The following is a 230686-nucleotide window of genomic DNA, read 5'->3' on the forward strand; positions in this document are numbered from 1 at the left end:
ATGAGCCCTTAAACCCTTTTTCTCTTAAAAAAAGGATTACAACTTTTTTTAAAGCATTATCCATCATTTTCCTTTCACTGGATGCCATTTTCCTTCTCCTTTTCCTGTTTCGATATTCAATTATTCTACCCTGAAGTCAATAAAAAAGGGATCTCAGCAGTCATCCCAAATCTTCAACTCTTGGCTAGTTGAATATAGACTTAAATGATTAGTTCCTATTTCTTTTCCATATATAATTAGTAATTTTTACAATGGGGGGAGTTTGCGTGTTACAATTAAATTTGGTTAAGGGATTGATGCTCTTGGCTAATTTTTTACCGAGGATGATTATTTGTAATGAACCTAATTCCTATCTTTCTCCGTGAACTTGAACGATTAAAAAATGATTATTCAAAATGCGGTATTCCGCAAGTCAAAGAATCGATTCAAAGTGATATAAAATTATTAATTGAAGCGTGTGGCGTCTTGGGAGAAGAAGAGAATTAGATGGTTATACAACCTAATAGAACATTTCTTGAAATAAGCCAAAAGATACTCGGTTTATTTTTTTTTATCACCCTTTGCATCAAATAGTCATCTTTCAATTTTTTTCTTTTTTCAACTAAACTGCCATTTAGCTTAAGTACATTGCTTCACAATATCATCGTATTACGTAATAAACGCTTCTAATTACCTACAGAAAAGAAAATATTTCCATGTTAAAATTATAGTGTAAAAACCATTAGGAATTTTCCGACTTTTTTAATCTTCTCCCTTTAAAGGAAAGGAGGCTGAAAGAATATGTCATTAGCCCAAACGAAAAGTTTGTTAGAGACCATGAGATTTTTTTCTCATACTGAGATTTATTCAACTTTCAAAAAAGAAGATCAAACCCCAATCTTGTCTGTGTGCTTTAAAAATAATCAATATGAAATAACCTATCTCAAGACTCAAAATATCGAACTTTATGATAAACTTGAATCGGTACTAACAATTATTCATGAATTGTAAGCACAGTAACATTCTCGAAAGCCATTCGCTCAAACTCCCCCTCTTCGCCTCAGCGCGGATCTGTAATCGTGCCTTTATTCGTAGTACCATAGTTTATTACTATTTAACATTGTTTTATTACTTAATCACCTTTTACGTCGCAATTTGTGTCAAAGGTGAAATTAACGAACATCCTCTCGTTTAGTTCAAACCTCATTTTAATTGCTTATTTTCACCAGATTAATTTCATTTAAACTTTTTAAAAATGTTTCTAATTCAGAATCAGTTCCAAATTTAAATAAATACCCATAGCTTATCGGATTTTCACCCTTATTTTTCTCCTTTGGGAATTGTTTTAATGCGGTACTTCTCCGTTTTGTCCCCTTGTTTGTTAAATGTTCATTCATTTCAATCCTATTTGGATGGAGGACAATGCTTGTTTCTTTATTATCCACTAAGTAAACAACTTCCTTACTGGTTAAATGTTCAAACTCTATTGCTTTCGTGGTTTCATAAGTTTTTACAAAATTATTGTTTAAAAATACATTTACTGTGTTTTCTTTTTGCTTGCTTAGTGGTAACTTTTTATCTGAAGCTTTTTTGCTTTGATCATCTTCCTTACATATGTCCACTCCCTCTACCAGAATCTTAGATTCGGGCAGGCTCCTAAGCTGATCTGACTTATTAAAAGAAGCATCTTGCGTTGGCTCTTTTATCTCCCGCTGATTGGTACCACCGGTTTCAGCAGTGATAGCAGGATTCTTTTCTTTGCCCATTTTTATAGCTTCTAATTGCCGTTCAAATACTTCCTTCATCTCATCCACTTTTTGTAAGGTTTGATCAAAATAAGGCTTAATTAATGCATCCAAATCATGTAGACCCAAAGCATTTGTTGCTTGATCGACTTTAACAGGGAACTGATATTCAGGAGCCGTAAATTGATGGCTAACATACACTTCCATATACCATACGCTGATTTCAAATAATAACTTGTGAGCTTCCAAGGCATCCTTTAAATCTATATCCTTCACTTCATGGGCTGCTTTATTTCCCATCTTTCGAATCCATTCTAACTTTAAATAAATCTCTTCCGGAGTGATGTCCTGACGATATAATTTATGTATTCGTTCAGCAGGCTTTAACGGATAGATAGCCTCTAATCCCTCTGTATCGCTAATTTTCTTTACTAATTTTTCACAATATAAACGAGCTTGGATTAATGCGGCCTGGGGTTGATCTAACAATTGAACTTCAATGCGGTGGGCAAGCTCGGCTAACTCATTAGAAAATTCTCTAACGAAGTCAAATAAACGATTATTCATTTTCTAACCTCCGTATGTAAAAATCTAAGTATCTTTTAATAATATTTTTAATGTATAAAAATGATATTATCATAGATTTATTGGTGCGTGTACCTTTCTTTCCAGTAGAAGAGAATTGACCATTCCGCTTAGGTTAAGAGATTGAATAAGCAAAAGGACCGCCGAAGCGATCCTTTTTATTTTACTCAAGAGTTTTGTAATTTTGGATAAATCCTCTATCCGTCTAATACTCCGATGGTTTCTTTTTATAAGCTTTTAATCTTTCATATTCTTCCATGGTAATCGGCAAAATCGTCCCGTGTTTATAGCCATATGGGAACTTAAAGGATTGATCCGAACGAATGAATTTTCCTGTTGATAATTGGTCTGCGATGAACGGCACATAACCTTGTTCTTCTGCGGAAACTCCATAAAAATCCAAGAATAAGCACCATCTGCCATCTTCCAATTTAAAGGCAGTCGGTGCTTCATATTGTCCTTCTTGCAGTGACTCCATGCTATTATCAAAGTCTTCAATCTTCTTAAACGGTCCAGTTATACTCTCCGACTCCATTAGAATGATTCTAGCAGGATTCTTTTCACTCTTTACGAATAAATAATACTTGCCCTCTTCCTCATACATGGCCGAATCAATGACACCACTGTCTTCTTTCCGATACAAAACTTGCGGTTTTGAAAAATTGACAAAATCTTTTGTCCGGGAATAATAAATTCCTTTTTCTCCGTAGTTATTGGAACTGTGAGATGACGACCAGTGAATAACGTAATCACCCTTTCTTTTATCATAAATAATATCCGGTGCCCATAAACAGCCGAAATCGTCGTCTCCTAATTTGATCATTCGCTGTTCTGACCAGTGAATCAAATCATCAGATTCCCAAAGGACGAGACATTTACTCCCGTTTCTGCCGATTTCATCCCATGAATGTTGATATTGATTCAACATTCCGTAAGACAAACTTAAATCTGTTGCTAAAATTACAAATCTACCTTCTTTGGTTCTAGTAATCGTAAAATCTCTAACGCCTTTATCACCATAGTAGCTCCATAAAACAGGATTTCCGTCATTCACTTCTTCCCACATGAAGCCATCCTTACTAACTCCAAAGTAAACCTGTTCCCCATCTGGTGTTCTCTTTTCCTTAAAGTGTACAAATAGGTAAGCCTGCATTATTTCTCATCCCTCCATCTATAACTTACAGTGAGTAACCTTTACTTCCTGACTTGATTGAACGAGGAAAGCCTAGATTTTCTTGCAGAAAGGACAGGACTTCCGCACGCATTGCAGCAGTTTCGATATGTCCGCATTGAAAACGGACCATCTTCCAATTCTCAGGTGTTCCTGCCCGGTTATATACTTCTGTTAATGCTTCATCAATGATGTTCAATCCCGCATAAGGAGTAAGGTTATCTTCGATTCCGACTGCACTTAAATGGGCACGCGGGGCAATTAACTCCTGAATCTCTGAAGTAGAAAAATATTTTAATAGAGCAGGTACATAGGAATAAAGGCCATGGAGGTCAAGTCCGCGATTATTAATTAAGGTTTGTGCCTCTACTTGGCCGCAAATATCAATACAAACTTTTACACGTTCATCGAGCGCAGCCAGCCACCATGCCATTAAACCACCCATCGACATCCCTAATGTGGCGATTCTTGAAGGATCGATATCTTCTCGTGTGAGTAAATAATCGACAGCGCGTATATGATCATATACCATCATTCCCCACATGACCTGGCCCTTCCATAGCATTTCCTTAAAAATCTCGCTTTCCGCTTTTCCGCGTCGTTCCCCAAATCCCCACATGTCTATACAGAGAACGCCATACCCCCTACTTGTGAGTTCTTCGGCAAAAGAGGGCTTTTGAAGGTAGTCGTTGCTTTGAATCAGCTCCGTCTTACCTACATGGTAATTCCCGCCATGGGAATGATTAAATAAAACGACCGGCATTTTCTCATTTGTGTTTTTTGGCCGTGCAAAATAGGCTGGAACATGCTCGATTCCGTTTAAATCAAGTAATAATACTTCTAGAATATATGTACCTTTATCCTCTTCTTTTAGCGTTTTTACATTACACCCACCTGTTTTGTCGGGCAGATCACCAAGTAATGAGAATAATTTTTGGCGCTTTGTATCATTTGACAAGATAAGTTCCTCCATTTCAACGATTTAAGCTATCAATCGGTTCTTATGCTTCGGGAGCATAAGAACCGTCCCTTTGCTTCTTACGATAAGGAGTTGTATGCGAAAGCACTTGCCTATTTTAATTAGACAAGTGCTTATGAGAATACTTTCAATATTATTTGTTTAACTTTTTATATGATTCTGCATGCTCTTGGGCTGCTTGCTTATCATCAAATCTAATTTAAGCAATCAGATCTCAAGCAGGTTTGAACACGGTGGAGACACCAATTGATAATTAGTTTCATTTTCTTCAGAATATATAACAGCCTCTAATCCAACCGGTTACCAGATTGGCACGAACCCATTTATTTCTGCCAAAACAGATTCGATCTCTCCGAGAATCGTTTCTGGAATTTTAAAGCCAGATGCGATGGCATTTTCATCCACTTGCTCTGGACGGCTGGCTCCAATGATTGCAGAACTTACGCCAGGCTGCCTTAACACCCAGGCAAGTGCTAATTGTGACAATTTCATTCCCAGACCCTCTGCAATGTTTTCAAGTTTTTGCACACTTGTTAAGACATCATCATTTAAGTAACTAGTAATCCATCTGTTTGTTTCATTGTTAGCAGCACGGCTGGCTGATGGGATCTCTTGTCCCGGTTTATATTTACCAGTCAATATTCCTTGTGCCAACGGAGAAAATACGACTTGCCCCATTCCGTGTTTCTCACTGACAGGCAACACCTCTTTTTCAATATAACGGACAAGCATATTATAAATCGGCTGATTGGAGATGATTGGCCTTAAATTCCTTTCTTTTGCCACATGGGCCGCATCTGTGATTTGTTCTGCCGTCCATTCACTCACACCTGAATACAGGATTTTTCCTTGTGAGGTTAAATCATCTAATGCTCTAAGAGTTTCTTCTACCGGTGTTTCGGAATCATAGCGGTGACATTGGTATAAGTCAATATACTCGACCCCAAGACGTTTCAAGCTTGCCTCACATTGTTCGATTATATGTTTTCTCGAAAGTCCCTTGTCATTTGGGCTGTCCCCCATTGGAAAATAAACTTTTGTTGCAACCACATAACTCGAGCGCGGGTATTCCTTTAACGCTTCGCCTAAAACCACCTCTGCTGCTCCCCGGTTGTAGGCATTGGCTGTATCGAAGAAGTTTATTCCTAACTCATATGCTTTATGAATACAAGCAATCGACTTCTCTTTTTCTATAGCTGTTCCATATGTCAGCCAGCTGCCTAACCCAATTTCACTGACCTTTAAACCTGAGTTTCCTAGTCTACGATATTCCATTCCATCAGCCTCCAGCTTATTTAAATAGGTAAAATACTATTTTAGAGATTTTTCATCCGGGACAAAGCCAATCGACTTTATTCTCTCCCTCTATTTCGTTGATTGATTGCGTCCTGATTATATGGATACGTCACATATAAATCACTTGCTCTGTTTAAACGCTCGATTTGCTCCTTCGTTAATGACCAGCCCGCTGCACCTAGGTTTGCTTCCAGTTGTTCCATTGTACGGGCACCAATAATTGGTGCTGTGACACCTGGTTGATTTAATAGCCAGTTAATGGCTGCTTGGGCCGGTGTTTTTTCAGCTTCTTTCGCGACAGCGTATAAAGTCTCTAATACTTGCCAGGTATATTCATTATTATAATTGCTCCAGGACTCGCCCCAGCCTTCTTTTTCCGCTAAAGCGACACGGGTATTCTCAGGAGGGGTCACCATATCCTTGGTATATTTCCCGCTCAGCCATCCGCCGCGCAACGGGCTCCAAGGAATGACACCCAATCCTTCATTGATACAAACATCTAGCAGTTCCCATTCTGTTGCTCTGCAGAGTAGATTATATTGCGGCTGCAGGCAGACAAACGCTTCCCAGCCATTTCGGCGGCTTAAGTCAATCGCCTTTTGCAATTGCCAGCCTTTAAAGTTACTGGCACCAATATAACGGACTAATCCTTCACGAACCAAATCATTTAAGGTGCTTAATGTTTCTTCTAAAGGTGTACGGGGGTCCCAAGCGTGAACCTGGTAGAGATCAATGTAATCGGTGCCAAGGCGGCGTAAGCTTTCTTTGACACCTGAAATGATATGTTTTCGGCTTAGACCGATATCATTTGGTCCCTCTCCCATCGGAAACCGGACTTTTGTGGCAAGGACAATGTCATCCCGTTTTTGGCCTTGCAGCCATTTTCCAACGATTTCCTCCGAAACGCCACTGGTATAAACGTCAGCAGTATCGACAAAATTACCACCTTCTGCAATAAAACGGTCCAAGATATTGAAACTGTCCTGTTCACTTGTTTCACGGCCCAACGTCATCGTACCTAAACAAAGCTCACTAACTCTTAAACCCGTTTTTCCTAAATAACGAAATTCCATTATGCTCACTCCTTATTTTTTATGTATGAACCATGATTTTTTCTGAGTAACTTGTCATTATGCGTTAGGGCAAGAATTAATACCTAGTCTCTCCCTGAATGAACCGGCTTTCTATTTAATCGTTTATTAGCTTCTTCATTAACAACCTCCCTCATGATAGTTGGCTGGTTAAATTAACTAAGCGCTTACAACCCTATTATACTTATTTTTAGAAAAATTTGAAAATGAATTGAATCGCAATATTGATTAATACTCCTTAAAATATTACAATATAAAAAATTTATTAAAAACTTACTTTGTTACTAGGCAGTTAGTTTACTGGATAAAGTAAGTCTGGTAAAATTTAATAGAATACGAAAGCGTTTTCTTTGTTAGGACTATTTAAAACATTTAGAAAGTGGAGGTATAGAATGGGCCAGACAAATGAATTTGCACACCGAATGGCACGCAAGACTATTAAACTTGTGGATGCATCAGGAAATCCTGTCAAAGGAAAAGAAGTATCACTAAGACAGACAAACCACAAGTTTTTATTTGGCTGCGGTATCTTTGATACGATCGAAGTAGCAAATCAAAGTGTAGCAGCAGACAGACTTGCCTTTTTGGAAGATAAGTTGGATAAGTTCCTAGATGTTTTTAACTTTGCCACACTGCCTTTCTATTGGGGAGTATTTCCTGACTATTGGGAAGGATTTGAGCCTGAAAAAGGAAAACCGCGGACAAAAGAATTAATGGCTGCTGCACAATGGTTAAAAGAAAGAAACGTAACCGTGAAAGGACATCCTCTTGTCTGGCACACAGCAACGGCTCCATGGCTTCTGGATTTGAGGAATGAAGAAATCCTGAAAGCACAGTTAGCAAGAATTGAACGTGAAGTATCAAACTTCAAAGGATTAATCGATATGTGGGATGTCATTAATGAAGTGGTGATCATGCCAATCTATGATAAGTATGACAACGGGATTACAAGAATCTGTAAAGAACTTGGCCGTGTTGGGATGATTAAAGAAATGTTTGCCCAAACACGTGAATGCAATCCTGGTTCGACTCTATTATTAAATGACTTTAATACATCGATTAACTATGAAATTTTAATTGATGGGTGTTTACAGGCAGGTGTTCAAATTGATGCGATCGGGATTCAGTCCCATCAGCATCAGGGTTATTGGGGACGTGAGAAATTGGAAGAAGTACTGGACCGTTTCTCCCACTTTGGTCTTCCGATTCACTTTACGGAAAACTCATTGTTATCCGGACATCTTATGCCGCCTGAAATTGGCGACCTGAATGATTATCAGATTCCAGATTGGCCATCTACACCAGAAGATGAAGAACGCCAGGCAAAAGAAGTGGAAGAAATGTATTCGATTCTGTTTAAACATCCACTGGTAGAAGCCGTTTCATCCTGGCAGTTCAGTGATGATGGTGCATGGATTGGTGCTCCTTCCGGATTTATTAGAAAAGATAATAGCTTAAAACCATCTTATCGAGTGCTTCAAAAACTGATCAAAGGTGATTGGAATACCAATGTGACACTCAAAACAGATGATAACGGAATGGTTTCTTTTGAAGGATTCCTTGGTGATTATGAACTGGTTTGTGATGATAAGAAAGTAAGCTTCCAATTAAATCAAGATGCTGAAACTTTACAAGTAGTGAATCTTATCAAGACCGGGATACTGGTGTAAGCTCTAGGCCGAATTTCGGCAGGTTTGTGCATTCGTGATAAGACTTTATGGCTGAATCAAATGGTGGTCCCCACCGATCGTGAAATCGAATTCTTCCACTGTACTATGAATCTGAAAATGGTCCTTAAGGCTGCACAGAGGAATAAATTGCAACCCCAAATATTAATAGAGGTGATCGTACTATGGCATATCCAGAAATTAAGAAAATCAATTACAATCCGTCTTTAAAAGGCTTGGCGCACGTATTCCCAGATATTGTCTATTCGCTTGCCCAAAGGTCCGGTACGAAGATGACGATTATTTCGCCGCAGATTCCTGAAGGCTCGCAGGAAAAATACCCATGTATCGTCTTCGTGCAAGGAAGCGGCTGGACTTATCCAAATATGTATTATCAAATTCCACAGCTCTCCCAACTTGCTGCAAAAGGTTATGTGATTGCAACCATTACGCACCGTAACAGTTTGGAAGGAAACCCGTGGCCTGCATGCTTTGAGGATGTAAAGACGGCGATCCGATTCATGCGAGCAAAGAGTGAGGAATATCATATCGATACAGATCGAATTGGTATTTGGGGTACTTCCTCCGGAGGAAATATGGCTTTGCTCGCTGGGCTTACAGCTGATGATCCTAGCTATCGAACAGAGGAATATGCCGTTTTTTCTGATCGGGTTAAGCTGGTCGTGGATTGCTTTGGGCCAGCAGATTTGTTGAAGCGGGAAGCTCGTCTGAACAATCCAACTCCAGTTGATATCGCTCTGGCAGGTGGAAATCCACGAGAAAATTTGGATGTTTTTAAGGATATGAGTCCATTTTACAAAGTGAAGGAAGGAATGGAGTATCCTCCATTTTTGCTGGTGCAAGGAAATAACGATGAGCCGGTGCCATATGAGCAGAGTCTAACTATGTTCCATAAATTGTGTGACTGTGGTGTAGATGCCCAAATGATTGAGGTTGAGAATGGACCGCATGAGGGTACTTTCTGGAGTCAGGAATTGTTGGATCTGATTTTTGGGTTTATCATCGAACGTTTATAAAGAGGAATAAAACAGGAACTGCACCCCCATTGTTTCGTTATTACTAACAATGGAAGGTGCAGTTTCTTATAACCATAAATTCTTTTAATTTTACTAATGGGGCCGCTTTTCTTTTAATGGGTTAACTTCTTTAGTCGCTCTTTATTAAAAACTTTCTATTCTACTGGTTCAGGTTAATCGAGTATTTTGAAAATCCTCCGTTCGAAGGTCCCACTTTTTTGATATTTGGGAATTGGCCAAGATATTTTTGGGCATTTGGTGATGAGTCAAAAACAGGAATGGCCGTCCCTTTAAATTTTGCCAGTGACCAGTTTTGATCGGCACTAGGATTTAACGGTTTGTGAGCTTGAATATAGTTAGTTACAATTTGTCGGTTCTCATCTGGCGCCTTAATCACTATCTCACCATGACTGACTCCTGGGAAGGTGGTACTGGATGCCCGATAATTATTTGTCGCCACAATAAACCGTTGTTCAGCTGAAATGGGTTTTCCTTGATAAGTCAGATTGATAATCCGACTAGAACCAGCGTTCATGACATTCCCGTTTGCATCATATTTTGCAGGTTTCGTCACATCTATTTGGTATTGCACTCCATCAATCACATCAAAATTAAAGGAAGGAAAATCTGGATTAATTAGCTGCTGTTCCCCAGTGCTGGCAGGATTCATTTGATTGAACTGCCCTGCGCTCATTTCCAGCCATTCTTTTAGCTGGGCACCAGTTAATAATTTTGCCTGAAGTGTATTCGGGTACAAGTATAAATCAGCCACATTTTTAATTGCCAATGTTCCTGCAGGAATGTCGGTATAATAACTTGGGCCGCCCCGTCCGCCTGCTTTAAACGGCGCTGCGGCAGATAGAACTGGAATACCTGCATACTTGGCATAGGCAGGATCTTTTAATTTTTCCAGCAGATAATCCGTTTGTGCATTATTTACGATTTGTATGGAAGGATCATCCTGTACCAATGCAAAATAGCTATAAATGGGAGCGGTTGTTTCACCCACCGGTTGATTCACATAATTGATTGTCGCCTCATGCTCTGGCTTGATCGCATTCATTAATTGCTCATCCGTTTGAACAATGGATTGGCCCGTTGCGTCCACAATCGGCCGTAATGATGCTTTACTATCGACCACGGTCCACTTTCCGCGCTTCTTTTGTAATTGCAGATCAATCACACCGAGATGGCTTCCGAACGCCCCGGCCATCACCACCGGCTTCCCGTTAATGGTGCCTTTATCCAGATTGGTATTTGGCAAATCCTTATAGAGAGGACCAGGGAAGGTGTTATGCTGATGCCCTGTGAAAACGGCATCAATATCCTTTATTTGCGTTACATAATATCCAGCGTTCTCCATGCCTGACTGATATGGTTCGCCACTTATTCCTGTATGGGCAAGGGCAACAATCACATCGGCCCCTTTTTTCTTCATCAAGGGGACATATTTCTTTGCCGACTCTACAATCGATCTGGTTTCCACTTTTCCTTCTAAATTGCCCTTATCCCATTCCATGATCTGTGGCGGAACAAAGCCAATCACCCCAACCTTGAGCTGGTACTTTGTCCCACGGTTATCAACAACTGACTTTTTCAAAATCACATAGGGTTTAAAGTACGGCTCATCGGTTCCTGCTCTGAACACATTGGCATTTACCACAGGCATTTTTGCGTCGTTCAGTGTTTCCTTTAAAAAATCCAGGCCGTAATTAAACTCATGGTTACCAAGTGTAGTGGCATCGTACTTTAATAAATTAAAAGATCTGTACACAGGATGCACCTCACCAGGTTTTACCCCTTTCACTTTTGCCATATAGTCACCTAACGGAGTGCCTTGAATTTCATCTCCATTATCAAACAGCATCGAATTTTCCACTTCATTTCGTGCCTGTTTGATGAGGGTTGCAGTTTTCACCAACCCTACTTTGTCATCCTGTTTGGTTTGATAATAATCGTAATTTGCCAAAAACGTATGAATATCGGTTGTTTCAAGCAAGCGTAATTGAACCGTACTGTCCGGCTTTTGGGCAAATGCTTGTGGAGGAAATAGCAGCCCTGCCACGACCAGTAAAGATACAAAGATGATTGTAAACTGTTTTACCAATTGGAATAATCCTCCTTTTATTAACTTCCAGCAAACGACTATAGTATTTGTTACCAAAAAAAGAAATATTACTACCATGAAATAAATAATAAGGGAGAAACGACATGAGCGGCTAATGCAGGCAGACTGCCTAACAAGCCATCCCCTTTTACCAAACGGTATATACCTTGATTTCCTTCATGAGACCTCCCTCTTAATCGACTTTAAATTCATTGGATTCCCCTCAATCAAGTTCCTTAATAGACCATCTTACCAATGTCCATAATAATAGGTGGATGAATCTATTTAAAATTCTACCGATAAGGAGATCTAGGACATGGCTGTAAGGGAATCAACAGTTCAAAAAATGAACAATAATACACAAAGCATTCAACAAGACGAGTATCGTAAAATCAACCTTTCTGAACGGATTGGTTATGGTCTTGGGGACTTTGCCCAAAACCTCGTATTTGGTACTGTCGGAGGATTCCTGGCCCTCTATTTGACGACCGTCAATGCCATTGGTACGGCAGCAGCCGGGTTCATCTTCTTGTTTGTCCGTATCGTCAACGTATTCTGGGATCCGATGGTCGGTACCTACGTCGATAAACATACTTTCAAGAACGGTAAATATCGTCCATGGCTTCTGATTGCAGGTATTCCGCTTGTTATCCTGGCAGCCATGCTCTTTGCTCCCATTCCAGCCATTCGTGGTTCAGTGTGGATAGCCTTTATTACTTACTTCCTGCTTGACTTGGTTTATTCCGTCGTCAACATTCCTTACGGTTCGCTGAATGCTTCACTCACACGAGACCCTGAGTCCATAGCTAAGATCACCACCACTCGTATGATGCTGGCTAACATTGCTAACCTCTTGGTTTATACATTGTTCCCCATGTTTGTCCAATTGGCAGCTCCAAAAGACCGCTCACTAAAAGACACTGGTCTCTTCGGTATCAAGCTCAACATGGGTACTTATACGGATCCATCTGCAGGTCACGCTTGGTTTTGGGTTTACATGGTTTACATGGTTCTGGGTGCTATCGCTTTGTTCTTTTGCTACCGTCTTACAAAGGAACACGTTGTCGCAACTGCTGAACAATCTGCAAAAGTGAGAGCTTTCGACCTATTCGTTGAATTGAAGTACAATAAACCACTAGTGATTCTCGGTATCTTTTTCATGCTTGCTTTCACCTTCATGTTCTTCATGAACACAGTGAATGGCTTTTTTAACCAATATACGGTCCATCACTCAGACTGGATGGGTGCCGTCGGTCTCATCGCCTCCATTCCTGGGATCGCCTTTCCAGTTTTCTGGCCAAGATTGAGAAAAATCTTTGGAAAAAAGGGATTCTTCCATTTCTTCCTTGGTATGTTTGTTGTTGGTGAGATCCTTACTTGGGTATGGTCGTTAGAAGGGATGCACGATTCACTCTTGCTTGCTTATGTTTCTACCTTCATCAAACAATGGGGTCTCACTTCGGCAACTGGTTTCATGTGGGCACTCGTTCCTGAAATTGTCTCTTATGGTGAAATGAAGTCTGGCAAACGTAACGCTGCGATCATCAACGCGATCATGGGTCTCTTCTTCAAGATTGGATTCACTATTGGTGGTGCTGTTCCGCTGTGGTTCCTTGCTGCCTACGGCTTCAATGGAAATGCGGATAAGCAGCAAACAGCAAGTGCTCTTTCCGGTATCAATATCACAGCGATCTGGATTCCAGCAGCACTTGCGATTGTTTCGATGGTTGTTATGGCCCTTTACCCACTTTCAAATCAAGATGTCAAAGATATTAACAAGAAACTCGATGCTTCGCGTGCTGAAGCAAAAGCAGCTGAATAAGTTATTCCTCTCCATTTGTGGCTAAAAATAAGGAAATTTGGCATATGACAAATTTCAAAATCCTGTGCTTCCTGGCTTTAATGCAGAAGAAAGGGGATGCGAGTGCATCCCCTTTCTTCATTGGAGCCATTTTGCAAGTCTCTATCAAAGTGAACTAATTCCTGTAAACTTACCTGTTATGGACCGAGACAAATGTGCTGCTTCTTAATGCACTTTAATTCCTGAAAGTTTCACCATTAAGTCCTCATAATCTTTTCTATTCATATTTCGGAAAGATTGTGCCTCTAAGTTGTTAAACCTCTCTGCCAGCCAAAAAGCGGTTAAATATAGTGTTAATTTTTTCTTCGCTATTTCTTCTACTACATCACTTTCAATATTTTGTGATGAGATGACTGTGTAGGCGAATTTTTTAGCATCTATCTTCATTTTGCTATTTTTCTTTTCCATTGAGCTATTCTCCTTCATTTATGATTCTATTTTAAATGACCCAATCCAACGTTTAGTTGACTGATCATTCAATCCCTTTTTTACTTTCTAAAGTCTTTTAATTCATGATTCAACGCTTTCGTTTCTATATATATAGTTTGATAAATAGCAAATAGTTTTTTATACTTCTCGACGTTTTCTTTGATTGGATGATAAACTTTGGCCGTTTGAATAAACTTTTCGGCACATTCCTTTAAAGATGAGAACCAACCGCACCCATAGGCAGCCAGCATCGCTGCACCCATTCCCGGTCCTTGTTCACTAGCGTGTTTTTCAATTTTAGCATCGAAAATGTCTGCCTGCATTTGCAGCCAAGTGTCATTTTTTGCTCCGCCGCCAATCGAAACAATAGAGTCTATTTTTTTGCCATTGCTCCTAAAAATTTCAATGGTTTCATTTAACGAAAACGTAATTCCCTCTAATACGGAACGGACAAAATGCTTCCTTTCATGTGATGCATCCATGCCTATAAAGCTTGCACGAATAGTCGAATCCGCATGCGGTGTTCTCTCTCCTACTAAATAAGGTGTAAATAGTAAACCATCTGACCCGGTAGGAACCGATTCCACTCCTTGTAGAAATGTGTCAAATCCTTCTTGCTGAGCAAATGTATCTTTAAACCAGCTAAGACTGTAGCCCGCTGCTAATGTTACACCCATGATATAGAAGGAGTTTTCCTCGCTATGGTTGAAATAATGTACCTTTCCTTCAAAATCAAGATCATTTCTCGTTTCATAGGAAAGAATAACCCCCGAAGTACCGATGCTGCATAATGTTTTCCCTTCTTGTAATATTCCGGCCCCAATCGCACCGCAGGCATTATCCGCACCACCCGCAAACACTTTAGTGGATTCAGATAATCCTGTATCCTTTGCAAAATCGGAAGTAATGGTTCCAACCTTCGCATGTGATTCAACTAAAGGCGGACAAAGCTCAGATGAAATCCCGAAAACATTTAACATCTCGGTACTCCACTCCCGCTCCGCTACATTTAGCATTAAGGTTCCCGCCGCATCTGAATACTCCATGTGGATATTTCCTGTGATTCGGTACCGCAAATAGTCCTTTGGAAGCATGAAAACCTTGGCCTGATTAAATAGGTCAGGCTCATATTCTTTGACCCAGAGGATTTTTGGTAACGTAAATCCCTCTAATGCAGGATTTTTGGTGATTTCCAATAACCGGTCCTTGCCAACAACATCATATATTTGCTGACATTGCTCCGTTGTCCGGGTGTCATTCCAAAGAATTGCATTTCGTAATACCTTTTCGTTTTTATCGAGTAAAACAAGACCATGCATCTGTCCGGAAAAACTGATTCCCTCAATATCGCCGACATCACCTTCGAAACCTTTTACAAGTTCTGCAATCCCATCGCTTGTTCTTGCCACCCATTCTTCCGGGTCCTGTTCACTGTATCCAGATTTTTCAATGATTAAAGGATATGGTTTGGATACTTCCTGACAAACCTCCCCATTTTGATTTACAAGCAGGATTTTGACCGCACTTGTTCCTAGGTCAATTCCAATTACGTATCTCATCCTTCTTACCGTTCCTTTCTATAAAAAAGTGCTGGGGATAAAACTCCAGCACTTTTTATGACTCATTTATGATTAACCCGTTTTAAACACGAACGCTTGAAAGTGTCTCAAGTAGATATTGATTCACTAATGCTCTTAGCCGCTCTGTTTTACCGGATTGGTTTTTAATTTCCGTTAACTCTAGTGCATGTTGTTCTAATTCATGAAAGTTTGTTGTACCCTCTACAACTTTCTTTCCTATTCCTTGTGTAAAGCTGCTGTAACGGTCTTCAATAAAGCCGTCCAAAACATTGTCTTCAATTAGCTTGTTGGCTACTTTTAAGCCGACGGCAAATGAATCCATACCGGCAATATGTCCTTCAAATAGATCTTCCGGTTCAAAAGATCCCCTTCTGACCTTCGCATCGAAATTTAATCCGCCTTTTCCAAGACCGCCATTTTTTACGATTTCATACATGGCAAGTGTAGTGGTATACAAGTCGGTTGGGAATTCATCAGTATCCCATCCAAGCAATACATCACCTTGGTTGGCATCAACAGAACCAAGCATACCATTGATTCGAGCTGTTCTTAGCTCATGCTCAAAGGTATGACCCGCAAGTGTTGCATGGTTTGCTTCGATATTGAATTTAAAGTACTGATCCAGATCATATGTTTTTAAAAATGCCAATCCGGTTGCAACATCAAAATCATACTGATGCTTTGTTGGTTCTTTTGGTTTAGGTTCAATTAAAAATTGGCCATCATAACCAATTTCCTTTGCATAATCTACGGCCATATGGAAGAAGCGTGCCAAATTGTCCAGTTCTAATTTCATATCTGTATTTAACAATGTTTCGTAACCTTCACGGCCGCCCCAGAAAACATAATTTGGAGATCCCAGTTCTTTTGCGACCTCCAAGCCTTTTTTTACTTTGGCCGCAGCGTAAGCAAAAACATCCGCACTATTGGATGTGGCGGCACCATGAACATATCGTGGGTTAGTAAACATATTAGCTGTATTCCACAATAGTTTCGTTTTGCTCGTTTTTAAGTATTCTTTAATCATGCCCACAATGATATCGAGATTATCATTGGATTCCTTTAATGTGCCTCCCTCTGGCGCAATATCAACATCATGGAAACAAAAGAACGGTACATCGAGCTTTTCATAAAATTCAAACGATGCTTCCGCACGAGCCTTCGCCAAATCAATCCCCGTTAAATGTGCCCATGGCCTGATTGCTGTTCCTACCCCGAATGGATCTGCTCCTTCTGCCGTAAACGTGTGCCAATAGGCTACTGAGAAACGAAGGAGCTCTTCCATCGTTTTCCCGTTAATTTTTTCCTGTGGATTGTAGTATTTATAAGCTAAAGGGTTTTTCGAACTTGGACCTTCATATTGGATTTTATTTACTGACTGAAAATAAGCCATTACCTGTTCCTCCTAAAATGAGTTTCTCATCACAATGGATAGTTTGAACCAGTTTATGAGTTTTTATTTTATTGACCCTTTATTGATATAAATAAAAAAAATCCGTCTGGTGGCTATCCAGACGGTACAATTGGTACTAGAGTTTCCTAGTAAGGTCCTCTAATAAAATCTTTTACTTTTTCGTCATAAAAACGTTGAAGCTTTCGCATTTCTTCTTCGGAGAAAGATTTCGTGTCCAATACGGCAAGATTTTGCTGGACTTGATTTACATTCTTAAAACCAGGAATAATACAGGTAATTTCTTTACAGTCGAGAATCCAGCGAAGAGCGGCACTGGCCATAGACGGTCTGCCTTCTGCGATCCACTTTAACTGATCAGCTAGTTCTACACCCTTTTGGAATCCCAATCCGGCAAACGTTTCCCCTACATTAAATGCTTCTCCATGTTCATTAAAACGGCGATGGTCATCCTCTTCAAAGACATGACCTGGTGTGAATTTTCCTGTCAACAGTCCGCTTGCAAGCGGTAATCTGACAAGAAGGCCGACACCTTTTTGATTGGCCTCTGGTATTAATTGTTCTAATGGCTTCTGGCGAAAAATATTAAAGATAATTTGCAGACTCTTCACATTTGGATAGTTTAAACAAATAAGACCTTCCTCTGCTGATTCCACACTTACCCCATAATGGCGGACTTTCCCCTCGCGCTGCAGCCGGTCAAGCACCTCAAATACTTTGCCATCTTTTAATATCTCGGTGGCCGGACAGTGGATCTGATATAAATCAATGGCTTCCCGATTCAAACGGCGCAGGCTGTCTTCACAATAAGAGCTTACTTTTTCATAGCTATAATTTTCCGGGTCAGAAATGTCTCCCTGACGGCAAAACTTCGTCGCAATATAAATCTGATCTTCCTTACCCTTCGTGGCCTTGGCCAATAGCTCTTCGCTATGGCCGTCGCCGTAGACATCCGCTGTATCAAAGAAGTTCACACCCTGCTCCATCGCGTACTGCAGCGATTTCAGTGCTTCTTCATCACTTGTCTTGCCCCATGCACCTCCAATGGCCCATGTTCCAAAGCTTACCTCACTAATCTTTATCCCTGTATTTCCTAATTCACGATAATTCATGTCAACTTCTCCTTTTTATTTACCTTTAATCCTAAATAATCGTATGTACACACCAGGAAAACCCATGAAATTTTATCTGTTCAGGCTCTATTCTCATGGGTGTAATACAGCCAGTAGCTGATTGTGGTTACTTCTTACAATTCATCGTTAACCAATGTATACGAAAGAACGGTCGATTGTCAATTTGACGAAACAGCCTTCTATTTTGCATCCTTTGGGATACATGCAGATGTTCATTCCCGGACATGATAGTATGGATGATTGTGATGTTTGCACCTATGTGTCTTTATGAGCCAATTAATATACGTCATTCAGAGGAGTATAGAACATGGAAAAAATCGTAAAACCCAATCAACCTTTAGTTGAGCATATTTTTACTGCGGACCCTTCTGCACATGTATTTGAGGGGAAACTCTATATTTATCCTTCCCATGATATTGAACATCCTGGGAAGACTATTGATGATGGTAGTGGTGATCAATATGCGATGGAAGATTATCATATTTTGTCGATCGATAATTTCAATTCACCATGTGTAGACCATGGCGAAGCACTTCATATCCGAGATGTTCCTTGGGCCAGTAAACAGATGTGGGCACCGGATGCTGCTTTTAAAAATAACCAGTATTATTTATTTTTTCCAGCAAGAGATAAAGACGGTATCTTTCGACTCGGTGTTGCGACCAGCCTGAACCCGACTGGTCCCTTCAAAGCCGAAGAAGATTACATTCCAGGAAGCTTCAGTATTGATCCTGCCGTTTTAGTGGATGACGACAACCGAGCATTTGTGTATTTTGGCGGACTTTGGGGTGGACAATTAGAAAAATGGCAGACAGGCACATTTATTCCTGATGCGGAGGGGCCTGATCCGTCAAAACCGGCGTTGGGACCAATGGCAGCAGAATTAACGGAAGACATGCTTAGTTTTAAGGACAAACCACAAGAAATATCGATTGTAGACGAAGATGGCAAGCCAATTCTTGCCGGCGATGAGGATAGAAGATTTTTTGAGGGCCCATGGGTCCATAAATACAATGGGAAATATTATCTTTCTTACTCCACCGGAACGACCCATTGCATTGTTTATGGAATCAGTGAAAATCCTCTAGGTCCGTACGTTTTCAAAGGGAAAATCTTGACCCCTGTGATCGGCTGGACCACCCATCATTCGATTGTTCAATTCGAGGATAAATGGTATTTATTTTATCATGACTGTTCCCTGTCCGATGGGGTTGACCACAAACGTTGTGTAAAATATACCGAACTCAAATACAATGAAGACGGAACCATTCAAACCATCGACCCTTACTCAAACCAAGTAGAGAAAAGTCGATAAATGCTAAAAAAGACCTTGAAAGGGCTTACAGCCCACAAGGTCTTTTTTGTTAAAACTGCTGCCTGAAAGGGTCGCCTTTTTCATTAACCGGAATCCCATTTTCCTAGCCGTTCCCCACTTATTACGTCGAAGATCTCAAATCTTAATCAGTAACTAGCCTGGAATCCTCAAGGAACTTTTTTGTCATAAACGAAGCAGCTCCGAGGACGGCGGCATTTCTGTTAAGCTGGGAGATGAAAATCTCACTTTTTAGCGGTATATACCTTGATATCCTATTTGTAACCGTCTTCTTTATCGACTTTAAAATGATAGGATTAGCCTCAATCAAGTTACTTCTCAAGACAATCGAGTCAGGGTTAAACGTATTAATCAAGTTCGTTAAACCAACTCCAAAATAATACCCAAATTTTTCTATTTCCATCAATATATCCCCATCGTTTTCCTGAATCATCTTATTGGCCGTTTCATGTGTCAGTTCCCTTCCATTTTTTAATCTGGATAGATTTGTGAAAAATGCACGCTCAGATGCATACAGCTCCCAACATCCTTGGTTTCCACAGCCGCATTTTTTTCCATTGAATTCAATGGTCATATGCCCCATTCCTCCAGAAACTCCATCCGCTCCGCGGTAAAGCTGGTTATTTACCATGATCGCCAGGCCAATACCTGTTCCTACACTAATATAAATGTTGTTATCAGAATTCTTTATCGCACCGTATAATTTCTCCCCAAATGCTCCGGCATTTGCTTCATTATCCATAAAAACAGGAAGGTTAAAATGTTCTTCTAGCAAACTCTTTATGTTAACTTTGTCCCAATTTGAATGGGGGGTATATACGGCCATTTGATTCTCATTCACAAACCCATGAATCCCTACCCCGATACCAATAATGCCATATGGAGATTCCGGTGCATGATTCGTCACAAGCCTAATTCTATCAATCAACATCGATTGAAGCGCTTCCATTGATTCGTTTACAAATTCAAAGTAGTCAGAGAAAAGCATATTCCCCTCTAAATCAATTAAAACCGTTAGAATAGAATTGGCAGATAGTTCAACTCCAATCGAATAGCCGGCATTTTTATTAAAAACTAGCAATATAGGTTTTCGGCCCCCGTTCGACACTCCCGCCCCAATTTCGGAAACAAGATGTTTTTCGATTAATGTATTCGTTTGCAAAGAAACGGTTGCTTTGTTCAGGTTCGTTAATTCCGAGAGTTTTGCCCTGGAAATCGGGTAATGTTTCATAATGGTATTCAGAATAACTTTTTGACTATGCATTTTACTATCGTGTTGATCTGCTAGTTTCACTTATTCTCCTCATCTCTTTATTTGTTTATCCTTGCAAACAAACTGCCGATTCCTTTATTTGATATTATTTTTTTATTATATCTTAAAAATTTATAAATTTATATATTGTTCAATTAAAAAAGATGTGTTAGTATAAATTCACAAGTTTAGTTTATCCAATGGACAAACTAAGTTGAAAGTAAATTTGTTTTTTTTATACTAAAGTGTAGACGGTTTCAGAGTTAAATTACTAGTTAAAGAGGTGAATAAAGGCTTTAAAGGAAGATAAATGCAACATATTTACCTTTTAGATGATTTTAAGTTTTTGTTTAGGATAATTCAATAAAATATCTTCTTTGTTTATTCAAACAAACAAACTAATTGGGTAAATGATTGTTTTTTTTCCTTCTACTGAAAGATTTATAGTTAGTTAGTGAATGCCATATTCACTTAATAAAGTATTCACCTATATTTATGGGGCTGCATAAAATTTTTACCATTGCTGAAAGCGGTTAACCCCCATTTTGGGTCTATAAAAAATTCGATTATCTCATTTTTTCAAATAGACTTTTTTAAATGTCTATTATGTAAGCGGATAATAGATTGAAAATTTAACTGTAAAGGAGATTTAAGTCATGGCTTTATTGGAATCAACCGTTAAACAAATGAACAAAAACACACAAAGCATTCAACAAAACGAGTACCATAAGCTCAGCCTTTCTGAACGGATTGGTTATGGTCTTGGGGATTTTGCCCAAAACCTCGTATTTGGTACAGTCGGAGGATTCTTGGCTCTTTATCTGACTACGGTCAATGCCATTGGTACAGCAGCAGCTGGATTCATCTTCTTGTTTGTCCGAATTGTCAACGTATTCTGGGATCCGATGGTTGGTACCTACGTCGATAAACATACATTCAAGAAAGGTAAATATCGTCCTTGGCTTTTGATTGCAGGTATTCCAATGATTATCTTAGCAGCGATGCTCTTTGTTCCAATTCCAGCGATTCGTGGATCAGTGCCTATCGCCTTTATCACTTACTTCCTGCTCGACTTGGTTTATTCCGTGGTTAACATTCCTTACGGTTCATTGAATGCATCACTGACACGTGACCCTGAATCCGTAGATAAAATCACAACCACTCGTATGATGCTGGCTAACATTGCTAACCTCTTGGTTTACACACTGTTTCCAATGTTTGTCCAAATGGCAGCCCCATTAGGTCGTTCACCAAAAGACACAGGTTTCTTTGGTCTTAAGATCAACATGGGTACTTATACAGATGCATCTGCAAGTCACGCTTGGTTTGGGGTTTACATGGTTTACATGATACTTGGCGCTGTAGCTTTGTTCTTCTGCTACCGTCTCACAAAAGAACGCGTGGTCGCAACTGCTGAACAATCTGCAGAAGTGAAAGCTTTAGACTTGTTCGTTGAATTGAAGAACAACAAACCACTCGTTATTCTTGGTTTCTTCTTTATGCTTGCTTTCACCTTCATGTTCTTCATGAACACAGTGAATGGATTCTTTAATCAGTACACGGTCAACCACTCAGACTGGATGGGTGCAGTGGGTCTCATCGCCTCTATCCCTGGTATCGCTTTCCCAGTCTTCTGGCCTAAATTGAGAAAAATCTTTGGTAAAAAGGGATTCTTCCATTTCTTCCTTGGTATGTTTGTTGTTGGTGAAATCCTTACTTGGGTCTGGTCGTTAGATGGCATGCACGATTCACTCTTATTAGCTTATGTTTCTACCTTCATCAAGCAATGGGGTCTTACTTCAGCAACTGGTTTCATGTGGGCACTCGTTCCTGAGGTTGTCTCTTATGGTGAAATGAAGTCTGGCAAACGTAACGCTGCGATCATCAACGCGATTATGGGTCTGTTCTTCAAGATTGGTTTCACTCTTGGTGGCGCCATTCCGCTTTGGTTCCTTGCGGCTTTCGGCTTCGATGGAAATGCGGCTAAACAAACAGCTAGTGCTCTTTCTGGTATCAATATCACAGCTATCTGGATTCCAGCAGCGCTTGCAATCGTGTCGATGATTGTTATGGCTCTTTACCCACTAACAGATAAAGACGTCCAAGACATCAATAAGAAACTCGATGCTTCTCGTGCAAAAGCCAAAAGGGCTTAAAATAAGGGCTTATGATATGAGCTAAAATTAACAAGGGCAAACATTTTGCCCTAAACTGTACCCGATAGTGTAGACACTAAAAAATGTCTCCCCTATCGGGTACTTTTGTGTTTCATGAATAATGAATGTGAGAATCGGAGAATAATCAAATGGTAATAAAGCTCTTTTACAAATCTAACTTTTTTAAGCTTTTTTTCCTCAAAAATAAAAAACACTCAAACGGTTGATTGAACAACATTGAGTGTTTCAAATTTATATCGATTTTTGTTTCCTTTTGAATTATGTCTCATTTTTTTAAATAATACTGTCCTGGTATTCTTTTTCAACCGATTTTAACTTAACGGAATCCCAATTGGTTCGATAAAAGCGAACCATTACACTAATTCCAAACACCGTGAGATACGAGTATAAGGCGATCCATGCGCCAATACTGCCCCACTCTAAGATAAAAGTTAATAGATAACTGAGTGGAACAAAAAATAGCCACGCTAACACACAAGAGATTTTTAATAAAAACGATGTGTCACCAATTCCTCTTAGACCACCGGCATAGAAATTTAATAGTCCATCAAACAACTGTAAAAAGGCTGAAATCATGACTAATTCGGCCGCTATCTTGTAGACTTGAATATCGTGGGTATAGATCTTGGCAATCGGTTCTGCCAGGAAAAATTCAATGACACCCAAAATCAATAGAAATATACAACCCAAAATGGAAGTGTTCGTCCCTGCTTTTCTTCCAAATATCGGTTTACCTCGCCCGACTTCTTGACCAACAAGAATCGTCGCCGTTGATCCAAATGCAAATGCAGGCATGAATCCAAGACTCATTACACTTAAGGCCACTTCATTGGCGGCCAACGCATTCGTCCCTAATCTCGTAACAAATGCAGTAAAAACAAACATGGCCATGGCCATTGAAAATTCCTGTATGCCTAATTTGGCACTTTCTCCAAAAATTAATTTTGATTCGGCAGGGTCAAAAGCAATTCTTTTACGTGTTTCATATTTTGGGTGTAATTTAATAAAATAAATATAAGCGCAAAAGAGAAACGTGACCAATTCTCCCGTAAAAAAGGCAATAGCTGCCCCGATCAAACCTAATTTAGGAAGAGCAAAATGTCCGTAAGTTAACCCATAGGTGAGAAAAATCATTATGGCTCCGCCTAATATGGTACTGATCATTGGCGTTTTGGTATCTCCAATCCCGCGGAGAAATCCATGAATAACAAAGGTGAAAATCGAAAATACCATCGCAAAAAAACGTAATTGTAAATAGCTTTTACCTTCTCTAATCATCTCAGGTGAACTTCCCAACAGCTTAAAAATGGCTTCTGGAAATAGTAAACCAACCAATAATACTAATGTCGCAGCCGCTATACAAAGATAAAAGGCTATATAGGTACGTTCCACGCCTTTTTTCATCGTATTTGATCCGTAATTCTGTGCCACTAAATAATTGGTCGTATGCCCTATTCCAGAAAATAATGCCCAAGCATTATACATAATTATGTTTGAAACCCCCACGATTGCAATCGCCAGCGCACCTAGTTGACCTACTAATATGAGATTGATCGTTCCTGTAAGTGTTGATGAAGCAAATGAAGCAATCGAAGGTATGGCAAGCAGCAATATCTTTTTCCAGTCTTTAAACATACAGTTATTCTCCTATGACCCTTTATATGACTATATCTACTATGGTTCATTGCTTTTATCTAATTAAGCAATAATCCATTTCCTGTATAATAGGTATTCTATAAAGTATCCATAATTCCTCTATATTTAATACCTGACCGCAGGAACCAAATTTGAGTATTCATACGAAATGTCATGGAGAAAGTCCTCTGACTCAAAAGCCGCTTGAACCTTCCCCATGACTTACTTAATGGTCCTTTATCCATTTCATTCTTTTTCAACTCATCTCTATTGCCACATTAGCAAGTTCTAGTTACGCAATAAAGTAAACAAAAGATAGACTGCTGCCCCCCACATGACGAGGGCTGATATTTTATTTAAGATCAACAAAAAGTTGCCAGATGGATCAAGTTTTCCAGTTATTCGCCCAATCAATGAAAGTCCAAAAAACCAAAGCCAGGAAACCAAAATACAGGAAAAAGCAAAGATTACTTTCTCTTCCCCTTGGTACCTTAATGAACTTGTTCCAATCACACCCACAGTGTCTAGGATGGCATGAGGGTTCAGTAAAGAAACCGATGCTGCAAACAATACTTGCTTCTTTAATGAAAATGTATTCCTACTTGCTTCTCCTTGATTACTTGGTTTACTATTCCATGTGGTCCATCCCATATAGAGTAAAAAAATACAACCCGCCCCAATTAAAATCATTTTAATCCAAAATGAACCTAAAATTAGAAAAGAAACACCCAAAACAGATACCAGGATCAAAAGGGTATCACATAAAGAGGCTGTAATGATGACTGGTAACGCCTGTACAAAACGCGGCTGCAGCGCCCCTTGATTAAAAACAAATACATTTTGCACTCCAAGCGGAAGAATCAGCCCCAGCGCAAGAATAAACCCATGAAAAAATGCTTCTACCATTCTAATTTCGCCCTTTCTTCTATCATTCAACGAGTCTTATTGTATTAGGTAATTTCGTTTTTGTCTCCAACCAATTGGATGGAATCCAAACCAACCAAGTTATATAATAAATAGAAAAAAGGAGTAACCTCTAATGTTTAACACCGATTGGAAACCAAATAAATCTTCGCCAATTCCATTACATAAGCAAATAACGGATTTTATGAAAGAAAAAATAGCAAATGGTGAGTGGACTATCGGCTATAAGCTCCCTCCCCAGCGTACGTTAGCAACGGTATTAGGAGTCAATCGAAGCACCATTGTAACGGCATATGACGAATTATTAGCCGAAGGACTTATTGAGGGAAAAAGCGGGAGTGGAACAAGAGTCGTAAATAATACGTGGAATCTGTTAGCTACGACCCCTCCTCCTGATTGGAATTCATATGTAAAATTCGGAACGCATAAGCCAAACCTGCCAACGATTCAAGAAATAAATCAAGCTGAATTTACGCCTAACATCATTCGATTGGGCACTGGGGAATTGTCACCAACTCTTATTCCTGGAGAATCTATGAAAAAAATTTTCAACCGAATGTCCAATAGAGAAATTTCTTATGGCTATGAAGAACCAAAAGGGCTGCTGCCCTTAAGAGAACAAATCGCAACCTATTTAAAGACCATAGGAATTCAAGCTTCACCCTCTTCTATTCTCATCGTATCAGGCGCGATACAGGCCTTACAGCTGATCAGTGTGGGGTTATTGCATAGGGGGTCAACCGTACTAACAGAAAAGCCATCCTATCTTCATTCTTTAAATGTCTTTCAATCAGCAGGCATGCGTTTAATGGGCATTCCTATGGATCAAGAAGGAATTCAAACGGAGTTGATCTCACCATATAAAAAACAACACATTGTAGCTTTACTCTATACCATTCCAACCTTTCATAATCCTACTGGGACCTTAATGACGAAGGACAGACGCAAACTATTACTAGATACCTGCCAACAAGAACAACTGCCTTTGATTGAAGATGATGTTTACCGAGAATTATGGCTGGATGAAGAACCGCCTAAACCCATTAAGGCTTTTGACAAACATGGCCTTGTCCTTTATTTGGGAAGTTTATCTAAATCTTTGAGTCCTGGGCTGCGTATAGGTTGGATTGTGGGTCCAGAACCAGTAGTGGAGCACTTAGCCGATATTAAAATGCAAACCGATTATGGGTCTAGTTCTGTCTCACAATGGGCAGCAGTTGAATGGTTTTCTAGTGGACTTTACACTGAACATCTTCATGACGTAAGAAAACAATTGAAAACTCGTCGAGATTTTACGTTAGCTACTTTGAACAAGTATTTTTCTGATCTTGCAGTTTGGGAGAAACCCACTGGAGGATTTTATATTTGGCTCCGGTTGTTACCCTCACTCTCGATAAGAAAATTATTTGAGATGGCATTATCAGAAGGAATTTTACTGAATCCAGGAAATGTTTATGATCATCATGCTGAACAGTTTCTTCGTATTTCCTATTCATTTGCTTCTCTTCCAAGTATTGAGAATGGTCTTAAACGCTTATCGCAAATCATAAGAACAATAGCAAAATAGAAGGTGTCCCAAAAGTATAAATTTTAGGGGCACCTTGTTTTTTATACATTAAATCAGTCTGTTGATTTCCGCTCCAGGTACGAGCGGTTCACGGGCGGAACGGGAAGCCTCCTCGTCGCTTCGCTTCTACGGGGTCTCCCCTGCCCCGTACTCCCGCAGGAGTCTTCGCGCCTTCCGCTCCAATCAACAGCGTGTAAAAAATTTTCATCAGCCACCTATTGGGTCAGCCTCTATTCAATAAACCTGATGAACGACACAGGAATGATAATAAGTAATATCTATGGGTGATTAATGGTGTCAGGCACCAGTTGTTTTTCGATGGAAACTCTTCCTGAAAAAAATGTTGCTCCCCCGCCCATGTCTGCGATACGGTCGGGAGTAAGGGAGTTGACCAGCTGTTTTGTTCCTTGATCTGCTCCCCAGAGGCCTTGAGTCACTGCCACACCTGGAAGGACGTTGTCTCCAACACTTGCTTTTAGGATACATTCCCCTTGTTCGTTCCAAACTCGGACCTTTTCTCCATTTCCCACTTCCAATTTTTTGGCATCGTTTCGATTGAGAACCACTTGAGGCTCTTTTTCAAGGCCAACATGTATTGATTGGTTCGCAAAGGTTGAATTTAAAAAGCTATGGTTTGGACCTGCTATAAATTGAAAGGGGTGTTCAGAGTCATTCTTTAAAGGTACATAGGTTGGTAATGGAGGATAGCCGTCCTTTTTCATCTTTTCTGAATATAGTTCGATTTTGCCGCTCGGTGTTGGGAGCCTGTCAGGAAATTTTGCTTTTGCCTTAAGATAATGATGTTCGATTAAGGATTCGAAAGTGATATCTTCCATATAAGGATTCATGGGATTCGCTAGTGATTGTCCAATTAATTCTGCTTCTGTCTCATCAAAAGCTCTTTCCGTAAAGCCCATTCCTTTAGCCAGCAGCCGGAACACTTCCACGTTTGACTTTGCTTCCCCGAATGGTTCAATTACAGGCTGTTGAAGCTGAATATAATGATGCCAATACGATGTATAAAAATCGGTATTTTCAAAGGAAGATGTGGCTGGTAAAACAATGTCTGCGTAACTAGCCGTTTCCGTTAAAAATAAATCATGGACGATCGTAAATAAGTCATCCCGTTTCAATCCTCTTCTAACCTTGTTGCCAGCTGGTGCCACAACGGCTGGATTAGTCCCATATACATAGAGCGATTTTACGGGGGGATCTAAAGTGAGCAAGGCTTCTCCCAGCAGGTTCATATTAATCACGCGCGTTTTTTTATTTTTCAACAAATCTGGCCGCTGCAAACTCGTCGTATTGTGCGCCAGGTAAGCGGAATTTCCTTTAATCGCCCCGCCTCCTTTTACGAACCACTGTCCTGTTAAAGCAGGGAGGCAGGAAATCGTTCTCACAAACATACCGCCATTGTCGTGGTGCTGCGGGCCATTGCCAATCCGAATAAAGGAAGGGGACGTTTTCCCATACATCCTTGCCAGTTGAACAATATCCTCGACCGGTATACCGGTAATGTCTGATACGGAAACAGGGTCATACTGCGCTACATGTTGACGCAGCTGCTCATGACCGACCGTGTATTGCTGCAAAAAGGGGGAATCCACCATATTCTCGGCAAATAAAATATGCATCAGTCCTAGAGCCAGAGCGGTATCAGTCCCTGGTAAAATCGGAATAAACCAATCTGCTAATCTAGCCGTTTGATTTTTATGGACATCAATGACAATGATTTTAGCTCCATTACGTTTCCGGGCTTGTTGGGCTAGAGCAACTTGGTGCATGTTGGTACTAACCGCATTAATCCCCCAAAAAATAAACAGCTTGGTATGGATGGTATCTTCAGGATCGGTTCCGAAACTTGCGCCCATTGTATATTTATAACCGACTGCACCGGCTGAATTACAGATACTCCTGTCAAGCTGAGAGGTCCCCAAACGATGGAAGAAGCGGCGGTCCATTCCTTCAGCACTAAGGTTTCCCATATTTCCATAAAAGCTGTAAGGCAGAATACTTTCGGCCCCCTCGTTCTGCAGCAGTTCCTTCCAGCGGGTGGTAATCGTTTCAATTGCTTCCTCCCAGCTTATTCGGACAAACTTCCCCTCTCCTTTTGCCCCACTGCGTTTCATTGGAAATTTTAGCCGCTTTTCATCATAGATTCGTTCGGTCATTTTTCGAACCTTGTTGCAAATAAACCCCTTAGTGACTGGATGATGGGGGTCACCCTCTACCTTAAAAATTTTTCCATCCTTTTTATGAAGAAGCAACCCGCATTGATCCGGGCAGTCTAGTGAACAAACGGAAGGGAAAATACCATTTGGGAAATCCACAAAAGAGCTCATAGTAGGTCTCCTTTCTATTAGTGTCAGACATCATGCTATGTAAAAAATCTTCCTATTATATACGTATTATAGTATTTTCCGTCAGTAAGAATTCTATCTTTTTTATTAGACCCATTATACCAATTTTTTAGGTGATTTACCGTTATGATTAAAAAAGCGAGACCGATTGGCCCCGCCTTTTATTTGACTATTACTTTTCCAGCCGTTCCATCATGTAAATAGTATACATCACAGAACCGTCTTAACCTGCTTCGTGTAGAAATAGCGTACAATATAAAAGTAGACTAATTGAATGAGTAAAAATATACCTAGTACGGCGAACGATACTTTTGTTAAGTCATAAAAGAATAGGTGCGACAAAGCAGTAAGTGCTACCGCACCATGAATCAGTGCCACTAAAATCGGTGCAAAGAAAAGAATCGCCGTTTGTCTAGTAAGTACCTTTTTCAATTCTTTCTCTGTAAGGCCCATTTTTGCGATCGAATGGAATTTTTGTTTGTCTTCCTCTAAATCCGCATAAAGCCGGAAATAAAGGAAACTTCCTGCCGAGACAAAAAAGACAATTCCAATAAATAAGCCTACAAATAATACTAGTCCATATTGTTTATTTAATTGATATATATTATAATCCCTAGCAAAAAAATCATGAGGAGGAAGTACTTCCGCTAACTTTCTGGAAGCGGCTAAAATGTTTTCTTTCCCATCCGTTACCTGCCATGCATGATAATGCTCTTCCTTTGACGGAGCGGGCAGTTCCTCAAAATCCTGATCAGAAACGACGTAATAAGAATTAGTAGCTGGTAAGGCTCTTGAATGAATCACTTCACCCGGAATTAATGTAACACCTGATTTCAATTTAATCGTTTGCTTGACTAATTCTTTGGTTTGTCCAAATGGATTTCCAGCAAATTCAATTACTTTAACCTGACCCTTTTCAATCGTAATTGTATCTTCTCCCAGTAAAACAGCAAACCGATTAAAATCCGATTCCCTAGCAATAAGGATGGAATCATGGCCAATCTCATAAAACTTAAGCGTCGTTTGCTCGTGATTCGCTTCCATCTTTTCTTCCCTAATCGTTTTATTAATAACAGCTGTATCCTGGTTATCGTGGTCAACCGTTTCATAGGAAAAAGTATAAGGATAGTTATTTTTCATCCCTGCCGTATAAAAGGTTTGAAATCCAAACAACGTCCCAATTGCACTAAATGCCACAGTAGAAACAATGGCTACCATAAAAAAAGTGCGAGCATTATCCTTCATTCGGAACGAAAGATCTGATAAGAGAATCATGTTCGTTTTGCGCCAAAAAATGGTATCATTCCTTTTAAATCTCCGGATCAAATAAACACTTAACTGGGTAAACAACAGATAAGTACCAATAATCACAACAATAATCACGGGCAGCATCGCGATGATTACGATGGTTCCCTTTGCAAGTAACGCAGCTGAATATCCCATTACGAGTAGGAATACGGCCAAAACCGTTAGAAAGATATTCGCCTTTGGTTCGCCTTTTGACTTCTTATTTCCTTTTATTAAGTCAATCAGCTTTCGACTGCGTAAAACATAGGATACAAATAACGAAATAATGAAAAATAACAATATAAAGGAACCGAACGTTACCATAACGGCTTGAATCGGAATATAAAAGTGGAGTGCGTCACCCAAGACAAGCACATTTTCCGCTATCAATAAAATCCCTTTCGAAAAAATCAATCCCAGCAATATCCCGCCTAATGTGGCAAAAAAGCCAATCAACATGTTTTCCATGAATACCATTAAACGAATTTGCCTAACGGACATCCCTTGCATCATCAATAGCCCGAACTCTTTCTTCCGTGTACTTAAGAATGTACTCATTGAATAGAGAACGAAGAAAAAGGAAAAGACATAGATGATTCCTGCCGAAATATTCATCCCTTTTTGGACGGATAAATTCATCTTACTTCCAGTTAAAGACGGGTGGAAGGCGAAAATCGCAAATGTAAAAAATACCATCACTGTAAACATGCTGCTTAGGAAGTATGCCGCATACAGCCGTTTGTTGCGAACGACATTATTAAACGCGAATCTGCGAAAGGTCATGGCCATCCCCTCCTAGTAAAGAGAGTGTATCGATGATTTTTTGGAAAAAGGCCTGACGATTACTCCCGCGATGAATTTCTGAATAGAACTTTCCGTCTCGGATAAAAATGACCCGATGGCAATAACTAGCCGCCTGTGGATCATGGGTCACCAGTAACATCGTGGTGCGTTCCATCTTATTGATCGATTCCAACATTTCCATGACATCCTTCGACGACTTCGAATCAAGATTCCCGGTCGGTTCATCTGCGAGCAGCATCTTGGGCACATGAATCATCGCCCTAGCGACAGCCACCCTTTGTGCCTGACCACCTGATATTTCATAGGTACGCTTGTTCATGATCGAGGCAATCCCCAATTTTCCCGCGATTTCCTGTGCCTTTTGTTTCATCTCTTTGACCTTTTTCCCATCAAGAGTCAACGGAAGGACAATATTTTCCTCCACGGTTAACGTATGTAGCAAATTAAAGTCCTGGAAAACAAACCCGAGTTCTCGTCTACGGAATTTTGCCAAATCTTCTCTTTTGAGACGATGTGGATTCCCTCCATTTATTAGTATCTCACCAGTTGTTGGTTCATCTATCGTCGCAATCATGTTCAAAAGAGTTGTTTTCCCGCTCCCAGAAGGCCCCATGATGCCCACAAATTCCCCATCTTCAATTGATAAATTAATATGGTTTAATGCTTTATAGGCAATTTTACCTTCATAAATTTTACTTACCTGTTTAACTTCTAACATCACCAGATCCCCTTTCCTCATTTTGATCTGTGATTAGTATACCGTGCTCCGTTCTGCCCTAACTATCGATTCTTCTTTCACTTTCCTTACAAGTTTGTAAGGTTTTGAGTTTCTGAAAAAATGATGCGGAAGGTTGTCCCTTTGCCTACTTCTGACTCCATTTCGATTCTGTGGCTGAGGGTATCTAATGTTTCCTTCGTCAAATACAGCCCCATTCCCGTGGATTCTCGAAATTTCCTGCCATTTTCCCCGGTATAAAAAGGATCAAATATCCGTCGTTTATCTTCTTCTGGTATGCCAATTCCAAAGTCTTTTACTTCCAGAATGGCCTCTTTCCCTCTTTCATAAAGGGAAATGACAATCCGATTACTGGTTTTGAAAGAATATTTGACAGCATTATTAATCAGCTGGGAGAGGATAAAAAACAGCCACTTTTCATCAGTCTCCACCGTCATTCCTTCCTTTTCAACCTCTAGCTTAGGATAGACTTTGTTGCGAATATAAAATCGTTTATTCTCTCTGTTCACTTCGTCTATCAATTTTGAGAGATTCACCGGCTTAATATGAAAATCCTGTTCGATTGTTCGTAGCCGTGCCATGTAGAGGACCGTGTTCAAGCCTGTTTTCATCCGTTCGGTCTCTTCCCGAATGCTGGAAGACTCGGGTTCATCTAAATTTTGGGCCGTTAGTTCAATCACCGACAAAGGGGTTTTCATCTGATGCACCCATTGATCCATAAACTTCCGATGCTCTTCCTGCTCTTTTTCGACTAATTCTAATTGACTTTGAAACAGCATGTACTGGTCACGCAACAACCGATCGAAGGCGATAGAAATCGGCGCGTCATCTGTTTTTTGAAAGCTGTCATCTAGTGACTCTAACGGGTGGTTCAGGCGCTGGTACAATTTCTTACGTGATAAATAATAATAAATAAGATAGCAGCCAAGAATGAAAAAGCTAAGAAAAGCAGCATAAAAAAATAGCAGGATATCGCGATATCCATCAAGCCATAAGATGGAAAGGATGACAAGCAATTGCACAGCCTGTACCACAATCAGTAAGGAATATTCCTTAAAAAACAATCTCATTCCACAGCTTCCATCCAAGAAAGGTTTAACCGATACCCGGCCCCTCTTACTGTTTCCACTGCATCAATTAGCCCAATTTCCTGAAATTTTTTCCGAACTCTCGTGATATTCACATTTAATGTATTTTCATCGACATAGCTTTGGTCATCCCAGAGTTTCTCTAACAAGTCTTCACGACCGGCCACCCGTGGATATCGTTCCATTAAGCTCTCGATAATATCTGATTCTTTCTTTGATAAGGAGATGGTTTTGGTACCAAAGGTCAACTCCATTCTTTCCGGAAAGAATGTAAGACCTGCGTTTTCTATAACCCGATCCTTATGATTGGTGGCATATTCCCCATAAGCACGGCGCAGCTGGCTGCGGATTTTGGCCATAACAATTTCCGCACTAAATGGCTTGGTGATATAATCATCTCCACCATTCTCTAATGCCATTACCTGATCCATCTCACCAATTCGTGCCGAGATAAAAATGACGGGACACACAGACTCTTTCCGAATCTGCCTGCACCAATAATACCCATCAAAACTCGGTAAATTAATATCTAACAAAACCAGATTTGGATTTATTTCATAAAATGCAGTCATTACATGTTCAAAGTCGATCACGCACGTTACATCATAGCCATATTTTTCAATATGTATTTTCAAATGTTCGGCAATTTTAGGATCATCCTCAACAATCATTATTTTTTGCAAGTTCCATCACTCCTTGTTTCAGATACCATTATGGCACAGATTACAAAAGAGAAAAAGCCGGCCAGTACTGGCCGACCTTGAATCTATTCATTAATCATGTTTATGGCACTATTTAATGCGTCAACCACCCTGTCACACCAATGGTCAAATTCCTCATCAGGAATTTGCAGTTCAGGATGAGCTACTATGTATTCGACCGTTTGCTTAACCCCTTGGTCAAATCGGGTCGCAGCGACAAAATCGGGAACCAGTCGTTTTAGTTTAGAATTATCGAAAACGACGGAATTGGCCTTATCCCCCAACAATCCTCCCCTGTAATCCTCTTTACTGCAAGCGTCCAAAAATTCCGATGACACATGAATCGCATTCAGTTTTACTCCAAGCGCGTCCGCGATTGCTTCGTAAATTTGATTCCAAGTAAGACTCTCATCTGACGTGATCTGAACAGCCTCACCGATGGAATGGAGATTGCCCATTAGGCCAATAAAGCCTTTTGCAAAATCACGATTGTGTGTCATTGTCCACAAGGAAGTGCCATCCCCATGAATAATAACAGGTTTATTCTCGAGCATTCGTTTGGCTACCTGCCAGGAACCTTTGCTTCCATGTACGCCAAGTGGTATGGAACGTTCGTCATAGGTATGACTTGGTCTTACAATCGTGATGGGAAAGCCTTCCTCACGATAAAGTTTCAGCAAATACTCTTCACAGGCTATCTTATTTCTCGAATATTGCCAATATGGATTGGATAATGGCGTTCCTTCTGTAATTCGATAGTCGGACAAAGGAGTTTGGTAGGCTGAAGCAGAGCTAATAAAGATAAATTGTTTCGTTTTCCCCTTAAATAAGCGATAATCTCTTTCCAGTTGCGCAGGTTCAAACGCGATGAAATCAGCGACAACGTCAAACTCTAAATCTTCAATCAATCTGGAAACCTGGTTTTCATCATTAATATCCGCTTGCAGTAAATTTACCCCTTCAGGCAAGCGATCCTTTTTGTTCCCTCTATTAAGAAGGTAAAGATCGCATCCCATTGTGACCAATTGCTTCGTAATGGCCGAACTAATCGTTCCCGTCCCGCCGATAAATAACGCTTTCATTTCTACACCTCCGTTAATTCTAACGTGATCTATTTAATTAAACGTTAGCAAATAAATATTCTATATTGTTTTCAAAATTCCTTTTTTTCAACTCTATAATCTTACAATCAGATTCGACTTTTTAATAGATTTAAATCGGGAATTGTCCAGGTAATAATGTTCGTAATTGATTAATATAATCAATCATGTACTAATTTGTCCAGATTTACCAAATCCTCTAGAATGTTGGTGTTACTATAATTGAATTTTATAAGAATAGTAGAAGGCAAGAATAGCTGGAAACGGTATTTATTTTCCTTGATTGTCATTTTTCTGTTTATCGTTGTCGGGTCGCTGCCTTATGCCATCATCAGTGAATGGATTGTGAATACGGATGGAAACCCCCATACCTATTATGATTTTAGTAAAGAGGAGTATGTTGGGATTAACCCGTTACTTTATTTTGCCTTGATGAACACCCCATTCTTGTTTTTGGCTTTTAGGCCTTTTTGTTGTGATTCGTTTCATTCATAAACGGAAATTCACATCGCTCATTACGCCCAATAGAAAAATTGATTGGAAGAGAATAGGCTTTGGATTTTCTACCTACTTTGTCATCTTAGCTCTGACTACCACCATCGATTTCCTGGTAAACCCTGGGGATTACTCCTTAAACGATGTCAGAGTTTCTGATTTTTTGATTTTATTTGTGCTCGTGCTGGTTTTAACTCCCATTCAAACGACATGTGAGGAATTATTTTTCAGAGGATATCTCATGCAGATGTTGGGAAAATGGATTCACATTCCTTTTCTTTTATCACTTAGCGCAGGCTTCATTTTTGGCGCACTCCATTTCACCAATCCTGAAATGGGATACTCCCCTATATTGGTTGGAGCGGATTATTTGATAACTGGATTTATTTGGTGTTATATCACTGCAAAAACGAACAGTAGCGAATTATCGATTGGAGCGCACGCAGCAAATAATATGCTATTGGGATGGTTCTTCACAATGGGGAACTCTGCCTTGGGTGACCTTCCATCCTTATTTGTTGTCACAAATATTGATCCGGCTATCTCACTATTGTGGACTATTGTTTCTCTTGGAGTTTTCTTATTTATTTCGTTGAGTAAATATAAATTTACGAGACGTTAATAAAGATGCCAGCCACCTTGCTGTTTTTGCAGGGTATCTGGCATCTTTTTTAGATGAAAAGTGATTTAAAAAGAATGGCAAATGTTGTTACAACATTTGAAAGTTATCAATTTGTCAATCATGACTAAATATCCTATCATGGAATGATATGATTTTTACTTGTTACTATTAACTCTCGTGTTTTGGCATCATATATTTTATAACTAATTTCAAACATATGGTCTTTTGTAACTGTCACATCACAATAATAAGGGATTGATTTTCCATAAGCATCAAGTTTAGGAATATTTTTGAAGGTAAACATTTCATCTGTATCTAGCATTTTAAAGTCCGCTTCAGACGAACGACCTCCTGAATCTATATCGATCACACACTTTCCACTTACAACATCATATTTTTTTAGCACAACATCTTTCAGGCTTGGGAGAGTAAACGTTAAAAGTAAAACACCAATAGATAAGATTCCCAGGCATTTAATTACATTTAACAATCGAAAGCCTGTGGTACCATACATCACAATTAAGGTAATTACTGCACCTATTACAAATAAGGCTCCAAGTATGAGCATAAAATAATAAACAAACATGTTATCACTTCCACTAACTATTAAATGAACTATAATATTACTACTTCTCCCATTATACTTCCACGTTATTTCAATAAGAAAGAGCTGCCATCAAAGCAACTCCTTGTAAAACTTTTATAGAGATAGTAAGGTCGCCGCAGCACCTATTTTCTATTTTAAATAAAGGCTGTGTTAATCTTGTATGTTGATTTGCGCTCCAGTCGGCTTCGCTTTCCGCGTGCGTGCCGGGGAGCCTCCTCGGCGATGAAAGCGCCTGCGGGGTCTCCCCCGTACTCCCACAGGACATTGAAATTCATCCTCGAATCCGCCCACGCACGAAGAAAATGCGATAGCATTTTCGAGGAGACTTCGCCGCCTTCCGCTCCAATCAACATGCTAAAAATCAACAATATGCTTTAACACAGCCTAAATAAAAAAGCCACCGTTTTGTGGCAGCTAATCGACAAAACAAAAAAACATGTTATCTTTTAATAATAGCGATCGAATTCAGAGCTTGGCGTAGAGTAGAATAGGTGGAAATACCATTAAAATCGAGTCCTAGCTGTACGGCTGTTTGTGCTATCTCAGGTGTAACTCCAGAAAGGCTAGGTGTCACCCCCATTAATCCCAATGCTTTTATCAGTTGGAAAATTTGATGTGCTACCATTGTATCAATGATTGGAACACCTGATAAATCAATAACAAGAAAATTTACTCCCAGATTGGCACACTGGTTCAATGTTTTTTCAAGCATTACCTTTGCCCGTCTTGCATCGATTTCACCCACAAGTGGAAGTAACGCTACCTCGTTGTTAAGAGTAATAACCGGTGAACTTAACTCCAGTATAAGTTCCTGTTGCGCAGATAGTTTTCCTTCTAAATAGTATTGATGCTCTTCAACAAAGCCTAAAATAACTTTATCAAATGCTTTTAAAATCACTCGATTCCAGCTATCTATCACCTCATCGGGAAACTCACCCTTATGTAGAGCTACAAAATCTTTAATATAATCAAGATACTGTTCCCGAACCCTGAAAAATTCTCTTAAGATAAATTGGGTTGGTGTGTTTAAATGCTGGGGATCTTGAGCAATTGAAAGGATCCATTTTTGAAATGCTTCAAGGAACGCTGTTTCCTCTTTAATAAAGACCTCACAAAGATGAAAATGGAAGTCAAAGTTTTGTTTTTTTAAAGTATTGATTACTTTAGCGTCATCCGAGGCATATACTCCTGAAGGGTCATTTTTATCTAGAGAATTATACCATTCCTCTGTAAGATTTCTTGCCTTATCCAATAGAAACGAGTGTAATTCTTTATTTCTATGCAACTTAACTCCCCCTCAACCAATTCAATCTACTATTAAGTAAATTTTAACTTATCTTATCACTTAAGTCTTGCTGTATGCATCACCTTATTGTACTTTCCTGCCACTTTCGTATAAGATTTCTCTTTCTATCTGAAACGGCAGCCAAAAGCAAATGAAAACCTAACCATTATCCTTGGCCTCAGTGAGGGTGCACAGATTTTACCCGCGGTTTATGCCTGAGAGCTGTCAGGGGTTATGAACCTTTTATAACTGTCGGAGTTCTTCCTTCTTGGACTATACAGGGGTTATGAACCCTTCATAACTGTCGGAGCTCTTCCTTCTTGGACTGTACAGGGGTTATGAACCTTTCATAACTGTCGGAGCTCCTCTTTCTTGGACTGTACAGGGGTTATAAACCCCTCATAACTGTCGAAGCTCCTTCTTCTTGTACTATATAGTGGTTATGAACTCGCTTAATTGTCCTTTAGAAAAATAATTATGTTGAAGCACCTCTATGAAAATACTATGATTACATGGTAGGTACAATTTTCAACCATGCACTGAAGGCGAGGAAATAGTCATGCATTTATTTGATATAAGAAGAATTTTTATGACGGTGCTCGGAAACTTATCTATCGGAATTGCCGTTGCCCTATTACGTTTAAGTCATTTTGGTACTGACCCTTTTAGCACGATGAATTTAGGGGTTAGTGGATTTTTAGATGTTTCGTTCGGGGTTTATCAATTAATCATTAATTTATTCCTACTTATTATACAATTTATTTTTGTCCGAAATGCTATTGGGTTTGGTACGCTTGTTAATATGGTTGGAATCGGTTTCATTTCCGATTTTTTCGTAAATGGCTACCATGTATTATTCGGCTCTTCTGTGCTGTTCGTTACCAAAATTTTATTCCTACTTATTGCGGTAGTCTTAATTGGAATCGGAGTTGCCCTTTATATGACATCCGATTTGGGCATTTCGCCATGGGATGCAATGCCACTAATCATTCAAAAATTATCGCATAATAAAATACCATTTATCCTCGCTCGAATCTTCGCTGATGTAATAAGTGTAGTGATTGGTTTTTCCTTCGGGGCCATCGTGGGGGTCGCCACCGTCATCATGGCATTTGGTACCGGCCCACTTGTCCAATACTTCCGGAAACAACTTGCAGAACCATTATTGCGAAATACTCGAGCAGCCTTACCTACGTCCGTTGACCTTAATAAGTAATCACTGAAAAACCTCTATTTCAAAGTAGCGGTTTTTTCGTTATAAGTTCCTTATTTCCTAGGGAAGCGCATAATCTGACAATATCGGCAAAAGCGTCCATATCATGACCGGGAACAGTCATCCTTTCTATTGCTCGAGTTTATTTACTTTTCTATTTAAAAACATTACTCCAATCTCTCCGCCGTTCATTACTACCTCTTCTCCCTTTCAAAAACAGTCATAAAATGGACTCTAGAACTTTTCCGTTTTTATGTTCGTCGGCATACGATAAAGTACCGAATGCTTACATGGAAAGGAGGAGACGATGTTGAGCAAGGAGAAAAAAGGTAAATCACTTTGGCGCCCATTATTAGCAGCACCCGCTTTACTTTTTCTAGCCCCTGTTTCCATCGGACTGTATCTAACTCATCCCTTCCCGGCAAAAACCATGAAAACTCCAAAGGAATATGGTCTGGAATTCGAAGATATTGTATTCTTCAGCCGAAAAGATCAAGTTCAGCTGTCTGGCTGGTGGATCCCTGCAGCTTCAAACCAAAGCAAAAAAACGGTCATCACGGCACACGGCTATATGAATGAACGTGCCATGGAAGGGATTGAAGGACTACAACTCGCTAAAGTTCTTTCAGAAAATGGATATAATGTCCTGATGTTTGACTTTCGTAATGCAGGCAAGTCGAAGGGAAGAACCACAGGGATCGGATATTTCGAAAGGCACGATTTGTATTCGGCGATTGAATATGCTATTCAGGAAAAAAGCCAGGAAAAGATTGCTCTCCTTGGTTGGAGTATGGGAGCTGCAGCTGCTCTTATTGCCGGCTGCGAACATCCTGCTGTATCCGTCATCATTGCCGATAGTCCCTTTAGTGAATTAGGACCTTTTTTAAAAGAAAATCTTTCTTACTGGACCAAGCTGCCCAAAAGGCTATTTACACCAATTATTTATCATTCTATGAGAATACTCCTCAAAATCGACCCCACTGAAGTTTCACCCCTTAATCATGTGAAAAATACGAAAGGAAAATCGTTTTTCATCATCCATAGTAAATCGGATGAAGCGATTCCTTTTGCTGAGAGTGAAAAAATCGTTCAATCTATCTCATCCGATAACCATAAAGAATTATGGCTGACGAAAGATTGTCAACACATTAATTCGTATCTTTTTCATAAAAAAGAGTATGCACGCCGTGTACTCCGATTTCTAGATAAGTACTTAAAGCTTAGCTAAGGCCACATTTCAAAATTCTTTTTGTTGAAATTTATAACCGTTCACAAATTCGGTAATGGTCGCCATTTCGTCATCTGTCAGTTTTCTCGCTACATTATTCTCGTATTGCTCTATTATTTTCTGTTTTTCACCGTCAAACATAGCGGTGTACCCTGCTATCGTTCTAAGCATCGCAACTTCCTTGCCGAATTCCTCTTTTGAAAGTGGCTTCCAATGAGATAGCACGTATGTATCCGCGTCAAAGGACTCTAATCTATCTAAAAGCAGCAAAGTTTCATCGATGGTATAGTTTTCTTTTTCAGAAAAAATATCAGGGTAAAGACAATCCCCTAAAAAGAGAATTTTCTCTTCTTTGATAAATACAACCACGGAGTCGGATGCGTGATTGCCCCCCTACCTGCTGAACGATACAGGTTACCCCTCCCAGGTCAATTTCTATTTGTTTCTCAAAAGTTAAGTCAGGTAATACGATGGTAATCTCTCGGTTATCCGAGAATTCCTTCTTAATGGCCGTTGCACAAAATTCAATCTCTGTTCCTTTTTTTACTCTTTCATCTAGGGCTTCATCTGACCACGAAAGGTCAATCAATTTTTCTATTCCCCTTTTTGTCTCTTTAGAACAAATCGATACTGCCTTCGTTAAAGCAGATAAGCCAAAGATATGATCCCAATGACAATGAGTGAGGATAACTAAATTTGGTTGGGGAACTTTCCTTTTTAACAGCTCTTCAAGAAAATGTTGAGCATGTTTTTCTGAGTTTCCTGCATCAATCATTAATGTCTTATTTTCACCAACGACCATTCCTAGGATAGGGCGGTCGGTCTCTGATACTGGCGTCATATACCAGAACCTTTTACCAATGCTTTCAACTGAATGCATAATTGGATCCCCTCCATTCTTAATTTTTGGCTCATAATGTAATCGTTTTTGCTCTTCGGACAGCTTGAAAGCATGCTATTGAGCCGAATCATGTATCTCAATCAAGGTGACATTAAGAAACTTTACTGTCGCAAAAAGGGCGATGACATCCCTGTTTGCCATCGCCCTTTTTATCTTATATTCATACTCTCTAAATGCAATTCGCGTCTACTACCTGTCCAGATACCGACATAAGATCGTTTATGTTAACCCATCCACCAATATTTTGAGATTGGTCAACTGCTTCGATTGTGAATGCTAGGCTAATCTGGTTGGAAAGGGACAATGTGGACCTTTTGCCGATACAATTTTTAGCTTTTTGCAAAGAATCAACCCTTACCCCTTCACACGTAATCATATACCGCTGCATCGGTACAAAAATTAGTACTCCCCTTAAAGGATCAAAAGATTTTATAAAACCTTCTGCCGTTGTCCCATCTCGAAAAGATAATCTGATCCATCGCTTTTGCTGATAACAAGCCAGAATTTTTTGAAATAGTCCTTGTCTGTAGTCATAGTAGTATGGATAGAAAGGCTGGTAAGGATCATTTGGATACAATATGCAGCATCCCCTCTCTTTAATCTGTAAATCTTTTCATGTATATGAGGAAAAAGAGGGATGGTGCTTGTCATTAGCCAGTGTGTGAATAAGAAAAGTGATCAAGCTGACGATTGATATCTCTTATTTATGAAGGATGGCAAATTTATCATTCCTTTTCGTTTTAAAAAAACACCAAAAAGTACTGGTAATTCGACATATCCATTAATTGAATCATTTATTTTCAATGGTAACTTTCTCGATTCAAAACCGTCTAATTATATAAATTTTAACAGCAAAGAATTAAAGTATCTGGAGGCGAAATATTAATGAAAAAGAAAGGATCCTTTGATCTAAAGCAAAGACAAATTCAAAAATTATATCAAGAAGAACTTAAGCTGAAAGAATCAGATCATACTTTTTTTCTTATCGTCTGTGGCTGTTTTATTCTATTATTACCGCTTATTCCATTAACTTATAATTTTTTCCACTCTTATTAATGAAGGGGTTGTTTGAAGACGTTATTTATGTCATAGACGACATTAATAACCAATGCTATATAAAAGCGTTCCCGCTTATTCAGGAACGCTTCCATGATACGTTATTAGTCTTACTTAAGTTTGAAATAATTAAAGGCAATTCCCCTAAATCATTTATGATTAAATCTGTTGTGAAATTGGGCCATTGAATATCCTTTTTCCAAATTCCATGCATTCCTATATTTTGAGCAGCTTTCACATCATTTTCAGGATGATCGCCAACATAAACACTTTGATTGGGCGAAACATCGATTTGTTTCAAAGCTCGGAAAAAGATATTGGGGTCAGGTTTTTTTAGTCCTTCCCATTCCGATACTAGGATAGTTTGAAAATACTTTTCAATACCTAAAGCCATTATATTATCCATTTGAAATTGTCCTATTCCATTTGTAATCATCCCGAGGGTAAGATTATTGTTCCTCAGCTCCTCCAGCATTTCATAAAGATTTGGAAAGGGGATGCAATTATTCTTAAATTCCCTTTTATAATCCTGAAGCAAGTCCTCCCAGGTTATTCCTGTAATGTCCAGTTCCTCAGTCAGTTGTTGATATACTTTATCTTTCCACACGTATCCACGGTTATCGAGTTCAATAAATCGTGAAATGTATTTATCTTTCGGTATGTGATTACCCCACTTATTCAATCGTTCAAATTGATTATCAACAAATTTCTTCACCGATTCGTCCCTATTTAACAACGTTCCATCTAAATCAAATATGACTGCCTTAATCATCGTGTCCCCCACTCCCTGAACACTTTTTTACTTTTATTCTATACCATCATTCAATATACTTACTTCAATTAACCAGCCCTGTTTCTTCAATAAGAAAAAGCATTACCGTTGTTCTAGTAATGCACCCATTAGCTTAAGGACAATATTTCACAAATATTTCACAGTAAAGTTGCTATTATGACTGCTGCTTATAATCGCGTTACGTTATCTTCTACGACAGCAAAGCAGGATTTTTAGAGTCTGATTCTCGTTTTCTTTTCATTATTTCTTCTAGTTCTTTTTTTGTATCTGGATGGAGCACAATCTTATCCGTAAGGTCTAGTCCCGATGGTTTGAACTTCCTACCCCACTTTCTTGAAAATGAACGCCAATCACAAACCATTTCGATTAGATATTTTTCGGGCATAGGCAAAGCAATTTTGTTTTTTGGATCACAAAAAACAAACGTTGTTGTGTAAAGTATGACGATCCACTTTCCATCCTGTTCGAGAATCCTAGTTGCCTCTTCTGGACGTCCAGTCAGTGTATACAAAATGGCAGTATTAAAGTGACCCCTTACATTAACAGCAATTTCCCATAAGAACAAAAGCCACCCCTGAACAAATTGACCCATTAAAAAGAAACCAAAGCCTGGAAGGAAAAATGACCATGCTAACGGTACTAGCGGATTAGAATAATGAACAAAGTTCGCACAAGTTCCGTCAATGTTGAAGCGGATGCGTCGAGAACGTTTTTGTGATTTCATAGGATTATCATTTACAATTTCTTACAGCTTTAAACAACTGCTATTATACTCCTTGTGTCGCTAACCTGCTCAGTTACTTCAATAATAAAAAAGACCGCCGCAGCGTACATCCTTAAGCTCAAGCACCGTTAATATAGTAAGGAAATTTACAATCAAGGAAAATTTTAAATAACTGTCTAATCTGTTAAAAAAACCATCTTAAATAATGGCATAACACTATTCATCGTCCTCTTAATCATCTTCACTTTCCCAAGTATAAAAGATTCCAGAGACTCCATATTCCATTGCTTCATCAAAGCATTCGAGTATTGCCTCATCTTCGCCTTCATACATTTCTCGACTTCCGATAAATTGGTCTTCAACTTTTATTACTTCCCAACCTTGATTACTCACGTACTGTTTCGCTTTATTCAAAGCTGATTTCATATTTGTTGATTTAGCAAAACAAAGTACTATTGCCCCGATACATATTTCTCTTTCTGGATTATCTAAGTGGGGAATAGCCTCTAATTCAAAGACATAAATTGTCATAGTGTCCTCCTGTTAAATTTGCAGTTGATTTCTTCTTATTAAATTCAACAAATTACAAAACAATACCTTTTTCCACTAACCTGCCACGTTGGCGGAAAAAGAAAAGCGATTGCTCTTATTGAACAATCGCACTGTTTTAAGTTCAAGGATATGTTTTCAAATGTTTATAACTGATTAGTTCACCATTTGTATTTATCACAACTTCATCCTCCCCATAACCATTATGAGCAGCATAGTAAGGGTACACCTTCAATGTTATTTCATATAATCCACCAATCCCATATACCTGCTCTATTTTGAGCAGTTCAGTTTCAAATCCAGCCCAAGAAAGACCAAGTACTTGTGCTTTTTTGTCGTCTTTATAAATTTGAGTAATTGCTCTATCTACTGATTTTCTATTGCTCTTTATAAGTGCCATTTTTAAAGTTTCACACAATTCTGTATCAGCTTCGTTTATTGTTTTCGCATTAACTCTTGTGTGAGTAAACACTAAAAACATTCCAATCATAAGTATAACTACGATCTTTTTCTTAAGAATCACCTCATTTTAGTTTTTTAAGAACTAAAATGAATTATTCAACAACAATCTGCTCAGTTTGCATAATAAGAAAACGGGATTGCTGCAGCATCTCGTCTTTTACATAAGCACCCGTTAGCTGAATAAGAAGAGTGAAAAAAACTATTATTGTCTTAACCGAGAGTGTTTTTCATTATTTATTTTCTAAAATGAATGTTTCTGATTTATGATTCCAAGTTATGGTTGCCGTTATTTTTTCGTTTTGTTGGGTAACTGAACACCCACTGCAAGAATCTTCACCTGTTGCCAATACCCCATTCTCTATAGGAGTTTCACCCCCTGTTTTACCAGTAGCGGTTTCGACATTATATTTTATCTTTTTAGGAACTGGCTTTTCTCCGATATATCTTATTGTAACTTTTGATGATTCACTTTTTTCATCAAACACAGTAACTGAATATTTAACTTGCCAATTTTCACTCTTGCCAACAAAATTTATCAATTTAGATTCTGAACAAGCAGTTAATAATACAACTGAAACAAGAAAAAACATTAAAGTCCTTTTTATTATCACAACCACCCCTCCCTGATATTGATTATATATCATGGGTATGGATATTTCTTCCTTTTTCTTCTTCAAGTAATCTGCACGTTACTTTAAGTGCATTCTTTCACAAGTTTGTTCGTGGAGTAAACATTTTAGAGATTTTGTTTACTCCATAAAAAAAGACCGTCTTTCAACGATCGATTCTTCAACTAAAGCGACCCGTTAGATTAAGTACATTTCTTCACAATACAGTAATGGAAAAGGAAAAAACCATCTTCCATCATTTTCCTAATTGTAAATTCTCAAAAAAAGATGTTGAAAAATAAAAAATTATTGATTCTATCACCTTTTTATCTTAAACTTTTTATATAAATTTTTCCATTTAAGGAGGAAGTAGGGATTTGAAATTATTAAAGGCAGCAGTAGTCGTTTTGATGCTATTAAGCTTATCCGCTTGTGATGAAAAGCAAACTGTTCAAAAGGAAATTAAAAAGAAAATAGTTGAATTTCAAAGTGGCCCAACAAAAGAAAATAAACCATCGTTAATAAATCAAAAAGGACCAACCCCTTCAAATATATATGGCTTTTGGGTTAATAAGGATTCTTATATAGTTATTTCAAACTATCACGGGAGGTACCAATTAAAGCAATATGTTAAGAATGAGAGCCAAAACACAAAGCTTTTTGCAGGAATTACTCAAGACAAAAATAAGTTTTCTGGAATTTTTGTAAATGCTGAGAATTTAGGCGAAAAAATCTCCCTGGAACTGAATGATCGTATGGATGAATTAAAGATTGCAACCAAGAATGGAGAAGACACTTATAAATTTACCGACATTACTCCAGATACCTACGTAACGAACTTCTAATACAACTACCGGGATATGGGGTACAATAAGACCAATTTAATTTGGTCTGTTTTTATGCACATCTATAACCCGTTACCAATACTCCCTTTCTTCTGTTAAACTGCAAGATAGTTCAACAAGAAAAAAAGACCGCCGCAGCGACCTCTATCTTAAACTAATGCGACCCGTTAAGTACATTTTGGTTACTGCTGTTCATAACCCCTCATTATTTGAATAGTTGAAATATTCTTTACTGATCATTCTAAAAATGATAAAATTTTAAAAAAAGGGGGGAATATGGCTAGACACAAAGAATTGATGAAGCCGAGGTTTTACGAAAAGTCAATTTGATATAGAAAAATTACCTGAATTTATTCATAATTCACTTATTGGGGTAAGAGTATTAGCCAAAACAACGAAAGATAAAGAGAAACTTCAAAACATCATTGATTCGACTTTAGCGGTATTAGATTACCATTTTTAGAATGAACGTTCTAAAAATGTAATAATTTGTACAATCTTTTTTTATTTTTAATATGGAGGCTGAAAAGAATGAATCATTTAGAGTTTTTGAAGAAAATGGCAAAGGGCGAAATACCTGGTTCGCCGGCTGCAGAGGTAATCGGTTTTCACATCACAGATGTTGAGGAAGGGAAGGTTGTGGTCGAAATGGATGCCACAGAAAGATTACACAATCCGATGGGTACACTACATGGAGGGATTTTATGTGACATATCCGATGCCGCTATGGGCTATGCATTTGTAACTACGTTAGCTGAGGACGAACTTTTTACGACGATCGATATTAAATTAAATTTCCTAAAACCTATTTTTAAATCTAGACTTCGAGCTGAGGGAAAATTAATAAAAAAAGGTTCATCAGTCGGATTGCTGGAGTGTCATGTATATGATGAAAAACAAAGTCTTGTGGCACATTCTACAAGTACATGTATGATTTTGAAGGGTAATTCTGCCGGAAAAAGATTGAAAATAGAATAATATAACTAATCTCTTGTAAAAAGAAAGTCCATTCAAAGTAAGGTCCATAAAGTTTTAGCTATCATTTAGCTTGTAGTACGATGTAAAGTTCAATTTTACCAATTTTAAAAAGGTAAGGTGGGAACAAATGCCTTCTATTCTAACGGCTCCTTCCAAAATGGAAAGCACGGTGCAATTACAAGAGAATAAACTCATTTTATTATGGAGTGTTACCACTTTGCTTGTGGTAATGAATACAACCATGTTTAATGTTGCATTACCCTTTATACTTAAAGACTTATCCTTAAGTTCATCCTTGGGCTCATGGCTGGTATCAGGTTATTCCATCATGTTTGCCATATCAACTTTAACTTTTGGTCGCCTATCTGATTTTGTTCCCCTCTCAAGACTTCTACTCCATGGAATTTGCCTATTAGGAATATCATCAGTCATCGGTTTCTTTTCAACTAATTTTTTTATCCTATTAGGAGTTAGAATTCTTCAAGCAGCTGGAGCAGGAGCCGTTATGGGATTAAGTATGATCATGGCTGGGCGGTATATCCCTCTATCAAGGCGTGGAAAAGCGATGGCGATTATTGCTTCAGCTGCCTCTTTGGCATTTGGGTTAGGTCCTGTACTAGGGGGAGTGATTACTCAATACTTAGGATGGAATTATCTTTTCGTTGTTACTATTTTTTCTGTCCTGTCTATTCCTTTCTTCCTAAAGTTATTGCCTAATGAGGTGATTAAAAAAGGTCATTTCGATTTATTCGGTGCTATTCTTACGGGGCTTTGTGTAACAGGTCTGTTACTTTTTCTATCTACATTTTCGTATGGGATACTATTAGGAACAGTCGTTCTTTTTGCGGTATGTTGGAAATATCTTAATAAGACGGAAGAACCGTTTATCCCTGTAATCCTACTTAGAAATAAGCAATATACAAAGCTCCTTCTTATTAATTGTTCTGCTTTTTTCATTAACTTTTCACTTCTGTTTTTAATGCCTATTATTCTCACAACTGTATTCGGTAAAGAACCAGCAGAGCTAGGACTGATGATTTTTCCGGGTGCCATTATCGCCATGGTTGCTGGCATATATATAGGAAGATTCATTGACCGTTTTGGGAATGCACCCTTAATTATTTTTGGACAGTTATTGTTATTAAGTGCCTCAATCTTATTTGCATGGTTCTCTTCTGCAAATCCCTATTTTATCCTTTTCATTTATATGTTTGCTAGCGTTGGCTTTACGGCAATTTCTTCGAGTATTTCAAACGAGATAACAAGGATCTTGCCCATCAATCAAATTGGTTCGGGGATAGGAATCGTCCAATTAATGCAATTTTTCGGTGCGGGTCTCGGAGTGACTATTTCTGGATTACTCATAACCATTCAAGAAGGTTTAACTTTGGAAATGGTTTATCGAAATATTTTTATTTGCTTCTCGATTATTAACATTATGACTGGTTTCATATACGTCTTCTATCTTCGTAGAGCTAGGTTAAAGGAGCAAAGTTAAATTCTTCATCGATTGAATAGAAATAGGACTTCCATAAATAGGTTTCCAGCACTCTTTCAAGGGTGCTGTTTTATTTCCAAAGGAGGTCAATAAAATAATTTTTTCAGTTGTGAGTCATCTTATAATTGAACTTCCCCGTTTGCGAAATAAATAAAAGCTACCCTATCGGTAGCTGGAACTATAAAAGGAAAGCACCTTATAGTTTACAAGAGTTCTTCCACGTACTTAAATTTTAGATTAAAAGGTTACAATAACTTTGCCTTGTGAGTGTCCAGTAGAAACTTTTATTAATGCTTTGTTAATGTCATTAAAATTATAAATTGAATCAATAGAGGGCGTGATATTTTCCCTTTCAACAAGGTTAGTGATTTTTTGTAACTGACTGCCATTGGCCTGCACGAATAAAAAGTGATATTCATTTTTATGTTTACGTGCTAAAGAATCTACACGAGCACCCACTAAACCAAACAATAGTTTTTTCCACACTGGAAAATTATTTTCAACCGCAAAGCGATAATTAGGTACGGCTTTTAATGATACTAATTTCCCTTGAGGCTTTAAAATACCAAGTTCTGCTTTTATCTCTTTTGCTCCCAAGGTGTCAATAACATAATCTATATCAGATAAAATGTTGGCATAGTTTTCCTCATGGTAATTTATGAATCTATCAGCGCCAATCGACAGTGTGCGGGGTCTACCTCTTTCACTGCCGCTTGTTATAATATATAACCCCATTGATTTGGCGATAGGGATTGCCATAGCACCAAAGCCGCCGGTTCCTCCAGGGATAAATAGCTTTTTGTTAGGCTGAGCATTGAGTACGTCATTTAATGCTTGATAAGCAGTCAAAGCAGTGAGAGGAACAGCGGCTGCTTCAATAAAGGATAGATTTTTAGGCATTATGGATATAGCATCTTCATTGACGACCGCATATTCAGCAAAAGCTCCAATTTGATTAACTGGCAACCTCGTATAAATGTGGTCACCAACGTGGAAGTTCTTAACATCTTTTCCAACAGCCTCAATAACTCCAGATAGTTCATTTCCTAAAGTTAATGGTAAATCATAATCAGAGATCATTCGAATACTTCCATTTAAAATAAGGATATCTAATGGATTAACACCTGCTGCTTTTACTTTAACGAGTACCTCCCGGCTATTAAATTCTGGTATTTTAACATCATTCAATTCCACTTGAACTTCTTTTGAATATTTCTGCATTTGAGCAGCTCTCATTTTATCATCCTCTTCCTTTACCATTTTTTGGTGCCTGAAGGTGTATATGCCCAAGAATTTAGGAGAGATGTGGGTATATCGCAGATACACCACCAGCAAAAACTCTTTGGATATTTCGGCTCACGTCATCAGCAACAATTTCAAAGCTGTCGGATTCCAATCCATCAACAGCAATTTTTGCGATATTCTCAGGGTTGGATTTGGGAACTTCTAAGCTCGATGTCATGTCTGTCTCCATGAAGCCTACATGTAATCCAGCTACTCTCACATTTTGAGGATAGAGATTTAAACGTAGGTCGTTTGTCAATGCCCACTCTGCCGCCTTTGCAGCTGTATAAGCGCCAACAGTTCCCGAACTGACCCAAGATAATGCGGAAAGAATATTCAGAATCGTGCCTCCCCCATTATTTGCTAGAATCGGTGCGAAAGTTCGAACCATGGAAAGAGTGCCAAAGAAATGCGTATTAAACTCCAAATGTATTTTATCGAGATCACCGTCTATTAAAGAAGCACCTGTAGACGATCCTGCATTGTTGATCAAAAGCGTAAGATCCTTAGCGACCATAGCGGCTGCAGCTACCTCTTGAGGGTTGGTAATATCAAGCTTCACAGGAATAACACCGGGAATGTCAATGGACTCCGGATTTCTTGCACCGGCATAAACCTTAGCCCCTCTGGATAGAAGTTCAAGAGCTAAGTGGCGTCCAAAACCTCGGTTCGCGCCGGTTACAAATACGACTTGTTCAGAAATTTTCATTCTTATGTGCTCCTTTTAATATTTATTTTGGTACAACAAAATGTCTTACTCCTCAAAACTACGCAAGTAATGATTTCCTTAAGGAGAAGTTTTGTGCATAGGCAGGTCTCGCTATACGGGAATGGTCATTCTAAAAAGCGCAATGGAATGATCCCTTCATTGATAATTTTTAAGTAAGGCAAGACTCACATATGAGAACAATCATTCTAAAAAATGCACAAGTAATGATATCTTCATAAGAGAAAGCTTTACTACAGTTCAGACTTTCTCTTATAGGAACTATTTATCTAAAAGTTTTATCGATAAATTGGCTATACGGTGTAATTTTTCTTTTGGAAGGGAGGTTCTTGTCATTACCCTTAACCCAACACACACAGTGTGCAGATGTTCCGCCAGTTCGCCGGCATCACACTCTGAAGTAAATTCTCCCTCCTCTTGCCCCCACAGAATAATATCCTTGAGTAGCTGCTCTGATAGTGTGAACGATTCAGTGGACTTTGAATCCACATCAGTATCGCGCATGGCCAATTCCACCGCCGAATTCACCATTAAACAGCCTGAAGGAGAGTTCTCTTCACCATATATCATGAAACTAAAAATAAACTGAAGAGCCTCCGCTGCATTCTTGGCGCGTTTAACTTCTCCCGTAAGCTCAGCACTGACTTTATCGCGAAATCGATCCATAGCTTTCAAAAACAGCGTATGTTTGTCGCCAAATGTGTCATACAAACTTCTGCGATGGATTCCCATATGCTCGACCAGATCGGTCATGGATGTCTTCTCATAACCTTGTTCCCAAAAGAGCTTCATCGCCTTGTCTAATACTACGTTCTCTTCGAATTCTTTACTTCTTGCCATTCTATTTCCCTCCTACCGTAGTCACTATAACATATTGAGAACGAACGGTAAAGAAAGTAATCTCCTAATAATTGTTCCAAATATTATCAAATGTAGTGAAACTACCTATAGCTCAAATAAGGAAACTCCACAATCTCTTCTACATTTTATTGTTTCTTGCAACTTAAGGGGGCTTGAGTAAAAAGTACTTTCCGGCAATGATCGCTCACGCAGTCATTTTTTCTTGTTGAAGTAACTGGCGGGATAGTTCAACAAGGAATTCAACCTATGTTTGTAGAAACCCAAAATTATACTAGTTGTGGTGTTATGCCATAAGATTGTTAAAGTTCTTCCTTTTAAATTTAAGGTTTTCACTTGTTTGTAACCCCAAAATTATCACCTTACAATTTTTAAATTACTATATGTATAACTAGTATCATTATAGGCACTATTTATCCCTTTTTCGTCCCTTAAATCTTTTGATACATACTTTGTTTTAAAAGTAATCTCAAATTCAGTTGTAAAAGGGAATGGATCCAGCTTTATTTCGTTTTGCCTTTTCCATTCAGCCCTATATTTCTGTTGGTCTATCATTGTTTTGAAGCCATCTATATACCAAGGATGTTCTTCACTTTTTGTGGCAGTCGCACCTTCATTATTTAGACAAACGTAAAGTGAGATTTCATCACATAACTGCAATAATTTAAAATGCTGATTGATCATTTCTTCCTTGGGATTATTTAAAATATTCTTTAATCTTTTTTGTCTTTGGACCTCATTATTCATATAATTAATACAATCTTGTTGTTTAGAATTACGTATATGTCCGAAAGAAGAATAATGTATGCTACAAAGTAGACCTGCATATTTATTTATTTCTTCGACCTCATCAATACCTTTGGTATACATTAATACCTTTGGTAATAGTGGATAATCCATAAATGAAAACGGTATATTCTTTTGATCGTTCCATATAGGTATCTGATCTAGACCAATCCACGCCCTATCATGTTCCCTTATGGCTAACAAAGCAGCATCCATATATTGATCATCAATAAATAGATCCTTTACAAAATACTTTGCTATATCTCCTGCAAACATTGCATGATCGTGCTGAGTCGTCATCTTAAAATGTTCCCCAGTTTCTAGAACTATCATAGCTCTTTCCCCTTAATAAAAAATAACCTTATTTTGTCTGTAAAAAAGCTGATATTTTAAATGTGGAAATAACCCTCAAAAAACAGGACAGGATTATTTATTGTTTTGAAGTAATTCGTAAATAATACCCATCTGGATCCAGTAACCAAACGCTACCCATTAGCTTATGTCCAATAATTCACAAACATTTCACAAAAAAGCTGCCACTATTACTGCTGCATATAATCGCATTACGTTATCTTCTACGACATCAAGCAGGATTTTTAGAGTCTAATTCTCTTTTTCTTTTCATTATTTCTTCTAGTTCTTTTTTTGTATCTGGATGGAGTACAATCTTATCCGTAAGGTCTAGTCCCGATGGTTTGAACTTCCTACCCCACTTTCTTGAAAATGAACGCCAATCACAAACCATTTCGATTAGATATTTTTGGGGCATAGGCAAAGCGATTTTGTTTTTTGGATCAATAACCCAATATTCCCAATGATGTTTATTTTTATGTTGATGGTGAAGCCAAGCATACTTCCATTTTAATTCATCTTCTTCACTTAGCTTCTTACCAGAAAAGAATTTCTTGGCATACGAAAAAAATTCAGTTGGTGAAAACTTTGATAAATCGTGGGTTATTCCTTGGAGGTATAAGCCCTCACTCCAGCATTCAACAAGAACATTTACTTTATGGTTAAGGATATACAGGAAGTTCTTCCAGTACGTTTTCAACATAAATATAACTCCCCCTCCCAACTAAATATTTATGTCTATTCTCCTTTTTGTTTAGTGATTCCTGCATTTTTTGTTAACAAAGAGAAAATTCCTTCATCAACAAACCTGCACAGTTACTTCAATAAGAAAAGGCATTACCGTTGTTCCAGTAATGCACCCTTTAGCTACGATTTAGACTTAATTCAGTCGGGAACAAGAAAAGCGACTGTTCTTCTTGAACAATCGCACCCGCTAGTTCATTAACTGATGTTTAATATCTTTAATCCATTTACCTTTATCGTCTGCAAGTAAAGTATTCCAACCTAAATTTCGTGCTTCAATTAGATTTTTCTCTTGGTCATCAACAAATAACACATTTCCTTCGCCTTTAAAGCGGGCACTAACTATTAAGTATATATCGACTTGTGGTTTACAAAATCCCACATCACTAGAAATAGTTATACTCTTAATGTAATCTTCAACGGGTCTAATTATATGTTTCACCCATTCTATGCGATGATTACTTAACAAATGAATATTAGCAAACTTACTCCATAACGGGATTTCTTCAAGAGCAGGCAAAGGTGTTATCAATGATAATAATTTGGTTACGGCATATCCTTTGTCAATTGTCGGGAACCTCTCTATCAACTTAGCCCAAAATTCTTCATCTTTAATTTTTCCCGACCATAATTCTTCACGGACTTCCTGTCTAAACTTAATAAGCTTATCATATGAAACTTCAAATTTTGATGATAAAATCCTCCCAAAATATTGGTGAAAAGTTTGTTGCAATCACTCCTGCAATATCTAATACTATTTCAGGTTTTTCGCTCATCTATATCTTCCTCCAGAACAAAGCTATTCTTTACAGTCGAATAGCTTAATAGGAATACCTGCCTTCTCAAGTAATCTGACCAATAGTTGAACAAGAAACAAGATGCTGCCGCTTTGTTTATTTAGTTTATGTACATTATGTTTTTGATGACATCTTTTAATTCTTTCTTTGTTTCTAACAATTTATTTTTCAAACTTTCATTGTTTAAAGGCACATCCATATAAAATTCGGCAAACGACTGGTGCTTATACCTCGGTACAACGTGCATGTGAAAATGAGATAATTCGCTAAATATTCCTCCATTTTGACAAATTGTAATTCCGTCAGGTTTATAGAGAATCTTTAATGCCTTTGAAATTAACCTTGATGCCTGTATTATATGGTTTGCTGTATCTGAATCAAGTTCATCAACATCCTCAAAATGATTTTTTGACAGTATCATAACGTGACCTTCATTAAACGGGTCGTGGTCTAAAATACAACAAACAAAATCGTTTTCGTAAACTATATTCACAGCAGCAAGCTTATTAGCTAAACAACAACCCAAACATTCCATATTTTATCCCTTTCAAAAATTCGATATAAATGTACAGATATTCCACATAAAAAACCCTTCTTGGATCTAACGCAACTGTTATTCGAGAAGTGCACCATTAAATCTCTATTTCCATTCGTCTCATTTTTGTTTTCAAATTCAACGCTTCATAAAATTTTATAGCATCTTCATTAAACTCCCAAACACCTAATTCTAGTGAATTAGCTTCTATTCCCTCTGCGTATTCCAATATTCCTTTAAATAATGCTTTCCCAAAGCCTTTACCCCTGTATTTAATATCAACACCAAAATCCTCTATAAAGACAATTTTTTTAGGAATTGAGATTGATCTTTCCTTGGTTTTTTTTATTGTTAGGATTGTATAAGCAATTTGTTGGTCTTCAGCTTCCAATATGAATACTTTTGTATTATCTTCATCAATTAAGGTGTCGTAATAAACTCTATCTAGTGTTATATCAGCCAGTTTATAATGATCGGGTCTTGCTTTTGTAATAGATGAACAACATCATAATCGTTTTTAGTCGCTTCTCTAATGCGTGTGTTCAATTTTCTCCCTCCCAATATACTATTGTGGGAAATACTTCTACATTAAATACCGAAGTTCCTTCTTGAACAAAACTGCCAGTTAGCACAATAAGAAAAGCCACATTCGATTAATGGCAGCACTCTCTTCAAAAAATCAGTTTATATATAACAAATCCAACTATTATTACAACAATCAGTATTCCTGTCCCTTTCCAACCCATCCCACCAGTTAAATCAGTTAAATTCCCATTACTTCCTCTATTTAATGAATCGTGTAAAGAACCAGTTGGATTATTTTTTGTTTCCATTTGTCTTAATCGTTCTCTTTTTTCTTCAGGAGTTTCATCGTATTTATTGATACTAAATACCCCCTGCCATAGTTTCTATTGTGAATGAATTCTATATTATTTCGTCTATTCCTTCTTAAACTAACCTGCCCATTTGTTGAATAACAAAAAAAAGCCGCAGCAACGACCTTTTGTTATGAAGCGTTAATCCTCGATTGTTCTTTCGGTTAAGCATGATTATGAAATACCTGTTCTTTCATAATTCAATTTTCATTTTTTTATAAAGAATCAAAAAAAATTGATAATAATAAAAATTTCGACACAAATTCGATATATTTATAGTATTTTTTCAGAATATATTTTATAATCAAAATTACATTAAATTCATTTGTATGAATATTTTTAATTTTGGGCTACAAAATGAAATCTAAAACATTTATTTCCTTCCGTTTGTAATTAGGGACGAATCTCTTTTTAAGAAAAACCAATTCATTCTGAAAAAGAACTTCTGATTTACACACTTTGGAGTCAGAAAAATCGAAAGAATCGGTTAAATAAATATATTTTTATTTAAAATCTAAGGAGGATTTATATGACAATTCATGAACCATTATTTGCAGCAATGTTAGTTCTCGGATTAGTTGCTATAGGAGAAATTGTTTCTGTATTAACCCGAGCAAGAGTACCTATGTTACTAATTGCAATTCTAGGATTTCTTGTATTAATTTGGACAGGGGTCTTCCCTAAAAATATTGTGGAAACATCGACTTTTAGTCAGATCGGTGTTTTAATGACAGGTCCTTTAGTTGTACATTTAGGTACACTTATTCCATTGTCATTAATGATTAAGCAGTATAAAGCTGTTCTAATAGCACTGGGAGGAACAGTCGTTTCCATTTGTTTAGTTTTACCAATTATTTCAATGCTCTTTAATTATCAAACAGCTGTGGCGGGTATGGGGCCTATTGTGGGGGGAATTGTGGCTTTTATTGTTACCTCGACTAAGTTAAAAGAACTTGGTTTTGAAAATTTAGTGGCTATTCCGGCACTTGTCTTAGCTGTTCATAAATTATTTGGAATGCCGGTTGCCTCTTACTTTCTTCGAAAATACGCGATTATTCTACGTGATAAAATGGACTTGGCGGATCCAAAAAAGTATGTTGCGGCTGCGTTAGATACACCTTTACATGGTAACTCACCAAAAAGTAAACCAAAAAAGAAATATGAATTTAATACAGCGAATGTTCTTTTATTTAAATTATTTCTTGGTGCTTCTATCGCAACTGTGATAGGGAACTATACAGGAGTGAGTTCCACCATATGGTGTTTAATCATTGGTGTAATAGGCTCAAGGTTTAAATTTTATGACGAAAATATTATGGACAAAGCAAAAGCTTCAAGCATTGCGGTACTCGGAACAATTTTTATTGTAATAGCTTCAATGAGTACCGTAAGCTTCATTCAATTCCTACATTTTATTCCACAGGTGTTGACGATTATTGTGGTTGGTCAAGTCGGTATTGTAGGGGGAGGTTTCATTTTCTCAAAATTATTAAAAATTCACCCTTATAAAGGGATGTCAATGGCCTTAACTTCCATGTTTGGTTTTCCTGCCGATTATATTTTATGTCAGGAAGTTAGCCGCAGTGTTGGACGAACCGAGGATGAACAACAAACACTCTTAAATGAACTATCCCCGCCTATGTTAATAGCAGGGTTTTCTACCGTAACAGTTGCATCCGTTATAATTGCAAGTTTCTTAGTTAAAACTTTATAAAATGATTGAAAAAGAGATTAAAAGTTAAATGGATATCGTAGAAGAAGAGAATCCAAGACAACTAGTTAGAGCAACTACTAAGGATTGAGCACTGTGATGAATCGGGCTAAATGCTTTTGAGGTGACCCCGAAAAGTTAGAGTTTTATATTAAGCAGCTAATTGGCAGGTATGGGTACGGTATTGAACCGGACTCATTCCTGCCAATTTTTTGTTATAGGTCCTTTTTTGTGAAGCACCATTTTTTATTGAGTATTGTTTTTTTTAAGTGTTCCCTTCTTTAACTAAACTGTCCCGAAGTTTAAGTACAACATTTCACAATCATTTTTGCGCAAAAGAAAAAAGGCGATCTCCTTCTGAGGTATCCCACTCCGTTAGTTTAAGTGAAAATGTGGTAAAGAAATTTATAAATAAAAACCTTCGTAATTGAAGGTTTATCGAAACCACTTCTTTTTAAAAATGGTTATCCTAGTAGGAGTAGGTTCAGTTATATATTGAAAAGTATATAAGATTAAAGCCCTGACGAAATTTATTAACAGGTATTTAAATTTTGTTAAATTTTCTAAAGTGAATATCCGAAAATCTTTAACATATTTCAACCCTCCAAAGATAAAGAACATATGAAGAACAGTATTTGTAATTAAATATAACGGAAATTTACCAAAAGTCATTTTTAACACCCAAAGGCTAGTGACAAGGTATGGTCCGAAATTCAGAAAATTCATGCTGTTAAAAGGTCCGACACCGCTATAAAAATTCCACCAATTTTTCTTTTCACCGTAAAAATCTAAGGCTTTAGTAAAAGTAGCCATAAATATGGCAGTGGGTAGAAATCTTCTAAATGATTTCTTACTTAGAAAGGGTACAGTTAGCCATGGAACAACCAGTAATGCAATTAAAAATAATTTTTGGTTTTTCATTATACCACCTATAATGGAGATGTATTTTATCGGATTTACCCTTATTCTTTTACATCAACTTCAACTTTATACAATTAGTGATAGGTACTTATAGTGCTAATTTTATACATGCCCATATTATTAACACTTGAGGTGTTATAATTGGAGTTGTTCTGGGGTTAGCTGCCTTCTGCTTTTGGGGTACGATGCGAATCTTTGATTCGGATCGTACCCCAAAACTTTTATAATCCTTTTTAACCTGCCTGTTAGTGATACAAGAAAAGCGATTGCTCGTTTTGAACAATCGCTACCCGTTAGTTGAAGAAGCACATAGAAATGTATTGATTTTAACGAGTTATTCACTGTGAATTTCAAAGCAGAAATATCCGAAAGGCAAATGTTCTTCTTTTAATCCCATTTCTGATTTTGCAATTTCCATCATTTTTGGTAGGAGTTCATTTAAGGATTCTTTATATTTTTTTAGTGCTTTTTGATAAGCCACCACATTGTTATATTTACATAACGGATACAGTATTCCCCCTAATCTCAAATCATTAAGTGTCCTTGGAGTATCAGGGACATTAAGACATTCGATAATGTGCTTCTCCTGAACTTTATCATCAAACCACTCTCTACATTCAATGTAAAACATAAATTCCTCGAACTCGATTTGCATTTCCAATTGTTGATTGATATAAAACGGTGTAATTCTAATGTATTGGTAGTTGAATTGGAACTAATAATTTCATCTAATATGTCCATTAAATTTGTAATAGTCGGGTAATATCTATATTTTCCATTATAATAAATGGTGTTGTTGTCCACTATTTCGTTAATCTTTCCTTTGCCCTTCTCCAGGATTTCTTCGCCTCCTACCATATCAATTCTGTAATAATTTATTACATTCCTTCTTGAACTAAACTGCTCGTTAGTCGAATAAGAAAAAGCCACCAATATGGCAGCTAAGATTTTTATCTCTTGCACCCGTTACTTTAAGTGTAATACTTCACAATCTTTTTGCTTATATATGCTTAAAAGGCAACTTTTTTTAGATTATCAAAAACAATATTTGCAACTTGGGTTACTTGTAATGTACCATCAACAACGAGATCAGCATTCGGTTTAATCGTTTTAAGCATATTAAGATAAGCTCGTCTTCCTCTAGAAATATAATTTTCCATATCAAACATAATATTAACAGTGGAGCTCTCACTAAGATCTCTAATTACTCTTCGTGCCAAAGCAATGTCTAATGGAGTATCAATAAACACGGAGAAATCAATGAATTTACTTACTTCAAAATGTTTATAGGAAAACGGGAAATCTAAGACGATGTAATCGAGTGGTTTAGTTGATAACGCTTTTAAATCCTTAATTAAAGGAGTTAAATCCCATTCATTAGGGTCTCCTCCATTATCTACCCAGTCCACAATGTCTTTTGGACCATTGAAATCATAGTCATCAAAAAAAAGACCCTTTGAATTATGTAATTTCTGATTTATAAGTTTTGTTATTGTTGTTTTTCCTCCACCAGATACAGCAGCAATAGCAATAACAAATGGTGACTTTCCTTTATTCATAGCATCCTCCAATCATTTTGTTGTTTATTAGGTCTAGGTTATTGAAACTCTTCCCTTTTTTAACAAAACGTGTTCGTGGAAGAAAATATGTCTAATTACTTTCTAAAATACATTGATAACGTTCCACGCCTGGATACTTTTCACCCAAACTTACTATTTTGAAACCATAATTTTTATAAAAACTCACAGCATCTTTATCAGTTTCGGCAGAAATATAAGATAATGAATGTTTATCCATGATAAAATCAATCATTTCACTTCCTATTCCTTTTCCTCTATGGTTTGTTGAAACTGCGATATGTTTTATTTCACAACGATTTGGACCTGAAAATTCTATTCCTATACAACCAATAACATCATTTTCAAAGTCATATCCATACAATTCTCGAATCGGCGATTGGTTGTATAAGTTATATTCACGTTCCACATTTCTTTCAGAGGTTGCGAAAGATAAGAGTTTTCTTATACTATTTTGAAGAGAATTTGATTTAATTTCTTTCATAAAACACTTTTCAAAAGGTGCTGAAACAAAATGGTCATTTTTTAATATTGGAACTGTTTCATAAACATTTATACGGCTACAATGCTTTACATCATCTCCAAATCCTTTTTGACGTAATTCTCGCCCACTTCCACATTCCCAAATTAATTCGTTGATTTTTTCTTTTGCATTTTGAAAAGCCCCGATACATACCATTGCTTCAGGGGATTTTTCACCATCTAAATAAGAAAGGATAGCACCAGCACCTAAATAATCCTCGATTGATGGACGGAGACTATTGTCATAATCTTTTACATCGTTCCATTGTTCACCACAGGGGACAACAGTTATATTTGTATTAGATTTTACTCTTAATTGATTTGCAATAGAGGATACAGATGAAGCATTAAGAAGAGAACCAATCAAAAGGGCAGGAACTTTAGATGCAATCCAGGTACATAGTCGAGTAGAAGGGAGCCTTTCTACCTTGCGGTAGATTGTACTCCTCCCCCCTCACAGAACCGTGCTTGCGCTATTAACGCACACGGCTCCTCCTAGTCATCATTTACAAAATATAGCTAATTTCTTTTCTTAAGTCGTATATATTAACCTTAACTCTTGCGTAAGGTAATGGATATTTATTAAGAAAGAGTCTGAATTTATCCCAAGTAAATGATTTCCTTTGACTTCTTCTATTGAGCCATTTAAACAGTAAGTACCCGATTTTGTCTCTGAATTTGTTTACACTTTGGGTATTATCTGTGATGCAATAGTAGTTGTAATAACCTACTAGTGAGCGTTTAAATCTATCCATAATCATATGAATGTCTTTATTTCTGTTAATTTTCAACCATTCTTTAATTTCTTTTAGTTTAGCTTGGACTTTCTTCCTGCTTGTTCTCCGTTTTACTCGAAATTTCCCTTGTTTACTTCTACCGCAATAGTGTGTAAATCCAAGGAAATCAAAAGTTGCCGGTTTACTCCTTCCCTGTTGATTTGCATTTTGCTCCGCAAACCGCCCGAAGGGTATGATTTTAGTTTTATCCTCAGCTATTTCTAGATTAAATTTCTTTAATCTCAACTTTAATGAATGGAAGAATTGCTCGGCTTCACATTTATATTGAAAACAACAAACAAAATCGTCTGCATATCTCACTATGTATGCTTGTCCCTTGCACTGTTTCCTAACCCTTTTCTCAAACCATAGGTCAAGGACATAATGGAGGTATACATTGGCTAATATCGGAGATATTACTCCACCTTGCGGTGTGCCTTTGTCTGTTTTATATTTCTTACCTTCTTCCATGTATCCACCTTTAAGGAATCTACCAATGATTCTTAGTAGGTTAGGGTCAGCGATTCTCAGTTTTAAGAAATTCATCATCCATGTGTAGTCAACATTGTCAAAGAATCCTTTAATATCTACATCTACTACATAATTTACTGTTCTCTTTTCAATATAGTGGTTCAATGTTTTCAAAGCGTCGTGGCAGTTACGATTTGGACGGAATCCAAATGAACAGTCTATAAAATCATTTTCATAGATAGTATTTAGTATTTTCGTAATGCCTCTTTGAACAATCTTATCTTCATGTTCCGGAATTCCCAATGGTCTTTTCTTGTTTGAATTGAGCTTTGGAATATACATTCTCCTTACTGGAACAGGATGATAACTTTTGCTTTTAAGCCTATTTACTAAATTCTCTATGTTTTCTTTTAGATTTTCACCGTATTGATCTTTGGTTGTACCATTAACCCCAGTTGCTTTCTTGTTAGGTAGCTCCTGGTGACATTGAACTAGTGATTGCTCCTTTAATAAATGTGCAAGAGATGTAAATTTCATTTTAGGATTTGATTTTGCTAATTCTGCTATCCTTAGTAGTTTTGTTTCCATTTATTTCCCCTACCTCTGTGTGTAGTAAATGTGTCCCTAGTAAGGGTGATAACTGGTAGCTAGCCTTTCCTCCGTCGGCATTACCCAACTTCATTGGTACTACGCTGCTATCCGACTCCCTACATCGGCATTTGGTTTCCTTGCTTGTTATCGCTTGTACACCATACTCTTCTAAAAAAAAGAAAAGACCGGTAGGGTCTCCCGAGTTGCCGTATCATATCAATGTATAACGTGCCAAGGTCTCTGACTCCAGAGAGGTTTTATCCTTCTTGCCTTTAACGAAAGATAAAATGTAGCTTTCTGCTGTGCTTAAGGCATCAGCCCTCTCGATTTACTAACATTATGGAGCTCAATCCCTTCAACCATTTGGCTTTCGGCCCGCTACCTAACTGTCTACGCTTAAAGACTAAAGTTACCTTTAGCCCTCCAAGACTCGTTACGAGCGAATGGCTAGTTCTTACTCGACGGGAATCCCACCCGCTATATGATACGACCTATGCTCGGCCGCACAAGCACCATTTAGTGAAGTTAAAACATATTTTTTATGAGAATGTTCTTTTGTAAAAGAAATAGGTGATAGGGTTGGTTTTCCTATTCTAGATGCTTCGGCTCTTCCCAATATATATTCAGCACCGACTTTTTCTGCAAAACTTCTTCCGTCTAAATTAGGAGGATATGGATAGACAATTGCACCATAGTGCAAAGCTGAAATTACAGTTGATGAAAAACTTAAAACATCAACAATTATAATAATGTCGCCACGCTCGGCTGCCTCTCTTGCACCACGAATACCCCACTCTACTCTACAAACATAAGGAGATTGATTAAACACAAAACCACCTCTTCTAAAGGACTTCCATATTCATTTCAATATCATAAATGGAAAATCCTTCTTCAAGTAAACTGCACCGTTAGTTGAAGAACAATAGAAATAGGACTGCCTCAGACAGTCCATTTGTTGTAAAACTTAAAGAACAAGCCTTACTGGATTTTTTATTTTTCTTTAACATCAACTACAATAGTGCCAAATAATTTTCCATCAACGTAAGCGTCCAGTTTCCATAAGCCTTTTGTTGGCAGCTGAATACCAGATGGGGAAGATGCTGGTGCATCCCAGTTCTCACCACCTAGTAAGTAGCCTTTAATAACTGCTAACTTCTCACCTTTTTCATTAGATCCAATTACCTTAAAACTTTTTCCAACTAGATTGTTCTCATTTCCCCAAAACAACCACATATATTTTTGTGTTTTTCCCACCATAAATGGATTATTAGTGATGGCTAAATGTCCCTTTTCTCCAATCCAGTCAACAGTAATACCTTTTCCTTCTTCAGTTTTACTTTTAATTTCAAATGTGGGACTGACTTTAAATCTTTCATCTTTTACTGTTTTAATACTATTTGTCGTACAACCTGATACAAGTATAATACAAAAAACCATTAAAGTTAAAATCCACAAATAATACCTCCTATATTTTACCCATATTTTACCACGAGAATTGAAAAAAAAGCACACTTTCGTATTATAAGGTCAGCCACAAAATTTTTCTGGTTGACCATTTTTATATCGATATATGATAGCTGTAGCCGGGGTAGAACGTAAGCACCCGTGGGGCATTGACCTCGTCAGCTAAACCGTTCGCCCCCTACTTGTGGAAACATGTTTGAGATTGGTTGGTACTTAGATCTCGTATAACAAGAGAAGCTATGATACTACAAGAAGGATTAGGGGTACCGGTGAATTTGTTTATTGGAGGAGGATATTAAAAATGAATCCAGTAGTTGGTCTGGATGTTTCAAAAGGGAAAAGTGAAGTTCAAGCATTTCTGGATAAAGGAAAACCATACGGTAAGAGCTTTTGTTTTGAGCATAATCTTAATGGACTAGGGAAATGGTTAGAGTTTCTCAAAAAGATAAAAGAAATAACAGGTCAGCAACCTTCGGTTGTTTTGGAAGCCACAGGACATTATCATACCCCAGTAGTGCAGTATTTGGAGAAGCTCTTTATTTATTAATAATTGTTAACCCACTGATTTCTCATAGGGCTAAAAGTTCAAGTTTACGAAAAGTGAAAACAGATGCAGTTGATGCCTATCGCCTCTGCGAGCTTTACTATAAAGAGGAGCTAGAGCCCTATAAAAAGCAAGGAATACGACTCTTAAACCTACGTAATCTCACAAGGCAACATGCAATATAACTGAGATATATGTACAAACCAAATTACAATTTCAAGCAGTATTAGATCAAGTATTTCCCGAATATAAGGGAGTTTTTGAGGAGTTATACTCTGTAGTATCTTTACTTACCCTGCAAAAATATCCTACATCAAAAGATATATTAGCTGTTAGTGAAGATGAGTTAGCTAATGGGATAAAAGAGTTATATAAACATGGATCAAAAAAATGGATAAAAGAAAAGGTACAAAATCTTAAGAATGCGGCAGCTCGAAATCCATTCCAAGAAACTTTATACAAAAGTCATTTATTAAGCTTGAGTATGTATATCGACATGCTTCTAAAATATAAAGAGCATCTGTCAAAGTTAGAGGTAGAGATAGATACTCTCGCTAAGGAAATTGAAGAATATAAGATTATCCAATCTATCCCCGGTATTGGAGAGAAAATCGCGGCAACGATTATTTCCGAGATTGGTGAGATAGACCGGTTTAATCACCCAAAAAAGCTTGTCGCATTCGCTGGGGTTGATCCAAGTATTTGAATCCGGTAAATTTAAAGCTACACTCGTCCGAATTACCAAACGTGGTTCAAGTCGACCAAGACATGCCTTGTATATGGCTGTTCGTGCTTGAATACGTGACTCACGTAAAAAGAAAACGAGTGATGAGATAATCCCTAGAAATTAGAGATTAAGAGAATTTTACGATAAGAAACGCAGTGAAAGTAAGCTGTACAAAGTAGCCATCATTGCTTGTGTAAATAAGCTCTTACATTAGATTTATGCCCTATTAAAAAACAAGACCACATTTCATGATATTGCTTAGAAACAAAATCTAACTAAATAAAACAAAACCTTCCAGAAATAAACTAACGGAAGGTTATTTGCCATGCGCATTTTTAGTATAACATGGGTAATTTACGTTTTTTAGTGAAAAATGTTGACAAACTATTAGCTGGTTTAGTTTAAGTACAACACTTCACAATCTTCTGGATATTTACGCTAAGCCTTTGTTTTTTAAATATAAATAAATACCATAATCTGTCGAAACAGAAGCATAACCCATTTGTCGAAACATAGCTGTCATATTCCCACGGTGATATGTTCCATGATTTACAACATGGGGTACTAACTCCGACACATTTGTTTTCATTAAATCGCCAGTTGGATTCAATATTTCAAGAGATTTGTCTATATTTTCTTTATGGTTAAGGAAAGATTTGTATCGCTCCGATAAATCAAAAAACATTGTCTCCATTTCCTCTAATCCTTTTGACTCTGTTTGCTCTTTTAGTTGGTCAGCTATCATTAATGCATGGTTCATACTTTTACCAGAAAAAACTTCAATCCAACCAAGGTCGGAAAGATAAACATGGGCTAATACACTCGATATAGACGAAAACACACTGTGGACTTCTTGATGGTAAACATCCTTTGGAAGCTCTTTTAATCTCTTGAAAAATTGTTCATTTGCCCATACGTTAAAATCATAAAACTGTATTGCAAAATGTGTCATTTGAATCCTCTCCTTTTTATAGGAATATCATTACATCACAGAAACTTTATGTCAAACTTTGTCCCCTTCTACCACCAACCTGCTTCGTTTGCTCAACAAGTAAAAAGGTCGCCGCAGCGATCCCTGTCTTTAACTCTTGCACATAGTTAGTTTAAGTGCATTCCTTCACAAACTTACAATTAAACATATGTTAATATATACCTTTTGCATCAACTGGTAATTGTCTTACGTGTTTAAGGAACCCCGTCATTTTTTTATCGTCCTCACTTGGATATGTATACATTAAATGTTCTGCAACATCTTTCGCTAACGTTCGAAACAATTCACAAGTGACAAATATAGAACTCCAAAAATTCTTATAGTTATTATCAGAATAAGTTTCTTTATCCAACCTTGGTTTTTTATGTAAATATTCTAGAGTGTAATGAGAAATCCTTCTTGTGTTAAACTGCCCGTTACTTCAATTAGAAAAAGCATTACCGTAGTTCCAGTACTGGACGCGCTAGTTTAAGTACAAGGTTCACAAAATAATTCGTTAGTTCTAAAAAGCTTTATACCCAGTTCACTTTATTTTAAATTTTCAATAGGCATGCAATCTCTCTATTTAAGAGAGTGAAACATCTACTAAAAAGTGCGTGTAGTCTCCCCGTCATTTACCTTAAAATGAATATCAGATGAAGTTCCTCCTTCAATATGTTTTGGAACATCTGATAATTCGAGTAATTCCTTCAAAAGAATAGATTTTTTACGATTAGCTTCTATCGTAATTCTATACGGACCAGCTAAATTCATAAGTGACTCCATTCGTACTTCGTCTTTCGTAAAAAAAGAATCTATAAATTCTAATTCAATTGACACAGCCTCGTTACTTCGATTCTGTAATACAAGATCGCATTCCCCATTCAATAAATCTTTGCTCACAGACTCAAAATTGCACTTGCCGTTACCGTCGTATGAAATTGCTGTAATGCCACTTGCTAATGTTTCTTGGTACATCGTAATTAGAAGATGGGGTAAAAGTGCATATACGATAATAACTATTATTATTGCTCGAAAGTGATATTTCTTCATACCAATAACAAGTAATATCATGGCGATTATAAACAAAACGGACCCAATTATACCAAGTAAACTATAGCCATCTTGATTGCGAATTGGAAACGACATGAATGTAGAACGAGCTTCTAACATTACATTATTTGGAAACGGGAAATATAAATACATACATATACTTAAAATAATAACTGAACTAATAAGTGCCAATTTACTTTTTATCATCGTATACCGACTCTCTTAAAAATTTTAATCTCCCCTTTTTTAACTAAGGTAAAATGTAGTTTTATCAACAAACCTACCCCTTAACTTCAATTAGAAAAACAGTATTCCTTGTTGAAGAAACGCATCCGTAACATTATGTGTAATTCTTCAGAATCATATGTTAGTATAAAAAAAGACTATTAGTCTTGATGAATTTAACCTGTACCCCTTATTTTTTTAACACCTTAACTAACTTAACCATTAGTAATCCAAGAATAACCAGTCCTGCTAATATTGATATCGGTGTTAATATATTTAATATCATTTACTTCCCTCCTATGGTATCTAAATCAAAATTATACAATAAATACCAATAGTTGTGGAAAGATTATTGACGAAACCTTCCCAGTTAGCTGAACAAAAATAAAGCTGCCGAAGAAGCTACCGATCTTAAACTCTTGCACCCAATAGTTAAAGTACAATTTTTCACAATGTTGCTCGTTCACTTAAAGTAAAGATCCCATAAGCATAGTAATAATAAAAATCCTATGCTCCTTTATAAATAAGTCGAAATCTTTCACTTACGACTGGAATTTTATAATGAAACTCCTGATTAATATCATTTAATTCCTTTTTGAAGAACCACTCATGAACGTCTCTCCAATACCTAAACGTACGGTCTCCTTCTCCTTCAAGGTATGCATGTTCCGCTGGCACTTCATCAAAAGGGACAACTTGAACAGATGTTGTTTAAACGATTGCGACAGCCTTTCATCTCCATTAATAATTATATTGTATAGACCAACAGAATGTAATGGCTCTTTTTCTAATTCATACAATGTGAAATTAGATGTAGTCGCTGTTTTAGTTCCTTCTAAAACTAATTTTGCAAGTTCATCAGCCATTTCCTTTGTATCGCCAAATGCCCATACCACATAATCTTTTGGTGCATCTGGGTTTACTTTTATTCTGCTTGTTTAGTTGAAGAAACAAAAAGCTGCCATTTGCAACTACGTTCAAGTAATGCACCCTTCAGTTTAATAAGTAAATTAATTTTCTTTACTGGATTTGGGTGTGCTTCGCCCTTATTAACTAAAACGTTTTTCCCTTTTTTTTCGCATCTGCATCCATACTAGCTCCGATTGCTAACCCTATGCACATTCCAAATGATATTCCTAAGCCAATACCGTCAAATACCGTTAATCCAAAAACAACACCTAAGCTCATCCCCAATGACATGAAAATTCCAAGATAGTATCCCTCTTGGATCAACTTATGCTTTTTCTGGAGATGAGAAGTGATCTGATTGATTAATTGTTTATATTGCTTCAATTTAGTATCATCTATTCTGTCTATATTCTCTTTTATTAGTGTTAGATAATTCATCAATTCAAGTAGTTGTTGCTGACAATCCATACAACTTGATGAAAACGAACCTAACTTTTCAACCATCTGTTCACATTTATCTAAATCGAGCTTCTTTGAAATGGGTTTACTAATTGTACCCCTAAGCTCCCTTAAAAGAGTTTTAACTTGATCTGTTCGATTTTCCAATTAATCAACCTCCTAATGGGAAAATTAATATGTTATACACTACGGTTCACATATTGAAAAAGTTTCAGATCTTGGAGTAGTATCTAATGCCTTAAAATTCTAATCCCGCTTAAAGTTTACTTCCGCTACTTGAAGACGAAAAAAAGCATTACTGTCAGTAATGCATCCTTTAGTTCAATGAAAATCCTTAAATGGATACGAATAATGAAAATAGGAAAACAACAGCCATTATCCAACCAGGTATTTTTCGCTCTTTTCTACATCTAACCCCTTACGTAGAACTTTTAACCAAAAGCCCCTCCTTTTTTTGCACTATCCAGGTAGTAAGAAAGCGACTACCTCTATTGGTCAATTACTCCTTTATTTACTACTCCCTAATAAAATTTTACCATATAAATCCATTCTTTTGTTAAACTATCCTGCCATTTAAGTTAAGTACATTACTTTACATATTTTTTAAAACAAATTCGCGAGTATCATTATTGATCCTTATATAAAAAGAGTACCTTTTCAGATATTCATATTAATAAGATATAAGCATGTTTTTAACCGTATTTTTTACTCTTCATTCCAATAAAGGGTTGCAATATTAGGGAATTTTCTGTAAATTATAGTTAAAAAGGGTGAGACATCATGATTATTGCAGAGCTTAATGATCAGATTAGATCTAATAAAGGAATTATCGGGATTGTGGAAAAGGTTTATGAAAACTCCGTAATGATTAAAATACATATAAATCCTACGGAAATTTTTTATGAAAATAATGTAACCGTTATCAACCATAAAAACTACGAAGTTATTAAAAAAGCAGCATTACAATTATAAAAAAAGCCTGGACATCAGTTTAAATTAATATAAGTGCCGATATAAAAGCCTTTATCGATAATTACTAAGTTATCAACGATAAAGGCTTTTTACTAAGTTTAAGTGTAATTATTCACAATTCAACAATTTATTTAAAATTGAACTTCTCTCATTAAGGCATTAAGATTTCCTTCCGTGTCCTTAAAGAAGGTCATCCAAGTTTCAATCCTGTTCATTAGTTTATAAATAAAAATTATCTTGTAAAAATAAAAAGGCAAGTATCTTATGAGATAACTTGCCTTTACTTTGTCAAAAGAATAATAGATCAAACAATACTGGGTATCCTAAAAATGGTCTCGGGGGTCCCCAAAGTCCATAGCCATATCCCTCATTAGAATTAGCGATAAGCTCCTCAATTTGTATTCCTTCTTTAGTCACTTTCGCAACTCTTCCAACATGCCATTCTCTATCTTCATTTCGGAATCGAACAATTTTTCCTTCGAAATGGCGCGCTCTTTCATAATTAAAAATCACAAAAATTCCTCCCCTCATATAAGACATACTATAGCTTATGTGAGAGGCACTTTTTCGTAAAGGTAGATTCACTCTAACTTGTCCATTTTAGTATAAATTGTATTGAAATAATAATTTTTTGAATAGGGAAACGAAACCCGCATCAGTAAAAGATTTACGGTATTCATCCACCGTATTGTTAAGAGCATCTGGGAATTTATCGTTATCCAATCAATGAACAACCAGATTTTGAATCCTTAAACAAACTGAAGTGCAACCGGTATAATATTCTGCTTCTGATGAGCCACGTGATTTCCAATTCTATTAACCTCTCATATGATAGAAAGTGAGCTGCGGCGGTGGCTACGGTGGTTTCGAAGGCTTCGGCTATGGAGGCGGTTTCGTTTTAATTGTCGTAATGTTTTTTCTCTTAATCATCAAGGGAGCATCTTGCTGGTATTAATCTGAAAACGGAAATAACGCTTTAAAGTGTTGGAAAAGCCTTTTTATAAGGCTTCAGAGTATAGACAAAAGGCATTGGAATATATATTCACCTAATAAAGCCCCTTACTGTTCTTTGAAATACAATTTGTTCGGATCGCTCACTAGCGGATCCGTTGGTTTTTATAAGGTGCCTGGCAACATTTTAAAACATTAACTTCAATTGTATCAGTGCACTCATAATTGCTGCATCTCTTCCTATTTTACCAGGTTGATTGATAAGCCGTCTCGTTCTATTTATAAACATTTGATCGCACATTTTTCTATTTCCAGACATTCGATAACAATTATCATGTTCCATGCAAATAGCATCTAATACATTTACAGGGGCACCCGGCCCGTGACAACCAGGTCCTCAATATCTGTATCCCGGATAACAAAGCATCAGAAACCCTCCTTCCTCATAAGGGTTCTAATATATTATGTTATTGGGATAAAACTTGATTGTATTAGCTGCTTAGTTATCCTTTCCAAAGCGAGAAAAAATTTATAACAAAAATGCAACTATGTAATTGATGAAACCGGCCTCGATAAATAATGGATATTTTTCTTTTATTACAAGTGGCACTGCACAAATAGTTACTTTGGGTAATCCCTTCATATCAATCAATTTTCTTTATGGAGTAACAAAGACATTGCGGAAGCTGCAATGTCTTTGTTTAGTTGGGGAAATCAGGGAGAAATAATTACTTCACAAGTATAAAATAGGCATCTAAATTAGTAAAAGTGACCTAAGGTTTACGTTTCGTTAAGAACTTTAATTTTATAATCATTGATGTTTAAAATGCCCTTACATTATTTCTTTTTTTACATAGCTTGTAATTACAATGTGAAAGGGGGTTTTAACATGTCTGATGGAGCAGGATACGGTGCAGGTTTTGCCTTGATTGTTGTTTTATTTATCCTACTGATTATTGTAGGAGCATCCTATGTAGGCGGTGGCTACGGAGGATTTGGTGGTTTTTATTAAAACAAAAAATTAGTTTCTATGAAAAGGGAGATTTACTATGTGGGGTTACGGTGGATTCGGCTATGGCAGTGGATTCGTTTTAATTGTTGTCTTGTTTATTCTTTTGATCATCGTTGGTGCAGTTTACTGTAACTAATTTGATACGAATCTCTCTTTTCAAATAAATGCTTTAAGTGGAAGCTGACTCAAAAGGTCGTTGAATGACGACTCTTTTGAGTCAGTTTTTTATTTGTTTTCATTATTTGGTGTTACTTGGAAATTTATGTTACCTTAGAGAGTCTTTCAAAACGGTTTGCGACTGTACCTCCTCGACTGTATGGAAACAGTTTTCTTCCGAAGTTCTACCACCCCCCACTGTACGTAATCCGTTAGCTCCAAAAGGGCATTTGCCACATCACATAACCAGTTTAAGAGGATTCGAATACTGGGGAGAACTCGGGCATACATATACTAAAGTGTGAAATGCATGATGACTTGGGGGTATGGGAAACTATGAATCACGATGACGTTTCTAACGAAAGAGAGAATCAAGGCAACAAAAAAAATGAACAACTTGAGGAATTTCGTGTTCAGAATACAGGAAAACCCCTTACGACGAGTGCGGGATTAAAGCCATCCAACAATGACGGGATATTGAAGGCAGGACCTCGAGGTCCTGCTCTGTTGCAGGACTTTCTGTTTTTTGATAAGCTGATGCATTTTGACCGAGAACGTACTCCAGAACGCGTCGCCCATGCCCGAGGGTTCGGTGTTCACGGGACATTCCAGGTTTATCAGTCGATGAAGCCTTATACCAGGGCGGGATTCTTGCAGAATCCAAGTGCAAGTACGCCCGTATTCGTACGCTTTTCAACAAATCATGGCGGTCGCGGATCGATCGATACCTCGCGCGATTTGCGAGGCTTCGCAGTGAAATTTTATACTGACGAGGGCAATTGGGACCTATTATCATTAAATTTACCGGTGTTCTTCGTGAATGACGCGCAGAAATTTGTCGATTCACATCATGCGGCCAATCCGGATCCACGCACGGATATGCCGACATCTTCAGCAGCACACGATAACTTTTGGGATTTTGTAGCAAATAACCAGGAGTCGGCGCATTTTATCATGTGGCTAATGTCGGATCGGACGTTGCCAAGAAGTTGGAGAATGATGGAGGGTTTTGCGATCAATTCATACCGGTTCTTCAATGACCAAGGAACCTCAACATTTGTACGCTTTCATTGGAAGCCAGTCCTCGGCGTACATTCGCTTCTCCAAGAAGAATCCCTCATCATCGGCGGGTTGGATCCCGATTTTCACCGGCGAGATATCCATGAGGCGATTCAACGCGGGATATATCCCGAGTACGAATTTGGGGTACAAATGATCGAAGAGGAAAAAGAACACGCATACGAATTTGATGTTCTCGATCCGACGAAGCTCTGGCCAGAAGAAATCGTTCCTGTTCAAATCATCGGAAAGCTGACACTAAACCGTAATGTCGACAACTTTTTTGCGGAGACCGAGCAATCCGTTTTTGATCCAACCAACTTGGTTCCGGGCATCGGTTTTTCCAACGATCCTATCTTACAAGGCCGACTTATCGCTTATCGCGATACGCAGATGTATCGATTGGGTGGTCCGAACATCAATGAAATACCTATCAATCGACCGCTTTGTCCTTTTCACAACTACCAACGAGAAGGGGCTCATCGCCAACGTATCGATATTGACCAGGTTAACTACTATCAAAACTCTCTAGCGGGCAATACACCCAGTCCAACACCGGCCGAGCAGGGCGGGTACGAATTCTATCCCGAAAAGGTAAAAGGCTTAGCCACCAAAGCCATAAGCGACTCGTTTAAGGACTATTTTTCCCAAGCACGTCTGTTCTGGAATAGTTTGTCTGACATTGAACAAAACCATATATTACAGTCATTCATTTTTCAACTCTCAAAAGTGAAGAGCGAATCTGTTCGTCAACAAGTCGTCGACATGTTCGGACAAGTGGACCATACATTGGCTTCCACCATTGCTTCACACATCAGCGTACGACCACCATCGACCAAGCAAGTTTCCGTTTCTGCGTCCTCTCCAGCTCTGAGTCAAGCCAATACACCCCATCTCCCCTATACCATGAGGGTTGGCGTTCTAATTGGCAACGGGTTTCTCGATCAAGAGGTCAATTCAGTGGTGAACACGCTCGTCGAACATGGAGTCTTCGTGGAGTTTGTCAGCGATCGATTGGGTACGGTTACAGGAGCACAAGGGTCGACCATCACGGTGGACCAAAATTTCCAAGCGACGAACCATGTTCTTTATGATTCTCTGTATGTTGTTGGTGGACGCGTGGAAAATCAAGCTGCCTTTGACTGGTTTGTGAAAGACTTTATCCAAGGGACATACAAGTATCACAAACCGATTGGCGTGGCGACCACAGGGGGAGCGTACATACAGCCCCCGGAAAACGGAGAGCTTGAGGGTGTCGTCTTTGCTTCGGGCACTAACAACTTCGGGGAAGCATTTGTCAGAGCAATTGCGAAGCAACGATTTTGGAACAGGAAGTAAAAGGGGCTGTCATATAGGACAGCTTGCTTACTTGCAAAATTAGGTAAAACGAAGAGATGGCGGTGCTAGGGAGACGTTCCTAACCGTTCCTAGCACCGCCATTTCTTGTTTCGATATGGATTCGTAGGATCTGTTGGAACATTTGTTAGATTGACATTATTTGATTAAGTGATAAAGACCTACCTGTAGTTCCTGTCATTTCGCCATCAGTCTTAGCATGCACAGAACTGATATTGTATTTAAAACGTAATTGTAATTTAGCTCATTGTTATTTGACCTGTCACCTTTACTAAACGATCCGCTGTATCAAAAAATATAATGATTGAGGTTATTATTAACCAAATCATTTTGATAAGCTAGATTTCCTGCTGCATCATACTGTACGTAGATCTTGTTTTTTTTCTTCAATTCAAATCGCTTCAATTTTCTGTTTTACGTATATAAGCTTGGGGTTCCGCCTTTTGCTATCAGTCCTGTGCCTGCATGGGAACGGATAATTTACTTAATTTTGTATACGATCCCTTAGCCCAGAAATAAAAGAGGCATTAAAGCACCGATCAATTTTATTATTCATAATATATAACAGTTATGCATTCAGGAGGTGCAGGATGGCTTTAATCGGAAATTTAATTTGTAACATTGGCCAATTTAAAATTACAAATTTAAACGGTATAGTGAATGTCGGAATGACTTTGAATAAGCATGGCGAATCTCATGGGGACACAATTATATTCAGGGATGAGGAGTTACCAATTGACGATTTCAAAGGTATAGAAAACTCTCAATTACCCAATTTTGCAATCCCCTTGGGCACAAATGGACTAAATCCCGTCAATAATGAATATTAGTATTGGTGTATTTAAGGTTAATTCCGTGACTGCTGCTTCTGCAGTCAATATCGGTACTAACTTTATCATTAATCCTTCAAGCAATACAAAAAATCAAATTGGTACACTAAACAACGGTGACCGTAATACCTTGATTAGTCACAATCCAATTTATGATCCTGATATTACAGATTATCCAGCTGCGAATAGTGGTTACTACTAGGGGGTGTATTAATGTTTCCAATCTTTATTGGGGGTATTAAATCATCGGGAGTTCAACATGGAAGTTCCTTCAATATAGCAGGTCTTGGTGGTATTCTAAATGCTCCTGCACTGAATCAGAAAATTCAACAAGGCCAAGTTAATAATGGAGATCTCAACCCGATTATGAGCTTTGCACCTATAATTGATCCAGATGGAGTTGATCATCCTTCTGGTATAATTAAAGGATTTTGATATTTATGTTTAAAATTAATATACCAAATGTCTTTATCACCCAGATTGAAAATGGTTATTTTAACGTAGGAAGGAATGTTAATCTCAAAAAGGATAAACCTAATAATAATACTAATAAAAGGTATAAGGTACCTCTCCATATAACTTCAGAACCCGCGTTGAGGAATACAAAAGATGAACAGCATTCATAAGGAACGCTGTTCATTCTATTTGGGGCAGCGTCAAGATTTTGCAATTTACAACCGTAAGGGAACAAATACTGATATATCAAGATTTTATGAGGTTTGTATCAATAGGGTTTTACTCTATTGAGAATGACGGATATAACAGTATTTAAAGGGTTCCAAATGTCTCATATACATGTCTCACAAACCCCTTATTGTTGTTAAGTTAAGCATTTTTACTTCTTAATATTGCTTAACATTGTAAATCCGCATTTTCCTCATCTTCCACCAACATTAACATAAATATCTAAAATAGTACTGAAAACGACCGTTTATGGTACTGTTAATTTATATACAATTCCATAATAGGCATAGAATGTCTTAGGCTACCCCAGCGAAGAAGGGAAGGAAATCATCTATGGATTACACATCTCCTTCAACTCAATTCACTTTTGATGTAAATGCAAGTCCCTTTTTTAAAAAAGATAATCAAAATTATATTAATGTACTAGGTGTTAAACAGTTAAATACACTGGAAAATATGTCTTTACTGGATATTTTCCTAAGTACTAGCAATATTGTAGAACCACATTATCACCAAAACGCAGCAGAGCTAGTGTATTGTATTTCTGGAGCAGTTTTAGTTTCATTACTAAATCCTTTCACTAAACAAATCCTCAATTTCCAGATTACACCAAGTCAGGTTGCAAATATTCCACAAGGATGGTGGCATTATCAAATGGCTACTGTTGATAACACACACTTTTTATCAATCTTTAATGCACCGTCTCCTGAAGTTATTTTTGGTTCCGATATCTTAAGGTTAACGCCTCCGAATGTTATGGCTCATACCTACGGACTTGATGTCAATCTATGGCGAAAAGCAATTGAACCAATTAAAGCCTCAACAATTATAGGTCCTCCTAATAACAAAAGATTTGCAAGTATCCCTTATCAAAATCCACAATATAATCAGTTCTATCAAAATCCTTATTATCAATATTAGCAACATCAATATTAGGATGGATAAATAAAGCGATTTTTTTAAGTATGGAAAATTCCATACTTTTTTATGTCGCCCTTTTCATCAAATGCTTCCTATTATTAACTAACCCCCGTTCAAAAAAGAAGCCACGAAGTTAATTGAGCTATTTTCTTATTCTGGTTATAATTCATTTTAAAGCCTCCTGGTATTTGAAAGATTTGTCCTTTTGCTGGCCAGCGTCAGGACTCTCTCATTTTACCAAGAGGTTATTTTTTTGTTCAAACTCCCTTTTCCTTCATTAGAGGAATGCTGCCAGTTAATGCAACAAGAAAAAAGGATCACCTCAGCAATCCTTTCTTAACCTTAAGCATCTGTTAGTTACTTCACCCGTAAAAGCCTTTACCCTACCAAAAATGATATACATAAACCTAAGTAGAATTCAATTTGATAGTAAAAACTCTAACCTTCTATCGCCTAAAAAAGAAATAAAGCCCTATAACTGTTTAACAATAGGATTAAAGGGTATAAATATATCGACAAGGAGGATGAGATATTATGTTAAATAAGATTGTTAGCACATTAGCCATCGGTGGAGCCGCTTACCTGTTGAGGAATAAGGAATCTCGCTCTAAAGTCATTAATCAACTGAAAAGCATTGCCTCTCCAGAAAACATCGAAAAGATAAAGAACCAATTCCGATCACTGTCCAGCCAAACCTTAAAAGAGAATTCTGACCAGCCGAAGTCATTAGAGTCTTCATCAGTACCAGCAGCAATCCCGGATTACTTAACCACAGTAAGGGCTGATACAGGAAGGCCCTAATAATATCCACCAATAATCACATCTTAAAAAGGAAACAGTTGAATGGCTGTTTCCTTTTTTGTTTATGAACAAATGGATCATTGAAACAAATGATTTTATGATTGCATGCATCCTTTCCACCGGCGTATTCCTTTGCTCTTACGCCGCTCCCCCTATTCTAATACGTAAGAGATAAATTGGTCATGGATAATAGTAGGCGTAGGCATTTCATCATTTGACATGATATTCGATAAAACCCTCCCTTCAATGTTTCTACCTCCTTCACAAATCTGGTCCACCTTCACTCTGTGAAAAAATTGTATCTCAAACAAGCGGAGCGATGTTTCGATAATTCTGTTCTCTTAATGTTTTTTCAGCCATTACATATTTTCACCTGCTACATCTTACCATTTTCATTTAAGATGGATTTTTCATAAGGAACAGATAGTAAACCTATGGGTCCCGCTTTCATGACAAGGCCATCGAGTTTGCGTTTGACTTGCTGTTGGGTCCATTTGGCGGTCTCGATTAAACCATCCAGGTCGATCCCTGTGGATATTCCCATGGACTCAGTCATATTCACTAAATCCTCCGTGCAGACATTGCCAACGGCTAAAGGAGCATACGGACAGCCGCCGAGCCCTCCGATGGAGCTATCGAACCGTGTAACTCCCAATTGAATGGCGGCCAAGACGTTGGCAAGCCCCAATCCTCGCGTGTTATGGAAGTGCAGGGAGATGGGTACGTCCGGAAAGTGGTGATTGACCTCTTGAATCATGTGCTGAAATTGTTTTGGATTGGCCAACCCGGTCGTATCAGCGAGACAAATTTGACAATTTCCGAAATTTATATAGGATTCTATCATTTTCAACACTCGATCTTGCGAGATGATTCCCTCATACGGGCAACCGAAAGCAGTAGCGATAATGCCTGTTACTTTTTTTTCGATTGCAATGCTTCTTTCTATAGACTGAAAACAGACGGCATCTGCTGCTTGTAGCTTGCAGCTTGTAGGTATTAGCCACTGAAAAGACGGAATACACAAAATCATTTATAAAAGTTTTAACGCAGTTCTGAATAGTACCTCGCACCCAAGGGCCACATCTTCAAACGAACTCCACTCATCCGGGTGATGACTGATGCCATTACGACTTCTCACAAAAATCATACCAATATCTGTGAGTTCCCCCAACACCATCGCATCATGTGCCGCTCCGCTTGGTAATTCATAAACAGGATACTGTATTTCTTGCAGAGAATCTTTTACTGCTTTCATCACACTTGGCGAACTCATCACAGAAGATAGGGATTGAACCTGCCTAATTTCACACCCTAAACCACGGTTTGCAGCTACGGCTCGGATGGAATCATAGATTTTAGCAATCGTAGTTTTACGACGCTCATTTGCTATATCCCGAACATCCAGTGTAAAATCTACTCTTCCAGGAATAACATTACTACTTCCAGGTTTTACTTCCAATTTCCCTACTGTTGCCACACTTCCGCTACTGTCCTGTGCGATTTTCTCAATCGCTACTATACATTCTGCTGCAGCTGTTAAAGCATCTTTTCTTTCGTTCATCCAGGTCGTTCCTGCATGCCCCGCTTCACCCATGATGGTTACTTCCGCCCACTCTCCACCAGAGATCCCCGTCACGATTCCAACAGCTAAATCTTTATTTTCTAGTACTTTGCCTTGCTCAATATGTACTTCAATATAAGCTTTTACGTCATTTTTATTTAACTGAGCTTGTTCTAATAGCTCTGGATTAATCTGGTTAAAATATTCCCCTTCTAGACTGGCTTGCTTCATGGCCTCTAAATAGGTGATTCCATCTTTATCTGTTGCTGAAGCTAAATTTTCCTTTAATTTTTCCGAGCCTTCTGTCCCGACCAATGCGGTACTGCCTACAAAAGCATAATCAAAACGAGCCCCTTCCTCATCGGTTAAGGATACAACCTTTATTGTTCTTTCAGGTTGGATTCCTTTATCTTTCAGAGTACAAAGCACCTCAACTCCCATTAGAACACCCATGGCGCCATCGAAACGCCCGCCAGAATTTACTGTATCCAAGTGAGAACCAATAAGAATGGCAGGTAATTCGGGATTTTTACCGATTATTTGCCCAAAGATATTCCCCGCTGCGTCTATATAAGGGGATAAATCAGCTTGTTCTAGTTGTTTCAGAAAGATTTTTCTTGCTTCGATATCCTTTTGGTCAAAGGATGTTCGAGTGACCCCGCCATTGTCTCCTTCTCCTATCTTTCCAAAGGCCATTATTTGGTTCCAAAGACGGTTTCCATCTATCGTTAAATTTAAACTTTCCATGTAATTTGCTTCCATAGGATTACATTTTCCCTTCGTTTGAATGTTTAGTATAGAGAAAATCCTGCTGTTTCCTTCCGAAAAAAAGCAGGATTCCTAATCTTTATGTTTTTATTGGCGACGAAAATGGAATCTTTCTCCAAAGTTAACGGTTTATCTCTCCAATAATTTAAACACTGATTGAACCATTAATTTTACTCCAATTTTAATGGCCTCTTCATCTACCATAAATTTCGGGTGATGCCACCCATATTTAATCCCTTTTTCTTCATTCCCTGAACCAAGCCACACATAGCAGCCAGGTACTTCTTTTTGGTAAAAAGAAAAGTCCTCACCACCCATAGTTGGTTCTGCCCGTACCGTATTTTCTTTCCCAACGATTGTCTCTGCTGCTGACTGAACAATTTCTGCTACACGGGCATCATTATAGACAGCAGGCAGTAGAAACTCATACTTAATTTCTACTTCCCCACCATGGGCTGCCACGGTATTAGTAACAAGTTGTGTAAATACCTCATATATTTTCTTTCTCACTTGTTCATTGGAAGTTCTGACCGTTCCTTTGAGAATCGCCTTATCTGGAATGACATTATTTGTCATCCCTGCTTGGAAGGAACCGATGGTGACAACTGCCGATTCCTTAGAAGAAATCGTACGGCTGACCAATGTTTGCAGCTGACTGACAACGGCACTGCCAATGACGATTGGATCAATGGTTTTCTCTGGAAGCGCAGCATGTCCGCCTTTCCCTTTTATGGTTAGAGTAAAATCATCTACACTTCCCATTAAAAATCCTTCCTTCACACCGATCTGACCAACAGGAAGTTCGGGAACATTATGAAGGCCGATAATAGAACTTACGCCCTCCAATAATCCTTGCTGGATCATAGATTCTGCGCCGCCTTCAAATTCTTCAGCTGGCTGGAACAAAATCCGAACATTTCCAGGGACTAGGTCCTTCATTTCTTCTAAAATAACCGCTGCACCAAGTGCAATCGTTGTATGAACGTCATGGCCGCACATATGACTGACGCCATCAATTTTTGAACGAAATGGGACATCTGCTTCTTCTTGAATCGGGAGAGCATCAATATCCGCTCGTATGGCAACCGTTGGTCCCTGTTCGATTCCCTTTACTTCTGCAGCAGTACCAGTAGCTAAGCTCAATGGAATTTGTTGAATCCCAAATTCATGTAACCATCCGTTTATTTTTTCAGTTGTTTTAAATTCTTGATTGCTTATTTCAGGATACATATGAAGATTTCTTCTTATTTCAACCAATTTAGGAAACCATTGTCCTACTTTATCATCAATCATTGAGGTGATTTCTGACTTTGAATCTTTCAACATGCCGGCTCCCCCTATCTAATATGACCTAAAAATTCCTTCGTCCGATCATGCTTTGGATTGCCAAAAACATCCTCTGGAATTCCTTGTTCAATAATATTTCCGCCATCCATGAAGATAACCCGGTCAGCTACTTCTTTGGCGAAGCCCATTTCATGAGTAACGACGACCATGGTCATCCCTTCCTTTGCCAGCTGCTTCATGACCGAAAGTACTTCACCGACAAGTTCCGGATCAAGGGCAGAAGTAGGTTCATCGAATAGCATAACCGTTGGTTCCATGGCTAATGCTCGAGCGATCGCTACACGCTGCTTTTGCCCTCCAGATAACCGGTTTGGATATTCGTCCGCTTTTGCTTCAAGCCCAACTTTTTTAAGAAGTTCGATTCCTTTATTCTTCGCTTCCGCTTTAGTCATTTTTTTCAATAAAATAGGAGCTTCCATAATGTTTTGCAAAACGGTCATATGTGGAAAAAGATTAAACTGCTGAAAAACCATTCCGATCTCTTGACGAAGTTTATTCAACGCAGCCTCTTTGTTTTCTACCAATTTCCCATTAATCGTAATACTCCCGCCATCAATCAACTCTAAATGATTCATACAACGAAGAAAGGTACTTTTCCCTGATCCGCTCGGTCCAATGATGACGACCACTTCACCTTGCGAGACATGTAAATCGACACCTTTTAAAACTTCTAAATCACCAAATGTTTTGATTACATTATTGCATGTTATCATTCATAAGCACCTACCTTTTTCTCCACTTTCCCAACGATAAATGTCATGATCGTAGTAAGCACTAAGTAGATTAAACCAACTAGTAAAAAGATCTCCATATAACGGTACGTACTACTTATTATTTGCTGACCTGTTCTGAGTAAATCGTATAAAGCGATCGTTGATACGAGGGAGGATTCTTTAATTAACGCAATAAATTCATTTCCTAGCGGAGGCAGCATGCGGCGAAACGCTTGTGGTATAATAACCCGTCTCATCGCTTGTCCATAACTTAATCCAAGCGACCTTGCTGCTTCCATTTGCCCTTTATCAATCGACTGAATGGCGCCCCTGGCAATTTCCGCAATATAGGCAGCTGCATTAAGTGACAATGCAATGCAGGCGGAAACAAAAGGCGGCATCGTCAATACAGGAAATACGGAAGGGATCGCGAAATGGATGGTGAATAATTGCACCAAAAGGGGAGTTCCTCGAATCACCCAAATATAAAATCTACTAATTTGTGAAAATAGTTTTGTGTTAGATACACGGCCGAGACCGAATAGTAATCCTATAATACTTCCTGCTACGATCCCGATAACGGCAATTTCAACAGTGACCAATGCCCCCTGTAATAAGTAGGGAAGATAAGTTACTGCAAATGATAGAAAGTCGTTCATTTCCCTCTCTCCTTTTGAAAAAAGCATAAAGTAAAAATAAGACGGATAAATCAGAACTCCGATTTATCCGTACCCCTTTTTATTCATTAGATTTGTCTGTTCCGAACCATTTCTTACTAACTTCTGCGTAAGCTCCGTTATCCTTCACCGTTTTTACCGCTTTTTGTAAGGCTGCTTCCAGTTCGTTATCACCTTTACGTACAGCAATCCCTACTGGAAGACTTTGGAATGAACTGCCTACAACATCGAAAGCATCAGGTTTAGTCGTTTTGTAGTAACGACCAACCGCTTCTGCAACAATAACTCCCTGTAAACGGCCAAGACCTAAGTCATTAAATACATCCGTATAACCATTGTATGTCTTTAATTCTTTTATTCCCTTAATCTCTTTCGCTGCACTTTCACTAGTTGACCCTAGTTGTACACCGACTGTTTTTCCAGAAAGATCTGCTTTCGATTGAATCTTATCAGGATTTCCTGTTTTTACTGCTACCACTTGTCCTAATTTCATATACTCTACAAAATCAACCTTTTGCTTTCTTTCATCTGTAATATTCATTGATGACATAATGATGTCATATCGTTTAGCGTCTAATCCTGGTAAAATTCCATCCCATGCAGTTGGGATAAATTCTACTTTTACACCAAGCTCTTTTGATATGGCGTTTGCAAGATCAATATCAAAACCTACTAACTTGTTTTGATCATTACGGTATTCCATTGGTGGAAATGTATCATCCACAGCAATTTTAAGAACGCCTTGCTTTTTTATATTTTCAAATGTATTTCCTTCGGTTACTTTTTTACTCTGCTCACTCTTTGATTGTGCAGGTAATTTAGGCTGAGTACCACATGCAGTTGCCATTAGAGCCACTGCTGTAATGATTAAGAACTGGATGACTTTCTTCATGATGTTTTTCCTCCCCTATTTCACTCTATTCCTTTACCGATTTATCACAGTAAAATGTTTTATTTATGTAACTCATTGTAATTTTATACATAGAAAAATACAATACCTTAAATAAATGTTTAATTAGTAAAATTATTTCAACTATTATGAAAACCAATTATGGTTTGTTAACTTTAATCCAAACAAAAAAACACTCACAAACATGGAGAAACCTATAATAAGAGTCTGCGAAGTGATTTGAGCAATCTTTTCATTTTGGTTATAATTCATTTTAAGACCTCCTGGTATTTGGGATTGTCCTTTTTTTGCTGGCCAGCTTTTAGGACTCTCTCATTCTACCAAGAGGTTCTTTTTTTGTTCAAACCTCATTTTCATTCATTAGATTCGTAATGCAACAATCGTTGTGGATTACGCAGGGAAAAGGTTTTTAATCGACCCAATGTTAGCGGAAAAGGGAACTTACCCTCCTTTCCCTAATTCACCAAGACAAGAACAAAATAATCCTTTGATAGGTTTACCAACATCCATTGACAACATTATTAATAATATCGATGCTGTTATCGTTACTCATCTTCATTTAGATCATTGGGACGATGCTGCTAAAGAAGCATTGCCAAAAGAGATCAAAATATTTGCCCAAAATGAAGAAGATGCAACAGAAATTCGAAATGCTGGGTTCCAAAATATAGAGGTCTTACATGAGGATACAGTCTTTGAGGGTATCAAATTAATCAAAACTAAAGGCGAACATGGAAGAGGCGAAATTTTAAAACTTGCTGGTTCAGTATGTGGTGTTGTTTTCAAACACTCAACAGAGAAAACTTTATATGTAGCTGGTGATACCGTATGGTATGATGCAGTTCAAAAAGTAATCGATACACACAAACCTGAAATTATTGTAGTGAATGCTGGGGATAATCAATTCTTTGAAGGCGGATCTTTAGTCATGGGTAAAGATGATGTCTATGAAGTGTATAAGGCTGCGCCTGACGCAAAAATTATTGCTGTTCATATGGAAGCAGATAAACCATTGGGCATTGTCCAGAGAAGAATTAAAGAGCTTTATTAATGAAAGAGGAATCTCCACAAATGTTTTAGTACCAAATGACGGAGAATCATACATATTTTAGATAAAAGATTCCTCTTAATTGAAGATTCGCACCCGTAACTCTGAGTGTAGTATTTTACAAAGTTAGTAAAGAAAAATTAATAAAAGTAATCTTATTCTATTATTGATAATGGTACTTTTTGGATATTATACTAGAGGTGAATGCACTATTTTAAAATGAAGGGAGATTTACCATGGAGGTAACATTTACAGTAAGCAAATGGGATGAAAAGCCAGTAGAAGACACTAGAAAAGAATTCCCTATTAATATTGCCCATGTCGAATATGATATTAAGGGTGAATTAACAGGAAAAGCTTTTGTTGAATATTTATTATTTTATATAGACTCTACTTTAGATGATGGTCACTTAGCTACTTCGAAAATTTCCGGATTTCTGCATTTTGAAGGAAGCTACAAGGGAAAACATGGGACATTCACGGCTTTAGAGCAAGGAATATTTGATAAAGGAAATCTAGCTTCTCCAGGAACAATCATCAAGGCAACCGGTGACTTTGAAGGCTTGAAAGGGTCTTATAACTATAAGTTTGCAGGTGAAACCAGTAAGATGATTCTAGACTTTAAATTCTAACAAAACAGTAAAAAAAGGGCATTTCTGTACTACCTGGAATGTCCTTTTCGTCGAAAGATCTTCTTTAACTATTCTCCCACGTTACTTCAATAAGGATTGAACCTTTAAAGCAACTTCTTTCGGTTTAACCTCAATAGATGATAACCTTTCAATGTCTATCCACATTGGCAAATACGTTCCTCTGCCTCTATTCTCGTCTGTGAACTCTTCGCCTTGTCCAGTTCCGAAAGTTCCATCAATGATTTCAGACAGATAAAAGTATTGAGTTCCATTAAATTCAACTTCTGCAATGCATTCGTTAATGATAACCTCAACTCCCAATTCTTCTAGGGCTTCTCTTTTAGCAGCTTTTTCAGGTGTCTCACCTTCTTCAATTCCACCTCCTGGAAATACATAGTATATAGAATCTTCTATAACTCTTTTTATAAGTCCAACCTTTTTATCTTTTATTAATACGACTGAACTTCTATTTCTCACAAGTACTCCCCCATTTTTTACTTCAACAGCCATTCTTCTTTAGGAAGAGTATCACCCTGTTAGCTTAAGTACAATAATTCACATCTCACAATTGGAATAATAAAAAAGTGATTTCAACTAAAGAATTACATTTCCCAATCCTTTAAAAGTCCCCAAGTAATAGTAGGGTTTCCTTTTAAAGACCACATTGAACCTACATAAAGATTCTCAGTAAATTTCCCTATTTCATTGTAGTGTTTAACTATTCAATCGTGGTGGCAGAGACATTTTGGCTAGGAATATCTTTATTACCAACCCACGCTAACGAACCTTCATCACTTTCCATTAACCTAATATTTTTTGATACATTTCCAATGAACACATATTGAATTCGAATTTCTTGATTTTCCTTAATTCTATGTACAATATATCTAAGTTTTAGATTTTCTATGTAATCACTCTTTAAGCCTGTTTCTTCCTCAATCTCTCTTAAACATTACTATTCAAATAAAGTTTATCTTATGTTCCTGACACCATTCAATCGCAATTTGTCTAAAACAGTCGTCACGGAATAAGTACCATTGTTCCTCTATTTCAAAGTCTATTGTTTTGTCCTTAAACCTCCTAAAAGCACCCCTACCCTTAATTGCCTTTAATAAGGATTCCTGTTTACGATCATCACTGACGGTTAAGCAAAAGTTCTCCATTATTTCATACTCATTCACTTCATATTTAGTAGGTAGCTCTATATAATTATCAAAGTTTTCAACCACATCATTTGCAACCATTCTATTTTCTTGTTCCCATTCAGGTAAATCTTCAAATGGTTCTTCATCCTCAGCTGCTCTCAAGTCTTCTGATGATATTAGCACTATTTCACCCGTTTTAATATTTAGGAATGAACGTGACTCTTCAAACTGCAACTCCATTTCCTCAATAATATCGTTTAGTTTTATTTGTATGCTCATTATTAGTTCACCTTTTTAATTTTTGATAAATAATTATAACTATTTTAAAAACGAAGAAACATACTGTATCTCTGGAATTTTATCTATAGTAGTGCGATAAATCGAAAGGTTAAATAAACAACAGCTAAATAACCCAGGTAAGTAATGTAGCGATTATAAAGCTTTGTCCCATTAAAAACTTAATATTTCTTTCTAAACTGCAAGCCATCCAATAATTAAAGAGCAGAAAAAAAGGCGACGATGATTCATATGTAATCTCCCTTTTGCTTTATTTATTTCTTTATCTATATAATACATAGAAATTCTGTGTATGTGAATTTAAATTTATTAGCTCTTAATAAACTAACTGCTGCTTTACCATATAAAAAAAGATCGCATCAGCGACCTATATTCAAACATAAGTACCCGTTAGTCATAATGAACGAAACGGCTCCCATCGCTTAACGTAGGTTGCACTTGGTCATAATGTTACTACCCAAATCAAAACCAAGTGTAGAGCTACACACGAAAAGGAGCCGATTATTATGAAGGATGTACAAAAATTTGTTGGTTTAGACGCCTCTAAAGATACTATTGCTGTTGCGATTGCTGATTCAGGTCGTGGAGAGCCTAGATTTCATGGTACCATACCAAATAAACCAGAAAACATTCGCAAATTAATGAAAAGTTTAGGCGATCCTAAAAATCTATTAGTTTGTTATGAAGCTGGATCTTCTGGATACGGAATCTACCGATTACTTCTATCTATGGACATAGAATGTATGGTTGTAGCACCTACCCTTATTCCAAAGCGTTCAGGAGATCGAGTAAAAACAGACAAAAGGGATGCAATTAGATTAGCTCAGCTACTTCGTGCTGGAGAGCTTACTTCTGTTTGGGTTCCAGATGAAGACCATGAAGCATTGAGAGACTTAATTCGTGCTCGTCATGATGCTCGTGAGGATTTACAAAGTTCTCGTCAGAGACTTGTTCACTTCTTACTTCGTCATGAAATACGTCCCCCTCAAGGGGTTAGAAATTGGTCTGTCAAACATCGCGAATGGTTAAAACGATTAACATTTGAAAGAACTTCCCAACGTACTGTTTTTCAAGAATACCTACATGCAATCAATGTAGTTGAAGATCGTATGAAACGAATCGAAGCTCAAATCCATGAAGAAGCTCTTCAAAGTGAACATGCACTTGTAATTCAAGCACTTCAAACTTTGAGAGGTGTCGCAGAGGTCACTGCCGTTACTTTAGTAGCTGAAATCGGACAGTTTTCTCGTTTTTCTAACCCAAGACAACTGATGTCCTATGCTGGACTCGTTCCTAAAGAATACTCTAGTGGATCAAATCGTTGGCAAGGTTCTATTACTAAGACGGGAAATTCTCAGGTTCGGCGTTCCATTGTAGAAATCTGTTGGTCTTATCGTCATCGACCTTCTCTTAAAGGTGAATTACTTAAACGGCAAGAAGGTCAAGATCCTGAAGCACAACGTATTGCTTGGAAGGCTCAGCACCGTCTTCATATGAAATATCATCGTATATCTGCTAAAGGAAGAGGTGGCAAAGTAGCTGTTGTTGCTGTCGCTAGAGAATTGCTTGGATTTATTTGGGCTATCGGTTGTACCATTGAAAATAAACAAATTACTCAATCAAAAGTTGCTTAATTAGATTAAATGTAAACTTATGTAATGTATGATTTTATCTCAGAACTATTTGTGTTGAAGAATTGAAGATTTGGCTCGAAGGCAAACCCCCGGGAAGGAGAACCCTCATGTTAAGTTATGCACTAGGTTCGAAGAACTGAACGTGCGTCGTTAGTCCGAGGCAGCTCCGTGACGGATGGAATGAAATGTGGTAACCAACCCACGAATATCAGACTGTATATCACCGTCAACGTTTTTGCCTTCGTGTCAAGTTTTTAAGGTTATCCTGTTCAACTTTCTGCATTGTATCCATTTCGTAATTAGCTTATCAAGGGAAAGTGCACCCTTGACAAGCTAATTACGAAAGGATATTTAGTCTATAAGTTGAACAAGGAATAACTCTATTCATGCTGAATAAAAACACCATTTAAAAACATTTGGGTGTGGTGGGTTGACAGTTTCGTTCATATCAGCTTAATAAGAGCCAACAAAATACCAATGTTCATCTAACTTTTCTATTTGTTTAAAATCTCCATCAAAATCGTTATGACTTGGCTTTTTATCATATGGTGAGTATACGAACCCAGAGAAATTATCTAATATCCCTCGATATGTGAAGAACAAAATCAAGTCTTTGTTTTTTTCAATAACAATCTCACCGCCACCTTTAGATAATCGGTGATATTTTTCAGGTAATTGAATTATCGATGGATCGTATGAAATGTTGGGTGTCAAAGTACCATTTTTCACCATTTGAACTACTTCTTCTCTTTCCGATCTATTCGATTTGAAGTCCAAATCTAAAATAACTTGAGTAAAAGGAAAGTAAAACCATAATAAGATGGTTATTATTTGAATAGTTAATGGCTTCCAATCCTTATTTTTTTTAAATAAACGTATGGTGGCCTTTATTGTAATGAAAATGAAAAAACCAAATATCACTAACCAAACAGGCAGCATTAAAAATTCGGTTAATATATCGACCAGATACCATTGAAAAAATTCAAGTAAAATAACCAATATACTACTTGCTAATGCCAAGACTAAAAGTTGATTTTGTTTCAAATATTCCACACTCTCATAGGATCGTTTTTTGGCTTCATTTTATAGAACTAATGACTAGAATATCAATGGTATTTTGTGACAGGCTTTCTCCTTCTAACCGGCCACAATAGTTGAACAGGATCATGCCTTACATAATCGATACGTATTCTTGCACTATCCCTCACAAAATTGTAGTAATCGGAGGTGCCATAACTGTTTAGCTCAGCACGACTATCTTTTTCTCAATGGAATGATGTTAAAAGTGAAATAAATTGAGGTAAAATCACAGATGCTAAGCCAGATGAAAACGCAAAAACTTGTTGATCTCCTGAAACGGTAATTAATACTTCCCCACCATTTAGGTCAATTATTACTTTACTCTTATATTCAAAATGCAAGGGATAACCCCATTCACCGCCTTGAGGCAGCCTCTAGTTCTAAACTATGCACACGTTACTTAAAGACGAGCTTTCACGATATGGTTGCTTTATTAAAAGATTCTAAACAAATTCTATATTTTCCTGCTGGTTTAATTCATTACCAATTTCAAACGGATCAAGGATGGATTTTCTTAATTTTCATTATTGATCTTTTTTGCATTTAATTTAAAGAATATCCCAAAGTTATTTTCTAGCAATCCATCTAGGTGCCCACCAATTTGCAGGACCTAGTAGTTTCATCAAAGCGGGCACCACAATAATTCGTATCAGTGTGGCATCAATGAAAATAGCACAAAATAAACCTACACCGAGTGCCTTTGTAATTTCAATGTTAGTAAAAATAAACGAACCCACTACCACCAGTAAAATTAATGCAGCACTACTAATAAGACGACCCGTTTTCTGTAGCCCCACGGCCGTACTTTTTTCATTATCGCCTGACCTCTCATATTCTTCCTTAATTCTTGAAATTAAAAATACCTCATAATCCATTGATATGCCAAATACTATGCAAAAAATGGTGACAGGCATAATGATACTAACGTATCCAGTTGAAGTAATATTTAAGAATCCTGCTAACCATCCGTACTGAAAAACAATGACAACAATCCCCAAGCTAGCCCCAAGACTTAAGACGTTCATCAATAAGGCTTTAAGCGGTAAAAGAACGGACTTGAATGCGGAAAGCAATATGATATATGTAACAGTGATAATAAATAACATTAACAAGGGTAAACCTGAATTAATTCGATCTAGTATGTCAACACGTATAGCCGTTTGTCCAGTAACATATGTTGTTAAGTCACTCTTTGATATATTTCTGACTATATGAACAAGCTTGGAAGATCCAGTCGAATCCGGATTAGATTGTGGTACTATAGTCAGCATAGCATAATTTCCACGTAATAAATTACTGTTAACCATTCGATCATGTGTACCTTTTGAAGCTAATAGTTGCGCGGTGTCTTCGGCTGATCGATTACCAAGAACATCTATATAGCTTTGAACCTCCAACAGATCAGGTAATTTTCGAATCCTATCCTCATATTTTTTTATGTCTCTAATGGATGCCACTCTGGTGACGTTTTCCTTTGCCTTGACAACAATATTAATGGGGCTAGATCTCCGTATATCATAATTCGCTTTCAATAATTCTGCACCTGTCCTTGATTCGTATGGGGGTGGGAGTACTTCCGCGGTGGGTACCCCCACTTTCATATGAACAATGGGCGTCATAAGCGATAATAAAAAGGTAATGATCAAGAAGGCTAGTATCGCTGGTCTTTTCATTACAAAATTGGCAAGTCGCTCCCACATAATTGAATTTTCCAATTTCTTTTGAGTACCAGGAAATACTTTTAAAGAATTGATATGATAGCCCAAGATACCCAGTAACGCAGGTAAAAGTGTACAGGATAGAATCATTGCTGAAAACACCACCAGGACACCACCAAGACATAATGAATAAATGATTGGCAGCTTAATAAACAACATCCCACACATACCAATCAAAACTGTAATCCCTGAAAAAAATACAGATTGTCCCGCTGTTTGAATGGCCATACCTACAGCTTCCTCAACGGATTGACGGCTCTTTAATTCCTCACGAAAACGGCTTACTAAAAAAAGGGCATAATCCACTCCTATCGCCATACCTAGCATCATCACTATATTTGGAAGAAAATTTGAAAGGGAGTAATACCCAGTTAGACAGTATGTAATCCCCATTGTCAGAGATACACTGATCGTCCCAATCAACAGGGGTAGAATGGCAGCCCAAACAGTACCAAAAATAAATAAAAGTACAAATAAGGCAATGGGAAGTCCAATTTTTTCTGAATGTGCCATATCATGTTTGGTTGCTTGCTGTATTTCATGTAGCGTAGCTATTTCCCCATCAATATACGTATGCATTCCTTTGGGGTGGCCAATTAGCCTTTTTATTTCTGAAAAATGGTTAAGTGCCTCTCGATTCTTTAGTTTTAATGGAACAACAACTGACTGAATACCCTTATCTTTTTTTATACGTGGTGTGTTGTTTATCTCAATTTTTCCAACATAGTCCTTCTTATTTAGTTTATCTAATGATTGCAAAATGTCCTTCTTTGCCTGATCGCTAGTTAGGTCTAAATGATTACTCTTATATACAATTGTTAATGCTGACGGAGACACTTCAAATTCCTTTTTCATTAATGATATACCTATGTCCGACTCGCTTCCCTGTGGAGTTAATCCGCTATCCTTAAGCCTATCAGGAAGTTTTTGGGCAAAAAAGGCTGAAAAAATGAATAATAATATCCAAAAAATGGATACTACCCAACGTAATTTGTACATCTTGATTCCCCAAAGCCAAAATAGACCTTTATTTTCAATTTCTCTCATCTTTTCCTACCCCTTTTGTTCCCAATAAGAATAGGATTTGTCATATCTCATGTTTTTATCAAGAAGAAGAAACGTAATCTGCTCCAATTTTAATAGGTATAGGAATTATTTGCATTTCTAACGAATGCAAAAAAGGGAAAATTAATAATGCACCAAATGTTAAGGAGGGTACCAATGGGTTATTTAAAAACCATGCTTGTTTGCTTGCTTACTTTCCAGCTCCTTTTGAATGTTCCTTCAGCTAAAGCTGCTCCACCAGATAATGAATTGAACCAATATTTAGCTGGATTAGGATGGACTAAACAGGAGTTAATGGACTATCTTTCCTACTATGAAATCCCTTTAGAAGATTTTAGTACAGTGGAAGAACTAAAAGAAGTGCTCGGTACCCCTATCAACTCAACCAATTTGCAGCAGTTGTTAACCAAGTATGATCTGACACAGAAAGAATTTAACGACTTAATGGATCATTTTGGTGATAACCTGAGTGATTATAAATTTATTGAGGATTTAGATGCATCAGTTGAATATTACGCTAACAATGATGATTATATGGCAGAAACCGAAAAAGCATTAGCGGATTTTGGCATTACTGAAGAAGAGACAGAAAGATTGTTTAACTATTTAGCTGCAGTGGAAGAAAAGAATAAAAATCAACTGGATCAAATAGCAACAAACGATACACTTTGGGAAAAGTTCTCCAATGTAGAAGATCCTTCTCAATTAAGCGATGAAGATTTTGATGAGATGGTTCAAATTTTGGAGCAAACCTTTGAATTATATGAAGTTAAAATGAACTTTAAGGTTAACGGTCAAGCTGTAACGTTAAAGGAATTGTTAAATATGAAAGAGCCTCCAAAGGGTAATCTTTCTGGAAGTATCTACAGCACTTCAGGTGAGCTTTTGTTAGACTTTAATATACCTAAAGAGTATTTAGAATCACTAGAGGCTGTATACGATGGTGAAGACTTGCTTCATTTAGGTGAAATTTCAGATGATTATGTAGATCATATGCATGAAGAGAAGTATGAACAGGGACGAAAAAACTTAAAATAATACGAAAGCCCTTCTCCTATGGGAAGGGCCTTTTTAAGGGTAGATAATAGGAAAATAATCCAAGCAAACATTAGGACCCAGCGAGACTAATTGTTTCACGATTTAATGCACTTCTGGTTGTAATTTTTGTAGGTATCTTCCCCTTATAATAAAGCTTAACTACATAAATCCCAGCAACAAAAAGGCAATGGAGTGAATTCCATTGCCTTTTCTTATACGGTAAACATCCGAAGCTTTCTAACCCCGAAGCCGAACTTATTAAAATGACTGTCCCCTTAACTATTACCCTTTATTAATTTTTAACATCGAGTTAGCATTTACCTGAAATTCATATGGAACTTTAACCTCTTCCACAGAACACCCATTTTTAGTAAGATAACTGAGTATTTTATCTAAATGGTCGAATCGTTTCCCTTCCAAATCGACCAATGGGAAAATACGAATTTCTTCTTTTGTAACTCTTAATAACTCGTCTAAAGTGTTTGTATGAAATTCATAATCTAATCGATCAGCATACATAAAAAGAAAATGGGCAGATAGAAGAACATCAAATTCTCCATCATTAAAGGGTAATGAGGGTAAAGTGACAGGAACATACCGTTCACTTGATTGTCTCATATCCTTTGCACAATCATATAAAGCACTTAGGCGATGTTTTCTAAGTTCCTCTATATCATTAAAATAATCCCAAATATAATTAGTTTTTGCTTTTTCCATATGTTCCATCGCATGTTCAACATCCTGTATTCCTTTCTCATATAGATCTTCATCAGAATGATAATATGCGATATCGGCTGCTGTTACATTTAATCCTGAATTATTACCTACAGCAGTAAAAGAACATGCCCCTGCTGGACAATCCAGTATCTTTTTCCCCTTTAGTTCTGCTACCGAAAGAGAAAACATGCCCAAATATTCTTCAAACGTTCTTCCAATGAAAATAATTCTCTCTAAATCTAACTTTGTGCTCTGCTCAACTCTACTCATCTAAACTCACCTCTAAAAAAGAATTAGATTTATATTATCATAGTTAGCTGGAAAACTTAACCTTTTTTGATGTTATATTTTTTAATACCAGTATTAAAGAGAAATAAAAAGAACATGAACCCTTTGTTGATCTTAAGAACCCATTAGTTTCTATAGTTTATTATAAAAAGGGAATCACAGCTACTAACGGGTTCGGTTTTGAAATACAAAATACGTAATTCATCAATGAACCATGGTTTCGAATCGTTCACCATGGAAATACATCACTTGTTGGTTTATGGTTTAAATGGTTCTGCTTTCTTAAAAGTAACAGATTCAGCTTTATACATTTTTCCATCCCAACCATATTTAATTTTTAGGCTGCCTATACCTGCCTCAGGAATAGATACAAATACAGTTGTATGGCCATAAAGAACACCATTTTCAGGCATATATTCCTCCATTGATCCTACTCCAGGAGGGGCATCAGAAGATTGATAACCGAATTTTAAATAGTCCACTAAGTATTTCTTTTTACCAGTTACAACAGTAATTTCATTGCCTTTTCGTTCCATTCTTACAAGTCTTTTGACCGCATCATTAATTGATTCAACTTGCACTTCTTCGTATCTTCGATTAAGGTCATGTACTTGATTTAACACGTGTATTTCTTTTGTAGATACTCCAGACCCTGCACCAGATATTAAAGCGACTATAACATCTCTTAATCCATCGCCATTTATATCTTCATAAAATAATTCAGGGGCAAACTTGTCATTATACCAATTAGGAAAGTTATATAATAATTCTCCACCAACGCTGTCCACTCCACCGCCTACTTGAACAGTAAAGTTTTTGGTAGCCATACTATCTACCTTATCAGCAATTAAAAAAATGTTTTCGTACCACACATCAGATTTAATGTGTGATGTTACAACTCTTTGAACGGCATATGCTTTTCTGGTATGACAAACTATGGTCATTATTAATAAAAATATTAAAAATTTCTTCATTGGTATCACTCCTATTATTTATAATTGCCAAAAGGAATGAATTACTTTACTGGATATTTTCTTTGAATCAATTTGCTTGTGAGTTGATTTAGGGTTAACCAATAAGGGTTATTTCATAAGCACATTTTTCTTCGTAATGACCTAAATGTAGAGGATCTGTATATTCATAGTGGTAATAAAAAAAAGCTGCCTTTAGACAGCTTCATACCTGATATCAAACCCCTGATCAATAAGATTTAAATAATCCAATTACTATACCTGACTTTTTCTGATGATCACCTCGAGAATTTCAATTATTTATATCCCAAGGTGATATAAATAATAATGACCATTAGATAAACACTTTGAAAATGCAATAATTTTATTAAATTGCTTCATTACTTCATCGCGGTTGATGACAATCTTGTCATAACTTCCATCCTGCTTAATGTCCCCATCCACATAATTCCCTGTAAGGAAAAGGGTATCAGGTGCATTATTGAATAAGTCCCTCCAAGAAGTAAAAATACCCTTTAACCTAATTGAAGATTCATTATCAAATAACGTTACACCGTAATAGTTAATTCCTTGGCCAATTGGATTTCCTAACTTAGCTGGATTTTTACTCGGTACCCATTCTAAAGTGTCCGAAATGTATTGGATGATCTCATCATGAATTACAACTTTGTCAATGATACAGTTATTTTTGTCTTTATTTCGCCAAAAATCCGTTAAATCGGTTGTGATAGGAATAAGATAAAACTCATGTTCTAAGCTCATAAATATCTCCTTATACTTTTCCTAAGCTTATAGTGATACCACCCTTGTTTAACAAAGCATTTTGTTAGTTACAAGATAAGAAACAGGATTTTAAATTTAGCACCTGTAGCATCAATGCCTTTTTCGGTTCCTGCCGAGTACCGATTCCTCTTTTAATTCCTTCCAATAAGGCTTGAACCTCAACTTCCTTGGAAGGTGGAAGATGATGTTTGAATTTATGCGCCATAATAATAGAAGAAACTCGTCTTCGTATGGTCGAATATTTATGTGTCGTTGCCAATTCCGATAAATAAAGGCAAAGCTTGCCTGCAGATGCCGGAAGCGGATCCCGGCCATTCAACTCACACCACTCTGTGAAATGTTTCCAGTCCGACGCGTAACTTCTCTGGGTGTTCTTACTTTTAGATTTTTGGATGTAGAATTTTATTTTTTCCAGTTTTTCTTTATCAATCTGAAGAAATTTCCCACTTTCAGTCAACATAATATCGAACCTCCTTAACAGCGTTTTTTTCCGGTCTTAAGTTCCGATAATATATATTCTCGGAAGTCAGTAACTTCGTAAAGTTTACTTCCTGGAATTTAAAAAGGGCGTTCCAAAACGGAACGCCTCCCAACTGACCGTTCGGTGGTGTTGCTTGAAATATAAACCATACGTTGTCCGGGCGCATAAATAGTAGTTAATGTGAATTTAGCACATATTTAAATTAGAAAAAATTTTTTAGATCCACAGAAAGAGTGTTTTATGTTTAAATTATTGGGATCCCCTTTTTATTATTTGTTTATGAGATTATTAATGTGAACAAGACTGTTTAAATCTGTAACCATTCGGCGACACTTTATAAAATCCTTTTCTCGGCGTTTTTCGACTCTCATTCTTACTGAATGATGTCTTTTGTAATCTTCATAACCTACACCATGCGCTCTCCACATCGCTTTTTCCATTTCGTTCGTGTACCTTAATGGTAAATGATTGATAACAAATCATTCCTTTCGGTTTTTTCACATTGGCAAGTTTTTCTTTAAGATGGTTTTCATCTTATCATTAAACCCCAAATCACACAAAGTTGAATAAATGGAATATTCGGCTATATCGAGTAATGTCATCCAGTCTCAGGGAAATAACTCTTATATACTTGTTATTTTTTCCTTATCCTCCCATATAGTGCATTTCCTATACTTATAGGACTATAAATAATGGTGCAAGCAGTTTCATAAAGACGTGATGTTATGTTAAGTGTTAAGGAAGCTACTAATTCTTTTATATTCTTCGTGATTTAAGTTTAAAAGGTCCATTATTGATTTTATTGGTTTGTCCTTGCCGAATAAGACATCCTCTATTTTCCCAATCAACAAAGAATTGGTATAAACTGGATGATGTAAAAAGGGATTAAGTCATAAAAGGGATTGGTGAGACAGAATCCCGAAAAGCGCTACAGGAGTTAGAAGATATTTTCTTGAAAGAAAAAGCAGAACCAAATAAACCATTTTATCATTTGATAAAAGAACCGATTTAAAATTTCAAAATTCTTTAGTATTTCTTTTCAAAAAACGCCATCTCAAACTATTGAGATGGCGTTTTATATCTGTATTCAATATCGGGTTCAGTCTTAACTTCAGCATAAACTAACTACTTTAAATTAATCCCGTTTCTTCACATATCAATTTTAAGAAGTTATGGGTTTACCATTTAAAAAGAGAAGCATTTTAATACTTCCTCAATGCTTTCATTGTGGCTTCCCAAAAAACATTTACTTAAATTTAATACCGTAATAACGCATTGCCTCTAGGCTACCTTCATACTCAAAAATTCCCTTTTCAATTAATTTCCTAACTCTATATTCAATAAAGCTGTCTCCGATATACTGAAGAATATGTCCATAAACCTCACCAACTAGTCTAGCACACATTATAACCCCTTTTTTCTTCCCTATTAGCTTCTTGGCTTTTTCAATTATAAAATCATCAAAATAGTCTTCAGCAACAACTTTTATTTCGCTGTTTTCCCATATTCTTAATGTTCCAGGATTCGTTGAGAGGTCTAACCACTTCTTTTCAAAATCCTTATATACTATTGGTGATAAAATCTGGCTGTTCTCTTGGCTATACATATATATGGTTTGTAATTCCTTTAAAGTAATCTCACCCGAAAAAGAGGGCACATACTTTTTAGACTTTTTCTCAAATAACTGTCTATACAATGCGGCTGTATTAATAATAAAAATAGTGTTCTTTCGTTCCCGCAACAAATACAGTGTAAATAGAAAAGCAGTTTGTTCATTTGCATTTTCTGATGTCCAAATGTATATTGGAAGATCTTCAGGAATCGATAATATTTGAGAAACGACTTTCGGCATACTGTCTTGATCAAAATCATTAAGGTTATTTTTCACCCAATGTAACCTCTCTGTTTGTCCTTTTTCTGTTTCCAAACTATGTATAGGGCCAATAGAGAAATTGTCTTGAAAGGCTATGATAAACTCTTCTTTAAGTAAGTTTAATTCTTTTATTGTTTGCCTTAAAAATGGGTATCCAAATTGTATATGGACTTTTTTGTAACTTCCTTCTTTGAATGTATCTGACTCAGTGACTTTTGGATAGAGAATTTCGTTATACATTTCTTTAAGATCATCTGCAAACTCAACTAAAGAATTTTCTTTATCCTCCAACAATGCAATCCTATACATAATAAATAGCAAGTATGATCTTACCTCTTGCTCAGGTAAATCCTTTACGATATTTTTTATATCAAGAATATCCACCTAAATAACTCCTTATAAAATGGATTAATAGCTCTAAACATTAAAATTGGGCTACCACTAAAGTTACCCCAATCTTACCGTATTAGATTTAATGGTTTTGATTCACGCTTTATTTTTTAACCAAACTTGCAAAACCTTCTCTTTTACTAATAAAATGTCCAAGTAAATAAAAGGTATTGGTACAGTTGCATTGAAGAAAGATAGAATCAAAATTTTCGGTCTAATAGGATTGATTTTAAATTCACTTATTGCTTTTTTGTTTTTGTCATTCTTTATCTCATTTGGTCCTGGAGGTTATGCAATAGAGTATGTTCTAAAGTTCTTTCAAAAACTTATTGAATAAAAATTTCTTTTTTCAGTTCGTACTTTTTGTCAAATACGAAGTTAAAAAATAATCCTCCTTCAAGTAATCTGCCCCGTTAGCGGAAAAGCAGCATTCTTAATATATTTTACTACTTCTTCTATTAAACATCCGTTATCTCAATATAAAAAGCTGCATAATTGCAGTTGGATCTTAAACTCTTGCACCACTTAGTGAACAACGAATAACACTTTATCCCCTAAAAATACCCATTTATGCTATTGTTAATATATGAAGATAAAACCAAAAGGGGGAATTCACAATATATGAAGGTGATAATAAACATTCTAATTACTTTATTAGTTTTATTAGGCTTAAGCTTTATCTTTACTTATCTTACTAATACAAAATTCATTGACTACTCGTTTCTTGTTGGAATGATAGTATCAATTATTATTTGGTTTTCGAACTCTAAAGGTGGTTTTACATCACGACTTACGGATATGACTGTTCAGGGAGCAACAGGAATAAAAATGGAAGGTGAGAAGTTTGAATTCAGGCCTAATATTGCTTTTTTCACTTCACTTTCTTATACCATCATCACATTTGTTGTTATGTTATATCACTACAGAAGTTACCTATAAAAGAACACTCCGGGTTTACATTGCAGAAGAGGCAGAGAGGCTTTATACCTTGCTTTTCCGAAGAAGGAGAAATCTTTATGCCCATGGAAGAAACCTTCTTCGCTATGCGTTTTGCTCAGCTGCGAGACAGGTTTGGAACGTCATGGATGCTCCTGTGTGAGCGCCAGTCAATAGAAACCTAGTCTATTCAGATGAAGTCCACATCCTTTGCTACTTCGGTTAACCTCACCCGTTTACAAAACCGGCTGCTTTTTTAAGCAGCCGGTTTTGGTTAAATATGGTAATGGGGGGGATGGCAAAAATATAAGGAAGGATTTGAGGATAATCCCATATCATTAAATTTCAGGTTTAATGGAGCTTGCTATTTTTACAATTTCTGATTTAGTTAATTTATCTTTACCTTTATACTTAATCTCTAGTTCCAACTCATTTTTTCTATCTTCCCAATACAAAAATTGAGTTCCACTTTTTTCTTGATAAAAATATTTAGTTCCTGTAATTTTTGTTCTTTTATCCCATTTGGGGTCATTTTGCCAGCTTACATGTTGAGTAGCAGTTACATCAAGTTCACCTTTAGTTGATAGATAATGATAAATTGCTGTTTGACAGTTCTTCCCACAGGAAGTAACAGTCAAATAGCTTTTATTAGTCTCAAAAGGATAATAATTTGGTTGTGCTTTGATTATTCCTAAAAAACCAGCCCAACTTATAGGCATTTTTAAAATGGGAGTATAAAAAAATAGGATAGTTAATAAAACACTTACACCAATTAAAAGGTATTTCAACCCTTTTTTCTTTTGGTTGTTTTCCAAAGTTGTTCCCCCACAGTACATCTTCAATGTCATAGAGTATACTACTTTAGTTGGGACTTGACGATATACCTCTCTGGACTTCTCGCAGCTCGATCAATGAATATTATGCTTTCTAAAATTACCGCCCTTCACTTCTGCTACATCATATACGGTAACAAAGGCTTTTGGGTCCAATTCATTGATGATTTCCTTTAGTTTCGTTTCTTCTAGACGGTTAATCACACAAGTGATTTCTTTAAATCTTTCATGGGAAAAACCGCCGTAAGCTTCTTTATACGTTGCACTTCGTCCTAAACGGTCTCGGATGGTCTCTACCATTATTTCGGGTTGAGTGGTGATAATTTGAAAGCCTTTCGAACCACTTAGGCCTTCTTCGACAATGTGAATGACTTTCGATGCAATAAAATAAGCTATGGCCGAAAGAATCGCTCCTTGCAGACCAAATACAATCGCAACGAAAATAAACACAAATATGTTTAAGAATAGAATGAGATCACTGGTACCAAACGGTAATTTTCGAGATAGGAGTACGGCAAGCATATCAATACCATCTAATGCACCGCCATTACGCAAGGCTAAACCCATCCCAAATCCAAGGATAATCCCGCCAACAACGGTAATTAACAATGTATCCCCTTTAATAATAGCTGGGGTATGATGCATGAGGATCGTACCAACCGCTAGTGAAGCAATTCCAATGACTGAAAAAAGAGCAAAGCTTTTTCCTATTTGTTGATATCCTAACCAGATAAAAGGAACGTTGATAATGACAATGAGAACTCCTAATGGTAAATCAAATAGTTCTGATCCAACGATACTAAGACCCGTCACTCCCCCATCCGATACGTTGTTTGGGATAAGAACCGTCTCTAGTCCATATGCAGCGATAAATCCCCCGATTATGACCATTAATCCTCGCAGGATTAATTTTAGTTTATTTGGTTTATGTATTTTGTTTGTCTTCATCCAATTCCTCTCTTCCACTTTCTCTTTAGATTAAAATCTTATCCTTCTACGAATTTTTAGAACCTATAAATTTACATCAATCTGAGTGGTAATTATGTCTTCTTTTGTAATTCCTAAAAATTTAAGAGTCTCTGCTGGTGTCGAATGGTTAAAGTGTTTTTGTAAAAGGGCTATCGAGACACCTTGTTTAAACGCATGAAATCCAAAAGTCTTTGCCAGTGAGTTTGTCCCAATCTTCCCTTCAATCCCTACCTTTACAGCGGCTTCATGGATAATACGATAGGCCTGTTGCCGTGTTATCGGTTGTTTAAACTTACGTGACTGGAATAAATAAATCTGTTCTTCTATGTTGACTTGGTTTAAGTAAGTCGTTACAGCTTCCTTTACTTTTTTGTTTAAAAATACGGACTTCCTCCCTTCACTCTCCATTTCTGAGTAATGATAAAAATCCTTGATTTCTCCCTCACGATTAAAAAGTTCCTTTACCTGTATCAAAAGTAGTTCAGATATTTTAAGACCCGTATTGATTCCAACAACAAACAATAAATAATCCCGATATGAATGTTTTTTCAGGTGTTCTTTTATCGAATTGATTTGTGCTAGGTCTCTAAGTGCATCGACTGTTTCCAACTCATCATTATCCCTTCAATGTTACTTAATATAAGTATATTTTATAATTGAGTAACATTCAAACCATCTGCCTATGATTTCCTGATTTATTTATCTTCTGAAAATGGATGAGCAAGTATACTTGTCCTTCAAAAATGAAAAAACGGCCTCAGCCCTATGGTGTATAGAGCTAAAGCCGCATATCGCAATTTATGATTTCCTTATCTAGTTGCTGGGGTCGTTTTTTTCTTTTATCCTATCTATTTAACTGTGTCACTTTGATTGGCTTGTTTTCCTTGCTTACTTTGATGATTTCCCCGATAATACTCATGGCGATTTCTTGGGTTGTTTCCGAGCCAATCTCCAATCCGATCGGAGAATGAACCTGCTCCAACTGTTCTGGTGTGATTCCTTCCCTTTTTAATTTTTCAAATATGGTAATGACCTTGCGCTTGCTGGCAACCATTCCAACATAAGCAATTGGAAATTGCAAGGCGGTTTTTAAGACAATCTCGTCACGGTCTTTTGTCACAATGACTACATATGATTTTTCATTGAGGTTGGCGGCAAGCATGGCCGTGCCAATATCTTCATCTACAAAAAGATTGGTTGCATTAGGAAAGCGTTCCTTCGTACAATATCCGACACGATCATCGACAACACAATATGGATATTCCAAAAAATCAGCAAGCTTTGCTAGTGCTAAGCCTAAATGACCCGCTCCAGCCAAAACGAGTTCAGGCCTGCTTTTATAGACTTCAATAAACACCCGCAACGTGCCGCCACAGTTCATTTGAATTCCGTCTTTTGCCTGTTTATTTAATTTGTATTCAACGATTTTTGATTGACCGATCTGGATGGCCTTTACACTATCTTCGATCACATAGTGTTCAGCCAAGCCCCCGCCGACCGTGCCTTCAATCGTCCCGTCACGGTAGACAATCATTTTTCCAAGATGCCTGGGAGTGGAGCCTTTGGATTCAATAATCATGGCTAGTGCAAAGGTTTCATTTTGACGGTTTAGCAAGGCCACTTTTTCCATCAGCAACATGAATTGCTCCCTCCTTTTGTAACGATTAGCTCGGTTGATATTGCTTCATGTTAAGGAAATAACGTAAAAGATTTAAGGCGACTGTTTTTCTGTAAATTGCCGTGGAGCGCTGATCGTCGATTGGTTGAATGATTTTATCGAAGTCTGCAACAACCTGAGCGATGTCTGCAGCTGCTAATGGTATTGTCTTACCAAGCAGCTTCTTCTCAATATCAACGGCACGAACCATCGTAGGTCCGACCGCCCCAAACGCAAAGCGAACATCATCGATTCGAGCACCCTTTATCCGGATATATCCGGCAAACGATACTTTGGCAATCGCATCTGCGTTGCGGTTGCCAACTTTCTCAAAAACGACATGAGCCTCTTCTTCTAAGATGGACGGCAAGATAATTTCAGCGAGAATTTCATTTTGGTTCCGCCCGACCTTTCGCGGACCTTGAATAAAATCGCTGATCGCTACTACACGCTCCCCATTGACGGAGCGCAGCAACAGTTTCGCGTTGTATACATATAATAATGGCAATGTGTCACCGGCCGGCGAAGCGTTGCAGATATTTCCTCCTAATGTTCCCCTGTTTCTTATCGCGGGCGCTGCAATCGTGTTGATCGCGTTCTTTAATGGTAAGGGGATTAACGGGTCTTCGAGTAACTCACTATAGGTACAGCAGGCCCCGATGTGAACGTCCTGATGATTCTGATACACTTGTTTTAATTCAGTAAGATGATCAATAAACATAATCGGCTTAGGAATTTTCGGAGCTACTCCCCTTCGACTTTTGTGAAGAACCATGACATCGGTGCCACCGGCCATGATGGCACAGTCCTCTTTGTTCAATTGGCTTAACGTTTGGTCTAAACGATCGAAGCGATACGCGGTTATTTTTTCTGCCATAGGCCATCACCTTTATTTGCTGCTAGATTAATTGCATCCACAATCATATTGTAGCCAGTACATCGGCATAGATTTCCGGAGATCCCTTCTCGAATTTCGGCTTCTGAAGGATGAGGGTTTTGGGATAGTAAAGCGGCACTTGCCATGACCATCCCTGGAATACAGTAACCGCATTGTACCCCTCCGGCAATGGAATAGCTTTCATCTAAAATTTTGAATTGTTCCGTTTCCATGATCCCTTCGATTGTTTCAATATCGGCTCCTTCTATCGCGCCAATCGGAATCAGGCAGCTGTTTTGCAGGAGACCATTCACAAACACACTGCACGCTCCGCACTCACCTTCTCCGCAGCCTTCCTTTGTCCCGATTAACTTAAACTGATCTCTTACTATATCTAGTAATCTTGTTGTGGCCGGGGCATCCGTTTCTACCGTTCTTCCATTAAGGGTGAATTTAATCAACCTTCTTCACCTTCTCTCATCCACAGACTTTCCAATATGACTTCAGGTGTAATCGGAATTTGTTTAAAAGCAGTTTGCAATGCATCCTCGATCGCCGCTTGGACTGCTGGAGCGCCGCCGATTAACGTTAATTCACCTGCGCCCTTCGCCCCGTATGGACCATCTGCATAGGGGTTATCAAAGACCTTGCTTTCTATTGGAACCACGTCCAATGAAGTCGGTGGTCCATAATCCGAGATGCTTTTTTGTTGGATTCTGCCTTGCTTGGAGGTCATCTTTTCTAAATAACCGTACGCTAACCCTTGCGCCAAACCTCCGTCTATTTGGCCTTTCATAATCCGTTCATCGATGACCTTCCCCACTTCATAATTGCCATATACTTTTTCCAACTTTACATTTCCCGTTAACGTATCCACTTCTACTTCGACGATATTCACGCCCCAGGAATAAGCCGGATAGGCGTCTCCCGTGAAGGTTTTTTCGTCCCAAGGAATCATTTCACGGTGAACATAGTTCTCCACCACTTCTTGTTCCACCCCTGGCTGCCACTGGTCCTTCAATTTCTTAGCGGCGCGTTCCAGTAATTTGCCGACAATCATCGTCGTCCTTGAGGCAACAGTCGGGCCGGAGTCGGGAACCTCTTTTGTATCGGGATTCGGATACACAACTCTGTCAAACGGGAGGTCGAGTTCTTTGGCGACAATTTTACTAAGTGTTGTATAAATACCTTGTCCCATATCAGAATTGGAGATTTTTAGATATACCAAGTCGTCCTTTGATTTCACCAGCTTCACTGTTGCTTTAATATGATCTCTTTCACCGCTGCCCGTAAATCCGCAGCCGTGGAGAAACAGCGAAGTTCCGATTCCTTTTTTATAGCGATGGTTTTGTTGATTAAAGCTATGAAACTCCGCTTTTTTCTTTTGGTATTGTGATGAGTTGAGTAAATGCTCAATCATCTCTTCCACTAAGATTGGGTCGCGGAATTTTCCTTTCGTGATGGTGGGGTCTCCTTGTTTGACGAGGTAGTTTCGTTTATATTGAAGCGGATCGATGTTTGCTAGTTTACTAAGATGGCCCATATGGCTTTCGATTCCGGCAAAGCTTTGTGGAGCACCAAAGCCTCTGAAAGCACCGTTCGGAACAGTATTTGTTTTTAAGACATAGCCTTTTGCATGAAAATGCGGAATTTTATACACACCGGCACTGTTTAGTAAGGCACGCTGCAACACGACAGAGCTCAATCCCGCGTTCGCTCCGCCATCGAGAAAAACGTCCACACACATACTTAAAATATTCCCTTCCTGATCAAGGGCTGTTCGATAGTTGAGTTTGGCCGGATGCCTTTTCGTCGTCACCACCATATCCTCAGAACGGTCGAACACAAGCATCACCGATTTTTTAACTGCTCTTGCAGCAACGGCTACGTGACATGCCATCATCGAAGGAAACTCTTCTTTACCGCCAAAACCTCCGCCGGTTGGGCTTTGAATCACTCTGACTTCATCGTCGCCACAGGCTAAAGCACTTAGCAATGCATTTTTTATATAATAAAGACATTGCATCGATCCCTGGACGATAATTTCATCATTGTTATAAATAGCGAGCATTCCTTGTGGTTCAAGGTAGACATGCTCCTGATAACCTGTATCATACTCTTCCTCGATGATTTGATGGGCTCCCTGCTCGACAGCGGAGATGATTTCCAAGCTATCCCCAAATTCATAGCTTGCCATGGTCACTCCAGATGCTGATTTTTGCTGGATTGCTTCGTCCAACGTGTAAATAGCCTGATGTTCTTCAAATTCTATCTTTACTTGATTTAACAAACTATATAGGATATCCAGATCTATTCCAACGAGAATGAAAATCGGCTCGCCTATATAATTGACCCACTCATTGGCAAAAATGGGCTGATCTTCTTTAATAATTTTGACATAATTGGGTCCGGGGATATCCCCTGCTCCCACCGCTTCATATCCTTCTGGAAGTTTCGGCAATTGAATGGATCTGATTTTTCCATAAGCAATGGACGAGCGATACAAAACACCATAAACCATATTTTCCACTTTTACGTCACTAATATAGGCCAACTGTCCTGATACTTTGCCGCTATGGTCCTTTTTCGGCACTGCGGTGCTTATGTCATTTAGATTCATTGCAACAACACCCTTCGACTCATTTTTTAAAGGGACATATATTTCATAGAAACCTCTTCCTATGATTTTATAAATCTGAAAGATATTTTATGATTCTTTTTTAACTGCACGTAATGTCAAAATAAAAAAAAGCTTGGATTGCATATTCCCAAGCTTGTCTTTACTAGAATTATTGAAGAATTAACTATTTGATTGGATAGACTTGGATCATAATTTTGGTGACGTATTCTTCCTTATGATTCATTACAACTGTATCATAAGTATATTCTTCAAAAACATAATCAGCTAAGGTTAAATTTAAACGTTCCATCTCTATAAAAAGTCGTTTATATGTTTTATGTATTGTTTTCTCATCCCCAATATGATAGCCAATCAGAAAATCACCCTTTATTGCTTGAAAATACGGATATCCTTCCTTTGGATTTGGCTGCTCAATATATAAATAGCTATAATTAGAGAATTCTCCCTTTAATACTTGCTCCCGTTTTGTTATACCACCTATTGGATATCCTGAATCAAGCTGAGAAATGTTCAATTCATTAATAAAATCTGAAATGACCTCTACAAATTCTTCATCCGTTATATTTTCGATGTTTCTACTTAAATAAAGTGTTGCTTCTGGTAATTGTTCGAGCGTAATTTGGTCAAAATCAAGTTGTGACGCTTCTTCCATTAAGGCGATTTTTGCCTCGATCATTTTTTCCTTCCTGTCAATCTCCTGACGCATTTTCACAATCTCTTCTTTTTTTTGATACATTAACGATAAAAATTTTTCAGGAGATTTATTCTCCATGTATTGTTGAATATCATTCAGCGACATACCCAAATCTTTTAATAGATCAATAACAAAGAATAGCTCTATTTGGCGAATTGAATAATATCGGTAACCTTTTTCATTTTTCAATACAGGTGACAAAAGCCCAATTTGATCGTAATAAAAAAGGGTCTGTTTGTTTACTTTGCAAAGCTTTGCAAATTCACCAGTAGTTAAATATTTTCCATTTTTTTTGTTCATTTTTTACAACACCACCCTTGACTATATAGTTACTATATACACTACGATTAGGATTGTAAACAAATCATAAAAAACAAGGTAGTTGGGTTTGTAAAGGAGAATTAAGAAGATGAAGACTCATAAAGTCACTTTAAGTTTATTATTAATGAATTTATTCATTGCATTTTTGGGAATCGGTCTCGTCATTCCAGTCTTACCTACGTTGATGAATGAATTAGGCATAACGGGGACAACAATTGGTTATTTAACGGCAGCCTTTGCGATTGCTCAACTGATTGTTTCACCATTTGCAGGGAAAGCAGCCGATCAATTCGGCAGAAAAATAATGATTGTCATTGGCTTATTTATTTTTGGCATTTCAGAACTTTTATTTGGAATGGGCAGAGAAATCGAAATGCTATTTATTTCTCGTATTTTGGGTGGAATTAGTGCTGCGTTCATTATGCCAGCTGTTACCGCTTTTATTGCTGATATTACAAATTTGGATACCCGCTCGAAAGCACTCGGGTTTATGTCAGCTGCAATTAGTACCGGATTTATTATTGGTCCAGGTATTGGTGGCTTTTTAGCGGAATTTGGAACACGGATACCCTTCTTCTTTGCAGGAGCACTTGGCACCATTGCGGCGATACTTTCTATTTTTTTATTATCTGAGCCGAATCGTCAAGAAGATCACAATGAACAAGTATCTGATGGTAGGATTCGCTTCAAACGTATTATGGCCCCAAAATATTTCCTTGCGTTTATTTTAATTTTTATTGCCTCATTTGGTTTAGCAGCTTTTGAGTCGTTCTTTAGTCTATTTGTCGACCATAAATTTCAATTTCAACCATCCGATATAGCCCTAGTGATCACAGGTGGTGCCATTTTTGGTGCCGTTTCACAAGTCCTATTATTTGATCGGCTTACACGTATTTGGGGTGAAATTAAACTGATTCGCTATAGCTTAATTTTATCAGCCTTACTTGTCTTTTTAATGACGGTTGTTCATTCATATTTGTCTATATTACTTGTTACATTTATTGTTTTTGTAGGATTCGATTTATTCCGGCCAGCCGTCACTTCATACCTTTCAAAAATCGCCGGGAACGAACAAGGATTCGTTGGTGGAATGAACTCGATGTTTACAAGTTTAGCGAATATTAGTGGACCCATTATAGGGGGATTATTATTTGATCTAGATATTAGCTACCCTTACTACTTTGCAACTGTGATCCTAACTCTGGGAATCGTGATTACATTGTTTTGGAAGAAGCAAGCATCTTATTCTTCCAACAAAGTGAAGGTTAGTGCAGCTAATCAGTCAATTTAATGGATAGACGAAAATTGAGAAACGTTTTAAGGGAAAGGGAGTTATAGTTGAAGAATGGGGATTGATGCCGCAATCATTAAAAAAGACAAAAAAAAAGAGCATTTAGCTCCTGCTCCGTGGTATCAGCCCCATCCTTCGCTAACACCGGTGATAACCCCACTCGTTATCCAACCACCTTTATTATAATTGCAAACGCTTACAATTTCAATCATTTTGCACTTTTGGCATGATAAAAATATTCTTACAAAACCATCTAGAGTAATGGGGAGGAGTGGAGAAACAGGTAAAGAAATGACTATTTTCCAATACACAAACGAAAATATCGAGGTATTTATGAAGTAAAATAATCTATGGCTATTTGATAATCCTTCTGGGTATCAACATCCATGATGACCCCCGGGTCATCTACATTGATATATTCCTTTTCGAAACCGTTAAGGACCACACGCAAATTACTTTCTGGAGGAGTATTAAGGATTTTCTGTTTCACTTCACTTGATAATTTGATGGGGTGACCACCTTTAAAATGGTAACTGGGAATCACTACGTTCCCTTTGTGTTCTGCAAGTAGCTGTACGGTCTCTTTTTTAACCAGCGGACAATCTCCGGGTGTTATAAAGAAAGTCGGTGCTTTTACTTCGTTGCAGCCCTTTTGAATAGAAGTAAACATTCCCTGGTTAAAGTGTTCATTGTAAACAAATTTTATCTCAAATGAATAGGTATTTTTATCGTTGATTTTTGTCATTTCCGCTTGGATCATTTCCGCTTGAAACCCAGCGACGACGATGATCCTGCTGCATAACCCTTCAAATTTAGAAATCGTTTGCTCCAACACGCTCATTTTCCCCAGTGGCAAAGTCATTTTAAAGGCATTTGCTCGGCTGGAATATCCAGCAGCTAGTACGATTGCTTCCATATTTGTCACCCTCTTCACATTATCATTTATCTACATTCTATTTTAAAGATTTAACTTTAATCCAGCATTATTAAAAATCCTTATCGACTATTAAACCTACATACGGCTATTTTATAATTTTAAAAATTATCATTTCTTTATTAGAAAAGGATGTCCATATTTTAAAGGACACCCTAACTAATTTTGAATTAACAATTTTTTTCATTGATAGCCCGATTACTTATTCTGCGCCAACAAGAGTCCAATCCTGAAGGTTATTATGGAATCCGAATATCTTAGGCCCTCCAAATTGTACTTGTTTGGAAATCGCTTCAAAATCATAATCTGAATAAAGCGAAATGATTGGAACATCTTTTTCCCAAATTGCTTGAAGCTCATAATAAATTACTTTTCTCTTATTTGGATCTGCTTCTGATTGTCCTTTTAACAGCAGCTCATCTGACTTTGGATTATCATATCTCATAAAGTTATAGGAACCAGCTTTACTATAAAGAGTTGATATTTCTGGATCCAAATTGAATGTAAAGCCCATTAATAACAAATCAAATTCACCGGCTTTTCCTTTTTGCATAATCGTCGGGAAATCGTAAGTTGTGACTTTAACCTTAACTCCTGCGTCCTTTAGGTTCTGGGTAATAATATCCGCAGACTGTTCACGGACTTTATTACCGATTGGGACTACTAATTGAAGGGTACGGTTAAAGTCCCAGCCAGCTTCCTTCAATAATTGTTTTGCTTTTTCTGGATTGTAGGTGAATTTTTCTAAATCGTTATTCAGGTAAGGGCTAACCGAAGTATACGGCCCATCTACTATTTCCCCTTTTCCCTTTAATAGTTTATTTACAAACTTTTCACGGTCCAGGGCATAAACAAGCGCTTGACGAACTTTGGCATCTGTTATCTTTGTAGTATTAAACATCATTGTTTGAAAACCAATCGTTGGTTCCACCTTCGTTTTTACATTGTTAAACTTTTCAACCGTTTCATAATCTTGAGCCGGGATCTTTCCAATTCCTGCAGCAACATTCATATGGAGCTCTCCTGTTTGAAGTTGGGCCACTAGGTTGGGGGCCGGCATAATTTTTACAAACAGGCTATTCGTCTTTGGTTTTCCTAAATAATAGTCTGGATTGCTTTTAAATTCGACATATTGATCCTTTTTATATTGCACAAACTGGTACGGTCCATTTGTAACCGTTGGTTTCATAAAGAAAGGGTCTTTTGCTAAATCTGCTGGCGCAACCTTCTCTAAGACATGTTTTGGCAGAATCATCAATTTTGAGCCGAGTTGCTCCTTAATCATATTCGGATCAACTGGTGATTTGGTTTTAAATTCAAGGGTATGTTCATCGATAATCTTGACCGAAGGAATTTCAGCTTGTCCCTCTTTCAATTTACCTGTATCATCGAGACCTTCAAGAACAGAAATATAGGTGCCGACCGTGGTTTCTACCTTCGGGTTTGCAATTAAGTTAAAGGTAAATGCGGCATCCTCAGCTGTAACCGGCTTTCCATCAGACCACTTTGCATTCTTATTCAGCTTGATCGTAAACGTTTGATTATCGGTCGTTTCAAATGAATCCGCCAATTTTGGGACAAACTCTTGCGGCCCTGTCATTTCTAAAAAGGAGTCAAACATAAACTTTTCTATAAAACTAGATGCAATGTCGGGGGAACCAATCGTGCTAAAGTTAATCGGCGGGTTAACCATTCCCAAATACATGGTTTTGTTGCCTGAACCATTAGAAGCATTAGAAGAAGTAGTTGAACTTTTGCCTGAACATGCTGTTAAAACCAATGATAAGACGATAGCAGATAAACTTAATGTTTTCTTTAAATAACCCATAATGTCCCCCTAATTATTCTATTTTTTTAAACATTATTTTAAATTTTTCGGATCCATTGCATCGCGCAAACCGTCACCCATAAAATTAATCGATAAAACTGCTAACAGAATCATTAAACCAGGTGGTAACCATAACCAAGGCTGGGTGGCTAACACGGTTAGCGATTGGGCTTCATTCAGCATATTTCCCCAGCTTGCTGTTGGCGGCTGTACTCCCATTCCAAGGAAACTTAAGGAGGCTTCTAATATAATCGAAGAAGCGATTCCAAAGGTGGCATTCACTAAAATCGGTGCTAAACAGTTTGGCAAAATATGTTGAAAGAGAATCTTCCAGGAAGGCAATCCTAATGCCACCCCCGCTTTCACATAATCCATCTCTTTAATCGTCAGGACACTTCCCCGAACGATACGAGCAACCGACGGCCAGCCTAATAATCCAATGACAAGAATAATATTAAGAAGACTGGGTCCCATGATACTGACAAGGACAAGGATCACCATAAGATAAGGAAAGGACATAAACACATCCGTTAGACGCATAATGATCATATCCACCCATTTTCCAAAGTATGCAGCAACAGCACCGAGGATCGTGCCGATTACGACATAAATAGCAACCGCTCCGATGCCCACAGCCAAGGAGACCCTTGATGCATAAATCAATCTACTTAACAAATCCCGCCCCACTTGGTCTGTCCCCAATATATGCTCGCTTGAGGGCTGATCTGCAAATTCCCCGTTAACAACGTAAGGACTCTGAGGTGCCAATAGGGGAGCGAATAATGCCATTAAAACAATCAAACTGAAAACTATTAGTCCAAAAACGGCTAGTTTATGTTTGAAAAACTTTTTTCTGATGACTCTTAAATAGCTTTCTTCTTTTCCCCGCTCTTGCTTTACGTCCAGGTTCGGATCATTTGCTACCGGTATTCCTGCCATTTTAGTTACTAGAGACACCTTAACCTCCTCCTTTCGAAAATTAATTGTACTTAATTCTTGGATCAGCAACTGAATAAAGGATATCGGTAATCAGATTTGAGAAAAGTACCATGAAAGCTGCCAAAAGGTTAATCGCCATTAACACAGAATAATCGCGTGAACCGATGGATTGGATGGTTAATTGTCCAAGTCCAGGCCATTGAAATATTTGTTCTGTGACAACGGCTCCCCCGATTAAAAGAGGGATATCCAAACCAATGATTGTTATAATCGGGATGAGTGCATTTCTCAACGCATGTTTATTAGTAACAATAAATTCTCCTAAGCCTTTCGCTCTTGCTGTCCTTAAATAATCCTGTCCGTGTACTTCGATCATACTGGACCTTACATAGCGGACCATACTTCCTGCGATTCCTGTCCCCAGGACGATAGCGGGCATAATCAAATGCGATAACGTATCCGTAAATCCCCCAGTACCGCCAAGTGTATTCATGCCGCCAGTCGGTAAGATCTGAGACATAATCGCAAAGACATAAATCGCACCTAAACCCATAAAGAAGTGTGGAATGGAAACGCCAAGAAAAGAAAAAGTAGTCGTCAAATAATCGATCCATGAGTATTGTTTTGTTGCACTTAAAATTCCGATTGGAATGGCAATAAGATAAGCAATGATTAAGGCAGAGCCCATCAGGATAAGGGTTGGACCCAATCGTTCGAAAATCATATTCGTAACGGGCTCATAGGTGGAGTAAGAGAAACCAAAATCACCTTTTAATAAATTTCCCAACCAATGCCAATATTGAATATAGATTGGATCATTTAACCCAAGAGCTTCTTTCTTAATCTCAATATCAGCCGCTGTTACATCTGGACTTACATACATGTCGACTGGATTACCAGGTGCCAGATTAATAATTAAAAAGTTAAAGATCGTTACACCAAACAAGACAGGGATAGCGATCAGAATTCTTCGAATAATATACTGAACCATAGGATCCCTCCTTCCTCGTTTACCTTAATGGAAAGTGACAAGCCGTTTGATGATGAAGACCGGTTAATTCCGGGGTTTGCACACGGCAAATATCTTGTGCAATTGGACATCTTGTGTGAAAACTGCACCCTTTGGGAGGGTTGGCTGGACTTGGAACATCCCCTTCCACTAAGATTCGTTCCCTGTTCCGCAAATGTGGATTGGGAATGGGGTAGGTACTAAGTAAACCTTGTGTATAGGGATGTTTCGGTTTCTTAAAAATATCTTCTGTTTTCCCAAGTTCAACAATTTTCCCTAAATACATGACGGCGATCCGATCACTAATATATTTCACCGCACCTAAACCATGGGCGATGAACAAATAGGTCAACTGAAACTCTTTTTGCAAATCCTTCATTAGATTCAAGACCTGAGCCTGTATAGACACGTCCAAGGCAGAAACAGGTTCATCACAAATGATCAGTTTCGGATTTAACATAAGCGCTCTGGCAATACCAATACGTTGCCTTTGACCACCGGAAAATTCATGAGGATAACGGCTTCGATGCAGCTTTGTCAATCCAACAATTTCAAGCATCTCATTTACTTTTCGGTCCACCACTTCTTTATCTGCCAGTTTATGGGCGAGCAGTGGTTCTGAAAGAAGATCTCCGATCCTCTTTCTCGGATTTAAGGATGAATAGGGATCTTGAAAGATCATTTGCATTTTTGTACGGGTTTTTCTCAGTTCAGATCCACTGATATCGGATAAATCCGTGCCCTCTAAAATGACTTTCCCCTCAGTAGGAGGGTCCAACTTTACAATGGCCCGGCCCGTAGTCGATTTGCCGCAACCGGATTCTCCTACAAGCGAAAGGGTTTCTCCTGGATAGAGGCTGAAATTCAAACCATCGACCGCTTTTACATGTCCAACCGTCCGGGGAATAATTCCTTTTTTAATAGGGTAATATTTTTTAAGATTATGAACCTCCAACAACGGTGCATCAGGCACTGTTTTTATACTATCCTGGATCGCCTCAACCGTTGAAATACTCATACTTGAACCTCCTCGGTCGATTTCGTTTTGGACAAAAGCTCATCTTCTTCCATTAACCAGCATCTGACTTTATGAACTTTTTCCTTATTAATAGAAGAAAGAGGAGGCTTTTCATTCAGACATTTTTCTGTAGCATATGGGCACCTTGTGTTGAACCTGCACCCCTTTGGCATTTCCTGTAAGGTTGGCACAATCCCGGGAATAGAATAAAGCCGTTTATGCTCTTCATATTCAAGATGAGGAATTGACTCGATTAATCCTTTTGTATAGGGATGCTTCGGTTCATCAAATAAGGTAAACACATCCGCTTCTTCCACCACTTGCCCCGCATACATTACAAGGACTTTATCTGCCATCTCAGCAATCACGCCCAAATCATGGGTGATTAACATAATGGCTGTATCCGATTCTTCTCTCAGTTCCTTCATTAATTCTAAAATTTGTGCTTGGATGGTCACATCAAGTGCTGTCGTCGGCTCATCGGCAATGAGCAGTTTTGGTTTACAAGACAGGGCCATCGCTATCATGACCCTTTGTCTCATTCCTCCTGATAATGCGTGCGGGTATTCATTCATCACGTCTTCAGCCCGTGGGATTTTTACTTGCTTCAGCATTTCGATTGCATATGCTGAAGCATCCTTCGTACTCATTTTTAAGTGAAGCTTGATCCCTTCAATCATCTGGTTACCAATTGTATAAACAGGGTTTAGGGATGTCATGGGTTCCTGAAAAATCATCGAGATCTGATTCCCGCGAACCTGTCTCATTTCGGCCTCTGTTAACTTATTTAATTCTTTTCCATTGATCTTGACCGAACCATTTTTTATGTAACCATTTTTCCCTAGCAATCTCATAATCGACAAGGATGTAACACTTTTCCCGCAGCCAGATTCACCTACAATCCCAATCGTTTCTCCCGGCTCCAGATTGAAAGTAACTTCGTCAACCGAAATCAATTCGCCTTTTTCAGCCATAAAAGCGGTTTGTAATTTTTCTACCTCTATTATTTTGTTGGACATCTTCTCACCCCTTATCCTGCTTAAAATCAGGTAAATTCTAAACTTTCTAACTTGCCTTTAATAAGCAGGTTCCTCGAGAATCTGTTCCGCGTTCTTTACCGTATATTGATGAACGATGCTTAATAGTGCTTTTCCAGCATATATCATCGCTTTTTCATCGAAATCAAACTTTGGATGGTGATGTGGGTAGGAGGCTCCTATTTCTTCATTCCGGGCACCCGTATGAAAGAACATACCTGGTTTTTCCTGCAAATAGTAAGCAAAATCTTCAGCTCCCATGATCGGGGTCATTTCTACCAGCATCCCTTCATCTAATGTATTTTTGATTGTATCTTTAAAAACTTGCGTTTCTCGGTCATGATTAAACAGGGCCGGATAACCGTTGTTATATTCAATTTCGTATTCTGCATGGAAGGCGGAACATATCCCACTGACCATCGATCTAAACTCTTCCTCGATTTGAACTCTTACGTCTTTGTCAAACGATCTGATGGTTCCGGTTAATACGGCGGAATCCGCGATGACATTCGATGCATTTCCTGCATGGAAGGAACCGACTGATACAACGGCGGAATTTTGTGGATTCACGCGTCTGCTCACGATGTATTGGAGCTGGTTGATGATTTGTGCACCGATTGCGATAGCATCAATGGTCTCATGCGGTGAGGATCCATGACCTCCCTTACCTTGAATCTTGATTTTAAAGGCATCTGCTGCAGCCATTGTATAACCGCTTTTCACTAAAAAAGTACCAAGTGGTGCACCCGATGCTAAATGTGTTCCAAAAACCGCATCTACTCCATCTAAACAACCATCCTCGATCATCGCGATCGCTCCGCCCGGTGCTAATTCTTCAGCATGCTGGTGAAGAAGCACGACATTTCCGGATAACTGTTCGCGCTTCTCACTTAACACCTTTGCAACCCCTAGTAACGTTGCGGTATGGCCATCATGACCGCATGCATGCATGACGCCAGGTACTTTGGATTTATAAGGAACTTCCTTTTCATCCTGAATGGGAAGGGCATCAAAGTCTGCTCTAAGGGCAATGGTTTTCCCCGGCTTCGCCCCTCTAATCAACCCGACTACCCCTCTTCCGCCAACACTAGTTCTTACTTCAATACCAAAATCAGACAAAATTTCTGCAATTAACTTTGGTGTTTCCACTTCCTGGAATGAAAGCTCCGGGTATTCGTGCATATGCCGTCTCCACATCACCATCTGCTCGTACATTTGTTCCAACTGAAAATGCCAATCCTTAATCACAAAAATTCCTCCGTTTCCATTTTTTGAGGTTACTAGATTACATTTGATGTTACTTAAATTAACATGTAATCTATATGTCCCTGAGTATAATGAAGAATCTTCCAAGCGTCAATCTACTTTTCTGACAATTTAGAATATTAAAATTATAAAATAAGCGCTTTCTTTCCTTTTCTTTTCATAAAGTAAACGGTTTCTATCTTTCTGGAAAATTCCGTGTTAGTTTTTCTTCCATATAATAAAAAAGCAATGTTCTCTTAATCGAGAACATTGCTTTCTTTTAATACAGGATTATTTTATGCCTTCTAGTTTCTCCTTTGAAGCGTATAACGCAGCTGGGAAGCCTAGAAGCATATAAGCCATATGAACGATCCCATCTTCAAAATCTTGCAGTCTGATAGATTCATTTGGTGCATGTGCCTTTGATCCTACCCAGCCCACACCTGTGCTAACGATCGGCAGCTGAAGCTGTTTACCGAATTCAAACATCGGACCTGTACCAGCAGAGTTAGGAGCTAAAATACCTTCCTTTTTGTAAACTTCTGTGGCCGTCTCCATTACATGGGAAATAAACGGATGACTAAAGTCAGACCGGTAGGCCTTTTGTCCATTTACAAGCGTGGCTTCTATATCATTAAATCCGTGCTTTTCTAAATGCTTTTGAATACAGGTAAGGATATGATCCGGATCTTGACCAGGTACCAAACGACAATCCACTTTCGCCTTGGCCACTTTAGGAAGAACGGTTTTCGCCCCTTCTCCGGTATATCCACTTATTAATCCACAAATGGTCATGGTTGGATGTAAGACCATTGCTTCCCTAGGGTCTTGTCCTTTTGCTGCTGTAATAAGCGGCCTTTTTAATCCGTATAGGTTGTTAACAGCCTCTTCATTGAACGGCAGGGCACGAACAGCCTGTTTTACGGGTTCGGAAGGCTCCTTAATCCCGTCAAAGAAACCTTCTACTAAAATTTCATTTTGTTCATTTTTCATAGAAGCAAGTGCCTGGATTAATCTCCATGCCGCATTATCTACATACGCACCCACAGAAGAATGCATATCGATCTCTGCACCAACACAATTGAGCTCTAAATAGGCCATTCCCTTTATTCCAGCAACCATGCTAATTCTGTCTTGTTCGTCTTTTCCGCCAAATTCCCAAATACAGGCGTCGGCCTTAAAGTGATCACGATATTTTTCAAGGTACGGTGTAAGATTCGGCGAACCTATTTCCTCTTCGCCTTCAATTAAAAACTTAATGTTGCAGGGCAATCCTCCCTGTGTCTTTTGTAATACCTTAATGGCCGTTAATCTAGCAACCAAATCTCCTTTATTATCGGCAACCCCTCTACCGAATAATTTCCCTTCCCTAATCGTGGGCTGAAAGGGTTCAGAGATCCATTCATCAAGCGGTTCGGGTGGCTGCACATCATAGTGGTTATAAAAGAGCAAAGTTTTCGTCGAATCGCCCTTATTTCCTGCTGGAAAAAAACCATGAATGACGGGGTTGCCGCCTAAATCATCAAGAATCTTAGCTTCTCCTTTTGCCTCTTCAATCATTTTCACAACAAAATGGACCGTTTCTGGAATGGCTGAATTTTGTGCAGAAATAGTCGGGAATGTTAAATATTCTTTTAACCATTCGAGAGCACTGGAAATAGATTCTTTGGTTTCATTTCTTAAATCCGTTAGATTTTCATTATTCATAAAAAATCTCCTTTCGGGAACTAGTAATATTATTTTTATAAAAACAAGATTTCTAAATAGATGGGACAGGTGGTTTTAGACCATCTGGTAATGGAGACACATAGCCCCCTTTATGTTTTATTTCGTTCCTGAATTCATCTTGTGCCTTGGCTACCAAATTAGGATTTTCTATTAATTCCACAACACTTAGTCCTATCACCTTTGCGGCTGTTATCATTCCTTTTTGGCCAATGGTGGAGCCAACGGCGACAACATTTTGCCATGAATGTCCGGGTGTCCCAATTGGGGCACATGCCGTTGTAAATTGTGCAGTTGGGATAGTCCATGAAACATCAGCGACATCTGTAGAACCAGACATACATTTTCCTTCATCGTAAGGTTCGATCACTTCATCATGCAAAATTTTGTCTAGCAGATTATTAGGGGCAGCCGATGTTTTTACAACTACTTCCTTCATTCCATGATCAAAGGAATCGGTCAGTTCTTTTGCTAGTTTCATATCCTGTTCATCAAAGGATGGAGCCCCCACTTTTTTCAAGTTATTCAGTAAAACTTGTCCTAGAACTTTATTCGGGAGCATATCATAACATCCTGTAATAAAGTCAATATTATATTCCGTTCCAGTCATTAAGGCGGCACCTTTAGCAATATTGATCAATTTCTCATAGGTTTCGACCACTTCTGAACGGTGTGGTGCCCGTATGTAATACCAAATCTGAGCCTTGTCTGGAACGACATTAGGTGCCCCTCCGCCATTTGTGATCGTTGAATGAATCCGTATGGGATCGATTAAATGCTCACGTAAAAAATTGACGCCAATATCCATTAGTTGAACAGCCTTAAGAGCACTGTTCGCAGCTTCTGGATTGGCAGCAGCATGAGCCGATTTCCCATAGAAATTAAATTTGACCGAATTCATCGCTAAAGAGCGGCTTGCCCATAATGAATTCAATGAATTTGGGTGCCATGTTATACTAACATCTGCATCGTCAAAAACATGATCCCTTGCCATAAAGACCTTTCCAACAAGGGTTTCTTCCGCAGGACAGCCATAAAATTTAATCGTTCCAGGAATCCCTTCTTTTTCCAGCCATTTCTTAGCCGCAATCGCCCCTCCAGCCGCAGCCACGCCATAAATGTTATGTCCACATCCATGCCCGCTTGCTTCTGGGATAATCGGCTCTTTTTTTGCTGCCAGTTTTTGAGAAAGACCTGGTAATGCATCATATTCACCTAATATTCCAATGACAGGCTTCCCTTTTCCCCAGGTCGCAACAAATGCGGTTGGCATATCTGCGACACCCATTTCAATGGAAAATCCCTCTTTTTCTAGCTTGTTTGCTAACAATTTCGAGGATTGATATTCCTGGAGTCCAAGTTCGGCATAATTCCAAATTTTTGTTGACCAATCGATTAATTCCTCTGCATGTTCATCTACCCATCCTGTTACCACATTATTTACTTTCACTGGTTCAATGAATTTCGTCATCTTTTCATCTCCTTCATTAGGTCAAAATTTCATATCCGAAAATTCTTCGGATTGGTTGGGGTAATGATATTGGTTTAGCAGCTTCAAACTATTATCCATTAAACTCTCTTCACCTCCTCTGTAATTATTTTTATAGCCTATTCAAACTTAAATAATTTTAAATATTCTGTAAACTACTTTGTGAAGATACTTAACACTCTTTTTCCTGTTATGACCTTCATCTCCAATGCCAAGCGAAATATCATGGGAACATTTCGCTTTTGGAATTGGAAAAATAAATAAATGAGTGTGATTAATAGATACATAAAGATAATTAGTTCTTATACTAATAGATACTAGTGGTATCAAAAGTTGATGCAGTGCGTACATACTCGCTTCATCATAATTTCCTCTAATTATCAAAACTATCTGTCTAATGTGATTGATAAATTGCAACGCTAATTTATTTTGCTTCGTTATAGGTAATTTCTTAAACGGTTCAAGTGTTTGGAAAAGGAATGATTTCTATCCGTTTACAAATAATAACAGAATCGAATTCATTAAAAACTGAAAGAGGAAACTAAATGCGAAGTTTATTTCAATCCTTAAAGAAAATCCTACCTCAAAATCTATCCACTAAACCCAATAATCATGATGTTACTACTGACGAATATATGGTTAAAAGCTTGGCAGAAAACCTCTCTTTATTAAAAAATATTTTTAGAAAAACGGATGATATCCTATATAGAGAATTTGAATTTTTGAACCAAAAGCCGTATAAAGTTTTTATTTGTTATTTAGATGGAATAGTGAATGAAGAATATATCAATTTAAATATCTTAAAGCCGTTAATGGAGCCCAACTTTTCACCGCAACACTTTGATCAAAGCAGTTTACTTACCGTTATAAGAAACAGGATTCTTCACACGGCAGATATTCAAGAGCTAACGAAGATAGATCAAGTTATTGACAGTGTCTTGACCGGAAAGACGGTCCTTTTTATAGATGGATTTGATTCGGCACTCGCCATGAGTACTCAAGGTTTTGAAACCAGGAGTGTAAGTGAGCCTGATACAGAATCAAGTGTCCGAGGTTCTCGCGAAGGTTTTAATGAAGTGCTAAAAGTCAATACTGCGTTAATTCGCAGAAAAATTAACAACCACCATTTAAAGTTTGAAAATATTAAACTTGGCAAACAGACCCAAACAAGTATTCGTATAGGCTACATCGAAGGGATTGCCAATGAAAAGGTTGTGGACGAGGTACGTACCCGGCTGCAGCAAATTAATGTAGATTCCATATTGGAATCAGGATATGTAGAACAATTTATCGAGGACGCCCCTTTTTCGATTTTTCCAACTGTGGGAAATAGCGAGAAACCAGATAAAGTTGCTTCAAAATTACTGGAAGGAAGAGTGGCCATACTCTGTGATGGAACACCCTTTGTCTTGACCGTTCCTTTCTTATTTATAGAAGGATTACAAGTCGGAGAGGATTATTATTCCCGGCCTTATTTATCCTCCCTCATTCGATTATTAAGATTATTAGCCCTATTTATTGCCGTTGCGGCCACGCCCTTTTATGTCGCCCTTACCACCTATCATCAAGAAATGGTCCCTTCGCTCTTGCTGGCAACAATGGCGGCTGGGGAAGAACGTGTCCCCTTCCCTATTTTTATTGAAACATTGTTAATGGAGATCGTCTTCCAACTATTAAGAGAGGCAGGAGTAAGGATGCCCAGACCTGTAGGTTCTGCGATTAGCATTGTGGGTGCCTTAGTCATTGGCGAAGGAGCCGTTCAAGCAGGATTGGTAAGTTCAGCGATGGTAATCGGTATTGCCATTACTGGGATTGCCGGGTTTGTGGTGCCTGCATTTAATGATGCGACTATTTTATCGAGGATTCTTTTACTGATATTAGCAGGTGCATTCGGTTTATATGGAATATTAATGGGTTTTATGATACTTCTGGGCCATATGTGTTCTCTCAGATCTTTCGGTACCCCCTATTTAACACCTCAAGCGCCTATTATTTGGCGTGAATGGAAGGATTCGATTATCCGCCTGCCGATTTGGCTTTTTAATACACGGCCGCAATCGATCACTTGGGAGAATACGAAAAGATCAGGATTTGGAAACAAACCTAGTATTGCCAATAAGGATGAAGGAGAGGGTCAGAAATGAAAAAGGCGGTTATCTGTTGTACTTGCTTATTGCTATTGACAGGTTGCTGGGACCGTACGGAATTAAAGCAGCTGGGACTCGTACTGGGTGTGGCCGTTGATAAAGATCCGGATTCCGGCGATTTTATTGTTTCCACACAAATGTTAAGGCCAGGGGCAATTAGTGCCCAAATGCCCAGCTCCGAAAAGCCCGTTGAAAAAGTGGTTACATCGGGAAAGACCATTTTTGAAGCCATACGGAAATCTAATCTAGAATTCGATCGTAGAGGATTTTATGCGCACACCAAAGTGATCCTGGTCGGGGAAAACTTGGCAAAAGAAGGTCTGTTGCCAGTTCTTGACTTTTTTCAGCGCGGGAAAGAAATACGGGGCTATGTGTTCGTATGCATTGCAAAGAATGCACCAGCCAGTGAGATTCTGGGAATAGAAACAGGAGGAATCGAATCGATCCCTGCAATCCGAATAAGAGATATGATTGAGGATACAAGATTTCAGCTAAAAGGAGCTAAAATCAATCTGCTTAATTTTTATAAAGAGTCGATTGGAAGCGGAATTGAACCCGTCGTTGGGGTGTTAAAAATTGAGAAAGACAAATTTTCCAAAAAACATGTAAAAATGTCAGGCGGAGCTGTTTTTAATAAGGATAAATTAGTTGGCTATTTAAATGATCATCAAACAGTCGGCTATCGATGGTGCAAGAGTGAAGTAGAATCGGGAGCTGTATCCATCCCCTCCCCTGTAAATGAAAACCGATATGAGTCGGTTGAAGTGAAAAAAGCTAATACAACTATAAAACCAACCGTAAAAGGAAATGTCATCTCTTTTACCATTAACGTTGAAGGTGAAGGGATCATCACCGAACAGGAAGTTATGACATCACTTGAAGACCATACAAAAAAACTTGAACATATGAAGAAGACAGAAGAGAAAATGAACAAGCAAATTGAAAAAGATATCAAATTAGCTATAGAAAAATCGCAAAAAGAATTTCATTCTGATATTTTTGGTTTTGGAAGAGCTTTAAACAAGGAAGAACCAAAGGTATGGAATCAAGTAAAAAATAATTGGAATGAGCGGTTTGCTGAAGTCCCCTATACAGTAAATGTCCATTTTAAAATCAATTCTACCGGGCTAATGCGGGGACCTTTCCAAGCCAAAAATTAACGCTTAAACATTAACGTAAACAGATGGAAAGCAATCAACAAGAGAAAAATCAAAATAAACATGGAACTTCCGATTATTATGAAGTTACTTAGTAAATCAGCTTTCCTGATTAATTCTAGGAGTACCATCTCTATCTCCTCTTTTTTGAGATCATCACTTTTTTCTTTAGAAAAATAACAATTAATAATAATATGCTCATTAGGTTGATCATGGCCATCGCATACGTGTGAACCTCAAAACCAAGCCACCGGTGATAGGCCATATTTTCAAATCGCATATTATTGTAAATTGGGAAGATTAGTCCTAAAGCAAGAATCACCCATCTTATATTTTGGATTTTAAAGATCCAGATGATTGCAAGGATACCGCCGTAAAAATGCAAACTCATTTTGTAAAAGCCGCCAATAAACATGATTAAAACGGCTAATAAGTCTAAATTCGTGAAGAAGTCAGCGATGTTAATAGATAGAATCGTTTGCAATAATGGAACCTCAGTATTCGCTGTGAGATCTGGCCCCAAAATAGCAAGCATGACAATCAATGAAAAAATGATTAGGAATGTTGAAAATGCCACAGCCAAATAGGTAATTTTCCGTATGCCTTCCTGCTTTTTGACAAAATGCCAAAACATGATAAAAACCACGAGCTCACCGAAAGGGAATACCACAACGTCCAGTAAGGTTTTCCCTAAAAGCGGTTTCATTCCATTGCCTAAAATAGGAAGTAATCCATTTATATCAAATTGACCCGAAAACATGGTGAAAATATAGATCGTAATCAGAAAAATAATAAAGACTGGCAATAAAATTTCACCAGTTCTTGCTAATACTTCAAAGCCTAGCGATAGGATGTAAATCGATACCAGCATAAAAAAATAAAGGATAACGAGAAGAGGTGTCATCGGCAGCGCTGTCATTTTTATCAGTGCTCCAAATTCATAAAAATTGTAACTGGCCCCGTCTAAAAAATAGGCTCCGTAAATAATCAACAAAGGAATGGCGAGCTTTCTTCCTACTGCCGCATTTAGAATTTCGGAAAAATTTTGATCAGGATAAATTCTTGGGATTTGTGTAAAGACCCATATCAGACCTGTTCCGATAAAGAAAGCTAGTAAAACAACCAGCCAAGCATCCTGTTTTGCAGCGATTCCAAGCGCAAAAAGGGTTGTGCTTCCCACTTCAAATAACATTATGAGCATAAATAATTGAATCTTGGTGATTTGAATCATTCTTTTATGGCCACCTCGAGTTTTGATAAGAAATGATTCTAAGAAGGAAATATAATAGAACATTCAATAGACTAGTTTAGACAAAGAGTTTTTTGATTAAACATAGTTTGCCGACCGTTCCCTTTAATATTGGGGTGCACCCTTTGTATACTATTTTGAGTTTCAATTATGTTTGATGAAAGAATCGATAGCTAACTAAATAAAGGGATGGAATAAAATAAGTTTACCTATTAACTTGAGATCATTACTCCTCCTTCAAATGCTCCACGAACCGGCCGAGTAACTCACTTAAAACCATGATTTCTTGATCATCGTATATATGATAAGTCTGGGCATTAAACTCATTACGTAACGATTTTAGTTGCTCATAAACATGGATTCCTTCCTCTGTTATTTTCACTCGAGTTCGTCTTTTATCATCAGGGTCTTGAAACAGGGTCACTAAATTTGATTGCTGCAGGCGATGAATCATCCCGGTCATATTTTGTTTCGTTACCAACATTTCTTCTTTTAGTTCCCCAATGGATATTTCTCCTCTATTGATGATGGTTCTAAGAATCACCCATTGCTGTATACTAGTGAGTCCAACCTCTGACACCATCTTTGCTCCATATCTGCTTAAAAGATTGGATATCCTAAATATATCTAAGGTAATGTTTGTTTTTACTTCTTCCATACAAACCTCCGTGTCCATAGATTATTGACTATCTTAAAAGAAGGGATAAACTTAGTCAAGTTGTTGACTAAGTTGGTAGGATAATTTAAACTAATTTAGTCAATATCTTGACAAATAAAAGGATTTATCTATTTTATTTCATTTTTTTTAAAAAAAGGAGACAAAACATGCCAAAAACAACTACGAATCGTAAAATGGTAACCGTTGCGATGCTGGTTGCGATTTTATTAGTCGCGATTGATGTTACGGTTGTCAGTACCGCGATGCCGCGGATTGTCAGTGACCTAAGCGGGTTAAAATTAATCAGCTGGGTATTTGCCATCTATACACTGACCACTTCGGTAACGACACCTATTTATGGTAAGTTATCTGATTTATTCGGCCGAAAAAAGGTTTTTATCATTGGGGTCATTTTGTTTGTAGCAGGCTCCATGTTGTCAGGTGCTGCTCATACGATGACTCAATTAATTTGGTTCCGTGCTTTTCAAGGAATTGGAGCGGGTGCGGTTATGCCGTTAACCTTTACAATTATTGGTGACCTCTATCCTGGTGAACAACGAGCCAAAATGCAGGGGGTATTTAGTTCAGTCTGGGGAATTGCCGGTCTTCTTGGCCCATTGGTAGGCGGCTTCTTTGTGGACCAAATCAGCTGGCGTTGGATTTTCTATATTAATTTACCGGTCGGTTTAGTTTCGCTTGTGTTAATCACGGTCTTCTTCCATGAAACCGTTGAATTGAAGAAGGACCGTAAGATTGACTATCTTGGAGCTATTACTTTTACGATTGGAATTTCGACTCTATTATACGCTCTATTAAATGCTGGTCCGGGACAGAAATATGCATGGAATTCGACAGCCATTTATATCCTATTTGCTGTTGCGGTGATCTTTATTGTCCTCTTTGGTTATATTGAAACAAAAGTAAAGGAACCGATGCTTCCTCCATCACTATTCAAGATTCCCGTGATCCTCGTTTCCAATCTTATCGGTTTTCTAGCAAGTTCTGTCCTCATTGGTGTGAACGTTTATTTGCCGATGTGGATTCAAACGATTCTAGGACACAGTGCGACAAGCTCAGGACTTACCCTGATGCCAATGTCAATTGCCTGGCCTTTGGGTGCCACGTTCGCTGGTCGTTATATGTATAAAATTGGCTCTAAATTAACGGCCATCCTCGGTGCTGTTTTGATCGCCCTTGGTGGTACCTGGCTGCTTGCCGTCGAACTTGACTCTCCGTATTGGTATTTTGTTGGGATTATGATTGTAATTGGTCTTGGTATGGGTTACGCGACCACCCCAACAACCGTTCTCGTTCAATCAGCGGTGGGCTGGCAAATGCGTGGTGCGGCAACTGCATCAAACACGTTCACTCGATCGATTGGTCAAACGGTTGGGGTGGCTGTCTTTGGAACGATTTTTAACAACTCCCTGATTACTTTTGGAAAAGAACATGCAGGCGGAGGTTGGAGCGGAGGAGGCAATATTAGTAATGTCTTAAGCTCTGATACGATTAATAAGCTTCCTGCAAACGTCATTACGATGATCCACGAAGGGCTCGCCCATGGAATGCACCTTGTGTTTATTCTTGTATTTTTTATTGGGGTCGCGAACCTCATCGCTACCTTCTTCCTTCCTTCACACAAGAAAGTCATGGAGCAGCAAAAGCAAGTTCAACATTAGTCGTAAAGCCGCCAATTTGGCGGCTTTTATTTTGCAGCTGTAGATAATGAATAAGCCCAAAAATTTTACAGTTGAGGGAACCATTAGTCATTATCTCTTGTTTGATCTCCCCTATTCTGGTTACTTTCATTTTGACACGGGAATGGTTCTTTTTTTCGTTTTCATTACATAAATGACTTTTAAAAGAATTTAGCGGGTAATATAATCCTATAGTTAATAGATAGCAGTTCAATTGCAGTTACGGGGGGACCTTATGCGTTATTCAATGTTTAAACGAGCCTTAATTGGAAAACCGCTAAAATCAAGTGAATTAGGCGAACAACGATTAGGTAAATTAAAAGCACTTGCCATTCTGTCATCAGATGCCCTATCTTCTGTGGCATACGGTCCAGAACAAATCATCATTGTGTTATCCACGCTGGGTCTTATTGCTCTCTGGTATTCGATACCGATTGGTGTAGGTGTCCTTATCCTTTTAGCTGCACTAATTTTATCCTATCGTCAAATTATCTACGCATATCCTCATGGCGGTGGTGCCTATGTTGTCTCAAAAAGTAACTTGGGGAAAAATGCAGGACTTATCGCAGGCAGTTCGTTATTAGTCGATTATATCTTAACAGTAGCGGTAAGTGTTTCTGCCGGAACCGATGCGATTACATCGGCATTTCCTCTATTACATCCCTATAATGTGGTGATCGCTTCCATCTTAGTTATTTTAATCACGATCTTGAATCTCAGAGGGATTACGGAATCAGCTTCTGTCCTTGCCTACCCTGTCTATTTATTTGTCTTGGCATTAGTCCTGCTGATTGGAGTTGGATTGTGGCAAATTGTTAGCGGACAGATTCCTTCCCATCTACATACACCAATCGGGACAGCTGTACCTGGTATCAGTCTATTTTTCCTGCTGCGCGCGTTTTCATCAGGCTGCTCGGCTCTAACAGGGGTCGAAGCTGTTTCAAATGCTGTTCCGAATTTCAAGGAACCAGAAGCTAAAAATGCCGTCCATACTTTAATGATCATGGGGTTCATTTTAGCAGGTCTGTTCGCGGGAACGATGTTTTTAGCTTATTGGCTGGGTATCTCTCCTAAAGCAGAGGAAACAGTTGTTTCCCAAATGGCATCTGAAGTTTTTGGAAGAAACTTCCTTTATTATTTTATCCAGGGCACAACGGCCCTCATTCTCGTACTTGCTGCAAACACAGGCTTCTCTGCTTTCCCTCTGTTAGCGGTTAACTTCGCCACTGACAAGTATATACCGAGAATGTTCCTAAATCGCGGGGATCGCCTTGGCTATTCAAATGGAATCCTTACGCTTAGTGTCGCATCGATTCTATTGATTATTATCTTTAGAGGAGAAACAGAACAACTTATTCCCCTTTACGCAGTAGGTGTTTTCATCCCTTTCACCCTGTCACAAACAGGTATGATTGTGAAATGGATAAAAGAGAAACCTTCTGGCTGGCTATTGAAAATGACCATAAATCTAATTGGCGCGCTGATTACTTTAACCGTTGTGATCATTTTCTTTACCACAAAATTTTCGCAAGTCTGGTATGTTCTCATCTTCTTACCGATTATAGTCTTTGTCTGTCATCGGATTAAAAGGCATTATGATGCCGTTGGTGAACAACTTAGGATTACAACAGGTGATGAGGATCTACCGTTAGAGGGTAACATTGTTATTGTCCCGATTGCCGGGATTTCTAAGGTTGTGGAAAACTCAATAAACTATGCGAAGTTAGTTGGTGACTCCGTCATTGCCGTTTATGTCGCTTTTGACCGTGAGAGTGAGAAACAAATAGAGGATAAATGGAAGGAGTGGCAGCCAGATATTCGTCTTGTGACTTTGTATACATCATACAGAAGTTTATTACGGCCGATCGCACGCTTTATCGAAATAGTTGAGGAAAAGGCGAATGAACAGAACTACACACTTACGGTATTGATACCTCAATTTATTACTAAGAAAAGATGGCATGATTTCTTGCATAACCAATCAAGCTTATTATTACGACTTTACCTTATTTATCAAAAAAATGTGATTGTTTCAACGGTACCATTCCGATTAAAAAAATAAAATGCACTTTATTGTGGTTGGAAAAGAAAATATTAGGGATTCCAAAAATTATTTTTGGGATCTTCTTTTTTAGGTTCAAATTAAATGGCATCTGGTCTAGGGTATCAGAGACTATGTTTTATTTAAGGAGGAATCCTGTTCGTTATTGCCGATTCCTCCCAGCGGTTGTATCGGTCCACGGCATCCGGTAATTTTGCCTATCATTCCAGTTGTTACATTTGACCTCCCGTAATGGCCACTGTCTGTCTGTCAGGAGCAAACACCTGACCGTTCCATTTCAATACGGTTTGTACATATCCCAGACTGTCAGCATTGTACCTGCCGGCTATCCGTTGATACGCTTCTAGTTCGTAAATTTGATCCCTGTTAAAATCAATCGGGTATAAACCAGACAAAGGGTTAACCCATCCATTAATTGGAGCCTTTAAACTACCATCGGCGTTATATACTTCCGATAGGTATTCCTCCCCCTTATAAGTAAGGTCCAGTATATACTTTTCTTTGAGATGATTACTGAGGACCTTTGCTTTGTATTGATTTTCATATGTCACATTGTACGTATAGGAATCATTGAATGTATCCGAATCAAAAATCTGCGTCATTTGACCGTTCATATAAGAAAAGACATACGCATAAATAGTACCGGCGCTTCCTCCGGTATCAATGACCACTAGAATATCATCGCCCTTTTTCCCTGTAAAATCACCAAGAAAAAGGGTGGGATTGTATCCAGAGTTATTTTTAAAGTGGATGTAATCATAATGGTGTGTTCTCCCGTTTTGGACAACCAATGTTATATCTTTCCAGAATGGACTTTCAGGGGTTTTATTCGCAGTTAGAAAGACATTATCCATCATCCCGTCTCCGTCTATATCACCCCTCTTTACCGTTACAACGGATGGACTATTGGTTTGTACTTGTCTTGCATGAGCTGATTGCAATCCTGCCCGTATTTCTAAAAGTTTGTGTTTTGACGGATAAGGATTGGGAAAAGACAAAGCCATATCAATCGTTTGCAGTGCCTCATTAGTTAATCCGGCTCTTGCCTGCGTATTAGCCAAACAGTACCAATAATACGGATGATTCGTTTCACGTATTTTTGTGTAATAGTGATGGAGCTCTTTATGGAAATCTTTGATGTCCATTTTCAACCCACCTGTCTTATTATTCTCCATATAGATTTATGTAAGAATTCACAAGACCATTCCAAGGTCCGGACTTATCCGTCCTCGTAATTGACAATAAGGGCACTAGGCCAGCTTGGGCGCTAGTGTTCCCCCCCTTCTCCTTCTACTTGTTAACTTCCCTGTAAGCTTTGATACTCTTCTGAAATATATGTAAAAAAACTCCGTCTTGCTAAAGGTTGTCAACCCTTAATTTCAGTGAAAATTTTACTATTTTATCAAACTATTAGACTTAATTAGGACTTTCTTAAAACGTTTCCCGGAAGTGGTAAATGATAAGGGTTTTATAGAGGTTTTATCTAAATAAAATACTCCTGAATTGCTTTGACTGTAAAATCATCCCATAAATATGACAAAAAACATATGTTAGGATAATTATGTATTAACTAGTAAACTTTCAACAGGAGGAATCTTTTCATGCTATTGAGTAAGACAATTCTAACTTTAGCGGCATCAGGTGCCTTATTTGGGACAAATCCTACATTAAATCATGATCATTCATCTACTGCACAGGAGAAAATCTATTCGATCCAAGGAACCAATGTAAATTCAGATGAGATTAACAGAATGATTGAAGCATATTTAAGTAAAATGGAAAGCAACTCACAAACGTCTGTTGCCCAAAAGCAGCCGGTCCAGACTCAGCCTGCTCAAACAGTCCAACAGCCAACACAAGCTCAGCCAGTGCAAACCGTCAACACGAAGCCAGTACCACATACAACTGCGGGAACTACAAATACAACACAAACTACCAGCGCTTTAAGTGCCTATGAACAAAAAGTAGTTGATTTAACGAATCAAGAACGAGCTAAAAATGGCCTGCCAGCCCTTAAAGTGAATACAACGCTTAGCAAAATGGCTCACGAAAAAGCACGTGACATGTCGGCAAACAACTATTTTAGCCACACAAGTCCGACTTACGGATCCCCTTTTGATATGATGAAGAAATTTGGCATTACTTATAACTATGCTGGTGAGAATATCGCCATGGGGCAGCAAACTCCTCAGGAAGTTGTAAATGCATGGATGAATAGTGAGGGTCATCGCAAAAACATTCTCAGCCCGAACTTCAACTACATAGGCGTTGGTTATGTGGCTCAAGGTAATTATTGGGCACAGGATTTTATTGGTAAATAAAAAAAGTACGAAGGCAGCCTAGTAAAATAGTATAGGCTGTCTTTTACTAAAATCTATAATTAATGAATCAACCTCCGTTAACATATCTTTTTTAACAAATAAAATTAATATAAAAATTGCAAAAAAACGGCTTCGAATTACTGGTAATCTCTATCTCTATCATACAAAATATTAGTAATGACTAAAATTCCCCCAACCTAAATAGATGGATGTATCTCAATCCGATCGGGTCTTGTATAGATGTTTAAAGAACGATTGCGGAGAAAACCAACGGTCGTAATATGAAGCTCTTCCGCCAGCCTAAGAGCCAATTCGGTCGGAGCTGATTTTGACAGAACAATGCCGCATCCTATTTTGGCTACTTTTAGTAGTACTTCCGAAGAGAGACGACCACTAAATACCATGATCTTGTCTGAAAGGGTAATTGAATGCTGTAAGCAATGACCATAAATTTTATCTAGGGTATTGTGTCGTCCTATGTCCGTTCTATCGACAATGATACCGTTACGGTCACAAAGGGCTGCATTGTGGACCCCGCCTGTATCCTGAAAGATAACAGACGACTCCTGCATAAGTCGCATCAAATGAAAGCATTGGTCAATAGAAACCGTCACATCAACCTTATCCAGTGGTTTAACGGTTCTGGCATCATTATAAAAATAAAAGCTTTGACGGCTTTTCCCACAGCAAGATGTTACTACTCGTTTAGAATGGAACAATTCATTTAGTTTGTTGACCCTATACGTTTTGACAATTGCACGGCCAGTTGCTTCTATAATCGTAAGCTCTTTAATTTCTGTATAACTTCTGATAACCCCTTCTGACGCCAAAAAGCCAATTACTAATTCTTCTATGTGCTCAGGGCTACAAACAAGTGTAGCAAATTCTTGCTCATTTAGAACAATGGTGATCGGATATTCAGTGACAATCGTATCCGTTACTCTGTGTATGGCCCCATCCTCATACCGCCATATTTTGCTTTCCGTTTTCATTGGCTGATCCATACTTTTCACTCCTAATTACTTCCCCTCAATCGCCTGGTCAAATACGAATACAGTCATAGCAATATCTTCATCAAGATTAATATCGGAAAATAACCGTATTACTTTTGCCCTCATCAGGTTTTCAAATCTTAAAAGGACCTCTGGCTTTCTATATATATCCTTTACAAATATCGTTCTCGTTTGATGGACCATCTTTTCGCCATGTTCTGAATGAAGCATAAACTTCTCTATATTTGTAAGATTACCTTTCATTTCACTGATCGCCCAAGAACCGATAAATTTTGTCGTGATTTCCTTCGGACCATTTCCAACATATTCTTTCCTAATTTCGCGAACAAGCATACTAAATTGATGCTCCAGATTCTTTGCCATTCACTGTCCCTCCTTTTCCATACAAATTAGTTTGATTGAAGAGAGGAAATCCATTCTTTCATAAAACGAGTGGGTTTCCATTTTGTATTTCATATTACTCTTTTAATCCTTCACCCATCCCCTTTAACAGGTTAAATCCAAATCCTAACGCCCGATTAATATCAGGATCTTTTAAGGCCATCATTACATCAAAGAGTCCAAGCTTGGAATCGGCTTTTAATCCTTGTTCCGCCTTTTTCAGTCCAGCCGTTAAGCTTTTGGCGAGCTTACTTGTTGTTTCCGGGTCCAGCTCAGTCAGAATTCCGCCTGCAGCCTTCGCATTATTAATCATGTTTGTGACAGGCTGGCGTGTAAGTTGACTGACCGCAATTTTTGCTGCTTTCTCTTTCGTTTTTAGAAGACTTCCTAAAGCGTCCATAATACCGCTATCGTGTAATTCCTGCATCAGATTCAATGTCTCGAGCAGTGAATCCTCATTTTGTGCAACCCCTGAGAGAAGATTCTCCAGGGAATGCATTTTCTTTTGTTCTTCAGTCAGTTCTGTCTTTTGAATAACATTTATCGGTTTTGCCATTACGCATTCCTCCTGTCATAGAATCCAGGCTTAATATGTTCGTTGACACTGGCGAGTGGAACGTAATCACCGCGTTCCCACTTGCGATAGATTTCAAGGCCCATTTGCGGTATACGAGTCGCATTACGTGGATTGTACCTTGGAAGCGGATTTTCTCCGTCCAGTTCAAGGACTTCCATCCGCACTTTCACTTGTTTGTAAGCTGGTGTATGTGTAACGACATCAACTGCCCCACCAGTAAGAAGGTTAACCGCACTCTCGTGGCTTGAGGAATGCATTGGTACGTAAACGGTTTTTCCCATCACACGATCTGTAACAAGAACTGGTAGCTTAATAGCTCCGTACGTTGATACAAGACGTACAAGTGAACCGTCCTTTACGCCGCGTTCTTTCGCAAGTTCCGGTGATACCTCCACGAAAACTTTCGGGAATTTGTAGTTAAGTCCCTCTGATTTCTGTGTTAAGTTTCCTTCATGGAAGTGCTCCAACAGACGTCCATTATCTAATGAAAGATCGAATTCTTTCGGGAACTCCATAGGCGGTACATAATCGAACAAACCGAACCGTGCTTTTTTATCTGGGAAAGCAAAGCCGTCTTGGAAAAGCAGCGGCGTGTTCGATCCATCAAGAGATCCCCAGTGGAAACTGTTCCACCCTTCGAGAACATCATAGTTACACTGGCTGAAGAATGGGGTTAAGCTTGCCATTTCGGCAAAAATCTCACTTGGATGGGTATAATTCCAATCAAAGCCCATCTTTTTAGCGAGCTGTGTAAGAATCCACCAGTCCGGCTTACTATCGCCTAGAGGCTTTAACGCTTGGTACAAGCGCTGCACGCGACGCTCGGTATTTGTAAAGGTTCCATCTTTTTCAAGAGAAGGAGCACCTGGTAAAATCACATCTGCAAATTGGGCGGTTGTTGTTAAGAAAATCTCTTGGACGACAAGGAAATCTAACTTCGCAAGCATAGCCTGTGTATGATTCGAGTCAGCATCAACCCATGCCATATCCTCTCCAGCAATGAACATCGCTTTCATCTCGCCTTTATCAACAGCCCCGAGCATTTCAATATTGTCTAGACCAGGATTTGCAGGGATTTTAACCCCATATGCCTTTTCAAATTTTTCGCGAATTTCGACATTTGTTACTGATTGATATCCTGGGAAGATATTTGGCATTGTTCCCATATCAGCTGCGCCTTGCACATTATTATGTCCGCGTAATGGGTAAGCACCAGCGTTTGGACGCTTTATGTTGCCTGTTGCAAGAAGCAGGTTGGCAATCGCAACGGATGTGTGTGAACCTGCGATATTTTGCGTTACACCCATTCCCCAGCAGATCGCTGTTCCATCCGCATCACGGACCATTTCTGCCATTTGAATTAATGTTTCTTTTGCAATACCTGTAATCTTTTCTGCCTCTTCAAGACTATATGGCTCCATCATTTTCAAAAACTCGTCATAGTAATTGACATGTTCTGTGATAAATTTCACATCATGCCAACCCTGGTCAATGATATACTTTGTAATAGCGGAAAGCCAGACATAGTCCGTTCCTTGTTTTGGCCGAACGAACAAATCCGCACGGTCTCCCATTTCATGTCTGCGCACGTCAACGGTAATTAATTTTTGTCCGTGAAGTTTTTGCGCCCGCTTAATACGTGTGGCAAGTACAGGATGTCCTTCTGCAGGCGCGCATCCCACAAGAATGACAAGCCCTGCACCCGCGATATCCTGAATCGTTCCAGAGTCGCCGCCAATGCCTCCGGTTTGCTGTAATCCCCATGAAGCAGGTGATTGGCAATAACGAGAGCAATTGTCCACATTATTGGTTCCAAACACTTGACGAGACAGCTTTTGGATGAGGTAGTTTTCCTCGTTCGTAATTTTAGATGATGAAATAAAACCAATCGCATCGCTACCATACGTTTCTTTAATACCGCCAAGCTTATTCGCAACGAGAGAAAGAGCCTCATCCCAACTTGCTTCCACAAATACATCACCTTTGCGGATTAAAGGTGTGGTGATCCGTTCATGTGAATTGACAAAATCCCAACCAAATTTACCTTTTACACAGGTGGAAACACTGTTTACAGGGGCATTTTCAGATGGTTCAATTTTGAGAATTTCACGGTCTTTTGTCCAAACTTCAAATGAGCAGCCTACCCCGCAGAACGTACAAACTGTTTTTGTTTTCTTAATACGAGTTTCACGCATGGCTGCTTCTACTTCTGAAACTGCCATGATAGTTTGATAATCAGGCTCTACCGCTTTGACAATGTCAATCATGGGTGTAAGTAAGTCGTCAGAAATACCGGTCATAAATCCAGCATTTCCAAGCATCGATTTTTCCATTAATGCATTACAAGGACAAACGGAAACACATTGACCACAGGATACGCAAGAGGATTCATTAATGCTTTTTCCTCCGTCCCATAAGACACGCGGCTGCCCGGTTTCCCAGTTGATGGTTAGCGTTTCATTCACTTGAAGATCTTGACAGGTTTCCACACAACGCCCACACAAAATACATTGATCAGGATCGTAGCGATAAAACGGGTGAGACATATCTACTTCATAGCCCTTTGAGCGATGAGGTCGTGTTTGGTGTTCTATTCCCATCATTTCTGCTGTATTATGTACACGACAATTGCCATTGTTATTGTCACAAACGGTGCAGTATAATAGATGGTTTTCTAAAATACGGTCCATCGCTTCCTCCTGCGCTTGCTTTGCAATCTCAGACGAGGTCAGAATCTCCATGCCATCTTCCAGCACCGTTGAACATGCGCGCATAATACTGCCATTTACTTCACACATACATGTATCGCAGCTCTGAACCGGACCCAAGACATCCGAATAGCAGATGTGTGGATGCTCCATTTCCTGTTGTAATAAATAATCTAAAATACGCGTTCCTTTTTCTAGCTCATGTTCTGTTCCATTAATAAACACATTTACTTTTTCTTTCACTGTTAGTCCTCCTACGTTCAAAGCAAGCAAAGAATACCTATTTAACAACCAATAAGATCAAATTAAATGACAATGTATCAGGTATTCTCTCTTACCTAAAACTAGTCCTTCTTTTTCTATAAAACTATTAATATGCATAATGTACAAATACTAGTCGTTAACTAGCTTTTTTGATACTTGGCTTTGCGATTGCTAGTGTTTGAAAAGATTCTTTATGAATGATCCAATAGATGAAGGCAACAAAAACCGCACCGCCAATAGCATTTCCCATTACTACTGGGACAAAATTAATAAAATAATTTCCCCATGTAAAGTGCCCTGAGAAGATAGCTGCCGGGATTACGAACATGTTAGCAACAACTTGCTGAAAGCCGATCGCTACAAACCCCATAATCGGCAACCAAATGGCACACATTTTTCCAACAATATCATTTGAACTAAAAGCCATCCAAACAGCTAAGCAAACGAGCCAGTTACACCCAACAGCGGAAATGAAGCTTTGAATAAAGGTTTGGTGTATTTTCTCTTCTGCGATTGCCACGGTTTTGTTTAGGAAAGGACCTGTTTCCGTTAACCCTGCGATGTGACCAAAGAAGTAGGCAACAAAGATTGCTCCAATAAAATTACTTATTAATAGTATGAGCCAATTTTTCATTAACTGTCCGATCGTCGCACGCTTTGCTAGAACGGCAATCGGAAGTGCCATCATATTTCCTGTAACCAATTCTCCCCCTGCAATTACGATTAATATTAGTCCTATTGGGAAAACCGCAGCACCTATTAGTGAGCTGAAGGAACCCCATTCCTCCGGTAAATTTGCCGTTACTCGAATATCTAAGAGGAATCCAAATGCAATAAAGGCTCCACCTAAAAATCCTAATAAAAGTGTATGTCCAAGCCTCATTGATGCCTTTTTGGCACCAGCCTCCACTGCTAATTCTACAATCCGCTTGGAACTATGAAACGCCATATTCTTTACCTCCCGTTAGTTAATTCTAGAAGCATGGGGACGGTTCTCTTGCTCCTTTAGAAGCAGGAGAACCGTCCCCATGCTTCCCCTTGTTTCAAAAACGCAAAAAAGCCCACCATAAACCGGTTTTCATGCTAATGCATGTACCGTTTTACAGTGGGCTGAAAGCTGAGCATTTTATCATACTAGCAATCTTTCCCGCCATAGACACTATGTCAAGAACAGGATGCTGCAGTCAATTTTTTATTAACTGGCATCTATGAACTTTCCATACTCTATAAATCTATCTAATATTATCATGTAAAAGTACATTTGTGAACATTTTATGAATATTTTTTGTTTTTGCATTCGGAAAAATTTTTTCTTAAATTAACTTACCATTTCAAAAAAATACTTCCTGACTTCTTTCCTTATGCCCACCATAATTCCTTAGCACCCTCTTGAATTACCATATCTTTTAGGAATGCCACTGCTTTACTAAACCCTTCATCAACACTCATCAGGCCGTCTTCATGCTCAATACTGATTGCCCCTTCGTACCCGATGACTTGAAGAGCACTAATAATATCCCTCCATACCTCTTCACCATGGCCATATCCAACGGTTCTAAATACCCAGGATCGGTTTGCGATATCGCGGTAGGATTTGGTATCAAGAACCCCATTCAAAAGACAGTTTTGGTTATCAATCTTCGTGTCCTTCGCGTGGAAATGGACGATTGCCTCTCCTAATGCCTTTATACTGGCGACCGGATCCATTCCTTGCCAGAAGTAGTGGCTTGGATCAAAGTTGATGCCGATTCGATCGCCGCACTCCTTGCGTAAGCGCAAAGCCGTTTCGGTATTATAGACAACGAATCCTGGGTGGGGCTCGATGGCCACGCGAACATTGCACTCTTCTAACAGTTCGGCCTGTCCCTTCCAATAGGGGATCACTTTCTTTTCCCACTGCCACTGAACCACCTTGGAAAAGTCATCCGGCCAAGGATTTGTGATCCATACTGGGTGTTGTGAAAAGTCCGATTCACCTGGACATCCCGCGAAGGTAACCACACTTTCTACACCCAAGACAGAAGCAAGCTTAACGGTGTCGACAAATACATCATTGTGTTCATAGGCGATTTCTGTATTTGGATGCAGCGGATTTCCATGGCAGCTTAATGCACTGATTTTGATTCCTCTTGATTCGAATGCTTGTTTAAATTGGGCCAATTTGGTTCGATCTTCAAGCAATTCCTTTGGGTTACAATGGGCATTACCTACATAGCCTCCGGTACCAATTTCGACTGTGTCCAACCCGTTTTCCTTTACGTGATCCAACATTTCTCCTAAAGACATTTTAGAAAATAATACCGCAAATACTCCTAGTTTCATTCTTCTCCACTCCCTATCCATTTTTTTTGGACCATTATCCATTACATTCCATATTGACCTTATCAGCTCAATCATCTATGTAACTAGTAAACTTAAACATCGATTGAGACTCACTTTAACCGAAGATTTTACTATCACATTGCTTATACCCAAGCATCTCCTGAACATCGATTTCCTTGCTTTGTTGGATCGATTGTAAGGATGCGCCCACTAAGGCAAAACTTTGAATATTATCTGAAAGAACCGTTGATGGTATCCTTCCTTGTTTAATGGCGGATACCATTTCGAAAATAGAGTACTCTCGGTCCTCAAATTCCATTTGTACTAGCTCTAGTTGCTTGGTTTCACTGTTTTCAAGCGTAATCGTAGGACAATTATCATTCAATTCAATTACACCTTTTTCTCCAACCAATTTAAAATCTCCATTCCAAGGTGTCTCTTTCCCTCTTGTCACCCAGCTACCGAAGTAATTGATCAGAATATCCTCAAAGCTCATGATTAGACTTGCGGTACTATTACCATTAAACCAACTCCAAGATGGTTTTAGGCTTTTAGCAAATACGGTGGAAGGATTTACTCCGAGCAGGTATCTCATTAAGTCAAAGTGGTGAATGCTCATATCCTCAATTAAAATTTCGGAATACTGATCTCGCCAGCCTCCGAACTTAGTTGCCCGGCGAAAGTTCCATTCCACATATTCTACTTTTCCAATTACATTTTCATCTAGGGCTTTTTTTACAGCTTGTATCTCTGGTCTCCAGCGATAATTTTGACTAATCATAATGAATTTCTCGTATGTGTTGGACTTTTCGAGCAGTTCTTTAGCGTCTTCAAATTTCTGCGCGATTGGCTTTTCCATAAAGACATATAAGTCATAGGCTAATGCATCAAGCGCCAGCTTCTTATGTGTCTGCGGCGGGGTGACAATCACAGCAATGTCCGCCTTACTGTTAGCAAAAGCTTCTATGTGGTCCGTGTAGTATTGAGGGGAGCTATTTTGAATAAATTGCTTCGCATTTTCAAGATTTTCTGGATTGACGTCCACTACTGCAACTAATTCGATTTCTTGAAACTTATCCAATATTTCAAGCCAAGAGGCTCCGAATCCACCTGTTCCAATTTGGATTGCCTTTAATTTTTCCATTGTTTTTCTCCTTTTATTATTACTTCAGATAGCTGAGTGACGTTCATCATTTCCTGCCAAAGGATGAAAATCCTATAAAGTAATGCTTAATAATTCACGATCAGGTATCCAAAATATGGATTTTTTGAATTTACCTTAAAATGATGTACGTTCATCATTTTATTTAACAATAAAAAGGGCTTCTGTGTGCTACTTAGGAAGAATAGTTCATGTACTAACTTATGTATGTTCTAGAAGGAGAAGTAGGGAAAGACGGCCATAATGAAACGCTTTCATATTAAAATAAAAAAAAGTCTCTTCCAATTATATAAAACTAGATGGAATAATGAGAATTGAGTTCCCTATTATTGGTATCATAGGAGATCGTTAATCGAAGGAAAAACTTAAGATACTTAAATTATCGCATTGGATTCGCCCCCAACCCATTAAATTCTGAAAATTAAGTGATTTACAATCCTATCTTAATGGCTTTCATGATGAACGTCAATCATTTTTCTATCAATTAATAGTTAATATAATACTTAGCATTTGCCTTAGTCACGATTTCTAACTTCATAATGGTGTCACTTTGACCCCTTTTATCTTCGAGAACCACATAGTCAAAGACTTTTTGGACCATCCACCTTGCTTGACTAGAAGGATCTTGACAAATGACTGATTTAATCAGATTATTTTGAAGGTAAAGATGGATTTTTTCACTCATATCATGACCAATCAGGATTTTGCGAGTTTTATAGTTTTTATGATCAATATAATCGGCAATTTCACCCAGCACTCCATTCGCAACATAAATTGCATCACTGGAAAGCAGCATATTGCTTTTCCATTCCTCTGAAAGTTGGATATTATCGCTCATGACTGGAATGGTCTGTATATTTATTTTCCCCTTTTGTTCCGCAAAATAATCCCTAAATCCTTTTTCCTTATTAATCATTTGATACGTATTTTCATCTTCTCTAATGATGACAACATTTTTTAATTCCTTTGTAAAGGATTGAATTAGCTCCGCAGCTAAATAACCTGCAGAATAGTAATCCGTTCCTACAAACGAGATTCTGCTGCTATTGGGGACATCATTATTTAATGTGAAAATGGGGATCCCCTTTTGGACACCTTCGTTTATTATTCCGACATAAGGATCAGCGTCGTGAGGAGAAATAACGAATGCATCAAACACATTCTGTTCAAGCAAGTCTTGGATAAATCTAATTTGAATCTCTTTTGGGATTGCATCCACGCGAAAAACTTGTACGTTCAATCCAAAATCTTCATATAACTTTACTGAGTTGATAATTTTTCGTTCTAATCCGTCCCAAAAATAGTGTGGAATGACAGGCAAAATGAAGGCGACATCGATACTTTTTTGTGTGGCCAAAAATTTGGCGGCTGCATTTGGTCTGTAGCCTAATTCGGCTGCTTTTTCTTTCACTCTTCTGATGGTCTTTTCACTCACCCCACTTCTGTTATTCAATACGCGATCTACTGTGGCCGTAGATATTCCTAATTCTTTCGCAATCATTTTTGCCGTAACTCTCATTCCTGACCACCTTTCTTTATTTCAGTGTATTACAGATATAACATATAAATAGAGATTTCCGCTATAGTAAAAATCTCATTTTTCAAAAAATTATCGTGGAATTATACTCCCAAGTTCACAAACGGTTCAAATTGGTTGCTGATTCCCAGTCCACTTTATATCTAAAATCTATTACTTATTCACATAAAAAGCATCACCTCATTTGACGATGATGCCTTAACGGTCACTCTTATAAATTCATTTAAGAAATAGTATCCAAATCTGATAATCCTATCGTTTATTTTAATTTAGCCTTAAGGGTTTCACTCAAATATCCTCTATCCCTGTGATACAAAATCGTCGCAATGACTAAAATTCCTCCAGCAATATAGATGGATGGATTCCCAAAGTATTTGGTCGAAAAGGTCCCTGTTAAGGCACCAAATATAAAAGAAACAATAATGACAAAAAACTCTCTAAATTGTTTTTTGGCTTCAGGATTTTGTTCCTTTATCGCCAAGTAGGCAGCTTGCGTCGCCGTTCGCAGGTTTCCTGTTGTCATCGTTGAATTGTAGGCCCATTTGTCCAGTTTATTGAAAGTTGAAATTTGTAAAGAGGAGACAAATGCAATACATACGGTTACCAATATGTTAGGCACGCCTTTAGGTAACAGACCTACAGTGATCAATACCAAACATTCTAAGATTAGAATCGACCTTCGATAGCTATGCAATACTTCTCTTAGATGAGGAATTTTAACGATTTCTGAAACCAAAACACCCATAATGAATGCCAAAATGGGCGGAATATAATGTAAAGCGCCTCTCCACTCTTTATTTGCTGCTTCTACAGCGAGTAATACCATATTTCCCGTTTGGGCATTCGCAAACACACCATCTCGGCTTATAAACGTATACGCGTCTAAAAATCCGCCAACGATCGCTAATAAAACCCCCAAATAAATGGAGTTGGACGATAACGAAGGAATTTTTTCTTTCATTTCTTCACCTATTTTCTATTTACAAACGTGCTATCTTAATCGTTTAAAGAAACTATGAAATGCACATTTTTTAAATAGGGTCATCTCATTGAGTAATTTCTATTCAAAAATCAATATTATTAAGAAAACCACACGATAAAGAATCTTTTTTATACGAAAAATATCAAATAATAAGCAACCGTAGATTAATAGGTTTTTTCTATTGTTTTTTTGACTGATGAACCCCGAGTATGTTTATTGAGATAGACTTGAGTAATTAACAAGTTAACAATGATGGAAAGATATACAGAAAGCGGGAAAGCAATATTAAAGGGTGCATGAGTAGACAACTGAATCAAAAGGAGAAAAATCCTAAATGTAACAAATACGAATGTGACCGCATAGCTTCGAAGCATCCATTCCCGGTGTCGTGTTACATTTTTACGTCTGATATACATGATCGCGGTTGCCGTTGTCAGGAGCCAAAAAATATCAAGAACTAGGAAAGCAATCGTAGAATAGAGGCCTCCTGTTGCATACATCGAGATATAGGGGACCAAAAGTACGTTAAGTAGAATCGTAAATCCATAAATTCGGCCCAGCAGCCGATGTCGATCTCGATTTTGACGACTCTTATTGGTTAATTGATAAGCACCAATTAATAAGGCTGCTATACCTAGTATTATATGAGGGAAGAAGAACAGCTTCCAAATCGCATAGGGAAAGTTTGGATCCTGTAACTTGGACGAAACCACCCCCGCTTGGCTGGGCTTATAGATAATGTATTGAATTACGATATATAGAGTAAATAAATAAGCTAACCCATAAATAACCGGTAAAATAACCTTCTTTTTTAACATAAATTCTCATCTCCCAACTTATTTAAGAAAACTCATTATCTGTAATCTCGCAATTTTTCCTTTCGAACTCTCTATTCCCTCTTAAAATTTAAGTACGCTTTTTTAAACTGGCCTTCCATTAGAGATGATTTCCTTGAATCGTTTCTGGGAATGTCGTCTATAAACAACCGTAAAGACAATAGCAACTCCAATAAATCCGTACATAACCAAGTTGGAAACCGCCAAGAATTGGGATACAGACAACTTAAAAACAAGAATCGTACGCACAATGGATTCGCCAATCAAGGCTAAACCCCAAACAACGGTGATCAATCTTAATACGAATCGGAAGTACGAGTATTGCCAATTGTTAGCGAAAGCTGAGGTCTTTTCTGGATCGTTTCCAACGGTAAAACGAATCGCAAAATAGAAAATTAATGGTCTAGGAAAAAACAGTGAGCCGAGGAATAGGATTCCCAAAATACCTGTTACTAGAGATTCACGAATCAATAACAACTTTTCACTTCCCCCTATACTAAATGCCACAATGCCTAGTAAGAAACTTATCAGCATAAAGACGGCAAAAACATCTAGTTTTCTTCTCTTCAAAAAGCTAAATAAATTATCAAATAATGGAATAACAGTTGCAATCGATAGCGCTGCTATACTTGAGATGTGAGAACTTAGTACCTCATACACGACAAATGGAACCGCCCCGTTAATGAAAAGGGTCATAACAATTCCTCTAATGATTCCTTTTCTTGAAATCGAGCCTGTTTGATTCACTGTAATATCCCACCTTTTCCAGATTTGTTATTTATATCCTTAATTTTATAACATCCTAGGATTATTGGCTTATAAAATTTTTTCGAAGCACTGATAAGGATGCTTACGAAATGGGTACTTTATTTGCCCTACTGAGGAATAACTTGCTCGTTCATATATTTTTATAGCATTAGTGTTGGCAGTATAAGCATCTAAACGAATACTTGTATATCCTTTGGATTTAGCTATTTCCTCTGCATATAAGAGGACTTGTTTTCCAATGCCCATCCCCTGCGAATCAGGATGAACCGCTAAACGGTGTATCACAGCAGGTCTTCCATACTTTTCACTCCAAGGTAGCCCCGAATATTTTGAGCTTTGTTCTTCATTAATAACGACAGAAGCTAGGCAAATTCCATCATTTATAATCGCATGGAGATCGCCATTTTTTAAGTCTTTTCCGATAACGATTCGGTTTGGGTAAAATAGGTCCCATTGGTCCACACCCTTCTTTTTAAGGTGGTTGGTAACGGTTTTATATAAATATTTTATAGATTTCAAGTCATTCATCGAAGCTACTTCAATTTTCATCATTTCACTTCCTTTAAATTCCGGCTTCCATTCATATCAGGTTTACAAGATGCACATATATCTAACATAAGTCCCCCATCGTATTCATAGACTTTGAGATATGGAATGGAGAAAGTTGCAGACTGAAAATTTTCCGCAAACCGACTGGCGGTTTGTTTTATTTAAAAAAATATCAATTCTGCATTTTATGAGCATAGGTACCTAATAATCAAAGGCATTCGTTCTTAAAAAACATGAATTACAAACCAACTGTCGGATTGCTTATGAAACTAATTATACATACCGTCAGTCGGTCCGTCAATAAAAATTGGAATATTTTTCTTGCTTTCAATGACAACTAATTATTTGAGAGAGCGAAGTAATAACGTAAATATATCTTCTACTTGTACTCGTGGCCCTATATTTTTTGAAATGATGTTTTGAACTCGAAGTCCATACGTGAACACCATAAAAAGTGAAGCCATTTTTTCTGCATCTATCTCGACTGGAATAGCGCCAGCTTTTTGCCCTATTTCAATCCAGCTCTTGGCAGTGTTTAAAGAAGATCCATATAATTCATTAAGAATCGATTCCACCTTTGGATTATCGATTTGACCAAGCAAATAAGTCATGATTTTACTTGTTACATCTTGCCCTTCTGTTTGCGCCGCCATTCCTTCTGCAATAAATTGAATAGGAAGCACAGCATCCTTTGGTGCCGTTTCTGCGACAACACCATTAAAACTGGCATTCATTTGTTCCATTTTAGATTTAAGTACTAACCCAAATAATTCATCTTTGCCAGATACATAATGATAAATCGCTCCTTTAGACAAACCAGATCGTTCAATAATATCCTGTAATGTGGTATGTCTACAGCCTTTTTCCTTGATTAATTGTTCTGTTGTCTCCAGAATATGTGGGAAGCTGCTGTTCCTTTGTAGACTGTTGGACATAAATAATCCTCCCATTTAATGATAAATATCAAACCGTCAGTCGGTATAATACCTCATCTTAATAAACTTAGAATTATTTGTCAACAATCTATACAGCTTCGCTCACCTAAGGTTAAAAAGTTCCCCACCCGTTATTAAGAACGATAAAATTACCTTGTGATTATATATTTTTAAAATGGATTTGATTTGTTTAATCGGTTTCCTGATGGTCAGCCTCCTAACAAGAAAACTTGAATCCTCAGAATATAAAAAAATAGGACTCCTATTTAAGGGAATCCTATTGTCTAGTTTCTTTCGAGTGTTCATATGGCCGACTGAGTCTGCCGCGATATACTCTTGGCTTACTTATCAGTTTTCTCTAGGTCTTTCTGTTTTGTGTCCAAGTATTGTCTCCAAGCGGTAATACCACCTTCAAGCAAGGTAACCTGGAATTCCTTTTTTGATAAAATTTCGGCACATTTCCTGGCAGAATTTCCGGTCGTACAGGTAACGATAATGTCACTATTTTTGGGCAATAATTGCAGTTCTTCTTCTCCATTTTTTTCAAGGTCAAAGATTATATTCTTAGGGATATTTTGACTCTCGATATTTCGATTTATTATATGATAATCATTGTATTTTTCTTCCGCCCGTACATCGAGTAGGAAGATGGGTTCATTATTTTGTAGTTTCTCATCAAGAGATTTTGGCGAAATCAATTTAAGCGTCATACTAATACTGCTCCTTTTTAGTAATTTGTTTTGGATGGTTTAACTTTCGAAGTGTATGGAATCCGTTATATTTAATAAAAAGTTTGACGGATCTTTCCCGTATAAATATAACCGATGCATCGGCCTTGTCATCGCTACATACAACAATTTGATGTCCAAGTCGGCTTTTGTATACGGTTCTTCCAAGCATACAATCAAAACAGAATCAAACTCCAGCCCTTTTGATAAATAAGAAGGTAAAATCACGATATGCCCCTTCTTCATTTCTTCTTTTTCCTCTAATAACTGAATCGGCAATTGACTATTTTCGAACAGCTGGTATATTTTTTGGCATTCTTTTTCGGTGCGTCCGATCAGTGCGATCGAGTGCAGCTCTTCCTCTTTGAATGAAGCTATGTCTCGTTCGAGAAGCAGCTTAACCTGTTCCTGATTCGCAGGGTCTATTGTTTTAAACAATGGTTTTTGCCCATGACGAATAACCGGTTCGACCTTTGGCAATTCTTGGTCCATCAACATCAGGATTTCATTAGCCAAATTCATGATTTCGACTGTCGTTCGATAGCTTTTTTGTAAGGCTTGATAATTCGCATTAGGGAAGATCTCTTTCAATACCGGTGTCCAGCTATTCAAGCCCCGATAGGAATGAATCCCTTGGGCTAAATCTCCGACAATCGTAAACAAGTCGGTTTCAAAGCCTTCCTTTAAAGCCGCAAATTGAAAATAGCTGTAGTCCTGTGCTTCATCAATGAAAATACTGCGCATTTTATATTTATCATCAATGCCCTCCAGTTTTGACTTCATGAAAAAGATCGGCGCTAAATCCTCCAGTTCATAAGCACCTCGTTCAAAGATCCTCAGACAATATTTACTAAGAAGCTTGCATTCTTGATCTGAAAGCGTAGAGGAATGCTTTTTGAGTAACTCAGGAGAAGACATTAGTTCACGATAGAGGGTTAAAATATCTTTCATGACAAACGCATCCATATATTTTTTTACAGCCGTCTTTGCCTCCTGCTCTACCCTCTTTTTTCTCTCTTCCTTTCGTTCCATTAAGGAAACGACTATTTGCTTTCTTTTTTCTGATTTCATTTTCGTGTTATAAAGGGCCTTATCCAGTGCTTCTTCATATTTCTTGTTCAGATTCGTTAACATGAGCGATTTTTTCTTTTTTAGATCATCTTCTAACAGGTTTTTTATTTTACCAAGCCGGTTATAGATTGGCAGGTACGTGTATTCTTTTAAAAAAAGTTTTTTCAGTTTTTGACCCTTTATAAGAACGGATTTTTCAACGACAAAATCCTCTTGTGGGGCAAGATTATTTTCTATTCCACTTATATAGCGATCGATTAGTTCCTTAAATTCGAGTGACCCCTTAAAGCTCGAAACCCATTGTATCGACTTAGTGGTTCGGTTCGCTTCCAAGAGCTTGATCAACTTAGAATTAGGGGAAAATAGTTTGATTTTTGGGCCCAAGCAGCTTCTCATAAAATCAATATAGGTGGTTTGATTAATCTTGTTGACCCCTAATTCCGGTAAGACGGCCGAGATATAATCAATAAACAGTCGGTTTGGTGCGAGTATCATTAATTTTTCTGGAGGAAATCGAAACCCAAAGGAATAGAGAAAGTAGGAGATTCTATGGAGTGCGATCGTTGTTTTCCCGCTTCCAGCGGCCCCTTGGACGATAATCGGGTGTGTTAAAGAGGCCCGGATCACTTCATTCTGCTCATTTTGAATCGTCGCAACAATTTCTGTTAAGCGATTGTCTGCTTTACCTGACAACGATTTCTGCAGCAGTTCATCGTGGGTGGTTAAATCGATGTCTCTGATTTCTTTTAATAATCCATCGATGATCTCATACTGCCTTTTTAAGGCCAGATAGCCGGATTGTGTCTCCCCGTAGGCTTCATACGACACCTCTCCGAGCCGGCCGTCATAGTAGACATTGGCAATCGGTGATCTCCAATCGACGATAATCGGCTGCTGTGTGACACGGTCAAACAAGGATACTTTGCCTATGTACAAAACTTCTTCTGTTTTCGTGCTATTGCTCGTAAAGTCAATCCTTGAAAAATAAGGTTTGCCAATCACGCTTTCTAACCTTTTCAATTCACTTTGAGCCAATTCAAGAAAATTTGCATTTGCAAGGAGATCGGTGTAGCTCGTACTGCTATCATTAGAATTTAGCTCGGCAAATGATTGTTTCATATTTTCAACAGCAAATTCTTTATTCTCTTTCGAAATGTCTAAAACGGTTCGGATATATTCCTTCGTAAACTCTAAGCGCTCCACTTCTGCTTGATAGTCTTTATGGTCGCGGACTGACACTTGATCTTTGGCACTCATCCTATTTACACCTCACCTCTCTATCCAATTTTCGAATCTTGGGATAATAAGATTAAACGAAGTCTTTTCTACCGTCAAGTTTACCACATGGTAAAATCCATCCTTTTAGATCGCAAGGATGGATTTTACCATGTGCTTTATTAATTCATATATCGATATTCCCTTAAACTATTTAAAATTGAAATTTCCTGTAATAGTTCTTTACCAATATTCGTTTCTCTTACCTTTTTTCTCACCAGTTCTTTATCCACTAACCTTTTTACAGATAATACATCTGTTCCGTCACATAATACATCTTCTTTTGATTGAAAATGTTTATGGGCAACCAATTGCATACCATAGGAATTATAAAGTAAAGTGTACCCTGCTATACCTGTTACAGATTGATATGGTTTGGAGAACCCACCATCGATAACAACCATTTTTCCATTCGCTTTGATGGGGTTCTCTCCCTCAATTTCTTTCACTGGTGTATGGCCATTGATAATATGCCCCTGCTCAGGGTCGAGATCAAATTCAGCAAGGATCTTTTTGCAAATTTCTTCCTTCTCACGCAAATAATAGTACGGGTTTTTTATCTCCTTATGCGTTTCCTTGTCTTTAATAAAGTACCTTTCAAAGGTGGTCATCGCTCTTTTTCCAAACAGGGATGAGTATTCTCCCGTCCACAAATACCAAACCATGTCTGTTGCCAGGTCATCTGTCATTTCCGGGTGTTTAAAAGCATGACGTAAATAATATTCAAATGTATCAAGCAATTCACGGCCTGCATACGTTTTATTTTCAATCGTCATTTTTTCCATATTTCCTTCGTCATCTAAAGGAATACAACCATGAATTAACAAGTTACCGTTATATTTCAAATAAAGGCTGCCTTTTTTCATTAGGAAATTCATATGTCTAGCCAGCTTTTCAGAATGTTGAACGGAAAATAACAATTTTTCAATCACTTGTTTTTCTTCATCCAATAATTGATCGGGCTGGTTTGGATTAACCGTTGCAAAGCAGCTATTTTCTAGCGGGTAGGTTTTCCCATTTATCGTTATTTCGTTCTTTTCATAATCAATTTTCTCAAGTAATTGCCTTTCTGACATATTAAAATTCGGGCGCCTCTTGATGATTGGGATTTCCAATTTGAATTGAATCATGGCGATGGCTTGATGAATTTTTGTAATTTGTAATTGTTCATAATCAGATAGTTTTTTTTCAGAATGGACCTTAGGTCTAAAAGCTGGATTGTCTTCATAATACTTTTCCGCTAGATTAAGTAATGGTCTTAGATTGATTCCATATACGTCCTCAATAATATCCAAATTGTCGTATCTAGCACAAATACGAATAATATTAGCCAGGCATACCTTTGATCCAGCAAAGGCACCCAGCCATAGGACATCATGATTTCCCCACTGAATATCGACCGAATGGTAACTGATCAGCGTTTCCATAATTTTATCGGGCTCGGGTCCACGATCGTAGATATCACCTACTACATGAAGATGGTCCACGACTAATCTCTGTGTCGTATAGGCAAGACCTATGATCAACTTTTCGGCCTGTCCTAAAGAGATGATCTGCTGGACAATTTTTGAATAATAATCATCCTTATTGGTGGAATCATTTTTTTTGTACAGCAGCTCTTCTATCATATAGACAAACTGATTCGGCAAAGCTTTACGTAACTTTGAGCGTGTGTATTTAGAGGAGGCATACGAAATAAGCTTAATCATTCGCTCAATGATTTCTGTATACCATTGATTTAACTCTAGTTCATTGTAAAAATGATTTTTTACTAGCTGAAGTTTTTCTTCTGGATAATAAATTAAGGTTGCAAATTCATTCCGTTGGTTTTCCGATAAGATATATTGGAACAGGTCATTGATTTTCTCTTTTACCTTACCAGAGCCATTTCTTAATACGTGTTGGAAGGCTTGGTACTCACCATGTAAATCACTGACAAAATGTTCAGTCCCTTTTGGTAGATTTAAGATAGATTCGAGATTAATAATTTCTGTTACCACTTTTTCAGCACTATCATATTTTTGGGCCAATAAATCTAGATATTTTGCGTTCATGATTATGTATCCCCTTTCAAAATTGGCTATGTATTCTCCTTTTAACAAACTTCTTTATTCCTATTATAAGGGATAAATAGAATATATTTTATTTCGTATTACATATTTTTATAGTTTTATTTATTTTAATAGAAAAAATCTTCCTTATGTACATAAGAACATTGCAAAAATGGGACGATACATCTCAAGAATAGCTGTGATGTGTGGCGTATTATATTATCTGATATAATAGTTTTCAAAATAATTTTTAAAGAGTGATTCAGTTGGCAACTAAACGATCTAATAGCAAAATTTCGCGTAACTTGAGGAAATCCTATCTCATTCTCGCAGTGGCTGTGATCTTTTTAGGTCTTGCTTCACGAAAATACGGTCAATATCTGCCTATATTTCTAGCGGAAAATGCCGGCGATGCGCTGTGGGCTATGATGGTCTATTTTGGCTTTCGCTTCCTGCTGGATAGGAAACACATCCCTATAAGCCTCTTATTCAGTTTAATGTTTAGCTTTGTTATTGAATTCTCGCAATTGTATCAGGCAGATTGGGTCAATCAAATTCGCAGTACATCGCTCGGTGCACTAGTGTTAGGCAAGGGCTTTCTAACGGCAGATCTTATTCGCTATACGGTTGGGATCATATTAGCGGCTTTGTTGGATCTGTTATGCTTCAGATACCGTCGTTCTTCCGAGTAGGTTACGTACATACTGCGACAGGCAAGCTATTGAAACTTGTAAAACAGTGTTCATTCTCAAGTGAAAGCTCAGAGACTGGTACCCTCTGAGCGTGAGATGTTTCATTTGATTGATTGAATAGTCACCAAAACGCACCTGAAAGTAACACCCAATCTGATAAGTCAAACATACCTTTTTCTACTTGTATTGAAATCGTTGATTTTTAACCGTAGGACTGGAGTTTTTTCTGTATTGTTCAAATCCGTTATCATAAAACTGAGCGATTTTACTTGACCAGTCACTAGAATCCTGTCCGTTTGTCCGTTCGGACAGATAGGAAGATATGGTTTGATCATATTGTTCAATAAATTCCTTTTGAATTTTAGCATCATACTGTTCTTTCTGAAGGGTAGCCTTTAACGGCAGCCTTGGCTTTTGACCAGGTACATTTCGCGGATGCCCGATAACTAGACCTGAAATCGGAAAAACATATTCCGGAAGATTCAATATTTCAACAAAGGTTTGGGGATTTCTCCTTAATCCTCCAATTGGAACAATTCCGAGTCCCATCGATTCTGCTGCGATTACTGCACCTCCCAGAGCGATCCCGACATCTGTTGAACCGATTAAAATCGCTTCTAAGTCCTCGACGATGTTAAAATCAGTCCGATTTTTTTCAGCTGCCAGCTTTGCCCGGTAAAAGTCCATGCAGAACACGAGAAACACAGGGGCCTCCTCAATCCACCTCTGGTTGCCGGCAGCCTTCGCCAATGCAGATTTCCTTTCAGTCTCCCTCACTTCAATCACGGTTACTTGCTGACCATTAATCCAATTGGGACCAGCCAAAGCCGCCTCAATAATCGTTTCAATCTGGGCTTCGCTTACCTCTTTTTCAGTGTCGAATTCCCTGACCGAGCGGTGGTTTCTTAATATTTGAATCGTTTCGTTCATATAATCACTCCCTGTCTATACGATACTACACAGACACCTTCTATTTCAAACGTCCGAACTTAATAGGTTTCTGTGACCAGCATCTCTATCATTAACATACAAATAGGCTGAATATTAGAGTTTAGAAATGAAAACTCCAACATCCAGCCTTTAAGCTATTCTATATAATATTTATTATTTATTACAGACCTTTTCCCAAATCGAATTCAACAGGTTTGAGTCTGCTTCCCCGTCATGGACGTAAAACGTATAGTTTAATTCTAAGGTATCTCCTTTTTGTAGCACATAGGGCTTTTCAAGGAGAAATGCTGCATGTAAAAACTGCAAATCTTTGTAGTCATAGGTCAGCATCGGGGATGGGTGCCTTAAATTGGAAAAGTGATCCATTAAACAGACTCCAGCCCATTTCTCTTCTACATATCCATCTAGTTTACCTGAATAGTCACACCACTTAAACGGTTTAGCATAGGCCTCCTCTGCTGTATAGTTTCCTCGATCGGTAGTGATCACCGGGCCGAGGAAATTACGGTCGAACCTGCAGGATAATCCGGCATATCCTCCCCAAGGGGTATTTTCCGTATATTCTGTCCTGTCTAATGTAATGCTGCTATTTCCCGCTGCGGTAAATGATCCATTCCAATGAATCAAATAACCTTCTGATTCCTGTTCGATACGGACCACTCTGCTTTCCTTTACGAGTGTTTCGCCTTCATATGATAGGTAGGAGAGTGTTTGTCGGAAGCCCGCATCATTTTCCAGCGGCAAGAAGGAATCCGTTACGGCGACGTTTTTCTTCCCGTGGTACATAGATTCCCAAAAATTTAAACCATTGATATATTTCCAGGAAAAAAATATTCCTGTATGCCACGGATGATCCCAAGGATGATAGAGGGTAATACTCTGACCTCCCGCTGTTTTGACTAAGCGGAAGGATGGGTTCGGGTCTTCTGGGACACGATAGACGTACTCGAGTACCTTTAACCCGTTTAAGCTAAGTTCCCAGAGTCCCTCTTCTTCACTAAAATTGGTCTGAAGCCCCAAAGCCTTCTCCGCCCCTTTAGCTTCCAACATTGATCTTTCCTCCATTCCTTACTGGCAGTCCATCTCTTCTTGAAGCATACATACTAGTGACTAGTTCAATCGTCTTGATGGTTTCTCTGCCATCTGTTTCAGGACGTGTCCCATTTTTCACACTATCAAGGAAATGCTTTAACTGATTCGTCTGAGGATGGCCATCCAGTTGAGGAGCCAAACTGTCAATCTCCACACGTTCATATCCCACATCCGGGTCTAATGATCGTTTACTTGATCGAATCCACAATCCGTTTTCCCCTTGGTATGGACCAAAGAACATCGTTCCCTCTTCCCCATAAATATGGAGCATTCCGTTATCTGGCGGGAAAAATGGCGTATAACCGGTGAAAAGGTGTCCGATCGCTCCATTTTCAAATTTCAACTGTGACATGGCCCAGTTCTCTGCCTCATTGGTTGACCAATCATCTGTATATAAGGCATTGGTATAGACTTCCTCGATTTCCCCGACAATAAAACGGAGGGCATCAACATTATGTATCGCCAAGCTGACGATCGCACCGCCTCCTGCCAATTCCCCGTTGTAAATCCAGCTTCCTTTTGGAAAAGAGGGCCGGAAATTAAGCAGCCACTCGGTCCGAACTGCCCGAATTTGCCCCAGTTCTCCGCTCTCTACAATCCTTTTTGCTGCAATACACCATGGCGTATACCGCCAATTCTGGGCAACCATAAGGGTACGGTTATGCCCCTCAGCCGCTTGGATCATCTGATTGCATTCCTCAACTGTACGGGCCATCGGCTTTTCAATCAGAACATGCTTCCCTAACTGCAGCGCACGGATGGCGAGCTCCGCATGCAATTGGTGGGGAACAGCGAGAACAACGGCCTCCACATCTGCTTTGGCAAAGAAAAGGTCAATATCACTATAGGTATCACAAAGTCCTTCAAATTCTTTTAATTTTAAGGGATCTAGATCACATACCGCTGTTAATTCAGCTTCTATCGCATGTGCCTTAATGGCTCTGACATGCTGCTGTCCTGGCCAGCCTAGTCCTACAATTCCGATTTTCATCCTGTTTCCTCCTCAAATAAATAGAATTTACATTCCGCTTTTTATTTCTAAAGATAATTCTCTTTCCGGGCCAGCAAAGTACCCTTCCTCAATGAGGGGAATGATCCCTAACAAAGCACCCCAGTGGTAGAACCTGTCACTGTTGTTTTTATCACAGCCTTCACCCGTATTGGCATTATAATTCTCATGTACATGACCGTGTTTGAGCCATTCTTTTAAAAGTAAATCCTTAGACTTTTCAGCTAAGACTTTTTGAGCTTCCGGTAGTTGATAATTTCTGATACCAAGATAGACTAAGAAGTTCATAGGAGCCCAAATACGGCCTCTCCAATAGTCCTGGTCAGGGTAGGCGGGATCATTTCTGGATATAGATGGGATGATCCATTCTCCAAAAAATTCTTCAGGATTAAAAAAGTGTTCATTAATCATTCGTTCTGCTTGTTCCTGCGTTGGTACTTTACCCAGTAATGGATAAAAATTAGTCGGTGACAACCGTTTACTAAACTCCTGTTGATCACCTACTAGGCGATTGAAATAGATCCCTTCCTTTTCCCCCCACAGCTCTTGCATGTTTGTTGAAATGAATTCAGCCCGCTCAAGTAATTCGTTTACTCGCTTATCATCCTTTAACACTTTTGCAATATCCGCGAGCGCATGACAATCCATAATATACAATCCATTTAAACCCGCATCATGTAATTGCATCAAATGATTTTCAGCATTAAAAGGAATCCCATCATACATAGGCGAGTTATCCAATCCGGATTCCAAGGCTCCCCCAAAGATTTCATTTACTCCGGTTATTTCCCAATAATTATCCATTACTGGCTCATATGGGGTAGAACCCCAGGATAGCAGATTTCCATTTTTCCTATTTGTAAACCACCAGCTATTCCACTCATAGAGGTCATCAAACACCTCCTCAAGCAGCCACTTCTCTTCAAACTTTCGATACAATTCCTTTACCACTAGGGAGCCAACGGGCGGCTGAGATCGATCGTGTGACTTAAACCCATTCCCCCAGGAACAATTCGGAACAAACCCACGGTCCACTTTTTCCCTAGTAATCTCAATCGCATTGGCGTAAGCTAAATCTTTATTTTCCAAAGATGCCATATAGGCAGCAAAATAGTTATCCCAACAGAACAATGCATAGCCTCCATGGGTACAGTTCCAAATTCGGCTGACCGGGGAAACAACTCTATCATTCATCGGATCATAAATGGTGTCCCACGCCAAACAGGTTTCCACCGCTTCGTAAACATCCGCTAATTCCCCGTATTTTTGAATCCTTTTTCGTTCCTTGTTTCTACTATTCTCAATTCTAGCCTTTATTTCTTCCACACTTCTTTTTCTGCCAGTTGAGATACCCACCTTCTGGTCAAGACGAATCGCTAAAAAAGGTGACTGTGTGTGGACATTCAGTTCTTCTATGACCGGATTTGTGACATATACTTCGATTTTTTGTTCAGGAAGAAATGCAGTAAGAGACTCCCTATTTCGCAGCACATAGCCTTCTCTGTTCCAGAGTATCGCTGATTCAACAATAAGCGTCGCCGGAAAGCGCTGATTTTCAAGTGGTGTGACTAAGATAAGAAGGTCGTCAAGATCCTTTGCACTTTGGATGAAAAGCTTGATTCCTTTCCATTCCAAATGCAATTCCGTGTAACTCCCATCAAAAGATCTTAATCCCGGATGAACCTGTTCACTTTCACTGTCTATCCTTCCTACTAACGCTTCTTTTAGATAATCACCGTTCTTATATTCCTTTACACCTAGATTAATAGAAAAACCGCTTGGCAATTGCACATGGGAAAGTACACTTCTTGTGTTCCATGTATTCCAGCCATTTGCCAGCCGATTTTTCAATTGCTGATACTCTGACATAAAGAACCTCCATCTTATCCTTTTATCCCGCCATTGATATTGGCGCCAGACATAATATGCGTGTATGATATACACCCTTCAGTTGTTTACTGAATATTGAAAAGAGTTCAAATCCGTTGTATGGTATATACTATAATTGATTGAGAAAGTAGATAGAATGAACTTATCGCACATGTTTTTAACCATTTGTATTCTTAATCTACCAATCATTTTTCTAAAAGTTTATGGACTGAATGTGTTGGAGGAAAAATAGAAATGGACAAATATATTAAAATACCCGATACAAATAGCACCATTGTGATACAAGGCTTTATGTTTGGAGTGGAAAAACCGGGTTGGAAATTAGAGGACCATTACCATGATATTTTTGAATTAACTCTGTGTACGGAGGGATCCGCCCTACAATGGTTTAATGAGGAATGTATCGAGTTTAATAAAGGAGATTGGATTTTCCTTAGGCCAGGGGTTAGACATAAAACAATAAATATTGGTGAAAGTCCTTTTTCTTATTTGGCCGTCCATTTCGATATTGATGATCTTCCACTAAGAAAATTGTTGAAAAATTCGATTCTTAACCATATTACACATCAAACAGCAATGGAAACGCAGTTAGCCAAATATACAACAGAAATTGACCTTCTCATCCAAAAAATATTATTTAACAAAAACTACATCCTAACTGATCAAGATATCATATTAACCGTGACAGAGGTGGATAAATTACTATTTCAAGCAAATGTCATGGCTGTAATATCTGAGTACATAAAACTGATTGAAAAGAATAGCCAGGCTGCCCAAGAAACCAACTTTACCAAACAACAGTTCGAGACTGCTGATGAAATGAAAGCTTTATTAGATAAAAACGTTTTTGGCTCCTTAAATATAAATGATATATCCGAGGCCTTAGGATACAGTCGCAGCCACTGTACTCGTATTTTCACACAAGTTTATGGAAGTTCTCCAAGACAGTACTATACCAATTTGAAAATTAAAAAAGCTAAGGAATTGTTGTTGTTAACTAATAAAGGGATTGATGAAATTTCCTCTGAATTAGGTTTTTCATCTTTATTTCATTTTAGTAGACAATTTAAACGCTGGACTTCCAAATCCCCTTCTGAATATAGACTGAATCCGACAAGATAAAATAAAAACTACAAATCATGAAAGCTTACAACGATGACGGACGAACGTTCCCTAATACGCTTTAATTGATGCTCCAATACAGAAAAAGGATCTACTAAAGCAAAGCAACCAACTGTTATAGCCATCTTAAAAGCCCCCTCTTTTTTCAGAATAGCTTGTCTAATTCGATTTCTATTTTAACAGTTAGTCTGCATATTAAAATGTCAATTTGGTTCAAGTTTTTTACCATTTGTAGCGTGACTTTATTTAAAAGGAAGGCACTCAATCTTATAATTACGCTAAAAAAGACCCCTATCTTTGTAAGAAGGAATCTTTAATAGTGCATATAAAAGTGCCTGTCACCACCGCAGGTGGTGACAGGCACCATTTTACTTATTAAGAAGTTCTAAAAAGGAACAAATGGTTAAGATTCCTTTATCAAAGTTTTCCAAGTTAAAATGTTCATTTGGAGCATGAAGGTTTTCATCCGGCAGACCGAATCCCATTAAGACCACAGGAGCATTTAGGGAATGGCTGAAATCAGAAACAATCGGAATTGAGCCTCCTTCTCTTTTGTAAACCGGCGATTTCCCATAGACGTTTTCATACGCTTCAGCTGCTTTTTGAATCATCGGGCTGTCAATCGGCGTTAAAAATGGATTGCCCGTATCTTGTAAGGAAACTTTCACTGTGCAACCGTTTGGTGCGTGATCTTCCAAATGCTTTTTGATCAACTGCTGAATCTTTTCAGGGTTTTGATTGTGGACGAGACGGCAGGTGATTTTGGCATTTGCCTCATTCGGGATGACCGTTTTTGTCCCTTCTCCCTGGAATCCGCCCCATAAGCCGTTGATTTCTAAGGTAGGCCGGGAACTAATTCTTTCAGGATAAGGAAAATTGTTTTCCCCTCCAGTTAAATCTGTTAACCCTAACGTTTTCTTTAGTTTTTCTTCATCGAAGCCTAATGCTTTAATTTGCTCTTTTTCAAATTCTGTCAGTTCCACGACATCATCATAAAAATGGTCAACACTTACTTTACCGTTTTCATCATGAAGGGTAGAAAGAAGCTGGACCAGTAGATGGTTGGCGTTCTGGACTCCTCCGCCAAACATACCGGAGTGTAAATCTGAATTAGCAGTTTTAAGTGTAAATTCCAAGGCACATAGACCTCTTAAAGAATAGGTGATGGCAGGAACGCCTCTGTCCCACATATCAGAATCAGAAATAACGACCACATCACAGCCTAACTTTTCTTTATTTTCGGATAAGAATGGCGGAAGATGTGGACTTCCGATTTCTTCTTCTCCTTCGATGCAAAATTTAACGTTTACCGGTAATTTACCTTCTAATTTCAAGAGTGTTTCCACTGCTTTGATATGTAAGAATGTCTGCCCTTTGTCGTCGGTTGCCCCTCTGGCATAGATCTTTTCATCACGGATCGTTGGTTCAAACGGAGGAGTTTCCCATAAATGAACTGGATCAACGGGCTGTACGTCATAATGACCGTATACTAAGACTGTCGGCGCATTTTCCTGATGAAGCCAGTCCCCGTAGATAATCGGATGACCTTTTGTCTGAATGATTTCAACATGTTCGATCCCAATGCTTTCTAATTTACTGGCAATCCATGAAGCTGCTTTTTGGATGTCCTCTTTATGCTCCGATAAGGAACTTACGCTGGGGATCCTGAGCAATTCTTTTAATTCCTCGACATTTTTCTGATGATTTTTGGATAAAAAATCGGATAAGTGACTCATATTCTCACCTTTTCTTTTTATTTACTATAGTTATTTTATACAAAAAGTAGGAAGAATACCTACATTTAGCACTGAAACAATTTAAGCTTTGTTGCTTTTGGACCTTATTAAGGACCATTTACTAAGTTTCAGGGCAAATTTTCGCAAACGTTCTTATCTTCCAAAGAGAAGCCACGAAGCATTTATTATCACGGGTGGATGAACTTTTACGAAAAACAACTGTTATGCGAAAGTATCCTTTATTCAAAACAAAAAGCTGCCAATGGCAGCTTGATCCTCAATGAATGTACCTTTTTCTTCTTATGGTAAATGCACGAGTAGAATATCTTCTAAGATTGCGAGTTCTTTTTTCAAAATTGGAATGATAGTCGTAACGGATCTTTCATCCACTTCACAAACGGTAACAGCTGATCCGTCTTTTTTAGCCCGTTCTAGACCCAGACGGGCGATGTTGTACCCATGCTTATTAAGAATATTCGATAATTCCGCAAGAAATCCTTGTTTGTCAATATGACGGATCACCAGTGTCGGCCGCTCACCCGAGAATTTTAACGGATAATCATCCAATTCTTGAACCTCCACTTTTCCACCACCTAATGAACTCGCCAATAATTTGATCCTTCTTGTTTCTCCTTCCAATTCAATGAGAACCGTATTAGGATGGTAACTTCCTAGTATTCTTTTGGTAAATTCGTAAGATAAATCATTTTGCTCTGCCAACTGTTTTGCATGGGGTACATTTTCATCACTCGTTGCCAACCCGAGTACCCCTGCTAATAAGGCTACATCGGTCCCATGGCCTTCATAGGTTTCCGCAAATGAGCCCATTAAGGAGAACTTCACATGAATAGGTTTTTCATTTAATAACTGATTGGCAATACTGCCGATGCGAACCGCGCCTGCGGTATGGGAACTAGAGGGACCGACCATAATCGGTCCAATGATTTCATACGCACTCTGATATTTTGCCGGCTGACTTCCTGTTTTCTTATTAAACACTTGTCCCATTAGTTTCTTGCCAGTTGGAGTTCCTGCCAGGCCTCCTATTCCTGTTTCCCTTAATGATTCCGGCATTTGTTGTCCTACTTCATGCATCACATAAATCACTTCATCGGGTGGGATCACACTATTGACGCCTGCTAACGCCATATCAGCTGCCGCTTGGGCCGTAATCGCATGTAGTCCATTTCTGATAATGCAAGGAATTTCTACTAGTCCTGCGACAGGATCGCAAACCAGCCCTAGGGAATTCTTTAATGCGATCCCCACCGCATTTCCGACCTGGGATGGTGTTCCCCCTGCTAATTCAACCAACGTACCTGCTGCCATCGCTGTTGCCGATCCCACCTCTGCCTGACATCCGCCCGCGGCTCCAGAAATGGATGCTTTATTGGCAATGACTAATCCAAGGGCAGAAGCTGTGAACATAGAAAGAACAATCTCATCTCGTTTAAATCTACCACTTTCCAGAGCATGAATAAGAACAGCCGGTAATATGCCAGCTGAACCTGCTGTAGGTGTGGCGACAATCCGCCCCATGGCTGCATTGACTTCAGACACACTCAGCGCGTAGGAAAGGGTATTTAATGTTTGGGGGTCGATAAACGACATCCCTTTTTTAGTGTAGAGTTTCATACGATATCCATCACCACCTGTCAAGCCAGTCCGAGACTTCACAGGACTTTCTGTCCCTTTTCGTACCGCTTCCTCCATTACACCTAATTGCTCCAACATTTTCTCCAATAATTGGTGCTTAGGAATCCCCTTTTGTTCTTCTTCTGTTTTTAACATGATCTGAGCGATGGTTGTATTCTCTTTTTCTGCCAGTTCAATTAATTCTTTTAAAGAAGTAAAGGACATATAACGTACTCCTTTCCTTGTAGTCACTCATATTATTCCTTATAAATACTTTGCCCTTCCACCTTTATAGTAGAAGGGCAAAAGTAATGGAATTCATCATTATACGAAATGATTATTTGCTTGCTACCATCAATTTCGGAGGCATCAAACCTGTAGGAATCAGTGATTCATACGTTTCACCATCGAGCGTTTCATTTAATTCTCTTTTGGCGTTTTCAATTAATTCGGGATTCTTGAGTGCAGAAATAGCTGTACAAGCGATCGCTTTTCCGGCGAGTAACATCGCATCGTGTGCATACTCTTCTTTCCCTTGTGCGACAACTTGCCATGTATGAAAAGGGGTACCAAACGCCCAAGTTGACGTGAGACATTGTGTTGTGGGAACATTCCAGCTGACATCAGCTACATCCGTTGAGCCACTCATAAAACTGACCTTTTCGGAAAAAGGAACAACAAAATCAGCAATAGGTCGTTCAGCCAACCTCCTGGCCATGTCTTTACCGACAGTCGCTGCAGCACTTTGTTTCTCTTCCTCTGTCAAAGTGGCATACATCTCTTGTGCAAAATCTATACTCGAATCTGTTACACTTGGAAAACCTAACTCTTGCATATGTTGCTGCATTACTTTTTCAAGTGTCAGGTTTGGAATTAAATTATGACAGGATCCCTGTATACTGTGCTCCATTTTCGTTTGTGTCATCAGTGCTGCACCACGTGCGCAATCTACCACTCGATCAAATAAATCTCTTACCTGATTGGGCTTGGGTGCTCGAATTAAGTACGTCACCTCTGCCTCAGATTGCACCACATTCGGTGCTAACCCGCCTGTATTGGTTACGGCATAATGGATGCGGGCCTCGTCAACCATATGTTCTCTCATATAATTGACACCCACATTCATCAGTTCAACGGCATCGAGGGCACTTCTGCCCAAGTGTGGAGCGGCACCAGCATGGGCACTTCTGCCCGAAAATTTAAAATCCACATGAATGACGGCGTTTGAGGTAGAATGCATGACAGCGTTCATTGTTGCCGGGTGCCATGAGAATGCCACATCAACGTCCTTAAACAGCCCGTCCCTTGCCATAAACGTTTTGCCATAGCCGCTTTCTTCTGCTGGACACCCATAATACCTGACAGTTCCTTCCATTTGATTCTCATCCATATATTCTTTAATGGCGATTGCTGCGGAAAGTGCACCAACCCCCAATAGATTATGCCCACATCCATGTCCATTTCCATTCACCGATACAGGGTTAAAACTTATGCTGCCTGCTTGCTGACTCAGCCCCGCTAACGCATCGAATTCACCAAGTACCGCAATGATTGGGTGCCCCTTGCCAAATGAACCGATAAAGCCGGTTTCTAGCCCCGCCACGCCTCTGGTTACGGAGAACCCTTGATTTGTTAATGTTTGACAAAGTAAATCAGCCGAATGAAATTCTTCAAACCGAGTTTCTGCAAATCCCCAGATTTGATCACTGACATTTGTAAACAGAGAACGTTTACTCTCAATTATTTTTGATATTTTTTCTGTTAAATTCAACTTGTCCATCTCCTATCCTACATGTTGACTAGTTAACTCAATTTGTTTTTTGGGCCGAATTGTAAATAATGAACCTGCACATAAAAGAGCAAAGATAACCAGCATAATAAATGCTGCATTGTATGAACCATTAAAGGCATCCACTAAAAACCCAATCAACATAGGTGTTAGGACACCTGCAAACTGCGCACCTGTATTAATAAAACCATTTGCCGTCCCCACCACTGCTTCTGGGAGAATCTTCAAAGGGACAGTGGTGATCAAAATAATATTAAATGAGAATAAGACTGTAATGATACTTTGATAGATTACAAACATCGTAATGTTAGGCGCAAAAGCCATCAGAAGGAGTGAACCCGCCGAAATCACCGCAAAAACGGCTGCCAGAAGCTTGTCCTTCCCCTCAGGTAATTTATCTAAGACATATCCACTTAAAAACATCGCTAAAACACCTGCGAGCGGAGGAATAGCAGATACGTAACCAACAGATGTTAAATCGAGCCCTTTTACCTTCACTAAGTAGGTTGGCATCCATGAAGTTAATCCCCAGTTCACTGCATAAATACTAAAATAAGCAATAAACAAATTCCAGATCATCGGTGTCTTCAATACATCTTTTAAAGGCTGTTTCTTTTCACTAGAGGTTTTCTCTCCGTTTACACTAGTCCTTGTTTGTTCCTTAAGAAAGAAAACAAACAATAGGGTAATGACGATTCCTATTACACCAACTGAGTGAAATATACCTTTCCACCCAATGCCTTGTATCAGATGTGTTCCTGCAATTGGGGTCAAAACCCCCATGATGGTTCCAGAAGAGAGCATAATAGACATGGCACGCCCCCGCTCATTGATTGGAAACCAGCCAGCTATTCCTTTAGATGCCGATGGAAAGAAACTTCCTTCCCCAATTCCAAACAGAAAGCGGATGAGAATCATCGATAATAAAGACCATGCAAAGCCTGTTAAGACGGTAAAGATGGACCATGCCAGTAAGGCGGTAATAATGATTTTCCGGAAACCGAATCGATCTGCCAGCCATCCACCTGGAATCTGCATGATGGCATACCCAGCAAAGAAACTACTTAATACAATTCCTGTCTCGGATGCACTAAAGTGTAAATCCTTTGAAATACCTAAAATAGCATAATTCATAATAAAGCGATCAAAATTCCCTAATGACCATCCTAGAAAAAGCATGGTGATTATAATATACTTCCAATTTTGCTGTACTCTCGTTACCATATACCTACCCCCTATCAAATTATAATGTGATGTTATTCTAAATATAAAAAATTCTGACTATTTAAACAATGTTCAAATCTCCACCATTCATGTAAAATTAGTGTAGTTATATACACTCGAAATAGGAGGGATTGTATGAACGCACTAATGAAAATCGATCAGTATTTGAGAGAACAATGTCACCTTCCTAGTTATCAGTTATGGGAGAGTATCAATGGCATGGATTTTTCTCTTGTTTCCTCTCATCAATTTCGTGATAACACCACTTCTCCAAAGACTCTGGGAAAAAATATCACCATGGCTTATTCGGATTACAATGAAATCCATTTCTATTACCCTAGTCACTCGACGATTGTCCTAAGAACAGCAGGATTGAAAAGGTTGAAAAGCTGTAACCAGGAACACCTTACATTACTCGTGGATCTTTATTATTTACAATTGATGTTAGAAAGAGAGAAACATATCCGGAACAAATTAATAGAGAGTATACGTGATATATCTGTTTTGGAAGATTTAGACTTCCTGCTAACGAAAATCCTTGAAAATGCTCTTTCTGTTATTCCCAGTGCGGATATGGGGGTCCTGTGGATGTATGACGGAGACATAGGCAAACTACTTCCTAAGGCATGGACAGGTGGACCGAGTGAAGAAATTAAAAATATGAAGATGAACATTGGGGAAGGCATCATCGGAAAAACGTTTCAGACCAATCAATCGATCAGATTGACTTCGATGGATGATATTCTTAGAGAATCCGCAACGATGTCATCTGAAAATACCCAGCACCTACTTAATTCCTTTCAATTTGAAACATTGCAATCGATTATTTCGGTGCCAATAAAGGTAGAAGAACATACCTTATGTGTATTGATTGTTTATCAGAATGGTCACACGTCCCTTTTAACAAAAGAGGACCAGCGATTGCTAGAAAGTTTCTCGGACCAAGTTTCCATTGCTCTAAAAAATTCAAAATTATTCCACGATCTCAAGTTACATAATCATTTATTGATACAACGTGATGAAATTCACGACACCTTTATTAAACTATCCCTTCAAAGTAAAGGGTTGAAATTCATCGTAAACGAATTAAATAAACTAATCCAAAAGCCATTAATCATCTTTGATTTTTCCGAGGACCAAGTGTTTTCAAGTCCTGGTGAATGGTTATCAGAGTTTCCTAACGAGTTAAAGAAACTCATCACCTACTGTCAAGAACCATCTTTTCATTCTTTACAAGTTCCAGGACAGGAAAAACTTTTATACATTTATCCCATTCTAGCGATCGATGTACCTTTTGGTTTAATCATTGTGGAAATGAATGATTGTATTCTATTGCCTTTGGATAAAATGATTTTAGAACAAGCTAGCTCGATCATTGCATTAGAAATGATAAGAAGACACACACTCACTGAATCGTTTTATCAAAAAACCCATGATTTATTTCATGATTTCCTAGAATGTAAAGATAATTATTTACTAACACAAAAAGCAGTTGAACTAGGAATTGATGTTACATCTTATAATCTAGTTATTTTGATTAATATACCTTCTCACTTGGATATCCAATTGACCAATATCCAAATTCATAAACTTATCTCACTAATTAAACAACATTTTCATTCATATACCCCTATTGTTTTCGGATATCGGAACAAAATTACGATGCTTTGTCAATTTTCCAGTCAAAGCGAGAAAAAGTATTTATTAAATAATCTTAAAACGATTCAAACGAGCTGGAAGTATTTATATAAAGGAGACTTAAAAATTGGAGTTGGTTCCTCTTATCAAGAGCTTGAATCTATACAAAAAAGCTATACAGAAGCCGACAAAGCCATAACGTATCTGGTTTCCAAAAGACTGACGGGGATCATGAACTATGACGAAATTGGAATTAATCGGCTTTTTATTAATCATCCGAACGAAGAATTAAATGCATTCATTAATGAGGTCTTCCTTCCACTTCAATCAGAAAATGATAAAAGCTTAATGCTCGAAGAAACGCTGCTTGTCTATATGGAACATGACCGAGCACCAGGAAAGACCTCACAATTATTACACATTCACGTTAATACTTTATATAAGAGGCTTAAAAAAATTGAAGAAATCCTTCGTATTTCTCTGACAGATACAGAAGACATTCTGAAACTGCAGCTTGCATGTTATTTAAGAAAGACCAGTAACTCGATTTAGAGGATCGGTGCTAACGGTACCGTTCTTCTTTAAATGGATTGGCTGTCATCGAATAGCCGAACTCTTCCCAAAATCCGGCTTGATCTTCTGTCATAAACTCAATCCCTGACACCCACTTGGTGCCTTTCCATAGGTAAAATACTTCTGGTGGAATAAATCTTAGTGGATATCCATGTTTAGGATCAATATCCTGCCAACCATGATTTTGATCCTTCCACCGGTATACAAACAAAGAATCGTCCCCTAATAAAGGCTGGAGTGGCAGGTTGGCAGAATAACCAAATCTCTCACGATTATAGTAACCATAAATTTTAATGTATTTTACCTCTTCCTTTATTTCAACAAATTTTAATAACTCTCTAAGTGCAATTCCTTCAAAGGTTGTATCAAATTTAGACCAGGTGGTTACACAATGCATATTAACGGTGGAAATGGTCTTCGGAAGCTCCATAAATTCCTTATAGGATAAGATCTTTTCTTCTTTTACCTCACCAAAAAGTCTGAAATTCCAAGTGGTTTTATTGAACTCGGGAACGTCCCCTTTATGAAGTATTGGCCATTTTTCTGTTTCAAATTGGCCAGGTGGAAGCTGTTTTTCCATATAATCACTCCTTATTCCTCTTAAACATTCATTAAAATACAGTATTTCCTATAATATGATACAAGATAACGCAAGCAAACCAAAATCGTATCCACATAAATATTCGCTATGTTGTCTAATTTTTATCATTAGCGTAGAACCATCCATTGCATTCCAATAAACTTTATTTTGTCTGTACATAGAGTTTACAAGGCCTTAATATTCCCATGATATGATTGGTTTATCACGAATGAGGAGGCAGAATAAATGAATGTGCGTGCAATATTTATTGATATGGATGGTACACTGTTAAAAGCCTCAAATAACATTTCACACCGAAATATCGATGCCATTAAAAGGCTCATGAATCAGGGAATCAAGGTTTTTCTAGCTACGGGACGACACTATGAAGTAACCGCTCCCTACCACAAAGAAATTGGATTATCCACTCCCATGATCTGTTTGAATGGTGCTGCTATTCACGATCCAGAGACAGGAAGAGCTATCCAAATGAAAACCGTCCAACTGAATGAACAACGATTCCACCATCTCACCGCTGAAAAATCTTGTAATGTTATTATCCATACCGCAAACGGGCTTTATTGTAAGGAAACTAATGAAGAAATCGATTATTGGACAAAAGTTGGGCAAACCCCGCCACTATATTTAGGAGATTTAAGACAGGCAAATTATCAAAATGTTCTTAAATATAGTGTTCGCACTGGTGCACCATGTCCTGAATTATCTGCGTTGTTTAAAAATGAAGCAGAAGTTATCGATTGGAATGACGGGTTTGAACTGGTTGCCCCTTTTGTTTCGAAATGGTCAGCTATAAAAAGCTTACTTACCGAGTTTCACATTAACCCAAATGAAGCCGTAGCTATTGGAGACGGACCCAATGATATAGAGATGCTTCGTCGTGTCGGTACTGGTGTGGCAATGGGGAACGCTGGCGAAAAAGTTAAGGCTGCTGCCGATTTTATTACAGGACACCACGAAAATGACGGATTAGCTGAGTTTATAGAACATTATCTTCTTAAATCATTTGAATCCTATGCGATTTAAAGTTTTTTATTATGATGTCTTTAACAAAATACCGTTACTTTTATCTCCCTATTTTCTGAACAAGATTTACAGACACCTTCCCTCTTTCCAACTGGTTCACTTTTTAATTGTTTAATTACACAGGAATACCAGTGATCATTTAACGGTTTCTCTGTTATTGAGTGTAAAAAAATGATTAACCGTAAAGATTGGCGGGTAATAAAGTATAGAATTTCATTAATAAAGGAGGATTTTATGTTTCGTCACCAAAAGCAATTACAGTTTGAGGTAAAAGTAGACCGACCAGATCCAATGCTCGCCCGACAAGTACAAGAAGTACTTGGTGGTCAATTTGGAGAAATGACCGTTATGATGCAGTATCTCTTTCAAGGATTTAATTGTCGTGGTGAAGAAAAGTATAAAGACATGCTGATGGATATTGGGACAGAGGAAATAGGACATGTTGAAATGCTTTGCTCTCTAATCAGCCAATTGCTGGATGGTGCTTCGCCAGAAGATCAGGCTGAAGCGGCAAAAGACCCTGCTATTGCTGCCATAATGGGCGGGATCAATCCACAGCATTTACTCGTGAGCGGTCTTGGCGGGCTGCCAACAAATGCAAATGGAGTCCCTTGGAACGGTGCGTACATTGTCGCAAGTGGAAATTTATTAGCCGATATGCGTTCTAATTTACATGCCGAAAGCCAAGGCAGACTTCAAGTAGCTCGTCTGTACCACATGACAACCGATGAAGGTGTCCGTGCAACCTTCCGCAAAATGCTTGCCCGTGACCGTTACCACCAATACCAATGGATGGCGGCCATTGCAGAGCTTGAAGAGAAAAACGGCGTGGTTGTACCAGCTTCCTTCCCTGCTGAAGCTGAAAAGGAAGCCCAGCCTCAGGCCTATGAATTTTGGAATCTCTCAGAAGGCAGTGAGTCTTCTGAAGGTCTTTGGGCAACAGGAAGTGCACCAGATGGGTCGGGAGACTTTGTGTTTATTGAAGAGCCAATTGCCAAAGGACAAGTACCTAATCCAGGTATACCCTCGGAAAAATTACATCACGACTTAGATATTACTAGATTACCAGCTAGATAAAACTATTTGACAAGATGATCTCAAAACGAGGTCATCTTGTTTTTTCGTCTTTTGGGCGGAGCATGAAAGGTCATTTTATTTTTTAAAAATCTACATCTATCTAGGCTTTTTTTCATACTTATAATTTGGAGGTGAAAATATGCCAAGAGTAAGCTACCGAAGTACGGACGTTGCCTTAATGGCAAGAATGATGAGAGCAGAAGCCGAAGGTGAAGGAAAATTAGGGATGTTATATGTTGGCAATGTCATTGTAAATCGCCTTATCGCAAATTGTTTAGACTTTAAAGGTTTAAGATCAATAAACCAAGTTATTTTTCAAGTACAAGGTGGAAATTTTTCCTTTGAAGCGGTTCAAAAAGGAAATGTATTTTACCAAAGAGCCAGAACGGCTGAAAGAAGATTAGCAAGACAGAATTTGGAATATTGGAGACAACACCCAGGGAAATATGCCCTTTGGTATTTTAATCCGCATGCCCCATGCCCTCCCACCTGGTACGGTCAACCACAATCTGGTCAATTTAAAAATCATTGTTATTATGAACCAAAAGCTGGAACATGTGATACTGTTTATAGCGGTTAGGCAGCATGATTTTCTGTGTCCTCAATTGGTACCATATGTAATACAATTGAAAAATAAAAGGGACCACACCATTTTAAAATCACTGGTGTGGTCCCTTGTTTAATAGGATTTTCTTTAAGTCATTCACCCGGAGAATCGATTTGTACGTTAAAAATTCCCTGCATTATTTACGATAGGATTTTCGCTCTTCGCCCTTAATTTTCTAATATCTAGACGAATGAGCAGTGAAACGGCTAGAGCTAGTACAAATATCCCTGAAAAAATCACTAAAGTCCCCTGATAGCTTCCCGTGGTCTCCCTGACCCAGGATACAAAGATTGGGCCCACGAGACCGGCTGCAGCCCATGCAGTCAATATGTAGCCATGAATGGCCCCAAGCTGCTTCGTTCCAAATAAATCGCCGATATAGGCAGGGATAGAGGCGAATCCTCCTCCATAACAAGTCATAATCATATAAACCATGATTGAAAAAAGAAGTCCAACTGTGATATTTGGCAGCATAAAAAACGCGACGATTTGAAAAGCGAAAAATAGGGTGTAAACATTAGGCCTTCCGATGTAATCGGAAATCGTAGCCCAAGCAATCCTTCCTGATCCGTTAAATAACCCCATGATTCCAACCATTGTCGCTGCTCCGGCAGCCGACAGCCCTGCTAACTCTTGGGCCATTGGGGAGGCAACAGAAAGAATCGCGATTCCACAGGTAATATTGATAAACAGCATCACCCATAAAGCCCAAAACTGTCTTGTTCTGACGGCCTCATTGGCGGTTAATTGACGTAAATCCTGATTTATTTTCATCGTACCGGATTTTTTGGCTGCTGCTTCTAGCGCTTTTGGGACCCATCCCTCTTTTGGCGGCGCCAGATACTGAGCAGAACAAAAGATGATAACGAAGTAGACAGAACCAAGAATATAGAAGGTGTTTGAAATGCCATATGTTTCGATTAAATGATTCATAATCGGACTGCTTATCAATGAAGCAAAACCAAATCCCATGATGGCCAACCCGGTGGCGAGCCCCCTTCTGTCAGGAAACCATTTTACCAGCGTGGAAACAGGTGTGATGTACCCAACCCCCAACCCAATTCCTGCAATCATCCCGTAAAATAAATAGAGTAATAGCAATGATTCCAAATGAATGGCTAAACCTGCCCCAGCAATTCCCACTCCAAAAAACAGAGCGCTAAGTGTACCTGCCGCTCTCGGTCCAAACTTTTCGACAAAGTGGCCAAGAAAAGCTGCGGATAAGCCTAAAAATAGAATCGCCAAGCTAAACGTAAACGAAATCTGCTTCAATCCCCACCCCATCTGTTCTTGCAGCGGTTTCGTAAAAACACTCCAGGCGTAAACTGAACCAATTGAAATATGAATACCAACTGCTGAGAGAGCGATCAGCCAACGATTTTTTGCTTGCATCCTTTTAGTCCCCTTTTTCAAGTTGTTTTTCTGGCTGTCAGTTGATTCGATTAGTACTTAGTCGTGAGTAACCATCATCTTAGAAGCTGCTAATGAGGCGCGCTGCCTTGCCTCTTCGACTGATTCTCCGCTGCTCAATACGACTGCCATCCTTCGTCCCACTTTTGTATCTGGTTTTCCAAACACCCTAACCTGTGTATCAGGGATCGATAAGCTTTCAGAAATTCCGGTTATCTGGTAGGTCTTGCTTTCCTTCGTTGCTTTAATTGTATGACTTGCACCAGGTCTTAATAGTCGAACAGATGGAATCGGACAGCCTAAAATCGCTCTTATGTGTAAGGCAAATTCCGAAAGGTCCTGGGTTACCATCGTAACCATTCCTGTATCATGCGGCCGTGGCGATACTTCACTAAAATAAACACCTTGTGGAGAAAGAAATAATTCAACTCCAAACAGCCCGTACCCGCCAAGAGCATCGGTGATTTTTTTTGCGATATCCTGCGCTTCATCGATTTGTTCAATTGACATGTCATGCGGCTGCCAGGATTCAATATAGTCACCATCTTTTTGGACATGTCCGATTGGAGCACAATAGGTGGTTCCTGAAACGGAGCGGACAGTTAGCAGAGTAATTTCCGATTCAAAATGAATAAATTCCTCAACAATCACCCGTGTTTTTTTGCCTCTTCCACCTGAAATAGCCTCTTGCCAAGACCATTCTACATCCTCGATTGAACGGCAAACGGTTTGGCCTTTTCCAGACGAACTCATGATTGGTTTAATCACGCAGGGAATCCCGATTTCGTTTACAGCTTCCCTTAATTCCTCTAGTGTGTTTGCAAAAGCATATTTTGCTGTAGGAATCCTTAGTTCTTCACTTGCCAAGCGTCGGATTCCTTCCCGATCCATGGTCAAGTTCACTGCTTTAGCGGTCGGTATAATTTTAAATCCTTCGTTTTCAAGGTCGAGTAAGGTTTCTGTTGCGATCGCCTCAATTTCAGGAATCACAAAATCCGGCTTCTCTTGTTCTATCACACTACGAAGCTCTTCTCCATCCAGCATGTCCACCACAAAGGAACGATGGGCCACTTGCATGGCAGGAGCATTTTCATATCGGTCTACAGCTATCGTCTCTATTCCTAAACGCTGAGCCTCGATGATTGTCTCTTTACCAAGCTCGCCAGAACCGAGGAGCAACACTTTTTTTGTTTGGGTACCAAACATCCAACACAACCCCTTATTGTTTGTCTTTTGATTATAGTAACCCATATTTCAACTTCATTCAAGAGATATTTTTACCTTAAACACGAACGTTATATATTAATAAAACTATTTTTATTCGCCTTTTTATTTGAAAGCGTAACCAGCTATTAATGGTTCTACCTCTGGCTTTTGTAAAAAGATAGGTGAAAAGCAAAAAAGAGCACATCTTTGATGCCCCCTTTTCCTTTGAAAATGAACCCTTTATACAACCTCCACATTCCTCATTGAAGATCGATCGTTTATTTGGATTTGAATTTCTTTATAAATTGATTAAACATTGGCGGGATTTCCTTCAATAATGGTTTATATTGTTTAGTTGTTTCGACCAGCATATCAATCGTCTCCATAAGCAATCCAACATCCACTTTAGTAAGAAGATTTTCAATTTGTTGTTCTAGTTGATTTTGAGGAGTTGGAGTACTGTACTCCTCTTCCCTTCGCCTCGTGCCAAAAAGCCAATGATCAAACTGATTGGTTTTGGGATTAGAATGAGGCGCCTCTTCTTGATCCGGAATTACTTGTGAACTGCTTTCATTCTTTGTATGTTCCTCTCTATGCTGATGGCCTCCAAACATTAATTTTCGGTCCGAAATTACTTGTGCACTACTTTCGTCCTTTTCATGCCCTTCTCTGCGTTCATGGCCTCCAAACAAAAATTTTCGGTCCCGAATTTCTTGTCCACTACTTTCGTCCCTTTCATGTCCTTCTCTGTGCTGATGGGCTCCAAACATAAATCCTCGGTCCGGAATTTCATGAGAACCACTTTCATCCTTTTTGTTTCCTACTCTTCGCCGATTGGCCCCAAACATTAATTTCGAAAACCGATCTAATTCTCCATTTGGTTCCTTTCTTACTCTTTTCTCTTGGCCCAACGATCTCACTCTTCTTCCCTTCATCCTCTTTTAGATAAAATATGATTGGGTTTGTAACAAGGTGTGGACAACATAAAAAAAAGATAAGATACAGCTTGAATCTTTTGTAAAAGGTCTTTTGCAACTTAACATCTTACACATTAAGCAAAAAAAATCAGGATATCGCTCCTGATCTTTTTTGCTTATCTTAAAGAAGATTTATATTCGGTCCAGCTCAACGCCCTTTAAAACATCATATGGAATTTTGATTATGCGCTCCCATTTTTCCCCGATAAACCAACATAAATCATAAACCAAAACGGTGCCATCATCGCGATTCCTCGGATAAACCCAATTATAAAATTGAACATAGTGATCTCCTCCTTATGAGTTGAAGATGGGAAGAATTCCTTCCTGGCTTTACTCCATTCGAATTGGTTTAAGGTACCAATGGTCAAAACATACGCTTTGGCAAAGTCGCCATGAGGAAACTATACCAGTTAAAGGCTTCCTCATCCTATGAATGGATTTCTCTTTGCGCTGCATTCGATGTCACTTTGTCTTTCTAGTAAAGTACCCATTTTTAGAATAGGAGAAACGGATATTTGAAAAATGGCTGCAAAAATTGCCACTAAACAATCCGGCCTCAGCCTTCATCCTATTGTCAGGTTTTTAAATATACAAAAAGGGTATATGGTAAGAGATTACTAGCAACTATAAATGAGGATGTGACTGATAATGATATCTACAAACCAGCTTGATCAATTAAAAAATAGGCTTGAAGAGGATAAACAGATGATAGAAGGTCAAATGAACGTTAACCGCGATTTGGATTCAAGTTTGCGGGAAACGGTCGATGAGTTATCGGCCTATGACAATCATCCTGCTGATCTGGCGACAGAATTATTTGATCGTGAACGAGATCTTGCCTTAAAGCAACATCAGGATGAAGAGCTTAGAAAAATAAACACGGCACTCGAGGCCATTGACAATGGATCCTATGGGAAATGCTTGGTTTGCGAAAACGAAATTCCTTTCGAGCGGTTAGAAGTTCTTCCATCAACCTTATATTGTGTCAAGCACTCTCCCGAAACATCTGGAGGAGATTATCGTCCAGTAGAGGAAGAACTTTTAGAGCCGCCCAAGATTAATTCCTTTAGGCATACCCCGAAAGATGGTGTGATCGATACGGAAGATAGTTTTCAGGAAGTGGCCAAGTTTGGAACCTCGGAAACTCCTGCCGACCTCGTCGGCGATTATACTAACTATAATGAACTTTATAACCGTGGAAAAAACGAAGATTCCTATGCGGAGGATTACGAAACTTATTCTGCCACAGACATAACGGGTCAGCAAAAAACCGTTCTTCCGTCCAGAAAGATGGAAGAATACGAGGAAATGCTAGATAATAATGGGATTGATTCCAAAATTGGAGATATTCCCTATAAAAGAAGAGATAGTTATTTAGAGGATCGATTAGAAGAAAAGAAAACAGAGACTAAATAATGTCTCTGTTTTCCATGTCGTGACCCTTAAGCCTAAACCCGTTTGTTTATTACTTAATGCAAATTGATTTATTTTTAAATAATTTACCCTTATGATAGTTAGCGCACTTTTATTTAGCAAACCGAAACATAAGGGAGGCGAAATAAAATGTGGATTCGGCTCATTCCGGTTATATTTTTTAGTATAACAGCCCTTTCATTATTAACATTTCAATCATTAGAAATTATCCATGCTTTCTTTGATTTAATTTCTAATAACTCTAATCACATGGATATTTAAAACTCATTCATCTATCTCCTAAAAAATAACAAATCCCTTCCCAGTTGAGAAGGGATTTATTATTTTTCAATAACTATCCTGGATTCCCGCCATTTTTTAATAACTAGGTACCTATTTCTTAAGCATCAGGTTTAAGCGTTAGTGATTACGTTTATACATAAGTGATACCTTTTATGGAGGGAGGAGAAACTATGTGGTATGCAGCCATGTGGGGAGCCATTTCCGGTTCGGCTGTTTTCCTAGGTGCCCTTGCCGCGATGTTTTTACCCGTAAAGCAAAGAATCATCGGAGACATTATGGCATTTGGTACCGGGATATTGATCGGAGCAGCTTCCTATGAATTACTCGAGGATTCCATCCACGATGGAGGATTAAAAGCAACTGCCATTGGATTTACTTTGGGTGCTCTTATTTTTACGATCTTAAATCATTTCGTTTCAAAAAAAGGTGCGCATCAACGAAAAAGATCAAGTCAGCAGGCCCAAGGTGCAGGGCTTGCGATTTTTATCGGAACAGTGATGGATGCTATTCCCGAATCGATCATGGTAGGCGCTAGTCTTTTGGAAAAACAGTCTGTCAGCTGGTTGTTAGTTGCAGCAATTTTTCTCAGTAATATTCCTGAAGGACTGTCAAGCACGGTTGGTTTAAAAAGCAGCGGGTATCATAAAAGCAAGATTTTTCTTTTGTGGGTGTCCGTTTTGGTGATTGCTACTGTTAGTGCCTGGGGAGGATACTTTTTCCTATCAAACGCACCTGCCTATCTTTTGGCAGGAATCGCCGCTTTTGCTGGAGGCGGAATCATTGCTATGATTACCTCCACCATGATGCCCGAAGCGTACGAAGAAAGCGGAACCGTCACTGGATTGATTGCTGCCCTGGGTCTATTGGTATCCCTGGTATTGGATCATTTTTCCACTTAACTATAGTAACAGCTAAGAAAAAGGTGCTTTCCATATAGGAAAACACCTTTTCTTAGAATCCATCATTTACTTCGAAACCGTCGCTACTGTCGCTTCCGGAGTGGTTACCTTATCATAAAAATTCACGAACTGGTCACGTTCGTTGCTATTACGGTACGCCATTGCGACCCTTGGATGTTCATTAAGCACACCAGAAATCATGTAAGGAATGATATAGCCCCACTCCCACGTATTTCTCATTTCTACCATGTGCTTTTCTATTACACCGAGTAACGGTCTCAGTTCATAGCTTGATTTTTGGATATAGCTAACGAGAAGCTCTGTGTTACAGTTACCTGCCGCACGTCCCATACCATAAACAGATGAATCTAGGAAGGTTACTCCATTCTGATAAGCCGTCAATGTATTAGCGAATGCTAGCTGCATGTTATTATGGGTATGGATACCAAGCTGTTTATTAGGGAGCATCGACTGAAATTTTTTCACCTGATGGGCAATTCCTGCAGGATCTAAGCTTCCAAAAGAATCAACGACATATACCACATCTACAGGGCTTTCTTTCACCATTTCCATTGCTTCTATTAGCTGATGTTCAGGCACACTGGATAATGCCATAATGTTAAGTGAAGTCTCATAACCCAAATCATGAAACATTTGGACAAGCTCTAAACCTTTATCCACTTCACGCGCATAGCAGGCGACGCGAATCATATCCAATACGCTTTGCTCACGGGGCAGAATGTCATTTGGATCCACACGGCCAATATCTACTAGAGCTGATAGCTTCGTGAACTTTTTCTCTGGAATAACCTCTTTTAAAAACTCATCATCAAGAAATCTCCAAGCATTATGCTCCGTCGCGTTAAGAAGCTTTGCGGAATTTTTGTATCCGATTTCCATATATTCCACACCGGCTTCACTTAGTCCATTATATAAGTCCTGAACAAATTCAACACTGAAATCCCAGTTGTTTACTAATCCTCCATCACGGATCGTACAGTCTAATATTTTGCTGCTATGTACCATAATTGCGACTCCCCCTGTTATTTATGATTCGCCATATTATTTGCTATTATTAAAGGGGTTATATCATGATTCGAGTAAAGGTGTCAAATTTATTTTTAAAATTTTCGAATATTATAAAATAAACTTAGATTTTAGGTAATGGTAAACTCCATCTTCATCACAAGTAAACTCTGTCACATCATCCGTTATTTCTTTTATGCTATCAGGTGCATTTTTCATTGCTACTGCATAATTCACGAGCCGCAGCATCGGTAAATCATTGTCGCTATCCCCAATTGCCATTGTTTCCGTCTCGGACAACTTAAAGTGCTTTAACATTTGTTGGATTCCGGTTGCTTTGTTGACGTTCGCCACCATCAGTTCGACGTTATACTCCGTTGAGATCGAAGTGGTAAAGTCTATTTCTTTCTTTAATTGCTCCAGTTCTTCTTTCCAGTGATTGATTTTTTCCTTTGTTCTGGCAAAGAAATAGAATTTGGAGAATTCATTCCCGATCATTTCATCCGCCCAGTTAATTTTTTCTTTAAGCGCATCCTTACGAGAAAGCCACTCATTGATTCCTACACCCTCTGGCTGCGGATCTCTTATTTCATTTTCTACGTAGTCCCTGTCCTGTTTTAAGGTGATCCGGGGAGCGCCATATGGAAACAGTTCATAATATACCTTGTTTTCCCTTGCCATTTTAATAACGATTTCCACTAACTTACGTGAAAGGGAATGTTTAAAAATCACTTCATGGCCTGCATAGCCAACCATCCCATTCGAGGCTACAATCCCATCTACTTGAAAACCAGGCGGAACGATGCCTTCTATTTCTTCAAATGCTCTGCCTGTAGCGATAAAAACATTGATACCACGGTTTCTAAGTTCATCAATGATTTCTTTCGTATGTATACTCACCTTGTTTTGATGGTTTAATATCGTTCCATCCATGTCCAAAAATATCGCTTTTGGTGTTACCTTCACCTAAATTTCCCCCTTGCTTACAAAAAGAATTCATTTAGTTAGTATACACTTTATTTATTTTCCCCACTATAATACCATCTTCCCTCCTCAATCTCGGGTAGTATTCCTCTTATGTACTCCTTTAGATTTTCCGGCAATTCATCTTTTTCAAGTTCATCAAGTGTAAAGTAAATAATTTGTGGAGCAGCTGGATCCATTACTTGGACTTGAATTTGGGTGTGCCCTTTTATGTCTGAAATTTTCCTTGTTAGCATGATATGATAAGACATCTCCATCACCTCATTACCATTATAACAGAACAAATGTTCCTTTTGATTAAGATACCCAAAAAAACTTGTGGGACGCCTCCAAGTATTTTTATCATTTATATTCTGTTTAAATTTGCATTCCTGAATCTTTATTTGTTCATTCATTGCAATGCTATCGATTCAACTCACTGTCTTACATGAAAATCTTTCTATAAATAGAAAGGGTGACTCAGTCGAACGATTTCGACTTCGGAGTCACCCTCAAAATATGATTTATATTATTTACTGTTCACAACAAACGTGTTACCTTGTTGTTCCATTGACCAACCAAGTATATCAACTGCAGACTGAAGTGGAATATAGGTGATCCCTGTTTCACTCTTGATTGCAGGTGTTATCAGATGTACTGGTTTATTATCTACAAATGCTGTATTTCCTTGTACCTTCCATTCAATATCTTTATCATTTGTTGATAGGGCTAGACGGTTATCCTTTGTTTGTTTCACTAAGCCATTGATGCTGCGAGCAAAATCGTCAAGTGGGACCATTACATTACCTTTGTTGTCTACATATGGCGCTTCTCCAGCATGGCTTACACCTAATAAGGCATTATTTAGCTGTACGTTAGCAACTGGCCCATTGGAAGACTTGACAGTTAAATCACCGTCGTTAAACATGTAAGGCAAGAAATTAGGATGTTCAAAATCAAACATATCTAACATATTATTGGCATTTGCATCCTTGCTGTTTAAGGCGGATAAACCATAGTTCCATTCTAGGAATTTCAAAAGCGAAGAATGGTCATATTGCACGTGGCTTACATAGTTCTCTTTTGCATATGGGGAGATGACCATTGCCGGAATACGTGGTCCATCTCCTTGTAATCCATCGGCGTTTGGCGTTACAGTTGGAGGGGCAATATGGTCAAAGAATCCGCCTCCTTCATCATACGTAACAATAATGGCTGTATCTTTCCAATATGGGCTGTTCATAATCTTGTTAATCGTATTGACTGTGAATTCTTCTGCTGATGGAGTACTCTGGTTTCCAGTACCAGGATGTTCATCATCTCCATAACCAGCTTTTATAAAACTAACCGCAGGAAGATTGCCCTTATCGATATCCTTCAAAAAGTTATTGTAATCTTTTAGATTATTATCATATTTCCCATCCTCATAGTTTTGGAAATACTGGAACGGGTTATGGTGAGGTGAGTACGTCTTTGCTTCGTCTGAAGCTGGATTTGCTTTTGCAGCATCCCATCCTCCAGCATACCAAGCCCAGGATTGCTTTGCTGCGCTTAACTCATCGCCAATATTTTTGTAAGTGAGATTATATTTAAGTCCATTGGTGCTATCCCCGCCAAATGGACCATTTTTAGGAGAGGGGTCACCTGTAATTTGAGCCTTAGGATTTGTGTTTGTATTTGTCGTTTCATTTCCGTTTCCGGATTGCGCTCCCACTAAATACAATGCACCTGGTGTTGACGGTCCATAAACAGGCTGAAAATAGTTATCTGCCATCGCAAAATGCTGAGCGTACTGCCAATAAGCAGGTATTTCATTGTAATCAAAATGAGACATAGATAGTAAACCCTTGTCATTTGTATCAGTAGACTTGCCACTATCATGATTCACTTGATAAAACTTGTCCATTTTTCCTCCATCGGCCATGGAGATCATAGCAGTATAACCATGATTTACATCTGTTTCTTGGATGTCGCCTTTACCCGCATCATGCCAAGGATATACTGGAATTCCATTTGAATCAGGATTATAGACATTTCCGTTAACATCTTTAGGTACACTACCTGTTACATATTTTAAGTTTCTAACGTCATTAGGTGTTCCGGGAAGTGATTTAAACCCCGGAGCATATGGATATGTACCAAAATAGTTATCAAACGTACGGTTTTCCTGAAAAATTACCACTGTATGTTTGATTGGCGATGCTGTTTTTAATTCGGATGCCATTTGCTGTTCTACTGATGTTTGTTTTGGCACTTCAGCGTATACCTTCCCAACAAAAGGTGCTGCCATAATCGTTAATGCGCTTAATGATAATGTGACTGTACGTATTCCTTTTCTCACCTAGAATCTCCTCCACTACTCTCTTAATATTATTTCTTTCAAATAAGATTTAACCAAAAGAATGTAAAGGAATAGGAACGAGAGTGTAAAGGGACTGTAAAAAAATATTAGAATCTGATGAGAATTAATCTTAACTATCTAGGAGAAACGTGGCCATGCTGAAAAATGCCCTAATTAGAACGTTCCCTTACTTTACAAAAGAGAAAAGGCATCCCTTCCTGAAGGAATGCCCTATAGTTTAAAAAGCTTCTACTCTTCTATTGCATAATTGTTCGTTATCTTCAATTATTGACTCTGTCAAATTTAACGTTAGGGTAAAAATACTCTGGCCTTCTTAATCATCCAAAACGATATCATCGCGACGATGGCTAAATAGAATTCCACTACCCATAAATTTGTATAATGGCCGGTCTGTATGAATACCAGCGGAAAATCAATGAGTGCATGTATAAGAATAGCATATATTATGTAAACAAATTTCTTTTTTACAACTGCAATCAATACCCATAAACTAAAAGCGAGCTGCATGAATACGGCGAAGAACCGTTCCACACAGGCTAATAAATAATAGGATACACCATTGTTTAATACGGAATCTTTTATAATTGCGAGCTGGTCCGTTGGGATTTGTCCTCCTAACGATTTTTCAAGTGTACCTGAATTAATCATAAAGGCAAACATAATGTTCGGAACGATCATCGTTAACATTAACACCACTGCCTCAATTCCCCCCCAGCCTATTCCAAAAGAAATTCCGCGTTTGTAATCATGGTATTTCTTTAACAGCCAAATGAATAAAAGAAAGCGGCCAAGCTCTTCAAATAAGCCTGCTGCCATTCCCCCATATAAACCAAAAGCCCACGGGTGGTCCGCATAATGTGGAAAGGCAGTAATGACCGCAAGATGGAGCGCTTTTTCCAAAACTTGTGTAAACACCACAAATCCAATCGCACCTACTATTACTGGCTTTACGGCAACTCCTGTCTTCTTACGAAAATATAAAATTAACCCAATAAATAATATAATCGAAAACACAATCGGAGCAAACATTGAAATAATCTTTGCTGTACTAACCAAGCTATCTCCCCCTAGAAAAGCTTTGTTTTTTATTATCATTATTAATAATGATAAAAATTTTTACCATTAACTGTCAATTCTTTTTTTTGAACTTACAATTAAAAATATATATTCAGTAACAGTATTTATGTTAGTTTACGTCCTTCAGAGATTAGAATATTGTTCTCTAAAAGTACAGTTTACTGAAATATCCTAGATGGTTTATTATGGAAGTTAAGGATGTAAAGGGGTGTTGAATTGAAGACTATTATTCAATCATTAGTTGGTTCCTTTGTAGGTCATTTAATCTATATAGTTGGACCAATGATCGTCGGTTATAAAAACAAAGAATTATCAACCTGATATTACGAATAAATGGGGACAAGTAGAAACACTTCAAAATGAAGTGGCGTTTGGGGTAGGAGGTTCTCCACTGTTTTTTCTTTTTACCTTTATCGCGTTAGCACTGATTTGCGGATTAATCATCATTTCCTATAGGAAGATTGTTGGGTCACGATAAAGGAATGAGCTTCGGATGCAGACAAGAAGACCATATAGAAACATCCAAGCCGTCCGAATAAGCAACAAAATTTCGCAAATGAGCCTAAAAAAAGGAGATTATGAACGTACATTCAATAAAAAAGACTTAGAGGCTCGATCAAACCAAATTAACTTCTAAACAGAACAGATGTTTTGTTGTACAATAGTGAATGTCTGTTTTTGTTTTACGAGATTAATATGATTAAAGGTGGAATTAAATTGAATGGTACATCACACGCAGTCATTGGATCAGCAACAGGATTTATTGTGGCTCATACATTTCATGCCTCTCCGACTGAGACACTCTTATTTGTCGGACTAGGAGGCGTCTCAGGATTAATGCCCGATTTAGATATTGACGGAAAGCTGCGCGGAAAAATTACACTGCCACATGAGGTGATACGGCTATCTGCCCTGATCATTGGATTGATGATGATCGTTTATAGTTTCGTTGAGAAAGCCGTCTTAGAGCGATGGCTGGGGGTTGGAATCGGATTATTAATTATCGTGGTTGCCTCCTTCATTAAGCAGAAACATATGTTAACGGTAACCGGAATAGCAGTCCTTGTGGGCGGATTCTCGATAGACGAACGATGGTTAATTCTACTAGGGATATACCTTGTCATTGCGTCCTTTTCTTCGCACCGCAGCTATACCCATTCTATCTTGGGTATTGTTTTCTTTGGGATGATTGCTTCCAACTTAGAGGCTTCACTGGGGATCCAAGGTGTTTTCTATACCTGTTGTGGTGGTTACATCAGTCACCTGATAGCAGATTTAAAAATCCTGCCATTTAATAAACGGGGGATAAAGCCCTTTTTACCTCTGTCACACAAGGAAATTTAACTCTGACAATCTATTTCACTTAGATCAGCATAAAATGGAGGATGGTGACCACTCGTGTGGCCACCCTTTTATTCTGCCCTGTAGCTTATTTTCCTCAAAATCCTCGTTTAATTCCTGATGTTATTTAGGATTAAATAAATAATAAATTCCTTTTTTTAAAGATTGAATAGTATTAAGTAAAAGCCATTTTACACCATTCTGGAGGTGAGGAATTTGAAGGATGCTGGTCCTATCGGTATGGAAATTGGTATTTATTCGTTAGCGGATATATACCCAGATCCGCTAACAGGGAAAACCATCAGCACAAAGCAGCGAATTGAGGAAATCATCAAGGCTGCCAAATTGGCCGATGAAGCAGGGCTGGATGTATTTGGCGTAGGAGAGCATCACCGTTTAGATTATGCCGTGTCCTCCCCGTCAGTGGTGTTGTCCGCCATTTCCCAAGTTACAAAGCGAATTAAACTAACAAGTGCTACGACAGTCCTAAATACCGTAGATCCTGTTCGTTTATTCGAGGAATTTGCCACACTGGATCTTTTATCCAATGGGCGGGCTGAAATTATTGCGGGACGTGGGGCTTTTTTAGACTCCTTTCCCCTTTTTGGATTCGATCTAACTCATTACGATGAATTGTTTGAAGAACACCTGGAACTTTTTCTAAAGCTAAATGAGCAGGAATTGGTTTCCTGGAATGGTCGTTATCGTTCATCCTTAAAGGATGCAGCCATCTCTCCACGACCTGTTCAACAGTCGATTCCTATCTGGGTAGGTGTTGGCGGGACAGTGAAAAGTGCCGAAAGAGCTGGCAGATTAGGGACTGGATTAGCCTTAGTGATTCTTGGCGGGGATCCCAGTTTCTTTCAGCCGTTTGTTGACCGATACCGAGAAACGGCTGCTCTAACCGGCCATATTTTAGAAGACATGAAGGTTGCCGTTACCGGGCATGCCTATATTTCAAAAACGAATCAGCAGGCAATCGAAGAATATCACCCATATCACTCCAATTATTGGAACCAAATCAATCGTCAGCATGGGGTAAATAAGACTTGGTCAAGAGCTGAATTCGAGGAGATGTGCAGCAAGGAAAAAGCCCTGTTCGTGGGAAGTTCACAGCAAATTATCGAAAAAATCATGCGCCAATACGAATTGTTTGGACACCAACGATTGTTAGCCCAAATTGATATAGGCGGTATGCCCTTTAAAAAGGTTGCCGAGAACATTGAACGATTGGCAACAGAAGTTGCACCCGTTATACGAAAAGAAACAAGGAAATGAATAGTGCTAAAACCAAATAATATTTTAAGAGCGTCAAAGCAAAAAAACTTGGATGGACTCCAAGTTTTTTTGAGTAAAGGTTATTGCGTTAGTTAACGAACGTCTCTCTTCGGAGAGCTTTTAATCAGCTTAATCTCTCCATTTTTAGGGATTAGTTCACTGATATTTTCAAACTTTTCTTCCCTTTGATTTTGCCCCTCCCAAACATATTCCTTAAAAGACCAGCAAAAGAGTTTTCGGGCCACTCTTCCTTTTTCTCCAATTAAGTTAAACCAGCCCTGTCCAACATAAAAAGGATTGGTTAAAAATCTATCCATGATATAATCGATACGGTCCTTCTCTTCCCCTGGATTAAATTGCGTTTTAGACGAAAGAGCTAAAATAAAATAGTTTTTTAACGGATCTAATTCTAGTAATTGCAGATGGTAATTCTCACGTTGTTTTTGATTGAAATCCCCTAGAATGGTTTTGATGCTTTTTTCGACATCTATTCCAAATTTATTTGCATCTTTCCAGGACGCTAAACGTGAATCAAAAATGGACAAGGTAAGAATATAATAGGCAGCAAAATTTTTCGGATCAAATACTTCATTCACCACTCGCTTTTCATCTTCTGGTACAACAATAAACTTTTTATAGTCCGCAAAGAAATCTTCCATCACATCGTCTACCTTCTTTCATACCTTGATAGAATGATTGAATAAAATGGCTTTCATTTTATATTCTAAATATTCCGTTTTTAACTTCAAAAATCCTGCTGAATTTTACAAAAATCCACATCTTTCATGAAATTTAATCAAAAAGACCTATGAAGAGATCTTTAATTTGTCGTAATCGATAGGTACACGACCAGGTATATTAAGCAGTTGTCGTGACGGGTGACTATTCGGCTGAGTTTTTATGACCGTTCGACTTTATTTCCTAACCCAACGGGTACAATTATCTGTTTTTGTGACCTACCAGCTGCATTTCCTAACCCTACAGGCACAATTATCTGTTTTTGTGACCGTTCGGCTTTATTTCCTAACCCAACAAGCACAATTATCTGTTTTTGTAATCGTCAAGATATCGCAAAGGTTTTCATTCTAATGAGCCAATACAACTGAAAGGATTTTTTCTACATAAAAGCACATCACTATTTTCGTATAGTGATGTGCTTTACCGTCTATTTCACTTTTCATCAAAAAAATCTTAAATCTTATCTACTTGATCGAACTGCAGCCACTAAACCCCCATTTGGTAACGTAATTCGCTTTGTCCCAGATGTTTAGTTTTTCATTTTTTGCAATAGTTTCATCTTCCTGATAACGATCTATGTATCGATAAGGTGGATGGATGATGTAGGCCACCCGAGCCAATCCTTCTTTAAGCAATGTTTCTTGAACCGATACTCCATCAACATACACATAGGCAAGCAGTCGTCCGTAGGCATCCCGGTCGTTCCCTTTCTCCATTTCTAGTGTAATGTTTCCTGCTCTCACTAGCTCGTCATTTCGATGAGCGGCTTCCATCGCAAAAGGCTGAACACACATACCTGGCTTTTTCGATTCGGGTGTATCAATCAATAAATATCGAACCGTTTCCATTTTGCCGTTCATCTTTACTTTAAGGGTATCCCCATCAATCGTCGCAGCCCATGTTGCTCGTATCTGTTGGCCGGGGGTACTACCAGCCTCTTCTACTATCGAATCCCCTATTTGAGCCTCATCCTCAATGATCCTTTCAGTTCCTATATTTTCTTTGTTCTGTGAAGTGAGTGGCTGAAAAGCTAGAATCGAAGTGGCAGCGATCAAGGCGCATCCGGCTACTCTTTTTCGCATAAGAATCCCTCCAGTGATTATTATCTCGTTTTCGTTCTTTTGATTGGCCAAGCGTCCCATCGCAAGGATCTTCCGCCTTTCAGCCTTTAAATATAGAAAAAGAGGCAAAAAGGTTAATCTAGTTTGAAAAATTCATCAAAAAAAACTATCCCACTAAATCGGGATAGCTCGTGTAATATTTAATTATTTATCACAATATCATCAAAATTGATTCTACTCCCTGATGTCCCAGAAACGACAATTCGGAAGCGGACCGGAGCCGTTTGGCTTAGGGTAAAAGTTTTAACAGATAAAGTGGATGAACTAGTATTCGTACTACCTACATTCGTCCAGGTCGAACCGCTATTCGTCGACATTTGCAGCTGCCAATTAGCTCCGCTGTCGGTTCCGAAGTTGGCATGAGAAATCTGAATACTCTTGGCCCCGCTGACATTAAAATTCATCGTAAGCGCTCCAGTTGCTCGTACACGTGCCGACTGCAAGCCGGTTTTCTTATCGGTAGATAGATTGCCGATAAGAGCAATATCAAAGTACCAAGAACCGCTCGCAAGCGTCACATTTCCTGAAGTATACGCTGTTTTAGAACCGGATTCAAACTTTTCATTCAGGGTGGTGGTCGTTCCACCAGATCCGCTAGAACCGTACCCATAGGAACCTGATTTAAACGTGGATGAATCATACCACTTATAGCCTGGATCTGGTGCAGCCCACGGTTCTGCTTCCGGCTCAGTCGAGGTTTGTGGATTTTCCATCGCTAGCAAGGTAGTTGGCTGATCTAGCTGCAGCCCGCTAACCTGGGTTAACGAGGTATAACTCTCCTGTTTGGCTAACCAATCAATAATGTTCACGAGTAACGTACGATCATTCTGTTCCTTAAAACCATCGTAAGTTGTCTTTTTTGCGCCTGTTTCTTCACGTAAATATTTTGGGGTCGCATCTTCTACCGCCGAAGAATCACCGATAAACGCGGCTTTTCCTAATCCTAGTTTGGAAACGGCCGCATATGGGCCCTCTGCTCTGCTGCCGCCATTATAGATGCCTTGATCGACCGCATTGCCCCAAGCTAGTGTGGTTTTTGGAAGATAGACAATCCCTTTCGCCTTGGCAGGGTCTGTAATCGCTAAGGTGGAGCCGGCATGCATGGCAACCGTAGAGACGCCAGTTGTAATTCCGAAGGCTTGACTTGGTGTGATGATATCATTGGCCGTTACATCCCCTATCGCATTATAGCGGAATCGGAGTCCGAAGTTGGTTGACAGCCAGTCAGAACCGGTTACACCCTGCATCGCGGCAGAAGAAGCCTCTTCTGTCGTCATCCCTTTGGCCGGATTGGCATAGGCACCGCGACGATAGCCATTAAACACTTCCGATGCATCCCAGCGGTTTTTGTTGCGATCGGCATTATAATGATCTCCAATGAAAAAGATACTTCCTCCATTTTGCACATATTGGATCATCGCCGCTTGCTCAGAGGTTTTGTAGGGAATGTTGGCTTCCCCGATCACGAACACGTTGTAGCCTTGTAAATCTTGATAGGTAATCGGAGTGGTTTTTCGGAGCTCTTTTGCGTAATAGCCCTTGTTGGCTAAAGCATTAGCAAAATCTGAGAATCCACCATCCAACACCCAGTCTGCTGCACCAGCAGTTTGTCCGTGGGTATTATCAAATAAAATTTTCTTGCCATTCGCTGTTCCGATGGGCTGTAGTTGCGGGGCAGGATCGAGTGCATTTTCAGCTGAAGCTGACGGTGTAAGATAAAGAAATGAAGACAAGATCAGAAGGACCAGTGCCATAATGGAAAAGCTTTGACGTTTCATTCTCTCACTCCTCGAATATTTTGTCCTTCATAAAATACCACACTCATGTTAGGCGAATGTTAAGAATGATTAAACTTTTAAAATTTTCCCAACTTTTTATCGTCTTGCCACCTAAAGGTGCCAATTCCTTATTGAATTGATGTTTATCTAAAAAAATTGTTTTCTTTAATCGTGTACAGCAATTTCTACTAAATCCCAGGATGTAATGATCCCTTGGGGCTTTTCACTCTTTTTCCCAGTTTCAGTAATGATGACAGCCTCTAATTTTTTATTTTTATGATGATACTCTTCAAATATTTCTTCCACTACAAACATATCTGTTTCTTTACCAACAAACTCAACCAAAAGGGATCGACTGAAAGTATTTAGGTCTTGTACTCTTACCTCATCCAAATATACCGAATTACCGACCAAGTTTTGAGAAAACCATTGAATGATCCCTTCTGCCGTTAAGAGCCATTTGAAGCCATTTTGATTATAGATTGGATAAACAGAATACATTTTACGGTTAATGACGGTAAGAATATCCTTTAATTTTGCATCTTCAAAATAATAAAAAACTGGCTTAGTAGCAATGGAAAGGGCAGGCCTTGGTTCATTAATCTTGGAGGCTATCGTTTCAATTTTCTCGACTACGCTCAGGTGTGGTTCAGCAATATAAAACCCTTGTTCAACTTTGTCATGAACAATCGAGTTTCTAAGTCTGCCGAATATTTTTAAATCATCATAATGTTTTCTTATGATGGAATGCATCGGAAAACCTAATCTTAGCAGTTCCGTGTATTTGTCAGTTTTTGCATTTTTAATATTTTTTTGCAGCCAAGTATGAATTTTATTAAAAGCCACTTCAAAACGTTCAGATAATTCATTATCTGTTATTGTTGTCATGCTCTAAACCCCTCTTTTATGTCTTATTAAATATGAATGTTTGATACTATTTTATCTATATACCCAGAATAAAAAAGGAGGAGTCCTAATGATCTAGGAACTCCTGCTTTTATCGTCAATTATCTTGTTCTATTGTCTACAGATTTAATAGGGTCTTACGCTTTTTTCGATCATAGAGTTCTAAAGCAACTAAAAATAACTTTCTTTTCATTAATTCCTGTTCCAACAATCTTAAGTTTTGGTCCCACTTATTTAGTATGCTTACTACATATGCCTCTACGATATTTTCGTCACTAACTTCCTCCAATTCTATATCTAGTGCTTTTTCATAAGTAAGAGCAATCAAAATATAAGCCTCCTAAAATATATTCTATTTTAGGCAGCTCAGCCATCATAGTTTGAAACCTTAGACCTGTAGCTTTGCGTCCCAATCTTTCGAGTGGTTTGCCTTTATCTATCAAATGTTTTAACTAATTAAAGTAAATTAATTATATTACATATATTTCAAATGTTTCAAAATAAAATCACACAAATTTCGACATTAACAGAAAAATTTGAAAATCAATTGGAATTGATTGAAAAAGGAAATATCTTCATGGTTGTTTTTTAGTATATGTAGCTGTACAAATTTATAGTATTGCGATTATAGTAAATTATGATATTATTTTAAAAAAAGAGAGGGGTTATCAAATGAATACAACATACTCACCGACAGCATCAACGAAAACAAGAGCTCTAGTCATCAATGCACTTTTCATCGCATTAACCCTAGTGGCTACAATGTTTATCAATGTAAAGCTCCCCATTATGAGTAACGGAGGACTCATCCATCTGGGTAACGTACCTCTTTTTATAGCAGCCTTGGTTATTGGTAAAAAAACAGGAGCCATCGCAGGCGCTTTTGGAATGGGCTTATTCGATTTAATCTCTGGCTGGGGAGCATGGGCGCCGTTTACCTTTATCATTGTAGGTGCAATGGGCTTTGTAGCCGGTCTTATTTCTGAAAAGGTACCGGGTAAAAGGATCCTGGTCCATTCACTAGCTGTTGTCGCTGCACTGATTATCAAAATCGTGGGCTACTATTTTGCCGAAGTGATCCTTTATGGTAACTGGGTTCAGCCATTCGGCTCCATCCCTGGAAACTTTTTGCAGGTCGTCATTGCCGGTATCATTGTCGTCCCTCTTGTAGGACGCTTACAAAAACGAGCTGGAACGATGTAGTTCTCTGTTGTAGTACCCGTTCTCGCAGGTATAAAACCAATAGTCGCAATAAAAAAAGCGGAGTAATTCATAAATGAATTAGCTCTGCTTTTTTATTGACTCGTGGCTTTCTAATGTAAGACAAATCTGTTACCGTGAAGGTAACGTAACATTTCAGCACTTCTTCCTTGATCCACCATCCTTAACATTCTACCCGAACGAAATAAAAGCTGCCATTGCTTGGCAGCTTCTTTCCTGTTAGTGATAAGCAAGTCCACAAGAACAACGATTTTCTCCAAATAAAACATGATAAGATGCCGGGAATTCCTGATTGACTCTTTGGACTTCCCTAGCAAATTCCCTGCTATCCTCTGGTACCGGCGACAGTGCATCCGCTTTTTCTTGGGTGTCAATATTAGCACCCGGTGGAACGAAACTGTTCGGTGGGATGCGAACGCCATTTGTTACGACCGCATTATAAGAAATGAACGAGCCTTTCCCGACAATTGCATTATAAACAATGGAATTAAAACCAACAAACACCTTGTCCCCAATAAAACAAGGACCATGAACAAGAGCTCGATGGGCAATACTCACCTGATTTCCAATGAAGATCGAAAAGGCCTTCGGTCCAACCGAAATTCTTCGATTTAATAAACCATGTAAAATGACTCCATCCTGAAGATTGGTATTAGACCCTATATAAAACGGGGTTCCTTCATCAGCACGGACACTTACATTTGGGGCTACATATACATTATTTTTAATCGTAACGTCCCCTATTACACTGGAGAATTGACTAATAAAGGCTGTTTCATCAATAGTAGGAAAGCGTGGAACGGGATTGAAGGACGTAATGGGATTGGCGCTGATAAATGGTTCAAAACAGCAGTCTGAATGGCTATGTGATGATGACTTTGATTGTTTTTTTTCGCTCAAGAAAACACCTTCTTTGCAATCTATTTATATAGAATAATCGTATGCAAAAAGGCTGCGTCTGGAATGGACAAGTGTATGAAAGAAATAGTTTTATTTAGTAATCTTCACCTGTCTTTGTAAATAGGGATGGTGCAAGCGCAGTTTCCTCGTTCTACAACAAAAAGGCCACCACATAGTGACCTTCGCCGTTGTTTTGTATTTACTTCTACTCAAAACAAAATCTCGATCTTAGATAACGCCTTGCTCAATCATGGCATCCGCTACCTTTACAAAGCCGGCTATATTGGCACCAACCACAAGATTTCCTGGTGCATCATACTCTTCCGATGCTTTCAAACTCTTATTATAGATATCTTTCATAATGACTTGTAATTTGGCATCCACTTCTTCTAGTGTCCATGCTAGCCTTGCACTATTTTGCGCCATTTCTAAGGCGGAGACTGCTACCCCGCCTGCATTTGCTGCTTTGCCAGGCGCAAATAAAACATGATGTCCGATAAACGTATCGACCGCTTCTTGTGTTGAAGGCATATTTGCCCCTTCGCCGACAGCCTTTACTCCATTCGAAACTAACATTTCTGCTGCTTCCTTATTTAACTCATTTTGTGTTGCACATGGTAATGCAATATCACAAGGGATGGCCCAGATTCCTGAACATCCATCATGGTAGACAGCCTCTGGATGGTCGGTGGCATATTCAGAAATTCTTTTATTCTCCACTTCTTTTAACCGTTTCACTGTCTCTAGGTTAATTCCGTTAGGATCATACACATAGCCGCTGGAATCGCTGCAGGCGACTACTTTTGCCCCAAACTGTCTGGCTTTTTCCATGGCATAAATCGAAACATTGCCTGAACCAGAAACCACTACGGTGCTACCTTTAAAGCCTAATCCTTTACTTTTCAACATTTCTTCTACAAAGTAAACCGTTCCATATCCTGTTGCTTCTTTTCGGCCCAGGCTTCCTCCATACCCAATGCCTTTTCCAGTCAGTACCCCTGCTTCATAGGCACCTTTCAATTTTTTATATTGGCCAAACATATAACCAATCTCTTTAGCCCCTACTCCTATATCTCCTGCAGGAACATCGATATCTGCTCCGATATGTCTGCTAAGTTCGGTCATAAAGCTTTGACAAAAACGCATGATTTCTAAATCCGTTTTCCCTTTTGGATCAAAGTCCGAACCGCCTTTTCCACCGCCTATTGGCTGACCTGTTAAAGAGTTTTTGAGAATTTGTTCGAAACCGAGAAATTTAATAATGCTCGCGTTAACTGAAGGGTGAAATCTTAGCCCGCCCTTGTAGGGTCCAATTGCATTACTAAACTGAACCCGATATCCTCGATTCACGTTTACCTTCCCTTTATCATCCACCCAAGGAACCCGGAAGGAAATCAATCGCTCTGGTTCCATTAGCCTTTCTAGAACGGCTTGTTTAATATAAATTGGTTTTTTGACAAGGACAGGTACTAAAGAATCAAGTACTTCTTTAACAGCCTGCTGGAACTCCCTTTCATTTGGATTACGTTGTTGGACACTTTTATATAAACGATTTACGTACTCTTTCACGATTTCTGTTTGATTCTCTTCCACTCTTTCCAGCATTTTCATTCTGTTCAACCCCTAATGTCGTTAAAATTGAGAAAATTCCCTTTTCTTAAATGTGTTTTCATTTTATAATTTTATAATTGATAGGTTCAATATGAATTTCCGATGAAATCAATGCATAAAACGCATCAATGTGGAGGGATAAAATTGGAGACACGGCAAATTCACTATTTCCTAGAAGTCGCCAAAAGAGAGCATGTAACCGAGGCCGCTGATGCCCTGCATGTTGCCCAGTCTTCCGTTAGCCGGCAAATTTTCAATTTAGAAGACGAATTAGGGGTAGAACTTTTTATACGTGAGGGAAGAAGGGTCAAGTTAACCCCGCTAGGGAGAATTTTCTATGAACGGATGAAACAAGTGTGGAACATGATGGAGGATGCAAAACGAGAAGTAGAAGAATACCTGGATCCTGAAAAAGGGACCGTTCGAATTGCTTTCCCGATTAGCATGGCGGCTCATACCTTGCCGTCGATTATTTATGCTTTCCGCACTCGATACCCTGAAGCTAAATTTCAAATGAGCAATGCTCTTTATTATGATTTAATTGACGGTGTGATCAATGGTGAATTTAATTTGGCGATGATTGCCCCGATGCCCAATCAGGAAAAAGAACCGAAAATAAAAGGAGCGACTCTGTTCACAGAAAATATTGTCGCCCTCATCCCTCTCCATCATCGATTAGCTGATCGGAAATCGATCAGGTTACGGGACTTACGTGAGGATTCGTTCTGTGTCCTTCCTGAAGGTTTTGTATTTCGCGAGCAAGTGGTTTGGGCATGTCATGATGCAGGTTTCACACCACAAATTGCCTTTGAAGGCAAAGATATCGATGCCTTAAAAGGGCTCGTCTCAGCAGGCTTAGGTGTGGCATTAATGCCAGAGATGACATTGGTCGATAACACGCCGAGGTCCACCGTCATTGTCCCCCTATCCGATGCAAATCTGACGAGGACTGTCGGTGTGATCTACCCAACCCAACGGAAATTGCTCCCGACTGAGGAATTGTTTTATGATTTCCTGCTTGAAACGTATGAAAGATTAAATCAGTTTCGGTAGTTTGATCCACCTCGGAAGCAACAGAACCGTCCCCATGCTTTTAAAGGCACAAGAACATCTGTCAAAACATACTTTGTTAGTATCTCGATTACTTTATTCCATTTTCCATGATATTTTATTCATCACTGGTTGGAGGGTAATGATGCAAAAAAGAATTATTAATAATCTTGTGATCAATGGAATTGCTGTGAATTCGATTGATACGTCATCTGGAATTTTTGTGGGTATAAATAATGTGAATAACTGGTCTTCTTGTCGAAAAAATAATCATGGTTTTGGTTCTGTTTCTAATTCTCTTGTCTCTGAAAATTTTAGCTTGGTGATTGATAATGATGTCATTGACACCCCAATCGAAAATAATGCTGTGACTTACATGGATGGCAGACAGGATATTAACAACATTGAAGTGACAGAAATAAACGTCAACTCATTAGATTCTAACGCTGCCGTATCCGTTGGCGATAATCTGTTAAATGGTTGGAGTGCACATGGAAAACGGAATGATGGAACAGGCAGGTCGGCGGGTATTACTCAAAATAAATCGAACACGAGTGTCGTGATTGACAACGATTTAATGGACTGTCAGATTTACGATAAGGTAAAATATTAAATTCTTTTTCACTAAATTGGAGTGATTTCTTTGGCCATTCCTTTAGCCATTGGGGCAATCAACGTAAATTCATTAAATACAAACGCTGTTGTATCCGTAGGAGAAAATCAGCTCTATGGCTGGTCTTCCCATCGGAAGACCAACAATGGCGTTGGTATTCAGGTCGGAATTTTTACAAATTCTTTAAATTACACGATTATCGTTGACAATGATTTAGCTGATGCGCAAATGCTTGATCCAGATATTATTCCTGGAGTTCAGAGTCAGGCTCTTTGAGTTTATACTTGAAGAGCCTGATTTTGTTTATGAATCCGCAAAGTTATTTTCACCTTTTTAGCATGACCGTTAAAAAAAGTACATATGGTTATATTATAGATTAGTAGTACGGTAAGGAGTTTTTCATATGGTGAAGCCTCTTTTTCACTCCAAAGTCAAACAGATGTTAGGAGCAGATTTTTCCGAATTATTGCAGGAGCTTTCACCCTTTGTTGAACCAAGGATCGATATATATGAAGCAAATCGGAACTATGTTCTTTCCGTTGATGTAGCTGGAGCCAGTAGGCAGGATCTCTCTGTAAAATGGCAGAATTATATAGTAATGATTGAAGGAACCATAAACCACCATCCCCCTGAGGAAAGCATTAAAGTAATTAGAAGGGAACGTTTTTACGGTACTTTTAAAAGGGAAATTTCTATTCCTGACAAATGTGATCTCGGACAGCTTCAAGCGGTTTTTGAAAAAGGAATTTTATTGATAACCATCCCATTTAAAAAGAAGGAGAACAATCATGACATCGATTAAATATGGTTCGTTAACAATTGACAACATAAGAAATTCTTCTGGATTTTTTGTGGGAACAAACCTTCAAAAGGGACGAAAAAATGAAATGGTGATCAATGAGGGATTTGGTACAATTCAAGGAAAAAATAGAGTCAAATCTAATACTGGAATGGTAGAGAAACGCTCTTAAAAAGGAATGGGGTTTGATGGACGAAACAAATATTCTATTAAAAATCGATGAATTGTTCAAAAAAATGAACCATCTTGAGAAATCCCTACAAGAGAAAAGCACTCCCCCTATTATTGTAAAAATGGACGTGAAGGACCTTCATTTACAGGAATTAAAACTGGAGGAACTTGCCTTTCACCTTGATAAATTGGATATTAAAGAGTTAAGCGGAATGTTAAACCTTGGAAATACTTTCTCGCCTATCGTCCATCGCAAGCCCTTGCCGAAAAAACGTACTGCTGAAGAGAATCAAAAGAAAAAGGAAGATAAACAACAAGGCAAAACGCAAGAGATTGAAGTAAACATAAATGGGAAACAAGTACCTTACACAATCAAATAGGGAAAGGATGTTGGAATTGAAACGTTTTTCCCCCTCTTTTTTTATTGGTTCGATTTCGATAGGAACGGTTGAAGGTGCTTCATGTGTCAACCTCGGAAACAATCTTCCGAGTGGTTTCGTCAATTATAAAAAACAAAACCAAGGATTTGGTTCCATCTCCGGTGACAATAATGATATCCATGATATTTTAGCAACGATTGAGGAAGAGGCTATAACTGATACATTTCATTATGATACATTAGCCCAATCAGAAAATGAACAAATGGTTGATAAGATTAAAAATGAGATGTTTGATGCAGAACTAACTATTGGAGAACAACCTGAAGGCGAGCAGAGTGAAAATCAAGATGACCAAGATGTTTGATTCGGTCTATTCTCCGATAAAACATCTATTTTTGCTATTTGTTATTTCCATAATTGACGCTTTTAATATGTACAAGACCTCCTCATTGGTGGAGCACACAGAACCCCCTTAATACAAAAAACTGAAAAAACTCATCCATTTGGGTGAGTTTTTTGTTTACATAATATTTTTACCGTTCCCTCAAACTGCATTGCCTTTTATTTTTTCAGATTTGGTTTTCTTGATAATTTGATTGTTTCCTATTAAGCTAATCTCACTAAAAGGATTGGGATCTCCGACATGAACATTCGAATAAATAAACGACTCACTACCGACGATTGCCCGATTAATCACCGCATTTTCCCCAACAAACGTACCTGGCATAATCACCGAATCCTTGATGACCGCACCTTTGCTCACCGTCACGCCATGATAAAGGAGCGAATTTTCGACTCTACCGAACACTTTACATCCCTCAGATACTAATGATTCACTTAAGACCGCTTTTCCGTCCAAATAGAAAGGCTGTTGAGACGTTTCACGGGTATAAATCCCCCAATCTTCATGCTGGATTATTGGATTAGTTTCATACGAAAGTAAATCCATATTCGCTTCCCACAGGCTTTGAACGGTTCCGACATCCTTCCAATAACCGTTAAACCGATAAGCATACACCTGACGATTATCCTGAATCATGGCTGGAATAATATCCTTACCAAAATCCTTAGAAGAGAATCGTTTTTTCTCCTCTTTCTCTATATATTTTTTTAACAAGCTCCAATTAAAAATGTAAATCCCCATTGAAGCGAGATTAGATTTAGGTTGTTTGGGCTTTTCTTCAAAATCTAGGATTCTTTTGGAGCCGGAATCCATATTCATAATCCCAAACCGATGAGCTTCTCTCCATGGAACATGAATCACAGAAATAGTCGCTTCTGCTTTTGTTTGTATGTGTTGTTCGAGCATTTTACGATAATCCATTTTATAAATGTGGTCACCCGATATGACAAGGACATACTCAGGATTATGACTTTCCACATAGTCGAGGTTTTGGTAAATTGCATGGGCCGTACCTTCATACCACCGATCCCCCTCCTCACTTTGATAGGGCGGAAGGATCGTAAGGCCGCCATTTTTCCGATCTAGATCCCAATATTTACCGTCTCCAAGATAATTTTGCAATGTGTGAGGCTGATACTGGGTTAAAACTCCTACGGTATCAATCCCGGAATTGCTGCAATTGCTTAAGGTAAAATCAATGATCCGGTATTTACCGCCAAATGGTACGGCTGGTTTTGCCATCGATTTGGTCAGGTCTTTTAATCGTGTCCCTCGGCCGCCAGCTAAGAGCATCGCTATACATTGTTTTTTATTCATAATTTTTCCCCTTTCCCAAAAATTCCTATATAGTATTTAACTTCCCTATTTCAAAAGTTTTAAAACAATTATATAGCTGCAGAAAAACTGGATTGACCCTATTGGGGCTTTGCAAGCAAAGCGGTCACACTAAATGGATATATCCAGTTTTTGAGGTCAAAAACGGTTGTTTGTTGCCTGGGAACACGAGGATAATTAGTCAATCTAAATTCTCTATAATTAAATATTAATCTAAAAAATTTTAATAACAAGGTTATCGGAAGATAATCTAACAAAGATATTGTAAAATAATAAGAAAGGGTTTCCATATCTTTTTTATCGATTCAAACTGAACACCTCTTCAAATGTATATTCGGCTGTTACTTTTGACATGACTTTTGGATTACAGCTGCTAGCTGCCAAAATCTGTTAGTATAGAGCGGTTTATCAAGAAGCTAATAAGCATTATAATTAGCATAAAAAAATGCTCAGGCATTTAACCTCTGAGCATTTTTGAATATTGTAAGGATTTTACTTTTATAGTAAATCACTCACTTTGTTGCCGGCATTTAAATTCGTTTGGATGAGTTTTTTTAAGTCCTTTTCACTTTTTATGTTAAGTAGATCTTCCTGATACCAATTTTGGAGTTGTTTTCTCGTCAGCGTATATTGTTTATTTGGAAAATGAAAGGTAATCCAGTCTGCATTTTTAACCAGAGCAAATAGATAAGTCGCATTATTTATTACATTGTTTTTTATGTTGCCCGATACATTTCCATAATCAATAACCATTCCATAAGGTTTCTTTTCAGTTTGGAGGGAAACTTCTTTTAATTCTTTATGATAAGGTAATTTTTGGATTATATTCACATCGGTACTATTATTACCTATATACGAACCCTTGTAAGTAAATATGTCTTGATTGGAATCATTGTTTGAACTACAACCACTTAAACTGATCAACATTAATACCACCACAACAAAATACGGTGTAGTATTCTTCATGATCTTCCCCCTTGTATTCATTTCACCAATACCATTTTACCATAAAAATCCAATACTTTATCTTAAAGTCATCAGTCAGTCATTCCCTGTAACATATCTTAATGTGATGGATGTTTTAAGATAGGAATCCCTACAGGTTATAAGAATACATTGGTTTTGAATAAAATGGTTGTTCTTGACAGTTTAATTTCTCTTATTATTGGGTAATTAAAAGATAAAACCAGGGGAGGTGATGAAGGACTAAGATATTTTCAGATGTTAGGAGTATTTTATTTTAACAGAACCAAAATCCTATGGCATGAACGTGCTTCATCAGTTTTCGATATTGAGAGTCTTCTCAGGTAAAACGATTAGAACAAAATCTATGTCAGTCCTTTGTGTATTCCATTGCTTCTATTCGGAACTAAATTGGAAGGAGGAATCTTAGAAATGTTCGAACCGGATGTATGCATTTACTGTGGTGAACAACTCTCAAAATGGGAACGTACCAGACATTATTGTTGGAACTGCAATGAGTTAACATCCGAAAGTTTATATGAAGATGATGAAGATTGGATTTTTACCGTAAGTTTCTAATGATTTTGGTTTCACTATAAAGCAAAAGTTCAGTTGGCCAGCAACTTTTTGAATGTCAGATTGACCGTTTCTTGATTAAAAGGAACGGTCTTATATTTTGGATAAATAATCAGGTAACTTTCTTTTTAAACGGATGAGAGCCCTTTTTTGGTAAATACGATTCCGGATCAATATGTATTAAATTATTAATACTCCCTTGCCTTTGACAAACGCACAACTGCCTAACTACTAAAAAAGGTGTAATTTAATTACTATTTTCTATCAAAATGGCAATTTAGGGTGTCCTTTCCTAATAGTTCGCTAATTATCCCATTTTATCAACAAAAAGAAGCAGTCCAATTCATATAGGAATTGGACTGCTAATGGATGTGTTATCGAATGTTTTGTAGTTGAAATGAGACCCATTATGAGCAACTAGCTTTTATTTAAGGAAAGCTTCTTCTTTAGAAACACGTACCCTTTCATGAGGGAAATATTTATTAAAATATTTCTCCACCCTTCCATGTATATCATGTCGATACCATTCCGCTAATCCATGCTTTTCAAATAATGCTGGCATTCCTAACTTTTCAGACCGTTTGCCCATCAAACCATCCCCGATACTTAGCGTATCAATCCAAATATGGTCGGCCCTTCCAGCTAATTGTTTGGGAAAATCAGGAGTAAAGGGCAGAACTGGTGAAATCGAAGCTTGGGTGGCTATTCCAGCATCATGAACTTCTTGCAAAGCTTTTAGCCGTACTTTTATGCCTGGCGCATATGGAGAAAAAATTCTTTTTATGTCTTCCCTGTCTGTTTCAATCGTCATCGATACTAAAACTTTACATTTTTCCTTCAAGTTCATGATCAAATCGATATCCCTAGTGATGAGTGGGCTTCGTGTTTGAATCTGTAGAAAGTCTGGTGGATCTTCAATCATCGCTTTTATTAATTCACGTGTAATCTTTGTTTTGCGTTCAATCGGTTGATAGGGGTCTGTGGCCGAAGACATAAAAATATTCACAGTCTTATTTTTCTTACGGAGTTTCAAGACTTCATTTTGGTAAATTTCTGCTGCGTTTGTTTTTATGTCCAGCCATTCTCCCCAAGGGATGTCTTTAAATCTTTGAATTGGCATTTCTCTTACATAACAGTACCGGCACGAAAATGAACAGCCGCTATAGGGATTCAATGAATGAGTAAATCCGACATCCAAATACCCTTTTACCTCCGTCAGGATTTTCTGGGCAAGAACATTTTTTATTTCCATCCTGAGCTCCTCTCTTATCGATTTTTTAGTAATGTAGAGAAAAGCTCCTAAGTTTAAAAATTCACAAAATCCTTTAAGAATTTTTTCTAACAATTATTCCAACTGCTCACTGCCATGTGAAGGCGAGATCCCCCACTCCATATTTGTTAAGCTCCGACAAGTTCAAATTGTTTACGGCGTCTCTAATTTTTCCAACCTTTGAAGCGGTAACATATTTAATCATGTACCCCTATTATACATAGATATCTATATGTTTTCGGCTAACCAGTATTAACACTATTAAAGTTGATTGACATACTTAACTATACCGTTAAAAATATTTTCTTTTTCAGTTAGAATCTTAAATCCATTTTTAACAACATTTTTTGTTCCTTCATCTAATGGTTCCATAACCCATTGGTCTGTTACAGCACCATATTCGACCTCTAATCCATTGTCATAAAATACTCTTAACGATGTCAAAATTCCCCATTCTTCAAGTAAACAACTCTTAATACTACTAAAATGGAAGTCAGATTTAATTATATTTAAAGTAGAGGCTTTATTTTTTGAAATAATAACTAAATCGACATCGGATTTTGAATGATAATCCCCTCTGGCATATGAGCCAACAACTCCTACACCTTTTATATCGTTTTGATGTTCAGACCACTCCTTAAATTCGTTAAGTAGGAAATCTGCTTTATCCATACTTAGTTCCCCATTTCAAACTTTATAAGAGGTTAATACGCTTTGATAAGAGGATAATCCTTCTTTCAAGGCGAACTTAATCGCCTGATTCTTAATCAACTATACTGAAACGTTAGTTCTACAAAAAAAACAGGACCGCCACTAGCTATCCCGTATTCAACTCTGCCCTTTTACCTTCAATCAATGTTTCGATAACTTTTGCATTCTTCTAGACGAAAAAAATTCAGACTGATTCTCTAACTAGCTTTCGAACAATTTTTAAAACAATTACATGGATACAGAACAGAATTGGATATGAAAAGGCTGAGTACACATAACTCCAGCCATTATGATAAAAATATCCAGATTTGACCGCTAGGAACTCGTAAAGAACAGCAAGTCCACTCCAACCAAAAATGTATACTAATTTGTTTCGCCATTGTCTTTGAAATTGGTAATAATTCAGAAAAATGGTGATTATGGCTGGGTATACTCCAATGATTGCGATTAATGTCTTCCATTGAATCCCTTTAGTAAAATACCCATACAGGTCATATTTACCATCAAGATAAATATCTACATTGTCTTGTAATGTCATCGCAAAGAAAACAGTGGAAAAGATTTCAATCCGGGTTAATTTCTTTGGCATAAAAATAGCATAGACACTAAATATCAGAGCGGATATGATTAGGAACCACATAAAATTAGAGATACCACCTTATCTCTCAAAATAATACTATCGTGCAGAAACTTTTATATAAACTTAAATTCAGAAGATATATTTTAATGCTCGTAATTTAATTTTTCTATTTTACATATCCATTTATAATATGCAAACAGTATTAGTAGTAAAAAAGGATCCTCAATGATTGAATACCAAAACTTCCACCAGCCATAATGAAAGAATCCCCAAGGTTGAGGTAGTAAGGCAATCGATTCATAAAATAGCATAAATAATATCCAAGCACCCAAGTAACGCAGTTTTTTTAACAAGGATTGATTTAAAGGGAACCAGTTTAAGATCAGAATACTAACAGGTGGGATAAGAATGGTATATACCAAAAAATTACGCCACCCAATCCCTTTATCAAAATACCAGTACCCAAGCTTTTTTTCATCTAAATAAATATCAGCCCAAGTAACCAATATTGATGTATATACCCAAATGTGGACGATTTGATTTTTAGTAAGATGTTTATCCATTCTATAAACAATAGAATTAATAACTAAAGTTGTAATAACCAACAGTACCACAATAAAAGCTCCCCTTATTAAAAGTATCTCTCCTTTTATAAATTTTCCAAGTAACAGGTACTTAATCCTATTTAATAAAATTTAATTGCCGTGTTGAGCTAAACCACGCGTATTCTGTCTTGATTAAACAGACAGTTAAACAAAAAAAGAGATTGCCACAGCAACCCCATCTACAACAAGATGTTTGTTAAGTGTAGCACTCCCTATGAGTTACCCTAAAAGTTCTGAAATACTACGGAATACAACGAAAAATAAAATTCCACTAACAAAAGAGATGGGTATAGATCTGTTCGTTATTTTATTTGCAACAGGAAGTAAAGACGTGCCGCCAAGGTAGATGAATATACCCGCCGTCATGGCAATAGGAATGGCAATAAACTTTTCATTTATTTCTGTGAAATAGGCTAATAAAATTGATAATCCAACACCAAGCCAGATTAATAAACTTTGAATTAAAAGATTAATGGCTGTTTTTCTACGATTTTGGGTTATCGCAAAAACCGATGAAGCGTAAGTAATTCCTTCGGGAATCTTATGTAAAACTAAGGCTATGGACACCACCAGCCCTAATTTCACACTAATTGCATAACTAACGCCGATGGATAACCCCTCGAAGATATTATGGAGAGACATCCCCAATGAAATTCCCAGCATGGAACTTTCATCAATACCATTAATATCAGATTTCTTCTTATTAGATACACTAGTCAGATAGGAAACAAGATACATGATTACGAGACCCAACATGATATAAAGACTGTTATTACTAAGTTGTTCTTGAGTTTCCGGAATCAAATCAAGTATTGATATAGACAAAAGCAATCCTGCACTCATGGCAGTTATAGCGAGTAGGCTATTCTGTGACCATTTTTTCTTTATTAAAACAAGCAACCCACCAAATATATAAGCAGCGGAAGAAATTATAACCACGATAAGCAGGACAGCGCTCATACATATTCCTCCTAATTATTTTCTACTATTCAAAATGTATGAGGACACTTTACTTGATATAACTAAATTATTTACTAATCCTCAGGTAAGTGCCAACAGTCCCTTCACTATTACCACTCCAAGCGTTATCCTTCCCATTTATTTTACCGTACATTTCCAACTTTCCACTAAATTAAGCTGCCTAAGTTAAAGATTGATTATAGACTACCTTGTAAAGTTTTTCTTTTTATAAATGATTGCAAGTTTTCCATTTTTTTCAATATTTATTATATAATAATCTTTAGAAAAACTAAATAAATGGAGGAACTTAAGTGAATAAATATGGATGGCTTTCATTATTAATGGTTGGTATCTGCCTTGTATTATCATTCTTCATCAAGGAAACCAATAATTATCCAGGCATCTTCCTGTTAGTAATAAGTGTCTTATCAGTAGCCGGAGTTATCTTTGCCATTCTATCGAGAAAACTTACAAATATTATTCTTGGTGTAATCCTAAATAGTGCGACATTAGTTTTCTTTTTCTTTTTGTTATTGGCGATTGGTATTGGAGAAGCATAGATGAATTTAAGATTAACGACTCAAAATTTGGGTCGTGTTTTATATGTTCTTCTTTCCAACGTAAGCTGAACCTTAAAACGAGAATGTGTCCAAACCTCCATAAATATGAATATAAAAGACATGATACTCATTTTTGTGAATTGGAGGAATAAAGAATGTTTAAACCTAATCCCGGTAATACAGCAATTGTCATAACGGACCCACAAAATGACTTTCTGTCCCCTGGAGGTAAAGGATACCATTTAACAAAAAAGAATATTGAGCAGTATAACACACTTGGTAACCTTGAACTTCTATTAAGTACGGCAATGAGTAAAGGATATCAACTTTTTGTTTCCCCCCATTATATTTATCCGCATGATTATCGTTGGCAATTTACAGGAACTGAACAAAAAATGTTATTAAAGCTGCAGGTATATCAAAAACAAAATGAATTTACTCTGCCTTCTGTAGGAGCTGACTGGGTTCCATCACTTAAGCCTTACATTTTAGATAACCGAACAATCATTGCGACTCCCCATAAAGTTGCTAGTCCACAGACAAATGATTTAGTTTACCAATTACGGCAGCACAGGAAAGAAAAAGTTATTTTGGCAGGCGTCCTATCAAATGTTTGTGTAGAATCGCATATGAGAGACTTAATCGAAAATGGATTTCAAACAGCTGTTATTTATGATGCCACTGCCACTATAAGTGATAAAGACTTTCAAGCAGCAATTACAAATTATCAGGCATTTAGCAGTGCTACATGGTCCACTCAACAGGCGATCTCTCAATTATAATTCTATCCAATAACTCATCCAAGAAAGCACAATTCCTACGTACATTAGAATTGTGCTTTTTCTATACTAATGGTTCGGTTCACCACACTTTATGTTTTAATTGTCAGAAAATCCTCATTCCATTAACCTGTCCCTTAGCAAAATAAAAAGGATTGCCATAGCAATCCTAATTTTTACCTCTGCATCCGAGTTAGTTAAATAAACAACTTATTTTCCACTGCATATAAAAATCGAACTGTGAATAAATATTATAATCTTTTAGATTATTTCTTTTATTCTTCTTTAATCTAAAGGGCATCCCTACAATAAGCGTGATTGGAGGTTACCTAGTGAACGCATCATTAGCTATATTACCGATATTTATCATTATTATCTATTTAGCAGTAATTGGATTTACAATTTGGTTTGCCTTAAGCCATATAAAAGCTCAAAAAGAGCGAAATGCTGTACTTAAAGAGATTTCAAGTAAGCTCGACGTTTTAGATAATAACAAAATAGAGTGATATGCAAGGACCGTCAGTGACGGTCTTTCTTCTTGACTTAATTGCCCCTTTGTTGGAACAAAAAGTTTCCTCTCAGCGATTTCCTTAGATCATACATATCTGATTATCCCTTGTATGCTTTCCGTAATTTCTCCAGATCAAATTTCTTCATTTTTAGAAAGGCATTCGTCAGACGTGTTCGCTGATCAGGTGTGCCTTTGCTCATCATCTCATTCATCTCGCTTGGCACAACCTGCCAGGATATACCGAACTTATCTTTCAGCCAACCGCATTGTTCTGCTTCAGGCACTGCAGATAGCCTTTCCCAGTAGTAATCAATCTCTTCTTGTGTGTCACAATACACCATGAATGATATTGCCTCATTAAAATTGAATTTATGCTCATGTGCGCTATCCATTGCGGAAAACCACAGGCCCTCAAGCATAAAATCAGAGAACATGATCGTTCCTTCTTTATCAGGTGCCATGCCTTCAGGGTAGCGGGCGAGAAGTCCCTGTTTTGCGTTCTCAAATACGGATAAATAAAATTGAATCGCCTCTTCGGCCTGGCCGCATTTATCACCGACAAACAAAAGTGATGGAATTATTGTAGGCCGCTCTTCGCCTTCTGGATTGGTAAGCATTAATTGCCACGACAACCCATACTTATCCTGAATCCAGCCAAACCTTTCACTGAAGGGATACTTATCAAGCGGCATTAACGCTGTGCCGCCCTCCGACAATTTGTTCCATACCTCATCTATTTTTTCGCTCGCATCATTTTCTCGCGAAGGGTCGAAATTAACAATGAAAGAGATCGATGGATTGATTTTGAAATAAGGTCCAGCGCTGATTGCCATGAACTTCTGTCCCCATAGCTCAAATGAGACCATCTCGGAGTCACCTGATGGTGTGTCCTGTATGGTTGTGACATGCGTAATTTTTGAGTCTGGGAATATGGAAGCGTAAAACTCGACGGCTTCTTTTGCCCCCTTTTCATACCATAAATGCGGAACGATCCTTTGTTTTGAGTTTGACATATTCAGTCCTCCATGATTTTGATTCGGCAAGAATGCCACCAAAACAGATTAGTGGATAGAATGCCGTTTAAATTTCATATTTAGCTAAACCCGCCCATTATTGAAAGAGAATATACTCACTGTTTTGGAGGTTGAATTATGAAGGATGGTAGTTTGTCTATTCCAATTAATCGGGCGTAGGTAAACAATTGGCCTTTATGATGAATCTCATGGTCAATCATTGTACCAAGCCATTCTTTTCCTGAAGCAATAAATCCATTGAAAGCCAGCTGTTGTTCCAAGTCAGAATCAGATAATATTTTAAAAGTGGATTTAGTTTGCTCTGTATACCGACTAACAATATTTTTAATATCTTCTATTGTTTCGAAGTCATTTGATGAATGGGAAAAAGTAAATTCACCGTTCTTTATCCCTTGTACAAACCTGTCGGAAGATACTGCAATGTGAATCGCCAAAGCTCCTAGCGAGAATGCACCATTCCAAGGCTTATAATGGATGTGCTCGTTTCCAATCAAATCAACTAAACCGTGAAGTACCTTCCTATGACGCACCCAATGCTCAAAATATTCGTTTCCTTTATACATGTAATACCCCCAAAATTTTGAATATTATTTTATTCTATATTTTGAAGCTGAAAACCTTTATTTTAGCTATCGATAAGATACTTAAATCTTTTATATTTTTACATTTGAACTAAAAAGCAACTATAAAAGTTAGCATCGGGGATAGATGACATCGCTAAGGAAATAGAATTTTATTCCTTTCCCTTAACCTTTGTCTATAACTTTAATAAGTAAAAGTGCAACCAGCTATGGTCGCACTTTTTGATAAGAATTGATTAATTTAAGTTCCTTTTCAGATTTACCTGATTCAGGACAAAGTGAAAGTAAATCTGCGTTAACCGCATAAGTAAATGTATCCTTTGTTTTTATTACTTCTTGTCATTGATCACTAATTTTTCATGTTGTAAAGAAATTTTTATAAGATGGGTATACATTCCGTTTTTTTCAGTAGGCTTAAGCTGCTTTACCAAACATGAATTCCTTCTGGTTTTAGCTCTCCCCAACTTATGGAGTCTGCATGATATTTATGATGATAATAATCGATTAAGCTATGACGCATCCATACCTGCATTGTGTCATATATAAACATCTTCGTAGCTTGGTCCTTCACTTCATAGCTCTCTCCACCTACAGCAGTAACTTTAGCAGCCGAAGCAATACCAACAGTTAAGAAATACCGTGACTAACATTAGCACTACTTTATTCATAGCGACCACTCCCAAATTTTTTTAGGATTTGGGTAGCCTAAAATATATTTTTATTCCATTCGCAATAGAAGTTAAATTTGCACAGGGTGAACGAAATTAGGTATGTTTTCTAGTTTGGTTTAAGTATAGTTCGAATCATTTCCTAGTTATATGGAAATAATTTATATAACTTAAATGCAAGGTGGGATCACATTGAGCTTAACAAATCCTATTAGCTCGTCTGAAGTCGGTACCCTTTGGCTGACCTATCAAGAAAAGACTCTTATCATGAGAATATTAGAATACTTTATGAAGAAAGCCGATGATGATGAGGCGAGAAATATTTTAGGAGGCTTGTGGCAGGAGTTACAATATTACGTACTAGAAATAGAGAAAATCTTTAAACAACAAGGAATCGTTATACCGATCGGTTTCACCAAAGAGGATGTAAATTTAGAAGCCCCCAAATTATATGACAATGGATTTGATGTGATGATTGTGCGGATTTTAAAAGAAGTAAGCATGGGGATGTACAACATTAACATGAACATGGCATATAACGATGATGTGATACGGATTTATGAGGGACTAACCACTGTGACCCATAAAATATATAAACTAGCTACACAATATTTATTAAAGAAAGGGATTCTTACACTTCCTCCAAAAGTGACAATGCCTAAAACTACTGAGTTTATTAAAAGTAAGAAGTATATGAGCGGCTTTAACCCATTTAATTCTAAACGGGCTTTAAACGACATTGAGCTCGGTTTTCTTCATCATGGCATAGAGGCGAATAATATTGGGATGCAGCTGATAACAGGTTTTGCTCAGTGCGCTCAGAACAAGGAAGCTAGAAAATATTTTCAAAAAGGAATTGATCTTGCGAAGAAACAAATTAAAATATTTCAAGAAATTCTTTTAGATAATGACATACAGTTTTCTGCTACATCCGGAAGTACGGTAACGACTTCAACAGTTGCACTTTTTTCTGATAAGCTGATGATGCATTGTGTTACGTTCCTCAATGGTTTTTGCATCGTTGGAAATAGTTTTGGGACATTTTTTACATTAAGAAATGATATTTCTTTAAAAATAACCTTATTAGCGAAAGATATCTTTTTTTACGGTCAAGAAGGAATTGAAATCATGATAAAACACGGGTGGTTTGAAGAACCTCCTCAAACGGAAGACCGAAATCAACTCATAAACAACCAATGAATAAAGTGATTTTTTCGCTAAATACTAATCCATAGTGTTATATATAACACTAAAATTTCAATGTGGAGGGATTGAGTGTGAATATACTTATTAGCTTATTATCAAAGTTAATGACATTGGCAATAAATGCTTCCTTCTTTATTGAAAGAATGGAGAAAAGATTCAAGTTTTTATTAAAAACGCCATCTTTAGCTTAAGCATTGAGTATTTTCTCACACCACATTGTATTAGAAAGTAAGCACAGATATTTGTGCTTACTTTCACCTGAACAATCCCTTCTTTTTTCGACTGTCTGCCCGTTAGTGTGGATCTAGAAAACGAGCCCCACAGCAACCCACTGTTAAACTCCAGGACCCTTTAGCTTAATAAGAGTTGAAAAATATACAAAATACAGTGTGATTTCTTACAAGCATTGGTATGTTTCTGATAAAGAAACTGTCTTTACATAGATAAGCGGTCACTCTTTGTACACAAAAAGACCCTTGATCAAATGATCAAGGGTAAAATAGGGGGCTTAGTGGTCTAGGCTAAGCCTCTTAATTAGGAGGTCTAAACTTGAAGAAGTTTAAACACAAGTTAATAATAACATTGTCTGAATATTGTTTCAATAGTTTAAAGCGTTAATGTGTTAAATTAATTAAAAAATCATCATATTAACTTATTTATCTTTAAACGATTTTCTCTTGGACATTATTTTCAGTGATTGGCTGCCGCCTTTGATCGCTTCTACTAGAAGGATATTTGCTTCCTTCCCTTGCTTTCGTTAAACAAACTATTTTTTTTATATTCAAACCCTCATATTTCTTCAATACAGGAATGCTGCCCGTTAGCCATCCATGAATCGCTAAAAACCAGCTCTTCACCACAAAGAATGAAAATGTATTGAATCCGTCCATACTGGTTCTAAGGCTGGGAGAGGAAGGTCGATACACTATGGTGCCATAGAGCCCATCCGTTAGTCTGACTCCAACGACCACGGTGCATCACAAACTGTCGCTCCCTTGCGGGAAGCACTCATGGTAGATTAATCCTTATTCTGATTGTTGCACCAGCCTCCAATTTTACAAGCCTAGAAAGGAAGAATTTCAATGGATATAATCATTGAAAGAGCATGTGGTATGGATGTTCATAAGGATAATATCACTGCGTGTATTATGACACCTGATGGAAAGGAGATTCAAACGTTTTCTACTAAAACAGTGTTTCTACTCAAGTTAATCGACTGGGTTAAAGAACGTGGTTGTACCCATGTCGCAATGGAAAGCACGAGTGTTTATTGGAAACCTATTGTCAACCTACTAGAATCTGAAGGGATTGAGTTTCTAGTTGTAAACGCCCAACACATGAAGGCACTCCCAGGTCGCAAGACCGACGTTAAAGATGCCGAATGGATTGCACAACTTCTTCGCCATGGTTTACTGAAAGCGAGTTTCATTCCAAATCGGACTCAAAGAGAATTGCGAGAACTAGTTCGCTATCGCCGTAGTATTATTGAAGAACGGGCAAGACAACATAATCGGATTCAAAAGGTTTTAGAAGGAGCCAATATCAAACTAGGTTCTGTTGTTTCTGATATTATGGGGGTTTCAGCAAAGGATATGCTTCGAGCTATGGCAGATGGCGAAGATGATCCTGAAAAGCTAGCAAACTTTGCTCGTCGTACAATGAAAAAGAAAAAAGAGGAACTTGAATTAGCACTCAAAGGCTATGTAAATCCACATCAACGATTAATGCTTAAAACGATTTTAACTCACATTGATTTTCTAACTGAGCAAATCGAAATGCTAGACCAAGAGATAGCTCAACGTGTTAGTTCTTATGAAGAAGATATTGAAAGACTGGATTCAATTCCTGGAATCGCCAGAAGAATGGCTGAACAAATTCTAGCTGAAATCGGTACTGATGTTAAAAACCAATTTCCAACTGCGGCACATCTTTGTTCATGGGCAGCTCTCGTACCTGGACATAATGAAAGTGCAGGGAAAAGAAAATCGACTAAATCCAAAAAGGGAAATAAGTATTTAAGATCAGCATTAACTGAAGCAGCTCAATCAGTCAGGGGTTCAAAAAACTATCTTGGTGCATTGTATCGACGAACAGCTGGACGAAAAGGCAACAAAAGAGCAGCAATTGTAGTTGCACATGCGATATTACGAATCGCATATTACCTGTTAACTAGAAAAGAAATGTATGTAGACTTAGGCGAAGACTACTTTGATAAAAAGAGACAGGCATCTATTGTACGCCATTCAGTTCGAAGACTAGAAAACTTAGGCTATTCGGTTACAATAACAGAAGCTTCCTAATTCATTAATTAAGTACATATACACCATGGATCAGACGCTCCTCCCCTTTTTTAAAAAATGAATGAGCTGCGTCTATTTAAGTATTGCCATTTTTCGGATCTCACAGAAGTTAATTTTCATGGTAGCTTAATAGGGAATGGGGAACAGGCAGTGACCTGGATGGTATATCCTGAATTTCTAACTCTATATTATTCTACTAAATTCATATCATTCCTTTTTGGTTAATCTGCCTGGAAGTGGAACAAGAAAAAGAGTCGCCGAAGTAACTCTTTATTAAACTCAACTCGGTAGTTCAAATAGTGTACTTTAATATGTTTATCGCTTAAAGTATTGCAGAATAGATCCTTTGCCATTTTCTACTTTTATCTGAGCATAAGCACCATTAATAAATGTGATTTGTGGAGGGACATGACCACAATCCACATCATAAATAATCGGTATTTCAAGTTCGGCGGAAAGTTCAGTATAAACATCTTTAATCGTGTAATTATTCACAGGTATATTCGCATTACTTCGTCCAAACATAATACCTGAACATTGTTCAAACCAACCAGCTAACTTCATTTGAACTAATGACCTTCGCAAATCTGTTGTTGTTAACTCACAATTCTCTAAAAACCATATTACAGGCTCTTCATTGATATATTCTTTTCTAAAGTTTTTTACATCACCGAATGGTGTACCAATTAAATGTCTTATTACATCTATACATCCACCAAGTAAACGTCCTTGTATTTCAACTTTCTTATTTGACACAGTTTTCCAATAGGTTTGTTCCGTTAAATCGAAAACACATGGAGTAGGATTATCGTGTTTCCATTCTTTTTGATATTTGGCTGATGAATGTTGAAGGACAGATTCTCCAACTTTTGTCGATAATACTGACTGCCACATTGCAGTGGTGTCATCTGAATATTCCCCTCTTAGATCTACAAAATTGGTACCATGTGCAGTGCGGTACCAGTTTTTAATGTGATTGCCAATAACAGAGCACTTATATCCGAATAACCTAATACCCACTTATTCTTTATATTTTTAAAATCAATATTTTCAAGTATTTCAATTAGCAGTTCTCCACCCCATGGAGGAATAATGATATTAATAGTCTCATCACGGATCATTTCATTAAACTCATCTGCACGTTTTTTAGCAGGAGCTGATTTTGCCTTTTCTTGAGTCCAAACCGTATCACCACAAATGATTTTAAATCCTTTCGATTTCATACGCTTACATGATTGTTTAAACATATCATGTAACCCAGCTTGTACCCCAGATGATGGTGCTGTTACTCCTATCGTTGGATCTTTTTCTAAAAATGGATATTTAATCATACGTATACTCCCAACTGTTTTACATTATTTTACCAAAGCAAATCTAGTTGAACAATAAACTATTTCTACTCAGCTAACCTGGCCCTTTAGTTGAAATAAGGTATTTAATTTAATGGAAAAAGAGATTAGTATTTTTAGTAATAATGTTGAAAGGCAACGGTTTTTTCCGCTGCCTTTTTTACTAATGCACCCGTAAGTACTATATGAAATTCCTTCTTTAATTGTTATTATTATCCTCAAAACTAGAAAAACTGCATTATAAATCTATATTTTCTAAGTTGTTCCGATATAAATTTGCTACTGAAAATATTAAACCCGTAAAGAAAGCACTTATTGTTATATAAGATAAGCCTGTAAATCCAAAACAGAAAACGGTGCTTATAAAAGTAAACAATAACCATTTTACAGACGAGGGAAAATTTTTTTAACCATTTCCATTTACCTCTTTTGCTTGATTGGATTTCCAATAATAATCAGCTAGTATCTCTGAAAATACATCTACTGTATTATGGAGTTCATCCAGATTATTATCTACCCCGCCAATTTCCAGCAACATTGCTTTATTTGATATATCTTGATTGTAGACACCGTTCCCATCCTTATAAGACTTAAGAAAGACCCCTCTACTAAGTCCAGGGTACTTTTTTTGCAGCTCAGCGTGCAGTGCTTTCGCAAATTCTAGATTTTCGAGGTAGTTTTTGTTTTCTCTTCCTATTATGAATAAGACCTTCGCGTAGTTCACACCATTAATTGTTTTCGTCGTAATTTGTTTTCGTGCTGAGTCACGGTGAATATCAATATAATACTTAAGCTCATTATTTTTGGCTGCAGCAGCTTCAACGATTTCTCTCGATTCTGTATAGGCCTGTGTTGATTTCCATCCTTTCTTTAGTAACTCTTGTGTCATATTTGTTTTATCGTGGTCAACTCCAATGCCTCTACTCATTAATTCCCTAGCTAAACGGTCTCCTAAACCAATTACATTTGCTCTTTCGTCAGAGCTTATTGCATCATCTGGGTTCTTAGCATCCTTCAAGACAGGCAGATATGATTCCCAACTATGCGTATGATAAATCATCACTGTTTTATGTTCAGGGTTGGTTATCGGTTTATTGTCGTCAGTTGTTTGATTTTCTTCTATTAATTCCTCAGAAGCTTTTCGCTCATTTAATAAAACCTCAGTCGGAGGAGCAGATTCGGATGGAAGATTTGTTATGTTGGTCCCTTCACCAGCAACCACGATCTCCGTGTCATACAGTCTTAATCCAGGAATTTCATTGCCCAAAAACGTTCTTGTATCTGTGGGTTTAATAGTGGTTCCTATTTGAAAAGCTAAATTTGTCATTTTTGAAACTGTGAAAACAGGATTGTCCATTTCAGGAAAATAGGTATGATTCTCGGATTTGAAAAATTGTAAAAAGAGTTTTTCACCGTTTAATACTCCAATAGAATTACTCATTTTCAGGGAGGAGATATTCATATTTGATATTACAACCAAAGAAATCATTAAGAACATACCTATGACCATTAGAATAGACCGGAAAGTAAATTTTAATGTGATTATTTTGTTGGATTTCATTGTAAACCCCCTTAGCCCATTTATATGTGCTAATCAGAGTTTTATTGCGAATTTTCCAGTTCAATTTTTATTACAAATTATTAACATTGTATTTTATAAGCCTGCAAGATAGTCGAACAAAAAGAGAGCGACCGCTAATAATCGGTATAAACAACAAATAACTCTCCACTCAAACATTGTGCACCACTTTTAAACATACTCCTCCAAATTAATGATCATAAACGTATCATGAACTACCTTTCTTGTGACAGGCACTTTCGCTTTTTCGTATAATAGTAATTGATGGAATGGAATGCAGATCAATATCAATAAATAAGATGGTGAGATGGGATGAGAATAAATTTATCAGAGAAGCAAATCGTGGAAATAAAACGAATAGTTCAAGAAGAACTTTGGATAAAAGGAATCGAACCGACAGATGAATATCTATTTATCCACTGTTATTCGAAAAAACAAAAGGAAACCGTCTATTATCATCTGTTTAAAGAAAATGATACGTTAATAATCCGCTGCTACGCACGCGTATTTGACAACTTAGGTTTGAGTGAGATAATCAGAAGCACAGCAAAAAATGTATCTGAATATGTGGTAACCCAAACCGGGCTACAAAACACAACCTATATAGAAAACGGGATAGAATTTATCTTTTAATAAGGTTATTTGAAGATTGATCAATTTTGATGCGTTGTTACCAAGTTTCAAGTTATGACAAAGAAGCAGGGAATTTGGACATCTTCCCTGCTTCCTCCAAACTATTAATGTTGCCCCTGCCAAGGAATATCATCTTAACACATTACTGACTAACTTGCCACGTCTAAACTATATCGTTCCAAAAAACAATAAACGTCTTTATTTTTTATGAAATTTAACCTTTTCCTCTAGTAGCTAGATAACTATATTTGAAAGTGCATATTATTCCAACGAAACCTTCACATTGTCTTCCAAATATTTGGTTGTATTATATCCTAAAATCTCCAGCCTTTTAGGATTCACTTTTTCTCTAGTGTTTTCATTATCTAACTTCATGGTTTGAACGGTAAAGAAATAACGTGGCTGCTCGATTTCATCGTATGGGGCAGTCGTATCGTTCTCGTATTCCACCCCGTTTTTATCAACGATTACTCCATCAGTGCTCATTTCCATGGAACTAGCTTCATTTCCACTCTCATCCACAATACGGAATTGAAGCGACTCATATGCTCGATTCTTAATTTCATGATTGCTTAAGACAACAATAGTCGGCTGTCCAACTTCAACCTTGTCGATGGAGATTGTGCTGCCAGCATATTCAAAGGTATGAGGATATGTATTAGAAGTATCTAGTTCGATAATTTTTTTGTCTTCAAAAGATAAATAAATAGATCCTAATTTAACGCTAATCTCTTTTGGCTTTTCTCCATATAAAGGGTTAAAGTTTGTTTGAAAAGTTGTCCAATTCATGTCTTGTGGAAAATCTGGTAAAGAGCCGCCATTCAAATCAGGTTTCATTTTCTTATCATTGACTTCTAGAGAGCCAATATTGAGAACTTCTATCCGTTTTTTTGACTGGCCATTTTTAATACTATATTGCAAAATCGTCGTTGTTGGAGCAATGGTTAGTTTATCAAATCGAACCTGAATTCCCTCGAGTTCTTGTTTTTTATCCAATGCAAATTCAATCGAGGGTTGTTTTGTTACAGGAATCTCGAAGTTCCACTTCCCTGTTTGATATTCCATTTGCTCATCAACCCAATACCCATTCGGATCAGTAGAATGACGATCCAATTTCTGAATCTTTGTGATCCACAGTTTAATTGTCCCGTCATCCTTGCTAAGTGGTGGTAGACTAATCTTCCCCCGATACACATTCTTTTCTTTTTTATTTACAACCGATTCAAGATTAGGACGATTGTACCTTATATATGCTTCACTGCTCATAATTTTATGTTCGTTCACCACATAAACCCCATCCTGATAATGCATCACATATTGACTGTCTTCTTTTGTATCTTCTATTTCATAAAAAAGAATCGTTTGAACATCATCAGCAATCGCACCGTTGATTTTAATTTTCACCCCATCGCTTTCTGCTTCCAGGTTCAGCCTTTCACCCAGGCCATGTTGAAGGAACGTACGTAATTGCTGATCTTCTTCTGTCGTTGAATAATAGAGGTTGGTAAACAACCCCGAAAAATAACCTATCCCCATAACTAATGCGAATAAGCTTGCAATAACTAGTCCCTTCCTTTTACGTTTCTTGTTCTTCTGTTGACTTGTCTTTTCCTCTTTTGCCAGCCTATCTTTGACATTCTCCATGAAACCAGGTGGCACATGCAAATTTTGAATCATTTCAGTAAGATTTACCATGGTTAACATGACATCCTGAAAGGTAGCCAAATCCTCCTGACAACCTTGACAATGATAAACATGTACCTCTAAATCTATTTTTTTTGAACGATCTAAAGTTCTTTCCAAGTAATCAAGATAATCCTTATGATACTCCTGACAGCCATTAAAGGTTGATCCATATCCTATTTCATTTCTTAGGGACTGAATACCGGAAAACAAAAGCTCTTTCATCTTTTCTACTGAAACTTGAAGAAGATGGGCCGCTTCCTCCTTTGAGATTCCTTTGATATATGTAAGGAGGATCGCTTCTTTCTCGGACTCTTTCAATTGATCCAGTGCTTTAAATAAATCCTGACGCGGTTCACCTTCCTCTGAAGCTTGTAAACTTTTATTATTAGAAAGCTCCCGGCAGGTATGTATGAAAATGGAGGTAACCCACGTTTCGATTGATGTTTCTCTTTTTAATCGAGACAGCTCCTTGTGGACCTTTTTAATGGCCAGATAAAAAAGTTCTTCCATTTGCTGCTGATTTTTAAGATAGGACCAACCAAGTGAATAAAACGATTGTTTACGCTGATCAAACCAATCGACGATGGATTCCAGGCTTTTTTCTCTTTTCGTAGTGATTGAAATGCTATCTACTTTTGTTGGGATCAAAAATGTGGTCCCCCCTCCTACTTTTAATCGTTTACTACCTATTTGAATTAAATGGTCTTTATGGTTACCTTAGGATATTTTAGCAGATTTTAGTAGATTGACAAATAAGTATATCTAAAACGACAATCTAACGAAAAAAGACTAATAATATAAATATGAGGACTAGATCAACCAATCTATACCAATTAAGTCCACTATTTCACTTTCGTTTTTATGGATTAACAAAAATGGCGACCTTCCTGTGGAAGAATCGCCATTTATTAGTACGCTTTAGGGGGAAAATTCACTTTAGTTTTCTTTAGCCTTATTACTGTTCCTACATAACTGTCTAACGATCCATTAATTATGTCCAACGATTGGGTGTGGTACATATGGCTCTTCTAGGTATGCAATGTCCGTAGTTGTTAACTTAATGCTTAGTGCACCTACGGCATCTTCGAGATGAGAAATTTTTGTAGCTCCGATAATGGGAGATGTTACCGTTTCTTTCTGCAGCAGCCAGGCAAGTGCGATATGGGTACGTGGAACACCATATTTTTCTGCCATGGCCGCAACTCGTTCTACAACCAATCGATCAGCATCGGCGGTCGCATCATATTTTGATTTCTGAATTTGATCCGTTTCTGAACGGTACGTTGTTTCCGACCAATCACGCGTCAATCTTCCTGATGCGAGCGGACTATACGGTGTTACACCGATTCCTTCTTCCTTACAAAGTGGCAGCATTTCTCGCTCCTCTTCACGGTAAATGAGATTTAAATGATTCTGCATGGATACAAATTTAGTCCATCCATTTTTGTCAGCTACGTGTAATGCCTTTTGGAATTGCCAAGCAAACATGGCAGAAGCGCCAATGTATCTCGCCTTACCAGACTTCACAACATCATGCAAGGCTTCCATTGTTTCTTCGATTGGAGTATTGTAATCCCAGCGGTGGATGATATAAAGGTCTACATAATCCGTTTCCAACCTCTTAAGACTTTTATCGATTTCACTCATAATTGCCTTTCGGGAAAGCCCAGAACCGTTCGGACCCTTATGCATTTGCCCGTGTACTTTAGTTGCTATGACAACTTCATCGCGATTGGCATATTCCTTAAGTGCTCGTCCAAGGTATTCCTCACTGGTCCCCAGCGAGTACACATTTGCTGTATCAAAAAAATTAATTCCCAACTCGAGTGCTTTTTTTATAACGATACGGGAGTCCTCTTCATTAAGTACCCATTGGTGAATCCATTTGCTTGCGTCCCCAAACCCCATACACCCCAGACATAATCGAGATACATCTAAGCCTGTGTTACCAAGTTTTACATATTCCATGTTAACCTCCCTCATTTTCCTTAAAAATGTATTCAAAGATATTGGTGCAAATTTCTACATAGGTATGTGTATATTATGCAACAATTGAAAAACCAATCGTTATCTCATTCCTATCAAGTCTTTGCCTAATCCTATCAGAGCCATTTACATAATCTACAAATATAGGATAAAATGTGACTATCATTGATGCAGGAGAATACAATATGTCAGTAGAAATCTGCAAACAGCAGCATGAACTTGCCAAACTCATTAAACGTTATTCAAAACAGGACGGGGTTCATCCCACTGCGATCCCTTCTTTATTTTTAATCCGTGAATCAATTGTTACCGAACCTATTGCTAGAGTGAACGAAACATCCTTTTGTATTATCGTCCAGGGGGAAAAGGATGTATTTTTAGCGGAGGAGCATTTTAGGTACGGTCCTGGTCATTTCATTGTTGCTTCCGTTGACTTGCCGGTAACCGGTCAAGTAATAAAAGCATCTTCTGACACTCCGTATTTGGCTCTCAAACTTGAATTTACACCGAATCAAATTTTAGAAGTTTTAAGTGAATCTGATATTCGAGAAGGACAGAAAAAAAATGCCAAACGTGCGATGTTTGTCAGCAAAGCAGAACCAACTCTGTTAGATGCTGTAATGAGGTTAGCCCGGTTGATAGAAAATCCAAAACATATCCCAGTTCTGGCACCATTAATCACGAAGGAAATTCTCTATTGGATTTTACAAGGTCCCCATGGTGGATCTCTCGAACAAATGGCCATAAAGGGCAGTAACGGCGATCGAATCAAAGATGTTATTGAACATATCATCAATAGTTATGACCGCTCTTTTAAAATCGAGCAGCTTGCAGAAAAAGCGAGGATGAGTGTTGCTTCTCTTCATCGGCACTTTAAAGAGGTTACAGCTATGAGCCCAATTCAGTTTCAAAAACAATTGCGGTTACAGGAAGCAAGACGCATGTTATTAACCCATTCAACAGATATCGCCGATGTCGCATTTCGGGTAGGCTACGAAAGTCAATCACAATTCAGTCGAGAATATTCCCGCATGTTTGGTAATCCACCAAGAGAAGATATTACTTGCATGAAAGAGAAATCTAACCATACGATCAACGAATAAGTTGCAGAAAGAGCCGATCTTCCATCTTGGAAAATCGGCTTTTTTCCTTTATTTTTTGGCTCTGTTAAACGATATTGTTGTTTTTTATACTCTGTTGATTGGACCGGAAATCAACAGCCATATTTAACAGAGCCTATTTTTTTAAATTCATCAATTGATTTGTTTTCCAAGGGAAGCAAGTCTAGTACTCTTTTATTTTGGAATATATTTTAAGATTTCGCTGTCTAATAATTAAAATGCTGTGGAGCTTGTGTCTTTTCTTTTCATTAAATCTTTCTTTTTAAGTAAATTGTTTAATTTTTCTGAGCTTAGGAGCATTACTACTACAAAAACAACAATACAAAGCGGGAAAATTCCTATCGTTGAATGTGTTGCAATGAAACCAAGAAGAGGCGGCATAAATGTACTACCTGTATAGGCCACAGCCATTTGATAGCCCATAATTGTCTGGGAATGCTTCTTCCCAAAACGATCTGGTGTTTCGTGTAACATACACGGGAATATCGGTGCTAATCCCAATCCAATCATAATAAAACCTACAAGCGAGAAGATGGACGGCAGTGGCAGGAAAAGAAGTACGGCACCGAATAATGCTATTATTTGGCCCATCCGAATGAGAGATAGATTACTAACTTTAAAGGTAATAAAGCCTGTAATAAATCTACCAACCGTTATTCCAGCGTAATAAAAGGAAACCCATTGTGCTGCAAGTGCCACGTGTAACTCTTTCACATTTACCAAATAGCTGCTTCCCCAAAGACCAACTGTTGATTCAACCCCACAGTAAAACAAGAAGGATGTAAGAGCCAGTTTGACTCCTTTCACTTGTAAAGGTTTCATTTCTTTATTCTCTTCATCATAGGTTAGACCTTTTGACTCTTCGGCTCCTCCATTCAAAGAAATAATGCTGTTATTTTTCACTTTATTCCATAAAGGCAAAGTGAAGAAAAGGATGATCACTAACGCAAACTGAATGCCAGAAATATCAAAATATCCGTTTCTCCAAGAATTTTGGCCTGAAATAAACTGAGCCATAATAATCGGACCAAGAGTGGCACCAACTCCCCAAAAACAATGTAACCAACTCATATGGTGTGCCTTATAATGTGTAGCAACATAATCATTTAATCCTGCATCAACAGCTCCTGCTCCCAATCCAAGTGGTATGGCACATAAAAATAACCAAACAATCGATGGAGCAAAGTGAAATCCTAGCAAAGCACAAGCAGTGATTAAGACGCTGACAAATGTAACCTTGCCAGTCCCAAACCTTTTTAGTACCTTCCCGCTGACTAAACTGGAGATAATAGTACTACCTGCAATTGTCATAAAAAGGAATCCAGCCATCTCCAATGGGGCCCCAATGTCAGGTTGCATCACAGGCCACGCTACCCCAAGCAGTGAATCAGGTAAGCCTAAGCTGATAAAAGCCGTATAAATTATTACTAAAAGGAGTGTAGCCATATTGTTATCCCGCCTATTTTTTTATTTTTATTCCTATGCTGTTGCATTCAACATAAGTTCCAGCCCAAGTCTTTGTAATCCATATAAATAGTCTTGTTTCCAATCACTTATTTTAAGGTCTGGAAGATGTTCTGCCGGGATATAGTTAGTGCTGACTTTGGCGATTTTTTCTAATCCTGATTCTACCACTTCATCATTGCAAAAAATGATGGAATGAGGGTTAATGATAGCCGTAAACGAGGCTACTAATCTGCTGATTGCATCAATCTGATCATCTTCGCAGATCGGCACCTTTTGGCTTCCAGTTCCATTTCCCAATGCTTGCCCGAAATTCCGGTCATTATATTGAGGAACGAATGAAACCTCACCGGCGAAGAATGTGCTTCCCCGCACAACATCTCCATTGATCATAAATCCAGCACCAGGACCATTTTGACCGGAATACAAGTATACAAGGGATTGATCTGCCTTAATTCCCCGATTATGATGATAACCGAGAACTGCCGCGTTCATATCATTCTCTACTACAACAGGTATTGAAAGATGGTCCTCATAAAATCCTTTTACATCAATATTTTTAAACTGCTCATAACCCGGTATATAAAAAATCTTCCCATTATCAACAGAACCAGGAACGCCGATTGCGATCGAATTAATTTTTGGATATGCAGTCATTAATCTCTCAATGGATGTAGTTAATAAATTTAAACCATCCTCAATTAATACACTCGGAACTCTCCCTTGTTCCTTTACTTCTCCAACACAATTAAAAATGGCATAATTCGTCTCAGTCCGCTCTAAGAAAATAGCTAGGCCCAGCATATGCTCAGGATTGTATGTATACCTTTTTGCTCTTCTTCCGCCACTAGAATCATCTAAACCGACTAAAATAATCTCTCCATCCTGTTCCATTTGTGCTAGGAACTTACTAATGGTGGGAAAACTAATTTTTAATTTATCTCTAAGTTCCACTTTTGTTGCACTTCCGAGCTCTAAAAGAGTAGTACGAATTTCTCGAAGTATTACCTTCCCCATCGATTTTGGAGTAGCATTCACAAACGTCACCACCTATTATCTATACTTATTAAAGAACTTTAATAAGTCTTGAACAAAAAAACTTATTAAAGTACTTTAATAAGTGGTCTTTTCAATATATCATGTAAAATCTTCAAAAACAATTGCTTTCTTCTTATACAGAAAGAAAACCATAATGCTAATAATATTTTTCATATTTTAATAACAGAATTTTTCATTTTGTACTCCACCTATTTTATTTATGTTAACTGATAAAAACAAAAATCCGTTCTCTATAATTAGTTGTTGAGCTATCCTGTAGTTAGTACAATAAAAAGGGGATCCCTCGAGCTATTCCAATCTTTAACTCTTGTCCCCGGTAGTTTAATTGAAAAGAAGAACGAATTTCTTTGGCAAGCCCGATTTAATTTAAACTGTAAAGAATTGTTTGACAATTAACTCTCCCCTTGTTACAATAAATTCCAATAAAAGCACACAAATTCGTTGATGAGAAAAAGTAGCGTTTCGTCTTGATCCATAGAGAGCTGACACTTTGGTGCAAGTCAGTGTTCGAGTGATACGTGAATATCCTCTCTGAGAAGTTAGGCTGAACTCTTTTAGTAAGCCTAAACGGAAGTCCACCGTTAAAAGGAACACGTATGATTGTACGTTGCTAAGTGCTATTGATCGGATCAATAGAATTAGGGTGGTATCACGGTTAACCCCGTCCCTTACAAGGGAACGGGGTTTTTGTGTGCTTTTAAAATTATTTATAGGAGTGAGTTATATGAACTCTAATGAAAGTAAAAAAACCGTTGTCCACCGTGAAGAACAAATTCGAAATTACTGGGGTGAAAATCATACCTTTAGGAAATCCGTTCAATTGAGAATACGGTAAAGAACCGTTCGTCTTTTTCGAGGGTCCCCCAACGGCAAATGGATTACCACATGTCGGTCATGCCTTTGGTCGAACGATTAAAGATGTGGTCGCACGGTACAAAACCATGCAAGGATTCCTCGTTGAAAGAAAGGCTGGCTGGGATACACATGGGCTTCCAGTGGAACTAGGTGTAGAAAAACAGCTGGGTATTTCAGGTAAACAAGAGATCGAACGATATGGTATTGAGCCCTTTATCAAAAAATGTAAAGAAAGTGTATTCACCTACGAGCAAAAATGGCGTTCATTTACAGAAGAATTGGGTTATTGGGTAGATATGGATTATCCCTATATGACCTTAACTAATGATTACATTGAAAGTGTCTGGAATATTTTAAGTAAAGTTCACAAGGATGGGTTGTTGTATAAAGGGCACCGAGTATCTCCCTATTGCCCCAGTTGTCAAACGACTTTAAGCTCTCACGAAGTGGCACAAGGCTACAAAGATGTAAAAGATTTATCAGCGACGGTTAAATTTAAACGTGTCGATGCCAACAATGAATATTTCTTAGGTTGGACAACGACACCCTGGACCTTACCTGCCAACGTAGCACTCGCCATAAACCCAAACTTAACTTATGTGCGTGTAAAAAAAGAGAATGAAGTATATATTGTTGCTAAGTCCTTAGTTGAAAAAGTACTTGGTGATTCTGTAACCGTGCTAAGTGAACATAGCGGTCGTGATTTTGAGGGCATAGCTTATACCCCACCTTTTAATTATGTAGAAGTTGAAAAAGGGCACCATGTCGTCTTAGCGGATTACGTCACTGAGAACAACGGTACTGGCATCGTTCATATTGCTCCAGCTTATGGAGAGGAAGACTACAAGACTGTTCAGCAGAATGGTCTATCCTTTATCAATGTGGTCGACCAAAAAGGATGCTACACATCCGAAATTACAGGACTCTCAGGCAGGTTTGTGAAGGACTGTGACCTAGATATTATTAAAATGCTTTCTGAAAACGGCACACTTTTTCATAAGGAAAAATATGAACACAGCTACCCTCATTGTTGGAGATGCGATTCTCCCCTACTCTATTATGCAACGGATAGCTGGTTCATTAAGATGTCGGCTTTAAAGGATAAGATGCTTGTTAACAATGCAACTGTTAACTGGTATCCTAACCATATTAAAAATGGGCGTTTTGGTAACTTCCTTGAAGACCTTCTAGATTGGAATATTAGCAGGAATCGCTATTGGGGTACACCATTAAACGTTTGGATATGTTCTAATTGTCGTCATGAAGAAGCACCAGGCAGTATCGAAGAACTACAAAAATTAGCTGGCACGTTGATCCCCTCTACGATCGAATTGCATAAACCATATATCGATGAAGTCCAGCTCACTTGTCCTCAATGTCGAAGTGTTATGCACCGAACATCTGAAGTTATAGATGTTTGGTTTGACAGTGGCTCCATGCCATTTGCACAGTATCATTATCCATTTGGAGATAAAGAAAAATTCAAGTCACAATTCCCTGCAGATGTTGTCATCGAGGGTATTGATCAAACAAGAGGTTTTTTTTACAGTTTGCTCGCGGTGTCAACACTTTACACTGGAATCGCACCTTATAAAAACGTTTTGTCACTCGGACATGTACTTGATGAACATGGTCAAAAAATGTCTAAAAGTAAAGGCAATGCATTAGATCCTGTTGAGCTAATAAGGGAATTTGGTGCTGATGCCCTCCGCTTCGCTTTCTTAGTGGATAGTTCTCCATGGAATCCAAAACGCTTTTCCAAAAAGATTGTTCAAGATGCAAAATCAAAGCTAGTTGACACATTAGACAATACGTATAAGTTTTATTCCATGTATGCAAAAATAGACGGCTTCGTATATGAAAGAAATCAAACTGGAAAGAGAACAACCCTGGATGAGTGGATCTTGTCTCGGCTTCACAATACAATCAGAAAAGTTGAGAATGACATGGAGCATTTTCAGTTTACCCAGACAACCCGTGTGTTGGCTGCACTGGTGGAAGATTTAAGTAACTGGTATGTGCGACGGTCGAGAAGTCGTTTTTGGGCAAATGGACTTTCGAATGATAAACTGGCTGCATATTCAACACTCTTTGAAGTGCTTAGTACAATCAGCCGTCTGTTGGCTCCGTTTGTACCGTATATAGCTGAAGATATTCATTTAAAGCTCCATGGACAGAGTGTCCATTTGCAAGACTATCCCAAATATGAAGATTCAATGATTAATGAAGATTTAGAACGAGATATGGAAACAGTCCTGAAAATCGTTGAACTTGGTCGCAGTATTCGGAATGCTCACAACTTAAAGGTTAAGCAGCCTTTAAATCAAATTGTTATTTGGCGTAATGAAGGGGAACATGATTTAAGCCGTTATTCCAATATTATTAAAGATGAGCTAAATTTAAAGAATGTTATCTTCACAGAAGATTTATCACGTTATGAATCAACTATTGTTAAGTTGAATTTTAAAATGGCCGGTGCTGCATTCGGAAAGTTGGTAAACGCAGTAAAAGAATTTGTAGACCATATTCCGGAAAACTTAACAAAGGCCTTATTAGAAAATGGCCAACTGCAAATAAACGTTAATGGCCAACCGTTAACATTAAAGAAGGAACATATAAATGTCGAGTACCAGGTTCAATCTGGATACGATATGGCTGGAGATCAGCAATTGAAGGTGATTATAGATTTAAAACTTACTCCTCAGTTAGTCAACGAAGGCCAAGTAAGAGAACTAATTAGAGCAATACAGGACACCCGTAAAAAACTTGATTTACCTGTTGAGAAATATATAGAGATTACTATCTTTTCCACTGATTTTAGTAAAGAGATCATTCAGAATTTTGAGGACCTCATCAAGGAAAACGTACTTGTTAACCAAATAAGGTTTAGAACACTAGACTATACCGATATACACTTAAAAGTAAAATTTGGGGATGAGATATTAAAGATTGCATTAAAATAGTAGCTTGACACAAAAAAAACACTGCAAACAGTTTAATTCATATATCTGTTTGCAGTGTTTTTTAATAAAAACTATTTTTTACTAGAGAGACTTATTAGTTAATTGTTCGACGCACCCGTTACTTGAATAAGAAAAAACGATCCTTCTTATTGAAGAATCGCACCAGTTTTAACAGATTAAAATCCGTTTATTTCTCCCATAGCTCAATCAGTCTACCTTCAGGATCTTTTATCCAAGTAAACTTTCCAAATTCACTAATCTCCTTTTCCTTCACAAGAGGCACGCCAATTTGTTCAAGATGCTTAATCGTCTCGTCTAGGTTATCAACTTGGAAATTTAACATCACTTGCTGTTCTGTTGGAAAATAACTGTCATCTTCAGCAAAGAAAGAAAAGATAGTTTCATTTTCTGAATGGGGTTTAATAATAGTCCCATTCCAATTGTCTATTTTAATCTGTAATACTTCACTGTACCATTTTTTTATAGCATCTAGGTTTTTAGTCCTCCAAAATATTCCCCCGAAACCTTTTATCATCATAATTAACTCCCTTCTCTAATCCATTATTTTTTCCATTAAATTAGACATTCAACAAATAAAAACAACATTGTCTTTCCAAATAATATTTGCGCTAATTTCTCAATTCTTTCATTTTTATTTGAATTATTTATTGTAATAAGATGAAAGACCCCGACCAATAAGGTTTGCAGAAACAGGCTTTTTTCCGATTTCCCTTGCCCAAATTGATATTTGTCCTATATGGTGAATTTCATGAGCAATGGTGTGTCGCATGATTTCCCCCCAAGTATCCGTCACAATTTTTCCATAAGGCAAGGTATCGTAAAATAAAATATTTTCCATACTAGCTTCCCAGTTGTTCACGAATCTTTCCACTTCTAAATGAAATTCAGCGTCCAATTTTCGAACCTTATCCAGGCTTTTATAACCATCGAAACTGTCCTGAAAGTCTGCTTTACCTTGTAAAAGACGTATCCAGCTCCATTCGACATCAACTATATGGAAAAGTGTATGCAATATACTTCCCATTCCACCAGTTCGGTTTTGCAGAAGTTCCTCTTCACTTAACTCTTCACACCAACGATACCAGTCTTCTCTTACCATCCAGTTATATCTAAAAAAAATTCGCAAAAAATCCCCTACCCATTTTAGAAAATTATTGAACTGTAAAAAATTCTATAAGAGAAATACCAGACATTGTTAAAAGATTACTATTTCTACAAATTGAGGTTGAATTCCTACTTCAAATATCCTGCCCCTTTAGCTTAGTAAACGGCCTTTCTACATTTAAAAAAAGTCGAATATACGCATGAGATGAATTATAACTTGCATTTCTTCCACTTTTTGATGGTTTTATATGTTGAACAATCCTAAAATAAAGAATCCTATTAATTGTTTGCAGCCAATTATCTGATACTCTACTGCTCCGTTAGTAAAAATGCGATCGCTCTTAGTGAGCAATCGCACCCGGTGGCTTAGCATGAAAACAGGTCTTATTTTACTAAATTTCTTCCATACTTATTATTCAAACGCTGCTTGCATTCCTCCCATGTAGGCTTATTTTCTGTTTCCCAATTAATTGATTCTAATTCGTTTGCAATATTTCTGGACACTTTCATTGCTTTTAAATGACTACCTTTGTTTCTGTACTCTTTCATAGCATCTTTATTTTCCCACATAGTTAGTGTCCAATAAGTATCCCATCCTTCATTATTAAACGAAGAATACAAAAGACCTTCCGATTTCCTAGATTGACTAACAGATTTAAATGTATGCCAAAAAAAGAGAGGTAACTTTCTCTTTCCTTTTAAACGAAGCCTGGTAACGGAGACAAACATATTTTGCTCCCTTCAATAAAGTATTATCTTTTACATTATTCTATTTATAGGTTTAAAATTCCTTTTTAAACTAACGTGACCTGTCAGTTAAACAAGAAAAAGTGACCATCGTAACAATCCTTATCTTAAATCCTTTTTTCCGTTAATCAAACAAGATAGATAGGCTTTATTTTCTTTGTAAAAAGATTATGTTAAAATTTAGTAAAAAGGAGAGAGCGCTTATGAAAAAGAATGTTTTTCCTATTTTTTTAGTTCTTATTGGTGTGTTAGTCGGTGCACTTGGTTATTATTTCTTTACAAACGTATTTATTCCCAATATGATGTAAATCGCCTCAGTGCGTGTTTGAGGCTTTTTATATTGAGTCCAATAAGAAAAAGCTCCCCTTCGACAGCCTGAATCTTCAACTCTTGCACCCCGATATCATAAGTGTAATTCATCACAAATTTATGTTAGGAATAAAAAAAAGGACTGTTCCTATTGAACAATCTAGCCCTGTACTCCTCTATCTATTTATTACCTTAACTAATTTAACCAATATGAATTTAAGAACAACCAGTCCAATAGGTATTAATGTGAAGGATTTCTTATGATTTATTGTGCATCTTTTCCACATGAAATCCACGCAACTGCTCCAAATAAAGCTCCAATGATTAAGATACTCCATTTTATTGCTTTTTTCATCTTCTCCACACCCTTGTTTCATCCTTTTATCACAGCTATCTCTAATATAAAACATTTTACCACATATATCCATATTTCCTCTTGAACTAACCTGCTCCTTCGCATAAGAAGAAAGCCGCCAAAAATGGCAGCTGAATCTGCAACGCTAGCACTCGTCAGTTGAATAAATTTATTGTCTATTATTCTTGAGTGTCTTCGTCATTTTTGTACTCTAAAATATCGCCAGGTTGACATTCTAATGCTTTACAAATTGCCTCTAAAGTTGAAAAACGTATGGCCTTTGCTTTTCCATTTTTCAATATAGACAGGTTAGCCATTGTTATTCCAACCCTCTCCGAAAGTTCAGTTACGCTCATTTTCCTTTTAGCCAGCATCACATCAATATTGATTATAATTGCCAAGTTATCCACCTCACACTATTAAATCATTTTCCGACAGTAGATCTACAATTTCTTTTACAAGCCTTTGGAGGACTCCCGCAAAGGTTGCGATTACGCTTGAAGCAAAGGTGGCATATAATCCCAGTGCTATGACACCTGCTCTGTCCCCTTCAATACATAAAGCGACAAATATGATTCCTGCGACAAAAAAGGCACTGATGGTGATAGCACAGCATTTGATAACCTTCAAAGCTTTAACAGATAATTCCGAGAAAGCCTTGTTCTTATCGATGTAAATTAAAAGATTAAATGCTTTATACAACGCTATGAAAAATGGAATAGACAATAAATAAGCACATAGTAAAAAGGGAAATTGCAAGTAAGCAGTCTCTGGATTCGCTTCTGCATCTCTATTGGCAATCTGAGGCACCCAAAATGTACACAAAGCAAGTGCAACAATTCCAATTAGAAGAATAACTCCTTTTAGAAAAAACATCGCTCCTCGGTTCATAGAAAACACCTCACTCATGAATGAATGCGTTATTTTGAGTTTTCATATCCATTTAACAACATCACATCGATACTGAATATCATTGCTATGTTCTCCACCTCAGACTGTTAAATCATTATCTGATTTTATATCGATCGCTTCTTTTAAAAGCTTTTGGAGAACAGCAGCAAAAACGGCAATCACCATAGAAGCAAAAGGAACAACCAACCCGACAAAGATGACACCTGGAGCATCATCTTTCTCCGCAAAGAGATAGAAAAGCGGCAAAACTAACACATGCAGGATACTGATTGTGATGGCACAGTGTTTGATTTTCTTTAAGGCTATTACTGATAATTCGGAGAAAGCTTTATTTTTGTCAATATAGCGTAATAGTTTGAATGCCTGATACAAAGCAAAATAAAAAGGGATCGCAGATGCATAAAAAACGATCGAAACGAGATATTTAATATAAGAAACCGCTGGAAGCAATTTTGCTGTCACATTCGCTAGCTCAGGCACTAAAAAGATGCACAAAGCAAGTACTGGGATTCCCATAAGAAGTACAGCGATTTTTAAAAACAATGTTGTTACTCTTTTCATAGAAAACACCTCACATATATTTTGTAATTTGATTTTAATTTATTATTTATCGTTTTTCAATAATTTTTTATTACATAAAAAAATATTTTTGTTGTTAATTAAAATAAAAAGCATTTCTTCACACAAAGAAATGCTCGATCATCGGTTTAGGGCATACTAAAAAGGGTAACTCGGTTATTTATATAAGGAGATATTTATGCAAACTTTATTTTCTATATTTTTTTTACTTATCGGTTTACTTTTTGGAGTCTGGAATCGTTGGAAGGAATTTTATCCGACATTATTATTTTGGATTATCGCTAATCTGCTATATAATACCTTGCTCCATAATTACAGGGTTTGGGAATATCATCCTGTTGGAATTGATCATATCATTTTTCCTACACATACAATCATTGGTTTAAAAATTCCTTTTTTAACCTACCCATTCGTTATTGCCGTCTTTTTAGGAAGGCTTCCTAAATTACTATCGAATAAAATCTGGTGGATTATTTTTTGGGCACTGCTTTTTGAAGGTGTAGAATTTATAGCATATCTTAACAAGAGTATTACTTATCATCATGGTTGGTCACTGCTTTGGTCTTTTGTATTTAATTTAGTCACCTTTACTGTATTACCTATACACCATTGGAAACCTTGGATAGCTTGGTCATTGTCTGTTTTATACATGATTATTTTATTCATTATTTTCCAACCTCCTATTCCAAAATAAGTACTAAAAAGTATTCAATTATGAATGCTTTTTTTCGTAATCCTTCATTCTTTTTCTTTTCTTTGAATCAATTCATTCCAATAGAAAGATATTTTCCGACTTTCTACAAGCCCTATGCGGTAGCCCCATTAAAAAAGCTGCATAATGGTAACAGGATCTTAAGCTATTGCCCCGTAGTGGTTGGAACATTACTTGGGTGGCTTATTCTAGGAGAGAATATAGGTGTAACCTTTTGGTTAGGCTCCATCCTAAATCTTACTGGGGTTCTATTTATTATGATTGAGAAAAGATCGCATTTAAAAAGAAAAGATCGCATTTAAAAACCCCTTCAATTGTATTTGAAGGGGTAACCACATGAGCGAAGCTATTAATTAAATCCGGACGTATTCAGTATTTACAATATTTCGATATACCCTTCTGTCCCATGCACGCGAATTCGTTGCCCATCTTTTATCAATTTGGTAGCATTTTCCACTCCTACTACAGCTGGTAAGCCATATTCACGTGCGATAACTGCTCCATGGGTCATCAGCCCGCCAACTTCGGTGACTAGGCCCTTTATGGATACAAACAATGGTGTCCAGCTAGGGTCAGTAAAGGAGGTGACTAATATATCGCCATCTTCTAAATCAGCATCTTCCATGTTTAAGATGACAAGTGCGCGTCCCTCTATCACTCCGGAAGAAACAGGTAGACCCACAATCGCTTCGGCTGGGAGATTTTCTCGTTTATACTTACCTACAATGATTTCACCATCTGACGTAATAACACGAGGAGGGGTTAGTTTTTCATATAATTTGTACTCGTCTTTTCGTTTGCGGATTATCTCGTAATCCAGTTTATTGGTGCGTACGACCTCGCCAAATTCTTCAAACGTGAGATAGTAAACATCTTCCTTTTCATGAATAACTCCCTCTTGGACGAGTTTTTCGGCTTCTTTCAATAATGCCTGCTTATAAACAAAATAGCGATTTATCATGCCGTATTTTGGATATTCACGATACCCAATGAAATTCCGGATGATGCTAATCATTCGCTTGGTCTCTTTAGCTTTTTGTTGACCATCCGGTAATTGCATCAATCGATCTAATAGCTCTTGTTCTTTTTTCAAGGCCGCACGCCGCCCATGCTCAAACTTCCGTTTGCTAGCATTCGGTTCAAAAGTTTTGATATTAATGAGAATCAAGGGGACGAGAGTAGTTGGTTTTTCACTCCAGCGACTTCTGGTAATATCAATTTCTCCGGCACATCTCATTCCGTATTTGTTGAGATAAGCTATTATTGCGTCACGGGTTTTTTGTCCGCCTTCAAACTTAACCAGCTCATCCAAAAAGTTATCATCTTTTACATGTTGTAAATAATCAATAACTTCTGGATAAGGACGAATCACATCTGCAACATCCAATAATGCTAGACCCATCTCGGAAGTAATATTGTTTGGTACAGATTGTGAAAGCGTGTCTGCTGCGTTTTTTT

215 protein-coding genes, 7 pseudogenes, 1 riboswitch and 1 other annotated feature (1 of these 224 cut by a window edge) are annotated in these 230686 nt (G+C 38.1%); of the genes and pseudogenes, 70 read left to right on the forward strand and 152 right to left on the reverse strand.

Annotated features, from left to right (window positions below; all coding sequences use genetic code 11):
• Positions 1 to 336: 336 nt before the first annotated feature.
• Together ACZ9EE_RS02235 and ACZ9EE_RS02240 are read left to right on the forward strand one after the other, a co-directional pair.
• The gene (locus tag ACZ9EE_RS02235) at positions 337 to 486 is read left to right on the forward strand and encodes a hypothetical protein (RefSeq protein ID WP_476025062.1); all 150 of its coding nucleotides are present in this window, start codon (positions 337 to 339) and stop codon (positions 484 to 486) included.
• Positions 487 to 780: 294 nt separating this feature from the next.
• Positions 781 to 990: a hypothetical protein gene (locus tag ACZ9EE_RS02240; RefSeq protein ID WP_476025063.1), complete on the forward strand. Its 210-nt coding sequence runs from the start codon at positions 781 to 783 to the stop codon at positions 988 to 990.
• A 197-nt stretch (positions 991 to 1187) separates the two neighbouring features.
• On the opposite strand, the gene ACZ9EE_RS02245 is transcribed toward ACZ9EE_RS02240, so the two are convergent.
• The 5 genes from ACZ9EE_RS02245 to ACZ9EE_RS02265 form a co-directional block, all read right to left on the reverse strand.
• Positions 1188 to 2291: a DUF4145 domain-containing protein gene (locus ACZ9EE_RS02245; protein ID WP_476025064.1), complete on the reverse strand. Its 1104-nt coding sequence runs from the start codon at positions 2289 to 2291 to the stop codon at positions 1188 to 1190.
• A gap of 223 nt (positions 2292 to 2514) precedes the next feature.
• A complete protein-coding gene (locus tag ACZ9EE_RS02250) occupies positions 2515 to 3462 on the reverse strand; it encodes a glycoside hydrolase family 43 protein (protein WP_476025065.1) in 948 nt (315 codons plus the stop codon).
• 25 nt (positions 3463 to 3487) lie between these two features.
• Positions 3488 to 4438: a dienelactone hydrolase family protein gene (locus tag ACZ9EE_RS02255; protein WP_476025066.1), complete on the reverse strand. Its 951-nt coding sequence runs from the start codon at positions 4436 to 4438 to the stop codon at positions 3488 to 3490.
• 321 nt (positions 4439 to 4759) lie between these two features.
• Positions 4760 to 5734, reverse strand: a complete 975-nt coding sequence (locus ACZ9EE_RS02260; protein ID WP_476025067.1) for an aldo/keto reductase family protein — start codon at positions 5732 to 5734, stop codon at positions 4760 to 4762.
• Positions 5735 to 5811: 77 nt separating this feature from the next.
• The gene (locus ACZ9EE_RS02265; protein WP_476025068.1) at positions 5812 to 6828 is read right to left on the reverse strand and encodes an aldo/keto reductase; all 1017 of its coding nucleotides are present in this window, start codon (positions 6826 to 6828) and stop codon (positions 5812 to 5814) included.
• Positions 6829 to 7238: 410 nt separating this feature from the next.
• Here ACZ9EE_RS02265 and ACZ9EE_RS02270 point away from each other — a divergent pair, with 410 nt between their 5' ends.
• Together ACZ9EE_RS02270 and ACZ9EE_RS02275 are read left to right on the forward strand one after the other, a co-directional pair.
• On the forward strand, positions 7239 to 8516 hold the full coding sequence (locus tag ACZ9EE_RS02270; protein ID WP_476025069.1) for an endo-1,4-beta-xylanase: 1278 nt from the start codon (positions 7239 to 7241) through the stop codon (positions 8514 to 8516).
• A 182-nt stretch (positions 8517 to 8698) separates the two neighbouring features.
• Positions 8699 to 9550 carry a prolyl oligopeptidase family serine peptidase gene (locus ACZ9EE_RS02275; protein WP_476025070.1) on the forward strand — a complete coding sequence of 284 codons (852 nt, stop codon included), beginning with the start codon at positions 8699 to 8701 and terminating at the stop codon, positions 9548 to 9550.
• A gap of 160 nt (positions 9551 to 9710) precedes the next feature.
• Here ACZ9EE_RS02275 and ACZ9EE_RS02280 read toward each other — a convergent pair whose 3' ends face one another.
• The gene (locus ACZ9EE_RS02280; RefSeq protein WP_476025071.1) at positions 9711 to 11657 is read right to left on the reverse strand and encodes a bifunctional 2',3'-cyclic-nucleotide 2'-phosphodiesterase/3'-nucleotidase; all 1947 of its coding nucleotides are present in this window, start codon (positions 11655 to 11657) and stop codon (positions 9711 to 9713) included.
• 316 nt (positions 11658 to 11973) lie between these two features.
• Here ACZ9EE_RS02280 and ACZ9EE_RS02285 point away from each other — a divergent pair, with 316 nt between their 5' ends.
• A complete protein-coding gene (locus tag ACZ9EE_RS02285) occupies positions 11974 to 13479 on the forward strand; it encodes an MFS transporter (RefSeq protein WP_476025072.1) in 1506 nt (501 codons plus the stop codon).
• Between the two features lie 204 nt (positions 13480 to 13683).
• Here ACZ9EE_RS02285 and ACZ9EE_RS02290 read toward each other — a convergent pair whose 3' ends face one another.
• From ACZ9EE_RS02290 to ACZ9EE_RS02305, 4 genes are all read right to left on the reverse strand, one after another.
• A complete protein-coding gene (locus tag ACZ9EE_RS02290; protein WP_476025073.1) occupies positions 13684 to 13926 on the reverse strand; it encodes a hypothetical protein in 243 nt (80 codons plus the stop codon).
• Between the two features lie 80 nt (positions 13927 to 14006).
• Positions 14007 to 15506: a xylulokinase gene (gene xylB, locus ACZ9EE_RS02295; protein WP_476025074.1), complete on the reverse strand. Its 1500-nt coding sequence runs from the start codon at positions 15504 to 15506 to the stop codon at positions 14007 to 14009.
• Between the two features lie 82 nt (positions 15507 to 15588).
• Positions 15589 to 16920, reverse strand: coding sequence for a xylose isomerase (gene xylA, locus ACZ9EE_RS02300; protein ID WP_476025075.1), 1332 nt, complete (start codon positions 16918 to 16920; stop codon positions 15589 to 15591).
• 146 nt (positions 16921 to 17066) lie between these two features.
• Positions 17067 to 18050, reverse strand: a complete 984-nt coding sequence (locus ACZ9EE_RS02305; RefSeq protein ID WP_476025076.1) for an aldo/keto reductase — start codon at positions 18048 to 18050, stop codon at positions 17067 to 17069.
• A 328-nt stretch (positions 18051 to 18378) separates the two neighbouring features.
• Here ACZ9EE_RS02305 and ACZ9EE_RS02310 point away from each other — a divergent pair, with 328 nt between their 5' ends.
• A complete protein-coding gene (locus ACZ9EE_RS02310) occupies positions 18379 to 19386 on the forward strand; it encodes a glycoside hydrolase family 43 protein (RefSeq protein ID WP_476025077.1) in 1008 nt (335 codons plus the stop codon).
• Between the two features lie 142 nt (positions 19387 to 19528).
• Here ACZ9EE_RS02310 and ACZ9EE_RS02315 read toward each other — a convergent pair whose 3' ends face one another.
• Positions 19529 to 20698 (reverse strand): ROK family protein, encoded by a 1170-nt coding sequence (locus ACZ9EE_RS02315; protein ID WP_476025078.1) that lies wholly within the window; start codon positions 20696 to 20698, stop codon positions 19529 to 19531.
• A gap of 614 nt (positions 20699 to 21312) precedes the next feature.
• Here ACZ9EE_RS02315 and ACZ9EE_RS02320 point away from each other — a divergent pair.
• On the forward strand, positions 21313 to 22812 hold the full coding sequence (locus ACZ9EE_RS02320; protein ID WP_476025079.1) for an MFS transporter: 1500 nt from the start codon (positions 21313 to 21315) through the stop codon (positions 22810 to 22812).
• A 294-nt stretch (positions 22813 to 23106) separates the two neighbouring features.
• On the opposite strand, the gene ACZ9EE_RS02325 is transcribed toward ACZ9EE_RS02320, so the two are convergent.
• Positions 23107 to 24468 (reverse strand): MATE family efflux transporter, encoded by a 1362-nt coding sequence (locus ACZ9EE_RS02325; RefSeq protein ID WP_476025080.1) that lies wholly within the window; start codon positions 24466 to 24468, stop codon positions 23107 to 23109.
• 288 nt (positions 24469 to 24756) lie between these two features.
• The gene (locus ACZ9EE_RS02330; protein ID WP_476025081.1) at positions 24757 to 25374 is read right to left on the reverse strand and encodes a LysE/ArgO family amino acid transporter; all 618 of its coding nucleotides are present in this window, start codon (positions 25372 to 25374) and stop codon (positions 24757 to 24759) included.
• Between the two features lie 133 nt (positions 25375 to 25507).
• Between ACZ9EE_RS02330 and pdxR the strand changes: the two genes are divergently transcribed.
• Positions 25508 to 26959 carry a MocR-like pyridoxine biosynthesis transcription factor PdxR gene (gene pdxR / locus ACZ9EE_RS02335; protein ID WP_476025082.1) on the forward strand — a complete coding sequence of 484 codons (1452 nt, stop codon included), beginning with the start codon at positions 25508 to 25510 and terminating at the stop codon, positions 26957 to 26959.
• A 278-nt stretch (positions 26960 to 27237) separates the two neighbouring features.
• Here the strand turns inward: pdxR and ACZ9EE_RS02340 are convergent, their stop codons facing one another.
• The 6 genes from ACZ9EE_RS02340 to ACZ9EE_RS02365 all read right to left on the reverse strand — a co-directional run bounded on the left by ACZ9EE_RS02340 (position 27238) and on the right by ACZ9EE_RS02365 (position 35017).
• Positions 27238 to 29301 carry a molybdopterin-containing oxidoreductase family protein gene (locus ACZ9EE_RS02340; RefSeq protein WP_476025083.1) on the reverse strand — a complete coding sequence of 688 codons (2064 nt, stop codon included), beginning with the start codon at positions 29299 to 29301 and terminating at the stop codon, positions 27238 to 27240.
• Between the two features lie 228 nt (positions 29302 to 29529).
• Positions 29530 to 31389, reverse strand: coding sequence for an ABC transporter permease (locus ACZ9EE_RS02345; RefSeq protein WP_476025084.1), 1860 nt, complete (start codon positions 31387 to 31389; stop codon positions 29530 to 29532).
• Positions 31364 to 32128 carry an ABC transporter ATP-binding protein gene (locus ACZ9EE_RS02350; RefSeq protein ID WP_476025085.1) on the reverse strand — a complete coding sequence of 255 codons (765 nt, stop codon included), beginning with the start codon at positions 32126 to 32128 and terminating at the stop codon, positions 31364 to 31366. The genes ACZ9EE_RS02345 and ACZ9EE_RS02350 overlap by 26 nt, the downstream gene beginning before the upstream one ends.
• An 86-nt stretch (positions 32129 to 32214) precedes the next feature.
• Entirely contained in the window at positions 32215 to 33216 is a 1002-nt protein-coding gene (locus ACZ9EE_RS02355) for a sensor histidine kinase (RefSeq protein WP_476025086.1), read from the reverse strand.
• A complete protein-coding gene (locus ACZ9EE_RS02360) occupies positions 33213 to 33917 on the reverse strand; it encodes a response regulator transcription factor (RefSeq protein WP_476025087.1) in 705 nt (234 codons plus the stop codon). The genes ACZ9EE_RS02355 and ACZ9EE_RS02360 overlap by 4 nt, the downstream gene beginning before the upstream one ends.
• Before the next feature lie 83 nt (positions 33918 to 34000).
• Positions 34001 to 35017: an SDR family oxidoreductase gene (locus ACZ9EE_RS02365; RefSeq protein ID WP_476025088.1), complete on the reverse strand. Its 1017-nt coding sequence runs from the start codon at positions 35015 to 35017 to the stop codon at positions 34001 to 34003.
• Positions 35018 to 35257: 240 nt separating this feature from the next.
• Between ACZ9EE_RS02365 and ACZ9EE_RS02370 the strand changes: the two genes are divergently transcribed.
• Both ACZ9EE_RS02370 and ACZ9EE_RS02375 read left to right on the forward strand, forming a co-directional pair.
• Positions 35258 to 35530 (forward strand): hypothetical protein, encoded by a 273-nt coding sequence (locus ACZ9EE_RS02370; RefSeq protein ID WP_476025089.1) that lies wholly within the window; start codon positions 35258 to 35260, stop codon positions 35528 to 35530.
• Positions 35531 to 35705: 175 nt separating this feature from the next.
• Positions 35706 to 36152 (forward strand): lysostaphin resistance A-like protein, encoded by a 447-nt coding sequence (locus ACZ9EE_RS02375; RefSeq protein WP_476032827.1) that lies wholly within the window; start codon positions 35706 to 35708, stop codon positions 36150 to 36152.
• A gap of 136 nt (positions 36153 to 36288) precedes the next feature.
• On the opposite strand, the gene ACZ9EE_RS02380 is transcribed toward ACZ9EE_RS02375, so the two are convergent.
• The gene (locus tag ACZ9EE_RS02380) at positions 36289 to 36738 is read right to left on the reverse strand and encodes a hypothetical protein (RefSeq protein WP_476025090.1); all 450 of its coding nucleotides are present in this window, start codon (positions 36736 to 36738) and stop codon (positions 36289 to 36291) included.
• Positions 36739 to 37198: 460 nt separating this feature from the next.
• Positions 37199 to 38044, reverse strand: coding sequence for an STAS domain-containing protein (locus tag ACZ9EE_RS02385; RefSeq protein ID WP_476025091.1), 846 nt, complete (start codon positions 38042 to 38044; stop codon positions 37199 to 37201).
• 559 nt (positions 38045 to 38603) lie between these two features.
• Here ACZ9EE_RS02385 and ACZ9EE_RS02390 point away from each other — a divergent pair.
• Together ACZ9EE_RS02390 and ACZ9EE_RS02395 are read left to right on the forward strand one after the other, a co-directional pair.
• A complete protein-coding gene (locus ACZ9EE_RS02390; RefSeq protein WP_476025092.1) occupies positions 38604 to 39260 on the forward strand; it encodes a YczE/YyaS/YitT family protein in 657 nt (218 codons plus the stop codon).
• A 304-nt stretch (positions 39261 to 39564) separates the two neighbouring features.
• Positions 39565 to 40485, forward strand: a complete 921-nt coding sequence (locus ACZ9EE_RS02395) for an alpha/beta hydrolase (protein WP_476025093.1) — start codon at positions 39565 to 39567, stop codon at positions 40483 to 40485.
• Positions 40486 to 40494: 9 nt separating this feature from the next.
• On the opposite strand, the pseudogene ACZ9EE_RS02400 reads toward ACZ9EE_RS02395, so the two are convergent.
• Positions 40495 to 41365: pseudogene (locus ACZ9EE_RS02400) on the reverse strand (MBL fold metallo-hydrolase).
• A 190-nt stretch (positions 41366 to 41555) separates the two neighbouring features.
• A complete protein-coding gene (locus ACZ9EE_RS02405; RefSeq protein ID WP_476025094.1) occupies positions 41556 to 41963 on the reverse strand; it encodes a hypothetical protein in 408 nt (135 codons plus the stop codon).
• Positions 41964 to 42092: 129 nt separating this feature from the next.
• Between ACZ9EE_RS02405 and ACZ9EE_RS02410 the strand changes: the two genes are divergently transcribed.
• Together ACZ9EE_RS02410 and ACZ9EE_RS02415 are read left to right on the forward strand one after the other, a co-directional pair.
• A complete protein-coding gene (locus tag ACZ9EE_RS02410) occupies positions 42093 to 42272 on the forward strand; it encodes a hypothetical protein (RefSeq protein WP_476025095.1) in 180 nt (59 codons plus the stop codon).
• Entirely contained in the window at positions 42272 to 42442 is a 171-nt protein-coding gene (locus ACZ9EE_RS02415) for a hypothetical protein (protein WP_476025096.1), read from the forward strand. The genes ACZ9EE_RS02410 and ACZ9EE_RS02415 overlap by 1 nt, the downstream gene beginning before the upstream one ends.
• A gap of 79 nt (positions 42443 to 42521) precedes the next feature.
• Here the strand turns inward: ACZ9EE_RS02415 and ACZ9EE_RS02420 are convergent, their stop codons facing one another.
• The 5 genes from ACZ9EE_RS02420 to ACZ9EE_RS02440 form a co-directional block, all read right to left on the reverse strand.
• Positions 42522 to 43214: an HAD family hydrolase gene (locus ACZ9EE_RS02420; protein ID WP_476025097.1), complete on the reverse strand. Its 693-nt coding sequence runs from the start codon at positions 43212 to 43214 to the stop codon at positions 42522 to 42524.
• A 211-nt stretch (positions 43215 to 43425) separates the two neighbouring features.
• On the reverse strand, positions 43426 to 43959 hold the full coding sequence (locus ACZ9EE_RS02425; protein WP_476025098.1) for a DUF5662 family protein: 534 nt from the start codon (positions 43957 to 43959) through the stop codon (positions 43426 to 43428).
• Positions 43960 to 44190: 231 nt separating this feature from the next.
• Positions 44191 to 44490: a hypothetical protein gene (locus ACZ9EE_RS02430; protein WP_476025099.1), complete on the reverse strand. Its 300-nt coding sequence runs from the start codon at positions 44488 to 44490 to the stop codon at positions 44191 to 44193.
• A 142-nt stretch (positions 44491 to 44632) separates the two neighbouring features.
• A complete protein-coding gene (locus ACZ9EE_RS02435) occupies positions 44633 to 44998 on the reverse strand; it encodes a DUF3888 domain-containing protein (RefSeq protein WP_476025100.1) in 366 nt (121 codons plus the stop codon).
• A gap of 202 nt (positions 44999 to 45200) precedes the next feature.
• A complete protein-coding gene (locus ACZ9EE_RS02440; RefSeq protein ID WP_476025101.1) occupies positions 45201 to 45647 on the reverse strand; it encodes a hypothetical protein in 447 nt (148 codons plus the stop codon).
• Positions 45648 to 45955: 308 nt separating this feature from the next.
• Here ACZ9EE_RS02440 and ACZ9EE_RS02445 point away from each other — a divergent pair, with 308 nt between their 5' ends.
• From ACZ9EE_RS02445 to ACZ9EE_RS02455, 3 genes are all read left to right on the forward strand, one after another.
• Positions 45956 to 46423 carry a hypothetical protein gene (locus ACZ9EE_RS02445; protein WP_476025102.1) on the forward strand — a complete coding sequence of 156 codons (468 nt, stop codon included), beginning with the start codon at positions 45956 to 45958 and terminating at the stop codon, positions 46421 to 46423.
• Positions 46424 to 46954: 531 nt separating this feature from the next.
• Positions 46955 to 47401, forward strand: coding sequence for a PaaI family thioesterase (locus ACZ9EE_RS02450; protein ID WP_476025103.1), 447 nt, complete (start codon positions 46955 to 46957; stop codon positions 47399 to 47401).
• A 127-nt stretch (positions 47402 to 47528) separates the two neighbouring features.
• Positions 47529 to 48899, forward strand: coding sequence for an MFS transporter (locus ACZ9EE_RS02455; protein ID WP_476025104.1), 1371 nt, complete (start codon positions 47529 to 47531; stop codon positions 48897 to 48899).
• A 237-nt stretch (positions 48900 to 49136) separates the two neighbouring features.
• On the opposite strand, the gene ACZ9EE_RS02460 is transcribed toward ACZ9EE_RS02455, so the two are convergent.
• From ACZ9EE_RS02460 to ACZ9EE_RS02500, 9 genes are all read right to left on the reverse strand, one after another.
• Positions 49137 to 50135, reverse strand: a complete 999-nt coding sequence (locus tag ACZ9EE_RS02460) for an NADP-dependent oxidoreductase (protein ID WP_476025105.1) — start codon at positions 50133 to 50135, stop codon at positions 49137 to 49139.
• Positions 50136 to 50193: 58 nt separating this feature from the next.
• Positions 50194 to 50892, reverse strand: a complete 699-nt coding sequence (locus ACZ9EE_RS02465) for an SDR family oxidoreductase (RefSeq protein WP_476025106.1) — start codon at positions 50890 to 50892, stop codon at positions 50194 to 50196.
• A 279-nt stretch (positions 50893 to 51171) separates the two neighbouring features.
• Positions 51172 to 51750, reverse strand: a complete 579-nt coding sequence (locus tag ACZ9EE_RS02470; protein WP_476025107.1) for a TetR/AcrR family transcriptional regulator — start codon at positions 51748 to 51750, stop codon at positions 51172 to 51174.
• 375 nt (positions 51751 to 52125) lie between these two features.
• Entirely contained in the window at positions 52126 to 52887 is a 762-nt protein-coding gene (locus ACZ9EE_RS02475) for a DUF3891 family protein (protein WP_476025108.1), read from the reverse strand.
• Positions 52888 to 53137: 250 nt separating this feature from the next.
• Positions 53138 to 53608 carry a DUF5662 family protein gene (locus tag ACZ9EE_RS02480; RefSeq protein WP_476025109.1) on the reverse strand — a complete coding sequence of 157 codons (471 nt, stop codon included), beginning with the start codon at positions 53606 to 53608 and terminating at the stop codon, positions 53138 to 53140.
• A 231-nt stretch (positions 53609 to 53839) separates the two neighbouring features.
• Entirely contained in the window at positions 53840 to 54382 is a 543-nt protein-coding gene (locus ACZ9EE_RS02485; protein WP_476025110.1) for an HAD family hydrolase, read from the reverse strand.
• A 164-nt stretch (positions 54383 to 54546) separates the two neighbouring features.
• Complete coding sequence (locus ACZ9EE_RS02490) at positions 54547 to 54981, reverse strand: HIT family protein (protein WP_476025111.1); 435 nt, start codon at positions 54979 to 54981, stop codon at positions 54547 to 54549.
• A gap of 97 nt (positions 54982 to 55078) precedes the next feature.
• Positions 55079 to 55474, reverse strand: a complete 396-nt coding sequence (locus ACZ9EE_RS02495) for a GNAT family N-acetyltransferase (protein WP_476032829.1) — start codon at positions 55472 to 55474, stop codon at positions 55079 to 55081.
• Positions 55475 to 55652: 178 nt separating this feature from the next.
• Positions 55653 to 55865, reverse strand: a complete 213-nt coding sequence (locus ACZ9EE_RS02500) for a DUF6366 family protein (RefSeq protein ID WP_476032830.1) — start codon at positions 55863 to 55865, stop codon at positions 55653 to 55655.
• Positions 55866 to 56385: 520 nt separating this feature from the next.
• On the opposite strand from ACZ9EE_RS02500, the gene ACZ9EE_RS02505 reads away from it, so the two are divergent.
• On the forward strand, positions 56386 to 57570 hold the full coding sequence (locus ACZ9EE_RS02505; RefSeq protein ID WP_476025112.1) for a hypothetical protein: 1185 nt from the start codon (positions 56386 to 56388) through the stop codon (positions 57568 to 57570).
• A gap of 432 nt (positions 57571 to 58002) precedes the next feature.
• Here the strand turns inward: ACZ9EE_RS02505 and ACZ9EE_RS02510 are convergent, their stop codons facing one another.
• The 7 genes from ACZ9EE_RS02510 to ACZ9EE_RS02540 all read right to left on the reverse strand — a co-directional run bounded on the left by ACZ9EE_RS02510 (position 58003) and on the right by ACZ9EE_RS02540 (position 63880).
• The gene (locus ACZ9EE_RS02510; RefSeq protein ID WP_476025113.1) at positions 58003 to 58488 is read right to left on the reverse strand and encodes a hypothetical protein; all 486 of its coding nucleotides are present in this window, start codon (positions 58486 to 58488) and stop codon (positions 58003 to 58005) included.
• Between the two features lie 334 nt (positions 58489 to 58822).
• Positions 58823 to 59119, reverse strand: coding sequence for a hypothetical protein (locus ACZ9EE_RS02515; protein ID WP_476025114.1), 297 nt, complete (start codon positions 59117 to 59119; stop codon positions 58823 to 58825).
• Between the two features lie 379 nt (positions 59120 to 59498).
• Positions 59499 to 60047, reverse strand: a complete 549-nt coding sequence (locus ACZ9EE_RS02520) for a nucleoside/nucleotide kinase family protein (protein ID WP_476025115.1) — start codon at positions 60045 to 60047, stop codon at positions 59499 to 59501.
• 91 nt (positions 60048 to 60138) lie between these two features.
• Positions 60139 to 61026, reverse strand: a complete 888-nt coding sequence (locus ACZ9EE_RS02525) for a GNAT family N-acetyltransferase (protein ID WP_476032832.1) — start codon at positions 61024 to 61026, stop codon at positions 60139 to 60141.
• A gap of 67 nt (positions 61027 to 61093) precedes the next feature.
• Positions 61094 to 62422: a group II intron reverse transcriptase/maturase gene (ltrA, locus tag ACZ9EE_RS02530; RefSeq protein WP_476025116.1), complete on the reverse strand. Its 1329-nt coding sequence runs from the start codon at positions 62420 to 62422 to the stop codon at positions 61094 to 61096.
• Between the two features lie 457 nt (positions 62423 to 62879).
• Complete coding sequence (locus ACZ9EE_RS02535) at positions 62880 to 63254, reverse strand: hypothetical protein (RefSeq protein WP_476025117.1); 375 nt, start codon at positions 63252 to 63254, stop codon at positions 62880 to 62882.
• Between the two features lie 161 nt (positions 63255 to 63415).
• Positions 63416 to 63880: a hypothetical protein gene (locus ACZ9EE_RS02540; RefSeq protein ID WP_476025118.1), complete on the reverse strand. Its 465-nt coding sequence runs from the start codon at positions 63878 to 63880 to the stop codon at positions 63416 to 63418.
• 310 nt (positions 63881 to 64190) lie between these two features.
• Here ACZ9EE_RS02540 and ACZ9EE_RS02545 point away from each other — a divergent pair.
• From ACZ9EE_RS02545 to ACZ9EE_RS02555, 3 genes and pseudogenes are all read left to right on the forward strand, one after another.
• Positions 64191 to 64618: pseudogene (locus tag ACZ9EE_RS02545) on the forward strand (IS110 family transposase).
• Between the two features lie 299 nt (positions 64619 to 64917).
• Entirely contained in the window at positions 64918 to 65139 is a 222-nt protein-coding gene (locus ACZ9EE_RS02550) for a transposase (RefSeq protein WP_476025119.1), read from the forward strand.
• Entirely contained in the window at positions 65123 to 65230 is a 108-nt protein-coding gene (locus ACZ9EE_RS02555) for a transposase (RefSeq protein WP_476025120.1), read from the forward strand. The genes ACZ9EE_RS02550 and ACZ9EE_RS02555 overlap by 17 nt, the downstream gene beginning before the upstream one ends.
• 363 nt (positions 65231 to 65593) lie before the next feature.
• On the opposite strand, the gene ACZ9EE_RS02560 is transcribed toward ACZ9EE_RS02555, so the two are convergent.
• The 6 genes and pseudogenes from ACZ9EE_RS02560 to ACZ9EE_RS02585 all read right to left on the reverse strand — a co-directional run bounded on the left by ACZ9EE_RS02560 (position 65594) and on the right by ACZ9EE_RS02585 (position 68923).
• Positions 65594 to 66112 carry a DinB family protein gene (locus ACZ9EE_RS02560; RefSeq protein ID WP_476025121.1) on the reverse strand — a complete coding sequence of 173 codons (519 nt, stop codon included), beginning with the start codon at positions 66110 to 66112 and terminating at the stop codon, positions 65594 to 65596.
• 190 nt (positions 66113 to 66302) lie between these two features.
• A pseudogene (locus ACZ9EE_RS02565) lies at positions 66303 to 66557 on the reverse strand (aminoglycoside 6-adenylyltransferase); the annotation flags it as partial.
• Between the two features lie 179 nt (positions 66558 to 66736).
• Positions 66737 to 67390, reverse strand: coding sequence for a hypothetical protein (locus tag ACZ9EE_RS02570; RefSeq protein ID WP_476025122.1), 654 nt, complete (start codon positions 67388 to 67390; stop codon positions 66737 to 66739).
• Positions 67391 to 67915: 525 nt separating this feature from the next.
• Positions 67916 to 68086: an ASCH domain-containing protein gene (locus ACZ9EE_RS02575; protein WP_476025123.1), complete on the reverse strand. Its 171-nt coding sequence runs from the start codon at positions 68084 to 68086 to the stop codon at positions 67916 to 67918.
• A 107-nt stretch (positions 68087 to 68193) separates the two neighbouring features.
• A pseudogene (locus ACZ9EE_RS02580) lies at positions 68194 to 68274 on the reverse strand (ASCH domain-containing protein); the annotation flags it as partial.
• Positions 68275 to 68461: 187 nt separating this feature from the next.
• On the reverse strand, positions 68462 to 68923 hold the full coding sequence (locus tag ACZ9EE_RS02585; RefSeq protein ID WP_476025124.1) for a hypothetical protein: 462 nt from the start codon (positions 68921 to 68923) through the stop codon (positions 68462 to 68464).
• A gap of 633 nt (positions 68924 to 69556) precedes the next feature.
• On the opposite strand from ACZ9EE_RS02585, the gene ACZ9EE_RS02590 reads away from it, so the two are divergent.
• Positions 69557 to 69748, forward strand: coding sequence for a DUF2187 family protein (locus tag ACZ9EE_RS02590; RefSeq protein WP_476025125.1), 192 nt, complete (start codon positions 69557 to 69559; stop codon positions 69746 to 69748).
• A gap of 288 nt (positions 69749 to 70036) precedes the next feature.
• Here ACZ9EE_RS02590 and ACZ9EE_RS02595 read toward each other — a convergent pair whose 3' ends face one another.
• Positions 70037 to 70261: a hypothetical protein gene (locus ACZ9EE_RS02595; RefSeq protein ID WP_476025126.1), complete on the reverse strand. Its 225-nt coding sequence runs from the start codon at positions 70259 to 70261 to the stop codon at positions 70037 to 70039.
• A gap of 325 nt (positions 70262 to 70586) precedes the next feature.
• Between ACZ9EE_RS02595 and ACZ9EE_RS02600 the strand changes: the two genes are divergently transcribed.
• The 9 genes from ACZ9EE_RS02600 (at position 70587) to ACZ9EE_RS02640 (ending at position 77518) form a co-directional block, all read left to right on the forward strand.
• Complete coding sequence (locus ACZ9EE_RS02600; RefSeq protein WP_476025127.1) at positions 70587 to 70703, forward strand: YjcZ family sporulation protein; 117 nt, start codon at positions 70587 to 70589, stop codon at positions 70701 to 70703.
• A gap of 885 nt (positions 70704 to 71588) precedes the next feature.
• Positions 71589 to 71711, forward strand: coding sequence for a YjcZ family sporulation protein (locus ACZ9EE_RS02605; protein ID WP_476025128.1), 123 nt, complete (start codon positions 71589 to 71591; stop codon positions 71709 to 71711).
• 37 nt (positions 71712 to 71748) lie between these two features.
• Positions 71749 to 71847 (forward strand): YjcZ family sporulation protein, encoded by a 99-nt coding sequence (locus ACZ9EE_RS02610; protein ID WP_476025129.1) that lies wholly within the window; start codon positions 71749 to 71751, stop codon positions 71845 to 71847.
• A 356-nt stretch (positions 71848 to 72203) separates the two neighbouring features.
• Positions 72204 to 74264: a catalase gene (locus tag ACZ9EE_RS02615; protein ID WP_476025130.1), complete on the forward strand. Its 2061-nt coding sequence runs from the start codon at positions 72204 to 72206 to the stop codon at positions 74262 to 74264.
• A gap of 608 nt (positions 74265 to 74872) precedes the next feature.
• Entirely contained in the window at positions 74873 to 75112 is a 240-nt protein-coding gene (locus ACZ9EE_RS02620; protein ID WP_476025131.1) for a hypothetical protein, read from the forward strand.
• A 25-nt stretch (positions 75113 to 75137) separates the two neighbouring features.
• Positions 75138 to 75314, forward strand: coding sequence for a spore germination protein (locus ACZ9EE_RS02625; protein ID WP_476025132.1), 177 nt, complete (start codon positions 75138 to 75140; stop codon positions 75312 to 75314).
• Between the two features lie 11 nt (positions 75315 to 75325).
• Positions 75326 to 75547: a hypothetical protein gene (locus tag ACZ9EE_RS02630; protein ID WP_476025133.1), complete on the forward strand. Its 222-nt coding sequence runs from the start codon at positions 75326 to 75328 to the stop codon at positions 75545 to 75547.
• Positions 75548 to 76129: 582 nt separating this feature from the next.
• Positions 76130 to 76717, forward strand: a complete 588-nt coding sequence (locus ACZ9EE_RS02635; RefSeq protein WP_476025134.1) for a cupin domain-containing protein — start codon at positions 76130 to 76132, stop codon at positions 76715 to 76717.
• 534 nt (positions 76718 to 77251) lie between these two features.
• The gene (locus ACZ9EE_RS02640) at positions 77252 to 77518 is read left to right on the forward strand and encodes a hypothetical protein (RefSeq protein WP_476025135.1); all 267 of its coding nucleotides are present in this window, start codon (positions 77252 to 77254) and stop codon (positions 77516 to 77518) included.
• Between the two features lie 376 nt (positions 77519 to 77894).
• On the opposite strand, the gene ACZ9EE_RS02645 is transcribed toward ACZ9EE_RS02640, so the two are convergent.
• From ACZ9EE_RS02645 to ACZ9EE_RS02675, 7 genes are all read right to left on the reverse strand, one after another.
• On the reverse strand, positions 77895 to 78548 hold the full coding sequence (locus ACZ9EE_RS02645; protein WP_476025136.1) for a beta/alpha barrel domain-containing protein: 654 nt from the start codon (positions 78546 to 78548) through the stop codon (positions 77895 to 77897).
• Positions 78549 to 79826: an allantoate amidohydrolase gene (locus ACZ9EE_RS02650; RefSeq protein WP_476025137.1), complete on the reverse strand. Its 1278-nt coding sequence runs from the start codon at positions 79824 to 79826 to the stop codon at positions 78549 to 78551.
• 150 nt (positions 79827 to 79976) lie between these two features.
• Positions 79977 to 81173 carry a M20 metallopeptidase family protein gene (locus tag ACZ9EE_RS02655; RefSeq protein ID WP_476025138.1) on the reverse strand — a complete coding sequence of 399 codons (1197 nt, stop codon included), beginning with the start codon at positions 81171 to 81173 and terminating at the stop codon, positions 79977 to 79979.
• 11 nt (positions 81174 to 81184) lie between these two features.
• Positions 81185 to 81907: an amino acid ABC transporter ATP-binding protein gene (locus tag ACZ9EE_RS02660; protein ID WP_476025139.1), complete on the reverse strand. Its 723-nt coding sequence runs from the start codon at positions 81905 to 81907 to the stop codon at positions 81185 to 81187.
• Positions 81904 to 82566: an amino acid ABC transporter permease gene (locus ACZ9EE_RS02665; protein ID WP_476025140.1), complete on the reverse strand. Its 663-nt coding sequence runs from the start codon at positions 82564 to 82566 to the stop codon at positions 81904 to 81906. The genes ACZ9EE_RS02660 and ACZ9EE_RS02665 overlap by 4 nt, the downstream gene beginning before the upstream one ends.
• Positions 82567 to 82645: 79 nt before the next feature.
• Entirely contained in the window at positions 82646 to 83476 is an 831-nt protein-coding gene (locus ACZ9EE_RS02670; RefSeq protein ID WP_476025141.1) for a basic amino acid ABC transporter substrate-binding protein, read from the reverse strand.
• A 144-nt stretch (positions 83477 to 83620) separates the two neighbouring features.
• Positions 83621 to 83746, reverse strand: coding sequence for a hypothetical protein (locus tag ACZ9EE_RS02675; protein ID WP_476025142.1), 126 nt, complete (start codon positions 83744 to 83746; stop codon positions 83621 to 83623).
• 112 nt (positions 83747 to 83858) lie between these two features.
• Here ACZ9EE_RS02675 and ACZ9EE_RS02680 point away from each other — a divergent pair.
• Positions 83859 to 84606: pseudogene (locus tag ACZ9EE_RS02680) on the forward strand (MBL fold metallo-hydrolase).
• A 172-nt stretch (positions 84607 to 84778) separates the two neighbouring features.
• Positions 84779 to 85174 (forward strand): DUF3224 domain-containing protein, encoded by a 396-nt coding sequence (locus ACZ9EE_RS02685; RefSeq protein WP_476025143.1) that lies wholly within the window; start codon positions 84779 to 84781, stop codon positions 85172 to 85174.
• 81 nt (positions 85175 to 85255) lie between these two features.
• Here ACZ9EE_RS02685 and ACZ9EE_RS02690 read toward each other — a convergent pair whose 3' ends face one another.
• On the reverse strand, positions 85256 to 85684 hold the full coding sequence (locus ACZ9EE_RS02690) for an NUDIX hydrolase (protein WP_476025144.1): 429 nt from the start codon (positions 85682 to 85684) through the stop codon (positions 85256 to 85258).
• 449 nt (positions 85685 to 86133) lie between these two features.
• Positions 86134 to 86598, reverse strand: a complete 465-nt coding sequence (locus ACZ9EE_RS02695) for a UPF0158 family protein (RefSeq protein ID WP_476025145.1) — start codon at positions 86596 to 86598, stop codon at positions 86134 to 86136.
• Positions 86599 to 87122: 524 nt separating this feature from the next.
• Between ACZ9EE_RS02695 and ACZ9EE_RS02700 the strand changes: the two genes are divergently transcribed.
• Positions 87123 to 88250, forward strand: a complete 1128-nt coding sequence (locus tag ACZ9EE_RS02700) for an IS110 family RNA-guided transposase (RefSeq protein ID WP_476025146.1) — start codon at positions 87123 to 87125, stop codon at positions 88248 to 88250.
• 453 nt (positions 88251 to 88703) lie between these two features.
• Here ACZ9EE_RS02700 and ACZ9EE_RS02705 read toward each other — a convergent pair whose 3' ends face one another.
• Positions 88704 to 89294, reverse strand: coding sequence for a hypothetical protein (locus tag ACZ9EE_RS02705; protein WP_476025147.1), 591 nt, complete (start codon positions 89292 to 89294; stop codon positions 88704 to 88706).
• A 602-nt stretch (positions 89295 to 89896) separates the two neighbouring features.
• A complete protein-coding gene (locus tag ACZ9EE_RS02710) occupies positions 89897 to 92095 on the reverse strand; it encodes an MMPL family transporter (protein WP_476025148.1) in 2199 nt (732 codons plus the stop codon).
• Between the two features lie 174 nt (positions 92096 to 92269).
• On the opposite strand from ACZ9EE_RS02710, the gene ACZ9EE_RS02715 reads away from it, so the two are divergent.
• Positions 92270 to 93151: a processed acidic surface protein gene (locus tag ACZ9EE_RS02715; RefSeq protein WP_476025149.1), complete on the forward strand. Its 882-nt coding sequence runs from the start codon at positions 92270 to 92272 to the stop codon at positions 93149 to 93151.
• A 282-nt stretch (positions 93152 to 93433) separates the two neighbouring features.
• Here ACZ9EE_RS02715 and ACZ9EE_RS02720 read toward each other — a convergent pair whose 3' ends face one another.
• From ACZ9EE_RS02720 to ACZ9EE_RS02785, 14 genes are all read right to left on the reverse strand, one after another.
• Entirely contained in the window at positions 93434 to 94138 is a 705-nt protein-coding gene (locus ACZ9EE_RS02720; RefSeq protein WP_476025150.1) for an SAM-dependent methyltransferase, read from the reverse strand.
• Positions 94139 to 94413: 275 nt separating this feature from the next.
• Entirely contained in the window at positions 94414 to 95130 is a 717-nt protein-coding gene (locus ACZ9EE_RS02725; protein ID WP_476025151.1) for a hypothetical protein, read from the reverse strand.
• 297 nt (positions 95131 to 95427) lie between these two features.
• Positions 95428 to 95889 (reverse strand): hypothetical protein, encoded by a 462-nt coding sequence (locus tag ACZ9EE_RS02730; RefSeq protein ID WP_476025152.1) that lies wholly within the window; start codon positions 95887 to 95889, stop codon positions 95428 to 95430.
• A gap of 64 nt (positions 95890 to 95953) precedes the next feature.
• Positions 95954 to 96370 (reverse strand): hypothetical protein, encoded by a 417-nt coding sequence (locus tag ACZ9EE_RS02735; protein ID WP_476025153.1) that lies wholly within the window; start codon positions 96368 to 96370, stop codon positions 95954 to 95956.
• Positions 96371 to 96660: 290 nt separating this feature from the next.
• Positions 96661 to 96831, reverse strand: coding sequence for a YuzK family famiily protein (locus ACZ9EE_RS02740; RefSeq protein ID WP_476025154.1), 171 nt, complete (start codon positions 96829 to 96831; stop codon positions 96661 to 96663).
• 806 nt (positions 96832 to 97637) lie between these two features.
• The gene (locus ACZ9EE_RS02745) at positions 97638 to 98648 is read right to left on the reverse strand and encodes a DUF1835 domain-containing protein (protein ID WP_476025155.1); all 1011 of its coding nucleotides are present in this window, start codon (positions 98646 to 98648) and stop codon (positions 97638 to 97640) included.
• A 1280-nt stretch (positions 98649 to 99928) separates the two neighbouring features.
• Positions 99929 to 100405: a hypothetical protein gene (locus tag ACZ9EE_RS02750; protein ID WP_476025156.1), complete on the reverse strand. Its 477-nt coding sequence runs from the start codon at positions 100403 to 100405 to the stop codon at positions 99929 to 99931.
• 93 nt (positions 100406 to 100498) lie between these two features.
• Positions 100499 to 101371 (reverse strand): YitT family protein, encoded by an 873-nt coding sequence (locus ACZ9EE_RS02755; RefSeq protein WP_476025157.1) that lies wholly within the window; start codon positions 101369 to 101371, stop codon positions 100499 to 100501.
• Between the two features lie 63 nt (positions 101372 to 101434).
• A complete protein-coding gene (locus tag ACZ9EE_RS02760; protein ID WP_476025158.1) occupies positions 101435 to 102001 on the reverse strand; it encodes a tyrosine-type recombinase/integrase in 567 nt (188 codons plus the stop codon).
• A 235-nt stretch (positions 102002 to 102236) separates the two neighbouring features.
• On the reverse strand, positions 102237 to 103031 hold the full coding sequence (locus ACZ9EE_RS02765; RefSeq protein WP_476025159.1) for an XdhC family protein: 795 nt from the start codon (positions 103029 to 103031) through the stop codon (positions 102237 to 102239).
• Positions 103032 to 103056: 25 nt separating this feature from the next.
• Positions 103057 to 103926, reverse strand: a complete 870-nt coding sequence (locus ACZ9EE_RS02770) for an FAD binding domain-containing protein (RefSeq protein ID WP_476025160.1) — start codon at positions 103924 to 103926, stop codon at positions 103057 to 103059.
• Positions 103911 to 104387 (reverse strand): (2Fe-2S)-binding protein, encoded by a 477-nt coding sequence (locus ACZ9EE_RS02775; protein WP_476025161.1) that lies wholly within the window; start codon positions 104385 to 104387, stop codon positions 103911 to 103913. Before ACZ9EE_RS02775 ends, ACZ9EE_RS02770 begins: the two co-directional genes overlap by 16 nt.
• Positions 104384 to 106546, reverse strand: a complete 2163-nt coding sequence (locus tag ACZ9EE_RS02780; protein ID WP_476025162.1) for a xanthine dehydrogenase family protein molybdopterin-binding subunit — start codon at positions 106544 to 106546, stop codon at positions 104384 to 104386. Before ACZ9EE_RS02780 ends, ACZ9EE_RS02775 begins: the two co-directional genes overlap by 4 nt.
• A 184-nt stretch (positions 106547 to 106730) precedes the next feature.
• Entirely contained in the window at positions 106731 to 107561 is an 831-nt protein-coding gene (locus ACZ9EE_RS02785) for a MerR family transcriptional regulator (RefSeq protein ID WP_476025163.1), read from the reverse strand.
• Positions 107562 to 107670: 109 nt separating this feature from the next.
• On the opposite strand from ACZ9EE_RS02785, the gene norA reads away from it, so the two are divergent.
• The gene (gene norA, locus ACZ9EE_RS02790) at positions 107671 to 108873 is read left to right on the forward strand and encodes a multidrug efflux MFS transporter NorA (RefSeq protein ID WP_476025164.1); all 1203 of its coding nucleotides are present in this window, start codon (positions 107671 to 107673) and stop codon (positions 108871 to 108873) included.
• 331 nt (positions 108874 to 109204) lie between these two features.
• Here norA and ACZ9EE_RS02795 read toward each other — a convergent pair whose 3' ends face one another.
• The 9 genes from ACZ9EE_RS02795 to ACZ9EE_RS02835 all read right to left on the reverse strand — a co-directional run bounded on the left by ACZ9EE_RS02795 (position 109205) and on the right by ACZ9EE_RS02835 (position 120079).
• The gene (locus ACZ9EE_RS02795; protein WP_476025165.1) at positions 109205 to 109789 is read right to left on the reverse strand and encodes a nucleotidyltransferase family protein; all 585 of its coding nucleotides are present in this window, start codon (positions 109787 to 109789) and stop codon (positions 109205 to 109207) included.
• A gap of 220 nt (positions 109790 to 110009) precedes the next feature.
• Entirely contained in the window at positions 110010 to 111635 is a 1626-nt protein-coding gene (locus ACZ9EE_RS02800; protein WP_476025166.1) for an ABC transporter substrate-binding protein, read from the reverse strand.
• A gap of 33 nt (positions 111636 to 111668) precedes the next feature.
• Complete coding sequence (opp4C, locus tag ACZ9EE_RS02805; protein WP_476032834.1) at positions 111669 to 112574, reverse strand: oligopeptide ABC transporter permease; 906 nt, start codon at positions 112572 to 112574, stop codon at positions 111669 to 111671.
• A 40-nt stretch (positions 112575 to 112614) separates the two neighbouring features.
• Positions 112615 to 113565 carry an ABC transporter permease gene (locus ACZ9EE_RS02810; protein WP_476025167.1) on the reverse strand — a complete coding sequence of 317 codons (951 nt, stop codon included), beginning with the start codon at positions 113563 to 113565 and terminating at the stop codon, positions 112615 to 112617.
• 19 nt (positions 113566 to 113584) lie between these two features.
• Positions 113585 to 114601 (reverse strand): ABC transporter ATP-binding protein, encoded by a 1017-nt coding sequence (locus ACZ9EE_RS02815; protein WP_476025168.1) that lies wholly within the window; start codon positions 114599 to 114601, stop codon positions 113585 to 113587.
• Positions 114598 to 115620 carry an ABC transporter ATP-binding protein gene (locus ACZ9EE_RS02820; RefSeq protein ID WP_476025169.1) on the reverse strand — a complete coding sequence of 341 codons (1023 nt, stop codon included), beginning with the start codon at positions 115618 to 115620 and terminating at the stop codon, positions 114598 to 114600. Before ACZ9EE_RS02820 ends, ACZ9EE_RS02815 begins: the two co-directional genes overlap by 4 nt.
• Positions 115621 to 115677: 57 nt before the next feature.
• Positions 115678 to 116886: a M20 family metallopeptidase gene (locus ACZ9EE_RS02825; protein WP_476025170.1), complete on the reverse strand. Its 1209-nt coding sequence runs from the start codon at positions 116884 to 116886 to the stop codon at positions 115678 to 115680.
• A 288-nt stretch (positions 116887 to 117174) separates the two neighbouring features.
• The gene (locus ACZ9EE_RS02830; RefSeq protein WP_476025171.1) at positions 117175 to 118590 is read right to left on the reverse strand and encodes a M20/M25/M40 family metallo-hydrolase; all 1416 of its coding nucleotides are present in this window, start codon (positions 118588 to 118590) and stop codon (positions 117175 to 117177) included.
• Between the two features lie 52 nt (positions 118591 to 118642).
• A complete protein-coding gene (locus ACZ9EE_RS02835) occupies positions 118643 to 120079 on the reverse strand; it encodes an amidohydrolase (protein WP_476025172.1) in 1437 nt (478 codons plus the stop codon).
• 563 nt (positions 120080 to 120642) lie between these two features.
• Here ACZ9EE_RS02835 and ACZ9EE_RS02840 point away from each other — a divergent pair.
• Together ACZ9EE_RS02840 and ACZ9EE_RS02845 are read left to right on the forward strand one after the other, a co-directional pair.
• Positions 120643 to 122241 carry a spore germination protein gene (locus ACZ9EE_RS02840; protein ID WP_476025173.1) on the forward strand — a complete coding sequence of 533 codons (1599 nt, stop codon included), beginning with the start codon at positions 120643 to 120645 and terminating at the stop codon, positions 122239 to 122241.
• Positions 122238 to 123404 (forward strand): Ger(x)C family spore germination protein, encoded by a 1167-nt coding sequence (locus ACZ9EE_RS02845; RefSeq protein ID WP_476025174.1) that lies wholly within the window; start codon positions 122238 to 122240, stop codon positions 123402 to 123404. Before ACZ9EE_RS02840 ends, ACZ9EE_RS02845 begins: the two co-directional genes overlap by 4 nt.
• Before the next feature lie 130 nt (positions 123405 to 123534).
• Here ACZ9EE_RS02845 and ACZ9EE_RS02850 read toward each other — a convergent pair whose 3' ends face one another.
• Together ACZ9EE_RS02850 and ACZ9EE_RS02855 are read right to left on the reverse strand one after the other, a co-directional pair.
• A complete protein-coding gene (locus tag ACZ9EE_RS02850) occupies positions 123535 to 124632 on the reverse strand; it encodes a GerAB/ArcD/ProY family transporter (protein WP_476025175.1) in 1098 nt (365 codons plus the stop codon).
• A 244-nt stretch (positions 124633 to 124876) separates the two neighbouring features.
• Positions 124877 to 125308, reverse strand: a complete 432-nt coding sequence (locus ACZ9EE_RS02855; RefSeq protein ID WP_476025176.1) for a MarR family winged helix-turn-helix transcriptional regulator — start codon at positions 125306 to 125308, stop codon at positions 124877 to 124879.
• 167 nt (positions 125309 to 125475) lie between these two features.
• Here ACZ9EE_RS02855 and ACZ9EE_RS02860 point away from each other — a divergent pair, with 167 nt between their 5' ends.
• Both ACZ9EE_RS02860 and ACZ9EE_RS02865 read left to right on the forward strand, forming a co-directional pair.
• Entirely contained in the window at positions 125476 to 126987 is a 1512-nt protein-coding gene (locus ACZ9EE_RS02860) for an MDR family MFS transporter (RefSeq protein ID WP_476025177.1), read from the forward strand.
• Between the two features lie 253 nt (positions 126988 to 127240).
• A complete protein-coding gene (locus ACZ9EE_RS02865) occupies positions 127241 to 129067 on the forward strand; it encodes an APC family permease (RefSeq protein WP_476025178.1) in 1827 nt (608 codons plus the stop codon).
• A 212-nt stretch (positions 129068 to 129279) separates the two neighbouring features.
• On the opposite strand, the gene ACZ9EE_RS02870 is transcribed toward ACZ9EE_RS02865, so the two are convergent.
• Positions 129280 to 130071: a VCBS repeat-containing protein gene (locus ACZ9EE_RS02870; RefSeq protein ID WP_476032835.1), complete on the reverse strand. Its 792-nt coding sequence runs from the start codon at positions 130069 to 130071 to the stop codon at positions 129280 to 129282.
• A 597-nt stretch (positions 130072 to 130668) separates the two neighbouring features.
• Between ACZ9EE_RS02870 and ACZ9EE_RS02875 the strand changes: the two genes are divergently transcribed.
• Complete coding sequence (locus ACZ9EE_RS02875) at positions 130669 to 131388, forward strand: CAP domain-containing protein (RefSeq protein WP_476025179.1); 720 nt, start codon at positions 130669 to 130671, stop codon at positions 131386 to 131388.
• A 197-nt stretch (positions 131389 to 131585) separates the two neighbouring features.
• On the opposite strand, the gene fdhD is transcribed toward ACZ9EE_RS02875, so the two are convergent.
• The 16 genes from fdhD to ACZ9EE_RS02955 all read right to left on the reverse strand — a co-directional run bounded on the left by fdhD (position 131586) and on the right by ACZ9EE_RS02955 (position 150550).
• The gene (gene fdhD / locus ACZ9EE_RS02880; protein ID WP_476025180.1) at positions 131586 to 132392 is read right to left on the reverse strand and encodes a formate dehydrogenase accessory sulfurtransferase FdhD; all 807 of its coding nucleotides are present in this window, start codon (positions 132390 to 132392) and stop codon (positions 131586 to 131588) included.
• A 15-nt stretch (positions 132393 to 132407) separates the two neighbouring features.
• Positions 132408 to 132764 carry a Na-translocating system protein MpsC family protein gene (locus tag ACZ9EE_RS02885; protein WP_476025181.1) on the reverse strand — a complete coding sequence of 119 codons (357 nt, stop codon included), beginning with the start codon at positions 132762 to 132764 and terminating at the stop codon, positions 132408 to 132410.
• A 94-nt stretch (positions 132765 to 132858) separates the two neighbouring features.
• Positions 132859 to 133338, reverse strand: coding sequence for a helical membrane plugin domain-containing protein (locus ACZ9EE_RS02890; RefSeq protein WP_476025182.1), 480 nt, complete (start codon positions 133336 to 133338; stop codon positions 132859 to 132861).
• Positions 133338 to 136310 (reverse strand): formate dehydrogenase subunit alpha, encoded by a 2973-nt coding sequence (fdhF, locus tag ACZ9EE_RS02895; protein ID WP_476025183.1) that lies wholly within the window; start codon positions 136308 to 136310, stop codon positions 133338 to 133340. Before fdhF ends, ACZ9EE_RS02890 begins: the two co-directional genes overlap by 1 nt.
• Positions 136311 to 136467: 157 nt before the next feature.
• Complete coding sequence (locus ACZ9EE_RS02900) at positions 136468 to 137280, reverse strand: formate/nitrite transporter family protein (protein ID WP_476025184.1); 813 nt, start codon at positions 137278 to 137280, stop codon at positions 136468 to 136470.
• Between the two features lie 410 nt (positions 137281 to 137690).
• Positions 137691 to 138653 (reverse strand): sugar phosphate isomerase/epimerase family protein, encoded by a 963-nt coding sequence (locus ACZ9EE_RS02905; RefSeq protein WP_476025185.1) that lies wholly within the window; start codon positions 138651 to 138653, stop codon positions 137691 to 137693.
• 115 nt (positions 138654 to 138768) lie between these two features.
• A complete protein-coding gene (locus ACZ9EE_RS02910; RefSeq protein ID WP_476025186.1) occupies positions 138769 to 139797 on the reverse strand; it encodes a Gfo/Idh/MocA family protein in 1029 nt (342 codons plus the stop codon).
• Positions 139798 to 140299: 502 nt separating this feature from the next.
• Positions 140300 to 141334 (reverse strand): LacI family DNA-binding transcriptional regulator, encoded by a 1035-nt coding sequence (locus tag ACZ9EE_RS02915; protein ID WP_476025187.1) that lies wholly within the window; start codon positions 141332 to 141334, stop codon positions 140300 to 140302.
• 277 nt (positions 141335 to 141611) lie between these two features.
• Positions 141612 to 142313, reverse strand: a complete 702-nt coding sequence (locus ACZ9EE_RS02920) for a YoaK family protein (RefSeq protein ID WP_476025188.1) — start codon at positions 142311 to 142313, stop codon at positions 141612 to 141614.
• A gap of 185 nt (positions 142314 to 142498) precedes the next feature.
• Complete coding sequence (locus ACZ9EE_RS02925; RefSeq protein WP_476025189.1) at positions 142499 to 143152, reverse strand: DUF2306 domain-containing protein; 654 nt, start codon at positions 143150 to 143152, stop codon at positions 142499 to 142501.
• A gap of 102 nt (positions 143153 to 143254) precedes the next feature.
• The gene (locus tag ACZ9EE_RS02930; RefSeq protein ID WP_476025190.1) at positions 143255 to 143917 is read right to left on the reverse strand and encodes a VC0807 family protein; all 663 of its coding nucleotides are present in this window, start codon (positions 143915 to 143917) and stop codon (positions 143255 to 143257) included.
• 69 nt (positions 143918 to 143986) lie between these two features.
• The gene (locus ACZ9EE_RS02935) at positions 143987 to 144490 is read right to left on the reverse strand and encodes a GNAT family N-acetyltransferase (RefSeq protein ID WP_476025191.1); all 504 of its coding nucleotides are present in this window, start codon (positions 144488 to 144490) and stop codon (positions 143987 to 143989) included.
• A gap of 338 nt (positions 144491 to 144828) precedes the next feature.
• Positions 144829 to 145422 (reverse strand): TetR/AcrR family transcriptional regulator, encoded by a 594-nt coding sequence (locus ACZ9EE_RS02940; protein ID WP_476025192.1) that lies wholly within the window; start codon positions 145420 to 145422, stop codon positions 144829 to 144831.
• Between the two features lie 341 nt (positions 145423 to 145763).
• The gene (locus ACZ9EE_RS02945) at positions 145764 to 146132 is read right to left on the reverse strand and encodes a rhodanese-like domain-containing protein (protein ID WP_476025193.1); all 369 of its coding nucleotides are present in this window, start codon (positions 146130 to 146132) and stop codon (positions 145764 to 145766) included.
• Positions 146133 to 146171: 39 nt separating this feature from the next.
• Positions 146172 to 148478 (reverse strand): RNA polymerase recycling motor HelD, encoded by a 2307-nt coding sequence (gene helD, locus ACZ9EE_RS02950; RefSeq protein ID WP_476025194.1) that lies wholly within the window; start codon positions 148476 to 148478, stop codon positions 146172 to 146174.
• Between the two features lie 140 nt (positions 148479 to 148618).
• Complete coding sequence (locus ACZ9EE_RS02955; RefSeq protein ID WP_476025195.1) at positions 148619 to 150550, reverse strand: fructose-1,6-bisphosphatase; 1932 nt, start codon at positions 150548 to 150550, stop codon at positions 148619 to 148621.
• 254 nt (positions 150551 to 150804) lie between these two features.
• On the opposite strand from ACZ9EE_RS02955, the gene ACZ9EE_RS02960 reads away from it, so the two are divergent.
• Positions 150805 to 151239 (forward strand): ribosomal maturation YjgA family protein, encoded by a 435-nt coding sequence (locus ACZ9EE_RS02960; RefSeq protein ID WP_476025196.1) that lies wholly within the window; start codon positions 150805 to 150807, stop codon positions 151237 to 151239.
• A 177-nt stretch (positions 151240 to 151416) separates the two neighbouring features.
• Here the strand turns inward: ACZ9EE_RS02960 and ACZ9EE_RS02965 are convergent, their stop codons facing one another.
• The 4 genes from ACZ9EE_RS02965 to ACZ9EE_RS02980 form a co-directional block, all read right to left on the reverse strand.
• Entirely contained in the window at positions 151417 to 152169 is a 753-nt protein-coding gene (locus ACZ9EE_RS02965; RefSeq protein ID WP_476025197.1) for an NADPH-dependent oxidoreductase, read from the reverse strand.
• 174 nt (positions 152170 to 152343) lie between these two features.
• The gene (locus ACZ9EE_RS02970; RefSeq protein ID WP_476025198.1) at positions 152344 to 153240 is read right to left on the reverse strand and encodes a DUF6807 family protein; all 897 of its coding nucleotides are present in this window, start codon (positions 153238 to 153240) and stop codon (positions 152344 to 152346) included.
• Positions 153227 to 154273, reverse strand: a complete 1047-nt coding sequence (locus ACZ9EE_RS02975; RefSeq protein WP_476025199.1) for a Gfo/Idh/MocA family protein — start codon at positions 154271 to 154273, stop codon at positions 153227 to 153229. Before ACZ9EE_RS02975 ends, ACZ9EE_RS02970 begins: the two co-directional genes overlap by 14 nt.
• Before the next feature lie 27 nt (positions 154274 to 154300).
• On the reverse strand, positions 154301 to 156160 hold the full coding sequence (locus ACZ9EE_RS02980; RefSeq protein ID WP_476025200.1) for an MGH1-like glycoside hydrolase domain-containing protein: 1860 nt from the start codon (positions 156158 to 156160) through the stop codon (positions 154301 to 154303).
• Positions 156161 to 156415: 255 nt separating this feature from the next.
• Here ACZ9EE_RS02980 and ACZ9EE_RS02985 point away from each other — a divergent pair, with 255 nt between their 5' ends.
• The gene (locus ACZ9EE_RS02985) at positions 156416 to 157303 is read left to right on the forward strand and encodes a helix-turn-helix domain-containing protein (protein WP_476025201.1); all 888 of its coding nucleotides are present in this window, start codon (positions 156416 to 156418) and stop codon (positions 157301 to 157303) included.
• Between the two features lie 368 nt (positions 157304 to 157671).
• Here the strand turns inward: ACZ9EE_RS02985 and ACZ9EE_RS02990 are convergent, their stop codons facing one another.
• The 4 genes from ACZ9EE_RS02990 to ACZ9EE_RS03005 form a co-directional block, all read right to left on the reverse strand.
• On the reverse strand, positions 157672 to 159039 hold the full coding sequence (locus ACZ9EE_RS02990; protein ID WP_476025202.1) for a dipeptidase: 1368 nt from the start codon (positions 159037 to 159039) through the stop codon (positions 157672 to 157674).
• A 300-nt stretch (positions 159040 to 159339) separates the two neighbouring features.
• Entirely contained in the window at positions 159340 to 160899 is a 1560-nt protein-coding gene (gene sdaAA, locus ACZ9EE_RS02995) for an L-serine ammonia-lyase, iron-sulfur-dependent, subunit alpha (protein WP_476025204.1), read from the reverse strand.
• Between the two features lie 112 nt (positions 160900 to 161011).
• A complete protein-coding gene (locus ACZ9EE_RS03000) occupies positions 161012 to 162445 on the reverse strand; it encodes a M20 family metallopeptidase (RefSeq protein ID WP_476025205.1) in 1434 nt (477 codons plus the stop codon).
• Between the two features lie 12 nt (positions 162446 to 162457).
• Complete coding sequence (locus ACZ9EE_RS03005) at positions 162458 to 163687, reverse strand: MFS transporter (protein ID WP_476025206.1); 1230 nt, start codon at positions 163685 to 163687, stop codon at positions 162458 to 162460.
• A gap of 135 nt (positions 163688 to 163822) precedes the next feature.
• Here ACZ9EE_RS03005 and ACZ9EE_RS03010 point away from each other — a divergent pair, with 135 nt between their 5' ends.
• On the forward strand, positions 163823 to 165877 hold the full coding sequence (locus ACZ9EE_RS03010) for a helix-turn-helix domain-containing protein (RefSeq protein ID WP_476025207.1): 2055 nt from the start codon (positions 163823 to 163825) through the stop codon (positions 165875 to 165877).
• A 10-nt stretch (positions 165878 to 165887) separates the two neighbouring features.
• Here the strand turns inward: ACZ9EE_RS03010 and ACZ9EE_RS03015 are convergent, their stop codons facing one another.
• Entirely contained in the window at positions 165888 to 166478 is a 591-nt protein-coding gene (locus ACZ9EE_RS03015) for a molybdopterin-dependent oxidoreductase (protein ID WP_476025208.1), read from the reverse strand.
• 246 nt (positions 166479 to 166724) lie between these two features.
• Here ACZ9EE_RS03015 and ACZ9EE_RS03020 point away from each other — a divergent pair, with 246 nt between their 5' ends.
• The 3 genes from ACZ9EE_RS03020 to ACZ9EE_RS03030 all read left to right on the forward strand — a co-directional run bounded on the left by ACZ9EE_RS03020 (position 166725) and on the right by ACZ9EE_RS03030 (position 169179).
• A complete protein-coding gene (locus tag ACZ9EE_RS03020) occupies positions 166725 to 167522 on the forward strand; it encodes an HAD family hydrolase (protein ID WP_476025209.1) in 798 nt (265 codons plus the stop codon).
• A gap of 234 nt (positions 167523 to 167756) precedes the next feature.
• Complete coding sequence (locus tag ACZ9EE_RS03025; protein WP_476025210.1) at positions 167757 to 168599, forward strand: manganese catalase; 843 nt, start codon at positions 167757 to 167759, stop codon at positions 168597 to 168599.
• 139 nt (positions 168600 to 168738) lie between these two features.
• Positions 168739 to 169179 carry a cell wall hydrolase gene (locus tag ACZ9EE_RS03030; protein WP_476025211.1) on the forward strand — a complete coding sequence of 147 codons (441 nt, stop codon included), beginning with the start codon at positions 168739 to 168741 and terminating at the stop codon, positions 169177 to 169179.
• Positions 169180 to 169326: 147 nt separating this feature from the next.
• Here the strand turns inward: ACZ9EE_RS03030 and ACZ9EE_RS03035 are convergent, their stop codons facing one another.
• From ACZ9EE_RS03035 to ACZ9EE_RS03045, 3 genes are all read right to left on the reverse strand, one after another.
• A complete protein-coding gene (locus ACZ9EE_RS03035) occupies positions 169327 to 170598 on the reverse strand; it encodes an L-lactate MFS transporter (RefSeq protein WP_476025212.1) in 1272 nt (423 codons plus the stop codon).
• A 57-nt stretch (positions 170599 to 170655) separates the two neighbouring features.
• Entirely contained in the window at positions 170656 to 171822 is a 1167-nt protein-coding gene (purT, locus tag ACZ9EE_RS03040; RefSeq protein ID WP_476025213.1) for a phosphoribosylglycinamide formyltransferase 2, read from the reverse strand.
• Positions 171823 to 172100: 278 nt separating this feature from the next.
• Positions 172101 to 172733, reverse strand: a complete 633-nt coding sequence (locus ACZ9EE_RS03045) for a hypothetical protein (RefSeq protein ID WP_476025214.1) — start codon at positions 172731 to 172733, stop codon at positions 172101 to 172103.
• Between the two features lie 717 nt (positions 172734 to 173450).
• On the opposite strand from ACZ9EE_RS03045, the gene ACZ9EE_RS03050 reads away from it, so the two are divergent.
• From ACZ9EE_RS03050 to ACZ9EE_RS03060, 3 genes are all read left to right on the forward strand, one after another.
• Positions 173451 to 174218 carry a TraR/DksA C4-type zinc finger protein gene (locus ACZ9EE_RS03050; RefSeq protein ID WP_476025215.1) on the forward strand — a complete coding sequence of 256 codons (768 nt, stop codon included), beginning with the start codon at positions 173451 to 173453 and terminating at the stop codon, positions 174216 to 174218.
• A gap of 147 nt (positions 174219 to 174365) precedes the next feature.
• A complete protein-coding gene (locus ACZ9EE_RS03055) occupies positions 174366 to 174497 on the forward strand; it encodes a hypothetical protein (RefSeq protein ID WP_476025216.1) in 132 nt (43 codons plus the stop codon).
• A gap of 191 nt (positions 174498 to 174688) precedes the next feature.
• Positions 174689 to 175417 (forward strand): ZIP family metal transporter, encoded by a 729-nt coding sequence (locus tag ACZ9EE_RS03060; protein ID WP_476025217.1) that lies wholly within the window; start codon positions 174689 to 174691, stop codon positions 175415 to 175417.
• A 66-nt stretch (positions 175418 to 175483) separates the two neighbouring features.
• Here ACZ9EE_RS03060 and ACZ9EE_RS03065 read toward each other — a convergent pair whose 3' ends face one another.
• From ACZ9EE_RS03065 to ACZ9EE_RS03085, 5 genes are all read right to left on the reverse strand, one after another.
• On the reverse strand, positions 175484 to 176443 hold the full coding sequence (locus ACZ9EE_RS03065; RefSeq protein WP_476025218.1) for an aldolase catalytic domain-containing protein: 960 nt from the start codon (positions 176441 to 176443) through the stop codon (positions 175484 to 175486).
• Positions 176444 to 176554: 111 nt separating this feature from the next.
• The gene (locus ACZ9EE_RS03070; RefSeq protein ID WP_476025219.1) at positions 176555 to 177409 is read right to left on the reverse strand and encodes an HAD family hydrolase; all 855 of its coding nucleotides are present in this window, start codon (positions 177407 to 177409) and stop codon (positions 176555 to 176557) included.
• Positions 177410 to 177459: 50 nt separating this feature from the next.
• Positions 177460 to 177822, reverse strand: coding sequence for a hypothetical protein (locus ACZ9EE_RS03075; protein WP_476025220.1), 363 nt, complete (start codon positions 177820 to 177822; stop codon positions 177460 to 177462).
• 113 nt (positions 177823 to 177935) lie between these two features.
• Positions 177936 to 179747, reverse strand: coding sequence for a phospholipase C (locus tag ACZ9EE_RS03080; RefSeq protein WP_476025221.1), 1812 nt, complete (start codon positions 179745 to 179747; stop codon positions 177936 to 177938).
• A 309-nt stretch (positions 179748 to 180056) separates the two neighbouring features.
• On the reverse strand, positions 180057 to 180824 hold the full coding sequence (locus ACZ9EE_RS03085) for a YhfC family intramembrane metalloprotease (protein WP_476025222.1): 768 nt from the start codon (positions 180822 to 180824) through the stop codon (positions 180057 to 180059).
• Between the two features lie 738 nt (positions 180825 to 181562).
• On the opposite strand from ACZ9EE_RS03085, the gene ACZ9EE_RS03090 reads away from it, so the two are divergent.
• Together ACZ9EE_RS03090 and ACZ9EE_RS03095 are read left to right on the forward strand one after the other, a co-directional pair.
• The gene (locus tag ACZ9EE_RS03090; protein WP_476025223.1) at positions 181563 to 182189 is read left to right on the forward strand and encodes a metal-dependent hydrolase; all 627 of its coding nucleotides are present in this window, start codon (positions 181563 to 181565) and stop codon (positions 182187 to 182189) included.
• Positions 182190 to 182426: 237 nt separating this feature from the next.
• The gene (locus tag ACZ9EE_RS03095) at positions 182427 to 183464 is read left to right on the forward strand and encodes an LLM class flavin-dependent oxidoreductase (RefSeq protein ID WP_476032837.1); all 1038 of its coding nucleotides are present in this window, start codon (positions 182427 to 182429) and stop codon (positions 183462 to 183464) included.
• A gap of 92 nt (positions 183465 to 183556) precedes the next feature.
• Here the strand turns inward: ACZ9EE_RS03095 and ACZ9EE_RS03100 are convergent, their stop codons facing one another.
• The 5 genes from ACZ9EE_RS03100 to ACZ9EE_RS03120 form a co-directional block, all read right to left on the reverse strand.
• Complete coding sequence (locus ACZ9EE_RS03100) at positions 183557 to 184126, reverse strand: hypothetical protein (RefSeq protein WP_476025224.1); 570 nt, start codon at positions 184124 to 184126, stop codon at positions 183557 to 183559.
• Between the two features lie 540 nt (positions 184127 to 184666).
• Positions 184667 to 185284 (reverse strand): thermonuclease family protein, encoded by a 618-nt coding sequence (locus ACZ9EE_RS03105; RefSeq protein WP_476025225.1) that lies wholly within the window; start codon positions 185282 to 185284, stop codon positions 184667 to 184669.
• Positions 185285 to 185463: 179 nt separating this feature from the next.
• Positions 185464 to 187101: an Ig domain protein group 2 domain protein gene (locus ACZ9EE_RS03110; RefSeq protein WP_476025226.1), complete on the reverse strand. Its 1638-nt coding sequence runs from the start codon at positions 187099 to 187101 to the stop codon at positions 185464 to 185466.
• A gap of 165 nt (positions 187102 to 187266) precedes the next feature.
• Entirely contained in the window at positions 187267 to 187989 is a 723-nt protein-coding gene (locus ACZ9EE_RS03115; protein ID WP_476025227.1) for a CBS domain-containing protein, read from the reverse strand.
• A gap of 136 nt (positions 187990 to 188125) precedes the next feature.
• Complete coding sequence (locus tag ACZ9EE_RS03120; protein ID WP_476025228.1) at positions 188126 to 188335, reverse strand: hypothetical protein; 210 nt, start codon at positions 188333 to 188335, stop codon at positions 188126 to 188128.
• 29 nt (positions 188336 to 188364) lie between these two features.
• Positions 188365 to 188448: riboswitch (cyclic di-GMP riboswitch) on the reverse strand.
• Positions 188449 to 188679: 231 nt separating this feature from the next.
• On the opposite strand from ACZ9EE_RS03120, the gene ACZ9EE_RS03125 reads away from it, so the two are divergent.
• On the forward strand, positions 188680 to 189210 hold the full coding sequence (locus ACZ9EE_RS03125) for an ECF transporter S component (RefSeq protein ID WP_476025229.1): 531 nt from the start codon (positions 188680 to 188682) through the stop codon (positions 189208 to 189210).
• A gap of 237 nt (positions 189211 to 189447) precedes the next feature.
• Here the strand turns inward: ACZ9EE_RS03125 and ACZ9EE_RS03130 are convergent, their stop codons facing one another.
• Together ACZ9EE_RS03130 and gdhA are read right to left on the reverse strand one after the other, a co-directional pair.
• On the reverse strand, positions 189448 to 190128 hold the full coding sequence (locus ACZ9EE_RS03130; protein WP_476025230.1) for an LbetaH domain-containing protein: 681 nt from the start codon (positions 190126 to 190128) through the stop codon (positions 189448 to 189450).
• Between the two features lie 228 nt (positions 190129 to 190356).
• Positions 190357 to 191739 carry an NADP-specific glutamate dehydrogenase gene (gene gdhA / locus ACZ9EE_RS03135; protein WP_476025231.1) on the reverse strand — a complete coding sequence of 461 codons (1383 nt, stop codon included), beginning with the start codon at positions 191737 to 191739 and terminating at the stop codon, positions 190357 to 190359.
• A 144-nt stretch (positions 191740 to 191883) separates the two neighbouring features.
• Here gdhA and gltC point away from each other — a divergent pair, with 144 nt between their 5' ends.
• From gltC to ACZ9EE_RS03170, 7 genes are all read left to right on the forward strand, one after another.
• Positions 191884 to 192792 carry a glutamate biosynthesis transcriptional regulator GltC gene (gltC, locus tag ACZ9EE_RS03140; RefSeq protein WP_476025232.1) on the forward strand — a complete coding sequence of 303 codons (909 nt, stop codon included), beginning with the start codon at positions 191884 to 191886 and terminating at the stop codon, positions 192790 to 192792.
• Positions 192793 to 192934: 142 nt separating this feature from the next.
• The gene (locus ACZ9EE_RS03145; RefSeq protein WP_476025233.1) at positions 192935 to 193402 is read left to right on the forward strand and encodes a spore germination protein; all 468 of its coding nucleotides are present in this window, start codon (positions 192935 to 192937) and stop codon (positions 193400 to 193402) included.
• A gap of 30 nt (positions 193403 to 193432) precedes the next feature.
• Positions 193433 to 193678, forward strand: coding sequence for a spore germination protein (locus ACZ9EE_RS03150; RefSeq protein WP_476025234.1), 246 nt, complete (start codon positions 193433 to 193435; stop codon positions 193676 to 193678).
• A 127-nt stretch (positions 193679 to 193805) separates the two neighbouring features.
• Positions 193806 to 194204 carry an Hsp20/alpha crystallin family protein gene (locus tag ACZ9EE_RS03155; protein WP_476025235.1) on the forward strand — a complete coding sequence of 133 codons (399 nt, stop codon included), beginning with the start codon at positions 193806 to 193808 and terminating at the stop codon, positions 194202 to 194204.
• Complete coding sequence (locus ACZ9EE_RS03160) at positions 194191 to 194373, forward strand: hypothetical protein (protein WP_476025236.1); 183 nt, start codon at positions 194191 to 194193, stop codon at positions 194371 to 194373. The genes ACZ9EE_RS03155 and ACZ9EE_RS03160 overlap by 14 nt, the downstream gene beginning before the upstream one ends.
• Before the next feature lie 16 nt (positions 194374 to 194389).
• Entirely contained in the window at positions 194390 to 194752 is a 363-nt protein-coding gene (locus ACZ9EE_RS03165; protein WP_476025237.1) for a hypothetical protein, read from the forward strand.
• A gap of 7 nt (positions 194753 to 194759) precedes the next feature.
• On the forward strand, positions 194760 to 195116 hold the full coding sequence (locus tag ACZ9EE_RS03170; RefSeq protein ID WP_476025238.1) for a hypothetical protein: 357 nt from the start codon (positions 194760 to 194762) through the stop codon (positions 195114 to 195116).
• 180 nt (positions 195117 to 195296) lie between these two features.
• On the opposite strand, the gene ACZ9EE_RS03175 is transcribed toward ACZ9EE_RS03170, so the two are convergent.
• Both ACZ9EE_RS03175 and ACZ9EE_RS03180 read right to left on the reverse strand, forming a co-directional pair.
• A complete protein-coding gene (locus ACZ9EE_RS03175; protein WP_476025239.1) occupies positions 195297 to 196472 on the reverse strand; it encodes a glucose-1-phosphate adenylyltransferase in 1176 nt (391 codons plus the stop codon).
• A 516-nt stretch (positions 196473 to 196988) separates the two neighbouring features.
• Complete coding sequence (locus tag ACZ9EE_RS03180; RefSeq protein WP_476025240.1) at positions 196989 to 197456, reverse strand: DUF4825 domain-containing protein; 468 nt, start codon at positions 197454 to 197456, stop codon at positions 196989 to 196991.
• Between the two features lie 429 nt (positions 197457 to 197885).
• On the opposite strand from ACZ9EE_RS03180, the gene ACZ9EE_RS03185 reads away from it, so the two are divergent.
• Positions 197886 to 198032, forward strand: a complete 147-nt coding sequence (locus tag ACZ9EE_RS03185) for a hypothetical protein (protein ID WP_476025241.1) — start codon at positions 197886 to 197888, stop codon at positions 198030 to 198032.
• A gap of 421 nt (positions 198033 to 198453) precedes the next feature.
• Here ACZ9EE_RS03185 and ACZ9EE_RS03190 read toward each other — a convergent pair whose 3' ends face one another.
• The 5 genes from ACZ9EE_RS03190 to ACZ9EE_RS03210 all read right to left on the reverse strand — a co-directional run bounded on the left by ACZ9EE_RS03190 (position 198454) and on the right by ACZ9EE_RS03210 (position 202155).
• Entirely contained in the window at positions 198454 to 199281 is an 828-nt protein-coding gene (locus ACZ9EE_RS03190) for an SPL family radical SAM protein (RefSeq protein WP_476025242.1), read from the reverse strand.
• A gap of 279 nt (positions 199282 to 199560) precedes the next feature.
• A complete protein-coding gene (locus tag ACZ9EE_RS03195) occupies positions 199561 to 199971 on the reverse strand; it encodes a nucleotidyltransferase domain-containing protein (protein WP_476025244.1) in 411 nt (136 codons plus the stop codon).
• 223 nt (positions 199972 to 200194) lie between these two features.
• Positions 200195 to 200650, reverse strand: coding sequence for a CBO0543 family protein (locus ACZ9EE_RS03200; RefSeq protein WP_476025245.1), 456 nt, complete (start codon positions 200648 to 200650; stop codon positions 200195 to 200197).
• Positions 200651 to 200733: 83 nt separating this feature from the next.
• Positions 200734 to 201195, reverse strand: a complete 462-nt coding sequence (locus tag ACZ9EE_RS03205; RefSeq protein ID WP_476025246.1) for a hypothetical protein — start codon at positions 201193 to 201195, stop codon at positions 200734 to 200736.
• Between the two features lie 219 nt (positions 201196 to 201414).
• Positions 201415 to 202155, reverse strand: coding sequence for a ZIP family metal transporter (locus ACZ9EE_RS03210; protein WP_476025247.1), 741 nt, complete (start codon positions 202153 to 202155; stop codon positions 201415 to 201417).
• Positions 202156 to 202466: 311 nt separating this feature from the next.
• Here ACZ9EE_RS03210 and ACZ9EE_RS03215 point away from each other — a divergent pair, with 311 nt between their 5' ends.
• The 3 genes from ACZ9EE_RS03215 (at position 202467) to ACZ9EE_RS03225 (ending at position 204000) form a co-directional block, all read left to right on the forward strand.
• Positions 202467 to 202715 carry a hypothetical protein gene (locus tag ACZ9EE_RS03215; protein ID WP_476025248.1) on the forward strand — a complete coding sequence of 83 codons (249 nt, stop codon included), beginning with the start codon at positions 202467 to 202469 and terminating at the stop codon, positions 202713 to 202715.
• 155 nt (positions 202716 to 202870) lie between these two features.
• Positions 202871 to 203497: a cysteine hydrolase family protein gene (locus ACZ9EE_RS03220; RefSeq protein ID WP_476025249.1), complete on the forward strand. Its 627-nt coding sequence runs from the start codon at positions 202871 to 202873 to the stop codon at positions 203495 to 203497.
• Positions 203498 to 203826: 329 nt separating this feature from the next.
• A complete protein-coding gene (locus ACZ9EE_RS03225; RefSeq protein WP_476025250.1) occupies positions 203827 to 204000 on the forward strand; it encodes a hypothetical protein in 174 nt (57 codons plus the stop codon).
• A 103-nt stretch (positions 204001 to 204103) separates the two neighbouring features.
• On the opposite strand, the gene ACZ9EE_RS03230 is transcribed toward ACZ9EE_RS03225, so the two are convergent.
• From ACZ9EE_RS03230 to ACZ9EE_RS03240, 3 genes are all read right to left on the reverse strand, one after another.
• Complete coding sequence (locus ACZ9EE_RS03230; protein WP_476025251.1) at positions 204104 to 205018, reverse strand: VOC family protein; 915 nt, start codon at positions 205016 to 205018, stop codon at positions 204104 to 204106.
• Positions 205019 to 205134: 116 nt separating this feature from the next.
• Positions 205135 to 205602, reverse strand: a complete 468-nt coding sequence (locus tag ACZ9EE_RS03235; protein ID WP_476025252.1) for a DinB family protein — start codon at positions 205600 to 205602, stop codon at positions 205135 to 205137.
• A 442-nt stretch (positions 205603 to 206044) separates the two neighbouring features.
• Positions 206045 to 206170: a hypothetical protein gene (locus tag ACZ9EE_RS03240; RefSeq protein ID WP_476025253.1), complete on the reverse strand. Its 126-nt coding sequence runs from the start codon at positions 206168 to 206170 to the stop codon at positions 206045 to 206047.
• 310 nt (positions 206171 to 206480) lie between these two features.
• Between ACZ9EE_RS03240 and ACZ9EE_RS03245 the strand changes: the two genes are divergently transcribed.
• Complete coding sequence (locus ACZ9EE_RS03245; protein ID WP_476025254.1) at positions 206481 to 207488, forward strand: DUF3231 family protein; 1008 nt, start codon at positions 206481 to 206483, stop codon at positions 207486 to 207488.
• A gap of 668 nt (positions 207489 to 208156) precedes the next feature.
• Here the strand turns inward: ACZ9EE_RS03245 and ACZ9EE_RS03250 are convergent.
• Positions 208157 to 208351 carry a hypothetical protein gene (locus ACZ9EE_RS03250; protein WP_476025255.1) on the reverse strand — a complete coding sequence of 65 codons (195 nt, stop codon included), beginning with the start codon at positions 208349 to 208351 and terminating at the stop codon, positions 208157 to 208159.
• A gap of 225 nt (positions 208352 to 208576) precedes the next feature.
• Here ACZ9EE_RS03250 and ACZ9EE_RS03255 point away from each other — a divergent pair, with 225 nt between their 5' ends.
• On the forward strand, positions 208577 to 209794 hold the full coding sequence (locus tag ACZ9EE_RS03255; RefSeq protein WP_476025256.1) for an IS110 family RNA-guided transposase: 1218 nt from the start codon (positions 208577 to 208579) through the stop codon (positions 209792 to 209794).
• 315 nt (positions 209795 to 210109) lie between these two features.
• Here ACZ9EE_RS03255 and ACZ9EE_RS03260 read toward each other — a convergent pair.
• Together ACZ9EE_RS03260 and spoIIP are read right to left on the reverse strand one after the other, a co-directional pair.
• Positions 210110 to 211125, reverse strand: a pseudogene (locus ACZ9EE_RS03260) (S66 family peptidase).
• Positions 211126 to 211549: 424 nt separating this feature from the next.
• Positions 211550 to 212704 carry a stage II sporulation protein P gene (gene spoIIP / locus ACZ9EE_RS03265; protein WP_476025257.1) on the reverse strand — a complete coding sequence of 385 codons (1155 nt, stop codon included), beginning with the start codon at positions 212702 to 212704 and terminating at the stop codon, positions 211550 to 211552.
• A 330-nt stretch (positions 212705 to 213034) separates the two neighbouring features.
• Here spoIIP and ACZ9EE_RS03270 point away from each other — a divergent pair, with 330 nt between their 5' ends.
• Complete coding sequence (locus ACZ9EE_RS03270; protein WP_476025258.1) at positions 213035 to 213355, forward strand: hypothetical protein; 321 nt, start codon at positions 213035 to 213037, stop codon at positions 213353 to 213355.
• 261 nt (positions 213356 to 213616) lie between these two features.
• Here ACZ9EE_RS03270 and ACZ9EE_RS03275 read toward each other — a convergent pair whose 3' ends face one another.
• Together ACZ9EE_RS03275 and ACZ9EE_RS03280 are read right to left on the reverse strand one after the other, a co-directional pair.
• Positions 213617 to 215689 (reverse strand): DUF4179 domain-containing protein, encoded by a 2073-nt coding sequence (locus ACZ9EE_RS03275; RefSeq protein WP_476025259.1) that lies wholly within the window; start codon positions 215687 to 215689, stop codon positions 213617 to 213619.
• A 339-nt stretch (positions 215690 to 216028) separates the two neighbouring features.
• A complete protein-coding gene (locus tag ACZ9EE_RS03280) occupies positions 216029 to 217009 on the reverse strand; it encodes an aldo/keto reductase (RefSeq protein ID WP_476025260.1) in 981 nt (326 codons plus the stop codon).
• Between the two features lie 203 nt (positions 217010 to 217212).
• On the opposite strand from ACZ9EE_RS03280, the gene ACZ9EE_RS03285 reads away from it, so the two are divergent.
• A complete protein-coding gene (locus ACZ9EE_RS03285) occupies positions 217213 to 218130 on the forward strand; it encodes an AraC family transcriptional regulator (RefSeq protein ID WP_476025261.1) in 918 nt (305 codons plus the stop codon).
• Positions 218131 to 218361: 231 nt separating this feature from the next.
• On the opposite strand, the gene ACZ9EE_RS03290 is transcribed toward ACZ9EE_RS03285, so the two are convergent.
• Together ACZ9EE_RS03290 and ACZ9EE_RS03295 are read right to left on the reverse strand one after the other, a co-directional pair.
• The gene (locus ACZ9EE_RS03290; RefSeq protein ID WP_476025262.1) at positions 218362 to 219594 is read right to left on the reverse strand and encodes an MFS transporter; all 1233 of its coding nucleotides are present in this window, start codon (positions 219592 to 219594) and stop codon (positions 218362 to 218364) included.
• Positions 219595 to 219627: 33 nt separating this feature from the next.
• Positions 219628 to 220629 (reverse strand): ROK family transcriptional regulator, encoded by a 1002-nt coding sequence (locus ACZ9EE_RS03295; protein ID WP_476032838.1) that lies wholly within the window; start codon positions 220627 to 220629, stop codon positions 219628 to 219630.
• Between the two features lie 474 nt (positions 220630 to 221103).
• Positions 221104 to 221343, forward strand: a binding site (T-box leader).
• Between the two features lie 52 nt (positions 221344 to 221395).
• Between ACZ9EE_RS03295 and ileS the strand changes: the two are divergent.
• Positions 221396 to 224489 (forward strand): annotated as a pseudogene (gene ileS, locus ACZ9EE_RS03300) (isoleucine--tRNA ligase).
• A gap of 187 nt (positions 224490 to 224676) precedes the next feature.
• Here ileS and ACZ9EE_RS03305 read toward each other — a convergent pair.
• The 6 genes from ACZ9EE_RS03305 to ACZ9EE_RS03330 all read right to left on the reverse strand — a co-directional run bounded on the left by ACZ9EE_RS03305 (position 224677) and on the right by ACZ9EE_RS03330 (position 228498).
• A complete protein-coding gene (locus ACZ9EE_RS03305; protein ID WP_476032839.1) occupies positions 224677 to 225024 on the reverse strand; it encodes a VOC family protein in 348 nt (115 codons plus the stop codon).
• Positions 225025 to 225150: 126 nt separating this feature from the next.
• Complete coding sequence (locus tag ACZ9EE_RS03310) at positions 225151 to 225636, reverse strand: DinB family protein (RefSeq protein WP_476025263.1); 486 nt, start codon at positions 225634 to 225636, stop codon at positions 225151 to 225153.
• Between the two features lie 362 nt (positions 225637 to 225998).
• On the reverse strand, positions 225999 to 226343 hold the full coding sequence (locus ACZ9EE_RS03315; RefSeq protein WP_476025264.1) for a hypothetical protein: 345 nt from the start codon (positions 226341 to 226343) through the stop codon (positions 225999 to 226001).
• An 861-nt stretch (positions 226344 to 227204) separates the two neighbouring features.
• Positions 227205 to 227426, reverse strand: coding sequence for a helix-turn-helix domain-containing protein (locus ACZ9EE_RS03320; RefSeq protein WP_476025265.1), 222 nt, complete (start codon positions 227424 to 227426; stop codon positions 227205 to 227207).
• A gap of 10 nt (positions 227427 to 227436) precedes the next feature.
• On the reverse strand, positions 227437 to 227916 hold the full coding sequence (locus ACZ9EE_RS03325; protein ID WP_476025266.1) for a DUF2975 domain-containing protein: 480 nt from the start codon (positions 227914 to 227916) through the stop codon (positions 227437 to 227439).
• 99 nt (positions 227917 to 228015) lie between these two features.
• Entirely contained in the window at positions 228016 to 228498 is a 483-nt protein-coding gene (locus tag ACZ9EE_RS03330) for a DUF2975 domain-containing protein (RefSeq protein WP_476025267.1), read from the reverse strand.
• A 196-nt stretch (positions 228499 to 228694) separates the two neighbouring features.
• Between ACZ9EE_RS03330 and ACZ9EE_RS03335 the strand changes: the two genes are divergently transcribed.
• Entirely contained in the window at positions 228695 to 229210 is a 516-nt protein-coding gene (locus ACZ9EE_RS03335) for a CBO0543 family protein (RefSeq protein WP_476025268.1), read from the forward strand.
• Between the two features lie 394 nt (positions 229211 to 229604).
• Here the strand turns inward: ACZ9EE_RS03335 and ppsA are convergent, their stop codons facing one another.
• Positions 229605 to 230686 carry the end of a phosphoenolpyruvate synthase gene (ppsA, locus tag ACZ9EE_RS03340; RefSeq protein ID WP_476025269.1) on the reverse strand. Its footprint extends 1531 nt past the window's final position, so 1082 of the gene's 2613 nt are visible here — the last part of the coding sequence; its start codon lies beyond the right edge, outside the window — the gene reads right to left on this strand; its stop codon occupies positions 229605 to 229607.

The organism is Bacillus sp. URHA0034, assembly GCF_056280405.1.

Coding starts and splice junctions, on each gene's coding strand:
- ACZ9EE_RS02235 (WP_476025062.1), top strand. CDS start 337: ATGAACCTAATTCCTATCTTTCTCCGTGAACTTGAACGATTAAAAAAT.
- ACZ9EE_RS02240 (WP_476025063.1), top strand. CDS start 781: ATGTCATTAGCCCAAACGAAAAGTTTGTTAGAGACCATGAGATTTTTT.
- ACZ9EE_RS02245 (WP_476025064.1), bottom strand. CDS start 2,291: ATGAATAATCGTTTATTTGACTTCGTTAGAGAATTTTCTAATGAGTTA.
- ACZ9EE_RS02250 (WP_476025065.1), bottom strand. CDS start 3,462: ATGCAGGCTTACCTATTTGTACACTTTAAGGAAAAGAGAACACCAGAT.
- ACZ9EE_RS02260 (WP_476025067.1), bottom strand. CDS start 5,734: ATGGAATATCGTAGACTAGGAAACTCAGGTTTAAAGGTCAGTGAAATT.
- ACZ9EE_RS02265 (WP_476025068.1), bottom strand. CDS start 6,828: ATGGAATTTCGTTATTTAGGAAAAACGGGTTTAAGAGTTAGTGAGCTT.
- ACZ9EE_RS02270 (WP_476025069.1), top strand. CDS start 7,239: ATGGGCCAGACAAATGAATTTGCACACCGAATGGCACGCAAGACTATT.
- ACZ9EE_RS02275 (WP_476025070.1), top strand. CDS start 8,699: ATGGCATATCCAGAAATTAAGAAAATCAATTACAATCCGTCTTTAAAA.
- ACZ9EE_RS02285 (WP_476025072.1), top strand. CDS start 11,974: ATGGCTGTAAGGGAATCAACAGTTCAAAAAATGAACAATAATACACAA.
- ACZ9EE_RS02290 (WP_476025073.1), bottom strand. CDS start 13,926: ATGGAAAAGAAAAATAGCAAAATGAAGATAGATGCTAAAAAATTCGCC.
- xylB (WP_476025074.1), bottom strand. CDS start 15,506: ATGAGATACGTAATTGGAATTGACCTAGGAACAAGTGCGGTCAAAATC.
- xylA (WP_476025075.1), bottom strand. CDS start 16,920: ATGGCTTATTTTCAGTCAGTAAATAAAATCCAATATGAAGGTCCAAGT.
- ACZ9EE_RS02305 (WP_476025076.1), bottom strand. CDS start 18,050: ATGAATTATCGTGAATTAGGAAATACAGGGATAAAGATTAGTGAGGTA.
- ACZ9EE_RS02310 (WP_476025077.1), top strand. CDS start 18,379: ATGGAAAAAATCGTAAAACCCAATCAACCTTTAGTTGAGCATATTTTT.
- ACZ9EE_RS02320 (WP_476025079.1), top strand. CDS start 21,313: ATGGCTTTATTGGAATCAACCGTTAAACAAATGAACAAAAACACACAA.
- ACZ9EE_RS02325 (WP_476025080.1), bottom strand. CDS start 24,468: ATGTTTAAAGACTGGAAAAAGATATTGCTGCTTGCCATACCTTCGATT.
- ACZ9EE_RS02330 (WP_476025081.1), bottom strand. CDS start 25,374: ATGGTAGAAGCATTTTTTCATGGGTTTATTCTTGCGCTGGGGCTGATT.
- pdxR (WP_476025082.1), top strand. CDS start 25,508: ATGTTTAACACCGATTGGAAACCAAATAAATCTTCGCCAATTCCATTA.
- ACZ9EE_RS02340 (WP_476025083.1), bottom strand. CDS start 29,301: ATGAGCTCTTTTGTGGATTTCCCAAATGGTATTTTCCCTTCCGTTTGT.
- ACZ9EE_RS02345 (WP_476025084.1), bottom strand. CDS start 31,389: ATGACCTTTCGCAGATTCGCGTTTAATAATGTCGTTCGCAACAAACGG.
- ACZ9EE_RS02350 (WP_476025085.1), bottom strand. CDS start 32,128: ATGTTAGAAGTTAAACAGGTAAGTAAAATTTATGAAGGTAAAATTGCC.
- ACZ9EE_RS02355 (WP_476025086.1), bottom strand. CDS start 33,216: ATGAGATTGTTTTTTAAGGAATATTCCTTACTGATTGTGGTACAGGCT.
- ACZ9EE_RS02365 (WP_476025088.1), bottom strand. CDS start 35,017: ATGAAAGCGTTATTTATCGGCGGGACGGGAACGATTAGTTCGGCCATT.
- ACZ9EE_RS02380 (WP_476025090.1), bottom strand. CDS start 36,738: ATGTTTGTTTATTATTTTATGCTCATACTTGGAGCCTTATTTGTAATA.
- ACZ9EE_RS02390 (WP_476025092.1), top strand. CDS start 38,604: ATGCATTTATTTGATATAAGAAGAATTTTTATGACGGTGCTCGGAAAC.
- ACZ9EE_RS02395 (WP_476025093.1), top strand. CDS start 39,565: ATGTTGAGCAAGGAGAAAAAAGGTAAATCACTTTGGCGCCCATTATTA.
- ACZ9EE_RS02410 (WP_476025095.1), top strand. CDS start 42,093: ATGAAGGATGGCAAATTTATCATTCCTTTTCGTTTTAAAAAAACACCA.
- ACZ9EE_RS02415 (WP_476025096.1), top strand. CDS start 42,272: ATGAAAAAGAAAGGATCCTTTGATCTAAAGCAAAGACAAATTCAAAAA.
- ACZ9EE_RS02420 (WP_476025097.1), bottom strand. CDS start 43,214: ATGATTAAGGCAGTCATATTTGATTTAGATGGAACGTTGTTAAATAGG.
- ACZ9EE_RS02425 (WP_476025098.1), bottom strand. CDS start 43,959: ATGAAATCACAAAAACGTTCTCGACGCATCCGCTTCAACATTGACGGA.
- ACZ9EE_RS02430 (WP_476025099.1), bottom strand. CDS start 44,490: ATGACAATTTATGTCTTTGAATTAGAGGCTATTCCCCACTTAGATAAT.
- ACZ9EE_RS02435 (WP_476025100.1), bottom strand. CDS start 44,998: ATGATTGGAATGTTTTTAGTGTTTACTCACACAAGAGTTAATGCGAAA.
- ACZ9EE_RS02450 (WP_476025103.1), top strand. CDS start 46,955: ATGAATCATTTAGAGTTTTTGAAGAAAATGGCAAAGGGCGAAATACCT.
- ACZ9EE_RS02455 (WP_476025104.1), top strand. CDS start 47,529: ATGCCTTCTATTCTAACGGCTCCTTCCAAAATGGAAAGCACGGTGCAA.
- ACZ9EE_RS02460 (WP_476025105.1), bottom strand. CDS start 50,135: ATGAGAGCTGCTCAAATGCAGAAATATTCAAAAGAAGTTCAAGTGGAA.
- ACZ9EE_RS02465 (WP_476025106.1), bottom strand. CDS start 50,892: ATGAAAATTTCTGAACAAGTCGTATTTGTAACCGGCGCGAACCGAGGT.
- ACZ9EE_RS02470 (WP_476025107.1), bottom strand. CDS start 51,750: ATGGCAAGAAGTAAAGAATTCGAAGAGAACGTAGTATTAGACAAGGCG.
- ACZ9EE_RS02475 (WP_476025108.1), bottom strand. CDS start 52,887: ATGATAGTTCTAGAAACTGGGGAACATTTTAAGATGACGACTCAGCAC.
- ACZ9EE_RS02480 (WP_476025109.1), bottom strand. CDS start 53,608: ATGTTGAAAACGTACTGGAAGAACTTCCTGTATATCCTTAACCATAAA.
- ACZ9EE_RS02490 (WP_476025111.1), bottom strand. CDS start 54,981: ATGGAATGTTTGGGTTGTTGTTTAGCTAATAAGCTTGCTGCTGTGAAT.
- ACZ9EE_RS02505 (WP_476025112.1), top strand. CDS start 56,386: ATGACAATTCATGAACCATTATTTGCAGCAATGTTAGTTCTCGGATTA.
- ACZ9EE_RS02510 (WP_476025113.1), bottom strand. CDS start 58,488: ATGAAAAACCAAAAATTATTTTTAATTGCATTACTGGTTGTTCCATGG.
- ACZ9EE_RS02515 (WP_476025114.1), bottom strand. CDS start 59,119: ATGTTTTACATTGAATGTAGAGAGTGGTTTGATGATAAAGTTCAGGAG.
- ACZ9EE_RS02520 (WP_476025115.1), bottom strand. CDS start 60,047: ATGAATAAAGGAAAGTCACCATTTGTTATTGCTATTGCTGCTGTATCT.
- ltrA (WP_476025116.1), bottom strand. CDS start 62,422: ATGGAAACAAAACTACTAAGGATAGCAGAATTAGCAAAATCAAATCCT.
- ACZ9EE_RS02550 (WP_476025119.1), top strand. CDS start 64,918: ATGTATATCGACATGCTTCTAAAATATAAAGAGCATCTGTCAAAGTTA.
- ACZ9EE_RS02560 (WP_476025121.1), bottom strand. CDS start 66,112: ATGACACATTTTGCAATACAGTTTTATGATTTTAACGTATGGGCAAAT.
- ACZ9EE_RS02570 (WP_476025122.1), bottom strand. CDS start 67,390: ATGATAAAAAGTAAATTGGCACTTATTAGTTCAGTTATTATTTTAAGT.
- ACZ9EE_RS02590 (WP_476025125.1), top strand. CDS start 69,557: ATGATTATTGCAGAGCTTAATGATCAGATTAGATCTAATAAAGGAATT.
- ACZ9EE_RS02605 (WP_476025128.1), top strand. CDS start 71,589: ATGTCTGATGGAGCAGGATACGGTGCAGGTTTTGCCTTGATTGTTGTT.
- ACZ9EE_RS02610 (WP_476025129.1), top strand. CDS start 71,749: ATGTGGGGTTACGGTGGATTCGGCTATGGCAGTGGATTCGTTTTAATT.
- ACZ9EE_RS02615 (WP_476025130.1), top strand. CDS start 72,204: ATGAATCACGATGACGTTTCTAACGAAAGAGAGAATCAAGGCAACAAA.
- ACZ9EE_RS02620 (WP_476025131.1), top strand. CDS start 74,873: ATGGCTTTAATCGGAAATTTAATTTGTAACATTGGCCAATTTAAAATT.
- ACZ9EE_RS02630 (WP_476025133.1), top strand. CDS start 75,326: ATGTTTCCAATCTTTATTGGGGGTATTAAATCATCGGGAGTTCAACAT.
- ACZ9EE_RS02635 (WP_476025134.1), top strand. CDS start 76,130: ATGGATTACACATCTCCTTCAACTCAATTCACTTTTGATGTAAATGCA.
- ACZ9EE_RS02640 (WP_476025135.1), top strand. CDS start 77,252: ATGTTAAATAAGATTGTTAGCACATTAGCCATCGGTGGAGCCGCTTAC.
- ACZ9EE_RS02645 (WP_476025136.1), bottom strand. CDS start 78,548: ATGATTTTGTGTATTCCGTCTTTTCAGTGGCTAATACCTACAAGCTGC.
- ACZ9EE_RS02650 (WP_476025137.1), bottom strand. CDS start 79,826: ATGGAAAGTTTAAATTTAACGATAGATGGAAACCGTCTTTGGAACCAA.
- ACZ9EE_RS02655 (WP_476025138.1), bottom strand. CDS start 81,173: ATGTTGAAAGATTCAAAGTCAGAAATCACCTCAATGATTGATGATAAA.
- ACZ9EE_RS02660 (WP_476025139.1), bottom strand. CDS start 81,907: ATGATAACATGCAATAATGTAATCAAAACATTTGGTGATTTAGAAGTT.
- ACZ9EE_RS02665 (WP_476025140.1), bottom strand. CDS start 82,566: ATGAACGACTTTCTATCATTTGCAGTAACTTATCTTCCCTACTTATTA.
- ACZ9EE_RS02670 (WP_476025141.1), bottom strand. CDS start 83,476: ATGAAGAAAGTCATCCAGTTCTTAATCATTACAGCAGTGGCTCTAATG.
- ACZ9EE_RS02675 (WP_476025142.1), bottom strand. CDS start 83,746: ATGAATTATAACCAAAATGAAAAGATTGCTCAAATCACTTCGCAGACT.
- ACZ9EE_RS02685 (WP_476025143.1), top strand. CDS start 84,779: ATGGAGGTAACATTTACAGTAAGCAAATGGGATGAAAAGCCAGTAGAA.
- ACZ9EE_RS02690 (WP_476025144.1), bottom strand. CDS start 85,684: ATGGCTGTTGAAGTAAAAAATGGGGGAGTACTTGTGAGAAATAGAAGT.
- ACZ9EE_RS02695 (WP_476025145.1), bottom strand. CDS start 86,598: ATGAGCATACAAATAAAACTAAACGATATTATTGAGGAAATGGAGTTG.
- ACZ9EE_RS02700 (WP_476025146.1), top strand. CDS start 87,123: ATGAAGGATGTACAAAAATTTGTTGGTTTAGACGCCTCTAAAGATACT.
- ACZ9EE_RS02710 (WP_476025148.1), bottom strand. CDS start 92,095: ATGAGAGAAATTGAAAATAAAGGTCTATTTTGGCTTTGGGGAATCAAG.
- ACZ9EE_RS02715 (WP_476025149.1), top strand. CDS start 92,270: ATGGGTTATTTAAAAACCATGCTTGTTTGCTTGCTTACTTTCCAGCTC.
- ACZ9EE_RS02720 (WP_476025150.1), bottom strand. CDS start 94,138: ATGAGTAGAGTTGAGCAGAGCACAAAGTTAGATTTAGAGAGAATTATT.
- ACZ9EE_RS02725 (WP_476025151.1), bottom strand. CDS start 95,130: ATGAAGAAATTTTTAATATTTTTATTAATAATGACCATAGTTTGTCAT.
- ACZ9EE_RS02730 (WP_476025152.1), bottom strand. CDS start 95,889: ATGAGCTTAGAACATGAGTTTTATCTTATTCCTATCACAACCGATTTA.
- ACZ9EE_RS02735 (WP_476025153.1), bottom strand. CDS start 96,370: ATGTTGACTGAAAGTGGGAAATTTCTTCAGATTGATAAAGAAAAACTG.
- ACZ9EE_RS02740 (WP_476025154.1), bottom strand. CDS start 96,831: ATGGAAAAAGCGATGTGGAGAGCGCATGGTGTAGGTTATGAAGATTAC.
- ACZ9EE_RS02755 (WP_476025157.1), bottom strand. CDS start 101,371: ATGAAGACAAACAAAATACATAAACCAAATAAACTAAAATTAATCCTG.
- ACZ9EE_RS02765 (WP_476025159.1), bottom strand. CDS start 103,031: ATGTTGCTGATGGAAAAAGTGGCCTTGCTAAACCGTCAAAATGAAACC.
- ACZ9EE_RS02770 (WP_476025160.1), bottom strand. CDS start 103,926: ATGGCAGAAAAAATAACCGCGTATCGCTTCGATCGTTTAGACCAAACG.
- ACZ9EE_RS02780 (WP_476025162.1), bottom strand. CDS start 106,546: ATGAATCTAAATGACATAAGCACCGCAGTGCCGAAAAAGGACCATAGC.
- ACZ9EE_RS02785 (WP_476025163.1), bottom strand. CDS start 107,561: ATGAACAAAAAAAATGGAAAATATTTAACTACTGGTGAATTTGCAAAG.
- norA (WP_476025164.1), top strand. CDS start 107,671: ATGAAGACTCATAAAGTCACTTTAAGTTTATTATTAATGAATTTATTC.
- ACZ9EE_RS02795 (WP_476025165.1), bottom strand. CDS start 109,789: ATGGAAGCAATCGTACTAGCTGCTGGATATTCCAGCCGAGCAAATGCC.
- ACZ9EE_RS02800 (WP_476025166.1), bottom strand. CDS start 111,635: ATGGGTTATTTAAAGAAAACATTAAGTTTATCTGCTATCGTCTTATCA.
- opp4C (WP_476032834.1), bottom strand. CDS start 112,574: ATGGCAGGAATACCGGTAGCAAATGATCCGAACCTGGACGTAAAGCAA.
- ACZ9EE_RS02810 (WP_476025167.1), bottom strand. CDS start 113,565: ATGGTTCAGTATATTATTCGAAGAATTCTGATCGCTATCCCTGTCTTG.
- ACZ9EE_RS02815 (WP_476025168.1), bottom strand. CDS start 114,601: ATGAGTATTTCAACGGTTGAGGCGATCCAGGATAGTATAAAAACAGTG.
- ACZ9EE_RS02820 (WP_476025169.1), bottom strand. CDS start 115,620: ATGTCCAACAAAATAATAGAGGTAGAAAAATTACAAACCGCTTTTATG.
- ACZ9EE_RS02830 (WP_476025171.1), bottom strand. CDS start 118,590: ATGAATAATGAAAATCTAACGGATTTAAGAAATGAAACCAAAGAATCT.
- ACZ9EE_RS02835 (WP_476025172.1), bottom strand. CDS start 120,079: ATGACGAAATTCATTGAACCAGTGAAAGTAAATAATGTGGTAACAGGA.
- ACZ9EE_RS02840 (WP_476025173.1), top strand. CDS start 120,643: ATGCGAAGTTTATTTCAATCCTTAAAGAAAATCCTACCTCAAAATCTA.
- ACZ9EE_RS02845 (WP_476025174.1), top strand. CDS start 122,238: ATGAAAAAGGCGGTTATCTGTTGTACTTGCTTATTGCTATTGACAGGT.
- ACZ9EE_RS02850 (WP_476025175.1), bottom strand. CDS start 124,632: ATGATTCAAATCACCAAGATTCAATTATTTATGCTCATAATGTTATTT.
- ACZ9EE_RS02855 (WP_476025176.1), bottom strand. CDS start 125,308: ATGGAAGAAGTAAAAACAAACATTACCTTAGATATATTTAGGATATCC.
- ACZ9EE_RS02860 (WP_476025177.1), top strand. CDS start 125,476: ATGCCAAAAACAACTACGAATCGTAAAATGGTAACCGTTGCGATGCTG.
- ACZ9EE_RS02865 (WP_476025178.1), top strand. CDS start 127,241: ATGCGTTATTCAATGTTTAAACGAGCCTTAATTGGAAAACCGCTAAAA.
- ACZ9EE_RS02870 (WP_476032835.1), bottom strand. CDS start 130,071: ATGGCTTTGTCTTTTCCCAATCCTTATCCGTCAAAACACAAACTTTTA.
- ACZ9EE_RS02875 (WP_476025179.1), top strand. CDS start 130,669: ATGCTATTGAGTAAGACAATTCTAACTTTAGCGGCATCAGGTGCCTTA.
- fdhD (WP_476025180.1), bottom strand. CDS start 132,392: ATGGATCAGCCAATGAAAACGGAAAGCAAAATATGGCGGTATGAGGAT.
- ACZ9EE_RS02885 (WP_476025181.1), bottom strand. CDS start 132,764: ATGGCAAAGAATCTGGAGCATCAATTTAGTATGCTTGTTCGCGAAATT.
- ACZ9EE_RS02890 (WP_476025182.1), bottom strand. CDS start 133,338: ATGGCAAAACCGATAAATGTTATTCAAAAGACAGAACTGACTGAAGAA.
- ACZ9EE_RS02900 (WP_476025184.1), bottom strand. CDS start 137,280: ATGGCGTTTCATAGTTCCAAGCGGATTGTAGAATTAGCAGTGGAGGCT.
- ACZ9EE_RS02905 (WP_476025185.1), bottom strand. CDS start 138,653: ATGAAACTAGGAGTATTTGCGGTATTATTTTCTAAAATGTCTTTAGGA.
- ACZ9EE_RS02910 (WP_476025186.1), bottom strand. CDS start 139,797: ATGGAAAAATTAAAGGCAATCCAAATTGGAACAGGTGGATTCGGAGCC.
- ACZ9EE_RS02915 (WP_476025187.1), bottom strand. CDS start 141,334: ATGAGAGTTACGGCAAAAATGATTGCGAAAGAATTAGGAATATCTACG.
- ACZ9EE_RS02920 (WP_476025188.1), bottom strand. CDS start 142,313: ATGAAAGAAAAAATTCCTTCGTTATCGTCCAACTCCATTTATTTGGGG.
- ACZ9EE_RS02925 (WP_476025189.1), bottom strand. CDS start 143,152: ATGTTAAAAAAGAAGGTTATTTTACCGGTTATTTATGGGTTAGCTTAT.
- ACZ9EE_RS02935 (WP_476025191.1), bottom strand. CDS start 144,490: ATGATGAAAATTGAAGTAGCTTCGATGAATGACTTGAAATCTATAAAA.
- ACZ9EE_RS02940 (WP_476025192.1), bottom strand. CDS start 145,422: ATGTCCAACAGTCTACAAAGGAACAGCAGCTTCCCACATATTCTGGAG.
- ACZ9EE_RS02945 (WP_476025193.1), bottom strand. CDS start 146,132: ATGACGCTTAAATTGATTTCGCCAAAATCTCTTGATGAGAAACTACAA.
- helD (WP_476025194.1), bottom strand. CDS start 148,478: ATGAGTGCCAAAGATCAAGTGTCAGTCCGCGACCATAAAGACTATCAA.
- ACZ9EE_RS02955 (WP_476025195.1), bottom strand. CDS start 150,550: ATGAACGCAAAATATCTAGATTTATTGGCCCAAAAATATGATAGTGCT.
- ACZ9EE_RS02965 (WP_476025197.1), bottom strand. CDS start 152,169: ATGAACGAAACGATTCAAATATTAAGAAACCACCGCTCGGTCAGGGAA.
- ACZ9EE_RS02970 (WP_476025198.1), bottom strand. CDS start 153,240: ATGTTGGAAGCTAAAGGGGCGGAGAAGGCTTTGGGGCTTCAGACCAAT.
- ACZ9EE_RS02975 (WP_476025199.1), bottom strand. CDS start 154,273: ATGAAAATCGGAATTGTAGGACTAGGCTGGCCAGGACAGCAGCATGTC.
- ACZ9EE_RS02980 (WP_476025200.1), bottom strand. CDS start 156,160: ATGTCAGAGTATCAGCAATTGAAAAATCGGCTGGCAAATGGCTGGAAT.
- ACZ9EE_RS02985 (WP_476025201.1), top strand. CDS start 156,416: ATGGACAAATATATTAAAATACCCGATACAAATAGCACCATTGTGATA.
- ACZ9EE_RS02990 (WP_476025202.1), bottom strand. CDS start 159,039: ATGAGTCACTTATCCGATTTTTTATCCAAAAATCATCAGAAAAATGTC.
- sdaAA (WP_476025204.1), bottom strand. CDS start 160,899: ATGTCCTTTACTTCTTTAAAAGAATTAATTGAACTGGCAGAAAAAGAG.
- ACZ9EE_RS03005 (WP_476025206.1), bottom strand. CDS start 163,687: ATGGTAACGAGAGTACAGCAAAATTGGAAGTATATTATAATCACCATG.
- ACZ9EE_RS03010 (WP_476025207.1), top strand. CDS start 163,823: ATGAACGCACTAATGAAAATCGATCAGTATTTGAGAGAACAATGTCAC.
- ACZ9EE_RS03015 (WP_476025208.1), bottom strand. CDS start 166,478: ATGGAAAAACAGCTTCCACCTGGCCAATTTGAAACAGAAAAATGGCCA.
- ACZ9EE_RS03020 (WP_476025209.1), top strand. CDS start 166,725: ATGAATGTGCGTGCAATATTTATTGATATGGATGGTACACTGTTAAAA.
- ACZ9EE_RS03025 (WP_476025210.1), top strand. CDS start 167,757: ATGTTTCGTCACCAAAAGCAATTACAGTTTGAGGTAAAAGTAGACCGA.
- ACZ9EE_RS03030 (WP_476025211.1), top strand. CDS start 168,739: ATGCCAAGAGTAAGCTACCGAAGTACGGACGTTGCCTTAATGGCAAGA.
- ACZ9EE_RS03035 (WP_476025212.1), bottom strand. CDS start 170,598: ATGCAAGCAAAAAATCGTTGGCTGATCGCTCTCTCAGCAGTTGGTATT.
- purT (WP_476025213.1), bottom strand. CDS start 171,822: ATGTTTGGTACCCAAACAAAAAAAGTGTTGCTCCTCGGTTCTGGCGAG.
- ACZ9EE_RS03050 (WP_476025215.1), top strand. CDS start 173,451: ATGATATCTACAAACCAGCTTGATCAATTAAAAAATAGGCTTGAAGAG.
- ACZ9EE_RS03055 (WP_476025216.1), top strand. CDS start 174,366: ATGTGGATTCGGCTCATTCCGGTTATATTTTTTAGTATAACAGCCCTT.
- ACZ9EE_RS03060 (WP_476025217.1), top strand. CDS start 174,689: ATGTGGTATGCAGCCATGTGGGGAGCCATTTCCGGTTCGGCTGTTTTC.
- ACZ9EE_RS03065 (WP_476025218.1), bottom strand. CDS start 176,443: ATGGTACATAGCAGCAAAATATTAGACTGTACGATCCGTGATGGAGGA.
- ACZ9EE_RS03075 (WP_476025220.1), bottom strand. CDS start 177,822: ATGAATGAACAAATAAAGATTCAGGAATGCAAATTTAAACAGAATATA.
- ACZ9EE_RS03095 (WP_476032837.1), top strand. CDS start 182,427: ATGGAAATTGGTATTTATTCGTTAGCGGATATATACCCAGATCCGCTA.
- ACZ9EE_RS03105 (WP_476025225.1), bottom strand. CDS start 185,284: ATGCGAAAAAGAGTAGCCGGATGCGCCTTGATCGCTGCCACTTCGATT.
- ACZ9EE_RS03110 (WP_476025226.1), bottom strand. CDS start 187,101: ATGAAACGTCAAAGCTTTTCCATTATGGCACTGGTCCTTCTGATCTTG.
- ACZ9EE_RS03115 (WP_476025227.1), bottom strand. CDS start 187,989: ATGACAACAATAACAGATAATGAATTATCTGAACGTTTTGAAGTGGCT.
- ACZ9EE_RS03125 (WP_476025229.1), top strand. CDS start 188,680: ATGAATACAACATACTCACCGACAGCATCAACGAAAACAAGAGCTCTA.
- gdhA (WP_476025231.1), bottom strand. CDS start 191,739: ATGAAAATGCTGGAAAGAGTGGAAGAGAATCAAACAGAAATCGTGAAA.
- ACZ9EE_RS03145 (WP_476025233.1), top strand. CDS start 192,935: ATGCAAAAAAGAATTATTAATAATCTTGTGATCAATGGAATTGCTGTG.
- ACZ9EE_RS03155 (WP_476025235.1), top strand. CDS start 193,806: ATGGTGAAGCCTCTTTTTCACTCCAAAGTCAAACAGATGTTAGGAGCA.
- ACZ9EE_RS03160 (WP_476025236.1), top strand. CDS start 194,191: ATGACATCGATTAAATATGGTTCGTTAACAATTGACAACATAAGAAAT.
- ACZ9EE_RS03165 (WP_476025237.1), top strand. CDS start 194,390: ATGGACGAAACAAATATTCTATTAAAAATCGATGAATTGTTCAAAAAA.
- ACZ9EE_RS03170 (WP_476025238.1), top strand. CDS start 194,760: ATGTTGGAATTGAAACGTTTTTCCCCCTCTTTTTTTATTGGTTCGATT.
- ACZ9EE_RS03175 (WP_476025239.1), bottom strand. CDS start 196,472: ATGAATAAAAAACAATGTATAGCGATGCTCTTAGCTGGCGGCCGAGGG.
- ACZ9EE_RS03180 (WP_476025240.1), bottom strand. CDS start 197,456: ATGAAGAATACTACACCGTATTTTGTTGTGGTGGTATTAATGTTGATC.
- ACZ9EE_RS03185 (WP_476025241.1), top strand. CDS start 197,886: ATGTTCGAACCGGATGTATGCATTTACTGTGGTGAACAACTCTCAAAA.
- ACZ9EE_RS03190 (WP_476025242.1), bottom strand. CDS start 199,281: ATGGAAATAAAAAATGTTCTTGCCCAGAAAATCCTGACGGAGGTAAAA.
- ACZ9EE_RS03195 (WP_476025244.1), bottom strand. CDS start 199,971: ATGGATAAAGCAGATTTCCTACTTAACGAATTTAAGGAGTGGTCTGAA.
- ACZ9EE_RS03200 (WP_476025245.1), bottom strand. CDS start 200,650: ATGTGGTTCCTAATCATATCCGCTCTGATATTTAGTGTCTATGCTATT.
- ACZ9EE_RS03210 (WP_476025247.1), bottom strand. CDS start 202,155: ATGAGCGCTGTCCTGCTTATCGTGGTTATAATTTCTTCCGCTGCTTAT.
- ACZ9EE_RS03220 (WP_476025249.1), top strand. CDS start 202,871: ATGTTTAAACCTAATCCCGGTAATACAGCAATTGTCATAACGGACCCA.
- ACZ9EE_RS03230 (WP_476025251.1), bottom strand. CDS start 205,018: ATGTCAAACTCAAAACAAAGGATCGTTCCGCATTTATGGTATGAAAAG.
- ACZ9EE_RS03235 (WP_476025252.1), bottom strand. CDS start 205,602: ATGTATAAAGGAAACGAATATTTTGAGCATTGGGTGCGTCATAGGAAG.
- ACZ9EE_RS03240 (WP_476025253.1), bottom strand. CDS start 206,170: ATGTTTATATATGACACAATGCAGGTATGGATGCGTCATAGCTTAATC.
- ACZ9EE_RS03255 (WP_476025256.1), top strand. CDS start 208,577: ATGGATATAATCATTGAAAGAGCATGTGGTATGGATGTTCATAAGGAT.
- spoIIP (WP_476025257.1), bottom strand. CDS start 212,704: ATGAAATCCAACAAAATAATCACATTAAAATTTACTTTCCGGTCTATT.
- ACZ9EE_RS03270 (WP_476025258.1), top strand. CDS start 213,035: ATGAGAATAAATTTATCAGAGAAGCAAATCGTGGAAATAAAACGAATA.
- ACZ9EE_RS03280 (WP_476025260.1), bottom strand. CDS start 217,009: ATGGAATATGTAAAACTTGGTAACACAGGCTTAGATGTATCTCGATTA.
- ACZ9EE_RS03285 (WP_476025261.1), top strand. CDS start 217,213: ATGTCAGTAGAAATCTGCAAACAGCAGCATGAACTTGCCAAACTCATT.
- ACZ9EE_RS03290 (WP_476025262.1), bottom strand. CDS start 219,594: ATGGCTACACTCCTTTTAGTAATAATTTATACGGCTTTTATCAGCTTA.
- ACZ9EE_RS03295 (WP_476032838.1), bottom strand. CDS start 220,629: ATGGGGAAGGTAATACTTCGAGAAATTCGTACTACTCTTTTAGAGCTC.
- ACZ9EE_RS03305 (WP_476032839.1), bottom strand. CDS start 225,024: ATGATAAAAGGTTTCGGGGGAATATTTTGGAGGACTAAAAACCTAGAT.
- ACZ9EE_RS03315 (WP_476025264.1), bottom strand. CDS start 226,343: ATGTTTGTCTCCGTTACCAGGCTTCGTTTAAAAGGAAAGAGAAAGTTA.
- ACZ9EE_RS03325 (WP_476025266.1), bottom strand. CDS start 227,916: ATGAACCGAGGAGCGATGTTTTTTCTAAAAGGAGTTATTCTTCTAATT.
- ACZ9EE_RS03330 (WP_476025267.1), bottom strand. CDS start 228,498: ATGAAAAGAGTAACAACATTGTTTTTAAAAATCGCTGTACTTCTTATG.
- ACZ9EE_RS03335 (WP_476025268.1), top strand. CDS start 228,695: ATGCAAACTTTATTTTCTATATTTTTTTTACTTATCGGTTTACTTTTT.